The sequence below is a fragment of the Streptomyces sp. NPDC002676 genome (genome assembly GCF_053592455.1).
Window position 1 is genome coordinate 1 of record NZ_JBSFVT010000005.1, and the last position, 227,028, is coordinate 227,028.

A 227,028-nucleotide genomic window follows, 5' to 3' on the forward strand; every position below is an offset into this window, starting at 1 on the left:
CCGCAGCAGATCGGCCTCCTCGTAGTAGCGGTGCCCGTTGCTCCCGATCCATGCGGGCGGCAGCAGGCCGATCTCGTCGTAGTGCCGCAGCGTCCGCGATGTCACCTTGGACATCCGCGCCACCTCCGCGATCGACCAGGCCATGCCGGTGCCTCCCTCGCCGGGCCGGTCTCTCCGGCCACACACATGACCGTAGAAGTTGCCGCAACGGAAAGCGCAAGCCCGAAACCCTCTTGGACAGGCACCAGGGCCTGACCCGTCGGACAGGCCCTAGTAATCAAGCCAGTTGAGACGATCTCTTAAAGCCCTCCGCAGCCCAACCCGGGGGTTTGACGCGGTGGTGATCGGGGAGCCACAGCGCACCTTCTACGGCAACCAGTTCGGCAACACGTTCCCCGTTTTCGTGCACTTCCGCATCCCGCTGTGGGTGCCGGAGGTCGGCGGCCCGATCGACCCGGACAACGAGGCGCACGATCTGGTCATGTCCGTCTTCGGCGGCATGAGCAAGGGAGAACGCAACCGCATCAAGATCCGGGTACGGACCGCGATGGGCTCCCAGGCCCAGCTCCAGGGCCGCTATCTGGGCGGGCGACCGCCCTACGGCTACCGGATCACCGACGCCGGCCCCCACCCCAATCCTTCCAAGGCCGCCGTCGGAGGGCGCATCCACAAACTCGAGCCCGACCCCGCTGCCGCGCCCGTCGTGCAGCGGATCTTCACCCTGTACGTCGACGGTATGAGCTACGCGGCCATCGCCGCCCAGCTCACCCGCGAGCTCATCCCGTGCCCCTCCGCCCACGACGCCGCCCGCAATCCGCACCGCAAGAAGACCGCATGGCAGGCCGGTGCGGTGAGAGCGATCCTCATCAACCCCCGCTATACCGGCTACGAGGTCTGGAACAAGCAACGCAAGGAAGAACGCCTCATCGACGTCGACGACGTCACCCTCGGCCACCGCACCAGCATGACCCACAATCCCGCCACGGAGTGGATCCGCTCCAACGAACCCGCCCACGAAGCGATCATCAGCCCCGATCTCTTCGAGGCCGCCGACACCGTCCGCAGACAGCGAGCCCGTACCCAGACCCGGCAGGAACGCACCGGAAAGCAAAGCGCACGCCCCTACGTCTTGCGCGGACGGGTCCGGTGCAGCCTGTGCGGGCGCAAGATGCAGCCCGCCACCATCCGCAACAGCGTCTACTACCGCTGCGAATTCAAGGACCAAGAGCAGGCTCTCTACCCCGACCTCACCCACCCGCGCACCGTCTACCTACGGGAAGACGTCGTCTGCCGGCCCCTCGACCAGTGGATCGCCCGGGCCTTCGCCCCCGACCGGCTCACCACCACCATCGAAGCCCTCACCCACGCAAACGCCGCAGCAACCACCCAAGAGACGCAGACACCCGAGCAGGCCCAAGCACGCCAGACGATCAAGGACTGCGAGCGCCGGCTCGCCCGCTACCAGGCAGCCCTCGAAGCCGGAGCCGACCCCACCGTCGTCACCCAGTGGATCAACGACGCACAGCAGGACAAAGAGGCGGCACGGAAGAAGCTGGACGCGCTCCCCACCGTCACTCGCAAGAAGGAATCCCCACCCGACGCGCGACAGATCCGACAGATCACTGAGAGCCTCGGAGGAATTGCACAGCGCATCCATGCAGCCGAAACCGAGAAGAAAGGCCCGCTCTACGAAGCCCTCGGGATCGAAATCACCTATGAACACGCAACGAGGACCGCGACCGTAAGGTCGAGGCCCTCGTCTCCGTATCGTCAATCGTTGTGTCCGAGGGGGGACTTGAACCCCCACGCCCGATAAAGGGCACTAGCACCTCAAGCTAGCGCGTCTGCCATTCCGCCACCCGGACCAGGTGTCTGCCGCCTGACCGGGGCTGTTCCCCGCGGCGACATGGACAACAATACCAAGCTTTCGGAGTGCGTTTCACCTGCGTATCCGCCTGCCGAGGGCAGTGGCCGGCCTGCACGAACAGTGACCGGACGGTCGCATCCTGAAGACAGGATCCTGCATACACATGGGGCTCCCCTCTCTCTACGATCTGCTCACCGATCATCGGAGGGGGAACACCGTATGGACGCCACACCGTCATACCCGGACGGCGAGGAGCCGGGGCGCCGGGTCACCAGTCTCGAGCTCTTCTTCGACCTGGTCTTCGTCTTCACACTCACCCAGCTGACGGTGCTGCTCGCGCACGACCTGTCGTTCGCGACGGCCGCCCGGGGGGCGCTGATCCTGGTCGTGCTGTTCTGGATGTACGGCGCCTACGCCTACCTCACCAATCAGGTGCCACCCGACCGGCCGTCCCGGCGGCTGCTGCTGATGCTCGGCATGGGCGCGTTCCTGGTGTGCGCACTGGCGATCCCGCGGGTCTTCGACGACACCGGTGTGGTGTTCGGCCTCGGCTTCCTCCTGGTGGTCGTCGTGCACACGGCGCTGTACACGCGCAGCCACGGCTGGGACTCCGTCTGGTACGGCGCCTCGAACGGCCTGGCCGCCCTGTCGGTGACCGGTGCGGGCCTGGTCCACGGCCTTGCGGCCGACGGCCTGTGGCTGCTCGCGCTCGCTCTGCAGTTCGTGACGCCGTACGTCGCGGAGCACGGGCCCGGCCGCCGGGACGGGCGCAGCGCGGCGACGATGCGGGTGCAGCTGGGCAGCCTGGACCCGGCGCACTTCGTGGAGCGCCACGGACTGCTGCTGATCATCGCGTTCGGCGAGTCCGTGATCTCCATCGGTGTCGGCATCGGTGATCTGCCGCTCACGCCGGGCCTGTTCGGCGGCGCGTTCCTGGCGCTCGCCCTCGCGGTCGCGCTGTGGTGGACGTACTTCGTTCGCGACGAGGAGGCCGCGGAGGACGCGTTCCGTGCGACACCTGCCCCACAGCGCTGGCGGCTGGCGATGAACGCCTACTACTACGCGTTCCTGCCGATGCTCCTGGGCATCGCCTACCTGGCGACAGGGGTCAAGAAGACGATGGGGCACCTGGACGAACATCCGCACTGGGGACCGGCGTTGGCGCTGGCGGGCGGGGTGGCCCTGTTCCTGGCGGGCGACGCGGCCTTCCGAACGGTCATGGGGCTGCGGCCGGTTCGCCACCGCGCGGCCACGGCCCCGCTCGCCCTCGCGACCGCCCCTGTCGCCGTCCGGCTTCCGGCCTACGCCGAACTCCTGCTTCTGGTGGCCGTGTTGGTGGTCATGCTGGCGCTGGAGTCGCACCATTACTCGACGCAGGCGGGCGCGGAGCAGCCGGCCCCGGCCTGAGGCACCCGGGAGTCAGACCCTGCTGCGCTGACGGTAGGAGTGGCGGGTGCGCTCGGTGTGTTCGCGCATCAGGCGGGAGGCGAGCTGCTCGTCTCCGTCGATGATCGCGTCGATCAGCTCCTGGTGCTCCGTCCACGAGGTGTCGCCGCGCAGGCCGGCCACCGGGGTGTGGCACCAGCGGACCCTGCGGTCGACCTGTGCGGCGAGTCCGGCGAGGACCGCGTTGCCGGACAGTTCCATGATCTTGGCGTGGAAGGCCGCGTTGAGGGCCACGGCCCGGGCGACGTCGTCGGCGGCGTCGCACGCACGCCCCTGCTCCACGATGTCCCGGAGCGCGTCGATGCCGGCCCGGTCGGCGTTGGCGGCGGCCAGGCGGGCGGCCTCCGCCTCCAGCAGCGTACGGACCGCCAGAAGCTGGTCGGCCTCCTCCTCGGTCGGCTCGTGCACGAACGCGCCCTGGGCGGGCCGCAGTTCGACCCAGCCCTCGGTGTTCAGCCGCTGCAGCGCCTCACGCACCGGCTGCCGGGAGACGCCGAGGTGGGCGGCGAGTTCGCTCTCCACGAGATGCTGGCCGGGCTGCAGGGCGTGGGTGGTGATGAGTTCCAGCAGCGCCTCGTAGACACGGTCACGCAGCGGGCCGGGGCGCTCCAGCTTGGGCACGGACCCCTGCGGCAGCCCGGTCGACAACATCGCGGTCCCCCTCCTGGGCGGTCTGCCGTACACCGTGCACGGTATGCAGTACACAGTGGACCGCCCCCCATGGATTGTCTTTCGTCCACAACCTACGGCGCACGGTACTGGCGAGCGCCGCGCTCGGGCGCCTCACACCAGGGGCATCTCAGGGGCATCTCAGGGGCAGCGGACGACCTGTCCGGCGTACGACAGGTTCCCGCCGAAGCCGAACAGCAGCGCCGAGTCGCCGGAGCGCACCGCGCCCCGCTCGATCAGCTTGGACAGGGCGAGCGGGATGCTGGCGGCGGAGGTGTTACCGGATTCGGTGACATCGCGCGCGACCACGGCGTTGACGGCGCCGAGTCTATCGGCGAGGGGCTCGATGATGCGCAGGTTGGCCTGGTGCAGTACGACCGCGGCGAGGTCGGCGGGCTCGATGCCGGCCTTCTCGCAGGCGCGGCGGGCGATGGCCGGCAGCCGGGTGGTGGCCCAGCGGTAGACGCTCTGCCCCTCCTGCGCGAACCGGGGCGGAGTGCCCTCGATCCGCACGGCGTGCCCCATCTCCGGCACCGAACCCCACAGCACCGGCCCGATCCCGGGCTCCTCCCCCGGCGCGCAGGCCTCGACGACAGCGGCCCCGGCCCCGTCGCCGACCAGGACGCAGGTGGTGCGGTCGCTCCAGTCGGTGATCTCGGACATCTTGTCGGCGCCGATGACGAGGGCCCGGGTGGCCGCACCGGCCCGGACGGTGTGGTCGGCGGTGGCGAGGGCGTGCGTGAACCCGGCGCAGACGACGTTGACGTCCATGGCGGCGGGCTGCGGGATGCCGAGCCGGGCCGCGACCCGGGCGGCGGTGTTCGGGGAGCGGTCGATCGCGGTGGAGGTGGCGACCAGCACCAGGTCGATGTCGTCCGCGGTGAGCCCGGCGGCGGCAAGGGCCTTGGCGGCGGCGTGCGCGGCGAGTTCGTCGACGGGTTCGTCGGGGCCCGCGATGTGCCGCGTGCGGATGCCCACCCGGCTGCGGATCCACTCGTCACTGGTGTCCACCATGCCGGCCAGGTCCTCGTTGGTGAGCACCCGGGCGGGCTGGTAGTGACCGATCGCCGTGATGCGCGAGCCGTTCATGGGCGTATTCCCTCGTTGCCGTGGGTAGCGGGACGCCCCAGTCTGTTCGGTGACTCACGGGTACGAGGGCAGGTGAAGCCACAGGAATCGAACGCTGTGATTGTCGGCTTCCCTCAGGTCATGCCGCTGCCGGGTCGGTTTCTCCATCGATGTGCAGGACAATAGGTCGTGAAGGTCACCTCTGCGCAAGACAGTGCGGTGACCTTCGGCACTCTCTGCATCAAGGGCCGTTTCGGCTGCCAGCACGTACAGAACCGGGGCTGATCAGGACATGGGACGAGTCACGGAACGACGCAAGGTCCTCCGCATCCGGGACGGGGCGGTCTCCACCCGGCCGGACACCCTCGTCGCCGAGGAGCCCCTGGAGATCCGGCTCGACGGCAAGCCCCTCGCGATCACCATGCGCACGCCCGGTGACGACTTCGCGCTGGCGGCGGGTTTCCTGGTGAGCGAAGGCGTCCTGGCCGCTGCATCCGATGTGCAGAACATTGTCTACTGTGCCGGGGCGACGGTAGACGGTTCGAACACCTACAACGTGGTCGACGTGAAGACCGCCTCAGGTGTCGTCCTGCCGGACTTCACGTTGGAGCGGAACGTCTACACCTCCTCGTCCTGCGGGCTGTGCGGCAAGGCCAGCCTGGACGCGGTGCGCACGACGGCCCGCTGGCCCATCGCCGACACTCCCCCGGTCCGGGTCACGCCGGAGCTGCTGGCCGGCCTGCCGGACCGGCTGCGGGAGGCCCAGCGGGTGTTCGACCGCACGGGCGGCCTGCACGCGGCGGCCCTGTTCACCGAGGACGGGGAACTGCTGGACATACGGGAGGACGTGGGCCGGCACAACGCGGTCGACAAGCTCGTGGGGCGGGCCCTGCGGAACGGGGAACTGCCGCTGTCGCGGACCATCCTGCTGGTGTCGGGCCGGGCCTCGTTCGAGCTGGTGCAGAAGGCGGTGATGGCGGGCATTCCGGTGCTCGCGGCGGTGTCGGCGCCGTCGTCCCTGGCCGTGGACCTGGCCGCCGAGACGGGTCTGACCCTGGTGGGCTTCCTGCGGGGCAGCTCGATGAACGTGTACGCGGGCGAGGACCGCGTCGCCCTGCGGGCCGAGGCCGCCCAGGGCTGACCGGCGTCCCCACGGCAGGGGTCAGTGGGCCGTGAGGCGTACTTGAGCGGACGTCACGACCGTGCCGAGCCTCGGGAAGTCGAGCCGGGTGGATGCCTCGTGCTCGGCGGCGGTGAAGGCGGTCATGGCGTCCTCGGCGAAGACGAGCTGGTAGCCGAGGTCGGCGGCGGCGCGGGCGGTGGACTCGACACCGAGGTTGGTGGTGATGCCGCCGAACACCAGGGTGGTGACGCCGCGTTCGCGCAGCCGCTCGTGCAGACCCGTGTCCTGGAAGCCGCCGATCGTCCGCTTGACGATCTCCAGGTCGCCCTCCCGCAGCAGGCCGGGCACCAGCCCGCTGCCGGGCGGTTGTTCGGCGACCGCGGGCCGTTCGACGCGGACGAGGACGACGAGCGCGCCGGCGGAGCGGAAGTACACCGCCAACTCCTCTGCCGTCTTGAGCACTTCGGTGCCTTTGCGGGGTTCCAGGGGCAGCGCGACGATGCGTTCCATCAGGTCGACGAGGACGAGGGCGGTGCGCTGCGGATCGAGCACGGGAGCTGCGGTCATGACGGAACGTTAGCCGTGGTCAGCTGTCCGTGCCGGAAATCCGGATCAACAGGCCCATGAACTGCTCGCGTTCGGCTGCGGACAGCGGGGCGAGGAGTTCGTCGTTGGCCGCGCGGGCCGCCTGCTCGCAGCGGGTGAGCAGGCGCGCGCCCTCGTCGGTGAGGGTGACGGCGTTCTTGCGGCGGTCCCTCGGGTCCGGGGAGCGGACGGCGAGGCCGTTGGACTGCAGGTCGTTGAGGACGCCGACCACGTCCTTCGGGTCCAGGCCCACGCTGCGGCCGAGGTCGGCCTGGGCGACGGGACCGAGGTCACGGACGGCGGAGAGCACCACGTGGTGCCACAACTTCATGCCCTCGGCGGCGAGGGCGTCGGCGACCAGGCCGCGACCGCGCGCGGCGGCCCGGCCGAGTAGCCAGCTGGGCAGGGAGCGGATCGCGGACAGGGGTGCTTCGGCCATGCCGGCAGCCTACCGAAGAATCGTTGGACTTCCCCACGAACCGCCATTACCGTTGGGACCACCCACGAATTCATGGGGATTCCCAACGATCGATGGGCCGGGTCCGCCCGGCCACTGGAGGTTGCGATGCGCCGTGTCCGGTACGACTCCACGGGCGGCCCGCTGTTCCTGGAAGAGGCCCCCGTCCCCGAGCCCGGTCCCGGCGAACTGCTGGTGCGCTGCGAGGCGGTCGGTGTGACACTGCCGGTGGTCCGCAAGGTCACCGAGGCCGCCGAACCGATCCCGCTGGGCGGCGAGATCGCCGGCCGCGTGGTGGCGGTGGGCGAGGGCGTGACCCGCTTCGGCCCCGGCGACCCGGTCACCGGGCTGTGCTTCGGTCACGGGTACGCCGACTTCGCCGTGCTGCACGAGGTCATGGCCTCGCCCGTACCGGAGGGGGCCGGTGCCGTCGACGCGGTCGCGCTGGTGCGCAGCGGCCTGGTGGCCTTCGGTGCACTGGAGGCGGCGCGGCCCGCGCCGGGCGAGGCGGTCCTGGTGACGGCGGCGGCGAGCGGGGTCGGGCACCTGGCGGTGCAGCTGGCGCGGGCGCGGGGCGCGGGCCGGGTGATCGGTGCGGTCTCCGGCCCGGCCAAGGCGGACTTCGTCCGCTCCCTGGGTGCGGACGACTGCATACAGTACGCGGACGACAGTTGGGGAGAGCCCGTCGACTGTGTACTGGATGCGGTCGGCGGTGACCTGCTCACCCCCGCCCTCGCCGCACTCGCCCCGCACGGCCGTCTGGTCGCCTACAGCTCGGGCGGCGGCACGATCCGGGCGTACGACCTGTTGGTCGGCGCCAAGTCGGTGATCGGCTTCCAGATGGCGTTGATCGCCCGCGGCCGGCCGGAGCTGTACGAGCAGTGGCGGCAGGAGCTGTGGCGGTTGCACGGCGAGGGGATCCTCAGGCCCGCCGTGCACGGGGAGTTCGCGCTGGAGGACGCGGCGAAGGCGCACGCGGTGATCGAGGCGCGGGCCAACCTCGGCAAGGTGGTCCTTCGCCCGTAAGTGCCCGCACGCTTCTTGTCGGGTTCAGGTACCCCAACTACCGTCGATGGGGCGCACGTTGGACGTGGGATGTCCGGATGTCCAGATACCCGGCCGACGAAGGGCAGGTCGCACCATGCCGTCAGGTCTTCGCGCCCGTCTCAGATCTCTCCTGGCCCCCGCGGTCGCCGCCGCGGCACTGCTGCTGGTGCCGCTCGCCGCACCGCACCCGGCCGAGGCCCAACCCGCCGCCGCAGCACCGCCGTTCGAGCAGCAGATCCTGTTCAAGTCCGCCCAGGATCCCGGCTACGCCTGCTTCCGCATCCCGGCGATCGTGCGGACGAACGACGGGACGCTGCTGGCGTTCGCCGAGGGCCGGGTCCTCAACTGCGGGGACGCGGCCGACATCGACATCGTCGTCAAGCGCTCCACCGACGGTGGCCGCACCTGGGGTCCGCTGCGGGTGGTCAACGAGGGCGCGGGCGACACCCACGGCAATCCGGCACCGCTCGTGGACCGCGGCACCGGCCGGATCTGGCTCGCGCAGACGTACAACACGGGCCGTAAGGACAGCGCCAGTTGCTCTGCGCCCTGTGACCGCACCCCGCACCTGCAGTACAGCGACGACGACGGTCTGACCTGGTCCGAGCCGCGCGATCTCAGCCCCGAGATCCTGCCCGCCGAGTGGAACTCCTGGTACGCGACCGGCCCCGTACACGGTATCCAGCTCACCCACGGCCAGTACGCCGGCCGGCTGGTCTTCGGCGTCAACGCCGAGACATGGGACGGCCGGATCACCGCCAACCACGCGGCGCTCGTCATCAGCGACGACAACGGCGGCCACTGGCGGATCGGAGCCACCGACACCTGGCCGATCGCCGCCGACGGCACCTTCCGGCAGAAGCCCTCCGAGCTGACCCTCGTCGAGCGCAACGACGGTGCGGTCCTGGTCAGCGGCCGGGAGCAGGACGGCACCGACCTCGGCCACCGCACCGAGACGCTCAGCCGTGACGGCGGCTCCAGCTTCAGCGCGCCCTTCCGTGCGCTGCCCGATCTGTACACGCCGCAGGTGCAGGGCTCGATGCTGCGGCTGGACGACCGCATCCTGCTGGCCTGCCCCGGCGACCCGGACCGGCGCCGCACGATGATGATCCGTTCCTCCTACGACGGCGGACGCACCTGGGACAGTGTGGACCGCGGCACGGTCGTCACCCGGGACTGGTCCGGCTACTCCGACCTGGTCCGCGCCGACGAGGACACCGTGGGCCTGCTGTACGAGGGCGGCGCGGTGGACGCCCGCGACGAGATCCGGTTCGTCCGCTTCACCGAGGACTGGCTCGCCCCGCGCCGCGGCCCGGACCCGGTCACCGCCGACCTCGCCCCGCACGGTCACCCCGCCGCGGTGCTCGGCGGCGCGGAGGAGACGGACGGCGTCCTCGGCGGCGCGCTGGAGTTCGACGGCACCGACGACGCCGTGCGCCTGCCGTACCGCGACGAACTCCCGCTGGGCTCGGAGGACTTCACGGCCGGCCTGTGGTTCCGGTACACGGCCGCGAGCGGGGAGCAGCCGCTGCTGTGGATGGGCGGCATCGGCACCAGCCAGCCGCAGGTGTGGGTGCGCGGCGAGCCGGCGAACAACCGGGTCCAGGCTCTCATCACCGTGCGCAACGGTGCCGCCCCGCCGCGGACCGTATCCGTTCGATCGGATATCGCATACAACGACGGCCGCTGGCACCACCTGGCGCTCCGCCGCGGCGGCGGCCGTTTCGCGCTGTTCGTCGACGGTATGCAGTGGTCCGTAGCCGATATACCGGGGTCGGTCAGCCGTAACTCCCCCTTCGGCGTGCACATCGGTCAGCGCATGGACAGCCGGGCCTACTTCACCGGCGCGATCGACGACGTACATCTCTGGGACCGGGCGCTCGGCGACGAGGAGCTGTCCGACCCGAAGGCGCTGCGCTCACCGCACGACACTGTGTTCTGGCTGCCCCTGGACGAGGTGGGTGACTGACGCGTCCGTGGCCTCCTCCGGGTCGCGGGCGCGCCGTTTGGCGATGACCGCGCACACCATGAGCTGCATCTGGTGGAAGAGCATCAGCGGCAGCACGGCGAGGGAGGCGTGGGCGCCGAACAGGACGCTCGCCATGGGCAGCCCGGAGGCGAGGGACTTTTTCGACCCGGCGAACTGGATGGAGATCCGGTCCGCCCGGCCGAAGCCGAGGGCCTTGCCTCCGTACCAGGTCAGCGCGAGCATCACGGCCAGCAGGACGGCCTCGACGGCGAGCAGCGCGGCGAGGCGCGCGGGGCTGACCTGGTGCCACATGCCCTGGGTCATGCCCTCGCTGAACGCGGTGTAGACGACCAGCAGGATCGAGCCGCGGTCGACCAGGGCGAGGACCTTCTTGTGCCGCTTGACGAAGGGGCCGATCCAGCGGCGCGCCAGCTGCCCGGCGACGAACGGCACGAGCAGCTGGAGCACGATCTTCACCAGGGAGTCGGCGGAGAACCCGCCGCCGCTGCCGCCGAGGAGGGCCGCGGCGAGCAGCGGGGTGAGGACGATGCCGGCCAGGGAGGAGAAGGAGCCCGCGCAGATCGCGGCGGGCACGTTGCCGCGGGCGATCGAGGTGAAGGCGATGGACGACTGGATCGTCGACGGCACCAGGGTCAGAAACAGCAGGCCCTGGTACAGGGGATGGGTCAGCAGCGCCGGTACGAGAGCGCGCGCGCCCAGCCCCAGCACGGGAAAGACGACGAACGTGCAGGCGAGGACGGTGGCGTGAAGCCGCCAGTGCCGGAGTCCGTCCAGTGCCTCGCGGGTGGACAGGCGGGCGCCGTAGAGGAAGAAGAGGAACGCGATCGCGGCCGTCGAGGCGCCCGAGGCCACGTCGGCGCCGGTGCCCCGGGCCGGGAGCAATGCGGCGAGGCCCACCGTGCCGAGCAGCAGCACGATGTACGGGTCGATCGGCATCCAGCTCGGCCAGCTCAGGCGTTTCACGGTGCTCCGGTGTGCTGTGCGTGTCTGTCGGGGTCTTTCCTGTTCGGTGCCTGCAAGGGCCCTGTCCATCGTCCTCCTTCGCTCGCCGATCGGAAATCCCGTACACCACTCTCACTGTCATCACGATGCACGATGAGCGCGTATGCTGCATTTCGTGTACGACCCGGCCCAGTTGCGCACGTTCCTCGCGGTGGCCCAGACGCTCAGCTTCACGCAGGCCGCCCGGCGGCTCGGGCTGCGCCAGTCGACGGTCAGCCAGCATGTGCGCCGACTGGAGGATGCGGTCGGCCGTCAGCTGTTCTCTCGGGACACGCACTCGGTGGAGCTCACCGAGGACGGCGAGGCCATGCTCGGTTTCGCGCGCCGGATCCTGGAGGTGCACGAGCAGGCGACGGTGTTCTTCACCGGCACCCGGGTGCGGGGCCGGCTGCGCTTCGGCGCCTCGGAGGACTTCGTCCTCACCCGGCTGCCGGAGATCCTGGAGGGCTTCCGCCACGACCATCCCGAGGTCGACCTGGAGCTGACGGTGGAGCTGTCCGGCACGCTGCACGAGCAACTGGCCGCCGGAAAGCTCGACCTGGTGCTGGCCAAGCGGCGCCCGGAGGATCCCCGGGGCGAGCTGGTGTGGCGCGACGACCTGGTGTGGATCGGCGCGGAGCGGCTGCGTCTGGAGGCCGAACGGCCCGTCCCGCTGATCGTGTACCCCCCGCCCGGCATCACCCGGGCCCGCGCGCTGGAGACGCTGGACGAGCAGGGCCGGCCGTGGCGGATCGTCTGCACGAGCGGCAGCCTCAACGGGCTGATCGCGGCGGCGCGTGCCGGGCTCGGCGTCATGGCCCACTCCCGGCGGCTGATCCCGCCCGGCCTGTTCCGGCTGCCGGACCGGGCGGGCCTGCCCGAGCTGGGCAAGGTCGACTTCGTTGTCGTGCACGGCCGGCGCCGGGCCTCGGCGGAGGCCGCCGCGAACGCCCTGGCCGCGGCGATCCTCGCGGGCGGCGAGCGGCTGCGGCGGCAGGCCGGCTGACGGCAGCCCGGCTGCTGCCGTCCCCTCAGCCGCGCATCCCCATCCGCGCATCCCCCATCCGCCCATCCGCTCAGCGCCCCGCGCGGTACGTCAGCTGCTTGACCTGGCGCAGGAACGGTGTGGCCTCCACGTGCTGGACGCCCTCCAGGGTGCCGAGCGGGCCGCTCAGGTAGGCGTACAGCTCCGCGGTGTCACGGACGACGGCGGTGACGACGATGTGGGAGGGGCCCGCCGTGGCGGAGGCGAAGGCGACCTGTTCGTGGCCGGCAAGGGTCTCGCCGACTGTATGCAGGGCGCCGGGCGCGGTGGTGATCCACAGGATGGCTGCAGTGCCGTAGCCGAGGATCTCCGTGTGGTACTCGACGTCGGTGTAGACGGCGCCGGAGGCGATCAGGGTGGACAGGCGGCGTTTGACGGCGGATTCGGAGCGGCCGGTGAGGCGTTCGAGCTCGGGGTAGGTGGCGCGGCCGTCGCGTTCCAGGGCGGCGAGCAGCGGCGCGTCCTCGGGTTCCAGCCGTACCGGGGCGTCCGGGGTCTCGGCCGGCGCCGGGCGCAGGGCGGTGATCTGCTCGTCGGTCAGGGCCCGGAACTTGCGCAGCCAGCCGTCCGGGCCGCCGTGGAAGCGGTGCAGCAGTTGCAGGGCGCGTATTTCCACGACGCTCGGGGTGCGGGGCAGTTTGCCGAGGAGGAGGTCGTCGTGTTCGGAGGGGCTGCGCGGCCGGGTCATGCAGGCGATCTCGGTGCCGCCGGAGACGAGCCCGATCCAGTACGTGTCGGGTCGCTTGGCGAGCGCGTCGGCGATGACCGTGGCGCTGTCGGGCGCGCAGCGCAGGCGGAGCATCCACTGGTCCTGGCCGAGGGGTTCGGCGTCCCGCAGGGCGACGACCCGGAGGCCGCCCTGCGCGGACAGCCGGCGGTAGCGGCGGGCGATGGTCTGGTCGGAGACGCCGAGCACCGCGGCGATGCGGCGGAATGAGGCGCGGCCGTCGATCTCCAGTGCGGACAGCAGCTGGAGGTCCAGTTGGTCGAAGGTGTCGGATTTCAGCTCCAGCACGGGCTCTCCTGTCGGATTCCACCGGCCCTGGGCGTTCTTGGGCCCCGATCGGTCGTGACACGGCCATCGTACGGAGCAACGCGAACGATACGGATCGGTACAAATCGATACGGATCGATACGCACCGATACGGACCGATGCCGACGGACGCGGATCGACGCGGGGCGAGGTGCAGCCGTCGTGGATGCGCGGCCGTCGTGACAGGGAGAGGAATCATGCGGACCTGGGGGACGCTCACGGCCGTGTGCCTGGGCACGTTCATGTTGCTGCTGGACGTGACGATCGTGGTGGTGGCGCTGCCGGACATGGCGCGGGCGCTGCACGCGTCGCTGGGTGAGCTGCAGTGGGTGGTGGACGCGTACGCGCTCGCGCTGGCCGCACTGGTGATGGGGGTGGGGGCCGCGGCCGACGTGCTGGGGCGGCGCCGGGTCAACGTGGCGGGCGTGGTGGTGTTCGCGGGCGCGAGCCTGCTGTGTGGGCTGGCGTCGGGGCCGGGGCTGCTGGTGGCGGCGCGGGCGGTGCAGGGGGTGGGCGCGGCGGCGATGTTCGCCACCACGCTGCCGCTGCTGGGCTCGGCCTACCAGGGGCGGCAGCGGTCGGCGGCGTTCGGCGTGTGGGGCGCGGTCAGCAGCGCGGCAGCGGCGGTCGGGCCGGTGGTCGGCGGGCTGCTCGCCGAGGGGCCGGGCTGGCGGTGGATCTTCTTCGTGAACCTGCCGGTGAGCGTCGTCGCGGTGTGGCTGACGCTGCGGACGGTGCCCGAGTCGCGCGGGACGGGGGTGTGCCCGGCGGGCGCGCGGTCGAGTATGTGGGCGCGGGTCGACTGGCCGGGTACGGCGGCCTTCGCGGCGTTCGCGGGCGGTACGACGTACGCGGTGGTGCGCGCCGGCGACGAGGGGTGGACGGACCCGGTGACGCTCGCGGCGTTCGGTCTGGCCGCGCTGGCGCTGGCGGTGTTCGCGCTGGTGGAGCGGAGGGCGGCGCATCCGCTGCTGGATCTGTCGCTGCTGCGCAGGCCCGCGTTCGCCGGGGTGCTGCTGGGGTCGTTCGCGTTCAACGGGGTGGCGTTCGGCTCGGTGGCGTATCTGTCGATCTGGATGCAGACGCTGCTCGGGATGACGCCGGTGCGCGGCGGGCTGACGCTGCTGCCGATGACGGCCGTGTCCATGGTGGTCGCGGTGCTGGTGGGGCGGCTGCTGCACGGGGTACCGGCCTGGCTGACGATCGGCGGCGGGCTGCTGCTGATCGGCGCGGGCACGCTGGGCCAGGCGGTGCTGGACGCGGGTTCCCACTGGACGGCGCTGCTGCCCGGGTTCGTGCTGGTCGGCCTCGGCACCGGGCTCGTCGCGCCGACGGCGGCCGGGGCGGCGCTGGCCGCGGTGCCGGCGGAGCGGGCCGGGATGGCGGGCGGCGCGGTGAACACGGTCCGGCAGCTCGGGTACGCGCTCGGGGTGGCCGTCTTCGGCACCGTCCTCACCTCCCGGATGACCGGCTCGCTCCCCCACGAGGCCGCCCACGTCCTGGCCGGCGGCGGCGCGGCGGCCCTGCGCGGCAGCATCGGCGACCACGCCCTGCGCGTCGCGTTCGCCTCGGGTCTGAACGGCGCGCTCGTGGTCGCCGGGCTCGCGGGCCTCGCGGCGGGCACCGCGGTGCTGCTGCTGTTGCGCGCGGGCCGGCCGGCGGCGCAGACGGCGGCGCCGGTGACCGGCGCGGTGCGCGAGGAGGCGGGGGCGCGGCGCGGGTGAGCGGCGGTGCGGCGAGGGCGGCCCGGGCGCCGGCGGGCCGCCCTCGCGACGCATCCCACATGGCATCTCGTGGCGTACCTCGCGACGTATCTCACGTGGCACCACGTGGCGTACCTCACACAGCACCTCGCGGCGTAGCTCACGTCGCACCTCTTGGCCTGCGGTGAAGGCCCGACATGCCCCGCAACAGCTGCCCCGCAACAGCGCCGAAGGCGGTAATCGGTGCGTACAGATTCGGTGGAGATTACGGCGCCGGAACTTACTGACCCGTCAGTATTGTGTCCGGCCCTTCCCCATGTGCGGGCATTTTCCGGGCACCGGACGGGAGGAACGTGAGGTTTGCTGGGTTTCCGCACCCCTCCCGCACAGTGACCAGGTGGGGTAGCTTTCACCGCGCTGTGGGGAGCGTCACGTACGTGATCAAGGAGCGAGGACCGGGGAGCGGGGTTTGCGCGAGTTCACCAACCCTCCGATGGCGTCGGCGCCGCCGGTGGGCGGTCTGGCCGACATCGTCTTCGACCATGCCCTGACGGACCCCCAGCACGTCGCCCTCGGCCGCAAGGACGAGTCCGGGCAGTGGCGGGACGTGACCTCGGCGGAGTTCCGCGACGAGGTCCTCGCGCTCGCCAAGGGGCTCCTCGCGAGCGGTATCCGCTTCGGCGACCGCGTCGCGATCATGTCCCGCACCCGGTACGAGTGGACGCTCTTCGACTTCGCACTGTGGACGATCGGTGCCCAGGTGGTGCCCATCTATCCGACGTCCTCGGCCGAGCAGTGCTTCTGGATGCTGTACGACGCCGAGGTCTCGGCGGCGGTCGTGGAGCACGAGGACCACGCGATGACCATCGCCACGGTCATCGGCCGGCTGCCCCAGCTGCACCGGCTGTGGCAGCTGGACGCGGGCTGTGTGCAGGAGCTGTACGACGCCGGGGCGCACCTGGACGACGAGGTGGTGGACCGGCACCGGCAGGCGGTCACCCCGGAATCGGTCGCCACGATCATCTACACCTCGGGGACGACGGGCCGCCCCAAGGGCTGTGTGATCTCGCACGGCAACTTCATGTTCGAGGCGGACACGGTGATCCGCCGCTGGGAGCCGGTGTTCCACTCCAAGAAGGGCGACGAGGCCTCCACCCTGCTGTTCCTGCCGCTCGCGCACGTCTTCGGGCGGATGGTGCAGGTCGCCGCGATCCGCGGCCGGGTCCGCTTCGGGCACCAGCCGCAGCTGCACGCCGCCGCGCTGCTGCCCGACCTCGCCGCGTTCCGGCCGACGTTCATCCTCGCGGTGCCGTACATCTTCGAGAAGGTGTTCAACGCGGCCCGGCGCAAGGCGGAGAAGGACGGCAAGTCGGGGCCGTTCGAGAAGGCCGTCGGCATCGCGGTGAAGTACGCGGAGGCGGTGGAGGCCAAGGCCTGGGGCACCGGGCCCGGCCCGTCGGCGGGGCTGCGCGTGCAGCATCAGCTGTTCGACAAGCTCGTGTATGCAAAAGTCCGCGAGGCGATGGGTGGCCGTATACGGAATGCGATGTCCGGTGGTTCGGCGATGGACCGCCGGCTCGGACTGTTCTTCGCGGGCGCGGGCGTGCAGATCTACGAGGGTTACGGCCTGACCGAGTCGACGGCCGCGGCGACCGCGAACCCGCCCGAGCGCACCCGCTACGGCACGGTCGGCCAGGCCATTCCGGGTGTGACCGTGCACATCGCGGACGACGGGGAGATCTGGCTGCACGGCGGCAACGTCTTCCAGGGCTACCTCAACAACCAGAAGGCCACCGACGAGACCCTGCACGAGGGCTGGCTCGCCACGGGCGACCTCGGCACCCTGGACGAGGACGGCTATCTGACCATCACCGGCCGCAAGAAGGAGATCCTCGTGACCTCCGGCGGCAAGAGCGTCTCCCCGGGCGTCCTGGAGGAGCGGGTCCGCGACCATCCGCTGGTCAACCAGTGCATCGTCGTCGGCAACGACCGCCCCTACATCGCCGCCCTGGTCACCCTCGACCAGGATGCCGTCGAACACTGGCTGCAGATGCGCGGCAAACCGGAGCTGACCCTGCGTCAGCTGGTGCGCGACCCCGACCTGGAGACGGAGGTCCGGCGGGCGGTGGTCGCCGCCAACACCCTTGTCTCCCAGGCCGAGTCGATCCGCACCTTCCGGATACTGGCCCAGCCGTTCACGGAGGAACACGGCCTGCTCACCCCGTCGCTGAAGCTGAAGCGGAAGGCGATCGAGAAGGCGTACGAGGCGGAGGTGGAGGCCCTCTACCGGGCCTGACGGGCCGCGGGCCCACCGGTCGGACTCCCACGGAGTCCCGCGGACTCCCGCGGGCCCCGGGACTGCCCCGGACCGAGCGCCCAGGAATGCGCGTCGGCGCGTGATCGTTGACCATGGTGCTATCACCTGTCGGCAACCGAAGGATCACGAGGCCCGTGAGCAGCAAGGTCCCCCCGATCATCCTGAACAACGGCGTCGAGATGCCCCAGCTGGGCTACGGCGTCTTCCAGGTGCCGGACGACGAGGCCGAGCAGGCCGTCGCGACGGCCCTGGAGGCCGGGTACCGCAGCGTCGACACAGCGGCGATCTACGGCAACGAAGCGGGCACCGGCAAGGCGATCGCCGCCTCCGGCCTGCCCCGCGAGGACGTCTTCGTCACCACCAAGCTCTGGAACAGCGACCAGGGGTACGACTCCACGCTGCGCGCCTTCGACACTTCGCTGCAGAAGCTGGGGCTCCAGTACATCGACCTGTACCTGATCCACTGGCCGCTGCCGTCCCGGGGCACTTACGTCGACTCGTACAAGGCGCTCGAGAAGCTCTACAGCGACGGCCGTGTCCGCGCGATCGGCGTGTCCAACTTCCTTCCGGAGCACCTGGAGCGGCTGATCGCCGAGACGTCGGTCATCCCGGCGGTCAACCAGATCGAGTTGCACCCGCATCTGCAGCAGCACGCGCTCCGCGAGTTCCACGCCGCCCAGGGCATCCGCACCGAGGCCTGGTCGCCGCTCGGCCAGGGCAAGGGGCTGCTGGAGGTGCCGGCGATCGTGGCCATCGCGCAGAAGCACAACCGCACCCCGGCCCAGATCGTGCTGCGCTGGCACATCCAGCTGGGCAACGTCGTGATCCCGAAGTCCGTGACGCCGTCCCGGATCAGGGAGAACATCGACGTGTTCGACTTCAGTCTGGACACCGAGGACCTCGCGGCGATCAGCGCGCTGAACGAGGACCGCCGGCTGGGTCCCGACCCGGCCGCGTTCGACGTGGGATGAAGGCCACGCGGCAGTCCGTTCCCGCGGCGGGACGGACCGCCGGACGTGGCCCCCTGGGGTCAGTCGGCCCGCACGTCCGCGTGCACGACCTCGAACTCCTCCAGGCCGACGACGGTGACGTGCCCCTTGGCCGCGCCCTCGCGCCGGAGCGCGGCCTGCCCGGCGCGGGAGGCCACGAGGGAGGGCCGGTCGGTGAAGATCACGCCCACGAGGCCGCGCCCGCGCTGCCGGTCGATGAGCAGGGCCGTCCTGGACAGTCCGGGCAGCGTCTCCAGCCGGGGCACCACCGTGGCATTGAAGGTGTCGGCGAACTGGTCCGCGTCCACAGGGTCGAACTCCACGCGGGTGATGCTCAGTCCGCCGCCGATGGCGGCGGGCCGCGCCAGCGCGTGGAAGACCACGGCCTCGTAGTTCTCGACCGCCACGGTCCCGGCGAAGGGTTCCAGCAGCGCGGGTCTGCGCTCGCGCATCACCTCGTCGCTGTTGTGCCGGGCCTCCTGCGATTCCCACCAGCTCATGGCGAACAGTTTGCCGAGGTCACGATCGACGAAGACGCCCGCGCCCCGGTAGCCGGGCCGTTCTTCGAGCAGGTCGCGCCCCTCGGTGTTCAGAGCCCGGACGGCCGTGTCGAGCCGGGCCGGATCGCCGGTCGAGTACACCGCGCGTACGAACATGACGCCTCGCCTCCCGGGACAGCCGCCGTGGAGAGCCGCGGACGTGCCCGGCAACAGCGGCCGACATGCCCGGACTGTTCGCTGTCTCCAGTCTTGCCTCAGTCACAAACCACCGCAATGCGCACGGGGTTCAACCGTTCGCAACCCAGGACTTGACGGCACACGGCGACGGGTCCACGGTGTACGGCAACCGGTAAGGAAACTTTCCTAACAGAAGGGTCCCCCACAGTGCGTCTTCGAACACTGACCCTCGCCGCGGCCTCCGGTGCCGCGCTGCTCGCCGCCGGCATCCTTCCCGCGAACGCCTCCGACGGCTCCACTCCGGCCTCCGCCCAGGAGGGCTCGGTCAGCGCGGCCGACCTGCTCGCCAAGGTGCAGTCCTGCTCGCAGATATCGAACGGCAAGTACAGGACCGACGACGAGACGTCGGCCACGATCCCCGTGTGCGGCAAGAACGGCGCGGTGTTCTGGAAGGCCGACATGGACATCGACTGCGACGGCCGGCGCACCACCGACTGCAACGAGAGCCGTGACCCCTGGTTCCAGAACGACACCGCCTTCCACCAGTCCGACGGCAAGCCGCTGTCGGCGCAGTCCCTCCCGTACGTCGTCGTGCCCAGCGCCGGCAGCATCTGGAACTACGCGGGCGCCGGCATCAAGGGCGGCGGTGTCGTCGCCGTCATCTACAACAACAAGGTCGAGTACGCCGTCGTCGGCGACACCGGCCCCACGAAGATCATCGGCGAGGCGTCGTACGCCACCGCCAAGGCCCTCGGCATCGACCCCGACCCGGCGACCGGCGGCGTCGACTCGGGCGTGACGTACCTCCTGTTCAAGAACTCCAAGGCCTCCCCCATCGAGAGCCACAGCGCGGCCGTGACGCTCGGGGACCAGCTCGCCAGGCAGTTCCTGGCTAACAACTGAGGCGGGACGTACGTCAGTTGGGCTGACCCGGCGGGCGCACGGCCATGGTGCTGACGTCGGCCCCGGCCGGCTCGCGCAGTCGTTCATGTTCGGCCCCCTGTGTGCCGGTGAACGCCGGGAAGTCCTTCACTTGAAGCGCTCTCGAAGTCAAGCGCCGTTGCAGGTACGGCGGTAGGGCACCGCGGTCAGGTAGCGGTGCCACTCCGCCTCGGTCAGTCCCCTCCGGGCCCGCACGCACAAGGTCGCCGCGGCCCGGGCCGGTGCCAACGGGCTGGTACGGTCGGCCAGATGAGCGGTCGTGACATGCACGTCTTCGCTGTCCGGTGAGAAGCCGAGGGCCAAGGCCGGCCCGTCCCCGACCGGCAGTCTCGCCGCCGGCAGGCGGGGGGACGCGGTCTCCCACACCTCGACGGACCCGTCCGGCGCCCCGGCCGCGAGCAGCGAGCCGTCGGCGGAGAAGGCCAGGGCCGTCCGCCGCGTGGTCGAGCCGACCGCCCGCAGCACGGCCGTCCGCCTCCAGGTGCGCGCGTCCCAGAGCGTGACCCGGCCCCGGAAGTCGGTGACGGCGGCATGTCTCCCGTCGGGGCTGAACGCGCCGGACACCAGGATGTCCTCCCCCGCCACGCCCCGGGCCTGCTTGCTGCGCCTGCCCGTGGCGGCGTCGACGAGCGTGCCCTCCGCTGTCAGCGCGAGACGACCGGACGGATCGACGGCCAGGCGCCCTGCGGACGGTGCGACGGCGGGCCGTACGGGCCGGCCCTGCCGGTCGAACGCGGCCCGGGTCGCCGCCTTCGTACGCCACGCCCCGCCCACGAGCCCGTTCAGCGCGAGGGTGCCCACGGCACTCGTGCGCGTCTGCTCCTGGTACCGCAGCACGCCGTCGGCGAGGTCCAGACGAAGACCCGTGACCGACGGCGTGGCGAGGGGGAAGGTGAGCAGCGGTTCGCGCGGGCCGTCGTCGGCAGGGGCCGGCAGGTCCGTGCGCCACAGGGCGAGGGAGGAGTACGCGCTCCAGGTCAGTGCGTAGTCCCCGGCGAACTCCACGGTGGTGCCGCCCGGGAGAGGAAGCCGGGGGCGTTCACGGCCGGTGTGGAAATCCCAGGTCACCACGGCATCGGAAGCCACGGTCGCCACGGCCCGGCTGTCGGAGGTGAAGGTCAACTCGTCGCCCCGGCACAGCAGTCGTTCGGTCGCCGCGGGCACCGGGGCGGCCACCGGCCGCCGTCGGCCGGCATCGAGGACACGCAGCCGACCGCCGTAGCCGGTGCACCAGGCGAGGTGGCGCTCGTCCGGGCTGAGCACCGGCAGCGGGCCGTCGCGGTCCCCGCGGTCGTAGCGGAACAGCGGGCGCTGCCTGCGTACGTCCCACAGTTCCAGCGTCGCGCGCTCACCCCGCGTCTGCCGCCGTACCAGGAACGTGCGGCCGCTCGGCCCGAGCGCGCCGTCGGTGTCGGTCCAGTTGCCGGTGCTGAGCCGGTGGGTGGTGCCGTCCGTCAGGTCGCCGATCAGGAGGTCCGCACCGTTCGGGCCCCGGTAGGCGACCAGGCGGCCGTCGGCGCTGATCCCGTTCACGCCCGCGGACAGCCCGGCGCGCCGTACGGAACGGATGCGCCGGTGGGTGCGCACGTCCCACTGCACCGCCCGGTCGTGTGCCAACGTCGTCAGGATCCGGCCGTCGGAGCTGAGCCAGAAAGGCGCGTTCAGCATTCGGCCTCCCTCCTCGGGCACGGCGAACACGTCCCGCTCGCTCTGCGCCGCGGCGCTGCGCAGCGCCTGGCGGGTCTCGGGCAGGTCGGCGGTGTGCCAGGCGGCGAGGGCGAGGCGCAGGGCGGTGCGGGGTTCGGTGGCGCGCAGGGTGCCGGCGAGGGCCGCGACCCGGCGGGCCTCGGCCTCGTCGCGCTGCCGGGCGCTGATCCCGCTCTGCCGCCAGGCGACCGCGCCGGCGACCAGGGCGAGGCAGAGCAGCACGGCGAGCGCTGCGATCAGGCCGCGCAGCCGGCGCGCGGCCCGGGCCGCGCTGCGCCGACCGTGTTCGTACGACGCGACGCTCGCCGCTATGAAGTCCTGTTCGAGGTGGTTCAAGTCCGGTGATCCGGCGGGGCCGTGGAACAACTCACGGGCTTCGGCGAGCCGCACGCCGCGGTACAGCGCGCCCGGGTCGCGCTTCAGCTCGTCCCAGGCGTAGGCGGCTTCGGTGAGGCGGCGGTGGGCGCGCAGGCGTTCGCGGTCGGCGTCGATCCAGCCACGCAGCCGGGGCCAGGCCTCGAGGAGGGCCTCGTGGGCGAGGTCGACGGTGTTGCCGTCGACGGTCAACAGGCGGGCGCGGACCAGGCGTTCGAGGACACATGCGGTGGTGTCGTCCGTGTCGAGCTCGGTGCGGAGGGCCGGGCGGCGGGTGTCCTGCGCGCCGTCGCCGGGCGTGACCAGGCGCAGCAACAGGGCGCGGAGGGCTGCGGCTTCGGTCGTGGTGCAGCGGGAGTAGACGTCCTCGGCGGTGTGGGCGACGGCGCCGTGGACCCCGCCGACGGCTTCGTAGGCGGTGAGGGTGAGGGTTTTGGCGGTGCGGCGGCGCCAGACCTCGCGCAGGGCGTGGGCCATCAGCGGCAGTCCGCCCGGCTCGCCGGCGACGTCCGCGACGATCCGGGCGCTCAGTGCGCGTTCGACGACGAGCCGGTGTGCGGCGGCGGGCCGTACGACCGCCTCGCGCAGTTGCTGCTCGGTCATCGGTCCGAGCAGGAGCGTGGAGCCGCGCAATGCGTGGGCCAGTTCGGGGTGGTCGGCGCAGCGGCCGTAGAAGTCGGCGCGCACGGCCAGGACGACGCGGAGCCGGGACGCGGGGTCGAGTGCCGTGAGCAACCGGGCGAGAAACAGCGCGCGTTCGGCCGGGTCCGTGCAGAGTGCGAAGACCTCCTCGAACTGGTCGACGATGAGGATCGTGTCGCCGGGACCGTCGTGCGGGGTGAACAGAGCCTGGTGGGTACGGGCCGGGTGGGGGCCGGGAGTGAGGACGCGGATCGCGGCCGGCGGCTCCACGAGGCCGGTCCTCCTGCTCAGTTCGGGAATCAGTCCGGCGCGCAGCAGGGACGACTTGCCGCTGCCGGAGGCTCCGACGACCGCGCAGACGCGGTTGCGGCTGGTGTGGGCGGCGAGTTCGGCGACAAGGTCGTCGCGGCCGTGGAAGTGCTCCCGGTCCGCGGTGTCGAACCGGGCGAGCCCCGGATAGGGGCTGTCGGTCTCGTCGTCGGGGACGGGGGTGGCGACGGCTTCGGCGGCGGCCGTGTGCCAGCGGCGTTCCCATTCCTCGGTGTCGCCGCCGCAAGCAGTCACGTAGGCGCGGAGCACGGGCAGGGTGGGCAGCCGTTCGCCGGCTGCCGCGGCGGACAGGGTGGGGCCGGAGTAGCCGGCCCGTGCCGCCATGGCGCGGTAGGTCGGGGTGCCCGCCTCGTCGCGCAGCGTGCGCAGCGCGTGCGCGAACCGCTGCACCGCTCCCGCCCCCGGATCGAGCGGCTTCTCCCGGCGCCCCATGCAACGCCTCCCCCATCGACTGTGAACGCCCTCCACGCTAACAACGCCCGTACGGCGATTGATCGGTGAGCCCGGCAGGGGTTGCCTGTCCACGGTCCGACGCCGGGACTCGTCGGTGACCCTCGGCCTCGTCCCTGTCGTGTTCTCGCTCGCCCTGTGGGGAGCGGGGCGGCACTCGGTCGCGGGACGAGACGGTGACGTACGACATGGCGCGGCACACGCTGCCTCGGCTGGATGGCCCCCTGGAGCACGTGCGCCTGCCTCTCCGGCCTCGCTAGAGCGGCCGTACCGCTGTGTGCACCGTGTACGCGCCCAGCACGAACACGTCCGGCCTGCGGTGCACGCTCGCCGGGTCGGCCGGGTCGAGCAGGCGGTCGAGGGTCGCGCGGTCCTCGGTGTCCAGCTCGTCCTGGAAGGCCTCGCGCAGACGGCCGAGGCAGGCGGCGACGTAGGCGCGGGCGCGGTCCGTCGCGGGGGCCGACAGGTCCAGGAGGAAGGTGCGGGTGCGGGTGTGCTTGAGGCCGGCGGAGGTCAGCAGTGCCGCCCAGTCCTCGGTGACCGGGACGGAGTCGGGCAGGCCGGCCCGCATCCGGGCGAACCAGTCCTCCTCCAGCGCGTCGAGCCGGGCCTGGAGTCCGGGGCGGCCGATGCCGATGTCCCTCGGCAGGCAGCGGGTGGGCAGGCCGCCTTCGAGGAGGGCGAGGGTGCCGCCGGGGGCCAGGTGGGCGGCGAAGGCGGTGAGCGCGGCCTGCTGGTCGCCGAGGTGGTGCAGGCTGCGGCTGGCCCACAGCAAGTCGGCCGGGTAGTCCAACTCGCCGAGGACAGCTGGGAGTTCACCGGCGAGTGTGTCGAAGCGGTCGGCCACGCCGTGCTGGGCGGCGCGGGCGCGGGCGCGCTCCAGCAGGGGCGCAGTGCTGTCCACGGCGACGACCCTGGCGCCGGGGAAGGTCTCGGCGAACAGGCAGGCGACGACGCCGGGGCCGCTGCCCGCGTCCACGATCAGCCCGGGCTCGGTCACCTCCTGCGCGAGCCAGGCCATGGCCCGCTCGTAGACGGGGGTGAACAGTTCGGCCTGCGTCTCCAGCAGGGGGCCCAGTTCGTTCCAGTCGACGTCCGCGTCTGCGTGCGCATGGCCGTGCCCGAGCTGGTGCTGGTGTTCGTTCGCGTGGCCCGGCGTGTGCGGGTGGTGGTCGTGCTCCATGGTGCTCAGCCTCTCTTCCGGATGCGGTCAGGGTGCGACGGCACACCGGGTGCGGGCCAGCTCTGTTGCCGGTACGGCAAAAACGGGCCGGCGGAGGTGAGGGAACGGCAAGCTCGGCGGGGAACAGCGAGTGCGGCTGTGCGCCGGACTTGGCTGCGTCATACGTCAGCGTTGGTCCAGACCGTCCCCGGCGGCTGAAGGGGCGCAGGCGGGCATCGCGCCGGCCGTGGGCTCGTAAGCGGAGCTTCTCGCATGGTCCCCGCTGACGCTCCGCGTGCACGACCCCGTCACCGGGCGGGCGGCTTCCGGAACGAGCGCATGGTGAACCGGGGGTCCGGGCGGGGGCGGTCCTGGTCCGGGAGGCGGGCCAGGAGCGCGGCGAACTCCTCGGTGCGCGGATCACCGGGCGGCAGGAGGGTGAACCAGCCCCGGCGCAGGTCGGCGATGGCGGAGCGGGGGCTGCGGCCCTGTCCGACGCCGGGGAAGACGGCCTGTCCCGCGGGGGTCAGTCCGTGCTCGGCGGCGTACCCGGTGACGGTGTCGCCGGCGTCCTGGGCGGCGCGGCGCGGGCGCGGGGCGAGGACGGCGTCGATGTCGCTGCCGACGTCGTGCGCGTCGGCCTTGTCGACGGTGGTGACGTACACCCCGCCGGGCCGCAGCACGCGGGCGCACTCGGCGATGACGGCGCGGACGTCGGCGCCGTCCTCCAGCAGGTGCAGCAGCCAGACGCTGGTGACCACGTCGAAGGTGGCGTCGGCGAACGGCAGCCGGCGGCTGTCGGCTCTGAGGATCGCGCCGGGCAGGCGGGCCGCGGCCATCCGGGTCATGGCGGGGGCGAGGTCCGCGCCCGCGACTCGCAGCTCCGGCCTTGCCGCTCTGAGCCGCCGGGTGACGATCCCGGTGCCGCAGGCGACGTCGAGGAGTCGGCCCGGCCCGTCGCCAGCCCGGTCGGGCAGCAGGCCGAGGACGGCCTCGGCCGCCGCCTGGGCACGGGGCTCGCCGCCACGGGAGGCGTCGTACGCCTCGGCTTCTTCGTCGTAGTCCAGCACGCCCGTCAGTGTGCCCCGTGACCTGGGGCGATGTCCTCCACCCTGCGGGCGAGCGCGAAGTCCTTCTCGGTGAGGACGCCCCCTGCGCAGTGTGTGTTCACGCTGAAGGAGACGGTGTTGTAGCCGAGGGTGAGGTCGGAGTGGTGGTCCAGCTCGTCCTGGATGGCGGCGATGTGTGCGACCAGGGCCGCGGCAGCGACGTGCGAGCCGAGCCGGTAGCCGCGGGTGAGCCGGTCGCCCTCCACCGACCAGCCGGGCAGCTCGGCCAGCCGGTCCTCGATCTCCTTCTGCGACAGTGGTTCGACGGCCATGGCCTGTCTCCCTTCGTGGCGGTCGGGTCCCTGCTCAGCCTGTCACGGCGGGAGGGCCGACGGCCTGCCGCGGTCGGCTCTCGGTGTCGCCGGTCTGCTGTATACCGCATACCGCGTACCGTGCACGAGCTGTCGCATGCTGTATGCGCCATGCCCTGTGCGCCGGGCGCCCAACCGCCCGCCCCTCGGCCGTGGTCGTCGTTCTCGTCGTCCGGCCGTGCTGTTGGACTACGGTCGACCGTATGAGCATTGTCGCGACCGGCCCTTCCCCCTCCGCAACCGCAACTGCCCCTACGGACAAGGGCGTCGGCCCGCTGCTGCGCGCCTGGCGGGAGCGGCGTCGGCTCTCCCAGCTGGAGTTGGCGCTGCGCGCGGACTCCTCGGCCCGGCACATCAGTTTCATCGAGACGGGCCGCTCCCGGCCGAGCGAGGACATGGTGCTGCGGCTGGCCGAGCATCTGGACGTGCCCGTGCGGGAGCGCAACGCCCTGCTCCTGGCTGCCGGTTACGCTCCGCACTACCCGGAGACGCCACTGGACGATCCGGCGCTGGATGCGCTGCGCGACGGCATGGAGCGCCTCATCCGCGGCTACGAGCCCTATCCGGCGCTGGTGGTCGACGCCGGGTACACGGTGGTCGCCGCCAACCGGGGCATCGCGATGCTCCTCGAAGGCGTGCCGGAGAAGCTGATGACGCCGGCGCCGAACGCGATGCGGCTGACACTGCATCCCGAGGGTCTGGCGCCGCGCATCCGCAATCTGCGCGAGTGGCGCGGGCATCTGCTGGCCCAGATGGAGCGGGAGATCGCCCTGTACCGCTCGGACGCGTTGCGCGCCCTGTACGAGGAGGTCGCCGGCTATCCGGTGCCCGAGGACGCGCCGGGCGACGAACCGGCGGAGCCCGTGCCGTACTTCGCGCTGCCGCTGCAGATCGAGCACGACGGCCGGGTGCTGTCGTTCGTGTCGTCGATCTCCACATTCAACACCCCCATGGACGTCACGGTCGCCGAACTGGCCATCGAGACGTTCCTGCCCGCGGATCCGGCGACCACCAAATACCTGCACACACTGGTCGGTTGATCTCTTCCTCCCCACGAGTCGACGTCGGCCGCGTGTGCGAAACGGCGTCACATGACAGACTGCCCGCGTACGTCGGCGCGTAGGGGAGGGCGTGGCGTTGAGTGAGCGGCGACCCGCGCCCACGGTGGGCCAGGTGGTGCTCGGCAAGCGTTTGCAGGAGCTGCGGGAGGCGGCCGGCCTGAGCCGTGAGGAGGCCGCGGGCATCCTGCGGGTGGCGTCGGCGACCGTACGGCGGATGGAGATGGCCGAGGTCGCGCTGAAGATCCCGTATGTGCAGGTGCTGCTGGACGCGTACGGGGTGCCCGTCGAGGAGGCGGCGGCGTTCGTGCGGCTGGCCGAGGAGGCGAACGAGCCGGGGTGGTGGCAGCGGTTCCACGATGTGCTGCCGGACTGGTTCAGCCTGTATGTGAGCCTGGAGGGCGCCGCCCGGATCGTACGCTCGTACGAGCCGCACTTCATACCCGGTCTGTTGCAGACGGAGGACTACGCGCGGGCGGTGCTGGAGGCCGGGACGATCGGGCACACGGGTGCGGACACGATCGAGCGGCATGTGTCGCTGCGGATGGAGCGGCAGCGGCTGCTGGAGCGGGACGATCCTCCGCACCTGTGGGTGATCATGGACGAGACGGTGCTGCGGCGTCCGGTGAGCGTGCGTCCCGAGGTGATGCGCGAGCAGCTGGACCGGCTGCTGGAGTACGCGGACCGGGACCGGGTCACTTTGCAGCTGGCCGAGTTCGCGACGGGCCCGCATCCGGGGACGTACGCGCCGTTCACACTGTTCCGCTTCGTCGAGCCCGAGCTGCCGGACATGGTGTTCACCGAGTATCTGACCGGAGCGCTGTATCTGGACTCCCGCCGGGAGGTCGCCACGCATCTGGAGGTGCTGGACCGTATGACGGCGCAGGCCGCCTCCGCGCAGCGCACGAGGAAGCTCCTGCGGGAGCACCGCGCGAACCTGTGACCTCCTTCCCTGCTGCGCGTCCGCTGCACTGAGCCCTGACCCGTACGGGCGGCCTGAACGGGTGCGCTCTCGTACTCGCCCCTAGGTTCGAAATCACGGGGTGAGCCGAGGGAGCGCACGTGACCGACACGCAGACACCACCCACGGAGCCGGGCGCCGTGCTGCTGAGTGCCGGGCGCTTCTTCCGGCCGGGCACCCCGGCGTCCGACCTGCACAGCGTGACGCTGACGGGCGGGTGGGCGGCGGACGCGTTCTACCGGGCCCGAGTACGTGCCGCGCGGCTGTCCGCGCGGTGCCGCGTTCTCCTGGTACACCTACTCCCCCACCCGGGTCCGCTACCCGTACGTCCGGCGTGTGCTGCTGGAGCTGTACCGGGAGGCGAAAAACCGATGCCGTCCGGTGACCGGCTGGGCGACGCCGGCCGCCGCTTCCGGCTGGGTGCGGCCCCCGCGGCAGATGATCGGCACGGCGTACTGGTTCCTCGACTCCGGCCAGTGGCGTTACGACCGTTTCGACGCCGATGTGCTGGCCTCGCCGCTGGGCGAGGGCCGGTTCGCGGGGATGACGGGGGCGGACTGCCTGGCTCTGTCGGCCCGTTCGGGGTGGATGCCGTCGTATCCGACGTTCGACCGCAATCCGCTCGAGCTGGGCGAGGCGTTCGGCGACCCGGTGGCGAGGGCGGTGGCCGAACTGCGGGCGGGGACCTTGAAGTTCGCGTGCGAGGATCCGCACGCGCCGGAGAACTGGCCGCGGGTGCTGACGCTGTGGCGGGCCGATCTGCTGGGGTCGTCGGCGAAGGGCGCCGAGTACTTCACGCGGCATCTGCTGGGTACGCAGTCCTCGCTGCGGGCGGCGCAGGCGGAGCCGGGCGAGCGTCCGCGCGATGTGCGGTGGCGCGAGGAGGCGCCGGAGGGGAAGCTCGACCTGCTGCTGTCGCTGGACTTCCGGCAGACGTCGTCGACGCTGCGGTGGTGGACGCGCTGGCCGAGACCGGGCACGACGGGGAGGACGCGCACAACCTGTTCGGCGCGATCGACATCCTGCGCATCCCGCTGGAGTACCTGGCCGAGTTGTTCACGGCCGGCGACACCGGGCCCGTGCGGGCCTCGCTGGAGAAGCTGGCCGCGATGCGCTCCCATATGCGGGCGATCAATCTCGGCGAGGTGCCGGACGCGGCGATCGCCTGCGCCGTCGGCATGCAGCCGGTGGAGATCGAGGAGATGTACCGGCTGCTGGCCATCGCCAAGTACGAGGACCGGTACGTCATCCCGACCGCCGCCGTCGGTGACGCCCGCCGCCTGGAGGAGTCGGCCCTGCCCCGGGGGTGCAGTCTCGGCTACGAGGGCGGGCCGGGCATGGGCGGCGACGGCCCCTTCGGCCGGGACTCGGGCCGCAGGCACCTGCCTGTGGTGTCCGTGGAGAACTTCCCTGTGCTGCGCAAGCGGCAGACCTCCGACGCCCCCGACGACGTGAGGGAGCCCTGATGCCCTCGGACGCTGTGCTGTACCAGGCGGCGGCGCTCTGCCTCACCTACCCGGACGAGGACTTCTTCGCCCGGCTGCCGCTGCTGCGCGAAGCCGCCCCGCAGCTGCGGGTGTTCGCCGACCACGCGGCTGTCACCCCGCCGCAGGAGCTGGCCGCGCACTATGTGCAGGTCTTCGACTTCAAGAACCGCCACAGCCTGTATCTGAGCTGGTGGCACGACGGCGACACCCGGCGGCGCGGCATGTCCCTGGTCCGTTTCGAGGACGTCTACCGTGCGCACGGGCTGGAGTTCAGCGGGGAGGAACTGCCCGATTTCCTGCCGGCGGTGCTGGAGTTCACCGCCCGGACAGGCGACACGGATCTGCTGACCGAATACCGCGACGGCCTGGAACAGCTGCGTTCCCGGCTGACCGAGTACGGCACACCGTATGCCGGCGTCCTGGACGCGGTGTGCGCCGCACTGCCGACCGTACACACCGGAGGGACCGGAGTGCGCCCATGACCACAGTCCTGTGGGGCGCCCTGCCCTACGTCGCCTTCGCACTGCTGGTCGCCGGCCTCGTGTGGCGCTACCGCTACGACACGTACGGCTGGACCACCCGCTCGTCCCAGGTGTACGAGTCGCGGCTGCTGAACATCGCCTCAACGGTGTTCCACTACGCCATCCTGTTCGTGCTCGCCGGCCATCTGGTGGGCCTGTTCCGACGGTCGACGACAAGGCGATGTACGTGCTGCTGTTCGGGGCGATCGCCCTCGGCATGGCTGCGAGGAGCTGATCGCGTTCGTGCCGTGCAGCCGGCTGGTGCACATGTTCAGCGCACCGGTGCAGTATCTGTTCCGGCCGTATGTCGTATACCGCACACGGGATCCCCGGCAGCTGGGTCCGCGTCCGCAGCGGCGGGGCTGGGAGCGGCTGGGCGGTTGAGCGTCAGGCCGCCCCGCCCTTCTCGTCCCTCTCCTCGTCGACGATCTCGGCGTCGACCACCCCTTCGTCCTCGGGCGTGCCCTGCCGGCCGGACGGGCCGGACGGGCCGCCGGAGGCGGCGGACGCCGATGCCGACTCGTACATGGCCTGCCCCATCTTCTGGCTGACGGAGGCGAGTTTCTCGACCCCGGTGCGCAGGGCCGGCGTCTCGGCGTTGCGCTCCAGCAGGTCCTTCAGTTCCCTGACCGCCTCCTCCACCTCGCCGCGGGTGCCCTCGGGTACCCGGTCCCCGTTGTCGCGGATGAACTTCTCGGTCTGGTAGACGAGTTGTTCGGCCTGGTTGCGGGTCTCGGCGGCCTCGCGGCGGTTGCGGTCCTCTTCGGCGTACTGTTCGGCCTCCCGCATCATGCGGTCGATGTCCTCCTTGGGGAGGGCGGAGCCGCCGGTGACGGTCATCTTCTGTTCCCGGCCGGTGGCGAGGTCCTTGGCGGAGACGTGCATGATCCCGTTGGCGTCGATGTCGAAGGCGACCTCGATCTGCGGGACGCCGCGCGGGGCGGGCGGCAGGCCGGTGAGGTCGAAGACGCCGAGCTTCTTGTTGTAGGCGGCGATCTCGCGTTCGCCCTGGTAGACCTGGATGCCGACGGAGGGCTGGTTGTCGGTGGCGGTGGTGAAGATCTCGGAGCGGCGGGTCGGGATCGTGGTGTTGCGTTCGATCAGCTTGGTCATGATGCCGCCCTTGGTCTCGATGCCGAGGGACAGCGGGGTGACGTCGAGGAGCAGGACGTCCTTGACGTCGCCGCGCAGGACGCCCGCCTGGAGGGTCGCGCCGACGGCGACGACCTCGTCGGGGTTGACGCCCTTGTGCGGGTCCTTGTGGGTGAGTTCGCGTACCAGGTCGGTGACGGCGGGCATCCGGGTGGAGCCGCCGACCAGGATGACGTGGTCGATCGCGGACAGCTGGATGCCGGCGTCCTCGACGGCCTGGTGGAAGGGCTTCTTGCAGCGGTCCAGCAAGTCGGCGGTCAGCTCCTGGAACTGGGCGCGGGTCAGTTTCTCGTCCAGGTGGAGGGGGCCTTCGGCGGAGGCGGTGATGTAGGGCAGGTTGATGCCGGTCTCGGACGACGAGGACAGTTCGATCTTGGCTCGCTCGGCGGCCTCCCGCAGGCGCTGGACCGCCATCTTGTCGGCCGCGAGATCGATGCCGTACTGGCCCTTGAACCGCTTGACCAGGTGTTCGACGATCCGCTGGTCCCAGTCGTCGCCGCCGAGGTGGGTGTCGCCGTTGGTGGCCTTGACCTCGATGACGCCTTCGCCGATCTCCAGCAGGGACACGTCGAAGGTGCCGCCGCCCAGGTCGAACACGAGGACGGTCTGTTCCTCGCCGCGGTCGAGGCCGTAGGCGAGGGCGGCGGCGGTGGGCTCGTTGATGATCCTGAGCACCTTCAGGCCGGCGATCTCCCCGGCTTCCTTGGTGGCCTGCCGCTGGGCGTCGTCGAAGTAGGCGGGGACGGTGATCACCGCGTCCGTGACGTCCTCGCCGAGGTAGGCCTCCGCGTCCCGCTTCAGTTTCTGCAGCACCCGGGCCGACAGCTCCTGGGCGCGCAGCCGGGTGCCGTCGATGCTGCCCTGCTCGGGGAAGCGCCAGCCGCCGTCGCCCATGTGGCGTTTCACGGAGCGTGCGGTGCGCTCTACGTTCGTGACCGCCTGCCGCTTGGCGACCTCGCCGACCAGTACCTCGCCGTTCTTCGCGAACGCCACCACCGAGGGCGTGGTCCGGGCGCCCTCCGCGTTGGTGACGACGGTGGGTTCGCCGCCCTCCAGGACGGCCACCACCGAGTTCGTCGTCCCGAGATCGATACCGACCGCACGTGCCATCGTCCGTCCCCTTCCGCCAGGGCGCCCGCCGCCCTTCCAGCACAAGACGTGCGTGCGGCGTTGTCAATGCGCCGGGTACCCCGGTCCCGGGCGGCCGACCCGCGGGTGCGGCGATGCCGCGCTCCCTGGGCGGGAACGCGGCATCGGCAGACGTACGGGGTTCAGGCGAGCTCGGCGGTGAGGGTGATCGTCGTACCGGTCAGGGCCTGGCTGACCGGGCAGTTCTTCTTGGCGTCCTCGGCGGCCGAGGCGAAGCCGTCGGCGTCCAGGCCGGGGACCTCGCCGCGGACGGTGAGGTGGATGCCGGTGATGCCCTCGCCGGGCTGGAAGGTGACGTCGGCCTTGGTCTCCAGGCGGGTGGGCGGGGTGCCGGCGCCGGCCAGGCCGTGCGAGAGGGCCATGGAGAAGCAGCTGGAGTGGGCTGCGGCGATCAGCTCCTCGGGGCTGGTCTTGCCGTTGGCCTGCTCGGCGCGCGAGGGCCACGACACCGGCTGCGAGCCGATGCCGGAGGTGTCGAAGGTGACGACGCCGCTGCCGTCCAGCAGGTTGCCTTCCCAGACGGTGTGTGCGGTGCGCGTGGTTGCCACGGCTGTTCCTTTCACGTGGGTCCGAGTTTCCGGGGCCGGGGTCCGGTCCGGGGTCCGGGGCCATCCGATCACATTCGGGCGCGGCGCACCCGGAAGACCGGTCCACGAGCGGTGAACGGGAGGTGGCGCGGGCCGGGGCGGTTCAGGCGGCCCGTTCTTCTTCCGTGTCCTGCGCCTCGTCCGGATACTTTGCGGCGGTGGTGAGCGGTACCTGGGGTCCGTTCAGCTCGCGCAGCCAGCGGCGCAGTACGCGGTGCACGTGTTCGGCGCCGGCGGGTTCCTCGTCCGCCTCGGCCGGCGGGGTCAGGGTGAGCGGGGAGAGCAGGAACGGGTGGGACTGGGCGCCGCCGAGGCCGCCGTGGGAGCCGATCTGTTCCTCGAAGGCGAGGACTTCGCCGTGGGCGGGGTCGTGGACGGAGTTCACCATGATGTCGGCGGCGTGCGGGAAGCTGTGGGTGCGGCGTACGGCGTCGGCGGCGCCGGGCCCGAAGCGGGCCAGCGGGCCGGGCTCGTCGTGCAGGGCGGCCAGGGGGATCTCGGTGCCGTGGGGGCCGAGGACGACGCCGTCGTGTTCCGCGCTGCGTACCAGCAGGAAGCCGATGCCGGGGTGGTTGGCGAGGGTGCTGAGCAGGGCGGGGTGGCGGGCGTCGATCTCCTCCTTGGTCATGCGGTGCGGCACGTCCGGGAAGGAGACGAGGCCGAGGTTGCCGGAGGCCAGTACGAGGGGTTCGGTACGGCGGGAGGGGCGATGGTGTTCGCCGCGCTCCTCGACCGGGCGGTGCAGTGCCGCGCGTACGGCGGCGCGGGCCTCGGTGCCGCTTCGGGTGCTCCGCCAGTGCCGAACGCCTGGGGGGACCCCCATGGCCCGGCGGGGCACGGGGAGTCCGCAGCCGGCCCGGACGAGGTCGGCGAGGGTGAGGCCGTAGCGGGCGCGGAAGGTTTCGCCGGGGCTCTGGCCGTGGTCGGAGAGGACGACGAGGCGGTAGGGGCGGGGGGCGTGTTCGGCGACCTTCTCGATGAGCGCGAGGCAGCGGTCGAGGCGTTGCAGGACCTTCTCGGCGTCGCGGCTGTGCGGGCCGGAGTGGTGGGCGACCTCGTCGTAGGCGACGAGGTCGGCGTAGACGGCGGTGCGGCCGGCGAGCATGTCGCCCATGACGGCGGCGACGACGACGTCGCGTTCGACGACGGTGGCGAAGGCGCGGACGAAGGGGTAGAGGCCGCCGCGTGAGACCCGCGGGCGCTGTCTGCGGATGCGGGCGTGGGTGGACTGGCCGAGCTCGCGGGCGACCTCGGCGATGAAGGAGAGGGCGGTGCGGACGGCGTTGGCGGGGTCGGAGAAGTAGGCGAAGTAGCCGGCGCGGGAACGGTTCTCCCGGCCGCGGCGGCGGGTGGCGATGGACAGGACGAGGGCCTGTTCGCCGGCGCCGCCGCTGAACAGGTTGCCGCGGCTGGCGCCGTCGACGGTGAGCAGTCCGCTGTCGCCTGTATGCAATATGGCGCGGCGTTGCAGTTCGGCGGCGCTCGTCGGTCGATTGCACACCATCACCTCGCCCCGGTCCTTCTCGTACCAGCGGAAGGCGGGGACGTCGAAGGTGCTGCCGTGCAGGATGCCGAGCTGGCTGGCGCCGGTCTGGCTGGACCAGTCGGTGCGCCAGCGGGTGAGCCGGTGGGTGGGCCGGCGGTTGGGCTGTATACCGTCGCCGGTCGACAGCCAGCGGGCGACGGTCGGCATCAGGCCCTTGCGGACCGCGGCGGTGAGGACGTCGTGGCCGACGCCGTCGAGTTGGAGGAAGACCAGGGCGGGTGTGTCCGGGCAGGGCGGATCGGTTCTGCGGCGGCGGGCGGCGAGCCGGTGCAGGCGGCGGCGGTAGGCCTCGTCGTCGCGTACGGCGAGGGCGGCGCCGGCGGCCGAGGCCACGGCGGACATGACGGCGGCCACGATGACGGCGGTGTCGGGCGCGGCGTCGCCCCGGCCGGAGGGATTGAGGCGCAGGGCGAGCAGCAGCAGGGAGCCGTTGAGGAAGAACACCAGCAGGCCGAGCACGAAGGCGGGGACGAGCAGCAGCAGCCGTACGAGGAGGGGCCAGACGAGGGCCGAGAGCACACCGAAGGCGCCGGCGCCGCAGGCGGCGGTGACGGCGATGCGGGTGGCGCTGTCGCCGTCGGCGGACTGGAGCCGGAAGTCGGGCAGGACACCGGCGAGCACCAGCATGGTGAGCGTGGAGACCGCCCACACCGTGACGCTCCGTCCGATCTGACTGGCCACCCGCCGCCACCGTACGCCCCGCACGCCCGCCCACCTCACGTCCCGGCCCGCTCGGCGCCCGGGCCTCGCTCCACCTTGTCACACGGGGTGTGCCCGCGCGGGGTGTTGCAGCTGCGGGCAGGCGGCGGCTGCGAGTCAGCGGCCGTCGTATCCGGCGGTCGGCATCGACAGGCGGCGGTGTACGCGGGCCTTCATCTGGGCGTCGTACGCCGGTTCGGCGCGGCCCACCGTCTCCACGCGTACTCCGCGGCGTGCGCACTCGGCGGTGAACTCCTCCACCGAGGACAGGGCGCGTTCCAGCACGCGCCGGCTGGGGGCGACGAACACGTCGACTCCGGGCCGGGTGCCGTCCCACAGGGCGCTGTGGTCGAACCGCAGGCCGCCGAGGAGGAGTTCGCGGGCGATGACGTAGCCGCGTTCGGCGGCCCAGCGGGCGCACATGGCGTACTGGGTGCGGGAGTCGACCAGGAAGGGGTCGGCTTCCAGTTCCTGGAGGGGTGTCAGGCTCGCGATGGCGGTGACCCGCACCGGTCCCAGCCCGCCGCAGGCACCCCGCAGTTGTCCCATGGCACCCCCCTCACCTCCGGGTTTCGCCGCCGACCCTACTCCTGCCCGTAGGCTTCGGGGAGTCGCGTGAAGGAGGCGAAGAGAGTGCCGGTGGAGATCACCTGGTGGGGTCACGCCACCTGCACGGTGGAGGATGCGGACACACGGGTGCTGACCGATCCTCTGTTCGCCCGCCGGCTTGCGCATCTGCGCCGCCGCCGGGGCGCCGTGCCGCCCGCCGAGGCGCACCGCGCGGACGTGGTGCTCGTCTCCCATCTGCACGCCGACCACCTGCATCTGCCGTCGCTGGCCGCGCTCGCGCCGGGCGCGCACCTGCTCGTGCCCCGGGGTGCGCCCCGGGCGGTGCCGGGTCTGCGCCGGCTGCGGGGGCTGCTGATCACCGAGGTGGTGCCGGGGGACGAGGTGCGGGTCGGGGGCGTGCTGGTGCGGGCGGTGTCCGCGCGGCACGACGGGCGGCGGCTGCCGGTGGGCCCGCATCGCTCCCCCGCGCTCGGCTACGTCGTCGAGGGCGGGGCACGGACCTACTTCGCCGGGGACACGGGCCCGTTCGACACCATGGCCGAGGAGGTCGGGCCGGTGGACGTGGCGCTGCTGCCGGTGGGCGGCTGGGGGCCGTATCTCGGTGCGGGGCACCTGGACGCGGGGCGGGCGGCGCGGGCGCTCGCCCTGCTGGCGCCGCGCGTGGCGGTGCCGGTGCACTACGGGACGTACTGGCCGATCGGCATGGACGCGGTGCGCCCGCACGAATTCCATGCGCCGGGCGACGAGTTCGTGCGCCTGGCGGCCGTCGCGGCGCCCCAGGTGGAGGTGCACCGGCTCGGGCACGGGGAGCGGGTGCGGCTGGGGGTCGTACGGTGATACGGCTGTCCTCGGCAGCGACGCTGGCCGCGGCGTCCACGTCGACGGTGCCGCCGGAGTCGACGCAGCAGGCGCTCGGGTATCCGTCGCTGTTCCTGCTGGTGCTGATCGGTGCGCTGGTGCCGGTGGTGCCGACGGGGGCGCTGGTGAGTTCGGCGGCGGTGGTGGCGTTCCATCAGACGGCGCCGCTCGCACTGGCGCTGGTGTTCGTGACGGCGTCCCTGGCGGCGTTCCTCGGGGACGCGGCGCTGTACTGGCTGGGGCGGCGCGGGATGCGGTCGCGCGGCGGCTCGCGGTGGCTGGAGGCGATACGTGCCCGGGCGCCGCAGGACCGGCTGGAGCGGGCGCAGGGGAAGCTGGCCGAGCACGGGGTGGCGGTGCTGGTGCTGTCGCGGCTGTTGCCGGCGGGCCGCATCCCGGTGATGCTCGCCTGCCTGCTGGCCGACTGGCCGCTCAACCGGTTCAGCCGGGGGAACCTGCCGGCGTGTCTGGCGTGGGCGGTGACGTACCAGTTGATCGGGATCCTCGGCGGTTCGCTGTTCCCGAAGCCGTGGGAGGGTGTGGTGGCGGCGGTCGCGCTGACGGTGGTGATCGGTGTGGCGCCGGGCGTGATGCGCCGCGTGCGCGGGGAAGCGGGCTAGCGTCGCACCGCTCCCCCCTTTCACGCGGCCTCACTCCAGCACTCTCGATCCGCCTACCGGCAGGTCCCACAGGTCCTCCCGTTCCAGGCCCGCCTTCTCCCAGGCGGCTCGTGCGCGGGTGAGGGGTTCGAGGACGGGTTCCGCCGAGAGGACGAAGGTGCCCCAGTGCATCGGTGCCATGCGGCGGGCGCCGAGGTCGAGGGTGGCCTGGACCGCCTCCTCGGGGTCGCAGTGGACGTCGCCGAGCCACCAGCGCGGGTCGTAGGCGCCTATGGGCATCAGGGCGAGGTCGATGCCGGGGTAGCGGCGGCCGATGCGGTCGAACCAGTGGCCGTAGCCGGTGTCGCCGGCGAAGTAGAGGCGCAGGCCGTCGGATGCGGTGAGGACCCAGCCGCCCCACAGGCTGTGGCAGGTGTCGGTGAGGGTGCGCTTGGACCAGTGGTGGGCGGGCACGAAGTCGAAGCGGACGCCGGCGAGTTCGGCGCCCTCCCACCAGTCCAGCTCGGTGACGCGGGTGAACCGGCGGCGCCGGAACCAGCGGGCGAGTCCGGCGGGCGCGAACACCGGTGTGTCGCGCGGGAGTCGGCGCACGGTGGGGGCGTCCAGGTGGTCGTAGTGGTTGTGGCTGATGACGACCGCGTCGACGGGCGGCAGGGTGTCCCAGGGGATGCCGACGGGGGTGAGGCGGGCGGGGGTGCCGAGGATGCGGCGGGACCAGACAGGGTCGGTGAGGACGGTCAGCCCGCCGATCTGCACCACCCAACTGGCGTGTCCCGCCCAGGAGACGGCGAGGGTGCGGGCGCCGGCGCGGGGCAACGGGGCCGGTGCGCAGGGCAGTCGGGAGTTGCCGGTGAGGCCGTCGACGCCGGGGCGTAGGGCGCCTTCGCGGGCGAAGCGGGCGAGGGCCTTCAGACCGGGGAGCGGGGCGGTGAGCCGGTCGTGGAACGTGCGTGGCCACACGCGGTGTTCGCCCAGCGGGCGGGGCTCGGCCAGCGGCGGGAACGGGGGCGTGAGAGGGCTGGGCGTGGTGGGCGTACCGGACTGCTGCGTCTGCTGCCTCATCGAGGGGGCTCCCGTCGCTGAGCGTCGTCGCGGAGATCGTCGAAGACCGACCCCAAAGAGGTCAACGCGCGTTGCAGGTGTGGCAGTTCCAACGGTGTGGGTGACGTGAGGCATTCCGCGCGTTCCGCGTCCGTGCCGCCGAGCAGGGGCCCCGTGGCGAGCCGTACGCGCAGCGCCTGGAGGTCGTCGCCGAAGCGGTGGCCGCCGGGCGCGGGCATGCCGAGCCGGGCGCTGAGGTAGTCCTCCAGGTCCTGTGCGTCGCCGACGCCGTGTTCGCCGAGTGCCTCGCGCAGCGGGCCGAGGTCGGCGTACAGGTGGCGGCCGGCCTGCGGCGGCCGGGCGAGCGCGCCGGCGGCGACGACCACGCCGTGCGCGGCGGCGGCCACGTGCGCGTGCAGGCGTACGGCGGCCTCGCGGCGGTCGGTGACGGGCGGGGGTTCGTCGAGCGCGTATCCGGCGGTCACGGCGAGCGGTCCGGCGATCCGCGCGCCGAGCGCGGTGAGCACGTCGAGCACGCGCGCGTGGAGCTGCCGGCCCAGCTCGCCGGCGGGGAAGCGCGCGATGGCCGCGGGCCAGCCGGGGGGCAGCAGGCCGCCGGCCAGGTCACTGACGACCGTGACCCGGTCGGGCAGCATCTCGGCGGGGCTGAGCAGCACGGTCTGGTGGGGGTCGTGCACGGTGTCGCGCCAGGTCTCGTCGCTGACCAGGTGCAGGCCCTCGGCCGCGGCGGCCTCGACGGTCTCGTGCAGCAGTTCGGGCGGGGCGACGGTGGCGGTGGGATCGTCGGCGACGGACAGCACGAGCAGACGCGGGTCGCCGCCCTCCGCGCGGACCCGCCGGGCGGTCTCCAGGAGGGCGTACGGGTCGGGGACGCCGCCGCTCTCGGCAGGCGTGGGCACGTGGAAGACGGGCCGGCCGAGCAGCCGCGCGTACGGCGCCCACCAGGCGGCGCAGGGGCGGGGCACGAGGACGTCACCGCCGTCCCCGGCGATCGCGGCGGTCAGGGCGAGCAGCAGGGCGGGCGCGCCGGGGCCGGCGACGACCCGGTCGGGGACGCAGGGCAGTCCGCGCCGCGTCCAATATCCGCAGGCCGCCTCCAGCAGCGCGGGGGCGCCGCCCACGGGCTGTGCGTCGGCGCGGGTCGCGGCGGCGGCGAGGTGGGCGGCGAGTTCGGGCAGCACGGGCAGGCCGTCGTCGGGCAGGGGCGGCCCGTAGCGGACGGGGCCGTGGCCCTCGGGGTCCGTCCGCCGCATGTCCGCCTCCGCGCAGTCGGTGGTGCCGTGTGCTGTTCCCGTTCGGGGCGTGTCCGGTGTGTTGTATGCAGTCGGCTGTTGGTCGTCGCATGTCGACTGTCGGCTGTCGGCTGTCGGTGCCCAGCGTCAGCAGCCTGCGGAACGTCTGCTGCCGTACACCCGGTGGACGGCGCCCGCGCAGGCGGCGGCGATGAGTGCGCCGCCGGCCACCAGGGCCGGTACCGAGTCGTTGAAGGAGCCTCCTCCCCCGGCCTCCACTCCATGTTCCACGCCGGGCGGGGGCTGGCGTCCGTCGCCGCCGGTGCCGCCATTGCCACCGTTGCCGCCATCGCCACCGCACTGCTGTGGTGCGGCGCACGGAGTGCCGTCTTCGGTGCGGGGGGCGGTCTTGGTGCCGTTGGACGGATTCTCGGGTGTGCCCGGGGCGTCCGGGCAGGCGCCGTCGGCCGAGCCGCCGCTGCCGGGGATCCGGCTCAGCCGCACGGTGTTCCCGGTGCCGCCCGTGAGGCCCTGCGAGGTGGCGTCGAGGGGGTCCGGTATGGCCCCGGTGACGTCCCCGCATGACGCGGACCCGGACCCGGACGCGATGACGGGGGCGGGGGCGGGGGCGGGGGCGGGGGCGGCCTGCGCGGCGGGGCCGGCCAGGGTGAGCGCGGCACCGGCGACGACGGCGGCGGACAGGGCGCGGGCGGTGCTGCGCATGGGGCGGGCTCCTCGGCAAAGCGGCGGCGGTGGGGCGGCGGGCGAGGGGGCGTGCCCTCGCTGCCATCACAGCCCGTCGGGCGCCGGAGCGCGCGCGGCCGGGCCCCATTCGCGGGACGCGAACGGCCTAACGGGTGACCCCGCCCCGGGCCCGCCCACCGGATCCCACCCGGCTCACCAGGTCTTGCCGGCCCGCTCCCGGGTCGTGCGGTTGATGCGGTTGTAGAAGTTGATCAGGGCGATGTTCAGGATGAACGCGGACAGTTGGTCTTGCTCCTTCATCGGTTACCCGAGCCCGGCCGGGCCCGTCATCCCCCATGACGGAGCGGATCCGAGGAAGGTGACCCCATGTTCGACAGCAGCTCGACGGACCCTGTGGCCGAGGCGTTCGAGGCCCAGCGCGACCGCCTGCGTGCGGTCGCCCACCGCATGCTCGGATCGCACGCGGATGCCGAGGACGTGGTGCAGGAGGCCTGGCTGCGGCTGTCCCGCCAGGACACGGCGGGCATCCACAACCTGGCCGGCTGGCTGACCACGGTGGTCGGCCGGATCAGCCTCGACGTGCTGCGTTCGCGCCAGGCCCGCCCCGAGGCGTCCTACGGCGACCGGCTGCCCGAGTTCGTCGTGACGCTCGACGACGCGTCCGCGCCCGCGCCGGAGGAGGACGTGGCGCTCGCCGACTCGGTCGGGCTCGCGCTTCTCGTCGTCCTCGAGTCGCTGGGGCCGAGTGAGCGGCTGGCGTTCGTGCTGCACGACCTGTTCGCGGTGCCGTTCGCCGAGATCGGCCAGATCCTCGGCAAGTCCACCGCCGCCACCAAGATGCTCGCGAGCCGGGCCCGCAGGAAGGTGCAGGCGACCGAGCGGCCGGCCGCCGCCGGGCCGGAGCAGCGGGAGGTGGTCCGGGCGTTCCTGGCGGCGGCTCGGGGCGGCGACTTCGAGGGGTTGCTGCGGGTGCTGGATCCGGGGGTACGGCTGACCGTGGACACCCCGGGCGGTGTGGTCGTCACTCTCGGCGCCACCGAGGTCGCCGCGGGCGCGCGACTGTCCGCCGCCGCAGCCGCGCGGGGGCGTTCGGTGCTCGTCAACGGGCTTGCCGGGCTGGTGTCTTGGCGTGCGGACGGCACGCTGCTCTCGGTCATGGCGTTCACCGTCGTCGACGGGCGGATCACCGGCATCGCCATCGAGACCGACCCGGCCAGGCTCGCCTCGATGGACCTGCCGGAGCCGGAGTAAGGGCCGCCTCAGCTGCCGGACAGGTCCGGAGTCGCCGACTCGCCGCAGCTGCGTTCGCGGGCGCCCTCACGGGTGCGGCCCGCGCTGACCGTGCGGCGCGGGTTGCGGCGCAGGTACTCGCCCTCCAGCTGCGCCATGCGCTCGTTGTGGGTCCGCAGGGCGTCGTTCGAGCCGTACAGGAGGGTGTCGTGACGCGTGCGGTGGATGGTCTCCAGCTCCTTCATGAGCTGCTGGTCGTCCAGCTTGCTGGGGTCGACTCCGGTCATGGTGGTGCCCCGCTCGTCGTGTCGGTCGTCCGGTCCGGGTGCCCGCCCGGCGTACACAGCTCCCGAGCGGTTCCCGGGAGGGAGCCGTGCAGCTCGCGTTCCTGCATCCACTCCACTGTACGAACATCCGGGGCCCCGGGCCTGCGCAGCCACCCCTCGCCCGAAACCCGGGGCCACGGCGGGTCCACGCCCGTGACCCGCGGTGGGTCTACCGTGCCCGCTCGACCCTGCGTTCGTCCCAGACCGGTTCGGAGGTCTCGCGGACGCGGCCGTCGCTGCCGAAGACCAGGAAGCGGTCGAAGGAGCGGGCGAACCAGCGGTCGTGGGTGACCGCGAGGACCGTGCCCTCGAAGGCTTCCAGGCCTTCCTGGAGAGCCTCGGCGGACTCCAGGTCGAGGTTGTCGGTGGGCTCGTCCAGCAGCAGGGCGGTGGCACCGGCCAGTTCCAGCAGCAGGATCTGGAAGCGGGCCTGCTGGCCGCCGGAGAGCCGGTCGAAGGACTGTTCCGCCTGTGCGGTCAGTTCGTAGCGGCGCAGCCGGGACATGGCCGCACCCCGGTCCTGGGAGTGCTCCTTCCACAGGATGTCGAGGAGGGTGCGCCCCTGGAGTTCGGGGTGGGCGTGGGTCTGCGCGAAGTGGCCGGGCACGACCCGGGCGCCGAGCTTCCACTCGCCGGTGTGCGCCACGTCCTCCCCTGCGAGCAGCCTCAGAAAGTGTGACTTGCCGGAGCCGTTGGAGCCGAGGACGGCGACCCGTTCGCCGTAGAAGACCTCCAGGTCGAAGGGCTGCATCAGGCCGGTCAGCTCAAGTCCCTTGCAGGTGACGGCCCTTACGCCTGTACGGCCGCCCTTCAGGCGCATGGTGATGTCCTGTTCGCGCGGCGGCTCGGGCGGCGGCCCGGCCTCCTCGAACTTGCGCAGACGCGTCTGGGCGGCGGCGTAGCGGGAGGCCAACTCGTGGCTGACTGCGGCTGCCTGACGGAGGTTCAGGACGAGCTTCTTCAGCTGGGCGTGCTTCTCGTCCCAGCGGCGGCGCAACTCCTCGAAGCGGGCGAAGCGTTCGCGGCGGGCCTCGTGGTAGGTGGCGAAGCCGCCGCCGTGCACCCAGGCGTCGGCGCCGGCCGGTCCCGGTTCGACGGAGACGATCTTCTCGGCTGAGCGGGAGAGGAGTTCGCGGTCGTGGGAGACGAACAGGACCGTCTTGCGGGTCTCCCTGAGCTGCTCCTCCAGCCATCGCTTGCCGGGCACGTCGAGGTAGTTGTCGGGCTCGTCCAGCAGCAGGACCTCGTCGGTGCCGCGCAGCAGGGCCTCCAGGACGAGGCGCTTCTGCTCGCCGCCGGAGAGGGTGCGCACCTGCCGCCACTGGGCACGCTCGTAGGGCACGCCGAGCGCGGCCGTCGTGCACATGTCCCAGAGGGTCTCGGCCTCGTAGCCGCGTACTTCGGCCCAGTCGGCGAGGGCCTGCGCGTAGCGGAGCTGGGCGGCCTCGTCGTCGACGGTCATGATGGCGTGCTCGGCGGCGTCGACGGCCCGGGCGGCCTCGCGGATGCCGGGCGGGGCGACGGAGACGAGCAGGTCGCGCACGGTCGTCTCGTCGCGTACGGAGCCGACGAACTGGCGCATCACTCCGAGGCCGCCGCTGACGGTGACGGTGCCGCCGTGCGGTTTCAGCTCGCCGGAGATCAGCCGGAGCAGGGTCGTCTTGCCGGCGCCGTTGGGGCCGACCAGGGCGACGGCGGCGCCTTCGCCGACCCTGAAGGACACGTCGCCGAGCAGGGCCCTCCCGTCGGGCAGGTGGTACTCCAGGTGCGCGGCTTCGAGGTGTCCCATGAGGAGGCATTCTGCGGTCCGGGCGAGGGCCGCGGCAAACCGATATGCGCTGCGCCACACGCGGGTCCGCCTGGCGGCGCCCCGGGGCCGCTATTCCACGGTGCCGGCGTCCAGTGGCTCGCCCGCCGGGCCGCCCTCCCCGGCGGGCTCCACGGTGGCGCCGGCCCAGGACAGGGCCTTCCAGCCGTCGGACGGGGAGCCGTCCAGGATCACGACGCCGGTGTTCGCGAGGGAGCGGGCGGCGGCGAAGGCCACGTCCACGTTGCCGGCGCGGGCGGCGGTCCACACGCGGATGGCGGCGCCGTGGCTGACCATGGCGACGGTCCGGGCGCCGCTCGCCGCGGCCTCGGCGACCACGGCGTCGTACCGGGCCAGGGCCTCCTCGCCGCTCTCCCCGCCGGGGATGCGCAGCGCGGTGTCGCCGGCGGCCCAGGCGAACACCGTGCGCAGGTAGGTCCGGCCGAGCGGGGAGTCGCCGGGCAGCATTTCCAGGTCGCCGGCGGACAGCTCGCGGATGCCGGCGCGGACGATCATGTCCAGGCCGCGGGCGGCTGCGAGCGGGGCGGCGGTGAGCCGGGTGCGCAGCAGGGTGGAGACGTAGAGGGCCTCGATGTCCTCGCCGGCGAGGGCCTCGGGCAGCGCGGCGGCCTGTGCCTGGCCGAGCGGGGTGAGTCCGGGGCCGGGTACGGCGGTGTCCAGCAGCTGGTCCACGTTGGAGGGGGTCTGAGCGTGGCGGACGAGGAGCAGACGCATCCGGAGGTCTCCTTGAGCGGCGGGCACTTCAGCGTAACCGGACGCCGTGGCCGCGATGTCGACCTGACGTTGCATCAGTCCATATGCCAAAACCCGGGTCTCATCATTCGGCATTCATGCGTACCGTGATCCGTACGCCGGGACGGGCTCGCAGGACCCCGTGGCCGGTATGACGAGAAGAACGACAAGGGGGCACAGCCATGCCGGAAGCGCGGGAGACCGCCGTCTACACGCACGGGCACCACGAGTCGGTGCTGCGTTCGCACACCTGGCGGACCGCCGCCAACTCCGCGGCCTATCTGCTCGGTTCGCTCAAGCCCCACATGAAGATCCTGGACATCGGCTGCGGTCCGGGCACCATCACGGCGGACCTGGCGGAACTGGTCCCGGACGGCCATGTCACCGGTGTCGACCGGGCGCGGGGCATCCTGGAGCAGGCCCGGTCCACCGCCGCCGCCCGCAATCTGGCCAACGTCGACTTCGCGGTCGCCGACGTCCACGCCCTGGACTACCCGGACGACACGTTCTGCGTGGTCCACGCCCACCAGGTGCTCCAGCACGTGGGGGACCCGGTGCGGGCGCTGCGTGAGATGCACAGGGTGACGAAGCCGGGCGGGTACATCGCCGTACGTGACGCGGACTACGCGGCGATGACCTGGTATCCGGCGCTGCCGGGCCTGGACGACTGGCTGGACCTGTACGAGCGGGTCGCCCGCGCGAACGGCGGTGAGCCGGATGCCGGGCGCCGGCTGAAGTCCTGGGCGCTGGCGGCGGGGCTCACGGACATCACCGCCACCTCCGGCACCTGGACGTTCGCCGCGCCCGAGGAGCGGGCCTGGTGGAGCGGGATGTGGGCGGACCGCACCCTGGCCTCGGCCTACGCCGGGCAGGCCACGCAGGGTGGCCATGCGACCACCGGGGAGCTGGAGGCCGTGGCCGAGGCCTGGCGGGAGTGGGGCCGGCGGGAGGACGGCTGGTTCACGGTCCTGAACGGGGAGATTCTGTGCCGTAAGAAGGCCTGATCAAGAAGGCCTGATCAAGCGCTTTCGCCCGTGAACGAGTACGGCGCCCGGGGGCCGGCCAGTTCCACCCGCATTCCGGTGCGCTCGCCCTTCGTACGGTCGACCAGTTCCACGAATTCCTCGGAGTCCGTGCGCGACACGAGGTAGGAGGCGTTCAGCACGTTCCGGCCCGGCGCTCCGGGAAGTGCGGGGCTGTGCGGGGCGTACAAGCGGAAGTCGTCGGCGTGCCGGGCAAGGCTCCCGTGCACGTCGCGCGCGACCCGCTCGGCGTCGTCCTCCCGGGATACAGGGGGTCCCGCGGATTCCCGGGGCTCCAGGTAGATCTGTACGCCCCACTCCACCCGGCCGTGCAGCCGCTCCAGGATGCGCAGGAAGTCGCTCTCGCGCGCCTCCAGCATGGTGCGTACGGCGCTGTCGTCGCGCAGGACGGTGGCGAGCCGGAGCGGCAGCGGGGTGGTGACCGTGGCGAGCGCGTCGATCACGCGCTCGTGGGCGCGGGCGGTCCGCGTCCGCCAGTCCAGGTCCGCCAGATGGGCGCGCAGCCGCGCCTCGGAGAAGTCCTCCTCCGGGACGATGCTGATCACCGCGACCAGGTCGCGGTGTCTGAGCAGGGCGGGCGGGGCGCCGCCCACTCCGCACAGCTGGCACTGGAGTGCCGCTTCGAACGGGTGGCACACGGCGTACACGTAGCGCAGTCCGGTCCGTGGGGTCATCGGGCCTCCCTCCGGGCCGGGCTCCCACCCGTCGACGCCCTGCCAGGTTCTTCCCTCCCTACAGGGTGCTGCCACGGGCGGCGTACGTCAGGTCGAGCCGCCTGCCGCCGCGTCCGCGGCCGGGTCCTGGGCCAGCTGCCGGGCGGCGGCGGCGATCGCGATGACGTCGATGCCGGCCGCGTGCAGCTGTTCGTCGGGGGCGGCCGAGCCGGGCATGGTGCGGACCGCGAGCCGGGCCAGGCGGGGCATGGGCCCGCCGTCCGCGAGCGCCTCCGCGACGGCGTCGGCGAGGCCGCCCTCCGGGTGGTGGTCCTCGACGGTGAGCAGGCAGCCGGTCTCGGCGGCGGCGCGGCGCAGGGTGTCCGCGTCGACGGGCTTGACCGAGTACAGGTCGATCACCCGTACCGCGATGCCGTCCTCGGCGAGCCGGTCGGCGGCGGCCAGCGCTTCGGGCACGGTCACTCCGGCGGCGACGACGGTCAGCCGGTCCTCGGTGCTGGAGCGCAGCGTCTTGCTGCCGCCCACCTCGAACTCCTCCTCGGGGCCGTAGAGGACGGGGGTCTTGCCGCGCGAGGTGCGCAGATAGCGGATGCCGTCGCAGCCGGCCATGGCGGCGACCAGCCTGGCGGTCTGGTTGGCGTCGCACGGGTAGAGGACGGTCGAGCCGTGGACGGCGCGGAACATGGCGAGGTCCTCCAGGCCCATCTGCGAGGGCCCGTCCTGGCCGATGGCGACGCCCGCGTGGGAGCCGACCAGGTTGATGCCGGAACCGCTGATGGAGGCCATGCGGACGAAATCGTGGGCGCGGGTGAGGAACGCGGCGAACGTGGCGGCGTACGGCAGCCAGCCGCGGGTGGCCATGCCGACGGCGGTGGCGACGAGCTGCTGTTCGGCGATGTAGCACTCGAAGAAGCGCTCGGGGTGTTCCTTGGCGAAGATCTCGGTGCGGGTGGAGTCGCCGACCTCGCCGTCCAGGACGACGACGTCGCCGCGTGCGGTGCCGAGCGCGGCGAGGGCCTTGCCGAAGGCGTCCCGGGTGGCGGCCTCCTCGCCGCGTTCGTAGCGCGGGAGTTGGAGGACGTCGATGGTGGTGTCGTGCAGCACGGCGGCGGCAGGCGGTTCGCTGACGCAGACGCGCAGGTTACGGGGCCCGCCGAGTTCGGCGATGGCCTCCTCGGGTTCGGGCAGCGGCTTGCCGTGCAGGCCCTCGCGGTCCTGGACGGCGGCGACGCCCTTGCCCTTGAGGGTGCGGGCGAGGATCACGGCGGGCCGCCCGGTGACGGACCGCGCCTGGCCGAGGGCCTGGTCGACGGCGTCGACGTCGTGCCCGTCGACCTCGATGGTGTGCCAGCCGAACGCCTGGAAGCGGCGGGCGTAGGCGTCCAGGTCGTGGCCGTGCCGGGTGGGGCCGCGCTGGCCGAGCCGGTTGACGTCGACGATCGCGGTCAGGTTGTCCAGGTGCTCGTAGGCGGCGTGTTCGGCGGCCTCCCACACCGAGCCCTCGGCCAGTTCGCTGTCCCCGCACAGCACCCACACCCGGGCGTGGCTGCGGTCAAGGCGTTGTCCGGCCAGGGCGATGCCGACGGCGACGGGCAGGCCCTGGCCGAGCGAGCCGGTGGCCGTCTCCACCCAGGGCAGCCGGCGGGGTGTGGGGTGGCCTTCGAGGCGGCTGCCCAGCTTGCGGAAGGTGAGCAGTTCGCCGTCCTCGATGGCGCCGGCCGCCTTGTAGGCGGCGTACAGCAGCGGTGTGGCGTGGCCCTTGGAGAGGACGAAGCGGTCGTTGGCGGGGTGTTCGGGGCGTTCGAAGTCGTAGCGCAGGTGGTGGGCGAGCAGGACAGCCATCAGGTCGGCGGCGGACATCGAGGACGTCGGGTGACCGGAGCCGGCCGCGGCGGCGGCGCGCACGCTGTCCACGCGCAACTGCTGGCCGAGTTCGATGAGTTCGGCGGTGTTCATGGGTCTCCTTCGGCGGCGGGACGTGGATCTTGTTGTGCGGCTCCTCCGAGGTCTTCCGCGTAACCGGGTGCGGAGCACCCAAACGCCCGCCGGGTCACCCGGATGCCGCTGCCCCAGGGCAGGGCGCGGCCCCGCGGCGGGGCACAGCGCACCGAGGCCGCCGGGCGGTGCGCCGGACGGGGGCGACGGGGGCATGCGCCGGACCGGGTGCCCCAACTAGGCTCGTACGTATGGAGATTCTGGGCGCCTCGCTGCGCATCTGCGTCGAAGACCTCGAAGCCGCGATCCCGTTCTACGAGCGTCTGGCGGGCGGCAGAGCGCTCCGCTTCGAGCGTGGTGGTGTCCAGGTCGCCGCGGTGGGCTCCTTCCTGTTGATGAGCGGCCCGGAGGCGGAGCTGGAGATCCTGCGGAAGGTGGCCGCGACGATCGCGGTGAAGGACGTGGACGAGGCCCGCCGGGTGCTCACGGAGCTCGGCGCACGGATCATCGCGGGGCCGGTGGCGACGCCGGTGGGCCGGAATCTGATCGCCGTGCATCCGGACGGGTCGGTGTTCGAGTACGTCGACCACCAGGGCTGACGGGGGGCTGACCGGCGCGCAGGCCACCGCTCAGGGCGCCACGGCCCGCGCTCAGGGCGTGTCGGGTCGCATCCGGAAGTCGTGGTGGGCGGGCAGGGGCTCGTCGGTGAGGCGGGCCCAGAGCCGGCCGATCACGTCCGCGCCCTCCCTCAGGTCCGCGAGCTCGAAGCCCGCGTCGAAGACGGCCCGGGCGTCGGCGGTCCGGCCCTCCGCGAGCAGCAGTTCGGCCTCCAGCAGCCGGAACCGGCCGCGGCTGCGGACGGCGGGCAGGAGCCGTTCCCATACGGCCCGCGCGGTGGCCGTCCGCCGCGCCGCGAGGAGGGCTTCGAGGGTTTCGCGGCCGAGCGCGGCCAGGGCGGCCCTCCAGGTCTCGCCGTCGTCGCGCCGCTCGCGGCACAGGTCGTCGAAGGCCTCGGCGTACCGCTCCGCGGCCCGCTCGTGGTGGCCGCACTCCTGGTCGGCGACGGCGAGGCAGCGCAGCAACGGCCAGAGGGACGGCGCCAGTTGGAGGGCGCGCTCCCAGCTGCGGACGGCCTGGGCGCGGTCGCCGGCGTGCCACTGGGCGATGCCGAGGTGGTATTCGGTGTGGGGGGTGGCGGGTGCGGTCTCCAGCATGTCCCGCCAGTGCGGGGCGACCAGGGTCGCGCCCGGGGGCCGTACCCGGCGGGGCTCCGGCAGGGAGCCGGTGCGCAGCAGCTCCAGCCAGGGGGTTTGGGCCTCGCCGAGGGTGGTCTCGGGGAACGGGGTGCCGGGCAACTTCCAGCCTGTGCGCAGCACTTCGAGCGCGCCCCAGCCGGAGCCGGTGGCCAGGATCTCGCCGGGTTCGGTGTCGGCGTGCGGCTGCCACGCCCGGTACGCCGCCTCGACGCGGGCGCGGGGCAGTAGGGACTCCAGGCGTTCCTCCGCCGCCCGGACGAGCTCGGGCCAGGGCCGCCGGCCGTCGTCGCTGGGTGTGTCGAGGGGAGTGTCGAGGGGCGTCTCGAGGGGGCCGTACGCCTCCAGCCAGGAGACCTCGCTCTCCGCGTCGAGGCGGACGTGTTCCAGCTGGGTGCGGGCGAGTCCTGCCTGGATCTCGCAGTAGCCGCCGGTGCCGGGCTCGGTCAGCCACTCCTGCCAGCGCCGTCCGCCGGGTCCGCTGCCCCACACGAACAGTTTCCGGCCGTGCAGTACGTCGGTGGAGGTCTGTACGAGCCCGTGCCCGTCGGCGTCGACGGCGGCGATCCAGGGGCGGTGGCCGTCGGGCAGTTCGTAGAAGTAGTCGGCGGCGTAAGGGCTGTTGAGGGGGTAGGTGCGGTCGATGCCGTCGTGGATGGGGACGGGGACGCGGCGCAGGCGGCGTCGGTAGCCGATGGGGGTACCTCCCACGCCCTTGAGGCAGTGGGGGAGCCAGGCCTCGTCGGCGGGGGCGAGGATCTGCCGGTCCTCGGGTACGGCTGTGTTGGACCACCAGTAGGCGGGCATCGGGCGCTCGTGCGGATTGCGGACGCCGACGTAGAGGAAGTCGGAGCCGTCCGGGAGCCACAGGTCGACCTGGAAGGGCAGGTCGCGCAGCCGTTCCCACTCCCACAGGCGCAGCATGGCGCCGCCGTCGGGGGCGGGGACGCGGGCGGCGTGCAGGGGGGCGCAGGACAGGGTGGTGTGGCCGGTGGCGCCGATGTTCCATTCGATGCCGCCGGAGTACCAGGCGCCGTTGAGGGCGAAGTTGGCGGGCTGGAACACCGGGTTGCGGTAGAGGAGTTCGCATCCGGTGGGCAGGTGGACGAGGGAGGCGACACGGCCGCCGAGGCCGGGCAGGACGGTGGCGCGCAGCCGGTCGTTCTCGATCACCAGGGCGTCGAGGGGGCGTGGGGTGCGGGTTCTTCCGTATCCGTCACGGAGGGGCACCGGCAGCAGGCTGCGCAGCGGCTCGTAGTCGAGTTGGCGGGCCATGGACCGGGGCATCGCGTCGCGGTCGCGGTCGTCGATACGGTGAACCTCGTCGAGCAGCCGGAGCGGGGGCAGCGGGTTGTCCGGTCCCAACTCGGCGGCGGGCAGCGTCAGTACCTCGCGTCGGATCCTCGTCACGGTGACCATGGAACCCGCCGGGGCGCGGGTCGGCCAGGGGAGCTGTCGGTCAGGATTACGCAAAAGCCGCGGAAGCCGGACCCCCGGCCGGGTGCGTCCATGCCCGCAACCCGGCGGTTTTCAGGCGCGCATCTCGGCGGTGAGCGCCCAGCGTTCGTGGTCCCGCCACGCCCCGCCGATGTAGATCATGGCGGGCGAGAAGCCTTCCCGGCGGAAGCCGGCGCCGCGGGCGAGGGCGAGGGACGCGGTGTTGCCGGGCTGGGCGTTGATCTCCAGCCGGTGCAGTCCGAGGGGTCCGAACGCGTACCCGATGACCAGGTCGAGGGCCTCGCGCATCAGGCCCCGGCCGGCCGCGTGGGCGAAGGCGCCGTAGCCGAGGGCGCCGCACTGGAAGCCGCCCCGGACGATGTTGTTGATGTTGATGAAGCCGGCGATGGCCCCACTGTCCTTCTCGCACACCAGGAATCCGGCCCTGGCAGGATTGTCGATCAGCCCGTCGGCGTAGGTGGCGTAGGCCTCCTCGGTCTCCGGCGGGAACAGCCAGGGGTGGTGCAGGCCCTGGCTCTCGCGGGCCCTGGCGGTGAACTCGGCACCGTCCTCGCGGGTGAAGGGGCGGATGCCCACGCGGGGGCCCTCGGCGAGGTAGCCGGATGCGGCGTGCGTCATCCGATCATCGTACGCGCCACCGGCGGGTCACCGGCCGCGCCGCTTCACGGCGTACGCCCCGCACACGGCGCCGATGAGGCCGGTGGCGAGCAGGGCCGTCCACAGCGGCATGGTGATCTCGGGGCCGATCAGCCGGATGCGGGTGGGGCCGGTGTTCTGGAACACGAGGACCAGGGCGAGGAGGGCGAGGGCCGGCACGGGTATGCGGGCCCGGCTCGACGGCCCGGCCGTGCTGTCGTCGGCTGCGATGCCCTCCTTGGTCTTGGGGCTCATGCGATCAGGGTGAGGCAGAGGGCGCCGTTCCGCACCGCGGCGGCGCCCTCCGGGTGACCGGCTTGGTGCCCTGATTCCCGAAGTACGCGCCGTCGCTCGCGGCGACGACGAAACCGGGGCAATACGGATGCCGGCCGGTAGGTATCGGCCGGGGCCATGCTGTGACAGGTGTCAGTCCACGATCAATGGGCTGCGTGCGGTTTCTTGACGAAGATCCAGCAGGGCGCGTCGGCCGCCGCCTGGACCTCAGCGCAGCGCGGGCTCGTCGAGTATCAACGTGCCCGCATCCGCGTCGAGTTCGGCCATGACACCGAAGGGAATGGTCAGCGCGCCCTCGCAGTGCCCGAACCCGAACTCCTCGACGACCGGGACGCCGAGCGTGCCGAGACGGTCGACGAGCATGGGCCGCACCTGCTCGTACGGGTCGCACTCCGCCCAGGAGCCGAGCAGCACCCCGTGCACCCCCTCGAGCCAGCCGGAGCGCAGGAGTTGGGTGAGGTAGCGGTCCAGCCGGTACGTCACCTCGCCCACGTCCTCCAGGCACAGCAGCCCGCCGCGCGCCGAGGGCCGGGCACCGGGGACGCCGCGTTCGGCGGCGAGCAGGCACAGGTCGCCGCCGACAGTGACACCGCGTGCCCGTCCCGGGACGAGGGCGCTGCCGCCGGAGGCGATGGTGCGGACGGTCTCCGGGGCGAAGAGCGTGGCCTTCAGGTGCCCCTGTGCCCGCTCGTTCTTGATGAAGTCGATGCCCGCTGCCATCGGCCCGTACAGGGTGGCGAGTCCCAGGCGGGTGGCGAAGGCCTCGTGCAGCACGGTGAGGTCGCTGAAGCCGACGAACACCTTCGGGCCGGCCGCGCGCATCGCCTCCCAGTCGAGCAGGTCGATCATCCGCTGGACGCCGTAGCCTCCGCGTGCACACAGGACCGCGTCCACCGCCGGGTCGCACCAGGCCTGCTGGAAGTCGGCGGCGCGGTCGGCGTCCGTGCCCGCGAGGTAGGGGAGGTCCCCGCGCCGGTCCAGCACATGGGGTGCGACCACCGGGTCGAGGTCCCAGCCGCGCAGCACGTCGAGCCCCGCCTGCAGCCGTTCCTCGGGCACCGGCCCGCTGGTGGCCACCACGGCCACGCGCGCCCCGGGGGCCAGCCGGGTCGGCCTCACCAGTTCTCTCATCTGCGCAACTCCACCTCAGGAACACCGGACACATCGAGATCGAACACCTGAGCGTACAGGGAGAGTTCGGCCTCCAGTGCGCGCACCAGGGTCGAGGCACGCCGGAATCCGTGCCCTTCCCCCTCGAAGGTGAGGTAGGCGTGCGGCACGCCCCGGCCCTGGATCCGCGCGAGGAACCGTTCGCACTGGGCGGGCGGGCAGATGACGTCGTCCAGGCCCTGGAGCAGAAGGAAGGGCACGGTGAGCCGGTCGGCATGCTCGGCGGGCGAGCGCTCGGCGTACCGGGCGGGCTGCCCCACTGCCTCAAGGGCGTGGGAGGTACGGCCATCGGCGCGGGGCCCGATCAGCGACTCCAGGTAGTGCGACTCGAAGTCGTGGGTCTCCCCCGGCCCCCAGGTCGCGAGGTCGAGGACGGGGTAGCTGATGGTGCCGCAGGCGTAGACGTCTGTGGTGGTCAGGGAGGCCGCGGTGGTCCAGCCTCCCGCGCTGCCGCCGCGGATGGCGAGCCGTGCGCGGTCGGCGGTGCCCTCGTCGGCGAGGGCACGGGCGACGGCGGCGCAGTCCTCGACGTCGACCACGCCCCACTGCTCGCACAGCCGCTCGCGGTAGGCGCGCCCGTAGCCGGTGGAGCCGCCGTAGTTGACCTCGGCGACACCGATGCCGCGCGAGGTGAAGTACGCGATGGCGAGGTCCAGTACGAGCGCTGCCCGGCCGGTGGGGCCGCCGTGCGCCCAGACGACGTACGGCGGCAGTTCGCCGTCGGGGGCGGCGCGGTCGGGGTTGTGCGGCGGGTAGACGTGGGCGTGCACCTCGCGGCCGGCCGGGCCCGTGAAGATGCGGATCTGCGGTTCGGGGTAGCAGGCCGGGCCGACCGGATCCCGGTGGCGGGCGCCGATGGTGCGGGCCCGGCCGCTCGCGGTGTCGAGTTCCACGACTTCGTAGGCGGTGCGCGGGCTGGCGGCGACGGCGACGACCCGGCCGGAGCCGCCGACCGCGCCGGTCCCGTTCTCGCTCGGGGCGCGGTGGGCGGCGAGCGTGGGTGCGAACTCGGTCCAGGGGCCGGCGGCGTCGACCAGCTCGCCGGATTCTGTATCCAGTATTCCGAGTGCGGTCGACCCGCGACCGTGTACGACCGCGATCAGACCGTTGTCCAGCGGCGCGAACCACGACAGCCCGAGTTTCCACAGCGGCCCGCCGAACTCCTCCTCGCGGGGGCACAGGGGGGTGCCGTCGCGGTACAGGTTCCACCAGCCGCTGCGGTCGCTGGTATACAGGATCCTGCCGTCCGCCGACCAGTCGACCTGCGCGATGGCCTCATCCGGTCCACCGGCGACTGTATGCGGTATGCCGAGCGCCCCGTCGTCCCCGACCTCCGCGACCAGCAGTTCCGTGCCGTCCCACGGCATCCGCGGATGGTCCCAGGCCAGCCAGGCGGCGCGCCGGCCGTCGGGCGAGAGGCGGGCGCCGGTGAGGAACCGGTGCCGGTCGTCGGTGAGTTCCCGCACGGCGCTGCGGTCGTCGGCGGCCGAGCCGTCGAGCGGTACGGCCGCCAGGACCCGCCGCACGTCGCCGGGGCCCTCGCCGGTGAACTCCTCCAGCACGCACCACACCTCGCCGCGCGCCAGGTCGATCCGCGGCTCCGCCCAGCGCAGTCCGCCGCCCAGCGCCGACACGGAGGTCAGGGGCCGCGGCTCGCCGCCCGGCTCGTAGCGGTACAGCCGCTGGTCGGCGTAGTGCGTGAACACCACCAGGGGTCCGGTGTCCCGCATCACCCCGGTCCAGGGCCGGCCGCCGTACTCGATCACCCGGTTGCGCACGTTCCACGGCGCGGGCAGGACCGGCTCCTCGCTGCCGTCCACGCGCCGCCGTACCAGCGCGCGCCGGCCGCCCTCGGCGGGGCGGGGCTCGGTCCACCAGACCTCGTCGCCGACGAAGGCCGGCCATTCGGGCTGCCCGTCGTGCGCGGCGGCGAGCGCCGCGTCGATGGGCGAGGGCCACGAACCGTATGCCGACGTCCGCACCTCTCCCCCTTTCCTAGACGGTCCGCAGGAAGCGGTCGAGGACGCGGACGCCGAAGTGCAGCGCCTCGACGGGTACGCGCTCGTCCACGCCGTGGAACAGCGCCTGGTAGTCGAGGTCCTCGGGCAGTTTCAGCGGGGCGAAGCCGTAGCCGGTGATGCCGAGCCGGGAGAAGTGCTTGGCGTCCGTGCCGCCCGACATGCAGTACGGCACGACGTGCCCCTCGGGCGCGAACTCCTCGACGGCGGCCCGCATCGCGGCGTAGACGGGCGAGTCCAGGGGGGCCTGGAGGGCGACCTCGCGGTGGGCGAACTCCCAGTCCACGTCCGGTCCGGTGAGCCGGTCCAGGGTGGTGGTGAACTCCTCCTGGCCGCCCGGCAGATAGCGCCCGTCCACGAAGGCGACCGCCTCGCCCGGGATGACGTTGACCTTGTAACCGGCGTTCAGCATGGTCGGGTTGGCGCTGTTGCGGACGGTCGACTCGACCAGCCGGGCGGCCGGGCCGAGGTTCTTCAGCAGCCGGCCCACGTCGGTGAAGTCGGCGTCGACGCGGTACAGGGCGGCGAGTTCGGTGAGCGCGGCCTCCACGGTCGGGGTGAGCCGGTACGGCCACTCGTACTCGCCGATGCGGGTGATCGCGGCGGCCAGCCGGGTCACCGCGTTCTCCCGGTTGACCTTGGAGCCGTGCCCGGCCCGGCCGCGCGCGGTGAGCTTGAGCCAGGCGGTGCCCCGCTCCCCGGCGGCGATGGGGTAGAGCTCCCGGCCAAAGCCGTCGTGGAAGGTGAAGGCGCCGGACTCGCCGATGGCCTCGGTGCAGCCCTCGAACAGTTCGGGATGCCGGCCGGCGAGGAATCCGGCGCCGTCCTCGGCGCTCGCCTCCTCGTCGGCGGTGAACGCGATGACCAGGTCGCGGCGGGGCCTGAGCTCCTGGCGGGCCCAGGACCGGACGACGGCGAGGATCATCGCGTCCATGTTCTTCATGTCGACGGCGCCCCGCCCCCACACCACACCGCCCTGGACCTCGCCCGAGAAGGGGTGCACGCTCCAGTCGGCGGCCTCGGCGGGCACCACGTCGAGGTGGCCGTGGACCAGCAGCGCATCGGCGGACGGGTCGCTGCCGCCGATCCGGGCGACGACGTTCGTGCGGCCCGGCGTCCGCTCCAGCAGCAGCGGTTCCAGCCCGGCCTCGGCGAGCCGCTCGGCGGCGTACTCGGCGGCGGGCCGCTCCCGGCAGTCCCCGCCGCCCCGGTTGGTGGTGTCGATCCGGATCAGGCCGGAGGTGAACTCCACGACCTCCTCCAGGGCCTGACGGTCAGCCATACTGCTCCTCCACCGCGGCCGAGACGATCGTGGTGACCGCCTTGAACGTCCGGATTCCCTCGTACATGGTGGCACTGGTGTACGCCACCTTGCGCTCCCCGATCCGCGCGAGGCCGGGCACGACGGTCGCGGCCTGCGCCAGGTGCTCGGCATCGAACTCGACGGCGATCGTGAACGGTCCGGCCTGCGCGGGTTCGTGACGGACCGCCAGCTGTGCCGCCTCCTTGGCCGCGGCTCGGATGTCGACGGCGGTGCGGGCCGGGGTGCGGCAGACGGCCGCGTAGCGCGACACATGGTCCTTGACGGCGACCTTCAGCGCCTCGGGCGCGTAGCCGAGTGCGTCCTCGCAGGCCACGTCGTCGCCGGTGACGAGGACGACCGGGACGCCGTACTCGGCGACGACGTGCGCGTTCAGCAGCCCCTCGCTCGCGCGGACGTCGTTCAGCCACACCCCGGTGATCTGGTTGGCGAGATAGGTGTGGGCGAGGACGCCCTCCATGCCGGCGCCCGCGTGGAAGCCGACGAACGCGATGCCGTCCACGTCGCCGTGCTGGACGCCCTCCACCATGGACAGCTCCTTGTGCCGTCCGGTGAGCATCTCCACGCGTTCGTCGAGCCGCTCCAGGAGCAGGTTCCGCATGTTCCAGTGGGCCTCGTTGACGAGGACCTGGTCGGCGCCGCCGTCGAAGAAGCCCCGGGCGGCGGCGTTCACGTCGGAGGTGAACATCGACCGGCACCGCTCCCACTGGGGCGTCCCCGGCAGCACGTCGGCCGGCCAGGTGACCCCCGTGGCACCCTCCATGTCCGCACTGATGAGGATCTTCATGCTCCGTCACGTTACGCGCCATCGGGGAGCTGGGCTACGACCGGAACATGCCGTCGGCCCGCCGGGTGTCACTCGCGCGCGAGGACGAACCAGCGGGCCGGAAGGTCGATGCGGGTGCCGTCGGCCATGTACTCGGTCTGCGGGAGTGTCGTGTCGCCGGTGGCGAGGATCTTCAGTCCGGCCTCGGCGAGCAGTTGCGGGATCTCCTCGTCCGGGGCGTCGGCGGGCCTGAGGCCGTGGTGGAGGACGCGGCGCAGCTTGGGCGGGGGCCCGCCCGGGCCGGACGCGGCGCGCTGGAGCACCTCGCGGGAGCCGGAGGTGAGTTCGACGACGAACGCCCGCCCCTCGGTGCCGATCACCTCGGCGACGGCGGCGGCGACCAGGGGGCGTGCGGCGGGTTCGCTCTGGTGGATGACGGCACGCATGTACACGTTGCTGTCGCCGAGGCGCTCGCGCAGCGCCCGTACGGCTTCCGTGTCGGTCAGGTCGAGCTGGCGGAACTCGACGGTGGTGCCGTCCGGGGTGGCCCGGCGGGCGTGCTCGACGGCCGCGTGCGTGAGGTCGACGCCGACGGCGCGGGCGAACCGGGTGGCCAGGTAGCGGGTCTGGGTGCCGTTGCCGCAGCCGAGGTCGACGATGGTGCGCGTGGTGTCCGCGTACGGCAGCAGCAGCTCGCTGTGCGGCACGGCGGTCAGTGAGGGGTCGGAGTCCCAGATCGCCTCTCCGGGGGCGTCGGAGGTCTCGCTCCAGTAACTCTCCCACGCATTACGGTAGTTGTCCGAGACGTTCATGCGATCTCCCCGCGTCGGTTCCGTGATCGGGATATCGCGGCGGTCGGTGGATCGGCAAGGGCTGCGGGGTAGGAGGGCACGGTCATCTGACGGCCTGTTCGAACCAGACCGTCTTACGGTGTCCGCTCGCACTGGCGCCCCATTCGCGGGCCAGTCGGCTGACCACGCGCAGGCCGCGCCCCGACTCGTCGTAGGGGCCGGCGCCGAGCATGGCGGGCAGGGCGGGTTCGGCGTCGGTGACCTCGAACAGCAGGGCGTCGGTGCGGACCACGCGCAGGCCGACCGGTTCGCCGCCCGCGTGCCGGACGGCGTTGGTGACGACCTCGCTGACCAGCAGCTCGGCGGTCTCCACGGTCTGCGGCAGGCTCCACTGGAGCAGCCGGTCGCGGACCAGGCGGCGGGCGTGTGCGACCTCGCGCGGGTCGGCCTCCAGCCGCCATTCGGCGACGTGGTCGTCGGGGATGCCGCCCAGCCGGGCCATGAGCAGGGCGACGTCGTCCTTACGGCCGCCGCGCGTGTTGAGGGCGCGGATGATGGTGTCGCAGGCGTCGTCCATGGAGGCGGCGGGGTGTGCGGCGGACTCGCAGAGCGCGGCGAGGCCCTCGCCGATGTCGCAGCCGCGCACCTCGACCAGGCCGTCGGTGCACAGCACGAGCCGGTCGCCGGGCGCGACGCGGACACGGGTGACCTCGAAGGGGACGCCGCCGACGCCGATGGGGGCGCCGGTGGGCAGGTCGAGGAGTTCGCTGCGGCCGTCCTCGGCGCGGACGAGGACGGGCGGGATGTGTCCGGCGTTGGCGAGGAGGAGTTCGCCGCGGATCGGGTCGTAGACCGCGTACAGGCAGGTGGCGAGGTAGTTCTCGCCGAGCCGGCGGGCCAGGTCGTCCAGGTTGCGCAGCAGTTGGGCGGGCGGGGTCTCCATGGCGGCCATGGTCTGGACGGCGGTGCGCAACTGGCCCATCATCGCTGCCGAGTTGAGGCCGTGGCCCATGACGTCGCCGACGACGAGGGCGGTGCGGGAGCCGGGCAGTTTGATGGTGTCGAACCAGTCGCCGCCGATCCTGCCGAGTCGGGTGCCGGGCAGATAGCGGGTGGCGATGTCGCAGCCGGCCATGCGCGGGCTGACCTGCGGCAGCATGCTGTCCTGGAGGGTGTCGGCGACGTTCTCCTGGTAGGTGTACATGCGGGCGTTGTCGAGGACGAGCCCCGCGCGGGCGGCGAGTTCGGCGCCGGTGGTGCGGTCCATGTCGTCGAAGGGCGCGCGGTCCGGGCGGCGCAGCAGCACCATGAAGCCGAGGACGACGTTGCGGGCCTTGAGCGGGACGATCAGCAGGGAGCGGCCGTTGATGAGCGGCCTGAGGTCGCGCTTCTCGAACTCGCCGGAGATGCGGTCGCCCAGTTCGTCGCTGATCCTCGGGATGAGGACGGGTTCGCCGGTGACCATGCACTGGTAGAACGGGGTGTGTTCGGGGAAGGCGAAGGCCTCGCCGACGGGCACGGTGTCGTCCCAGCGGCCGGGTTCGTCGTTGTGCTCGACCCAGACGCGGTGCATGACGGTGCGGGCGTCCGGCGGGCCGTCCGGGAAGCCCTCGCCGGCGAGGACGGCGGCGCGCAGGTGGGTGCCGGCGAAGTCCGCGAAGCGGGGGACGGCGGCGCTGGTGACCTCGCGGATGGTCTCGCCGAGGTCGAGCGAGGTGCCGATGCCGGAGCTGACCTCGTTGAGGAACTCCAGTCGTTCGCGGACGGCCGCGTACTCCAGGTCCTGTTCGGCACCGGCAGGGATCACCACGGCGGCGGCCCGGTCGCGGGGTACGACGGCTTCGGTACGGCCGCGTCCGGCGCGGCGGGGCACGCCCCAGTACGGGGTGACGGGCACCCGGTCGCGCTGGCTGAACTCCAGGACGGGGTAACCGAGTTCGAGGACCTGGGAGACGATGCGGCCACTGAGTCCCGGGCCCATGTTGGGGAGGATCTCGGGCAGCCGCCGTTCGAGTTCGTCGGCGGCGGGCAGTTCGGTGTGGCGGGCGAAGCCGGGCGAGATGCGTTCGGCGGCCTCGTCGTCGTAGCCTCGCTCATCGCGCAGCCGGGCGGCGTCGGCGGCGAGCACCAGGAGCCGGGCGGGTCCGGGGCCGACGAGCGGGTACGCCCACCAGAGCACGTCGAGGCGGGCGGCCTCGCCCGCGGGGCCCGGGTCCGTGTCCGGGTGCGGCTGCTCGTCCGGGTGCGGGAAGAGGCGGGCGCGGCCCGCCGTCGGGTAGGCGGTGTGGCCGCCGAGCGAGTCCTCCAGGTCGGGCCCGAGCCCGTCGTAGGCAGCGTGGGCGTGCTGCGCAGTGTCGTCGGGGAGCGCACCGGAGACGGGCAGGAGGTCCACGGCGGGCCGCCCGACGGCGTCCTGGCGGCTCACGCCGAACAGCCGCCCGGCGCCGCTGCTCCAGTGGGAGACCTGGCCGTCGCGGTCGACGACGACCACGGCCAGCGGAATGCGGCCGGCCTCGGCCTCGCCGGCGCCGCGGCCGGGAAGGGTGTCCCGCTCGCTGCCACCGTCCATGGCCAGGCCCTCTCTCCCCACAGCTGTTCGCAAACGATCTGTGCCGCCCGCCACTACGGTACGGCGGCGGACGGTGGCGATGTGGGGCAATCCTGAATTTGTGTCACGTGATCGCACCGGCGCGCGGCCCGGTACCGGACGGGTGCCCCCGGGCGGGACGGTCAGTCCTCGTGCCCGAGTTGGAGGTCCCGTTCGGTGCGTCCGCCGCCCGCGACCTGGAGGACGGTGGCGACCGGCGGGTAGCCGGCGGCGATGACGGTGTACTCGCCGGAGGAGAGGTCCACGAACCGGAACGTTCCGTCGGCTCCGGTGGTGAGGGTGTTTACGACGTTCCCGGCGGCGTCGAGCAGGGTCACGCGCGCGTCCTCCACGGGGCGTCCCCCGCCGGCGCGGACGGTTCCCTTGAGCACGGCGCCGCCCGCGAGTTCGACGTCCTGGCGGGTCTCACGGGAGGCCTGGACGCTGACGGGGAGGGCGGCGGGCCGGAAGGCGGGAGCGCTGGCGGCGAGGGTGTACTCGCCGGCGACCAGTTCGGAGATGACGTAGCCGCCCTCACGGCCGCTGCGGGTGGCGGCGACGACCTCGCCGTGGACGTTGGTGAGGGTGACGGTGGCGTCCCGTACGGGCGTGCCGTCGGCGGTGAGCACGGTGCCGGCGAGGCGTCCGGCGCCGCCGAGGACGACGTCGAGTTCGACGGGCCGTTCGCCGACGGTGACGGAGACGGCCTGCGGCTGGTGGCCGCCGGCGGCGGCGATCAGGACGTACGAGCCGGAGCCGGGGGCGGTGAGCGCGTACCGTCCGTCGTCGCCGCTCGCGCCCCGGCCGATCTGCTGTCCGGCGACGTCGATGAGGGTGAGCGCCGCGCGGGGCACCACGGTTCCGTCGGGGTGCTGCACCGTGCCGCAGACGGGGATTTCGCCGGCGTACGGCGAACGGGCCTGCGGGACGGAGGCGTTCACCGGCTGCTGCTTGGTCTCCGGGTCGGTGGCGGGGGCGTTGTGGGACACCAGCGGTTTCTCCTTGAGGAAGAAGGCGATGAGCAGGCCGAGGACGAGCACCGGGACGAAGTAGAGGAAGATCCGGGGCATCGCGTCGGCGTAGGCGCGGATGTAGGCGTCGCGCAGCGCCGGGGGCAGGGCGTGGACGAGCTGCGGGGTGAGGGAGTCCGCGTCGGGCAGCCCGCTGCCCGCGCGCGCGGGCAGTTGCCGGTGCAGGGCGTCGGTGAGGCGGCCCGAGAAGAGGGTGCCGAAGACGGCGGCGCCGACGCTGCCGCCGATCTGGCGGAAGTAGTTGTTGGCGCTGGTGGCGGTGCCGAGGTCGGCGGGGCGGACGGAGTTCTGCACGGCGAGGACCAGGACGGGCATCACCATGCCGATGCCGGCGCCGAGGACGGCCATCCAGATGCTGTACTGGAGGCGGGACGTGTCGGCTTCGAGCCGGGACAGCAGCCACATGCCGACGGTGGCGACGGCGCAGCCGAGCACCGGGAAGATCTTGTAGCGGCCGGTGTGGCTGATGAGCTGTCCGCACAGGACCGAGGCGCCGACGATGCCGGCCATCATGGGCAGCATCAGCAGTCCGGAGCCGGTGGCGCTGGCCCCGTCGACCATCTGCAGGAAGGTCGGCAGATAGCTGGCGGCGCCGAACAGGGCGACGCCGATCACCAGGCCGACCAGGCCGGTGATGTTGAAGACGGAGTCCCTGAACAGCCTGAGCGGGATGAGGGGTTCGGCGGCGAAGCGTTCGACGACGAGGAAGAGGACGGTGGCGGCGAGGGCGCCCGCGCCGAGCCCGAGGATCTGCTCGGAGCCCCAGGCGTAGTCGGTGCCGCCCCAGCTGGTCAGCAGTACCAGGCAGGTGGACGCGGCGGCCAGCAGCAGCGCGCCGAGCACGTCGAGGCGGGCGCGGGCCCGCTTCTTGGGCAGTTTGAGGACGACGGTGACGACGGCCAGGGTGACCAGGCCCAGGGGCACGTTGACGTAGAAGCACGCGCGCCAGGAGAGGTGGTCGGTGAAGTAGCCGCCGAGCAAAGGGCCCGCGACGGAGGCGAGGCCGAAGGCGGCGCCGATCAGGCCCATGTACCGGCCGCGCTCCCGGGGCGGCACGATGTCGGCGATGATGGCCTGCACACCGATCATGAGGCCGCCCGCGCCGACGCCCTGGAGGGCGCGGAAGGCGATCATCTGGTCCATGCTCTGGGCCCGGCCGGCGAGCGCGGAGCCGATGACGAAGACCAGGATCGCGAACTGGAAGACGCCCTTGCGGCCGACGAGGTCGCCGAGTTTGCCGTAGACGGGCAGGCCGATGGTGGAGGTGAGCAGGTAGGCGGTGATCGCCCAGGACATTTTGTCCAGGCCGTGCAACTCGCCGACGATCTTCGGCAGCGCGGTGGCGACGATCATCTGGTCCAGTGCCGCGAGGAGCAGCGCGAGCATGAGCCCGAAGAAGACCAGCCGCACCCGGCGCGGGCCGAGTCCGGCGGCCGGGGCGGGGGTTGGCGGCGGTGGTACGGCGGTCTCCTGCGCCGTCGCCGGTGTCACGACCGGCGTGTCCTCCACCAGAGTCGTCCCGCCCACGTACCGCTCCCCTCGTCGCGCCTGTTGCACAATTCCCGCGTAAGACGACAACTGCGAACAAGTACGGCGAGTTACGGCATGGCCGGGGGCGGGCGGGAGATCCACTCGAACCGGTGAAGGGGACCAACGCCCCCTCACCGGGCGGCCCTTGGGCCTACTTCTCGACCTCGGCGGCGAGCTTGGCGAGAACGGCGTCGTAGATCCGGGCGAGGCCCTTGGGCGCGAAGGTCCTCTCGAAGAAGCCGCCGATGCCGCCGGCACCCTTCCAGGTGGTGGTGACGGTGACCCGGGACCTGCCCTCGCCGGCCGGGGTGACGCGCCAGGTGGTGACCATGGAGGAGTTGCGGTCCTTCTCGACCAGCTCGCCGTCGGTGGGCTCGGTGACCTCCAGGAGGCAGTCGCGCACCCGCTTGCTGGTGGCCTGGAGCTTCCAGTGGACGAGGGTGCCCTCGCCGTCGCCGCCCTCGCGCACCTCGTACTCGCTGAACTGCTCGGGCAGCACCTTGCCGCGCGTGCCGGTGTAGTCGGCGAGGGCGTCGAACACCTTCTCCGCGTCCGCCGCGACGACCCGCTCTGTACTGGCCTCGACCTGCGCCATTAGTTCCTCCAGGACCTGATTGCTCGGGGTTGTACAAAGCCAACCACCCCGGCACCCGGCCACCCAAATCGGGGTCGTACAAAGGTCGCACGAAGGTCGTACCGGGTTCGCACGCGGGTCGTACGCCGGTCGCACGATCACGGGAACAGACGTTCCAGCCTGTGCGGCAGTGCTACCGAGGAGGTCGGGCATCCCCTCGACCCCATTGTGTCAAGCAATCGGGTCAAGTATTGACGTATCGGGTTCTTCAGGGCCCCGATCCCGGGACGATGCGGCCAGAACCGCGGCCCTCGCGGTTCGCTCCACCCTCCGTCCCGGGAGAACGCATGAGAACACGCGCAGCCCTGCTGTGCGCTGCCGCCGCGGTGCTGGCGGGCTCGGTCACGGCCGTCCCGGCGGGGGCGACGGCCACCGCCACGGCACCGAAGCTCGGCTGGAAGAAGTGCGGCACCATCGACTACCCGACCCTCCAGTGCGCGTCCCTCTCGGTGCCGCTGAACCACGCGCACCCGGACGGCCGTCGGATCACCCTCGCCGTGTCGCGCGTCCCGCACACCGCGCAGAACTCCCTGGGTCCGCTGCTGGTCAACCCCGGCGGCCCCGGCGGCAGCGGGCTCACGCTCGCCGGCTTCGTCGCCTCGACCCTGCCCAAGAAGGTGGCAACCCGCTACGACGTCATCGGCTTCGATCCGCGCGGGGTCGGCAGGAGCTCCCCCGCCCTCAACTGCTCCACGGGCCATTTCAAGCCCGTCCGCCCCGACACCGTGCCCGTCACGCCCGCCCTGGAGCAGGCCAACCTGAAGCGCGCCCAGTCCTTCGCCGTCGCCTGCGGCAAGAAGTACGCGGACGTCCTGCCGTTCATGGACACCGTCAGCGCGGTCCGGGACATGGACGCCGTCCGCCAGGCCCTCGGCGCCCCGCGCATCAGCTACTTCGGCTACTCCTACGGCACCTACCTCGGCGCGGTCTACGCGAAGCTGTACCCCGAGCGCGTGCACCGCCTGGTGCTGGACTCGGTCGTGGACCCGACCGGCGTCTGGTACGGCGACAACGTCGGCCAGGACTACGCCTTCAACGACCGCCACCGTGCGCTCATGGCGTGGATCGCCAAGTACGACACGAAGTTCCGGCTCGGCAAGGATCCCGAGAAGATCGAGGCCAAGTGGTACGCGATGCGGGCGGCCCTGGCGAAGCGGCCGGCCGGCGGCAAGGTCGGCGCCTCCGAGCTGGAGGACACCTTCATCCCGGGCGGCTACTTCAACGGCTACTGGCCCTACCTCGCCGACGCGTTCGCGGCCTACGTCAACGACAAGGACCCCAAGCCGCTGGTGGAGGCGTACGAGAACTTCGCCGCCGTGGACGGCTCCGGCGACAACGGCTACAGCGTGTACGCGGCGGTGCAGTGCCGGGACACCGCCTGGCACCGGGACTGGAACCGGTGGCGCACGGACACCTGGCGGGTGTACGCGAAGGCGCCCTTCATGGCCTGGAACAACGCCTGGTACAACGCGCCGTGCGCGTTCTGGCCGACCGGCTCGCTGAAGCCCGTGAACATCGCCAACGGCAAGCTGCCGCCGGCCCTGCTGTTCCAGGCGACCGACGACGCGGCCACCCCGTTCCTGGGCGGGGTGACGACCCATCGGCTGCTGGCCGGCTCCAGCCTGGTGGTCGAGGACGGCGGCGGCAACCACGGCATCACGCTGAGCGGCAACGCCTGCCTCGACGGGTACCTGTCGGCCTACCTGTCCGACGGGACGCTCCCGCACGGCAACGGCGAGGCCGACGCGGTCTGCCCGAAGTCGCCCGACCCGAGGCCGATCGCGAAGAAGGCGGCGTCGACGACGTCGCGCGGCTCGACCCTGCACGGCCTGCTCGGCTTCCGCCGCTGAGGCATTGTCAGTGCCATGGTCCACCATGGATCCATGACCGAACCGACACGGATCCCCGCCCCCGACGGCGTCGCCCCCGCGGCCCAGTACAGCCATGTGGTCACCGCGACCGGCCGTTTCGTCGCCGTCTCCGGCCAGCTCGCCCTGGACGAGCACGGCAAGCTGGTCGGGGAGGGCGATCCGGCGGCCCAGGCCCACCAGGTCTTCGAGAACCTGCGGCGCTGCCTGGCCGCGGCGGGCGCCGGCTTCACCGACGTCGTCAAACTGACCTACTTCGTCACGGACATGGCGTGCATGCCGGCGATCCGCGCGGCCCGCGCCGCGCACATACCCGACGACCGCCTCCCGGCCGCCTCCGCCGTGCAGGTGGCCGGGCTGGTGGCACCGGAGTTCCTCATGGAGGTCGAGGCGATCGCCGTGGTGGCCGCATGACCTCCCCGGCGGTCCGGGTCCGGGCCATGACCCTGGCCGACTGCGACCGGGTCTCCGAGATCCGTATCCGTGGCTGGCAGAGCGCCTACCGGGGGATGGTGCCGCAGTCGTACCTGGACACGCTCAGTGTCGAGCAGGACGCCGAGCGACGGCGGGCACGCTTCCAGGAGAACGACGGCAGCGTGGTGAACCTGGTGGCCGAGCGGGGCGGCGAGGTCCTCGGCTGGGCGGCGTACGGGCCGTACCGGGACGGTGAAGTGCTCACCGGCGACGCGGAGTTGTACGCGATCTACGTGGACCCGGCGCACCTCGGCGGCGGGATCGGGCGGGCGCTGCTCACCGAGTCGGTCGCGGGGTGCTCGGCGTATCCGCGCATGCTGCTGTGGGTCCTGAAGGAGAACGCGCCCGCGCGACGCTTCTACGAGCACGCCGGATTCCGCCCGGACGGCGCCGAGGAGGCCTTCGAGACGGACGGGGTGCCCGTGCCCGAGGTGCGGTACGCCAGGGCGCTGCGCGGCTGACCCGGCCGGGGTCAGCCGCGCTTCTGCTCCGGGATCCGGGCCAGCGCGTGCACCGCGGCCTCGGCGAGTGCCGGGTGGGCGAGGGCCTCGTTGAGCACGCGCCGGGCGCGTTCGTCGCCGAGCGCGCCGAGGCCGTCCACACAGGCGAGGGCCACCCGGCGGTACGGGTCGTGCGGGTGCAGCCGCCGTTCCAGGGTGGTGATCAGCGCGGGCACGGACTCCGGGGCACGCAGTGCGACCAGGAGCCGTACCGGGTGCAGGGCGTAGGCCACGCGCAGTTCGTTGGTGGCGAGGGCGGCGGCGGCTCGGGCCGTGCGCGGATCGCCGAGGCGGGCCAGGGCGTGGGCGGCGGCGGCGCAGCGGGGCGGGTCGCGGTGGTTGAGCAGCAGCACCAGCGCCTCGAAGGCGCGCCGGTCGCCGGCGACGCCGAGCCGGAACGCGGCCAACTCCCTGGCCCACAGTGGCTGTCCGGGCGCGGTGAGCAGGTCCGCGAGGGTGTCGTGGTCCTCGGTCGCCAGCAGGCGGTCGAACGCCGCCGTGCCGCGCGACTCCTGCCGTAAGCGCTCCGTGAGCGATCGCAACTCTTCGTCCACGCTCCCAGCGTAGGCGGGGGGCGCCGCTTGAGGGAGCTACGTCACAGACTCGAGTGGAACTCAGGTCTGGCGCGCTCGTTACTGGCGGGTTAAGCTCATTCGAGCGAGTAACCCTCTCGCACTTCCGCTGACGACGGTTTGGTGACGCAGCCGTCGTGAGCCTCAGTCGGTTCGGTACATCGGTACCGCAGTACGACCCGGCTCCGGGACAGGGCCGGTCGGTTCGAGCCGCTCCCGGGCGTGTGCACGCCCGCGGTGCCGGCACCGGGCGTGTGCGCTTGCAGCCCGGCAACACCCGCATTTCTTCACGCCCGTGGTGCTCTTTCGGCGCACCCGGCGCGCTCCTAGTCGTCACCCTCATTCCCTGGAGTCCCGCGATGGCCACTCCCCTGTCCGACACCACCCTGTCCCCGCTCAAGACCGTTGCCGTCGTCGGCCTCGGCACCATGGGCACCGGCATCACCGAGGTCCTCGCGAAGGCCGGCCGCGATGTGATCGGCATCGACATCAGCGAGGCCCAGGCCGCGAAGTCGCTCGCCGCGCTGGAGGCCTCCACCGCCCGCGCCGTCGAGCGCGGCCGGCTGACCGAGCAGGAGCGCGCCGACGCCCTGGCCCGGGTGCGCACCTCCACCGACCTGCAGGCGGCGGCCGACGCCGACCTCGTCATCGAGGTGGCCCCGGAGTCGTACGAGATCAAGCAGCAGATCTTCCGCGAACTGGACGGCATCGTCCGCCGCGACACGATCCTCGCGACCGGCACGAACGCCCTTTCCGTGACCCGCCTGGCCGCCGACGCGGCCCACCCGGAGCGGGTGCTCGGCCTGCACTTCTTCAACCCTGCGCCGGCCATGAAGCTGGTCGAGGTCGTCTCCTGCGTGCTGACCGCGCCGCAGGCCGTCGCCGCGGTCACGGGTCTGGCGATCGAGCTGGGCAAGGAGCCGGTCGCGGTCGGCGACCGCCCCGGGTTCGTCGCGGACGGGCTGCTGTTCGGCTACCTCAACCAGGCCGCCGCGATGTACGAGGCCCGGTACGCCTCCCGCGAGGACATCGACGCGGCGATGCGGCTCGGCTGCGGCCTGCCGATGGGCCCCCTCGCGCTGCTGGACCTGATCGGCATCGACACCGCGCGCAGGGTCCTGGAGGCCATGTACTCCGAGTCCGGTGACCGGCTGCACGCCCCCGCGCCGATCCTGGGGCAGCTCAGCGAGGCCGGGCTGACCGGCCGCAAGGCGGGCCGTGGTTTCTACACGTACGAGGCGCCGGGCAGTGCCACGGTCGTGCCGGACGCCCTGACCCCGGCCGCCGGCGGCACCGAGACCGCCGGCCGTGCCGTCCGCTGCGTCGGCGTCGCCGGCTCGGGCACCATGGCCTCCGGCATCGCCGAGGTGTTCGCCAAGGCCGGGTACGAGGTCGTCCTCGCCGCCCGCAGCCAGGAGAAGGCCGAGGCCGCCAAGGCCCGTATCGGCAAGTCGCTCTCGCGCTCTGTCGACAAGGGCCGGATGACCGCCGAGGCCGCCGCCCAGACCCTGGACCTGATCACCCCGGCGGGCTCCTACGACGCGTTCGCCGACGTCGACCTCGCGGTCGAGGCGGTCGCCGAGGACCTGACGGTCAAGCAGCAGCTGTTCGCGGCGCTGGACAAGGTGTGCAAGCCGGGCGCGGTCCTGGCCACAACGACCTCCTCGCTGCCCGTGGTCGCCTGTGCCCGTGCCACCTCGCGTCCGCAGGACGTGATCGGCATGCACTTCTTCAACCCGGCCCCGGCCATGAAGCTGGTCGAGGTGGTCCGCACCGTCCTGACGGCGGACGACGTGCACGCGACGGTCCGTGAGGTCTGCCAGAAGATCCGCAAGCACGCGGTGGACTGCGGCGACCGGGCCGGTTTCATCGTGAACGCGCTGCTGTTCCCGTACCTCAACAACGCGATCAAGATGGTCCAGGAGCACTACGCCACGCTGGACGACATCGACGCGGCGATGCGGCTCGGCGGCGGCTACCCGATGGGCCCGTTCGAGCTGCTGGACGTGGTCGGCCTGGATGTCTCGCTGGCCATCGAGCAGGTGCTGCACCGCGAGTTCCGCGACCCGGGCCTGGCGCCGGCCCCGCTGCTGGAGCACCTGGTGGCCGCGGGCTGCCTCGGCCGCAAGACCGGCCGCGGCTTCCGCGAGTATGCCCGCCGCTGACGGCGTCGGCGACTGGTTCCGGTCGGAGGCGGACTGGGGCGGGCTGCTCGAACCCGGCGCGTTTCCCCCGCCCGCGCGGCCGGGCACTCCCCCGCCCCGTGAGGGCGGGGGAAACCCCGGACCTGCGCATCGAGCTGCGCACATGCAGTACGTTCGGGTCATGTCCCAGCCCGCCAAGTCCGCACGTACACCAGCCACGCCCGACGCGCCGGAAAGTGCCGCAGGCAGCCGCGCCGCCGCCCAGCGGCTGAAAATGCGCCGAGAGCTGGCGGCGGCAGCCATGGAGCTGTTCGCGAACAAGGGGTACGAGGCGACGACCGTCGACGAGATCGCAGCCGCCGCCGGGGTCGCCCGCCGCACCTTCTTCCGCCACTTCCGCTCCAAGGAAGAGGCGATCTTCCCGGACCACGACGACACCCTGATCCGTGCCGAGGCGGTCCTGAACGCCGCCCCGGCGCACGAGCACCCGCTCGACACCGTGTGCCGCGGCATCAAGGAAGTCATGAAGATGTACGCGGCCCGGCCGGAGATCTCGGTCGCCCGCTACAAGCTCACGCGCGAGGTACCCACCCTGCGCGAGGCCGAGATCGCCTCGGTCGCCCGCTACGAGCGCCTCTTCACCCGCTATCTGCTCGGCCACTTCGACGAGCACGCACACGCCGACGACGCCAACGACGACCCGCTGCTGGCCGAGGTCGCCGCCTCCGCGGTGGTCACCGCGCACAACCACGTCCTCAGGCGCTGGCTGCGCGCGGGCGGCCAGGGCGATGTCGAGGCCCAGCTCGACCACGCCTTCGCCATCGTCCGCAAGACCTTCGGCACCGGGATCGGGGCCGGCCGCGGCCCGGCCGCGGGACCCGCCGCCACGTCCCCGGCGACGGTCTCCGCGCAGGGCGAGGTCCTGGTGACGGTCGCCCGCACCGATGCCCCCCTGGACGAGGTCATGCGCACCATCGAGGAGGCTCTGAAGGACCGCTGAGCGGCTCGCGGACCTCGCGAGCGCTGTGACGACGGCCACCCGACCGGGTGGCCGTTTTGGCATGTCAGAGGCCCTTTTCAGGCACATTTAAGAGGCCGTTCGATCGATCATCGCTCATCTGTCAAGTAAAGATTTCATCTGAGCCCAATTGCTGGCACTCAGTGCCTTGCGGCCTGACACGCGGTGTCATACCTTGATGTTGTCCGGGCGGCCGGCGCGCAGAGACCGATCGCGCGTCGGCTGTCCCAGCAAGCCAATGGCCTGCCCGTCCGGACGCCTGCGTCACAGGCAACCTCCCGCGCCACAAAGCGCTGCCGAAGCTCCACCCGCCGAACCGACGGCACCCCTTTCACAAAACCCTCAGCAGCAGCATTTCCAGCAGCACCGACGAATCCCCAGCGCCCCTCCCTCAGGGCGCTCACCGCCGGAGGCAACACCGTGACCGTGAAGGACATCCTGGACGCGATCCAGTCGAAGGACGCCACGTCCGCCGACTTCGCCGCTTTGCCGCTCCCCGAGTCGTACCGCGCGATCACCGTGCACAAGGACGAGACGGAGATGTTCGCGGGCCTCGAGACCCGCGACAAGGACCCTCGCAAGTCGATCCACCTGGACGAGGTTCCGGTGCCCGAGCTGGGCCCGGGCGAGGCCCTGGTGGCCGTCATGGCCTCCTCGGTCAACTACAACTCCGTGTGGACCTCGATCTTCGAGCCGCTGTCGACCTTCGGCTTCCTGGAGCGCTACGGCAGGCTCTCGGAGCTGACCAAGCGCCACGACCTGCCGTACCACATCATCGGCTCCGACCTCGCGGGCGTCGTCCTGCGCACCGGTCCCGGCGTCAACGCCTGGAACCCCGGTGACGAGGTCGTCGCGCACTGCCTGTCCGTCGAGCTGGAGTCCTCGGACGGCCACAACGACACGATGCTCGACCCCGAGCAGCGCATCTGGGGCTTCGAGACCAACTTCGGCGGCCTCGCCGAGATCGCGCTCGTCAAGTCCAACCAGCTGATGCCCAAGCCCAAGCACCTGAGCTGGGAGGAGGCCGCGGCCCCGGGCCTGGTCAACTCCACCGCCTACCGCCAGCTGGTCTCCCGCAACGGCGCCGGCATGAAGCAGGGCGACAACGTCCTGATCTGGGGCGCGAGCGGCGGACTCGGCAGTTACGCCACGCAGTTCGCGCTCGCGGGCGGCGCCAACCCGATCTGTGTCGTCTCCAGCGACCAGAAGGCGGACATCTGCCGGTCCATGGGCGCCGAGGCGATCATCGACCGCAACGCCGAGGGCTACAAGTTCTGGAAGGACGAGCACACCCAGGACCCGAAGGAGTGGAAGCGCTTCGGCAAGCGCATCCGTGAGCTCACCGGCGGCGAGGACGTCGACATCGTCTTCGAGCACCCGGGCCGCGAGACCTTCGGCGCCTCGGTCTACGTCACCCGCAAGGGCGGCACCATCGTCACCTGCGCCTCGACGTCGGGCTACAACCACGAGTACGACAACCGCTACCTGTGGATGTCCCTGAAGCGGATCATCGGCTCGCACTTCGCCAACTACCGCGAGGCCTGGGAGGCCAACCGGCTCATCGCGAAGGGCAAGATCCACCCGACCCTGTCGAAGGTCTACTCCCTGGAGGAGACCGGCCAGGCCGCCTACGACGTGCACCGCAACCTCCACCAGGGCAAGGTCGGCGTGCTGTGCCTGGCGCCCGAGGAGGGCCTGGGCGTGCGCGACGAGGAGATGCGCGCCAAGCACATCGACGCCATCAACCGTTTCCGCAACATCTGAGGACACCCGAGGTCATAGATGACTGAGCGTCAGAAGGACCGGCCGTGGCTCATGCGCACGTACGCCGGTCACTCCACGGCCGAGGCGTCCAACGAGCTGTACCGGCGCAATCTCGCCAAGGGCCAGACCGGCCTGTCGGTCGCGTTCGACCTGCCGACGCAGACCGGCTACGACTCCGACCACATCCTCGCCCGTGGCGAGGTCGGCCGGGTCGGCGTGCCGGTGGCGCACCTCGGTGACATGCGCCGGCTGTTCCAGGACATCCCCCTGGAGCAGATGAACACCTCGATGACGATCAACGCCACCGCCATGTGGCTGCTGGCGCTCTACCAGGTCGTCGCCGAGGAGCAGGGCGCGGACATCACCAAGCTCCAGGGCACGACCCAGAACGACATCGTCAAGGAGTACCTGTCCCGCGGGACGCACGTCTTCCCGCCGGGGCCCTCGCTCCGCCTGACGACGGACATGATCGCGTACACGGTCTCCCACATGCCGAAGTGGAACCCGATCAACATCTGCAGCTACCACCTGCAGGAGGCCGGGGCCACGCCGGTGCAGGAGATCGCGTACGCGATGTCCACCGCGATCGCCGTCCTCGACGCCGTGCGCGACAGCGGCCAGGTGCCCCAGGAGCGCATGGGCGACGTGGTGGCCCGTATCTCCTTCTTCGTTAACGCGGGCGTCCGCTTCATCGAGGAGATGTGCAAGATGCGGGCGTTCGGCCGCATCTGGGACAAGGTCACCCGTGAGCGGTACGGCATCGAGGACCCGAAGCAGCGCCGTTTCCGCTACGGCGTCCAGGTCAACTCGCTCGGCCTGACCGAGGCGCAGCCGGAGAACAACGTCCAGCGGATCGTGCTGGAGATGCTGGCGGTGACCCTCTCCAAGGACGCCCGCGCGCGTGCCGTCCAGCTGCCCGCCTGGAACGAGGCCCTCGGCCTGCCCCGGCCCTGGGACCAGCAGTGGTCGCTGCGCATCCAGCAGGTCCTCGCGCACGAGAGCGACCTGCTGGAGTACGAGGACATCTTCGACGGCTCGCACGTCATCGAGAAGAAGGTGTCGGCGCTCGTCGAGGAGTCCCTCGCGGAGATCGACCGGATCCAGGAGATGGGCGGCGCGATGGCCGCCGTCGAGTCCGGCTACCTCAAGGCGCAGCTCGTCTCCTCGCACGCCGAGCGGCGGGCGAGGATCGAGTCCGGCCAGGAGAAGATCATCGGCGTCAACATCTTCGAGACGACCGAGCCGAACCCGCTCACGGCCGACCTGGACACCGCGATCCAGACGGTCGACCCCGCTGTCGAGGCCCGCGTCATCGGCGCGTTGCAGAACTGGCGCGACACCCGCTACCAGCCGCCCTTCAACCACCCGCGCCCCTGCAAGGCGCTGGAGCGGCTGAAGGAGGCCGCCAAGGGCACCGGCAACCTCATGGAGGCCACGCTGGAGTGCGCCCGCGCCGGGGTCACCACCGGCGAGTGGGCAGGCGCCCTGCGCGAGGTGTTCGGCGAGTACCGGGCGCCCACCGGGGTCTCCTCCGCGCCGGTGGCCGTCCCCGCCGAAGCGGGCTCGCCGCTGGCCGAGGTCCGCGCCAAGGTGGACGCCACCGCCCGCGACCTGGGCGCCGGCAAGCTGCGCTTCCTGGTCGGCAAGCCGGGCCTGGACGGGCACTCCAACGGCGCCGAGCAGATCGCCGTCCGCGCGCGTGACGCCGGCTTCGAGGTGGTCTACCAGGGCATCCGGCTCACCCCGGAGCAGATCGTGGACGCGGCCCTGGCCGAGGACGTCCACGCGGTGGGCCTGTCGATCCTGTCCGGCTCGCACGCCCAGCTCGTTCCGGACGTGCTGGAACGCCTCCGTGTGGCCGGTGCCACAGATATACCGGTGATCGCCGGTGGCATCATCCCGAATGGTGACGCCGAAGAGCTGCGAGCCGCCGGAGTGGCCGCGGTCTTCACACCGAAGGACTTCGACATCACCGGAATCATCGGCCGCATCGTCGACGAGATCCGGAAAGCGAACAAGCTCGACCCCCTGGAGGTCCCCGCATGACGACCGTCAACCGCCTTCGCCCGCGGCGCTCCTGCCTGGCTGTACCGGGCTCGAACCCGCGCTTCCTCGAGAAGGCGCAGGGCCTGCCGGCGGACCAGGTCTTCCTCGACCTGGAGGACGCGTGCGCCCCGCTCGCCAAGCCCGAGGCGCGGCACACCATCGTCAAGTTCCTCAACGAGGGCGACTGGACGGGCAAGACGCGCGTCGTGCGCGTCAACGACTGGACGACCGAGTGGACGTACCGCGATGTCGTCACGGTCGTCGAGGGCGCCGGCCAGAACCTCGACTGCATCATGCTGCCGAAGGTGCAGACCGCCGAGCAGATCGTCGCCCTGGACCTGCTGCTGACGCAGATCGAGAAGACCATGGGCTTCGAGGTCGGCAAGATCGGCATCGAGGCGCAGATCGAGAACGCGCAGGGCCTCAACAACGTCAACGCGATCGCGCAGGCCTCCCCGCGCGTCGAGACGATCATCTTCGGCCCGGCCGACTTCATGGCCTCCATCAACATGAAGTCGCTGGTCGTGGGCGAGCAGCCGCCCGGCTACCCGGCGGACGCCTACCACTACATCCTGATGAAGATCCTGATGGCCGCCCGCGCCAACAACCTCCAGGCGATCGACGGCCCCTACCTGCAGATCCGCAACCAGGAGGGCTACCGCGCGGTCGCGCAGCGCGCCGCGGCCCTCGGCTTCGACGGCAAGTGGGTGCTCCACCCGGACCAGGTCGCCGCCGCGAACGAGATCTTCTCGCCCTCGCAGGAGGACTTCGACCACGCCGAGCTGATCCTGGACGCGTACGACTACTACACGTCCGAGGCGGGCGGCAAGAAGGGCTCCGCGATGCTCGGCGACGAGATGATCGACGAGGCCAGCCGCAAGATGGCCCTGGTCATCTCCGGCAAGGGCCGCGCCGCCGGCATGCAGCGCACCAGCAAGTTCGAGATCCCCGCCAACTAAGGAGCCCTGAGCGCGATGCAGTTCGGACGCACCTACGAGGAGTTCGAGGTCGGGGCGACGTACAAGCACTGGCCGGGCAAGACGGTCACCGAGTACGACGACCACCTGTTCTGTCTCCTCACCATGAACCACCACCCGCTCCACATGGACACCAACTATGCGGAGAAGACGACGGACTTCGGGAAGAACGTCGTCGTCGGGAACTACATCTACTCGCTGCTCCTCGGCATGTCCGTGCCGGACATCTCCGGCAAGGCGATCGCCAACCTGGAGATCGAGTCGCTCAAGCACGTGGCGCCGACCTTCCACGGCGACACGATCTACGGCGAGACGACCGTGCTCGACAAGTGGCCGTCGAAGTCGAAGAACGACCGCGGCATCGTCTACGTCGAGACCAAGGGCTACAAGCAGGACGGCACCCTGGTGTGCGTCTTCCGCCGCAAGGTCATGGTGCCCACCGAGACGTACATCAAGGAGCGCGGCGGCGAGCAGCCCGGCCGCCCGGAGCTGAAGCAGCAGGAGAAGTAATGGCCCGTCTCGCCCAGACCGCCGGTCTGACCGACGTCCAGCAGGAGATCCTCTCCACCGTCCGGGACTTTGTCGACAAGGAGATCATTCCTGTCGCGACGGAGCTGGAACACCGTGACGAGTACCCGCAGCAGATCGTGGACGGCCTGAAGGAACTCGGCCTGTTCGGTCTGATGATCCCCGAGGAGTACGGGGGCCTGGGCGAGTCGCTGCTCACCTACGCGCTGTGCGTGGAGGAGATCGCCCGCGGCTGGATGTCGGTGTCCGGCATCATCAACACCCACTTCATCGTCGCGTACATGCTCAAGCAGCACGGGACGCAGGAGCAGAAGGACCACTTCCTTCCGAGGATGGCGGCCGGTGACATCCGGGGCGCCTTCTCGATGTCGGAGCCGGCGCTGGGCTCCGATGTGTCGGCGATCACGTCGAAGGCGGTCAAGGACGGCGACGAGTACGTCCTGACCGGTCAGAAGATGTGGCTGACGAACGGTGGTACGTCGTCCCTGGTGGCCGTGCTGGTCCGAAGTGACGAAGGACACCCCGAGGGCACGGCCCCGCACAAGTCGATGACGACCTTCCTGGTCGAGAAGGAGCCCGGCTTCGGCGAGGTCCGCCCCGGCCTCACCATCCCGGGCAAGATCGACAAGATGGGCTACAAGGGCGTCGACACCACCGAGCTGATCATGGATGGCCTGCGCATTCCGGCCGACCGGGTGCTCGGCGGCGTCACCGGCCGGGGTTTTTACCAAATGATGGACGGCGTCGAGGTCGGCCGCGTCAACGTGGCCGCGCGTGGCTGCGGAGTCGCTCAGCGTGCCTTCGAACTGGGCGTACAGTATGCCCAGCAGCGGCACACCTTCGGCAAGCCGATCGCCCAGCACCAGGCCATTCAGTTCAAGCTGGCGGAAATGGCCACCAAGGTCGAGGCCGCGCATGCCATGATGGTCAACGCAGCACGCAAAAAGGACTCCGGGGAACGAAACGACCTTGAGGCTGGGATGGCGAAGTACCTCGCCTCCGAGTACTGCAAGGAGGTCGTGGAGGATGCCTTCCGGATCCACGGCGGCTACGGCTTCTCCAAGGAGTACGAGATCGAGCGCCTCTACCGCGAGGCTCCGATGCTGCTCATCGGTGAAGGTACCGCCGAGATCCAGAAAATGATCATCGGGCGCAGGCTGCTCGAAGAGTATCGGCTCCAGGGCTGATTGTCCGGAAACGGGGTGTTTTCTTCGAGAAGAAGATCACACCCCGTAGGCACTCTTCAGCCGCCGACTCGGCTTCCTGGCTTGCCCAGTTGTGGCCCGCGACCGGTACGATCCCGGGAAAGCCGCCGTCCCCCATCGAAGCGCGGCATCGTCCGCTACGAAGGTCATCCATGCCCCACAGCCAAACCTCTGCACCTCGCGACAGCCTGGCCGGCGTACGCCTCGCGCGCGGAGCATCGCCGTGGCTTCTCCCGACCGTCGCCACCGCAGCCCTCAGCCTGGCCCGGGCCCGCCGCTCCGGCGCCGCCAAGGCCGTCGCCGTGCCCGCCACCGCGCTCGCCGCGGGCATGCTGTGGTTCTTCCGCGACCCCGAGCGCGAGATCGCCCAGGGCCGGGTCATCTCGCCCGCCGACGGTGTGGTGCAGAGCATCATGCCGTGGAAGGACGGCCGCACCCGCGTCGCGATCTTCATGAGCCCGCTCAATGTCCACGTCAACCGCGCGCCCCTCGCGGGCACGGTGACGTCGGTCGAGCACATCCCCGGCGGCTTTGTTCCGGCTTTCAACAAGGAGAGCGAGAACAACGAGCGCGTAGTCTGGCATTTCGATACCGAACTCGGCGACATCGAGATGATCCAGATCGCCGGCGCGGTGGCCCGTCGCATCGTGCCGTACGTGCCCCAGGGCACCAAGGTCGAGCAGGGTGACCGCATCGGTCTGATCCGCTTCGGCTCGCGCGTCGACATCTACCTGCCCGAGGGCGTGGAGGTCGCGGTCGAGGTCGGGCAGAAGACCGTGGCTGGGGTGACTCGCATTGACCGTGACTGATCCGGAGACACAGGCGGGCTGGGTGCCCGAGGCCGACGAGGTCGACGAAGAGGAGGAGATGCCGCTCTCTCTCCGTCTCTCGATAGCGGACACCCTCACGCTCGGCAACGCCACGTGCGGCTTCATGGCGGTGTACTTCACCACCACCGGCATCCTGATCCCGCACCTCACGGGCGACCAGGAGACGGGCATGGCCCGGCACAGCGCGGCCACCGCGGTCATCCTGATGCTCTGCGCGGCCGTGTTCGACCTGTTCGACGGCCTGGTGGCCCGCAAGCTGCGCTCGTCGCCGATGGGCGCGGAGCTGGACAACCTCTCGGACCTGATCAGCTTCGGCCTGGCGCCGGCGTACTTCGTTCTCGTCTACGGCATGGTCGCGGACGACGCTCACCAGAGAATGGCGGCGCTCGGGGCAATCGTGGTGCTCCTGGCCGTCGTCCTGCGCCTGGCGCGTTTCTCCTGCGTGACGCCGACGAACGGCATGTTCCAGGGCATGCCCTCGCCGTTCGGCGCGCTGACGGTCGTCTCCATCGTGCTGCTGGAGCTGCCCTTCGTGGCGACGCTGCTGGCGATCGTGGGCACGGCCTGGCTGATGGTGAGCCGGGTCGAGTACCCGAAGCCGAGGGGGCGCCTCGCCGGGGCGATGCTCGCCTGGATCGTCCTGTCCATGGGCCTGCTGGCCGCCTGGGCCCTGGACGCCCCGAGCGGTCAGCTGCTCCTCCAGACCGGCTGTGCGCTGCAGCTGGTCATGGGCGCGGTGATCCCGCTGTTCGCCACGGCTCGCCGGGTGAACAACTTCCGCGACAACCGCCGGGAGGCGCGGGCGGCCCAGCTGCCCTAGCCTCAGCACCGGCACCGACGGGTGTGGCCCGAGTCTTCACGGCTCGGGCCACACCCGTTTCGCGTTCAAGCGTACCGATCGACTCCCTCTTGACGGGTCAACTACCTCTGTTTCATACCGATTTGCAGCACTTGGGGAGGGGGAGGACGGTGGAACCATGTCCTCATATTCCAGCGCGGACTACCGCGTTCGCCATAAGTCCACTATTCCGGCGAACTCCGGCGAATGGGTGGACCTCTTCGTGCGGGAGTACAACGGCACCCACGGGAACCAGGACCCCAAGCCGGTGCTGATGCTCCACGGCCGGAGCTCACCGGCGGTCGCGGGATACGACCTCGTGATCCCGCCCGGCACCGGCCCCGACAGCCCCGACGCCCCCCAGGGCCCCGACATCCGGTACAGCTGGGCACAGGAGCTGGCGCGGGACGGCTTCGACGTCTTCCTCATGGACCTGCAGGGCAGCGGACTGTCACCGCGGCCGACGATGGACGACCCCTGCAACGCCAACCCCGCCCAGCAGGCCACGGTCCTGGTCCCCTTCCCGCTGGCGAAGCCGTGCCCTGGGCCGCCTCCGTACGCGCACCAGCTGGGCAACTCCGACAGCGAGTGGGCGGAGCTGGACACCGTGGTCAAGTTCATCCAGTCGCTGCCCGGCAGGAACAAGCCGATCGACTTCATCGGCTGGTCCGCGGGGGCCTTCGTCATGGGGCCCTACGTCCTCCAGCACCCCGGCAACGTCGGGTCACTGCTCCTGCTGGCCCCGATCTTCCCGCCGAACGGCCGCTGGTCCAAGAACGCCTCGAAGCCGTTCGGGCGCCCGCCCGACGCCCAGACGATGCCCGTGTCCACGCCTGCGGTCACGTTCGGCTTCCCGATGAACGTCGGCAGCAAGACCGGGTTCAAGACCGCGTGGGACGCCGAGCAGGGCAGCCCGGAGCAGCGCGAGGACGGGATGGTGGACCGGGTGTGGGCGGCTTTCATGGCCAACGACCCCGAGGGCGCCAAATGGGGACCCCCGTTGCCGGACGGCACGCACGAGGGCGTGCTGCGCTACCGGAACACCTACTGGTGGGGCTGGAACACCCAGACCGTGCCGATCAAGGACGCGAGCGGCACGCCCGTACTCGGCGAGGCGGTGCCCGTGCTCATCATCTACGGGGACCAGGACACGCAGGCGAACACCCCGGCCACGCTGCCCCCGGTTCTGCACTTCTCCGTACCGGACCTCTACGAGGCCGTCCCGGGAGTCCAGAAGCTCATGTTCCGCTACGCGGGCGCCGGGCACAGCATGGTCTGGGAACGCATGTCCAAGCCCCTGCACGACATGTCGAAGCAGTGGCTCAAGAACCGCAAGGTGGAGGGCCTCACGTCCGGCAGCTACTTCAGGGACATCGACGGCGACCTGACGCCCCTGGACTAGCCGGACCCGGCCGGTGGGGGCGGGGGCGCCCGGTCCGCCGAGCGCCCCCGCCCTCCCCCTCAGCCCAGGTGGTCCTCGGCGACCCTGGCGGCGACCCGCTCCAGGATCGGTCCGGCGTCCGCGATGCACTTCGCCACGTCCGGTTCGACCTCCGTCAGCGGGTACGCCCGCAGGATCCCGGCCCGCTCCAGTGCCGCGGGCTCCAGCGCCAGCCGCCCGCACACGGCGACGACCTCCTTGCCCGCGGCCCGGGCGGCGGCGGCGACCCCCGCCGGGGCCTTGCCGTGCAGGGTCTGCTCGTCCAGGGAGCCCTCGCCGGTGATCACCAGGTCGGCCCGGTCCAGCGCCGGTGCGAAGCCCAGGACGTCCAGCATGACCTCGATGCCCGGGCGGAAACGGGCGCCCAGCAGGAGGGCGCCGTAGCCGATGCCGCCCGCCGCGCCCGCGCCCGGTGCCGCCGCGTACTCGGCGGCACGCGGCCCCACGGCCGCCTCCAGGACCTCGGCGAAGTGCGCGAGGGCCGCGTCCAGGGTGTCCACGTCGTCCGGGGAGGCCCCCTTCTGCGGGCCGTAGATCGCGGGCGCGCCCTTGGGGCCGGTCAGCGGGTTGTCGACGTCGCTGGCGAGGATCAGCTCGACGGAGGACAGGCGGGGGTCCAGGCCCGAAAGGTCGGCGCTCGCCAGAGCGGCGAGACCGCCGCCGCCCGGCGGCACCGGCTCGCCCTTGTCGTCCAGGAAGCGCGCGCCCAGCGCGGCCAGCATCCCGGCGCCGCCGTCGGTCGTGGCGCTGCCGCCCACCCCGAACACGATCGTCCGCGCGCCCGCGTCCAGCGCGGCCCGCAGCAGCTGACCGGAGCCGTACGTCGAGGCCGTGAGCGGCGCGAAGACACCGGCCGGCAGCCGCTGCAGGCCGCTCGCCTCCGCCATCTCCACGACCGCCGTGTCGCCGCGCAGCGCGAACGCGGCCGTGACCTCCTGCCCGAGCGGCCCGGCGACCCGGAGCTCCCGGCGTTCGAACCCGGCCGCGACGGCCGCGTCGACCGTGCCGTCGCCACCGTCGGCGACCGGCAGGGCCTCGACCTCGACGCCCGGCACGACCCGGCGCAGCCCGGCCGTCACCCGCTCGGCGACCTGTACGGCCGTCAGCGAGCCCTTGAACTTGTCCGCGGCGATGAGCACCCGACGGGTCTCGTTCACTGCAGCGTCCGCCACCTTGCTTTCCCCTTGCTCTCCGGGCCCCGCGCACGTCAGGGCCAGTCGCGCCGCTGCGACCATAACCGGAGGACGCCCCCGCCGTCATGCACCGACCGCAGGCTGGTCAGCCCCTGCGCGCCGGCCGGGAAAACGGGTAGACCCCAGCCATGAGCACCCAGCACGCCGAGCCGGTTCTCGCCGGGCGGCATCTCACCGGGCCGGAGCTCGCCGACCGCGTCCACGGCGGATGGCTCGGCCGGATCGCGGGCAACATGCTCGGCAAGCCGGTCGAGCAGGGGGAGGTGTGGACCCGCGAGCGCATCGACCGCTATCTGCGGCAGGCCGCCGCCCTGCCGCTCACCGACTACCTGCCGGAGCCCGGCGACCCGGCCGACCGGGCCGTGCTGCGCCCCGAGTGGCGCGAGTGTGTGCGCGGCAGTATCCACGGCAGCTGCCGGGACGACGACGTCGACTACGCGATCCTCGGCCTGGACCTGCTGGAGACCCATGGCTTCGGCTTCAGCACCGAGCAGGTCGGCGACCTGTGGCTGCTGCGGCTGCCGTACCTGCAGACCTTCACCGCGGAGCGGGCGGCGTACCGCAATCTCGTGAACGGGCTGAAGCCGCCGCTGACGGCGACGTACGACAACCCGTACCAGGAGTGGATCGGCGCCCTGATCCGCGCCGACGTGCACGGCTGGACCCGCCCCGGCGACCCGCTGGGCGCGGCCGGGCAGGCCCGCCGGGACGCGGTGCTGTCGCACACCGGCAACGGCGTCTACGGCGCGATGTGGGCCGCCGCGCTGATCTCGGCGGCGTTCACCGCCCCGACCGTGCGCGACGCGCTGGAGAGCGCGCTCGGGGTGATCCCGGCAAGCAGCCGCCTGGCGCGGACCGTGCGCCGGGTGATGACGCTGCACCAGACCCGCCTGCCCTGGGAGGAGACCCTGGCCACGGTGTCCGCGGAGACCGCCGGGCTCGGCTGGATCCACACCGTGCCGAACGCGGCCGTCCTCACCGCGGGGCTGCTTTACGGCGACGACGACTTCACCCGCACCCTCGCCCTGACCGTGCGCGGCGGCCTGGACACCGACTCCAACGGGGCGACGGCGGGCTCGGTGGCCGGGGTGCGCACCGGCGCGGCGGCCGTCCCGGCCCAGTGGCAGGACCCGCTGGAGGACACGGTCCGCAGCGCGGTGTTCGGTTTCGACGGGGTACGTATCAGTGCGCTGGCCGAACGCACGGTGCGCCTCGCGACGGACGCGCCGTAGCGCCGCGCCGTCTGGTTACCCTTCCTCAATGACCACGACCCAGGACTTCGCCTCGTACATCGCCGGCCTCCCCCGCGTCCTCGCCGGTGCCGCCGCCCTCTTCCGCGACGCCGAGGGGCGCGTGCTGCTCGTCGAGCCCAACTACCGTGAGGGCTGGGCGCTTCCGGGCGGCACGATCGAGTCGGACGACGGCGAGACGCCCCGCCAGGGGGCGCGCCGCGAGACGCTGGAGGAGATCGGCCTCGACCGGGAACCGGGCCGGCTGCTGGCCGTGGACTGGGTGCTCGGCCAGGGCCGGCCGCCGCTGGTGGCGTACGTGTACGACGGCGGTGTCCTCGCGGACGCCGACCTCAAGGCCATCCGCCTGCAGGAGGAGGAGCTGCTGTCCTGGCGCCTGGTCCCCCGCGAGGAGATCACCGACCACCTCCCCGGCGCCCTCGGCAGCCGTGTCCTCGCCGCGCTGGACGTCCTGGCGGAGGGCTCGGGCACGGCGGAGCTGGAGAACGGCCACCGGGTGGCCTGAGCGGCCGGCCAGGTCGGTGTTCAGACAGTGGCGCCGATCAGCAGGGCGAGGTCGACGAGGCGGTTGGAGTAGCCCCACTCGTTGTCGTACCAGCCGACGACCTTGACCTGGCCGTCGGTGACGCGGGTGAGCTGGGCGTCGAAGACGCAGGAGGCGGGGTCGCCGACGATGTCGGTGCTGACGAGCGGGGCCTCGGTGTAGGACAGCAGGCCCTTGTAGGCGCCGGCGGCGGCCTCGGCGTACGCCTCCTTCACCTCCTCGACGCTGGTGCGCCGGCTCGGGGTGACGGTGAGGTCGGTGACGGAGCCGGTGGGCACGGGCACGCGCAGCGCGAACGCGTCCAGCCTGCCCGCCAGTTCGGGCAGCACCAGGCCGATGGCCTTGGCGGCGCCGCTGGAGGTCGGCACGATGTTGAGGCCCGCGGCGCGCGCCCGGCGCAGGTCCTTGTGGGGCGCGTCCTGGAGGTTCTGGTCCTGGGTGTAGGCGTGGACGGTGGTCATCATGCCCGCCTCGATGCCCACGCTCTCGTGCAGCACCTTGGCCAGCACGGCAAGGCAGTTGGTGGTGCAGGAGGCGTTGGAGACGATGGCGTGGCGCTCGGGGTCGTAGGCGTCCTCGTTCACGCCGAGCACGACCGTGATGTCCTCGCCGCTGGCCGGGGCCGCGATGACGACCTTCTTCGCACCGCCGTCGAGGTGCGCGCGGGCGCGGGCGGCGTCGGTGAAGACGCCGGTGGACTCGATCACGATGTCCACGCCGAGGTCGCCCCAGGGCAGCGCGCCCGGGTCGCGCTCGGCGAGCACCCTGACCGTACGGCTGCCCACCCGGATGGCGTCCGGCTCCGCGGCGACCTCCTGCGGGAACCGGCCGAGGACCGAGTCGTGGGCGAGCAGATGGGCCATCGTGGGCACGTCGCCGAGGTCGTTGACGGCGACGATCTCCAGCTCCGAGTCGCGGGCGGCGACCGCGCGGAAGACGTTGCGGCCGATGCGTCCGAATCCGTTGATGCCGATGCGCACAGTCATGGTTGTGTCCCTTTCGGAGGTGGGACGACGCGCCGTTGCGCCGAGACACGGGTGCCGTGTTGCATCACGAGCTTATATAAGCGTGCGATACATTTCCAGGGTGAACGAACCTCAGAGGACCGGCCGGGACACCGACCTGGATGTCGACGAACTCACCACGGCCATCGAGAACTTCAACCGCTTCTACATCCGGCTGCCCACCGTGCAGCAGCTGGCGTTCACGACGCTGTCGGTGCTGGACACGCTGGCCCTCCGCGGTCCGCTGCGGACGACGGAACTGGCCAGGACGGAGCAGATCAGCCAGCCCGGGATCACCCAGCTGGTCACCCGCCTGGAGCGCGACGGGCTCGTGGAACGCCGGCGCGACCCGACGGACGGGCGCGCCGTCCTGGTCCACATCACGGAGGAGGGCAGGCGGATCGGCCGGTCCCGGCACGACGACCGGACACGCCAACTCCGCCCGCTGCTCGACGGGTTGACTCGCGAGGAACGCGAGGCGCTGGCAGCGGCCGTCCCTGTCCTGTCCCGCCTCGCGGAACTCGGCCTGAGGACGCGCCCCTGACGCCGCCGGCCCCCGGTGCCGCTCAGCCTTCCGGATCCCGCGGCTTGGCGTCCACCTCCCGGAGGGCCTCCTCCCGGGCGGCGATTCGCGCCTCCGTGCGGTGCCCGCGCTCGATGTAGTCGCGCACGACGAGTTCGACCGCGTCCTGCGGATTGTTCACCCCCGCGAGCACCATGACCTCAACGACGAGCTGGGCATCGAGCGAGACACTCACCTTGGCCATACGGGCAAGCTAGCACCGCCGGGGCCGGCATCGCTCGACCCTGACGCTCTGTCAGTTCCCTTTAGACCAAGTCCTTCTTGTAGAAGATGCTGGAGCGGCGGTCGCCCTCGTCGCCGGTGGCGAAGCCGAGGAAGAGGCGGGACTCGCCCGAGTCGGTGCGGTAGATGGCGAGGCCCTCGGGTTCCCGCCAGTGCAGCGTGGAGCCGGCCTTGGTGAAGACCGGGCCCTGGGCGATCCTGCCGGTGTTCACGTTGATGCTGGTCAGGTAGGTGTTTCCGGGGACCGGGTTGGAGGCCGAGTAGTGGTCGCCCGTCTGGAAGTACATGTACGAACCGTAGAGCGTGTAGCCCTGGGCCGTGCCGGGGATCGACGGCGGGGTGAACTTGGCGACCGGCCTGCTGAAGTCGCCGCGGTCGGTGTCGGAGAGGTTGTAGACGGCGATGTGCTTGGCGCCGTCCTTGTGGTACCGGACGATCATGCGCTTGTACACCGGGTCGATGGAGCAGGTGTACTCCGAGGCGCCGGAGATCGGCTGCCACCGGCCGAAGGTCCGGGACGACGCGTCGAGGGTGGTGCCCGCGCGGTACTTGATCACGGCGAGCTTGGTGCCGTAGCCGTTCCCGTTGGCCTCGCACTCGATCCACAGGTAGCTGTCACTGCCGCTCGAGCGGACACCGAAGGCGACGCCGTGGCCGAACCCGTTGAGGTGCATGTACGAGACGTAGTTGCCGTGCAGGTCGAGGTGGCTGATGCACAGGTCACCGGCCGACTCCGGGCTGCCGCTCCGCTTGGCGGCGACGAACAGGCGCTTGTTGACGGAGTCGAAGGCGAAGCTCTGCTGGACGCGGTTGCTGTGCAACTGCTTGCTGCGGAAGAGGTCGTAGGAGGGCTTGGACAGGTCGAAACGCTTGGTCGCGGCCACCGACGCGGACGCGCTCTGGGCGCCCAATCCGAGACCGAGCGCGGCGAGACCCGCGCCCGCGCCGGTGCGCAGGAGTCCTCGACGGGTGGGGGACGTACGCGAGTTGAGCTCCATGTGACCTCCTGGGAAAGGGTAAGGGAATTCCCAAGACCCTATGCGCGCAGCTCGGGCCGAGGTGTCAGCAGGCCTGGTGGCAGCTGGTTTGTGGCACGTTTGCGACAGACGGACGCACCCGAATTCCGCTCGCCTCCCGCGGACCGGCGTCCTACCCTCGGGCCATGAACAAGCCCCTCGTCGCCATCCTCAGTGGCGCCGGTGTCTCCACCGATTCCGGGATCCCGGACTACCGCGGGCCGAGCGGACTGTGGCGGCGGGATCCGGACGCCGAGAAGCTCGTGACGTACGAGTACTACATGAGCGATCCGGAGATCCGGCGGCGCTCGTGGCAGTTGCGGCAGAAGAACCGCGCGCTCAAGGCCGAGCCGAACGCCGCGCACCGGGCCGTGGCCGAGCTGGAGCGGTCCGGTGTGCCCGTGCGGGTGATCACGCAGAACGTGGACGGGCTGCACCAGCTCGCCGGGATGCCCGCCCGCAAGGTGCTCGAACTGCACGGCACCGCCCGCAGTGTCGTGTGCACGAAGTGTCATGCGCGCGGTCCCATGGAGGACGCGCTCGCCCGGGTCGAGGCCGGCGAGGACGATCCGCCGTGCCTGAAGTGCGGCGGCATCCTCAAGTCGGCGACGGTGATGTTCGGCGAGCGCCTCGACCCGGTCGTCCTCGGCGAGGCCGTCGCCATCACCAAGGCCTGCCAGGTGTTCATCGCCGTCGGGACCAGCCTCCAGGTGCAGCCCGCCGCGGGACTCGCCGGGCTCGCCGCCGATCACGGTGCCCGGTTGATCATCGTCAACGCCGAGCCGACACCGTACGACGACCGCGCCGACGAGATCATCCGTGAACCCATCGGCGTCGCCCTGCCCGAGCTGCTGCTCCGGCTGAGCAGCGGGAGCGAGTAGGCCGGGGCAGGCGGGAATGTGACGACAGGGCCTAGAACAGCGCGGCTCCCCGCTCGAAGTCGAGCAGGCGGCGTTTGCGGTCCAGGCCGCCGCCGTAGCCGGTGAGGTCGCCGGACGCGCCGATGACGCGGTGGCAGGGCACGATGATGCCGATCGGGTTCTTGCCGTTGGCGAGGCCGACCGCGCGGGACGCGCCTGGGTTGCCGAGGGCGTCGGCGAGTTCACCGTATGAGCGGGTCTCGCCGTACGGGATGCGGGTCAGCTGGTCCCAGACGCTGCGCTGGAACGGGGTGCCGTGCAGGCGGAGTTCGAGGGAGAAGTCCTTCAACTCACCTGCGAAGTAGGCCGTCAGTTGTTCCTCGGCCTCGGCGAAGAGGGTGTCGTCGCGCGGGCCGAAGGTCTCCTCCTGGGGACGGTGACGCTGGCCGGCCATGTAGAGGCCGCACAGGATGCCGTCGTCGGCGACGAGGGTGAGCGGGCCGTAGGGGCTCTCGATGACGGTGTGCTGCTTCATCTCCAACGTCCTTACACCGGAAGAAAGTTGATCGGGTGGCTGTCCGTCGCCCACAGGTACTGGACGGCGTAGGCCCGCCAGGGCCGCCAGGTCGCCGCGCGGGTGGTGAGCGCCGCCGGGGTGGACGGCAGGCCCAGCTCCTGTGCGGCGCGCCGGATGCCCAGGTCGGTGGGGAGGAAGGCGTCGGGGTCGCCGAGGGCGCGCATCGCGATGACGTCGACCGTCCAGGGGCCGAAGCCGGGCAGGGCGAGCAGGCGGGCGCGGGCCTCGGGCCAGTCGGACTCGACTCCCAAGTGAAGGGTGCCGTCGGCCAGTTGACCGACCAGGGTGGTGAAGGTGGTACGCCGGGTGCGGGGCATGGCGAGGGTCTCGGGGTCGACGGCGGCCAGCGCCTCGGGGGACGGGAAGAGGTGCGTGAGGCCACCCTCGGGGTCGTCCAGCGGTGTGCCGTGCGCGGTGACCAGGCGGGCCGCATGGGTGCGGGCGGCAGCGGTGGAGACCTGCTGCCCGAGCACCGCGCGGACGGCGAACTCGGCCTCGTCGACCGTGCGCGGCACCCGGCGGCCCGGGGCCTTGTCGACCAGGGGCGCGAGGAACGGATCCGTACGCAGCTGGTCGTCGACGGCGACCGGGTCCGCGTCCAGGTCGAGCAGGCGGCGGCAGCGGCTGATGGCCACGGTGAGGTCGCGCAGGTCGCTCAGGGTCAGGCGGCAGGCGATGTGGTCGGGGCGAGGGGCGAGCGCGGCGATGCCGTGCCCGTACGGCAGCCGCAGCGTGCGGCGGTAGGCGCCGTCCCGCCACTCCTCCACGCCGGGTACGGCAGTGGCGGCGAGGTGGCCGAAGAGGTTGTCGGGGTTGAGCGGGGCGCGGAACGGGAGCCGTAGGGAGAGGGTGCCCGGGGTGGTCGTCACCGCGGTGTTCTTCGGCACCCTGGCGCGCAGTTCACCCGGGGCGAGGGCGAAGACCTCACGCACGGTGTCGTTGAAGGTGCGGATGGAGGAGAAACCGGCCGCGAAGGCGATCTCCGACATGGGCAGCGGGGTCGTCTCGATGAGCAGTCGCGCGGTCTGGGCGCGCTGGGCGCGGGCCAGTGCGAGGGGTCCGGCCCCCAGCTCGGCGAGGAGCTGCCGCTCCACCTGCCGGGTGCTGTAGCCGAGCCGGGCGGCGAGTCCGGGCACGCCCTCGCGGTCCACGACTCCGTCGGCGATCAGCCGCATGGCCCGGGCCACCAGGTCGGCGCGCCGGTTCCACTCCGGGGAGCCCGGGCTGGCGTCCGGCCGGCAGCGCTTGCAGGCCCGGAAACCGGCCTGCTGGCAGGCGGCGGCGCTCGGGTGGAACGTCATGTTCTCGGGCTTGGGCGGGACCACCGGGCAGCTGGGCCGGCAGTAGATGCGGGTGGTCAGGACGGCCGTGAAGAACCACCCGTCGAACCGTGCGTCCTTGGACTGCACGGCGCGTACGCAGTGCTCCCGGTCGAGGTGCATCCCTGTCTGCATGCGTCCAGGATCGAGCACCGCGGCACCCGTGCGCTGGCGGGAATCCGACACGTACGTGGCCGTGGCCAGGGCTGCGGCGGTTTTGGTTCAGGAGCAGGCGTAGCTGAAGGTCGCCGTCGCCTCCAGCGGGCGTGGCCGGTGCGCGATCCGCAGGCGCGCGGTGCCGCGGAAGCGGCCGGGGCCGCGGACCGTCCAGCGCAGATGCAGGCGGAGCGTACGCTCGCCGCCGCGAGCGGTGCTGACCAGTTCCCCCGAGTCGTGCCCGTCACTGCGGAGCCAGTGGTAGGTGACGGGGCCGCCCGTGCCGTCGGTGGTGACGACACCGACGAGATCGGCCGTCTGATCGCAGCGCAGCTCCTCGACGGGGGCGTGGACCCGTACGGCGAGGACGGCCGGGGCGGGCGTGGGGCGCAGGAACAGCCAGAGCAGGACGGCCACGATCGCTGCGAGAGCCACGAGGCCGGCCCAGGCACGGCGTCTGCGCCGGGGGCGGCGCGCGGGGGCCGGGGGCACGGCGGACGCCGGGCCGGACGGGACGTGCGCGGCGTCGAGGGGCACGCCGGGTCCGAACCGGAGAACGATCTCACCGCCGTCCTCTGCGACGGGGTCCGCCGCAGCACCGCCACGGTTGCGCCGACCCAGCGTGGTGGCCTGCTCGTCCGGGCCGGTGTCGTGCCTGGCGGGCGCCGAGGGACGGCGGGCACGACCGAGGACCGTGGCCTGCTCGTCGGGCAGAGCCGGGCCAACGGGACGATCAGTGACAGGGGGCGGGGCGGCCGGGACGGCGGCGGGAGCGCCCGCCGCCGCGTCGCTGGGCGGCGCGGTCGAGTCGGCGGCGCCGTCGGCCGGCGATCGCGTCTGATGCGCAAGCGTGGCGAGCGGAGCGAAGTCCGGGCTCGTCCTGGTTGCCGCCGTGCGCAGTGCTGTGCGGCGCAGGAAGTCCGACGGGAGGCAGGCACGGCCGGACACCAAGGCGGTGCGGGCCGCCGCGAGGCCCTCGGTTTCGGCGGTGGTGGCGCAGCGGGTGAAGAGGTCGGCCGCTGGGGTGCCCGCGGTGGCCCAGGCGGCGCCGAGGGCCCGGGCCAGCGCGGCCCAGGCCCGGGTGTCGGCGGCCTCGGTGTCGGCCGTGGAGAGGTCCGCGGCCGGTGTGTCGCCCAGCGCTGTGGTCAGTGCCGCCTCGGCCAGCAGGGCGACGCCGTCCGGTGCGAGGACCACGGTGCGGGGGCCGAGCGAGCCGTGGGCGAGGCCTGCCGCGTGCAGGGCGAGCAGGGTCTGCGCGGTCTCGTTGAGGACGCTCGCCGCGCTGCCCGCGTCCTGTCGGGGGCCGTCGGCCGCGAGCACGTCCGCGAGGACGGGCGCCGGCGGCCGGGCCGTGATCAGCCAGACCTCGCCCGCCTCGGCGACGAGGTCGACCGTGCCGAGCAGTCCGGGCAGCCGGAGCTTCGCGGTGGCGAGCACCGCCGCGGCCAGGCGCTCGCGCGTGCCCTCGGGCGTGAGCAGGGCGCGGTCGACGCGCAGCGCGCCGCGCACCGGTTCGCCGGGCTGTGCCGGGAGCAGGGCGTGCCAGGTGCCGTGGCGCGCGTCCCGGGTCCAGGCGGACAGGGGCAGGCCGGCCACCGTGGTGGCTGTCGTCATCTCGATCCGATCTCGTCGTGGCTGAGGGGCGGCGGGGCGGTGCTCAGCACGGCGGTGCGTCCAGGGACGCGGTCTGGGGGCCGTTCACGGACGGCGGGTCGCTGGTGAGGGTGACGTCCCAGGTGCCCCGGCACGGGTGGTTGGAGAAGTCGGCCTCGAAGGTCACGGTGTACCGCGTACTGCCGGACAGCGGCTGCGTCTGCGAGCCGTAGGGCTCGGCGGGTGTGTCGACGTAGTAGTTCGCCGTGACGGTCAGCGGCCCGGTGCCCGTGGTCTCGACCGTCACCGCCGCGACGACCGTGCCCGGCCGCTGCCCGCGCTGCCAGGAGCCGACGGTGATCGTGACCGTACCGGCGGTGGCCTCGCTGGGCGAGGCGCTGCTCGGCGTCACCGTCGGCGCGGTCGTGCCCGTGGACGGTGTGGGCGGCAGGGACGACGGCGAGGGCGACGCCGAGGACGGGGACGACAACGGGCTGTCCGAGGGTGTGCCGGAGGGCGACGCGTCGGCCGTCGGCGAGGCGGACGCCGGCGAAGACGAGGGTGAAGTGCCGGGCAGCGTCGGCGAGTCGAGGGGAGACGGGGTCGTCACCGCCACGGTCGTCGCCGCCTCGTGCGGGCGGTCCTTCGCGTACGTCGCTGCCCCGCCCGCGACGATCACGAGCGCGGCCGTCGCCCCGGTCGCCGCCTTCCAGCCGCCGCGCCCCAGGCGGCCCAGCAGGGTCAGGGCGCGGGCCGAGCCGTCGAGGGTCGCGGTCGTGGTCAGCGGGAACAACAGGGCCAGCAGCGCGGCCAGTTCGGCCAGCCGCCGTCGGCCCCGCTCCTCCCAGCCCGCGCCGTAGCCCTCGGTGGCGCACCGTTCGAGGTCGGCGAGGAAGGCCTCGACGCCGGGCCTCTCGGCCGGGTCTTTCGCCAGACCGGCGCGCAGCAGTGCGCGCACCGGCTCGGGTACGTCGTCCAGCGGGACGGGGGCGCGCAGGTGCTGGAGGCTCAGTGCGGTGATGTCGGCGGCGGCGAACGGCCGCCGTCCGGTGAGGCATTCGAAGAACACCACCGATGCCGCGTACACGTCGGCGGCCGGTCCGGCGGCCTGGCCCTGCCACTGCTCGGGCGCCATATAGGCGGGCGTGCCCGCGGCCTCGGTCTCCCGGCCGCTGCGCACGGCGATGCCGAAGTCGGCGAGCGCGCTGCTGCCGTCGGCGCGGACCAGCACGTTCTCCGGCTTGTAGTCGCGGTGCACGACTCCGGCGGTGTGTGCCGCGCCGAGCCCCAGCAGGGAGCCCTTGAGCAGGACGAGCGCCGCCTCGGGTCCGGTCGTGCCGTGCCGGTGCAGCAGCCGGCGGAGACTGACCCCGTCGACCGCCTCCATGACGATCGCAGCACCGGCGCGCGCCTCGACGTACTCGTAGAGCCGGACCACGCAAGGGTGCCGCAGCTCGCCGAGCAGCCGGCCCTCGGCGCGGAAGCGGGCGAGGAACTCCCGGTCGCCGTACAGGCGCCTGCTGAGGTACTTGATCGCGACGGGGGCGCCGGTCGCGGTGTGCCGGGCCAGTACGACCCGGCCGCCCGCTCCCTCGCCGAGGGTGCGCAGCGGCTCGTAGCCGGGCACGGCCCAGCCGGTCCCGTCCGGTGGCTGTGTCATGCCGTTCCCTCCACCGGAGCGCCGGAGGCCGTGCCGGGGAGCGCTGCGCCGCGCGCCTGGCGGCGGCGCCGGATCAGGCGGGTCAGCGCGCGTACGGGCGCGGACCACACCGGGAAGGTCACGAGCGCGACCACGGCGGTCTCGATCACGGTGGTCCACGGTGCGGCCAGCCTGCCGTCCAGCAGGTCACCGATCCGGGAGCGCCAGGCCAGCACGGCCAGGGCGAGGAAGCCGTAGGTGCCGGCGACGACGGCCAGGCCGTACGCGGCCATGCCCGCCTGGCGCGGGCCCGGCCGGTTGCCCGCGCGCAGGTCCCGCCACAGGCCGGTACGGAAGTACGCGCTCGCCTCCTCGCGCAGCCGCGGCACGCGCAGTGCGTCGGTCAGTGCCTGGTAACCGTCCAGCGGCATCAGGGGGTTGAAGTTGTAGAGGGTGTTCAGGTAGAGGCCGAAGGCCAGGTGGTAGAGGACGGCGGAGGCCGGTCCTGCGGGCAGCAGGGCCGCGCCCGTCGCGCACCAGCCGGCCAGGGCCGCCGTGGACAGCGGCCCGGAGAGGGCCACCACGACGCGTGACCAGCGGGAGCCGAACCACATGTCGCTGGTGTCCACGAACGCGAACGGCATGCCCATCATCAGCAGGAAGCCGCCGCGCCGCACCGTGCGGCCGTACGACTTCACGGCGAGCGCGTGGGTCAGTTCGTGGACGAGCAGCGCCGTCACGTACCCGGCGATGAGCAGCACGGGGCCCCACGCGCCCGCTCCGCCGAAGTCCAGCAGGCGGTGGTGTCCCTGCGCGGCGAGGAACGCGACGAGGCCGCCCACGACGGACAGCCAGGCCAGCGCCATCCCGGTGCGGGTGAACAGCCGCCAGCCGAAGGCCTGGTAGAGGCGGGTCACCAGCCGGTCGAGGCCGGGTACGGACACCTCCAGTTTCAGCAGGGCGCGGTAGGCGGCGCGCGCCGCGCGACGCAGGCCCTTCGGCTGCTCCGCCTCCGGGCGGCCCGGCAGGCCGCGCAGCAGCCCGGCGTCCGCGAAGGCGGCCAGCGAGGACTCGATGCGGGGCAGGGCGAGTTCGCCGTAGCGCTCGGCGTACGCGAACAGCAGGTCCCGTACGGTGTTCTCGCCGTCGACCGCGTGCCACAGGAAGACCTGGCGTTCGTCCAGCTCCAGGTAGCGCCCGGTGCGGGTGCTGCTGAGCACCCAGCGGGGCTCGCCGCCGCCGCTGGGCACCTGCTTCAGCGCCCAGCCGGAGCGGCGGCGGGGCCGTGCGGTGAGCGGGCCGGTCGCCTCCGGGGCCTCCTCCTGTGCGGGGGTGGGGAGTTGGGTCAGCTGGGTGCCGACGACCATCGTGCGCGAGCCGATCCGCGCGTCGCGCGGCTGCTCGAAGACCAGGCGTACGTCGCCCACGGACAGTTCGGTGCCGTCGGCGAGGCCTGCCGCTCCGCCGTGCAGCTCGACGCCCGCGACCGCCGTGCCGTTGAAGGAGTCCAGGTCCTCGATCCGGAAGCCCTCGGGGCTACGGACGATACGGGCGTGGCGGCGCGAGACGCTGCCGTCGGCGAGGACCACGTCGTTGTCCGCGCCGCGGCCCAGTGTGGTGACCGGGCCGGTCAGCGGGACCAGCAGGGCGGGGTCGTCGAGGCCGCGCAGCTGGGGCGCGGCGTACGCCGTGGGGGCCGCGCCGCGGCGCAGGGTGCCGCAGCGCAGGCAGTACGGGAAGTCGCGCCGCGTGTGGACGCGGCAGACATGGCAGAGCATGGGGTGGTTCAGCCTCCGCCGGAACCGCTGAGGAAGGTTCCGCCGTTGAAGCCGCCGTCCGCCTCGGGCGCGGAGGGCGTCATGCGGGTGGCCGCGCCGCCGACGCCGGGCAGGTCGATGCCGCCGCGCACGGGCGTCTCGGCACCGCCGAGGGAGCCTTCGCGGCCACCGCCGCCGCTGCCGAAGCGTCGGCCGTTCTCCGAACCGCCTACGCCGTCGTCGCCGCCACCTTCACCGCCACCGCCACCGCCGCTGGGCCGCCGGCCGTTCTCCATCGGATCCGCGCCACCGTCACCGCCGCCTTCACCGCCACCGCCACCGCCGGGCTCACCACCACCGCTCGGACGACGGCCGTTCTCCATCGGATCCGCGCCGCCCTCACCGCCGCCACCGCCGGGCTCACCACCACCGCTCGGACGCCGGCCGTTCTCCATCGGATCCGCGCCACCGTCACCGCCGCCCTCACCGCCACCGCCACCGCCACCGCCGGGCTCACCACCACCGCTGGGCCGCCGGCCGTTCTCCATCGGATCCGCGCCGCCCTCACCGCCGCCTTCACCGCCACCGCCACCGCCGGGCTCACCACCGCCACTGGGACGATTGCCGTTCTCGCCGGCGCCCTCACCGCCGCCGCCCTCGCCACCGCCACCGCTGTCGCCGCCGCCGTCGCCCTCGCCGCGGTCGTAGATGCCATCGTGCCCGAAGTGACCGGCGTCGCCACCGCCTTCGCCACCGGCCCCGCCGAAGCCACCGTGGCCGCCGAAGTCGCCATGGCCTCCGAAGTCACCGGATCCGGCACCGCCGTCACCGAAACCGCCGAAACCGCCGTCAGCCCCGCCGAAACCACCCTCACCGAAACCAACGTCGGCGCCACCGAAACCGCCGTCACCGAAACCGCCGTGGCCGAAGCCGCCGTCGCTCCCGTCGCCGAACCCGCCGAAGTCTCCCTCGGTGCCCCCGAAACCGCCGAAGTCACCGAACTCACCGGTGGATCCGCCGAACTCGGCCGCGCCGCCGCCCACTTCGCCCGGGGAGTGCTCGAACAGCTCGCCGCCCAGCAGGCTGTGGGCGCCGGTCGAGGACGCGTCGACGCCGCCGAAGCCCTCCTGAACGCCGGTGTCCACGGGCACGTCGGAGTGCGCAGGCGCCGCCTCGGTGTGCGCCGGAACGTCGTGGTGGGCCAGCGCGTGTGCCGCACTGCCGAAGAACAAGGAGGACTTGGACAGTCGCGGGTCGAGTGCGGCCGGTCCCCCACCGGCCGCGGACTCGACGCGCAGGGAGCGAAGTGCGTCGACCTGGGCGGGCGTCAGGCCGAGTCTTCGGGCCACCTCGGCGCTGTCGCCGTCGAGTTCGGCTCTGAAGGCGGGGTCGGCGGCCAGCCGGATCATGGCAGCACGGTAGGCGTCGTCGGTCATGGCTGAGGTCTCCGTCGGTCTGCGGGCGGTGATGCCGATCGCGGCGGAGTCGAGGATCCCCCTGGTCGGCGGCAACTGCCATTTCCGGCCATCCCCGCCGATACCTGCTGGAGACGTTATAGAGGTCGTGCCATGAGCAGCGCAAGAGCTACGAGCTGGACATCCGGGGCGGTTTCGACCAGGTCGGCGGCGCGACGGCGTATGCCGGCCGATCGAATACGGCCATCGCAGACGGCGGCGGCACTCGGGCCCCGGCAGTCGCCTCAGCCCGGCACGTCTCCCTGCCGGAACCCGGCGATCCACTCCGACGTGGCCCGCAGCCCGCCGAACGTGTAGAAGTGCACCTTCACCGCGCCGTGGCGGGCGGGGTCGTACTGCCGGGCCAGGGCGTGCAGGAAGCGGTCCGGGCCGGCCGTACCCATGAGGTTGGTCAGCGAGAAACCGTACTTGCGGGCCACGGAGGCGCCGGCGCCGACGCCGAAGCGGGTGGCGTAGCCGAGCAGCCGGCGTACGCCCGCCGGGCCGGGAACGCCGATGCGGACGGGCAGGTGGACGCCCCGCGCGCGGGCCGCCTCCAGCCAGGCCAGGACCGGGTCGACGTCGAAGCCGAACTGGGTGATGACGTCGCCGGAGAGCTGTCCGGCGCCGAGGGCCGCCGTCTTGTCGGTGAGCGCCGACCACAGCGCGCGGTCGGCTATCGCGGGGTGGCCCTCCGGGTAGCCGCTGATGCCGATGTGGCGGACGCCGTGGTGCTGGAGCAGCCCGGTGCGGATGAGTGCGAGGGCGTCCTCGTAGGGGCCCTCGGGGCGGGCCGGGTCGCCGCCGACCACGAACACGTTCTCTGCGGTGCCGTCCGCCTCCAGCCCGGCCAGGAACTCCTCCAGGTGGGCCCGGGAGGCCAGCCGCCGGGCGGAGATGTGCGGCACGGGGACGAAACCGAGCCGCTTGACCGCGCGGGCGGCGGCCAGCCGCATGTCGAGGTCCTCGCCCGCGAGGAAGGTGATGTTGATCCGGGTGCCCTGCGGGATGCCACCGGCCGCCTCCTCCAGCGCGGGCACGTCCTTGCCGGTCATCTCCAGGGAGAAGTCGTCCAGCAGTGCGGTGCCCACCGCGGGCGCGGCAGTGAGAGCGGGGGTCATCGTGCTCCTTGTGCGAGGGCGTGCGCGCTGGTGGCGCGCGGTTCGTGCGCTGGTGGGGCACCGTGCCGGGGGTGTGCGGCGGCGGGCCCGATCCCGGCCGATGATGCCACGCGGGCCGGGTCCGGCCCGGGCCAGGGGCGGGCAGTGTGTGCGCCCCCCTGGGCGGCGGCTGGAACAGGGAGCCGAATATGGACCTGTCGTTCGCGCCGTCTTTGGCCCTGGCAGGCGGACCACAGCCCCGGCAGGGTGGGAGACCCCGATCCGACCGGAGGTCTGTTTCACCATGCGATTCCGGCACGCGGACGCCGTCTGGTCCGCCTTCCCCGAACTCGCCGCCGGCGCTCTTCATGCCACCGGGGTCGGCGCCCCCGCCGACACCGGGCCGCGCGCCGCCGAGTACACCGCCCGCGCCCTGGCCCGGCTGGCCGGTGCCACGGAGGGCGAGTTCCCCGAGGTGCTGGCCTGGCGGCGGGCGTTCTCCCGGATGGGGCTCCGGCCGACGCAGTACCGGTGCGCGGCGGAGTCGCTGCTGCGGCGGCTGCGGAAGGAGGGCTCGCTGCCCCGCATTCATCCGCTCGTGGACCTGTGCAACGCGGTCTCGGCGGCGTACGCGGTCCCGGTGGCGGTCCTCGACGCCGACCGCATCACCGGCCCCCTGCTGGAGGTGCGGCACGCCCGCGGTGACGAGACGTACACGGCCTTCGGCGGCGGCGTCGAGCAGCCCGCGCCCGGCGAGGTGACCTTCGTGGACTCCGCCGGGCGGGCGCACGCCCGGCGCTGGACGCACCGGCAGAGCGGCCACTCGGCGGTCGGCGAGGACACCACCCGGATCCTCGTGGTGACGGAGGCCCTGCACGACGGCGGCGCGGACGTGGTGCCCGAGCTGCTGAAGACCCTCGCCGAGGAGCTGACGGCCCACTGGCCCGCCGACACGCGGTCGGCCGTCCTCACGCCGTCCACTGCGTACTTCGGCTTCGGCCGCTGACGGCACATGACAGCATGAGCGGGGTGAACGCGAGTGAACTCCCGTCCCGTGGCCCGGACTTCCCTTCTCGCGGCTCCGACTTCCTTCAGCTGGCGGTCGGTGAGGTGCCGGCCGGCGGGAAGGCCGAGTGGCTGGCCGGCCGGTTGCGCGCGGCGATAGCCGACGGTCGGTTGGGGGTGGGCGGGAGGCTGCCGCCCACCCGTGTCCTCGCCGCCGAGCTGCGCGTCTCGCGCGGGGTGGTCACCGAGGCGTACCGGCGGCTGGCCGAGGACGGTCAGGTGGCGGGGCGGCGGAGGGGCGGCACGGTCGTCGTGGCGGCGCCGTTCACGGCGTCGCCGGCCGCGCCCTGGGAGCCGGCGGCGGGCCCGAACCCGGCCACCACGGCCGGCGCACTCTTCAGCCCGGAACCCGGCCCGGAGATCTTCGACGCGCTGCGTGCCGCCCCCGCCGCCGTCGACTTCACTCCCGGCCGCCCCGATCTCGCCGTCTTCCCGCGGGCGGCCTGGCTGCGGGCGGAGCGGGGTGTCCTCGCCGAGCCGGCCGCCGAGAGCCTCGGCTACGGCGACCCGCGCGGCGCTCCCCGGCTGCGCCGGGCCGTCGCGGGCTGGCTGGCGCACAGCCGGGGTGTGCGGGTGGATCCGGACGAGGTGCTGATCGTCGCGGGTACGGCGCAGGCGCTGACCTTGCTGCACCCGGTGCTGCGGGCCGACGGTGTCGACGCGGTCGCCGTGGAGGATCCCGGCTCGCTCGGCGCCCGCCAGCACTTGCGCAACGGGGGGCTGGCCACCCCGCCGGTGCCGGTCGACGAGGACGGGGTGCGGGCGGACGCGCTGCGGGCGAGCGGCGCCCGCGCGGTGCTGCTCACTCCCGCGCACCAGTTCCCGACGGGCGTGGTGACGAGCGGCGGACGCCGGCGCGAACTGCTGGGCTGGGCGCGGGACGGCGGGCTGATCCTGGAGGACGACTACGACGCGGAGCACCGCTACGACCGCCCGCCGGTCCCGGCGCTGCGCGGGATGCTGGCCGACCGGGTGTGCTACATGGGCAGCGTGTCGAAGCTGCTCGCGCCCGCGCTGCGCATCGGCTGGCTGGTGCCGCCGCCCCGCTACCGGGCGGCGCTGGTCGAGGCGAAACGCTTCAACGACCTGGGCAACGCGGTGCTGCCGCAGCTGGTGCTGGCCCGGCTGATGGAGTCCGGTGAACTGGAGCGGCATCTGCGGCTGCTGCGCGGGCGCCATCGCAGACGGCGCGACGCGATGATCGCCGCCATCGCCGCGCACCTGCCGGGCGGGACCGTGCACGGCGCGGCGGCCGGTCTGCATCTGACGGTCACGTACGCCTCGGACGTCCCCGACACCGCGCTCGCCGCGGCGGCGCTCGCACGCGGTGTGAAGGTCCAACCCCTGTCGTGGCACCGCCGGTTGCCCGGCCCTCCCGGCCTCGTTCTCGGCTACGCGGCCACGGCGCCGGGGGTCATCGCCGAAGGGGTGGAGCTGCTCGGCGCGGCCCTGCGTGAACTGGCCTGACACTCCGGTCGTGCCGTTTGTCCGCTTATGGCAGGCTCGAACCATGACCACCCCGGCAAACACGACCGGTGCGGACGACGCCACGGTGTACTACGGAGACCTGGACAGCCCTCATGAGCTCCAGGTCTTCCTCGAACTGCGGGACCGGGCGAGCCGGCGGATGGCGGAGAATCTGCTGGGCACGTTCCGGCAGGCCGCCGACGAGGGCAGGTTCGTCGTCAAGTTCCATTTTGCGGCGCTGATCGACGACACGGTCGGCGGCAGCGGTTCGCAGCGCGGCCTGAGCGCGCTCGGCGCGGCGGGCGACGCGGGGCAGCGGCAGTTCATCGAGTACCTGGCGGTGCTCTTCGCCGAGCAGCCGTCCGCGCCCGGGTACGACCGCTTCGCCGACACGGCGGTGCTGCTGGATCTGGCGGGCCGGGTCGAGGGGCTGCGCTCTCCCGACTTCGACCGCAAGGTCTCGGGCGAGACGTATCTGACCTGGGCGGGAGAAGCGGTCGGCAGTTTCGACTCGTTCGGTGTCGTGGGAACCCCGGTCGTCTGGTACGACAAGGAGGTCGTCCCCGTCGTACAGATCGACGGCGGCCCGGCGATCACGCCCCAGGACTTCCTGGCCCAGCTCCCGCACTGAGCCCGCCCGCGTCAACCGCCGTGGTGCAGGCGGTCCAGCAGGGCGTAGGCGCGCCGTTCGGCGGCGGCGAGTTCGGCGGGGTCGATGCCGGCGGGCCACAGCTCACCGGCCGCCGCGTCGTCGGCGTCGCGCAGTTCCACCACCGCCAGCGCCAGCCGCACCTGGACGAGGGCGGGCGGCGGCCCGGCGGCAGGGTCCAGGGCGCGTTCGGCCCGGTCGGCGGCGGCCACGCAGGCGGCGAGGGCGCGGTCGACCCGTACGGCGGCCCGGTCGTGGACGACGAGCAGCGCGCACAGCAGGCCCGTGACGATGCCGACGACGCTGCCCAGCACCCGGTCGAGGACCAGTTCGCCGGCGGGTGCGGGCGCCGCCAGGTCGCTCAGCAGCAACGCCAGCGGGGTCAGGAAGACGACGCCGAGGCCGTAGTTGCGGGCCACCACGTATTCCAGCAGGAACTCCAGGGCCACGATCACCAGCGCGAGCGTCATGGGAGGCGGCTGCGTGGCCAGCACACCGAACGCGATGAGCAGCCCGAGGACCGTACCGAGCGTGCGCTGCACGGCCCGCTGGGCAGTGGTGCGCACGTTGACCGAGTGCAGGACGGCGGCGGCCGAGATCGCCGCCCAGTACCCGTGCTCCAGATGCAGCAGGAGGGCCAGCCCGCCCGCCACCCCCGTACCCAGGGTCATCCGCAGCGCGGGGACAGCCACGACGGCATGATGATGGGGCCCGCCCGGCCGCCCGAGGAGCAACTCCGTGGCCCTCAGCGCGACGAGGTCGCCCCTGGCCCCACCCGAACCCTCCGGCGGTCCGGTCCCGCCCGCACTCCCCGCCCCTCTCTCCGTCCCCCCGTCCGGTGTCCCCCGCGGCGGCGCCGCCGGGATGAACGCCAGCTCGCGGAGCACCGCGGGAGTTCGGCGGCGGCGTTCGGTGAGGAGGGTGGCCTGGCGGCGGAGGTGTGCGGCCGTCGTGGCCCGTTCGTCCGGGGGTCGTCGTGCGGAGCCGACCAGGAGGGTCCAGGACAGGTCGGTCAGGCGCAGGAAGACGGTGTCGCGGTCGGACTCGGCGCGCCTGCCCCGGGCCGGTGGCGGATGTCCGAGGCATCGGTACGCGTGCAGTACGGCGACGGTCGCCCCGTGCCGGGTCCGGTGCGGGGCGGCTCCCGCCGCCGACGTCTCCAGCAGGTCGGCGAGTCGGCGCAGGGCCGTGGCCACCGCCAGGCGCTGCGGCCGGTCGGGGTGGACGAAGCGGCCCAGGATCCCGAGCAGCCAGGCGCAGGCGGCGCCCGCCGCCGCGAGCGCCACGCCGGGGAGCACGTCGGCCCAGGTGGACGAGCCGTTGGCCGCCACCGCGAACGAGGACAGCAGCAGGACGACGCCGAGCCCGCCAAGCCGCGCGGTGTCGCAGACGTACTTCGCCGCGCCCGCCACCAGGGCCGTCGCCACGACCACCACGGCGGCGCCGGCCGTGCTCTGCCCCGGCCGGGCCGCCACCGCGAGCGCCGCGCCGCCGCCCACGCACGCGGTCATGGCCACGCCCGCCGCCGCGAGGACGCGGGCGCGGCGGGCGTAGGGCAGATTGCGGCCGAAGGTGGTGGTGAGGGATCCGAGCATGGCGTAGACCGCGAGGTCCGGCTGCCCGGCCGCCACCAGCGGTACGGCGACCAGCCCCATGGCCAGGGCCGCCCGCAGGGCGAACAGGACCGCTCCGTCCACGTCGTGCAGAGTCAGCGCGCCGCGCGGGGAGAGCGCCCGCCCCGCCCCGGCGACCGGATTCCGCCGCCCGTGCCGGGGCACGGAAGGGAAGGGTCGGCGCGGGTTCGGCATGTCTGGTGTATACCTCGCCCCTCTCCCGGACGCGCGGCGACGCGGGGCCCCGGGCCGCCCCGGAGGGCGTACTCCGACGGGCCGCCCGGCGCCGGCGGCACTACCGTGGTGGCGCATGAGCACCTGGTCGCTGCTGGAGGCGACGCCCCGCCTGGTGGGTTCGGTGGTTCTCGGCGCGGCGGTCGGCGCGGCCGTCGGCCTGACGGTCCAGGCCCCGCTGGGGGTGCTGGCCGGGATCGCGGCGACGGAGCTGGCCTTCGTCGTGTCGGGCTGGGTGGTGCTGTGGCCCATGGATGCGAAGGCCACTCAGGACAACGCAGGCCGGGAGGACTTCCGGCCCGGCGCCGAGGAACTCGCGGTCGTGAGCGCCGCCCTGTGCGGGCTGGTGACCATCGTGGTGCTGCTTCTGCTCGGCCGCTCCCGCACCGGCAACGCCGGCGCCGCGACCGCGCTGCTCGGGGTGTTCATGGCCTGGGCGGCCGTCCACCTGGTCTACGCAGCCCGTTACGCCTACGTGTACTACACCGACGGCGACGGGATCGACTTCAACTCCCAGGAGCCGCCCACGTACCGGGACTTCTTCTACTTCAGCTACAACCTCGGCATGACGTACCAGGTGTCCGACACGGACGTGTCGAGTACGACGATCCGCGCGATCGTGCTGCGGCACACCCTGCTGTCGTACGTCTTCGGGACCAGCATTCTCGCCACCGCCATCAACCTCGTCGTGAACCTCGTCAGCCGCTGACCCCGGTCTTTGCTCCGCTTGCGGAGCCGTCGGCATCGCGCTTGGGTTGAGAGGGGCTCATCACCGCACCAGGAGCGCACCATGTCGATGTCGTCGTTCGGTTTTGGCCCGTCGGATCCCTTCAGTGAACTGCTGAATCGATTCTTCGGCATGTCGCCCGCGTCCTCCCCGCCGGCGGTGCAGCGGGTGCCGATCGGACGGCTGCTCACCGAGTCCTCGCAGGAGCTGCTCAACCTGGCGGCCAGACGGGCGGTGGAGGACGGGACGTCCGATCTCGACACCGAGCACCTGCTGTGGGCGGCGACGAAGGTGGACCCCGCGCGTGCGCTCCTCGCCCAGGCGGGCGTCGACCCCGACACGCTCGCGGCCGAGATCGCCAAGATCCTTCCCCATGAGTCCGGCGAGCCGTCCGCGGAACCGGGGCTCACCCCGGCGGCCAAACGCACCCTCGCCACGGCGTACGCCCGTTCGCAGGCGACGGGGACGTCGTACATCGGCCCCGAACACATCCTCGGCGCCCTGCTGGACGACCCCGACTCCGGAGCCACCCGGTTCCTGCGCGCCGAGGGCGAGGACGTGCGGAAGCTGGCGGGGCTGACCGAGCAGGCGGCCCGCACGGAGGGGCAGCCGGCCAAGGAGAAGAAGCCCGCGACGACCCTGGACGAGTACGGCCGCGACCTCACCGACGAGGCCAGGGCCGGCAGGCTCGACCCGGTGGTCGGGCGGGCCGAGGAGATCGAGCAGACCATCGAGATCCTCTCGCGGCGTTCCAAGAACAACCCGGTGCTCATCGGCGAGCCGGGGGTCGGCAAGACCGCGATCGTGGAGGGGCTGGCGCAGCGCATCGTGGCCGACGAGGTCCCCGAGGCCCTGAAGGGCAAGCGGGTGGTCGCCCTCGACATGTCCGGGCTGGTGGCGGGGGCGCAGTACCGGGGGCAGTTCGAGGAACGGCTGAAGAAGGTCATCGAGGACGTACAGGCCGCGGGCGGCAACATCATCCTCTTCATCGACGAAGTGCACACGGTCGTCGGCGCCGGCGCCACCGGCGAGGGCTCGATGGACGCGGGGAACATCCTCAAACCCGCCCTGGCCCGCGGCGAGTTGCACGTGGTGGGCGCGACGACCATCGACGAGTACCGCAAGTACGTCGAGAAGGACGCCGCGCTCGAGCGGCGCTTCCAGCCGGTGATCGTTCCCGAGCCGACGGTCGAGGAGACGGTGCAGATCCTGGAGGGACTGCGCGACGCGTACGAGGCACACCACCAGGTCCGTTACACGGACGAGGCGTTGGCCGCCGCCGCGGAGCTGTCCGACCGCTATATCACCGACCGGTTCCTGCCCGACAAGGCGATCGACGTGATGGACCAGGCGGGCGCCCGGGTGCGGCTGCGCACCGCCGGCCGGTCCACCGAGGTCATCAGCCACGAGGACCGTATCGCCAAGCTGCGGCGGGAACAGGACCAGGCCGTCGCCGCCGAGGACTTCGAGAAGGCTGCGCAGCTCAAGCAGCAGATCGCCGAGGTGGAGGGCGAACGCGCGGGCATCGAGGAGCGGCGCGCGGGGGTCGTGTCCGTCACCGCCCACGACATTGCCGACGTCGTCTCGCGGCGCACGGGGATCCCGGTCTCCCAGCTCACCGCCAGCGAGAAGGAGAAGCTGCTGAAGCTGGAGGAGCAGATGCACGCCCGGATCGTCGGCCAGGAGGAGGCGGTCACCGCCGTCTCGCAGGCCGTGCGGCGCAGCCGGGCGGGCATGGGCGACCCGAACCGTCCCGTGGGCTCCTTCCTCTTCCTCGGTCCCACCGGCGTCGGCAAGACCGAACTCGCCAAGACCCTCGCCGAGTTGCTGTTCGGCGAAGAGGACCGCATGATCCGCTTCGACATGAGCGAGTTCCAGGAGAAGCACACGGTCGCCCGGCTCGTCGGTGCCCCTCCCGGATACGTCGGCTATGAGGAGGCGGGCCAGCTCACCGAGAAGGTGCGCCGGCAGCCGTACAGCGTGGTCCTGTTCGACGAGGTGGAGAAGGCGCACCCCGACGTCTTCAACACGCTGCTCCAGATCCTGGACGACGGCCGCCTCACGGACGCCCAGGGCCGCACCGTCGACTTCCGGCACTGCGTCATCATCATGACGTCCAACATCGGCGCCCATCGCATCCTCGACCACAAGGGCGATGTGTCCGAGCTCAAGGACGTGTTGATGGACGACCTGCGCACGCTGTTCCGGCCGGAGTTCCTCAACCGCATCGACGACATCATCATCTTCCACGGCCTCACCGAGTCCGACCTGGCGGAGATCGTGGACCATCTGCTGGACCAGAGCAAGCGCCGGGTGCACGCTCAGGGCATGCGGCTGGAGGTCACGGAGGCCGCCAAGAAGCTGCTCATCGCCCACGGCCACCAGCCGGAGTTCGGCGCTCGCCCGCTGCGCCGCACGATCCAGGCCGAACTCGACAACCGCATCGCCTCGTTGCTGCTCAGCGGTGAGGCGGAGCCCGGGGACACGATCGTCGCCGACATCGTGAAGGACTCGCTGCACTGCACGGTCCGCAAGCCGGACGCCGACGAGGGCTGAACGGGCCGGAGGCTCAGGGCGTACCGCCCAGGGACACCACCACCACGGTCGCCGGTCCGTGGGGCGCGACGTACCGCACCGAGTCGCCGGCCCGGCGGCCGAGGAGGGCGCGCCCGAGCGGGCTGTCGGCGGTGACGAGGGTCTGGTCCAGTACGGCGGCCGTCCCGCCGATCTGGACGGTGTCCTCGGTGCCGTCCGCGAAGCGCAGGGTGACCGTGGTGCCGAGCCCGACCACGTCGCTGGAGGGCGGGCCCGCGTCGGCCGCCTGCCGCAGCCGGGTGCGGATCTCCTCGATACGGTCGTCGAGGCGGTTCAGCTCGGCGGCGCGCTGCAGTTCGTCGGCGCTGTCGGCGAGCGTGCCGACGGTGTCGTCGCTGTCCCGCAGGGTTGCCGCGACCGTCTCGCGTTCGACGTGCAGGTCGGCCAGTTCCTTTTCGAGTGCCCGACGAGCAGCCTCGCTGATCGGCTCGGGTTGGCTGGTCATGCGTACTCCTGAAACGATCGCAGGAACTACCGTCACAGGAATTGTCGTATATAACCGACCCGTACGCCCTCGTGGACGGGCCGCGGGCCATCATGCGGATGAACCCGGGTGCGCCTGGCCGGACGACACCAAGGGCCTGCACCTGGACATGCGTGGGGGAGGTGTCACGTGGGTGGTTCGGCAACGCGGCTGGGGGTCCCCCCACGCCCTGGGCGTAGCCGCTCGGGCGGGAGTTTGACGACAGGCTCTCAGCCGGCCTGTCGGGCGAAGGTCTCGTACGCGGCGCTGTCGAAGAGGACGAAGCGCACCTCTTCGACCGCCGTCGGCGTGTTGCGTACCGTCTCCAGCGCGATCCGGGCCGCGTCCTCCATCGGCCACCGGTAGACGCCGGTGGAGATCGCCGGGAACGCGACCGTACGGGCGCCCAGTTCGTCGGCGACGCGCAGGGATTCGCGGTAGCAGGAGGCGAGCAGGCCGGAGCGGTCCTCGGAGGCGGAGTAGACCGGGCCCACCGTGTGGATCACCCAGCGGGCGTCCAGTTCGCCGGCCGTGGTGGCGACCGCCTGGCCGGTGGGCAGTCCCTTGCCGTACCGCGAGGCGCGCAGCCGCCGGCAGTCCTCCAGGATCGCGGGGCCGCCGCGCCGGTGGATGGCGCCGTCCACGCCGCCGCCGCCCAGCAGCGAGGAGTTGGCCGCGTTGACGATCGCGTCGGCGCTCTCCTGGGTGATGTCGCCCTGGACGAGCGTGATGGTGGTGCTCATGCCTGCCTCAGTCTCCTCCAGACCGCCTTGGCCGCGTTGTGCCCCGACATGCCGTGCACGCCGGGTCCCGGCGGGGTGGCCGAGGAGCAGATGAAGACGGCGGGGTGCGGGGTGTTGTAGGGGAACAGGGACAGTCTGGGGCGCAGCAGGAGCTGGAGTCCGGACGCCGCGCCGCAGGCGATGTCGCCGCCCACGTAGTTGGCGTTGCGGGCGGCCAACTCCGGTGGTCCGGCGACGGCGCGGGCCAGGACGCGGTCGCGGAAACCGGGCGCGAAGCGCTCCAGCTGGCGCTCCATCGCGTCCGTGAGGTCGCCCTGCCAGCCGCCCGGCACATGGCCGTACGCCCAGAAGACGTGCTTGCCCTCGGGGGCGCGGGTGGGATCGGCGACGCTGGGCTGCACGGTGATCAGGAACGGCCGGTCGGGGGCGCGGCCCTCGCGGGAGGCGGCACGCAGCGCGGCGTCGATCTCGGCCCGGCCGGCACCGATGTGCACGGTGCCGGCGACGCGGGCCTCGGGGGCGGTCCAGGGAACCGGCCCGTCCAGCGCGTAGTCGATCTTGAAGACGCTGGGCCCGTAGCGGTAGTTCGCGTAGTGGCTGCCGAAGCCCGCGATGCGGGCGAGCGCGGTGGGTGAGGTGTCGAAGACGTACGCCCGCGCGGGCGGCAGGTCGTCGAGCCGCTTGATCTCGTAGTCGGTGTGCACGGCGCCGCCGAGGTCCTTGAGGTAGGCGGCGAGGGCGTCGGAGATCGACTGGGAGCCGCCGCGGGCCACGGGCCAGCCGCGGGCGTGCGCGGCCAGGGCGAAGACCAGCCCGACCGCGCCGGTGGCGAGGCCGTCCAGCGGGGCGATCACATGGGCGACGAGGCCGGCGAAGAGGGTCTTGAAGCGCTCGTCGCGGAAGCGGTGCATCAGCCAGCTGGACGGCGGCAGCCCGGCCAGGCCGAAGCGGGCCAGGGTGACCGGGTCGCGCGGCAGCGCGGTGAGCGGCAGGGACATGAAGTCCCGGGCGAGGGTGTCCCACTTGGGGAGGAACGGCTCGACCAGCCTGCGGTACGTGCCCGCGTCCCGCGGGCCGAAGGAGGCGGCCGTCTGGGCGACGGACCGGGCCAGCACGGCCGCGGTTCCGTCGAGGAAGGGGTGCGCCATCGGCAGCTCGGCGTGCAGCCATTCCAGGCCGTAGCGCTCCAGGGGCAGCGCGCGGAACGCGGGTGAGTTGATGCCGAGGGGGTGGGCGGCCGAGCACGGGTCGTGCCGGAAGCCGGGGAGGGTCAGCTCCTCGGTGCGGGCGCCGCCGCCGACCGTGGACTGCGCCTCGAACAGGGCGACGGAGCAGCCGCGACGGGCCAGCTCCACGGCAGCGGTCAGTCCGTTCGGTCCCGCACCCACCACAACCGCATCGAGCATCGACGGCACCTTCGGACCCCCTCGTCAGCCGATGGCCACTCGGGTTCAGGATATGCCGGGGCACTGACAATCCCCGGGACCGGGGGCCGACCGGGGGGCGCGAGGAGCGGGCCGGGGCTCAGGCCCCGGTGCGCAGCAGCTCGGCCACCCGGCGGGCAGTGGCGGCGTCGCGGGCGGCGGTGAACGGCAGTGCGTTGCCGCCCGTCACCCGGAACGGCTCACCCGTGCCGGTGAGGTGGACGCCGCCCGCCTCCTCGACGAGCAGCAGCCCGGCCGCGTGGTCCCAGGCGGCCTCCCAGGAGAACGCCACGGCGTCCAACTCGCCCCGGGCGATGGCGAGATACTCCAGGCCGGCCGAGCCGCACGGACGCGGGGCGATCCCGTCGGTCCACAGGGCCTGCAGCGCGCGCTTCTCCTCGGCGGTGGTGAAGTCCGGGTGCGAGGTGGCTATGACGAGGTCCTTGCCGGGCGCGGGCGGCCCGGCGAACAGCCGCTCGCCGTCGAGGAAGGCGCCCTGGCCGCGCACGGCCGTGGCGAGCTGGTCACGCGCCGGGACGTAGGTCCAGGAAGCGAGCAGGACACCCCGCCGGGCCAACGCGACGAGGGTGCAGAAACCCTCCTCGCCGTGCACGAACTGCCGGGTGCCGTCGACCGGGTCGATGATCCACACCGGGGCGTCGCCCTGGAGCGCCTCGTACGTCTGCGGGTTCGCGTGCACGGCCTCCTCGCCGACCACCACCGAGCCGGGCAGCAGGGTGCCGAGGACCTCGGTGAGCCGCCGCTCGGCGAGGCGGTCGGCGTCCGTCACCAGGTCGTGCGGTCCGCTCTTCTGGTCGACCTCGTGCGCGGCCAGGCGGCGGAAGCGGGGCAGGATCTCGGCCGCGGCGGCCTCGCGGACCGCCTCCTCCACGTCGGCCGAGTGACGTGCGAGAAACTCGTCGATGGTTTCCGTCATTGCTTCGATCATGCCCCCCATAAGACCACGCGCCTCTGACAATCCCCTCCTGTGGGGTGTACACCAGGTGGAATCGGGATGAAGAACGGGGGCCGGGCGCGGCGCAGGGCTACGAGGTCAGCGGCCCACCGCGTATCCCTGCATCCCGCGCGGGTTCGCCGCGGCCGACAGCAGGCCCGTCTCCGGGTCCCGGGCCACCGCGCACAGGCGCCCCTCCGACCAGGCCGGAGCGACGGTGACGTCATGGCCGCGCCGCCGCAGCTCCCCGACCACCGCCGCCGGCATCCGGGACTCCACGGTCACGCTGCCGGGACGGTGCCCGCGCGGATGGAAGGAGCTGGGAAATGCGTCGTTGTGCCAGTTCGGGGCGTCGATGGCGCCCTGGAGGTCGAGGCCGCCGCGGACGGGGGCGCGCAGCGCGGCGGCGAGGAAGAAGTGCAGCTGCCACTGGTCCTGCTGATCGCCGCCGGGCGTGCCGAACGCCATGACCGGTACGCCGTCGCGCACCGCGAGGGACGGGGTGAGGGTGGTGCGGGGGCGGCGGCCGGGCGTGAGGGAGTTCGGCAGGCCCTCCTCCAGCCAGGCCATCTGCAGCCGGGTGCCGAGCGGGAAGCCCAGTTCGGGCACGACCGGGTTGGACTGGAGCCAGCCGCCGCTGGGAGTGGCGGCGATCATGTTGCCCCAGCGGTCGGCCACGTCGAGGTGGCAGGTGTCGCCGCGGGTGCTGCCGTCGGCGGCCACGTACACCTCGTCGGACGCCCCCCTGACGGTTGGCTCCCCCACCCCCATGGAGTTGAGGCCGGGCTCGTACGGCATGCCCGTGCGCGCGTGGGCCTGCGCGGGCAGCCGTGGGGCGCGTCCGACGGGGCTGCCGGGGCGCAGGTCGTAGGAGGCTCTGGCGCCGACGAGCGCCCGCCGCCCGGCGTTGTAGCCGCCCGACAGCAGCTCGGCCAGGGGCACCTCGGCGGCGTCGCCGTACCAGGCCTCGCGGTCCGCCATGGCGAGCTTGCAGCCCTCGATCAGCAGGTGGACGTAGTCGGCGCAGCCGTATGCGGGCAGCTCGGGCGGGAGCAGGGCGAGCTGCTGGAGGAAGGCTGGGCCCTGGCTCCAGGGGCCGGCCTTGCACACGGTCCAGCCGTTCCAGTCGTACGTCACCGGTGTCTCGTAGGCCGCCGACCAGAGCGCGAGGTCGGCCTCGGTGAGCGTGCCGGTGTGCCGTTCGCCGCTGGTGTCCAGGGTGGGCCGCCGGGACTGCCGGACCAGGGCCTCGGCGATGAACCCGGAGCGCCACACCGCACGCGCGGCGTCGATCCGGGCCTCGCGGCCGCCCGCGCGGGCGGTCTCGGCGAGCAGCCGCTTCCAGGTGGCGGCGAGGGCGGGATTGCGCAGCAGCGCACCGGGCCGTGGCGCCTTCCCGCCGGGCAGGTACACCTCGGCGGACGAGGTCCATTCGGTCTCGAACAGCTCGCGCACGCTCTCCACGGTCGCGCCGACGTTCTCCACGGGCGCGTGCCCGTGTTCGGCGTATCCGATGGCGTACTTGAGGACGTCGTCCAGGGTCTTCGTCCCGTGGTCGCGCAGGAGCAGCAGCCAGGCGTCGAAGGCACCGGGCACGGCGGCGGCGAGGGGTCCCGTACCGGGTACGAGATCCAGACCGAGTCCCCTGTAGTGCGCGATCGTGGCGCCCGCCGGGGCCACGCCCTGTCCGCACAGCACGAGCACCTCACCGCCCGCCGGGGCGAGCAGGATCGGGACCTCGCCGGCCGGGCCGTTGAGGTGCGGCTCCACCACATGCAGCACGAACGCACCGGCCACGGCGGCGTCGAAGGCGTTGCCGCCGTCCTCCAGGACGGCCATCGCCGACTGGGAGGCCAGCCAGTGCGTGGAGGAGACCATGCCGAAGGTGCCCTGGAGCGTGGGCCGGGTGGTGAACAAGGTGCCCTCCTTTGCTCGACGGCCTCCCGACGGCCTGATCGGTCGCGGGAGTTCCGCCTGATCAGCTGCGACACTTTGCGATCGTACGGACGCGGCCCGCGCCCGGGAACACCGCGCGGCGGGATCTGCGCGTGCCGCGGCGCGGTCGAGCAAAGGGTCCACGGCGGGTTCAGCAAAGGGTCAAGAGATGGCCAGTCCCCGGCCAAGCAAGCGTATGAGTTCCGCATGTGCCCAGGTCAGCACACCGACATAGCCGGATTTGCGTTCCCGTCCGATGGCTACCGTGGTCGCGCCCATTCGGCCACGCAAGACCACGGGGAAGAGGTGACGGCGATGGGCGCGCCGATACGTTCACGCCTGCTCGATCTCGTCGAGCCGGAGCCGCCCAAAGGGCCCGCCACGGCCGCTGCGACCGGACAGGCCCCGCAGCCACGCCGCTCGCACCTGCTGGACCTGGTCGACGCGGCACCGCCCCCACGGCCCGAGGGCGACGACCGTCCCGCCCCCAAGCCGGGCGTGCCCGCGTACGACACGCCGGTCTTCGTCCCTGCGCATCCGAGGTCCGTCGCGGCGTCGGACGCGCAGGGGCACCCGGTGCGCGTGCCCTTCGTCGTCTACGAACTGTTCGAGCACCCGGCGGACGGCACCGTGGCCCTCGCCTTCACCACGCCACGGAAGCTGGCGCAGGCGCTCGGCGAGGCACAGCCCTGGGTGGCCACCCCGATCGGACCGCTGGCCGAGAACGTGCGCGAGCGGGGCATGACCGTCGTCCTGGACCCGCGGGTCGCGCCCGGAGGGCACAACTGGCAGCCGGCCGACCTGGCCGCCTACGCGCAGGAGGTGCGCCGGTGACGGCCGACTTCAAGGTGATCTACGACGACCTCGCCACCATGGCGAAGACGTTCCACGACCAGGCCACCGACTGGCGCAAGCTGCACGGTGACGTGGCGCCGGCCGTGGTCAGCGGCGGCGACCCCGGGCTGGACCACGCGATCAAGCAGGTCTCCGAGCTGCTCATCGGCCTGCACATCGGCCTCGCGGACAAGCTGGACGACCACGGGGACAAGGTCGCGTACGCGCGGGACTCCTTCCACCGCCACGACGTCGACATCCACGGCGTGTTCGAGGACCTGAAGCTGGAGGAGAGCTGATGGGCGACAGCTGGGTCGGGGGCGACATCGGCGGACTGCGCACGATGGCCGAGACGTACAAGAACGCCAAGGACAAGCTGGACGGCGTCGTCAAACCGCTCACCCGGGTCGTGGACCAGCTGGCGACCGACGCGAGTTGGAAGGGCGAGGCGGCCGACACCTTCCGCGGCGCCTGGACCAAGGATTCGATCACGGCAGGCGCCTTCGCCGTCCTCGTGCACTCCGCGGGCACCATCCTCGGCGACCTCGCCGACGCCCTGAGCACCTGCGAGACCGCCCTGCAGAACGCAGAGCACGTCGCCGCCCGAGGCGGTGTGGTGACGGGTGGCAAGGGCGTCCCCGCGCCGACCGTCACCTCCGACGCCCAGCACGCCCACGCCCTGAGCGACTACGAGACGGCCCGCAACGAGATCCTGCACACCGCGCAGCACGCGCGCCTCGCGGCGGCGGACAAGCTGCGGGGGCTGTACCAGCAGGTGACGTCGAAGGACGACTCGGTGCCGGACGGAGACAAGATCACGCTGGCCGACGCGCTGCGCGGTCTGTACGCCTACGACGCCGAGGACGCCCGCGCCGGCGGGATCGAGGCCCGGGGGCACCTCGACACGGCCAAGGACGAGGCGCGGCTCGCCAAGAAGGAGCTGCGCGCGGAGCGCAGGGCGTACCAGAAGGCGGGCAAGGCGCTGCCGAAGGACCTGCCCGCCAAGACCGCCTACCGTGACGCGATGTCCAAGGTCGAGTCCCTGGAGGGCGACATCGCCCGCGCCGACCACGGCAGCACCAGACTGCCCTACGACCGCCAGCTGAACGTCAAACTGGCCGACGCCGCGGACGCCCTGCGCCTGGGCCGGAGCCTGGAGCGGCTGCCGCAGTTCCTCAGGGAGATCCCCGTCCTGGACATCGCCGCCGCCAGCGCCTACGGGCTGCTGGAGGCGAAGGGCGATCACGACGAGGGCTGGTCCTGGCAGCACGCCGTCGTCGTCGACGGCGGCGCCGCCCTGGGCGGCCTGGCCATCGGCGCGGCCGTCACGGCCGCCGCGCCCGTGGAAGGCGCCGTCGCGGTGGCCGCGGTCGGCGTGGGGTCGGCGATACTCGCGAGCGACGTCCTCGACCACGCCTTCCACGAGCACTGGAGCGAGGACATCCACGACCACGGTGTGGTCGGCGGTCTGCTGCACGGAACGGGCAACGTCCTCTCGGAAACCGGGGACGACGTGGTACGACTCAAGGACGACGTCTGGCATGGCATCAAAAGCATCTTCTGAGGCATTCGCGGCCGGCGCCCCCGCCCAGGTCCCGAAGCTGCCCGGCCTCGGCAGGACCTGGTACGCGCGGGGTGCGGCGTACTGGCTGCGCCGAGTCGTCACGAGCGGTCTGTGGCTGCTGCTCCTGGCGTTCATCAGCTACCTGGTGGTCCGGCTCTACGCGTCGTTCCGTGTCGAACTGTCGCCCACCCTGCGCCTGGTGTGGGACTGCGTTCAGGCTGCCGCGTCCTGCGCGGCCGTGGTGTGGGGATGGGTCGTGGCGCGCCGACGGCACGCGAAGGCGCTGCTGGACCCGCCCACTCCCGATGAAGCCCGTGCGGCGCGCCGCGCGCGGACTCGCCGCAACCTCGGGCTGGTCGCGGCCGGGCGCATCGTATGGCTGATCGTGATGCCCGTCATGCCGTCGGTGTTCGCCTACGCCATCGGCGAGTTCGTCGCTGCCTTGACCGTGCGCGAGTCCGCCGCCGAGGCCGGCGCCCGCCGCTGGCTCGAGGAACGCCGGTCCGGAACGTGACGTCCACCGGGACACCCGCCGGGATTCCGTCCCTGCCGGGCCTCGGCACCACCTGGTACCGGCGCGGCCCGCGCTACTGGCTGCGCCGCACGGTGAACGCCGTCTTCCTGCTCACCGTACTGGCCTTCTGCTGCTTCATCGCGCTCTCCCTCTACGCGGGGTTCCGCGACGAGCTTCCCTCCGGCGCGCGGACGGTGTGGGACGCGGTGCAGGTGGCCGCGTCCTGCGCGGCCCTGGTGTGGGGCTGGGCGAAAGGGCGGCGGGACATCCGTGCGGGCCTCCTGGATCCGCCCGCCCCCGGAGAGTTCCGGACCCGCAAGCGCAGGGAGACCAGCCGCGCGGCGGGCCTGGCGTCCGCGGGCCGCATCCTCCTGCTCCTCGCGGCCCCCGTACTGCCGGCCTTCTCCGCCTGGGGCGTCGGCTGGTTCCTCGCCTCACTCACCGTCCGCGAATACCCCAGCGAAGCCGGCGCCCGCCGCTGGCTCCAGGAGCACACCGCCGGAACATGATGCCGACCCGCTGGAACAGCGCCCGCCCGGAACATAACCGGGCACAACGGGCGTCAATCGGCGGCCTGTGTCACCGCGCAGGCACGCAGCGAGTTTTCCCTTCCGCCCCACTGGCAGTCGTGTGAGACTGTCGTTTCCGTCCACCTTGCGGACCCTTCCGTACCCCCTCCCCTACGAGAAGTGAGCCGTGCGTTCCCTTCCTCTGCCGCTCGCCCTCACCGCGCGTCTGACGCCGGTCGCCGTGCTCGCCTGCGCCGGCTGGGCGCTGTCGTCGAGCCCGGCCGCACCGCACGCCGCCGGGCAGCGGCCGGCCCCGCAGACGTCCACCGGGTCGGCCCCCGCCCCGTCGTCGACCGCGAAGTCCAAGACGTACTCCACCGCGCCCGCCCCCTGCGCGAGCGTGCCCGTGGGCACGGTCACCGGCCTCGTGCCCGGGGCGAAGACGGCGGGCAAGGAGATCCCGTCGACGGATCCCTCGCTGCGCCGCACCTGCTCCTGGAACGCACTCAAGGGCTACGACTACCGGTGGCTCGACGTCTCCTTCGAGCTGGCCTCGTCCGACCAGGAGGCGACGACGGAGTACCAGCAGCGGGTCGCCGAGAAGAGCGGCGGCGGGACCGTACCCGGGCTCGGCGACAGCGCGTACTCCGTCGTGAACCTGACCACGGAGGACAAGCAGCAGACCCGCGAGGGCGTCGTCATGGTGCGCGTCGGCAACGCCCTGGTGATCGTCACCTACAACGGCAGCGACTTCGAGACGAAGAAGGCGCCGGACACGAAGGAGATCAACACCGGGGCCATCAAGGCGGCCCGGAGCGCGGTGGCGGCGCTGCGGGGCGGCCAGTCCGGCTGACCGCCCCGCAGTTTCCGTAGGCGCCTACGACGGCTGCGCGCCCCCGGTCCGCCGGCCGGTCGCCAGCGTCAGCCCCAGGTACAGCACCACAGCGGTGCCGAGGCCCACGGCCCAGCCGTAGTCGGCGAGGGGCTTGAGGGCCGGGATCGGGCGGCCGTCGATCAGCGGGTGGAAGTCCGCGCCGCCGATCGCGAGGACGCCGCCCGCCAGGAAGGACACGACGGCCCGCCAGTTCCAGCCGGCCGTGTACCAGTAGCGGCCTCCCGTGCGGTACAGGTCGGCGAGGTCGAGGCGGGTGCGGCGCAGGATCCAGTAGTCGGCGACGAGGATGCCCGCGACCGTGCCGAGCAGTCCGCCGACCAGGCCGAGCCAGGTGAAGATGTAGCCCTGCGGGTCGGAGTACAGCTTCCACGGGAAGATCAGTACGGCGAGGACGGACGTGATGAGGGCCCCGGTGCGGAAACTCACCTTCCTGGGCGCCACGTTGGAGAAGTCGAAGGCCGGGGAGACCAGGTTGGCCGCGATGTTCACGGACAGGGTGGCCACGAGGACGGTGACCAGGGCGTAGAGCAGCCCGGCCACGTTGTCCGTCTTCGCCGCCAGCTGGACCGGGTCCCAGACCGGCTTGCCGTACACCGCCTGGGAGCCGGAGGTCACCAGCACGGAGAGGAAGGCGAAGAGGGTCATGGTCGTGGGCAGGCCGAGGGCCTGGCCCCAGGTCTGGGCCTTCTGGCTCTTTCCGTAACGCGTGAAGTCGGGGATGTTCAGGCTCAGGGTGGACCAGAAGCCGATCATTCCCATCAGTGAGGGCCAGAACAGCTTCCAGAAGCTGCCGCCCCAACCGAGCCTGGAGGGCTGGTCGAAGAGCGGGCCGACACCGCCGGCCTTGCTGCTCATCCACCACAGCATCACGAAGGCGCCGACGAGCACGAACGGCGCGGCCCAGTTCTCGAAGCGGCGGATGGTCTCCATGCCCCGGTAGATGATCGCGACCTGGATCGCCCAGAAGACCGCGAACGACAGCCACATGGTCCAGGCGTGGCCGCCGATGTGCGAGGCGTTCGCCCAGCTGTCCCCGATCAGCTTGCCCGCGAGGAAGTAGATCGCCTCGCCGCCGATCCAGGTCTGGATGCCGAACCAGCCGCACGCCACCAACGCCCGTACGACAGCGGGCAGGTTGGCGCCGCGTACGCCGAAGGAAGCGCGGGCGAAGACCGGGAAGGGGATGCCGTACTTCGGGCCCGCGTGCCCGGTGAGCAGCATCGGGACGAGCACGATCAGATTGGCGAGGGCGATGGTGAACACGGCCTGCTTCCAGTCCATGCCCACCGCGATCAGCCCGGACGCCAGTGTCCAGGAGGCCGTGTTGTGGGCCATGCCGACCCACAGCGCGGAGAAGTTGTACGTCGTCCAAGTGCGCCCCGCCACGGGGACGGGAAGCAGGTCCGCGTTGGCGTAGGGGCCGCTGGGCTGCGGCGCACCGGGGGCGATCTCCACCCGGCCGTCGGCCAGGGTGACTTGAGCGGTCGGCGGTATCGCCGTGGGAGCGGTGTCGGTCATGGGCAGGCCAATCAACGAGGGGAGGGACGGGAAAGGCCGTGCGGGCACCAGCCCCTCCCCGGGACGGCGGGAAGGGGTGACCAGGAGGTGGGGGGGTGCGGAGGGGCAGAGGGACGGGGGTGTCAGGCGTTGACGGCGGGGATCACCGTCGCGCCGTAGGCGTCGATGGTCGCCTCCTGCGCGTCGTGCATGTCGTACACCGCGAACTGGTCGACGCCCAGCTCGCGCAGCGCGTGCAGTTTCCCGATGTGCTTCTCGGCCGGGCCGATGACGCAGAAACGGTCGACGATCTCGTCGGGGACGAACGCGGTGTCGGGGTTGTCGGCGCGTCCGTGGTGGGAGTAGTCGTAGCCCTCGCGGGCCTTGATGTAGTCGGTGAGTGCGTCGGGGACCTGGCCGGAGTGCTCGCCGTACTTGGCGACCAGGTCGGCCACGTGGTTGCCGACCATGCCGCCGAACCACCGGCACTGGTCACGCGCGTGGGCGAGCGCCTCGGGCGAGTCGTCCGCGGTGACGTAGGCGGGGGCGGCGACGCAGACGGTGATCTCGGACGGGTCGCGGCCCGCGGCCACGGCCGCGTCCTTGACGGCCTTCACCATGTACTCCGTCAGGTACAGGTCGGACAGCTGGAGGATGAACCCGTCGGCCTCCTCACCGGCCATCTTCAACGCCTTGGGACCGTACGCCGCCATCCACACGGGGAGTTCGGCGCCCGGCTTGATCCACGGGAACCTGACGACCGTCCCCCCGAGGTCGGCCTCGTCCCCGCTGCCGAGGGCCCGGATGACCTTCATGGCCTCGCTGATACGCGCGAGGGTGTTGGGCTTGCGGCCGGCGACGCGCATCGCGGAGTCGCCGCGGCCGATGCCGCAGACGGTGCGGTTGCCGAACATGTCGTTGAGGGTGGCGAAGGTGGAGGCGGTGACCTCCCAGGTGCGGGTGCCCGGGTTGGTGACCATCGGGCCGATCTTCAACTTCGTGGTCTGGGCAAGGATCTGACTGTAGATCACGAAGGGTTCCTGCCACAGCACGGCGGAGTCGAAGGTCCAGCCGTAGGTGAAGCCGTTGCGCTCGGCCCGCTTCATCAGGCTGATGACGCGGGAGGCCGGCGGGTCGGTCTGCAGGACGAGTCCGAAGTCCATGGGCACCACTCCTAGTTGAGGTACTGACAGGTGGAGCGGGGGGTGAAGACGCCGTGGCCGGCGCGTCCGGTGTACTCCCGCTCGGTGATGACGGGTTCGCCGCGCGAGAGCACGGTCTCGACCCGGCCGGTCGTCCGCCTGCCCTCGTACGCCGAGTAGTCGACGTTCATGTGGTGCGTCTCGGCGGACATGACCTGCTCGGCGTGCGGATCGTAGATGACGACGTCGGCGTCCGCGCCGGGCGCGATGGTGCCCTTCGCCGGGTAGAGGCCGAACATCCTGGCCGGGGCGGCGCAGGCGATCTCGATCCAGCGGCGGCGGGAGATGTGCCCGTCGACCACGGCCTGGTGGAGCAGGTCCATGCGGTTCTCCACGCCGGGCAGCCCGTTGGGGATCTTGGAGAAGTCGCCGCGGCCCAGCTCCTTCTGACCGGTGAAGCAGAACGGGCAGTGGTCGGTGGAGACGACCTGGAGGTCGTTGGTCCTGAGCCCCTGCCAGAGCTTGGCCTGGTGCTCTTTGGGCCTGAGCGGCGTGCTGCACACGTACTTGGCGCCCTCGAAGTCCGGTTCGGCGAGGTTGTCGGTGGACAGGAACAGGTACTGCGGGCAGGTCTCGCCGAAGACGTTCAGCCCTTCGTCGCGCGCCCGCGCCAGCTCCGCCACCGCCTCCATGGCGGAGACGTGCACGACGTACAGGGGCGCCCCGGCGACCTGGGCGAGCCGGATGGCGCGGTGGGTGGCCTCGGCCTCCAGCAGGGCCTTGCGGACCTCGCCGTGGTAGCGGGGGTCGGTCTCGCCGCGGGCGAGGGCCTGTTCGACGAGCACGTCGATCGCGATGCCGTTCTCGGCGTGCATCATGATCAGGCCGCCGTTGTCGGCGGAGCGCTGCATGGCCCGCAGGATCTGGCCGTCGTCGGAGTAGAACACCCCCGGGTAGGCCATGAACTGCTTGAACGAGGTCACGCCCTCCTCGATCAGCAGGTCCATCTCCTTGAGCGTCTCGTCGTTCACATCGGAGACGATCATGTGGAAGGCGTAGTCGATCGCGCAGTTGCCCTCGGCCTTGGCGTGCCAGGTGTCCAGGCCCTCGCGCAGGGTGTGGCCGACGCTCTGCACCGCGAAGTCGACGATGGTCGTCGTGCCGCCCCAGGCGGCGGCGCGGGTGCCGGTCTCGAAGGTGTCGGAGGCGAAGGTGCCGCCGAACGGCAGCTCCATGTGGGTGTGGGCGTCGACGCCGCCCGGGATGACGTACTTCCCGGTGGCGTCGATGATCCGGTCGGCGGTGAACGCCTCGGCGGCGGGGGTGCCGGAGGCGGCGAGGGCGGCGATGCGGCCGTCCTCGATCAGGACGTCGGCGTGGATCTCGTCGGACGCGGTGATGACGAGGCCCCCGCGGATGACGGTACGGCTGCTCATGCTGCTCCCTCGGTCGGCGGTGCGGTCAGGGTGCGGTCAGCGGCGTGTACGCCCCCGGCGCCCGGTCGCGGTAGAACTGCCAGCGGTCGCGGACCTCGCGGAGCTTGGCCAGGTCGAGGTCGCGGACGACGAGTTCGGTCTCCTTGTCGCTCGCGACCTCGCCGACGAACTGGGCCTCCGGATCCACGAAGTAGGTGGTGCCGTAGAAGTCGTTGTCGCCGAGGTCCTCCACGCCGACCCGGTTGATCGCGCCGACGAAGTACTCGTTGGCGACGGCCGCCGCCGGCTGCTCCAGCTGCCACAGGTAGCGGGACAGGCCGCGCGAGGTCGCCGACGGGTTGAAGACGAGCTCGGCACCGGCGAGGCCCAACGCCCGCCAGCCCTCCGGGAAGTGGCGGTCGTAGCAGATGTACACACCGATCCGGCCGACGGCCGTGTCGAAGACGGGCCAGCCGCTGTTGCCGGGGCGGAAGTAGAACTTCTCCCAGAATCCCTGGACTTGGGGAATGTGGGTCTTGCGGTACTTGCCGAGGTAGGTGCCGTCCGCGTCGATCACCGCGGCGGTGTTGTACAGGACGCCCGGCTGCTCCTCCTCGTACATGGGCAGGACCAGGACGATGCCCAGTTCCCGCGCGAGCGCCTGGAAGCGCTGGACGGTCGGGCCGTCCGGGATCCGCTCGGCGTACTCGTAGAAGGCCTTGTCCTGCACCTGGCAGAAGTAGGGGCCGTAGAACAGCTCCTGGAAGCAGAGGACTTGGGCGCCCTGCGCGGCGGCGTCGCGGGCCGCCTGCTCGTGCACCCGGATCATCGACTCCTTGTCGCCGGTCCAGGCGGTCTGGAAGAGGGCGGCACGGATCACTCGGCTCATCGGGACCTCCGGTCGCTCGGTGTACGGCGAGCCTAGAAAGCCCGGATGGCCGGTTTGAGTTGCAGCGTGTCACGTCTGCGGGTGGTCGGCGTGCCACCGTGTCACGCGCGTACGGTCCCAAGTTTCACCGCCGTTTTCCCAGGTCGTTGCATGTTTCACCCCTGTTGCGCGTCGTGCGCGAGGAGCGCGATGTGCACGGAGGCCGCCTGTTCGAAGTCGTCCAGGTCGACGCCGAGGCGGGCCTGTATGGCCTCCAGGCGGCGGTAGAGCGCGGGCCGGGAGACGTGGTGGAGCTGCGCGGTGCGGGACTTGTTGCGGCCGGTCGCCAGGTAGGTGCGCAGCACGTTCAGCAGCTCCGGCTCGGCGCCGCGCAACAGTCCGGCCAGCTCCCGTTCGGCGAAGGACTGCACCTGCGGGTCGTCGCGCAACAGCCGGATCAGCCCGCGCAGATGGACATCCTTCAGGCGGACGACGGCCGGCAGGTCGAGGGCCGCGGCGGAACCGGCGACGGCGTCGGCGACATGCCGGGCCTCGCGCAGCCCGGCGGGCACCTCGTCCCAGGCGGTGCGCGGATCGGCGGCGGCGACCACGGCGGCAAGCCGCCCGGTCTCAGTGCGCAGCCGGGCCGCGAAGTGCGCGGTCAGCGCCTCGGCGTGCTGGTCGCGGGCGAGGCTGAGCAGCACGGCCGTGGCCCCGTCGGCCAGCTCGGCGACGAGCCCGGACAGACCCAACAGCCGTAGCACCCGGTCGAGTTGACCGAGATCCCCGTCGGGTACGACGAGCGGCACGAAGGTCCGCCGGTTGACCGGCAGCCCGGCCGCGCGCGCCCGTGGCAGCAGCTGCCGGGCCGGTACGGCACCGGAGACGAGGTCGGTCAGCAGGCTCTGCGCGGACTGTTCCTCCCAGGTCCGCGCGGAGCCGCCGCCGAGCATGCGGTGCAGGACCAACGCCTCGGCGGCCCGGTCGGCGAGCAGCCGCCCGGCGGCCGGATCACCGCGGTACCCGCACAGCAGGATCCGGCCCCAGCGCTCGCCGCGCCCGCCCAGCTCGGCGCGGATCCAGCCGTCGCCCGCGCTGCCGCCGGCCTGCCGGGCGATCCGCTCCCAGTCCCGCAGCACGTCGTCCACCGCCGACCGCTCCCCCGCCGTGGCGAGGACGCGGTGCGCGAGGTTGGTGACGACGACCGGGCAGCCGCTGTGCACGGCGACTTCGCCGAGGAGCCGTTGGAGGGGGGCGCCGGCCGTGATGAGGCCGGTGAGCGCGGTACGGACCGATTCCGAAAGGCTGACGGCGGCGAACTTCTGCCGCACCAGACGGGACTGGACCTCCTCCGTCAACTCGGCGAAGGGAAAGGGGCGGTGGAGAACCACCATGGGCAGACCGCAGCGGTCCGCCGCGCGGCGCATCGCGTCCGGGGGCGAGGGGAAGGCACGGCCGAGGCCGAGGACGACCGCGGCGGCCTCGGCCCGGTACAACGACTGGATGTACTCGGCCTGTTTGCTCTCGTCACCGGCGAGCAGCACGCCGGTGGTGAGCACCATCTCGCCGCCGCTGAGCATCACCCCGACATCGGCGGCCTCGGCGACGTGCACCCAGCGCACCGGCCGGTCGAGCTGACCGGCACCGGCCACCACCTCGGGCTCCCCGGCGAGCACCCGCTCCAGGGTGAGGACCTGGCGGACCGAGAGGGCGGAATGCGGGGACTCCGAGATGATGGTCATGGCCGTATCCCTTGCTCGGGCGGTGCTAGTACGTGCTCCTCAGCGCCTGTTCGAGGATCGCCGCGCCCTCCTCGGCCTCCGCGACGGTCAGCGTGAGCGGCGGGGCGATGCGCAGGGCGCTGGTGTTGTGGCCGCCGCCCTTGCCGATGAGCAGTCCGCCCGCGCGGGCCGCCTCCAGCACGGCGGCGGCTCCCTGTGGATCGGCCTCGTCCGTGCCGGGCTTGACCAGCTCGATGCCGATCATCAGGCCGCGCCCGCGCACCTCGCGGACGCCGGGCAGCTGGGCCGCGACTGCGCGCAGCCGCTCGATGAGCAGCCCGCCGACCCGGCGCGCATTGCCCTGGAGGTCGTGCTCGACGAGGTAGGCGAGGTTGGCGAGGCCGGCGGCCATGGTGATCTGGGTGCCGCCGAAGGTCGAGATGCTGTTGGCGTCCAGGCAGTTCATGATCTCGCCGCGGGCGATCACACCGCCGACGGACATGCCGTTGCCGATGCCCTTGGCGAAGGTGACGAGGTCCGGCGGGCCGCTCTGGGCATGGGCCTGCCAGCCCCAGAAGTGGTCGCCGGTGCGGCCCCAGCCGGTCTGCACCTCGTCGGCGATCCACAGGATCCCGTGTGCGTTCAGCACGTCACGGAATGCCGCATACAGCCCGTCGGGCGGGGACGTGAAGCCGCCGACGCCCTGGATGGGCTCGGCGATCAGCGCGGCGGGCGGCCGGGCCTGCCCGAGGACGTCCTTCAGGTCCGCGACACAGGCGTCGATGAAGGCACGGTCGTCCAGCTCGGCGAACGGGCCCCGGCTGCGGACGCCTCCGTGGACGTACAGCGTCTGCAGCGGGGACAGGGAGGTCGGGGACCAGCCGCGGTTGCCTGTGATGCCGACCGTGCTGAACGAGCGGCCGTGGTAGCTGTTGCGCATGGCCAGGACGGTGTTGCTGCCGCGGTAGGCGGTGGCGAGCAGCAGGGCGGTGTCGTTGGCCTCGGTGCCGGAGGTGGTGAAGAACACCCGGGCGTCCGGGATGCCGCTCAACTTGGCGATGCGCTCGGCAAGTTCGACCATCGGCCGGTTGAGGTAGAGGGTCGAGGAGTGCAGGATGCGGCCGGCCTGCTCACTGACCGCCTTGGTCACCTCGGGCAGCGCGTGCGCGGTCATCGTGGTGAGGATGCCGCCGAAGAAGTCCAGGTACTTGTTGCCGGCCGAGTCCCAGACGTGGCGGCCCTCGCCATGGGTGATCTCCAGCGGCTCGTCGTAGTAGAGGGCGAGCCAGTCGGGCATGACCTGACGGTGGCGGCTGTAGAGGTCGTTCACGGCTGCACCAGTCCTTCGTAGGCGTCGGGGCGGCGGTCGCGGTAGAACGCCCACTGCTGCCGGACTTCCTCGATGACGCCGAAGTCCAGGTCGCGGACGAGGAGTTCCTCCGACTTGTCATTGGCCCTCTCGCCGACCATCCGGCCGCGCGGGTCGACGAAGTAACTCGTGCCGTAGAAGTCGTTGTCGCCGTACTCCTCCTGGCCGACCCGGTTGATGGCGGCGACGAAGTACTCGTTGGCCACGGCCGCCGCGGGCTGCTCCAGCTGCCAGAGGTGGGCGGACAGGCCGCGGTGGGTGGCGGACGGGTTGTAGACCAACTGGGCGCCGTTGAGGCCCAGTTGCCGCCAGCCTTCCGGGAAGTGGCGGTCGTAGCAGATGTAGACGCCGACCTTGCCCACGGCGGTGTCGAAGACGGGCCAGCCGAGGTTGCCGGGGCGGAAGTAGTACTTCTCCCAGAAGCCCTTGACCTGCGGGATGTGGTGCTTCCTGTACTTGCCGAGGTAGCTGCCGTCGGCGTCGATCACGGCGGCGGTGTTGTAGTAGAAGCCGGACTGCTCGACCTCGAAGACCGGTGCGACGATCACCATGCCGGTCTCGCGGGCGAGGTCCCGCATCCGGCGGACGGTCGGCCCGTCGGGCACCGGCTCGGCCCAGCGGTAGTGCTCCGGCTCCTGGACCTGGCAGAAGTAGGGCGCGTTGAAGACCTCCTGAAAGCCGATGATCTTCGCACCCCGGCGGGCCGCCTCGCGGGCGTGCTCCTCGTGTTTCGCCACCATGGACTCGGTGTCGCCGGTCCAGGTGGCCTGGACCAGTGCGGCACGTACGACGTTGGCCATGAGCTGCTCCTTCGACGCGAGGTCCGAGCGTCTACGCGCGTGTACGCCGACGGTAGAGGGCAAATTCCCCGCTGGGAAGGACGCCCGCCCACTCGATCGAGTGAACCGCTTTCGAGCCACCGCGAGAACCGGGCGTGCGCGGTTTTCTCCTCGCCGCCCTACGCAACCGGCCCGCTCGATGCCGAGCGGGCCGGGCAGACGGCGTGCGGGCGGGGCAGACGGCGTGCGGGCCGGGCAGACGGCGTGCGGGCCGGGCAGACGGCGTGCGGGCCGGGCAGACGGCGTGCGGGCCGGGCAGACGGCGTGCGGGCCGGTCAGGCGGCGAACCCCGCGACGCGTAAAGCGTGCACCAGATCCCAGTAGCGCTCCTGCGAGACACCCTGAGCGGCCTTCAGCAGCAACGGCACCAGCCGGTGGGGGTCGGCGGCGACGCTGCGGGCGGCCTCCTCGGGGGTGCGGGCGCGCACGTAGGCGTCCAGCAGGGCCCCTACCTCGCGGTCCCGGCCCGCCGTGTCCAGCCCGAGCACGGCGGCGCCTACCTCCGCGGCCGGCCGCGCGACGCCCTGCCGCAGGATCTGCTGCCCGTCACCGGCCCGGCCGGCCGCCTCCAGTGCGTCGGCGGCGGCGACGAGCCGCTCGGCGGGCAGCGAGGCGGCCTCCCACAGCAGCGTGGCCCAGTCGGCGCCGAGCCCGGCGCGCCGCAGGGCGTCCGCGAGCAGCGGGAAGCGGGCGGCGGGCCACTGCGTGGCCTCGACCAGCAGGACATGCGCTTCCCCGGTACGTTCCTCCGCCCTGAGCCGCACCAGCCGCTCGACGACCTCGGCCACGGCCGCCTGCCCTTCGCCGTCGGCCTCCTCCACGCGGGGCTCGGCCCGCTCGGCCGATCCCCCCGCCCAGGCGAACCGGGCCCCTCGGGGGGCACGCCGGCGGGCGGAGGCCTCGGGCGCGGCCGGATCCGGTGTCTGGGGTAGGGCGCCGGGCGCGCCGCCGTCCTCGGCCGCTCCGGCGAACCGGGCGCTGCCGCGGCGCCGCTTGCGGACTTTGCCGGACGCCTCGGACGCGATGGACGCGGCGGGCGCGGGGGCCTGGGCGGGCACAGTGGGCTGGGTGCGCTGTGCGGGCTGAGCATGCTGAGCGAGCTGTGCCGACTGAGTCCGCTGAGCCCTCTGAGCCATCTGTGCCGTCTGAGCCGTCGAGTCCTCGGCGGTTCGGAGCGTCCGGGCGAGGGTGCCGGCGGCGGACGAGTCTCCCCCTGCCGGCGCGTCTGCCCCGCCCCGGTCGGTCTTCTCCAACCTGGCCATGCGTGACCGGAGTTCGGCGCAGCGGGCGGTCGCCCGTTCGTGGTCGTCGCGGGCCCAGGCGAGGTCGAGGTGGAGGGACTGGGCCTCCTCGCGGGTGGCCGCGGCGACAATGAGGCGGCCGAGTTCCGCCTGGCGCTCGGCGGCGTACCGCTGCTCGCGGAGCATGACGTCGAGGCGGTCGCCGAGGGAGTCACGGGCGCCGGGCCGGGCGTCGTACGCGCTGAGCGCCGCGGCGTGCAGGGTGCGCGCCCTCTCCTTCTCGGCCGTCGCCGCAGCGGGGCCGTGTTCCGCGGCGAGGTCCTGCAGCAGGGCCTCCACGACGTCCCACGGCGGCACCTCCCGCCCGTCACGGCAGGCCCGCATGCCCTCCGGATCGCGTTGCCAGAAGACCCCGGACCAGCCGCCGCCCGGGTCCAGGCGCGCCAGGAGGCCGTTCAGGTAGCTCGCGAACTCCCGCATCTGCCCGGGGAGTTGATCCACAGCCATCGTCCGACTCCCGCCCGCCTGCCAGCACTCGAGTGGTAGGCAACACGAGCTGTGTTACGACTGCGCTACGCAGAGTTTTCCAGGAGAGTGCCGTCAGCTCATCACTTGCCCTCGGCCGCTGCGCGCACCGACGGGCGGGGCAGGGTCAGACGGCCAGCAGGGCGCAGCGGGCGACCAGGTCGTCCATGGACAGCCCGAGCACGCCGGCCAGCGCGGCCACCGTGAAGAAGGCCGGAGTCGGGGCCCGTCCTGTCTCGATCTTGCGCAGGGTCTCGGCGGAGAGGCCCGCCTCGGCCGCGATCTCGGTCATGCTGCGTGCGCCGCGCGCCTCGCGCAGCAACTGCCCGAGCCGCTCGCCGCGTTCACGCTCTTCGGGGGTGAGGGGGGTGCGCACCATGCCGCCCATTCTAATACCGCCCCACCCTGCCCCCCAATTAAAATACCGGTATAGTAATTGGCATGGTGGAACTGAAGACGGACACTTCTGTCGACGCGATGCACGCGGCGGGCCAGGTCGTCGGGCGGGCCCTGACGGCCGTACGGCAGGCCGCGGACGTCGGCGTCAGCCTGCTGGAGCTGGACGAGGTGGCACGGGAGGTGCTGCGCGAGGCCGGGGCCTCCTCACCCTTCCTCGGCTACCGCCCCTCGTTCGCCCCGACCCCGTTCCCGGCGGTGATCTGCGCCTCGGTCAACGACGCGATCGTGCACGGCGTCCCGGACCCCTACCGCCTGCGCGACGGCGACCTGGTCTCCATCGACTGCGGCGCCGAGCTGGACGGCTGGGTGGGTGACTCGGCGATCAGCTTCGTGGTGGGCCGCCCGCGCACCGCCGACCTCCGCCTGATCGACACCGCCGAGCGGGCGCTGCGGGCCGGCATCGAGGCGGCCGTCGTCGGCAACCGCATCGGCGACATCGCGCACGCCGTCGGCCGGGTGTGCCGTACAGCCGGCTACGGCATCCCGCAGGGCTTCGGCGGGCACGGGGTGGGCCGCCGTATGCACGAGGACCCGGAGGTCCCCAACGAGGGCCGCCCCGGCCGCGGCCTCCCCCTGCGCCACGGCATGGTCCTCGCGATCGAGCCGATGCTGATCGCGAGCGGCAAGGACGAGTACTACGAGGCGGCCGACGGCTGGACGCTCCGCACGAGCGACACCTCCCGGGCAGCCCACGTAGAGCACACGGTGGCGATTACAGAGGACGGTCCCAGGATTCTCACGGCAAGGACAGCTCCCTAGGCCCTGTCGTCAAATTCCCGCCTGCCCCGCGACGCCTGGCACGCACTCCCCCACTGCCTCAAGGGCGTGGGGGGACCCCCAGCCGCGTTGCCGGAGCGCCCACGTGACTCCTCCCCCACGCTCGAACACGCTCGCGCGGGGGCACCCCCATCGCACCGCCGCGCGGCCCGCCCTCCGGGCGGACGACGGGAATTTGACGACAGGACCCAGGGCCGACCGGGCAGCAAGCCGCACCCCCGTAGGCGAACATGCCCCCACCCCCACTTCATGACATCGTGGCATGAAGCGGGGGTAGGGGCTCACCGGTGATCCGGCGGAGCCACACGCGGAGCCAGTCGTCTGCTGCGAAGGATGCGAAACCATGACCAGCGGCTACCCAGGCCCGGAGGGCGACCCCTTCGGAGAGTTCTTCGCCCGCTTCTTCGGCGGAACCGGCGGAGCCCCCGGCGGAGCTGCCCGGCCCCGCCACATCGACATCGGCCGACTCCTCAGCCAGCCCGCCCGGGAGCTGGTCAGAGGGGCCGCGCTGTACGCCGTCGAGCACGGCAGCCGGGACCTGGACACCCAGCACCTGCTGCGCGCGGCCCTGTCGACCGAGCCCACCCGGAGCCTGCTGAGCCGGTCCGGCGCGGACCCGGACTCGCTCGCGACGGAGATCGACCACCGGGCGGGTCCGGTGCAGCACGCCCCGGGCGAGGGGCCGCCGCCGACCTCGCTGTCGCTGACCCCGGCCGTCAAGCGGGCCCTGCTGGACGCGCACGACCTGGCGCGGTCGACCGGGGCCGGGTACATCGGCCCGGAGCACGTGCTGAGCGCGCTGGCCGCGAACCCGGACTCGGCCGCCGGGCACATCCTGCACGCGGCCCGGTTCTCGGCCGGTACCCTGCCGGCCGAGGCCCCGGAGACCGCCCAGGCCCGCCCGGAGCGGCAGCGGGCCACCGGCACGCCCACCCTGGACAAGTACGGCCGCGACCTGACCGAACAGGCCCGGCAGGGCCGTATCGACCCGGTGATCGGCCGCGAAACGGAGATCGAGCAGACCATCGAGGTGCTGTCCCGGCGCGGGAAGAACAACCCGGTGCTGATCGGTGACGCCGGTGTCGGCAAGACGGCCATCGTCGAGGGGCTCGCGCAGCGCATCGCCGACGGGGACGTACCGGACGTGCTGGCCGGGCGGCGCGTGTTCGCGCTGGACCTGACCGGGGTCGTCGCGGGCACCCGCTACCGGGGCGATTTCGAGGAGCGCCTGAACAACATCGTGGAGGAGATCCGCTCCCACTCCGACAAGCTGATCGTCTTCATCGACGAGCTGCACACCGTCGTCGGCGCCGGTGGCGGCGGCGAGGGCGGCGCGATGGACGCGGGGAACATCCTCAAGCCCCCGCTCGCGCGCGGCGAGCTGCACATCGTCGGCGCGACCACGTTGGAGGAGTTCCGGCGGATCGAGAAGGACGCGGCGCTGGCCCGCCGGTTCCAGCCGGTCATGGTGCCCGAGCCGACCGTCGAGGACACGATCGAGATCCTGCGCGGCCTGCGCGACCGGTACGAGGCCCACCACCAGGTCCGCTACACCGACGAGGCGCTGATGGCGGCCGTGGAGCTGTCCGACCGCTATCTCGCCGACCGCCGGCTGCCGGACAAGGCGATCGACCTGATCGACCAGGCGGGCGCCCGGGTACGGCTCGGTGCCCGCACCAAGGGCACGGACGTACGCGCGATGGAGCGCGAGCTCGAACAGCTCGTCCGGGACAAGGACCAGGCGGTCTCCGACGAGCAGTACGAGCAGGCCATGCAGTTGCGCGACCGGATCGGCGTGCTGAAGCAGCGGATCACCGAGGCGAGCGGCGAGGACCAGGCCGACGAGGGCCAGGACCTGGAGGTGACGACGGAGGCCATCGCCGAGGTGGTGTCCCGGCAGACCGGCATCCCGGTCAGCCGCCTCACCCAGGAGGAGAAGGAGCGGCTGCTCGGCCTGGAGGATCACCTGCACAAGCGGGTGGTCGGCCAGGAGGAGGCCGTCGCCGTGGTGGCCGAGGCCGTGCTGCGCTCCCGGGCGGGGCTCGCGAGCCCGGACCGGCCGATCGGCAGCTTCCTCTTCCTCGGCCCGACCGGCGTCGGCAAGACCGAGCTGGCCCGCGCGCTCGCCGAGGCGCTGTTCGGCAGCGAGGACCGCATGGTCCGCCTCGACATGAGCGAGTACCAGGAGCGGCACACCGTCTCCCGCCTGGTCGGCGCCCCGCCCGGGTACGTCGGCTACGAGGAGGCGGGCCAGCTCACCGAGGTGGTGCGCCGGTTCCCCTACTCGCTGCTGTTGCTGGACGAGGTGGAGAAGGCCCATCCGGACGTCTTCAACATCCTGCTCCAGGTGCTGGACGACGGACGCCTCACCGACTCGCAGGGCCGGACGGTGGACTTCGCCAACACGGTCATCGTGATGACCAGCAACCTCGGTTCCGAGGCGATCACGCGGCGCGGTGCCGGGGTCGGCTTCGGGGCGGGCAGCGCGGAGGCCGACGAGGAGGCACGGCGCGAGCGGATCCTGCGCCCGCTGCGCGAGCACTTCCGGCCGGAGTTCCTCAACCGCATCGACGAGATCGTCGTCTTCCGCCAGCTGACGGGCGAGCAACTGCGGCAGATCACCGATCTGTTGCTGGAGCGCACCCGCCGGCTGCTGGAGGGGCAGAACGTGAGCGTCGAGTTCACGGACGCGGCCGTCGACTGGATCGCCGAGCGCGGCTACCAGCCGGAGTACGGCGCCCGCCCGCTGCGCCGCACCATCCAGCGGGAGGTGGACAACCAGCTCTCCCGGCTGCTGCTGAACGGCACGATCAGGGAGGGCGGCCGGGTCACGGTGGACGCGGTGGAGGGGCGGTTGGACTTCCGGGCGCAGGGCGGCACGCCGGCAGCCCAGCCGACGGACGGCACCGACGTCACAGACGGCCCCGAAGAGGGGCCGCCTGCTGCGGAGTTGTGAGTGTTACGGCGCCGGGTCCACCACCATCGCCGAGCCGCCGCCGCGCCGTACCTTCTCGGCGGCGGCCAGCCACCGGCCGTCCGGCAGTCGTTGGACGCCGGTGGCCGCGCCGATCTCGGGGTTGAGCTTGAAGCTGTGCCCGATGGCCGCCAGCTGGTCCTTCAAGTCGCTGTTGTAGAGGGCGGGTTCGAGTTCGGTCTGGGCCGCGTTGCGCTGGCTTGCCCGCGGTGCGGCGATGGCGTCGACGAGCGGCAGGTGCCGGTCGAGGAACTCGGTGAGGGTCTGCAGCACGGTGGTGATGATGGTCGCGCCGCCGGGCGAGCCGAGCGCCACGACCGGCCTGCCGTCCCGGTCCAGGACGATCGTCGGCGAGATGGACGAGCGCGGACGCTTGCCCGGGCCGGGCAGGTTCGGGTCGTGCACGGCGGGGTTCGCCGGGGCGAAGGAGAAGTCGGTCAGCTCGTTGTTGAGCAGGAAGCCCCGGCCGGGGACGGTGATGCCGCTGCCGCCGGTCTGCTCGATGGTGAGCGTGTAGGAGACGACGTTGCCCCACTTGTCGGCGACGGTCAGGTGCGTGGTGTTCTCACCCTCGTACGTCGTCGGCGCCGCGGTTCCGCCCTCGCCGCAGGCCGCCGGGTGGCGTGGGTCGCCCGGGGCGAGCGGGCTGGTGAGGACCGCGTCGTCCTTGATCAGGCATGCGCGCGAGTCGGCGTAACCCTGCGACAGCAGCTGCTTCGTCGGTACGTCCTCGAAGGCGGGGTCGCCGAGCCAGCGGCCCCGGTCGGCGAAGGCGATTCGGCTCGCCTCGATGAAGTGGTGCAGGTACTGCACCTCGCTCGCCTTCGAAAGGTCCGTGTTCTCCAGGATGTTGAGCGCTTCGCCGACCGTGGTGCCGCCGGAGGAGGAGGGGGCGATGGAGTACACGCTCAGGCCGCGGTACGTCGTGCGGGTGGGGATCTGCAGCTTGGCCCGGTAGGCGGCGAGGTCGTCCTCGGACAGCTTGCCGGGGCGGGCGTTCCAGCCCGAGTCCGGGTCCACAGGCGGCTTGTCGACCGTGTCGACGATGTCCTCGCCGAGGTCGCCGTCGTAGAGCGCGTCGGTGCCCTCGCGGCCCAGTTCCTGGTATGTGCGGGCCAGATCGGGGTTCTTGAAGGTGGAGCCGACGGCGGGGAGCTGCCCGCCCGGCAGGAACAGCTCGGCGGTGTCGGGGAAATAGCGGAAGCGGGTCTCGTTGGCCGCGGTCTGCGCGCGGAAGGTGTCGTCCACGGTGAATCCGTCGCGGGCGATCCGCTCGGCGGGCCTGAGGACCGTGGCGAGGCTCCTGCTGCCCCACTCGTCCAGTGCCGTCTGCCAGGTGGCGGGCGTGCCCGGGGTGCCGACGCTCAGGCCGCTGCTGACGGCGTCGGCGAAGGCGAGCGGCTTGCCGTTCTCCTGGAACAGGTGGGAGTCGGCGGTCAGCGGGGCTCTCTCGCGGCCGTCGATGGTGTGCACCGTACGGGACTTGGCGTCGTAATAGACGAAGTAGCCGCCTCCGCCGATGCCGGAGGAGTAGGGCTCGGTGACGCCGAGCGCGGCGGCCGTGGCGACGGCCGCGTCGACCGCGTTGCCGCCCTTCCTGAGCACGTCGATGCCGGCCGCGGAGGCGTCCGCGTCGACGCTTGCGACCGCTCCGCCGTAACCGACGGCGACCGGAACCTTGGTGATCTGCTCACCGGTCGCGGCGGGCGGCGCCGCGGCTCCCACCGACACCACCGCGGCCGAGACCGCCACCACCGCGAGTCTTCGTGCTGCCCGACGACGCATCCGCACCTCCGGTCGAGAACCTTCACAATTCTTTCCCTGTGCATGCCCTCGCCGCCACCGCTCATACCCGCGTCGAAGACCCTTGTGCGGCGGCCCGCTAGCATGCGCGGTCATGAACGACGACGTGCGCAACATCGTCCTGGGCGTGATAGCCGCCGGTGTCAGTGCCGTGCTGGGCTGGGGCGCCCGTACGTATCTGTGGCGGCGCAGGCTCCGTCGGCAGCAGGCGTTCTTCGGGCTGCCGGACCACTCCGAGTCGCTTCTGGTGGTGAGTCGCAACGCGGGCGGTCCGGAGCTGGCGGTCCATCGGCACGACGTGTTCGCGCTGCTGGAGCTGTCCGCGCTGATCAAGGACTGCCACGCACACGCGCAGGTCGTCGCGCACGACGCGGCGCAGCAGGGCTTCGGCGAGCGCACGGAGTTCTGTCTGGGCGGGCCGGTCTCGAACCGGCGGATGGCCGCGCACCTGTCGTCCCTGCTGCCGGGGGTGCGCGTGAACGTCGACGCCGAATCCGGCCCGGAGATGGGGGCGTTCGGCATCGGTGGCGAGGAGTACCGCATGGAGGGCGGCCGGATCGAGTACGTGCTGCTCGCCCGGCTCACCGTCGGCGGGGGCCGCGACGCCCGGCCGGTGTTCCTCTTCTGCGGGCAGCGCGCCATCACCAACCAGGCCGCCACCCGCTACCTCGCGCGCAACCACGAGCGGCTGAGCCGGAAGTACGGCGGCGGTTCGTTCGTACTGCTGCTGAAGGTGGTCAACTCCCAGGCGTACGGGCCGGATGTGGTGGAGCTGGTCGCCGACGTGACGCGGGCGGCGCGGACGCCGCTGCCGGAGCCTGAGACCGCGCAGTCGTAGAAACCTTTACCAGCGCGTAACTTACCGACGGGTTACCTTCGGTAGCATCCGCGGTTACCGTCGGGTCACTTTGCACTGACACGAGTGAGGAGTGACCCATGGGACCCGGCCGCACCCGTCGCACCATGCGCACCGCAGCCGTCGGAGCCGTCTCGGCGGCGCTGATCGCCGGCACCGTCGTCGGCCTGGCGCCCACCGCGCAGGCCGCGCCGAGCGTCCGCTTCGTGGACATCGCCGGTGACGGCGGCACCGCACTGAAGGCGAACGTCGTCACACCCGCGGGCGCCGACGGCTCGCACGCGTACCCGCTCATCGTGCTGCCCACGAGCTGGGGCCTGCCCCAGGTGGAGTATCTCGCCCAGGCGCAGCAACTCGCCGACTCCGGCTATGTGGTGCTCACCTACAACGTGCGCGGCTTCTGGCAGTCCGGCGGCGAGATAGAAGTGGCGGGTCCGCCGGACGTCGCGGACGCCTCCAAGGTCATCGACTGGGCCCTCGCGAACACCCCTGCCGATCCACGGCACATCGGCATGGCGGGCGTCTCCTACGGCGCCGGGATCAGCCTGCTCGCCGCCGCCCACGACAAGCGGATCAAGGCGGTCGCCGCGCTCAGCGGCTGGGCGGACCTGGTCGGCTCGATCTACTCCGGCCGCACGCAGCACGTCCAGGCGATGGCCGTGCTGGACGGAGCGGCCACGCTCACCGGCCGCGAGAGCCCCGAACTCCGGCAGGTCTTCGACGACCTGTACTCCTCCAACCTGTCGAAGGAACAGGAGATGATCGACTGGGGGCGCAAGCGCTCGGCCGCCGCCTACGTCGACCAGCTCAACCGGAACGGCGCCGCAGTCATGCTCGCCAACGCCTGGGGCGACACCGTCTTCCCGGCGAACCAGTACGCCGACTTCTACGAGAAGCTGACGGTGCCCAAGCGGCTGGAGCTGCGCCCCGGCGACCACGCCACCGCCGAACTGACCGGCCTGTTCGGGCTGCCCAACGACGTGTGGACGGACACCGAGCGCTGGTTCGACCACTATCTCAAGGGCGCGGACAACGGCGTCGACCACGAGCAGCCCGTGCGGCTCAAGTCCCGCAGCGGCGGCGGCTACGAGGGCTACCCGGACTGGAAGTCGGTCGGGGCCACCCGGCGGAAGTTCGACCTCGCAGGCTCGACGACCATCCACGCGAACGTCGATTCGGGCGCGGACGGCGGGGTCGTGTTCCTCTCCAGCATCCTGGACCAGGTGGCGCAGCTGCCGCCGATCGCCTCGCTGCCGCTGCTGCCGCGCCGTTGGGCCGCCGTGTGGCAGTCGGAGCGGTACGCGGACGGGCAACAGGTGCGCGGGACCGCGCGGTTGCACACGACACTCACCCCGACCGCGGAGAGCGGGACCCTCGTCGCCTACCTGTACGACGTGGGCCCGCTCGGTTTCGGCAAGCTGGTGACCCACGCCCCCTGTACCTGGCACGGGCGGACGCCGGGCGAGCCGTTCGGCGTGGATCTGGACCTGTTCTCGACGGCGTACGACGTGCCCGCCGGGCACCGGCTCGCGCTGGTGGTCGACACCGTCGACCCGCTCTACATCGAGCACAACCCGTCCGGCGCGCAGCTGACCTTCTCCTCGCCGGCGGACGACCCGTCATACGTGTCGGTCCCGCTGCGCGAGCAGTGATCTCCGGCTGCCGCCGGACGAGCCTGGCCCGTGTGAACTGCCACCCCCCGGCGGCAGCGTCCCCTCGCTGAAGGAGGGATGAACGGCCCATCGTAGTCGAGGTTCGATGTGATGAGATTCCCGGTACGCAGCTCTACCCCCGCTCTCAGCCGTGTCCTGGCTGCCGCAAACTATCCAGAGGCCAGGGGAGTTGACGAGCGACACGCACTTTTCGGACATAAGCCGTATTTAAGGGGCTGGGGTGCGCGGGGTCAGGTCTCGGAGACCTCCGCGTACCACTGGGACAGCTCGGGGACGCCGCTCGCCGCCCACTCCCGCCCGGCCGCGACGACCTCGACCTCGCGGCCGGTGGCGAGCCGTACGACGGGCTCGGCGTCGGGGCGGAGCTCCCAGGCGGCGCCGGGTACGGTGCGCACCACGACGGTGCCCAGGTACAGCCCGGCGTCGTTGCCCAGCCAGGGCAGGATCTCCGGGTCGTCGCGCCAGCGCGGCAGCAACTGGTCCAGGGCCTCCAGGGAGCCCGGCGTGTCGTCGAGCCGGACGCCTGCCAGGCCGGCCTGGGAGCGGAGCAGTTCGCATTCGGACAGGAGGGCGGCGACCCCCTCGGGGTCGGCGGGGATCACCGCCTCGCCGTCCTTCTTGTGCCGATGGCCCGGGAACGACAGGTTCATGGACCCAGCCTGACATCACACGTCGAGGTCGACCACCACCGGCGCGTGATCGGACGCGCCCTTGCCCTTGCGCTCCTCGCGGTCGACATAGGCGTCCTTCACGGCCTTGGCGAAGGGCTTGTTGCCGTACACCAGGTCGATGCGCATGCCGCGGTTCTTGGGGAAGCAGAGCTGGCGGTAGTCCCAGTACGTGTACGGGTGGTCGTACTTCAGGGGGCGCGGGACGACGTCGTTCAGGCCGGTCTCGCGCAGGGCGGCGAGGGCGGCGCGCTCGGCGGGGGTGACGTGGGTGAGGCCCTCGAAGACGGCCACGTCGTAGACGTCGTCATCGGTCGGCGCCACGTTGTAGTCGCCCAGCACCGCGAACGGGCGGCTGCCGCCCGCGTCGCCGGCGACTGCGGCCTTCAGCGCCTCGAACCACTGGAGCTTGTAGGCGTAGTGCGGGTGGTCCACCTCGCGGCCGTTGGGCACGTACACCGACCAGACGCGGACCGGGCCGCAGGTCGCCGAGAGGGCGCGCGGCTCGGTCGCGCCGTCGTAGCCGGGGTCGCCGGGCAGGCCCTTGACGACGTCCTCCAGGCCGACGCGGGAGAGCACCGCCACGCCGTTCCACCGGCCGGTGGCGTGGACCGCCGCCTCGTAGCCCAGCTCGCGCAGCTGTTCGAACGGGAACTGCTCCTCGGCGAGCTTGGCCTCCTGGAGGCAGAGCACGTCGGTGCCGCTGCTCTCCAGCCAGGCCAGCAGCCGCGGGAGGCGGGCGGTGATCGAGTTCACGTTCCAGGTAGCGATGCGCATGCCTCACAAACTACCTGGCGGGTGTGACAACCGGCCCGCCCCCGGCTCACTGGTCAGCTCACAGCTCGGCGGAGCCGCCCGGGGCCAGCCGCAGGTGCTCGGCTCCGGCCAGGGCGCCGATCTGGCGGTCGTAGATCGGGCGGGCGAGGTCGGTGAGCAGGGCGTCGTGCACGTCGTAGGCGCGCACCGGCTTCAGCTCGCGCATGTAGTCGATGACCTCGGCGATCTTGTTCCAGGGGGCCATCACCGGGAGCATCAGGGTCTCCACCGGCTGGTCGGGGACCGTGAGGGCGTCGCCGGGGTGGAAGACCTTGCCGCCGTCGATCAGGTAGCCGACGTTCGTGATGCGCGGGATGTCCGGGTGGATGACCGCATGCAGCTCGCCGTGGACCTGCACGTCGAAGCCCGCGGCGGTGAAGGTGTCGCCGTGACCGACGGTGTGCACGCGGCCCGGGAAGGCCGCCGAGAGCTGCTCGGCGACCGAGCGCAGGGTCCAGATCTCGGCGGCCGGGTTGGCCTCCAGAGCGGCCCGCAGCCGGCTCTCGTCGAAGTGGTCCGGGTGCTCGTGCGTGACCAGGACGGCGTCCGCGCCGACCGCGGCGTCCTGCTCGCTGAACCCGCCGGGGTCGATGACGAGCGTCCGCCCGCCCTTTTCGAGGCGGACGCAGGCGTGGGACTTCTTGGTGAGCTTCATGGCTCCCCATCCTGCCGCGTGATCCTCACCCGCGCCCTCGCCCCGGCTCGCTCCGGGCTCACTCGGCGGGGGTGGTCTCCTCACGGATGACCTGCTGGGCCACCTTGAACGCGCTGTTGGCCGCCGGCATGCCGCAGTAGACGGCCGCCTGGATCAGCACTTCCTTGATCTCGTTCGGGGTCAGGCCGTTGCGCAGGGCCGCCCGGGTGTGGAAGCCCAGCTCCTCCAGGTGGCCGCCCGCGATCAGCGCGGTGAGGGTGATGCAGCTGCGGGTGCGCCGGTCGAGGCCGGGCCGGTCCCAGATCTCGCCCCAGGCGTACCGGGTGAGGAAGTCCTGGAAGTCCTCGGAGAATTCGTCGGTCTGCGCCAGCGTGTGGTCCACGTGGGCGTCGCCCAGCACCTCGCGGCGGATCTTGAGTCCGGCCTCGTAGCGGTCCGGCAGCCCCAGGGACCGCTCCGGTACGACGGCGGGGGCGAGCTCGGCGACGGGCACGACCTGCGCCGGCACGGGCACGGCCGGAAGGGCTGTCTGGCCGGTGTCGTAGGGCTGCTGCCAGGCGGTGCTGAAGTGGTGGGTGAGGAGGTCGGTGACCGCGGCGGGCTGTTCCACCGGCACCAGGTGGGAGGCGCCGGGTACCACCGCGAGCCGCGCGTCCCTTATGCCCGCGACCAGGGTGCGGGCCTCGGCCGGCCCGGTGACCTGGTCCTCGGAGCCGACCAGCACGAGTGTCGGCGCGGCGACCCGGCCCAGCTCGGAGCGGGTGTCGAAACCGGCGAGGGCCTCGCAGGCGGCGATGTAGCAGCCCGGGTCGGTGGTGCGCACCATCTGCACGGCCCAGTCGGTGATCGCGGGCTGCGCGGCGGCGAACCCGCCGGTGAACCAGCGCTCGGGCGAGGTCCGGGCGATCGGGTCGAGCCCGTTGGTCCGGACGACCACCCCGCGCTGGCGGAACTCGTCGGCGGTGCCGAACCGGGGCGAGGCCGCGACCAGCGCGAGCGAGGCGAGCCGCTCCGGGTGGCGCAGCGCCAGCTCGACACCGACGGCGCCGCCCAGCGCGCAGCCCGCGTAGCCGAACCGCTGCACGCCGAGCGCGTCCAGCGTGGCCAGCAGCCGGGACGCCAGCTCGGCGACCGAGTCGGCCGGACGGGCGGGGGCGCCGCCGTGACCGGGCAGGTCGAACCGGAAGATCCGCCACTGCTTGGCCAGCTCCGGCACCTGACGGTCCCACATGTGCCATGTGGTACCCAGTGAGGGACCCAAGATCAGGACCGGAGCGTCTTCTGGCCCGTCAAAGCGGTATTGCAGGGTGTTCGGGGGTGTCTCACTCACGCCCCAGACCCTCTCACGTCTCACGACTGCCCCTATAACGAGGGTTAGGACTGCACAGGTCTGACCAGGTGGAAGACCTCCCGGGCCGCGTAGCGCTTGAGGGTTCGGACTATCTCGCGCCGCGTCTTGCCCTCCTTGCTGCGACGTTCGTAGTACTCCTGGGTACGTGGGTCGACGCGCAGGCGAGTCTGCACGATCCGGTGCAGGGCCGCGTTCGCTTGCCGGTCGCCGCCGCGGTTGAGGCGACGGTACTGCCGGCTGCCCGAAGAACGCTCGACCGGGCTGACCCCGCACAGCGCCGCGAAGGACGCCTCACTGCCCAGGCGTTCCGGGTTGTCCCCCACCGTGATCAGCAAAGTGACGGCTGTGTCCGGACCGATGCCCACCACCTCGAGCAGCTGCGGAGCGTGGCGCTCCACCAGCCGGGTCAGGCGGCCTTCCAGTTCCCGGACATCTTCGCTGAGCTGCCCGATGCGCCGGGCCAGAAGTCCCAGGGTCGCGTGGGTGGCGTGGAGCACCGATCCCTCGCCGGCCTCATGGTTCAGGCTGTCGTCGACGAGCCCTGCGCACGTGCGGAAAAGCTCTGCATTGCCCAGCCCGGCCAGTTGCTCTCTCAGCTGGGGATCGGCACGGATGAGGACGGCTTTGAGCTGGTTGATCGCCTGGGTGCGGGCCTTGACCGCCGAGTCCTTGGCCAGCTTGTACATCCGGGCGATCTCCACCGGCCCGTCGCCCGTCTTGGCCTGGGCGCGCGCCCGCCCGCTCAGCACCGCCCGGGCCGCGTTCTCGGCATCGAGTGGGTCGGACTTGCCTCGCCGTCGTCGGTCGGCCCGGTCGAACCGGTTCACATCGAAGACGTCCACGCCCTGGGCCAGCAGGTAGCGGGACAGGGCCGCCCCGAAGGAACCGGTCCCTTCCACTCCGGCCCGCCGCACCGTACCCGACGCCCTGGCCCACCCCAGCAGGTTGCGGTAGCCGGCCGCGCTGGCCGGGAACTCCTGGGTGCCGATCACTTCCCCCACCAGGGAGAGCACGGCGGCCACATGGGCATCCCGGTGCGTGTCCACTCCCAGGACCACCTCCCTCGCCGGCCGACGCCGACGAGGACGCGAAGCGGTGGACGTGCCGGTCATACTCGTTCCCTTTCAGGCCCAACGGCTTGTCCCGTAGCCGGCAGCGGGCCGTGCGGACGGTCAGAATCGTGATGACGCCTTTCCGGCAAGCCCCTATCGAGACACGTCCATCAGCCCGAGACCAGCAGTGCGCAGTCCCCTGGCCGGCGGTCGACACAGTGTGATCAGGACACCTCGGTCAGAGATCTCAGGAGTCAAACCCCGCCGTAGGACAGGCGCCCACCTACGGTTCTCGGCCCAACCGGCTTCCAGCCACGTCAGCCCGCTCGTTCGAGCGAATTGACTCGAAGCACCGGTCGCCTACCACCGGAACTGGCACCATACCGCCGTCTCGCGTCACTTCGAGTCGAAGGCGGACCATTGGAACGGCGGGTCAATGAGCGGCAGCTGTCGGTGTTGCAGTGGGTGGGAGCCGGGTGCCCTGCAGGCGTATGGAACACAAGCTCCTACAAGACCACCTGCCAGGCACTCCACAACCGTGGCCTGGTGACGGTCTCCCGGAAGGCCGGGCAGTGGAGCGTCGCCCTGACAAGCGCCGGTCGGCACTACCTGGCGCACGGCACGTACCCTCCCCGCGGATCACGCCCGCGGAAGACCCAGGCCGCCGGTCCACGACCTAAGTCCACCAGAGCGCAGGAAACTCCGGCCACCGAGCGGAAGCCAAGCCCTCCCTCACATCCTCATGTGACGCTCACGGAGCAGCTGTTACAGGAGCTCGCGGAGGCCGGCGGCAAGATCGTCAAGAGCGGCAGCGGTCCCGACTTGGAGAAGTGGCCGTCCCGCGTCGCCGCCGCACGCAGGTCCGGAAGGGTTCCGGAGACGAAGGAGCTGTACGGAAACTGGTGCCGCGACGGGTACGAGATCAAGCTCGTCGACATCCCCGCCTGGCGCCTTGCCGTCCTCGACCCCGTCCCCGTGCCCTCGCGGCTCACTCGGCCACACACCGTGGTGCGGGCCATGCAGAACGAACGCCAGCCGCTGGGCCTGACCAAGCCCGTCCAAGGACGCGCTCTCCGGCTCATCCAGGCACTGATCACCGCCGCCGAGGCCGACGGACACACCTGCTCGGCCGGGCAGACCGGCTTCGCACCCCCACCTCATCGCCGCCGCAGGGCAAATCCCCACTTCACCATCACCGCACAGGGCCAGACAGTGGGGTTTGTCGTCCTCCAGGAGCAGGACCGGGCCGAGCACGTCGCCACCGAGAAGGAACTCGCCGACGCCAAGAAGCACTCCTGGGTCAGAATCCCCCGCTTCGACTACACCCCATCCGAACGCCTCCGCATCGTCCTCAGCGGCGGCCAGCCACACCGGGCGAGCGAATGGGCCGACGCTCCCGGCCGCGCCCTCGAACAGCAGCTCGCCGAGATCGCGCAGGAGGTCACGCTGCGCGGCCAAGCCGCCGAACGCAGACGTCAGGACGAGGCCGAAGCGGCACGTCAGAAGCGCATCCGCTGGGAAGCCGCCATGGAACAAGCCTGCATCCGGTACGCGGAGGCATACCGCGTCCGGCACCTCGAAGCCCAGGAAGCGGCATGGCGACACGCCACCCGACTGACCCAATACGTGAGCACCGTACGCACGCGAGTCGAGGACATGCCTCCGGGCCAGGCCAGAACCGAAGCCGAGGAATGGATCAGCTGGGCAGCGGCCACCGTTGAACGCCTTGACCCATTGAACACACCGCCCCGGCTGCCCGACATTCCCAAGCCACAAGCCGACGACCTGAAACCCTTCCTCGGGCACTGGAGCCCTTACGGTCCCACCTACTGAACGCCCGCACCGCACATTGTGCGCCCACAACCGCAGTTCAGGGGCTCTTCGCGACCGGTTCAATCGCGGCACACCGACCTGGTGGGTCATCGGAAAGATGTCCACCTGAGCGATCTTCGGAAAACCCGAGGTCAGATCCCATTTCCTGGCCCATCGCCATGCATGTGGGTGCCCAGGGAGTCAAACGGGGCGTCACGGCCGACAGTCCGCCCTTTCAACCCGGTCGCTCCAGCCTTCGCCAACACCGTGCTCGACGCGACCGGCGTCCTCCTCGGCCAACTCCCGCTCAATCGCGACCGGGTGTGGCTGGTCGTGCGAGACGCGGGCCTGACGGATCGGCAGGTGGGCGACTCGTGGTGGAACGCTGCCTGTCAGCCGACCTGCTGCACCTTGATCGCGTCGCTCACCCGAACCGTCCCGGCTGCAAGGACGTTCAGGTAGACACCGAGCACGATGCCGGGATCCGCCGGGAGTTCGTGGACGGTCGAAGTACGCGTCAACTGGCCCGAAGACCGACCGCCAGCGTCAGTTCAAGGACCCGGTGTGGCGATGCGAGATCCGGAAACAGCTCCCGCAGCTGCGACATCCGGTACCGGACTGTCTGGGGATGGACGTACAACGCTGCCGCCACCTCGTCCCGCCTGCCCTGGTGCAGCAGCCACGCCCGCAGCGTCTCCTCCAGCCGCCGTGCGGTCGCGACAGGCAAGGTGTGCAACGGTGCGAGGGCTCGGGCACGCAGGTCTGCGAACGCGTCCACGTCGGCGCTCAGCACCAGCTCGGGCAGGTGGTCCTCGGTGTCGCGGATATCAGAGGAGAGGGAGCGCGCGCGTGCGGCTCGTGCGTACGAGGATGACGCACGAGTCCATGGCCGGGCCGGGCCGACCACGGCGGTGCGGTCGGTCAGCTGCCGCAAGAGATGTGATCGGTCGGAATCGGGGACGAGCAGCACACCGGTGGCGTCCGGCAGATCGTCGAGGACGAGGGTGCTCGGGTCGAGTGTGCGGTAGGCGGGCCGAGCCTGGGCGGCGGGCAGCAGGACCGCCGTCAGCGTAACCGGAGGCTGCCATCCGGCCCGTTGAGCAGAGGCCAGCAGCACGTCCGGGCTCGCGCCGGCGAGGAGGTCGCGGGCCAGGTGTTCCAGGTGGCGCTCGTGGGCCCTGCCCCGGGCGGCCAGTTCGTCGGCGTGGCCCGCGGCGCTCGCGGCGGAGAGCTCGTCGATGTAGGCGAAGGTCAGCTCGGCGAACTTGGCGACCTCGGCGGCGGGCAGACCTGTGGACACGGCGCCCGCTGCCAGGCATCGCCAGGCCACGCGGGCGCCGACGCGGTAGGCGCTGAGCAGGGCGTCCATCGAACGGCCGTCGCGCACCTCGCCGCGGCCCAGCTCGTAGGCCGCGTCACCGCCGTCGCCGCCTGTGGCGTTCCCGCTCGCGAGGTCCAGGTAGTGCCCCAGGGCGGTGCGGACGGCTCGGCGGATGGTGGCGCCCATGTGGCCCGTCAGTGCGTTGGCGTAGGGAGGAACCTCGTCGATGATCGCCTGGACGACCTCGTCGGCGGTGGTCTTCAGCGCGGCCCGAAGTGCGGTGATCGTCGTCTCATCCAGGGCCAGTTCGCTGGCCCTCTGGGTTACACGACTCACGTTTTTATTTCCTGCGAACAATTCCACCCACCAGATTCACGTCCTACGGTCAGGACTTTACGCCCTGAGACGCAGCAAGCTGGAGTCATGACGAGTGCAGCCCTTCGCAGCAGGGCGTGGAAACTGCTGGAGATGGTCACGACGCCGCTGCTGCCGTCGGACTACCTCGACCTGGTCAGCCCACTGCGTGCGGGCGCCGACCTGCGGGGGCGCATCGAGGCCGTGCACCCCGAGACGGATGACGCCGCGACTGTCGTGATCAGGCCGGGACGGGGCTGGCGCGGCCACACAGCCGGTCAGTACGTGCGGATCGGGGTCGACGTCGACGGCGTACGCCTGTGGCGTGCCTACTCCATCACCTCGCCGACGAACCGCCAGGACGGCCGCGTCACGATCACCGTGAAGGCGATCCCGGACGGCAAGGTCAGCAACCACCTGGTCCGCAGGGCGAAACCGGGCACGCTGATCCAGCTCGACCAGGCGACCGGTGACTTCGTGCTGCCGCAGGCCAAGCCCGCCAAGGTGCTCTACCTGACGGCCGGCAGCGGCATCACGCCCGTGATGGGCATGCTGCGCGACACCGAGTTCGACGACGTCGTCATGGTCCACTGCGCGCCACAGCCGCAGGACGTGATCTTCCGCAACGAACTGCACGACCTGGTCGCGGCCAAGAAGCTTCGGCTCACCGAGGTGCACACCGACACGGACGGCATGCTCGACATCGCCCGTCTCGACGAACTCGTGCCCGACTGGGCCGAGCGCGAGACCTGGGCGTGCGGACCCGCGGGCCTGCTCGACGCCGCCGAAGAGCACTGGAGCGGGCACGGCGTCCAAGAGCGCCTGCACACCGAACGCTTCCGCCCCGGCATCGTCGTCGCCGGCGACGGCGACGGCGACGGCGGCGGCGGCGAGGTCACGTTCAGCGCCACCGGCAAGACCGTCGACGCGGACGGCGCTACGCCGTTGCTGGACATCGGCGAGGAGGCCGGCGTGCTCATGCCGTCCGGGTGCCGTATGGGCATCTGCTTCGGCTGCGTCACGCCGCTCAAGGCGGGCGCCGTCCGCGACCTGCGCACCGGCGAGATCACCGAGGCCGAGCCGGGCGTCCTCATCCAGACCTGTGTGTCCGCCGCGGCGGGCCCTTGCGACATCGAACGGTAGGAGCACTTTGACCGCCATTGACCCCACCGCCCACCTGACGGCGGAGCAGATCGAGGAGCTAGGCCGCGAGCTGGACGCGATCCGCGACGAGGTGATCGCCGGCCGCGGGGAGAAAGACGCCGCCTACATCCGTAGGGTCATCTCGGCGCAGCGCAAGCTCGAGTTGGTCAGCAGGAGTGTGCTGCTGTTCTCGATCTTCCCGCCGGCATGGCTGCTCGGCACCGCCGGTCTGTCCGTGGCGAAGATCATGGACAACATGGAGATCGGCCACAACGTCCTGCACGGCCAGTGGGACTGGATGCGGGACCCGAAGATCCACTCCACCACTTGGGAGTGGGATCACGTCTCGCCGTCCGAGCAGTGGAAGCACTCGCACAACGAGCTGCATCACACGTACACCAACGTGATCGGCAAGGACAACGACCTCGGCTACGGCATCATGCGCGTCGACGAGGACCAGAAGTGGCACCCGTTCCACCTCGGTCAGCCGCTGTGGAACTTCATCAACGCCTGCTTCTTCGAGTACGGCATCGCAGCGTACGACCTGGAGCTCGGCAAGAACCTGGACAAGCGGCGCCGCAGGAACCCGGAGTTCCGCGCGCGGGCCAAGGACGTGGGCCGCAAGATCCGCAAGCAGGTGCTCAAGGACTACGTGATCCACCCGCTGCTGTCGGGCCCGTCGTTCCTCCCCACGCTCGCCGCCACGTTCACCGCGAACCTGGTCCGCAACCTCTGGTCCCACTCGGTGATCATGTGCGGGCACTTCCCTGAGGGCGTGCAGGTCTTCGAGCGCCGGTCGATCAAGGGAGAGACGCGCGGCCAGTGGTACCTGCGCCAGATGATGGGCTCGGCGAACATCAGCGGCAGCAGGGCCATGCACTTCATGACCGGCAACCTGTCGCATCAGATCGAGCACCACCTGTTCCCGGACCTGCCGAGCAACCGGTACGCCGAGGTCGCGGTGAAGGTGCGCGCGCTGTTCGAGAAGTACGAGCTGGAGTACGTCACCGGACCGCTGCCCAAACAGGTGTTCTCCGCGTGGCGCAAGGTCTTCCGGCTCTCGCTGCCGAACAAGAAGCCCGAGGTCAAGACGCCGGACCGTGAGCAGGAGCTCGTCGCCGCCTGATTGTTACAAGCGCCTGGCTCACGAACCCGAGGTCAGGCGCCCTTGTCCGCAGGCTCCAGAATCGCCACGCACTCCACGTGATGCGTCATCGAAAACACGTCAGGAGGCACGGAGAGAGGAAAAAGTAAAGGTCAGAGCGCTCTGGCGGTGTTCGGGGCGGCCAGCGAGGTGCTGGAGCGTCACAACGCGGCGGGCTTCTCCGGGGGGCAAACCCGACAGGCCACCTGCACGAATGGCTGGTCTCAAACGCTTACGTTCGCGCGTGACACCCGGACCCAGGCCGTGCCTCGGACCGGCCCGACATGACGAGCAGCCACTATTCGGAATCAGGGTGCATCTGCACCCACCGGCCGTTGATGAACTTCATCTCCACACCGTAGAACGGCTGGGGCGGGGGGACCGGCCGCTTGCCGCGGTGTGGCGCTGTCGGCTGCTTGGGGCGGTCGGCGGACTGCACCTTCGCGGCCCCCGGCTTCATTTTCGCGTCGCGCTTCCGCAACGCTTCGATCTTTTTGAGGAGTTCGGCGCGGCTGATGTCTTTCGGCGCCCGGGTGAGACCGGGCGGAGCCGCCGAACGGGTCGGCGAGCGGTCCGTGGCCGACTGGCAGGCGCGGTGCACCGGCTGTCCGTCCGCGGCGAAGACGAGCTTCTTCCTGGCCACCGGCAGGCGGCATACCGCACAGCGCTTGAGCGCGGGCTTGGGCCTGAACGTGTCGGACACGATCCCCCCGGATGGTGATGCCTTGGTGGGACAGCAGGATAGGCGCGCTGATGACAGCTCGGGGGAGTTCGAGCGAAATGTGAACGCTCCTTCTTCCATTTCCACTGTGTCCCGACGACCGCAGGGCTCAACCGAGTCAGCCGTTCTCACTCCTTCCGGGCCCCTGTTGAAGTGGCCGCCCCGAGGAAGGCCAGCGGCCGGTTTGGCCGCCAACGGGGGCACAGGTGCGAGATGCGCGAGGCTCGGATCAAGACCGGCGGGCGGGGGGATCGCCGGAACGCTCAGCCCTCGATGTGATAGCGGCTCTGAGACACGACGGCTTGGCGGATCTTGGTGGTGAAGTCGACTGTACGGGCGATCCGGTCCACGCCGCCGGCCTTGTTACGGCGCAGGACGCTCTTGAAGTTCTGGTCCAGAGTTCCTGTCATGCGGAACATCAAGTCGTCGCTGAGATGGTCGAGATCGATATTGAGAAGGTCCCGCGGCGACGGCTGCCGTAGCCGTGTGAGGGTGTAGGCGGACATGGCCGCCAGCGGGTAGAGCCAGTTCTCGAGCGAATCCCCCAGCAACGGGCGGTCTTCGGCGTACCGAGTGAGAAACGTGCGCAGCCTGGTGTGCACATCGAGACACAGACGGTAGATGTCCAGATCGTGCCGCGGCGAGAAGATCAGGGCGTAGTGCTGGTCGTCGAGCAGCAGCGCGTCGGAGTGCCGCAGCGCGGTGTGCGGTTCGCGCAGCACGAAGGCGGTGAACTCGCGGGCGAGTGTTGGCAGGCTTGCGCGACCATGAACAGCCCGCAGACGAGAAGCCCGTGCGCTCCTTGGCGGGGGCAGGCATCACCTCAGACACCTCCAAGGGCGTTCGACTTTGCAGAGGCGAAGGCTATGACCTGTTGGTCGCCAAGGGCCCCGGGGCGCGTCTACCGCAGGTGTGTGTCATCACTACGCCCTCGCGTCAAGTGCTCGCTGGAGGAGAACCCGGGGGTGCGGTGCCACCGCCGGAGCTACAGCGGAAGTGCCCTCCGGCCGCGTCTGCAGGGGCTCGCCGTCGAACGCCTCTCTCACAGGCGCTGTCACAGACGCCCCTATAACGGGGGATCGGTGGATACCGCCCTGACCAGGTTGAAGACCTCGCGGGCGACATATCGCTTGAGGCATCGGATGATCTCACGACGGGTCTTGCCCTCCTGAGTGCGGCGTTCGTAGTACGCCAGGGTGCGCGGGTCGTGGCGCAGGCGGGTGAACACGATGCGGTGCAGGGCCGCGTTCGCCTGGCGGTCACCGCCGTAGTTGAGCCGACGCGTGCTCCGCCGGCCCGACGAATACTCGACGGGGCTGACTCCGCAAAGGGCAGCAAAGGATGCCTCGGTGTTCAGCCGCTCGGGGTTGTCTCCCATGGTGATCCAGAGGGTGGCTCTGGACCGCCGCCGACCGGTGCTCTGCGCAGCCTGTGGGAGCCATCTGTCGGGTTATCCATGCCTGCCCGGTGAACCATCTGTGTCTGCCGGGTGACCGGCAGATCCCGCGAAAGTCATCCGCCGGGAGTTCGACAGTGCCGGCACGTGCTGGGTGAGTGCGCTGCCAGCCCCCTCGACGCCTTCGGCACCGGGATGGACGACGCCACCGCCGTCCTGGCCGTTCCCGCACCCCGCCCCGACGGCGAAGCACAGCTGTGAGCGAGATGCCCGCCGACACGAGGCGCACTCCTTCTGGGCATCACCGTGCTCGTGACCGTCTGGCACCGCATCGAGGCCGTCGGCTGTTCCTTCCGCCTCACCAACTATTGACGGCGCCCTTGCCGTCCTCCGCTACTGAGCGCGGGCACCGCACCGGCGCGAGGCGGCCAGGTGCTGGGATCGCAGCACTGATCGGGTCGACCGAAAACCAGCCAGGGAACCAGCCATGCCCATGGCCCTGCTGTCTGTCCATGGTGGGCATGGTCTGATCCGTCGATGCACCTGCCGGCAGGACTGCAGGCTGCGCCGTGTAAACGGATTGACTCCTCGTGTCAGATCCGCGATTCCGTGAGCACGGTGGCTGAGGCGGCGTACGGCGTCGGTGCAGCCCAGTGCGTTGACGCCTATTGCGACCGCGGTTCCCTGTTCGCCGAGAGCCAGGTCCTAACCGGCACACACGCAGTGAAGGCCCGGTGGATACCGGGCCTTCACATTTGAGTAGCGGGGACAGGATTTGAACCTGCGACCTCTGGGTTATGAGCCCAGCGAGCTACCGAGCTGCTCCACCCCGCGTCGGTACGGTGAACTGTACGGCACCGATCGGAATCGGCCCAATCGACTTTCGCCTGCGCTCGAAGCGGGCCCGATTGCTCATGATCGACCGACGTGGCCACTGCTCACCCGGTCTGGATCCGGATTCTGAGTTCGGGTGCCGTTGGAGGACGGGCACACCTGGAGAGGTCTCCATGAGCTGGTCGGCGCTGCTGGTCCAGGCCGGACAGGTGTAACGTCCATGCGCCCTTCCCCCGTTGTCAAAGGCGAGCAGGCTCACCGTGCCGGTCGAGGCGGCCGGTGGATGGAGCACCGGCAGGTCATCAATGGGATCTTCGTCCGCATGCGGACCGGCATCCCTTGGGGACCCTCCGACTGTATGCCGCGTGCTTCCGCCGTGCCGCCGCTCGCAAGGACCTGCTGGCGCACGTATTGCAGTGGTTTCACGCTCGCACAGCAGTACGCCCTGCACCAGGCTGCTGCAGGGAGCGAGCGGTGGCAGCCGGGACGGTCGTGATGGTGAACGCCGGCGAGGCCGCGGTAGCCGACATCATTCCTAGGGTTTGTCGCGGGTGGCGGCCAGGCCGGGGACGTCAGCGAGGGCAACGCGGGCGGTGATGCGTTTGCCGACCGGCCCGCGCCGGGCTTCCACGCCCTGTGCGACGGCCATTACGATCTCCAGGCCGTGATGTCCGACGCGGCCGGCGTCCGAGGCCCGCGCCACCGGCAGCACCGGGTTGGAGTCCCACACGACGACCTCCACCACTTCGCCCGTGATCTGCAGTTCCATCAGTACGGGTCCGGGCGCGCACGTGCGGGCGTTGGTGACCAGTTCGCCGACCACCAGCTGGGTGAGGTCCACGGCACGCTGCGAGACCGGTATGCCTTGCCCGCTCCGGGCGTGGACGAGAAAACCTGCGGCCAGGTGGCGAGCCTGGGCGATGCAGGTGCCGTCCCCCTCCAGGGCCATGGCGGTTTGCAGAACACGGGCGTCAGGCGCGGTGTCGTCCTCCCCTACTGGGCCTGATCCCCTCACAGCGGCCATTGTTTGGCGGGCAAGGCGTGAACCTCGGCTGCGGGGGAACGTGCCGGGCGTCGGCGCTCTACCCGTCTTCGCGCTGCGGACCATGCCAGTCCAGGATGAGGACGGTGGCGTCGTCCCTGAGGTTTCCCCGACAGGCATCCAGCACCGCGGTGGTCAGGCTGCGCACGGCCTCCCTGGGGTGTGAGGCGCGGGTGTCCCACATGAGGGATGCCAGGTCGACGGCTCCTGCACCCCGTTCCTGCATGCCGTCAGTGAGCAGGACCAGACGGTCGCCGGGGAGAAGCTGGAGTTGCTGGACACGGTAGGAGGGGGGCTGCCACGCCGAAGGGAAGTTGGCCGCGAGCTGGACCTCTTCGACCTCGGTGGCGCCTTTGCGCAGGCGCAGCGGCCGGGGATGCCCGGCGTTGACCAGTTCGCAGGTACCCGTCGCGAGGCTGATGCACAGCAATTGGCCGGTGGCCAGGCCGCGGCTGTGAGTCAGCAGGGCCTCATGGGCGCGTTGAGCCTGCTGGAGCGCGGCACAACCGCTGCGGGGCGCCGCGCAGAGCGCCGACCAGGAGCGTGGCGAGCAGCGCGGAGTGTGTGTCGTGGCCCATGGCGTCGGTGATGGACAGGTGCAGTGTGTCGCGACCGAGCGTGTAGTCGTATGTGTCCCCGCCGATGTCGTCGGCCGGGACCAGGCCGGCGGCGAGGGTGAACTGGGGGGCCTCGCAACAGGAGGCCGCGGGAAGCAGCTGGTGCTGGATCTCGGCGGCGAGGCTGGTCCGGGTGGTGCGCCGGCCCACGTGATACAGGTCGGTGAAGCGGCGGTCGGTGACGATGATGTAGGCCAGTGCGTGCGCCGCGTCCTCGATCTGGGCGAGCACGGTGTCGTCGGCGTTCTGCAGCGTCGCCTCCAGCAGACCGATGCAGTCGCCGCCGTTGGTCACCGGCGAGATCATCCGCCGCCCGCCCAGGCCGTCCGGTTCCACGTGCTGGCGCTGGCTGCGCAGGACGGAGTCGTAGACGCTGCCCTCCAGGTCGATCCGCTCGGCAGCTCCCCCGTCATCATCGGCCTGTGTGATCAGGCGCAGCAGCCGAAGGCCCACGAGGTCGACGAACAGGAAGGACACGCGCTCCGCCCCGAAACGTTTGCGCAAGTCGTTCGCAACTACCTCGACGGACTCCCCCGGCGGTGCCGCCTCCGCGGCGGCCAGAAGCTGCCCCAGTTCCAGATCCCCGCCACCCATGGCAACCGCCTGTCCGTTGCCGCTCCTTCTTCCCCGGGTTCGCCCGTCTTCACCCAGTACATCAATCGCGCCCGCTCGCGGTTTTCTCTTCCGTCAGGGGTTGACGCGTTGAGCCCGCCTGGGCTGTGGACCGGCGGTGGGGACTCCCGGCCGCCTCGTCCGCCGGCGGGACATCGGTTGCCTCGGGTTCAGGTGTTCTGATCAGGCTGATCTCGTCGCCTGAGGCTAACCGCCTTCGGCGCGCAGTTGCTCGTTGATGCGCTGGGCCTCTGCGAGCTGGTCTTCGAGGATGACGATGCGGCAGGCGGCCTCTATGGCGGTGCCCTGGTCGACGAGTTCGCGGGCGCGGGCGGCGATGCGCAGCTGGTAACGGGAGTAGCGGCGATGTCCGCCCTCGGAGCGCAGCGGGGCGATCAGGCGGTGTTCGCCGAGGGCTCGGAGAAAGGCGGGTGTGGTGCCGAGCATCTCGGCGGCCCGGCCCATGGTGTAGGCGGGGTAGTCGTCATCGTCGAGAGGGGCGACGGGACGGGAACCGGCAGGCGGCATAGACCTCTTCTTTCGGGGACGCGTCGGGGGGCCCGGGTGCCAGTACCGGCACCCGGGCCCCGAGCTTTCAACACCATCTACCGGCGCACTGCGCCGGCCTTCTTGTTCCGCAGGGACCGCCTGGGAGGGCGGGGCTGCGGGGATCGCGAATGCGTGACCGGGGACCACCTTCCAATCCGGGGCCTTGCGGTACCCGGGCGGACTGCTTCCTCGCCCGGGCGATCCTGATGGCGTTCTGCTCCTTACCTCTCGATTACGCGGATACCGCGGGTGCTGCTCACAGCCCCGCTGGGGCCGTGTCCTTCTGGTCTACCTGCACAGCAGTTCATGTCTGCTGTGCCCACTTCGACTTCTGGGTACGCAGTAACGCTAACCATGCGACGTCGGAATGTCTACTCCCGCCATGACAGTTTTTCTCTGCGGAGTACACGTGAGCTTCTACCGCAGGCACTCCAGGGAGCGGGCCACTCGAATGGCGGTCCCGTTCTTACGGCACAGCAGTCCTCGGTGAGACCGGCCCAGTGCTCGCCCACGCAGACATCAAAGAGACAGGTGCCTTGTGCGGCTCGGCGGGCGGTGATGAGGGCCTTGAGATGCCGTTGGAGTCCATGGCTGCAGTCTCCGAGCGGTCGTGGGCTACCCAGCTGGTGATCAGCGAACTGGTCACCAATGCTCGCAAGCACGCGCCCGGCCCCGTCCTTGTGCACTTGTGCCTGGTCGGCGCCTCGACGACGTCACCGCCTGTCGCCCGGCCGTTCCGGACGCCTCGCCGCGCCGACCTCGGGGCCGTGGCGCCTGATGCGGCTGATGCCCGCCACGGCTGTGGCGGGCATCAGCGGAGCGCGGACAGCCGGCTGTCAGCGGCAGTGAGCAGGCCCTCGCGCAGGCGGGCGAGGCAGCGGGACAGGAGTCGGGAGACGTGCATCTGGGAGACGCCGAGGCGTTCGCCGATCTGGGCCTGGGTGAGTTCCTCCACGAACCGCATGTGGATGATCTGCCGGTCCCGCTCATCCAGGTCTGCACGCAGTGTGGGCCCGATCGGCGTACCGGTCGGACCGGCACAGGGGTTCCGAGCATCGCGCATGCGTGATGCAGCCAGCCGAGTGCGCCCAGAGGCGGGGCCTCGGGGAGGGTGCGGCAGGTGTGAAGCGAGGGGGTCGGCGGGAGGGACCGCCGGTGCCGTGCGAACCGGCACGGCGCGTCATTTCGAAGGAATGCGAAACTCGAATTCGGGACGGTCCCACGGCACGGCGGGCGGGTTCGCGAGCGCGGTCCCGGTCCGCACTGCACCGACGCGGTGGTAGAAGTCCTCGGCGGGACGATGCGACACGACCTTGACACGGTCGAGCCCGGCGGCACGGGCCTCGGACTGCATGTGCGCGACGAGCAGCCGTCCGATACCACGTCCTTGCGCTTCGTCGGCGACGAACAGCAGGTCGAGCTCCGGTGGAGCAAGGACGAGCGAGTAGAACCCGATGACCCGGCCTCCATGCTCGTCGGCGCCGACGGCCACGAAGGCGCGGTGGGCTTCGATGTAATCAGGACCGACCCGGTAGCCCGCGACTGCGGCTGCGTACTTACCCTCGTAGGCGCCTGAGCCACGCACGAGCCGCGTGAGCCGTTTGGCATCCCGCGCGACTGCCCTCCGTATCGTGATCGGCTGACTTATCGGGGAAGTGCGTGACCTCATCGGGAGAGTACTTCGCACCGGAGAGTGCCTTCCTGCGGCGGGTCGGCTGCTCGGGCAGGCGCTCCTGCCCCGCTCCCGGGAACCACTCGCCCAGGCCCCGGTCGACCACGTCACTGCCACCGTCGCCCGCCAGCAGCCACTGGGCTCCCGAAACGCTGCGGAGGAGTTGGAGAACGGGGTGGTCGACGGCTGCTTCCCCTGGGCCTGCCGCAGCGAAAGCCAGCCTGTGAAGGACGACTTCAGGCTGGCCTCGTGAGGCGGATCGTCCTCGACCTGTTCGCCGTCCCCGGCGGCTGGAGCCACGCCCTCACTGAGCCCGGGACATCGGCCTGGAGCGCACGGGATCTCCATGCGCCCTTCCCCGCGCTCCGCGCACCCCCGAGGGGACAGACAGTGTTGCAATCGCCTTCACAGGCGTTGGACTTTGCGAGAGCGAAGGAAATGACCTGGTTGGTTGCGAAGAGTTCCCGGGTCGCATGCTGCGCATCGGCCGTAAGACGGGTGTCGCCGCCGCGTCCTTGCTTAGCGTGCTCGAGAGAGGAGAGTCCGCGTGCAACGGCGCCCCCGGACACGGCAACCCACCCACTCGGAAGCCTCGCCGGGCCGCGCCTGCGGGGCTTCTCGTCGAACGCCGCTCTCACGCACCTATCACCGACTGCGTCGACTCCCCCGGACCATAAGCCCTGGCCTGGCATTAAGCGCTCATCTTGGACTGGCCTGGACGCCCACGGACAGTGTTTACAACCTGTGCCATGTGGTACCGAGGGAGGGTCCCAAGATCAAGACAGGGGCGGCTTCTGGCCCGTCAAAGCGGTATTGCAGCGTTTCGACCTTGGCTTCGATCACGGGTTCACACCTTCATCTGTCACGATCTGTCACACGCCCCCTGCGAGACCCTCCATGCCTCCGCTGCTGGAAGCGGGTGATCCGGCACCCCGTTGTCGGCGAGGTACTTGAGGCAAGACGCCCGAGCATCGTACAGACGGACCCTGCGAAGGCCGTTCGCGTCCATGATCTTGTAGGCCCGCACGGCGCCAAGTGGTCCGCGTATTGGCGATGCTGAGCGTGCCGGCGTTCAGGTCGATGTCCGACCACCTCAGGCCGCAGACCTCCGCCGGACGGAGCCCCATCAGGGACAGAAGCAGTTCTGGGGCCGGATCACATACTGGACAGGGAAGCGGGCCGGTTCGTTGCTGGGGTCGGTGTGGACGGGGACGGTTTCCAGGTGTTCGAGGAGGGTGGGGCCGCCGTACCAGTCCATCCGGGCGGAGGGTTCGACGACGTTGTCGCCGGCCAGTGCGGAGATGGGGATGACCGTGATGTCGGTGACGCCCAACGAGGCGGCGTAGGCGGTGAATTCGTCGGCGATGCGGGCGAAGAGGTCTTCGGCTTAGTCGACCAGGTCCATCTTGTTGACCGCCAGGACCACGTGCGGGACGCGCAGCAGGGCAGCGACGGCGGCGTGCCGGCGGGTCTGCTCGACGACGCCGTTGCGGGCGTCCACCAGCGCGACGGCCAGTTCGGCGGTGGAGGCGCCGGTGACCATGTTGCGGGTGTACTGCACGTGGCCAGGGGTGTCGGCGAGGATGAAGCGGCGTCGGGTGGTGGCGAAGTAGCGGTAGGCGACGTCGATGGTGATGCCCTGCTCGCGTTCGGCGCGCAGGCCGTCGTGAGCAGGGCCAGGTCGGGGGCCTCCTGGCCGCGCCGGCGGGAGGCGTGTTCGACGGCTTCCAGTTGGTCGGCCAGGACGGACTTGGAGTCGTGCAGCAGGCGGCCGACCAGGGTGGATTTGCCGTCGTCGACGGAGCCCGCGGTGGCGAAGCGCAGCAGCGAGGTGGCGGTCAGTTCGTGGGAGGTGATGGTGGTCATGTTGGAAGTACCCCTCGCGCTTGCGGTCTTCCATGGCGGCTTCGGAGAGTTTGTCGTCGGCTCGCGTGGCCCCGCGCCCGGTGAGGCGGGAGGCGGCGATCTCGGCGATCACCAGCTCGATGGTGGTGGCGTCGGAGTCGACGGCGCCGGTGCAGGACATGTCGCCGACCGTGCGGTAGCGGATCCGTCGCCGTTCGACCGTCTCGCCTTCCTTGGGGCCGCCCCAGTCGCCGGCGGTGAGCCACATGCCGTCGCGCTGGAACACGTCGCGCTCGTGGGCGTAGTAGATCTGCGGCAGTTCGATGCGTTCCTGCTGGATGTACTGCCACACGTCGAGTTCGGTCCAGTTGGACAGCGGGAAGACGCGCACGTGTTCGCCGGGGGCGTGGCGGCCGTTGTACAGGGCCCACAGTTCGGGGCGCTGGCGGCGCGGGTCCCAGGCGCCGAACTCGTCGCGCAGCGAGAAGACGCGCTCCTTGGCGCGGGCCTTCTCCTCCTCGCGGCGGCCGCCGCCGAAGACGGCGTCGAACTTGTTGCTGTCGATGGCGTCCAGCAGGGGCGCGGTGGCCTTCGCCCCCGCGGCGATCCCCTTCGCACTGCTCCACGTGGACACCGGCCACCACTTCCCCGAGGTCATCGCCTACCGCGATCGCGTGGCAACCCAGCACAACCTGCGCCTGCACGTCGCCTCCGTCCAGCAGTTCATGGACGAAGGACTCGGCCGACCTGGTGGCCGCTCCGCACGAGCTGGTCGAGGCCTACTGCGCGGCGACCGGCATCCCCTTCCTGCCCGAAACCCTGAGCTGGCAGCCCGGCGCCCGCAAGGAGTGGGCCCCGAGCGAGCGCTGGCACGCGGACGCGGGCGCCAGCAGCGGCTTCCAGCGGAAGACCAACGAGTACCGGCTCGACGTCGACCAGCACCCGGTGCTCAGCGGCTACCTGGCTCACCACCTGCCGTTCTACGAGCGCCTGCGGGAGCACCGCCTGCAGCCGTGACGGCCCCGCCGGCCCCGGGGCGCGTTCCCTGATCACGACGTCGGAGTCGTCCTGGACAGCCCCGTTCACCGTGCTGAGTTCGCGTCAGTTCAGCAGGCTGATCACCGCGTTGTGACGTGAGGGTGCGGACCCGGTGCGCAAGGGCCGGCCGTGTCGAAGTCCGCAGCCGACCGCACGTCGACAGCCCCCTCGTTCTCCCGGACCGCGTCAGCCGGTTCAAGAGCCGCGGTCGTTCCCCGAGGAGGTCCGTGACCGACTCGGTCACGTGGACCCGGTGCTCGTACGAGCGGGCGACGACGTCCTGCGGTCCCCGTCCGGCGCCGGGTCGGCCGGTGCCGGCAGCCCGCTGGGACCGGCTCCTGGGACCGGACGTCCGAGGGCCGGCTCGGTGCTCTCGCCGAGGAAGCCGCCCGACTGGTGCTGCCACAGCTTGGCGTAGGCACCGTTCGCCGCGAGCAGTTCCTCGTGGGTGCCCTGCTCGACGACGCTTCCGCGGTCGAGGACGACGAGACGGTCCATGCCGGCGACGGTGCTCAGGCGGTGGGCGACCACTAGGGCCGTACGTCCGTCCATCAGCCGCCACAGGGCGTCCTGAACGAGGAGCTCGCTCTCCGAGTCCAGCGCGCTGGTCGCCTCGTCGAGCAGCAGGATCGGGGCGTCGCGCAGGATGGCCCTGGCGAGGGCGACACGCTGGCGCTGGCCGCCCGAGAGTTTCACTCCACGCTCCCCCACCAGAGTGCCGAAGCCGTCGGGGAGTTGGTCGGCGAACTCCGTGACGTGCGCCGCCGCGGCCGCGGCGTGGATCTCCTCGTCGGTGGCGCCGGGCCGGGCGAAGGCGATGTTGTCCCGCAGGCTGCGGTGGAACATGGCGGGTTCCTGCGGGACGTAGGCGATCAGTGAGCGCAGCTCGGTCTGGCGCAGCCGGCTGATGTCCTGCCCACCGATCAGGATGCGTCCGTCGTCGATGTCCGACATCCGCAGCAGGAGCCGGGTGAGTGTGGTCTTGCCGCCGCCGGACCTGCCGACCAGACCGATACGTGCGCCTGCAGGAACGTCCAGGTCGAGTCCCTGGAAAATCGGCTTCGCGCCCGTGTGAGCGAAGGTCACCACCTCGAAGCGGATGCCGGCGTCCCGCGGTGCGAGCGGTTCGGGTTCCGTCGGGTCGAGCACGGTGGGCGGATCCAACAGCAGCTCGGTGAACTGCGCGGCCTCGGTCATCGAGCTTTCCAGGCGCCGGTAGATCTGGTTGAACTCGAACATGATCTGGGTGGCGTTGGAGAAGTAGGTGAAAGCGACGACGACCTCCTCCACTCCCTGGCCCGAGCCACCGAAGGCGATGGCGACCAACAGACCCAGCACGTTGGTCAACACGGACATGGGGGCGATCAGGGTGTCGACGCGCAGATTGCCGTAGTCCCACGACCTCAGCGTCAGGCGCCGGGAATCCGCGACACGGCTGCGGTGTTCGTCGGCCTCCCGCCCCTCGGCCGCGAACGCCCGGATGGTCTCCATGTTCACGAGGCTGTCGGCAACGTGGCCGGAGACCCGGGCGATCGCCGCCTCACGGTCATTGACGAGCCTCTGCCGGCGACGGATCAGGGGTGTCGCGGCCACCACGGTCAGCACGATCATCACAAGAAGGCCGACGACGAGCATCGGTTCGTAGCTCCACAGCACCACGGCCCCGAACAACAGGGGGACGAGACTGCCCACGATCCGGTACGTCACCGTGTCGACGAAGTCCTCGAAGCGCTTGCCGAAGCTCAGCACCCGTTTGGTCAGGGAGCCGGCGAAGTTGTCGTGGAAGAATGCCGCGTCCTTGGCGAGGAGTTCGTCCATGCCGCTCACGTACAGGTGTTCCATGCCGAGGGCGTCCACGCGGTTCAGGCAGTGCTGCCCGACCCGCCACACGGCCTCGGCAAGCAGCAGCGTCACGCCGAAGCCCAGCACGTACGGCAGCGCCGAGCTGAGGGTGAGACCGTCGTCGTCGGCGGCCTGTCCTGCCAGTTTGGCGATCAGCAGGGGGGCGATGTAGCGGGTGCCGATGTTGCCCGCGGCCGGCAGCAGCAGCGCGGGCAGGGCCAGCCGTCGTAGTCGCAGCAGTTCCCGGCCGTAGCAACGCAGTGCCAGAACGACCGCGCTCCTGCCCGGCATCGGCCCTCGCGTATCTCTTGTCCCCATCACACTCCCGAGGTTCGGAAGTCGGAATTGTCCCGTCGGGGGAGGCTCTCAGTCCAGGCATTTACCGCGGACCGGCGATAACCGGACACCGCTGCCCCCGGACCCCTCGGTACTCGAGGCCGGCATCCGCGTGAACGCCCGGGTCCCGCCGGCCGCAGCGAGCAGCGGAGCACTGTCAGTGGTGGGTGGCAGCATCGGACACATGACGGACACCACGGCATTCGACTGGCGGTCCTTCCTGCTCAGGTGGAGCGGGGAGTGGGCAGATTCCCTGCCGGACGGCGATACGCAGGGCGAGGACGACGAGGCCGCGCGGCGGGCACGGTGGCTGGGGTTCCCGCCCGCCTCCGAGGAGCGGATCGCCGCCATGGAGGAGCGGCTTGACCGACGGATGCCCCCGTCGTACCGGGAGTTCCTGAAGGTCAGCGACGGGTGGCGGCACGCGGGCGGGTTCGTGTGGCTGCTGGCGGGGACCGAGGACGCGCGCTGGCACAACGACGAGTCGGGACTCGCGGACATGTTCGAGGAGTTCCTGGACGAGGACGCCGGGCCCGAGGAGCGGCGGGAGGCGGACATCTGGCGGCGCGGGCTGCAGCTCGACGTGGAGTCCGACATCACCCACGTCCTCATGGACCCCGAGGACGTGGACGAGGACGGCGAGTGGGCCGTGTACACGTGGTCGAGCTGGCGGGCCGCGCCACCCGAGCGGCACGCGAACTTCCTTGAGTTCATGCGGGAGATGTTCCGGGAGTTCCACAGCCTACGGGCGCACCGGCGCGACGGGGAGCCGGTCTTCGTCAACGACACGACGCGAGAGCTGGACGCCCAGGTGGAGGAGGCCCGGCTGGAGGCGCTGCGCGGCGGCTGGGAACGGGCCCGGAAGGCGCTGGACGAGGCCAAGGAGTACGGCAGACCGCGGGCCGCCGGGCTGGGCGACCAGATACGCCGCCTGCTCGGACAGACCTACATGGTGTACTTCGGCGGCCTGGTGACGGACCCACAGTACGCGCCCGAGCTGTTGCCGCCGCTGGTCGCCGAGCACGCGGCGCACTCGTACCGGGACGACTCCACGCTGACGTTCCATCTGCGGGGCGCCGACGACGAGCTGGTGTCACTGGCCTACGCGACGCTGGATCAGGTGAGGAACGGCACGTACCGGTACACAGCGGCCGGACCGTACGGCGAAGCGGTCGAGCGGGCGCGGGAGCTGGCGCGGTGGGGAGACACCGACCGGGCGTGGCGGACACTGGCAAACGCTCTGCCCCTGTGGGAGCCGCTGGGACCGGATCACCTGGCGCCGCTGGGCTGGGTGGCCGACCCCCTGCTCGGGCCGCTGCTGACCCCGGAGCGGGGCCGCGAGCTGCTCTCCACGCCAAGAGGCGGGCAGGCGGGTGAGGCACCGAGGCCGACGGCCGGGCTCGACCCGGGCGACCTGGCGTGGCTCGCGGAGCCGGAACCGGGCAACAACCGCACGTCCTACCGGTTCATCCTGGTGGAGGGGGTGGAGCCGGAGGAGCTGCCCGGACGTCTCGCGGACGGGGACGGCACCGTGCTGAACGAACCCATGACCTTCCGGGAGGCGCGCCACAGGTCGCGGCACAACCAGAGGGAGTTCTCGTCCTACGACGACAGGGCTCTCGTGGCGGTCGGCCGGGCCGGCACCGGCTGGAGCTTCGCCTTCGACGGCGATCCCGCCCCGTTCCACCAGCAGCGGTTCGTCTCCCCGGCCGCTGCCGCCAGCGCGGGCACCCGCACGGTGGTGGTGTGGAGCGGCCTGAGGCCAGGGCACGGGGAGCCGTTCTTCCACCTTTCGGTGGCGCGAGACGGTGCCGAGCAGTACGCATTCACGTACGCGGACGGAGAGGTCCGGCAAAGCGGGGAGATACCGTCGGCGCTGGACCCGAGCCGGTTCTTCGGTGACCTGGAGGACGGCGCCGAGGCGGAACGGTCGCTGCTGGAAGCGATGGCCGGGGAGTTCGGTGCCCATCTGCCGCGTCACGCAATCGTGAACGGGCGGCTGCACACTTTCACCACCCGATCCTGGACACGTCCGCCGAGGGACGGCGAGGCGTACACAGTGATCCGGATGGAATGGGGAGAGGCGCGCCCGGCGGACGGCCGACGGACGGGAAAGGACGGACCGGGGAGCAGGTAGAGACCGGCCGGGCCGCGCAGATCCTCAATGCGGTGAGAGTCGAGAGCACGAAGCCCTGGGATGTCGGAGGACGGACTCCCGGGGATTCGTCGAAGCCCCGTGCGCAACGCCACCTTCCGCTGCTCGTCGCGGGTTGAGCGGACGCTGCCCTGTGCTGGACTGCGGCGCGAGGGCGCGAAGCCGGTCCGCAAGCATGCCTGTTTCGGAGTGCGGCACCGCGGGCACCCGTGGTGCACCCCTCCCGAAGGGAAACACGTCATGCCCGGCACCGACCAGGTCCGCATCCGGGACCAGGCTCTGCCCTTCACCGACCAGGCGTCGCTGAACCGGCTGATGGAACGCATCGGCGACGCTCGCTATGTGCTGCTGGGCGAGGCGTCCCACGGCACCGCCGACTACTACCAGGTCCGCGACGTGCTGACGCGCCGGCTGATCAAGGAGAAGGGCTTCTCCTTCGTCGCCGTGGAGGGCGATTGGCCGGACTTCCAGGCCGTGCACTGCTCCGTGGTCGCCGCGCCGGGCGCACCCGAGGACCCCGGAGAGGTGCTGGCGGGCTTCCTGCGCTGGCCGACCTGGATGTGGGGCAACACCGACGTGGCCGCCTTCACCCGCTGGCTGCGCCGGCACAACGAGCAGCTGCCGCCCGAGCGGCGCGTGGGCTTCTTCGGGCTGGACGTCTACAGCCTGTGGGAGTCACTGCACGCGGTGCTCGCCCATCTGCGCGAGCACGATTCCGACCGGGTGGAGCACGCCCTTGAGGCGTACCGCTGTTTCGAGGCGTACGCCAAGGACCCTCAGTCCTATGTGCCGGCCCTCCGTTACCTGCCCGAGAGCTGTGAGCCGCAGGTGGTGTCCCTGCTGACGGAGCTGCGGGAGCGCTCGGCGCGGACCGCGGTGTCCGACGGCTCACTCGCCGGGTTCACCGCCCGGCAGAACGCCGAGGTCCTGGCCGGCGCCGAGCGCTACTACCGGGCCGTGCTCGACAGCGGGCCCGAGTCCTGGAACATCCGCGACCACCACATGGCCGACACCCTGGACCGGCTGATGGACCACCACGGACCGGACGCGAAGGCGGTGGTATGGGCGCACAACACCCACGTCGGGGACGCCCGCGCCACGGACATGGCCGACACCGGCATGGTCAGCATCGGCCAGCTGGTGCGCGAACGGCACATGGGCAAGGGTGTGGTGCTGGTCGGTTTCGGTTCGCACTCCGGCACTGTCATCGCCGCGGAGGAGTGGGGTGACGTGCCCCGGATCATGGAGGTTCCGCCTGCACACGCCGGAAGCCTGGAGGACCTGCTGCACCGGGCGCTGTCCGGCGAGCGGGCCCTGTTCGTCTTTCCGCACGTGCAGTTCCAGCGGCCTCCGACCGCCGGCCTGGCCGAGTGGTTCCACCAGGAGCGCGGTCATCGCGCGATCGGCGTGGTCTACCGGCCGCAGTACGAACGCGCGGGCAACTACGTCCCCACCGTTCTGGCCGAGCGCTACGACGCCTTCTGCTATCTCGATCGCACCCACGCCCTCACCCCCCTGCACCCCTTGTCCGCAAAGAGCCCGGAGGAGCAGACCTGGCCCGTGGGCGTGTGATGCCGACTACGCGATACGACACGCCGGTGCCGATTCCACACTCCGCCCGGGGGAGCCCAGGCATCGCGCATCCCTGACGAACGAGGCTCCCGTGCGCCTGGGTCACTCACCCGCCGTCCAAACTGTCGGCCCACCGCCGCGCCACTCGATCAGGTCTGGGTCCTCGACCGTCGTATCAGTCTCCGGCAGGCCCTTTCGACGCAGAAACTCCACGACATCAAGCAGGTGGTACGCGGTGCCGACGAACTCACCACGGATCGTCACCCGCCGACCACCGTCAGGGCCCGGCGGCTGCACAGTCACAGGTGCGCCTTCCATGCCCACCGGGTCCCCCGTTGCTGAGCCACTCATGCCGGCCCGCAGGCGTCGAACGCCGTCGGAGTCAGTGGGTGTGGGCGCCGCTCACGGCCCGGTGTGCTGTGCTCCGCCGTGCGCGGCAGACGTCCCCGGCACAGAAGGCAGGACATGATGGACGTACATCAATGTTCCAGGAGGAGGAGTACGGAATGGCCGAATCCGACCCTGGCGTTACCGACGGTGTGGTGGGCGGCAAGTCGCGGTTCGACGACATCTACGGCTGTCCGGACCCCCGCGCCTACTTCCGGCGGCTGGCCCCGCTGGAGTACGAGATCCCGCATCATGCCCAGCCGGTCTTCCGGCAGGTATCGACCCACCGGGCCGCGCTCGACGACGGCCACCCCGGCAGGCCGGCGGTGCTGGACGTGTGCTGCTCGTACGGGATCAATGCCGCGCTGCTCAACCACGACGTCACGCTGGCGGAGATGTACGAGCGGTACTCCTCCCCCGACCGCCAGGCCATGTCGACGGCTGAACTCGCGGCGCAGGACAAGGAGTTCTATGCCGAGCGACGCCGACCGGACGCGGTACCCGTCTTCGGCCTGGACGTCGCGGCACCCGCCGTGCACTACGCGCTCGAGGTGGGGCTCCTGGACGCCGCCTTCACCGACGACCTGGAACAGGGCCCGCCCAGCCCCGGTCTGAGGCGCGCGCTGGCCGAGGTCGGCCTCGTCACGCTGACAGGCGGCGGCAGCTATGTCACCGCCCGCACGTTCACGGCACTGCTGGCCGGCGCCCGAAGGCAGGTGTGGGTCAGCGCGTTCGTCCTGCGGACCGTGTCGTACCACCCGATCGTCCGGGCCCTGGCCGCGCACGGTCTGAGCACCACCGTCGATGTCTCCCGCACCTATCCGCAGCGCCTCTTCACCGACGAGCGGGAACAGCGGTATGCGATCGAGGCGGTACGGGCGCTGGGCGGCGACCCCGCAGGGCGCGAGAAGGACGGTCGTTTCCACAGCCTGCACTACGAGTCCCGGCCCGATGGGCGGTGACAGCCACGCGACCGATCAGGGGCTGGAGTCGGCCGTCGCACGGCGGAGCCCCGCCCAGAACGGGCCCGCCGTGCGGCGTCGCGGCACACACCGAGCGAGGTCAGGACTCGGTGATCTCGATGTGCCGCGGCTTGACAGCCTTCGCCTTGGGCACGGTGACGGTCAGCACACCCTCGTGCAGGGTCGCGCTGACCTCCTCCGCCCTGACGTCGGCGGGCAGCAGGGTCTGGTACTCGAAACGGCCGGTGCGGCGGGTGCTGCTACGCAGGACACCCTCACGCTCCCGCTCCTTGTACTCCCCGGTGATGTGCAGCTCCCGCTCGCTCATCTCGATGTCGATGTCGTCCCGCCTGATCCCGGGCAGTTCCGCCTCGAGCACATACGCGTCGTCCGTCTCGCGCATGTCCGCCGCAGGAGACCAGGCCAGTGCGGCGCCAGGAGCGACGGCGGCACCTTGCAGCAGCCGGTTCATGCGCTCGAACAGATCCTCGAACTCGGCGGCGATCGGTTCACCCCAGCCGAAGCCGGCGAAGGGCCTGTCCAGCAGGCTGCCGGACCGGCGCCGTACGGGCAGCGTCATCGCGGTTCACCTCCGGTGAATGGGCCATACGGGTTACCCTCCATGGTGCGCGTCTGCGCAGAACCGGGCGACTCAACCCCGTTCACACCGGCGTGGTGACCTCATCCACCGGACGCTGACGACCTGCGCGGCGGCACGTACGGAGTCGAGCGGTCGTTCGCCGCGGAACTCCCCGGACCACAAGGCTCTGACCTGCGGTTGAGCCCCTGACGCCGGTCACGCGTCGTCCGGCGTGCCGAGACCCGTCAGCGCGCCCACCGGGTCGAGGTCCGGGGTGCCCCGGGGCCACCAGTCGTCGTGGCCCGGTTCCGACTCGTAGGCGTACCACAGGCCGTCGCGGCCCAGGCGGAGCTGGACGTGGCCGCGCGGGTGGGTCAGACGGTTGCGCCAGGGGCGGAACGCCGGGAGGTCGGCGGCCAGCAGCAGCGGACGGGCGCGGTCGAACCGGCCGGCCGGCGGGTCCCAGGGCTCCTCCAGGACGGCCAGCCCTTCCAGGCCGCCCTGCCGCCAGGCGGCGACCGCGCGCGCCAGGTCGGCCGGGGTGCGGTCGACGGCGGTGGCGAGCGTGGAGTACAGCGTGCGGGTGGCCGCGGTCAGCCCGGAGCCGGGGCGGGCGGCGGCCAGGCGCACCGCGTCCTGCCACAGGGTCAGGTCGCCGACCGGGTCGCGTCCGGTGGTGAGCAGCGCCTGGGCGCGGGCGGCGGCGTCCGTCGCCAGCTGGTCCAGCGCGAAGGGGTCCGGGCCGCCGGGCGCCGCCGGGTACACCGGGGGCTGCTCGGGGTGCGGCGGGGCCGGCAACGGCGGTGGCAGCGGCGGGCGCCGGCGCGGGCTGAGGGCGTCGGTGGCCCGGACGCCGGGCAGCGACTGCGGTTGCCGCTCCTGCGCGGCCAGCGCCGCCCGGGCGGCGCTGCGGCGGGACAGCGCGTCGAGCAGGCCCCTCTCGCCCCGGCCGCGCAGCAGGAGCAGCACGAAGGGGTCGGCGTCGAGGAGCCGGGCCGTCTGGTAGCAGAGGGCGGCGGCGTGCTTGCACGGGTGACCGGAGTCGGGGCAGCTGCAGCGCGGGGTGAGGTCGCCGGGGCCGGGCAGCAGCGGGACCCCGCAGTCGGCGAGGGACTGGGGCAACTCCTTGTCGAGCAGCGCGGCGATGTGCCCCGGCCGGTCGGCCGCGGCGTCCAGGAACCGCTCCCAGTCGGCGTCCTCCAGCGTCCGCACCCGCATCTGCACGCGGTACGGACGCGGCCGGCTCCCCCGCACGTACGCCAGGACCAGCCCGGGCGTCACGGTGATCGCGTCCACGTGCCCCTGGTCCGCGTACCCGCGCCCGCGGGCCAGCCGCTTGCCGTCCAGGGCACCCTGCTCCAACGCACCCACCCAGGCGTTGCCCCACCAGGTCCCGGCGAACGAGGAGCCGTCGCCGGTACCCTCCCGGGCCGGGAACGCCGGGAAGGTACGGCGGAGTTCGGTGTCGCGGTGGGGGGTGGCCATGGTGAGCGGGAGGTGGGGGGCTGCGGCGGTGGGCGGGCTGGGGGTCCCCGTGTCCACGAAGTCCAGCATGTCCGGGGTGTTCGGGATATCCGGGGTGCTCGGCTCCGCTGTGGTTGCGGCCTCCTCCTCGGTGTCCGCCCACGTCGGCATCCGGAAGGCGTTCGCGAGGTAGTGCCGCATGTCCTGGGCAGCCCTGGCGCGGGCCACACCGGTTTTCTCACCGGATGCCTCGGAGGCGGCTGCCGTAGGGGGTGTGGAGGAGCCGGTACGCCTAGGTGCCGGCCTGCCGCTCCGGGAGCCGGGCTCCGCCGCCTGCGTGCGCAGCGCCTCGCGGCGGGCCGCACGCAGTGCCTCGCGGGCGGCGTCTCCCGGGCGTCCGGCCGCCGGAGCGGTCCGGCGGGTGCTGCTGGCGGACCGCGTGACCTCCTCAGGGCTTTCCGCCTGCGCGGGGGCGGCCGTGTCGGCGGTCGCCTGTGCCTCGTCCTCGAAGTGGCGCGCGCAGACGGCGGCCCTGAGGGCCGCGCGCGCCACGTCACCGGGCCGCTGCTCGGCGTCCCCGACACGCATGCGGCGTTCCTCTTCCCTGTCCTTCGAGGCCGTGTCCTCCTCGGCAACCGCCTCCTCGGCCACGCCCGTCGGGGCGTCCTCCGCCCGCTCCCGTGCCGTGCGCAGGGCCCGTCGGGCGGCGTCGCCGGGGCGGTGGTCCTCGGTCGTCATGAGGTCCTCCGCAGGGAGACCAGGTCGGCCAGTTCACGGTCCGTCAGCTCGGTGAGGGCCGCCTCGCCGGAGCCCAGGACGGCGTCGGCCAGGGCTCGCTTGGCGGTCAGCATCTCGGCGATGCGGTCCTCGACCGTGCCCTCGGTGACCAGGCGGTGGACCTGGACGGGCTGGGTCTGGCCGATGCGGTAGGCGCGGTCGGTGGCCTGCTCCTCGACGGCCGGGTTCCACCAGCGGTCGAAGTGGACGACGTGGCCCGCGCGGGTGAGGTTCAGGCCGGTGCCGGCCGCCTTGAGGGAGAGGACGAGGACCGGGGTCCGCCCCTCCTGGAAGCGGTCGACCATGCGCTCCCGCTCGGCCACCGGGGTGCCGCCGTGCAGGAGGTCCACGGGGACCGCGCGGGCGGACAGATGGGCGGTGATGAGCCGGGCCATGCCGACGTACTGGGTGAAGACGAGCGCCGAGCCGTCCTCGGCGAGCACGGTGTCCAACAGCTCGTCCAGGAGGGCGAGTTTGCCGGAACGGGCGGCCGGCCGGCCGTGGTGTGCCGTCTCCTCCTTCAGGTACAGCGCGGGATGGTCGCAGATCTGTTTGAGGGCGCCCAGCAGCTTCAGGACCAGGCCGCGCCGGGCGATGCCGTCCGCCGTCTCGATGGCGAGCATCGACTCGCGCACCACCGCCTCGTACAGCGCGGCCTGTTCCCGGGTGAGCGGCACGGGGTGGTCGGTCTCGGTCTTGGGCGGCAGTTCGGGGACGATGCCGGGGTCGGACTTCTTGCGGCGCAGGAGGAACGGGCGGACGAGGCGGGCCAGGCGCTCCACGGCCGCCCCGTTCTCCTCGGCCCCGCCGTTCTCCACCGCGCGCGCGTGCCGGGCGCGGAAGGACTTCAGGGGGCCGAGGAGTCCGGGCGTGGTCCAGTCGAGCAGGGCCCAGAGTTCGGAGAGGTTGTTCTCCACCGGGGTACCGGTCAGCGCCACGCGCGCGGGAGCCGGGATCGTGCGCAGCGCCTTGGCCGTGGCGGAGTAGGGGTTCTTGACGTGCTGGGCCTCGTCGGCGACGACCATGCCCCAGGGCTGTTCGGCCAGGCGCGCCGCGGTGGAGCGCATGGTGCCGTACGTGGTGAGGACGAAGCCTCCGTCCAGGCCCTCCAGGGTGCGGCCCTGGCCGTGGAAGCGGCGGACGGGGACACCGGGCGCGAACCGGGTGATCTCCCGCTGCCAGTTGCCCAGCAGGGACGCCGGGCAGACGACCAGGGTGGGCTCGGTCCGGGCCCGCTTCAGGTGGAGGGCGATGAGCGTGATCGTCTTGCCGAGGCCCATGTCGTCGGCGAGGCAGCCGCCGAGGCCGAGGGAGGTCATGAGGTCGAGCCAGGCCAGACCCCGCAGCTGGTAGTCGCGCAGGGTGGCGGCGAGGCCCGCGGGCGGCTCGGCGGGGTGCAGGCCCGCCGTGAGGCGGTCGCGCAGGGTGGCCAGCGCGCCCACCGGGACGGCCTGCACACTCTCGCCGTCGACCTCGGCGCTGCCGGTGAGCGCGACGGAGAGCGCGTCGACCGGGTCGAGCAGGCCCAGTTCGCGCTTGCGGGCCTTGCGGACCAGGGCCGGGTCGACGAGCACCCAGCGGTCGCGCAGCCGCACGACGGGCCGGTGGGCCTCGGCGAGGGCGTCCATCTCGGCCTCGCTGAGCGGCTCGCCGCCGAGCGCCAGCTGCCAGCGGAACTGGAGCAGTTCCTCGCTCTCGAAGAATCCGGTGCCGTCGGTCGCCGAGCCGGGCGCGGGCCGGACCACCGCGGCGGCGGTCAGGTCCCGGGCGAGGTCCCGGGGCCAGTGCACGGCGACCCCGGCGGCGGCGAGCCGGCTCGCGGCCACGCCGAGCAGCTCGCCCAGCTCCTCCTCGGACAGCGGGAGGACGTCGGGCGCGTCCAGTTCGGCGAGCCGGTCCAGGGGCGGCCACACGCGGGCCGCGCGCCGTACGGCGAGGGCGGCGTCCACGCGCGCGCGGGGCCCGAAGGCGGCGTCGGCCTCCCCCGCCCACAGGGCCGCCGCGTCGGCCACCAGGGTCGGGTCGGCGAGGCTGTGCACCTGGACGATCGCCGCGCCGGCGGCGCGGGCGCCCTCGGCGGCACCGGCGTCGAAGACGTCGTAGGCGGACAGGTCGAGGCGGAGCGAGATGCGCACGCCGGCGTCCATGCCGGCGGCGACCTCCGCCGCCCACTCGTGGGCGTGCGGCAGGGCCTGGGGTGCGCGGGCGGCGAACGGCCTGCCGGAGGTGTGCGGGGCGGCCGGTGTGCGGGGCAGGGTGTCGGCGACGGCGTCCAGGAAGGAGCGGATGAGGGCCTCCGGCTCGGGCAGCCGGAGCGGGCCGGGGTCCGGGAGGGGGACGGCGTGGCCCTCCGGGGGCAGCGCGGCGGCCACCGCGCGCAGATGGGCGAGGTCGTCGGGTTCGAGGGGGCCGGCCCGCCAGGCGTCGTGTCCGCTCGGGGTCAGACCGGGCAGCAGGCGGCCCCGGGCGACGAGCCGCAGCGCGTGCAGGGCGGCGGCGCCCCAGCAGGCCGTGGCCGGGTGGGCGGCCGGGTCGCGGCGGGCCCGGACCAGCAGCGGCAGGGCCTCGGCGAGCGGCAGGGTGAGTGCGGGCACCTGCCTGCGGCGGACGGCGGCGCCGTGGGGTCGTACGACCGTCAGCTCGTCGGTGCCGTCCCGGTGGACGGGCAGCGGGGCGCCGTCGGGGTCCCAGAAGGCGATCCGGCCCTCGCGCGGGAGGGGCGCGGGCAGGTAGACGGCGGCGAGGCGCACCGGGACCGCGTCTCCGGTCCCCGGCCCGCTCCCCGTCTGCGTCTGCTCTGCCTCTGTCCGCGCCTGCGGGGTCCCTCCCCCGCGCTCGGCCACCGCAGCCGTGCCGCTCATACGTTCTGCCACCTCCCGCCCATGTGTCGGATCAGACGTCTTCGACTCTACGGGCGGGGTCTGACAATCGGTCCCCGGCAGCTCTACGGGCGGGGTCTGACAATCGGTCCCGGCAGCGGGTGCGGCCGGTCGTTACGGCACCGTGCGGGAGACGACGTACACCATCGGATAGCTCGGGTCGGACAGGTTCACGACGACGTCCTGGGTGGGCGCCGGGTTCTTCTGCGCGTGGGTGAGCCCGTACCAGGGACCCGTGCCCGTGAAGCGCCAGCCGCTGACCTTCTGGTCGCGGGCGCTGATCGCGATGTCGTCCTTCTTGAGCTCGTCCCGCCGTGCGCCCATCGCCCCCAGGAAGCTGTCCAGGCCGGCGTCGTTGGTGCGGAACTCCAGGTAGAGACGGCTGGTCTTCCAGTTGTTGGTCTCGTAGTAGGCGACGTGGTCGGCGGGATGCGGGATGGCCACCTGGTAGAGGCGGCGCTGCACCTTCGACGGCAGGCCCGCGGTGAGGCCGGTCGCCGAGTACTTCGCCTCCTTGTCCTTGCCGCTGTTGCGGCTCTGGTTGGCGGAGATCACCAGGTAGCCCGCGGGGATGCCGATGAGCAGCACGATGATGAGCAGGGTCAGGGCCCTGCGCCTGGCCTTGTGGCGCGGGTTCTCGTCCGGCCGGCGCGGCTCGTCCGGGGGCGCGGCCTGGCGGGGCAGCGACGCGGTCATGCGCTGTCCCGGTCGCGACGGGCCTGGGTGTACCGCTCGTAGCGCTCGTACCGCTCCACCCGGCGCCGCTTGGCCCGGCGGAACCGGCGGGCGACCAGCCGGGCCAGGTCCGCGGCGCCCACCATGCCGGCCTCGGGGCCGAGCTGGGCGCGGGTGATGCGGGCCTCGGGGCGGTAGCCGCGACCGGTGAGGTGACGCTTGAAGGCGTCCCGGGCGGGGCCGATGAGCAGGTCGTCGGCGGCCGAGACCCCGCCGCCGATGACGAAGCAGGACGGGTCGAGAGCGGCGGCCAGGTTGGCGATGCCGACGCCGAGCCACTGGCCGATGTCCTGGAGCAGCTCCACGCACATCGCGTCGCCCTCGCGGGCCAGCTCGGTGATCATCGGGCCGGTGATGTCGTCGACGTTGCCCTTGACGTGCTCGATGATTCCGTACGCCACGGGCGAGTCCGCCGCCGCCAGCTCCTTGGCCTCGCGGACGAGCGCGTTGCCGGAGCTGTACTGCTCCCAGCAGCCGCGGTTGCCGCAGGGGCAGCGGTGGCCTCCGGGGACGACCTGCATGTGGCCGAACTCACCGGCGACACCGTACTTGCCGCGCTTGACCTGGCCGTCCTCCAGGATGGCGCCGCCGATGCCGGTGCCGAGCGTGATCATGACCAGGTGGTCCTCGCCACGGCCGGCGCCGAAGCGCCACTCCGCCCAGGCGGCGGTGTTGGCGTCGTTGTCCACGAGGACCGGCACGGAGAGCCGGCCGCTGAGGCGGTCGCGCAGCGGTTCGTTGCGCCAGGAGAGGTGCGGGGCGAACAGCACGCGGTTGCGGTCGGCGTCGACCCAGCCGGCGGCGCCGATGCCGACCGCGTGCACGTCGTGCCGGTCGGACAGGTCCAGCACCAGTTCGACGATCGTGTCCTCGACGACCTTGGGGCTCTTGGACTTGTCCGGGGTCTCCGCGCGCAGCTTCTCCAGGATGTTGCCGTCGGCGTCCACGACGCCCGCCATGACCTTGGTGCCGCCGATGTCGATGCCAACAGTGGGGACACGGGGGGCAGTCAGATGTGACCGGCGTTCCCTGGTACCCACCGTGCGCAGCACGGGGGCTCGGCGGGAGCCGATGGGGGCGGTCAGGTCGCGGTAGGTGCTCATCGCTTGTCGATTCTGCCGCACGCTCACGCTGTGTGCTGCGCGGGTCGGGGGAGGAGGGTGCGCGAGCGCTGCCGTCTGCGGGTGCATTGTGGTTGATCGCGCCCCCACGGCGGAGCCGCAAATCGACGCAGCTCCGCGCCCGTTCAGGTTCGCTGCAGTTCGTGGACCAGAGCGTCCAGGTCGGCTCCGCCTGCCATCTGCTTCGTCAGCTCGTCCAGTGTGATCTCGTCCCGTGTGTGATTGCCCACCATGGTGCCGCGGCGGAGCAGGACGAACCTGTCCCCCACCAGGTACGCGTGATGCGGGTTGTGGGTGATCAAGACGACGCCCAGGCCCTCGTCGCGTGCTGCCGCCACATATTTGAGGACCACACCGGACTGCTTCACACCCAGTGCCGCCGTCGGCTCGTCCAGGACCAGGACCTTCGCGCCGAAGTAGACGGCCCTCGCGATCGCCACGCACTGGCGTTCGCCGCCGGAGAGGGTGCCGATGGGCTGGTCGACGTCGCGGAGGTCGATGCCCATGCGGAGCAGTTCCTCGCGGGTCGTGCGGCGCATGAAGTCGGTGTCCAGGCGCTTGAAGGGGCCCGCTCCCTTACGGGGCTCGGAGCCGAGGAAGAAGTTGCGCCAGACCGGCATCAGGGGGACGACGGCAAGGTCCTGGTAGACCGTGGCGATGCCCCGGTCCAGGGCCTCGCGCGGCGAGGCGAGGCGGGTCTCCTCGCCCTCGATGCGCAGGGTGCCGCCGTCGTGCCGGTGCAGGCCCGCGATGGTCTTGATCAGCGTCGACTTGCCCGCGCCGTTGTCGCCGAGGACACAGGTGATCTCCCCGGCGTGGACCTCCAGGGAAACGCCCTCCAGGGCGCGGACGTTGCCGTAGTGCTTGCTGACGTCGGTCAGCTCGACCAGCGGCGTGCGCTCGGTGGTCTCGGTCATGTCGTCGCCTCCGCGCGCTTCTTCACCCAGGTGTTGAGCAGGGTCGCGAGGAGCAGCATCGCTCCCAGGAAGAACTTGAACCAGTCGGGGTTCCACTCGGCGAAGACGATGCCCTTGCTGACCATGCCGAACAGGAGCGCACCGACCGCCGAGCCGACGGCGCTGCCGTAGCCGCCGGTGATCAGGCAGCCGCCGATGACGGCCGCGATGATGTAGATCAGCTCGTTGCCGACGCCCTCGCCGGACTGGACGGTGTCGAAGGAGAAGAGCAGGTGCTGGCCGGAGATCCAGGCGCCGAACGCGACGCCCATGTAGAGGCCGATCTTGGTCTTCGCGACGGGGACGCCGACCGCGCGGGCCGCGTCCTGGTTGCCGCCGACCGCGAAGATCCAGTTGCCGGCGCGCGTGCGCAGCAGGATCCAGGAGGCGAGGGCGACCAGGCCCAGCCACCACAGGATGGTGACCTTGAAGTCGACGCCGCCGACCGTGAGGGTCGAGGCGAAGACGGCGCGGGCGCTCGGGAAGCCCTCCATGTCGCCGATCGTCTTGGTGGAGACGGTGCCGTCGATCAGCTTGGTGAAGCCGAGGTTCATGCCGGCCAGCATCAGGTAGGTGCCCAGCGTGACGATGAAGCTGGGCAGCTTGGTGCGGGTGAGCATGAAGCCGTTGAAGGCGCCGATGGCGAGGGTGACCAGGAGCGAGACGCCCGCGCCCACCCAGGTGTTCGCGGTCATCTGGTAGCTGAACATCGAGGAGATCAGCGCGGAGGAGGTCACGAGGACGCCCGCGGAGAGGTCGAACTCGCCGCCGATCATCAGCAGGGCCACGGGTACGGCCATGATGCCGATGGTCGAGGAGGCGTACAGGACCGTGCTGAGGCTGGAGGCGTTCAGGAAGCCGTCGGCGGCGACGGCGAAGAAGGCGAAGACGGCGAGCGCGCCGACGACCGAGCCCAGCTCGGGGCGGGCGAGCAGCTTCCGCAGCGGTGAGGTCCGCAGAAGCCTTTCGTCAGCGGCCTTTTCCGGGGTCGCGCTCATCGGGTGCCCCGCTCGGTGTACTCCGCGAGCGCGCCCGCCTGGTCCTTGGTGACGATCTGCGGGCCGGTGAGGACCGGCTTGCCGCCGCCGAGGACGTCGCCGTTGTACTTGTACAGCCACAGCAGGTCGACGGCCTGGTAGCCCTGGAGGTACGGCTGCTGGTCGACGGCGAAGCCGAGGGTGCCGTCCTTCAGCTCGGCGGCGACCTTGGCGTTGAGGTCGAAGGTGTCGATCTCGGCCTTGCTGCCCGCGTCGTTCTTCGCCTTCACGGCCGTGTCGGCGTAGGGGGCGCCGAGGGTGACGACGGCGTCGACGGACTTGTCCGCCTGGAGCTTGGCCTCGATCGCGGACTGCACGTCGGGCATGTTGGTGCCGTTGACGTAGAGCTTGTGGACCTGTCCGTGGAAGGTCTTGGCCACACCGTCGCAGCGCTGCTCGTGGCCGACGTTGCCCTGCTCGTGCAGGACGCACAGGGCCGACTTCTTGCCGCGCTTGTTCAGCTCCTCGCCGACGGCCTCGCCGGCGACGGTCTCGTCCTGGCCGATGTGGGTGAGCGCGCCGAAGGCCTTGGACTCCTCCGAGCCGGAGTTGACCGTGATGACGGGGATGCCGGCCTTCTCGGCGCGGGCCACGGCGGCCTTCATGGCGTCCGGCTTGGCGAGCGTGACGATGATTCCGTCGACCTTCTTGTCGACGGCCGCGTCCACCAGCTGCGCCTGCTGCTGGGCCTCGTCGTCGTGCGAGTACAGGAAGTCGATGTTGTCCTTGACGGCGGCCTGCTTGGCGCCGCTCTGCACGATGTCCCAGAAGGTGTCGCCGTCTCCCGAGTGGGTGATCATCGCGAAGGTCCAGCGGGGGGTGTTCACCGCGGCCCTTCCCTGGGCGGCGGCGGCCTTGCGGGCGTCCTCCGCCCGCTTGCCGCCCGTGCTGCTGCACCCGGCCAATGACAAGGACGTCACGGAGAGTGCCCCCGCCAGCGCTATGCCTACCCAGGTCCGAAACCGTGCCACGAGGCCGTGCCCTTCTTGCTGTGTCCGTACGTACGCAAGGGGCCGGTGATCACCTCATCGGCCCCGAACTCTCCAGTATCAAACACAGGGAACACTCATGACACACCCCAGGGCTGACATGCCGGTCATATTGTCCGGACATTGCGACGAAGCCGGGCGGCAGCCCGGGACGACCCAGGGCTGCCCAGGACCACTCAGGATCAGGACCACTCAGGACCGTACGAGCAACTGGAAGTCGAAGGAGTAGCGGGTCGGGCGGTAGACGTGGTCGCCGAACTCGACCGCGCGGCCGGTGTCGTCGAAGGTGGTGCGCCGCATGGTGAGCAGCGGGGCGCCCTCCGTCTCGCCGAGCCGCTCGGCCTCGGCGGCGGTGGCCCCGCGGGCCCCGATGGACTGGCGCGCGCTGTGCAGGGTGATCCCGGCGGAGCGCATCAGCCGGTACAGGCCGGTGGCCTCCAGCTGGCCGGTGTCCAGGTCGAGCAGGCCGGGCGGCAGGAAGTTGATCAGGTACGCCATCGGTTCGGCGTGCGCGAGGCGCAGCCGCTCGATGCGGTGGACGTCGCCGCCCTCGGCGACCCCGAGCGCTGCGGCGACCTCGGCGGAGGCCGGGACGACGGCGTTGACCAGGACCTTGGTCGCGGGGCGCTGTCCGGCCGCCTCCAGGTCGTCGTAGAGGCTGCTCAGCTCCAGCGGGCGCTTGACCTGGCTGTGCACGACCTGGGTGCCGACGCCGCGGCGGCGGACCAGGAGGCCCTTGTCCACGAGCGACTGGATCGCCTGGCGGACCGTGGGGCGGGACAGGCCGAGCCGCGCGGCCAGCTCGATCTCGTTGCCCAGCAGACTGCCGGGGGTGAGGCTGCCGTGCTCGATGGCGGCCTCCAGCTGCTGGGAGAGCTGGAAGTACAGCGGCACCGGCGAACTGCGGTCCACGCGCAGATCGAGCGCCACGGTCGGGTCAACGTCTGGTTTGGGCACGGGCTTGAGCGTAGCCGTGTGATTGGTTGACGGGAAGTCGTGAAGTCCGATTGTCCGGACATATGAATTGACAGGGTGGCCGGTCCACCCCCACTTTGTTCCCATGCGCATCGGGGTCATCGGTACGGGCCGCATCGGCACCATTCATGCGAACACGCTGAGCCGTCATCGCGAGGTCGGCTCGCTGATCCTGACGGACGCCGATCCGGCGCGGGCCCAGGCGCTCGCGCACCGGCTCGGCGAGACGGCCGCGCCGGGGGTGGACGAGATCTTCACCTGGGGCGTGGACGCGGTGGTGATCACCACCGCGACGCCCGCGCACGCCGAACTCATCGGCCGGGCCGCCCGTTCGGGCCTGCCGGTCTTCTGTGAGAAGCCGATCGCCCTCGATCTGCCGGGCACGCTGCAGGCGCTGGCCGAGGTGGACGCGGCCGGCACGGTCCTCCAGATGGGCTTCCAGCGGCGCTTCGACGCGGGCTACGCCGGCGCCCGGGAGGCGGTGCGCGCGGGCCGGCTCGGGAGGCTGCACACCGTACGGGCCATGACCTGCGACCAGTCCCCGCCGCCGGCCGAGTGGCTGCCGCTGTCGGGCGGGCTGTTCCGGGACACGCTCATCCACGACTTCGACGTGCTGCGCTGGGTGACGGGACGTGAGGTCGTGGAGGTGTACGCCACCGGGTCGGACGCCGGACCCGCGATGTTCCGCGAGGCCGGCGACGTGGACACCGGCGCGGCCCTGCTCACCCTGGACGACGGCACGCTGGCCACGGCGACGGCGACCCGGCTCAACGGCGCCGGGTACGACGTGCGCATGGAGCTGGCCGGGGAGCGGGACACGGTCGTCGTGGGCCTCGACGACCGGACGCCGCTCGCCTCCACCGAGCCCACCGGGCCGCCGCCCGCGGACAAGCCGTGGACGGGCTTCCTGGAGCGGTTCGGACCCGCCTACGAGGCCGAACTGGCCGCCTTCGTGGCGGTGCTGCACGGCGAGCGGCCCAACCCCTGCGACGGCCGCGAGGCCCTCCAGGCGCTGCGGGTCGCCGAGGCCTGCGAGGTGTCCCGGCGCGAGCGCAGAGCGGTGCGGCTGGCGGAGATCCCGGACCAGCCACGACCGCTGTACGCCTGAACCGCGCGGCTCACCAGCGCACCGGAAGGCTGCGCACCCCCCTCATGAGCAGGCCCGGCAGCCACTCGCCCGAAGAGCCGTCGAGGGCGAGGCCGGGGGCGCGCTCCAGGAGGGTGCCGACGGCGATACGGCCCTCCAGGCGGGCCAGGGGTGCGCCGATACAGAAGTGGATGCCGTGGCCGAATGCGAGGTGGCCGCGGGTGTCGCGGCGGATGTCGAAGCGGTGCGGGTCGGCGTAGCGGTCCGCGTCGCGCTGGGCGGCGGTGAGCCCGACCGCCACGTGGTCGCCCCGCTCGATCACGGTGCCGGCGATCTCCAGGGGCTCGGTGGCGTACCGGAACGTGGCGGTCTCCACCGGGCCCTCGTAGCGCAGCATCTCCTCGACGGCGCCGTCCAAAAGGCCCATGTCGGCGCGCAGCGCGGCGAGTTGCTCGGGGTGCGTGAGCAGGGCGAGGACGCCGTTGCCGATGAGGTTGACGGTGGTCTCGTGGCCGGCGATGAGCAACAGGTAGGCCATGCCGCGCAGTTCCTCGGCGGAGAGCCGGTCGCCGTCCTCGGCGGTGGTGCGGATCAGATCGCTGAGCAGGTCGTCGCTCGGGCCGGAGCACCGCTTGTCCTCGATCAGCTCGGTGAGGTACTCGGCGAGGCGGGCGACCGCGGCGTACTCCGAGTCCGCGCTGCTCGGTGCGACCACCTCGGTGGACACCTTCCGGAACTCCGCGCGGTCCATGTCCGGGACGCCGAGGAGTTCGCAGATGACGGTGATGGGCAGCGGGTAGGCCAGCGACTCGATGAGGTCCGCACGGCCGTGCGGCAGCATCTCGTCCAGCAGGTCGTCGGTGATGCGCTGGATCCGCGGGCGCAACTGCTCCACCCGGCGCATGGTGAACGCGCGGGTGACGAGGGAGCGCAGGCGAGTGTGCTGCGGCGGGTCGGTGGCCAGCAGGTACTTGCCGATCATCTGCTCGTCCAGGAAGGTCACGCCGATCCTGGCGCCGTCCTTGGCCAGCCGGGGGTCGGCGAGGGCCGCGCGCGCCTCCTCGTACCCCACGACCAGCCAGGTCTCGTAGCCGTCGTCGCTGTCCGGCAGCCGGACCCGGTGCACGGGGCCCTGCTCGCGCAGGCGCGCGTACACCGCATGCGGGTCCTCGCGGAAGGCGTCCCCGAACTCGCCCAGATCGACCACGCGTTGCCTGTCCATCGTTCCCCTTCCGGACTCCCCCCGAGGCGCCCACCGGGCATCCCCCGGTACCGGGTCAACGCGCGGGCAACCCGCTTAGTGCCCCTCCTGCGCCTCCTGTCCGTCCTCGTCGAGAAGTCCCGCGTCGTAGGCCAACAGGGCGATCTGCACGCGGTTGTTGAGGCCGAGCTTGGCGAGGACGCGGGAGACGTGGGCTTTGACGGTCGCCACGCTCATGTACAGCTCGGCGGCGATCTGGGCGTTGGCCAGGCCCCGGCCGACGGCGACGGCGACCTCGCGCTCGCGGTCGCCCAGCACCGAAAGCCGGTCGCGCGCGCGTGACTGCCGGGAGTCGGCGGCGGTGCCGGCCGCGTGCCGCATCAACTGGCGGGTGACGGCGGGTGACAGCACCGGTTCTCCGGCCGCGACCCGGCGCACCGCGTCGACGATCTCGGCGGGCGGGGTGTCCTTGAGCACGAACCCGGCGGCACCCGCACGCAGGGCGTGCAGCACCTGTTCGTCGGCGTGGAAGGTGGTGAGCACCACGACCTGCGGGGCGTCCTTGCGGCCGCGCAGCCGCTGCGTGGCCGTCAGCCCGTCAACCGACGGCATGCGGATGTCCATCAGGATCACGTCCGGGCGGGTGCGGTCGACGACCGCCTCGACCTCGCTGCCGTCCGCGGCCTCCCCGACGATCTCGATGCCGTCGGCCCCGCCCAGCATGAGGGACAGGCCGGCCCGCACCAGCGGGTCGTCGTCGACGAGAAGCAGTCTGATCGCAGTCATGGACCTTACGAAATCACGGTTCAGGAGGGGCTCGCCGAAAGAGGGCACGCCCGGCCGTACAGGTGGTCTTGCGGACACGGACACATCGAGCGCAGCCCGTGAGACATATGAGGACGATGCGAAGGAAGCCGAGCGCCACCTGTCGGACGCGGTCGGAGACATGTTGTGTCCAGCCGGCGACAGCCCCTCACTCCCCGCTCCACGGCAGCCACCCCCGCACCTCGAACCCTCCGTCCGCCGTCACCCCGTGCTCCAGGCGTCCGCCGGCCAGCGTGGCGCGTTCGGTCAGGCCGATCAGGCCCTGCCCGGAGCCGGGGACCGGCGGGACCTCGGAGGCGGGCGCGGGGTTGCGGACCGTGATCGTCAGGCCGGTTCCGGGGGCGCCGGTGACGCGGACGGTGACTTCGGTGCCGGGGGCGTGCTTGCGGGCGTTGGTCAGGGCCTCCTGGGTGATGCGGTAGGCGGTGCGGCCGATGGAGGCGGGTACGGCGGCGGGGTCGGCGACACGGTGGTCGAGGGTGACCTTCATGCCGGCCTCGCGGCTCTCGGCGACGAGCGCGTCCAGCGCGGCCAGCGTCGGCTGCGGGCGTCCCCCGGCCGCGTCGTCGTGCTCGCCCGCCCGCAGCACGCCGATGATCTCGCGCAGGTCCTGCAGGGCTTCGTGTGCGCTCTCCCGGATGACCCCGGCGGCCCGCGCGATCTCCTCGCCGGGGGCGTCCGGCCGGAACTCCAGGGCTCCGGCGTGCACGCTGAGCAGGGTGAGCCGGTGGGCGAGCACGTCGTGCATCTCGCGGGCGATGGCCTCGCGGGCGAGCCGCTGCGCCTGATCGGCCCGCAGCTGCGCCTCCGTCTCGGCGCGCCGCGCCCGGTCGCGCAGGCTCACCGTGAGCTGCCGCTTGGAGCGGACGAACATGCCCCAGCCGAGGACCGAGACGGTCAGCAGCTCGGCGAAGGCGACGGCGCCGGCGTACTGCAGCCCGGACTCGGGACGCCACCAGTAGTAGAGCGGGAGCAGCGCGAGGTTGGTTCCGCCGATCCAGCCGACGTACCGGAAGGGCCGGTGAACGGCGAGGGTGAACAGGGCGACGAGGGTGGCCGGGCCCGAGGTGTCGGACAGGAAGCCCACCGGGATCATCACGGCGGCGAGGCCGACCGGCCAGCGGCGGCGCAGCCAGACGGCCTGGACGGACAGGACGCCCAGGATCAGGTCGAGGCCGAGGAGGGGCACCGGGATGTCCGGCTTGTCCAGCAGGCTCCGCGCGGCCAGCAGGTACAGCACCCAGACCAGCAGGTAGCAGCACACGTCCACGGCCCAGTCCCGCGCGGTGCGCCGGGGGTGCCGGCCGGCGGGTCCGGCGTCGGGGTCGGGCTCGTGCAGGACGGCGGAGGGGAACATCCAGCGGTGCACCCCGCCCCCGAGCGCGGCGGCCCGCTGGCTTCTGGCTGGTTTCACGGTCGACCTTCTCTCACGGTCGACAAATCTAGGCAGCCCGGCCGCCCGTGGCCGCCCCGCGCGCGTGATCATCGACCGAAGTCGCGCAGGCATCTACTTTCGGCGGACCCGTGGCCCTTCCTTCGACGTACCGGCGGCTTCTCGGACGCCGGGGTTAACCTCCGGAAAACTCAAGGTACTTGACGGGAAAATCATCAGGTTTGTCATTGACATGCCACTATCTACGCGCGTCATCATGACGGCATGAGAACCCCCCACGCCACGCGTATCGGCGCCGCAGCCGCGCTCCTGTCCGCTCTCCTCGTCGGCGGCACCGTCTCCGCCACCACCGCGGACGCCGCCACCTCGGTCGGCAGCATCTGCTCCACCGACCTGCCCTCGCAGGCCTACGACACCCTGGACCTGATCGACCAGGGCGGCCCCTTCCCCTACTCGCAGGACGGCACGGTCTTCTCGAACCGTGAGCTCGTCCTGCCCTCCGAGTCCTATGGCTACTACCACGAGTACACAGTGATCACCCCGGGCTCCCCGACGCGCGGCGCCCGCCGGATCGTCACCGGTCAGGAGTACCAGGAGGACTACTACACGTCCGACCACTACGCCACGTTCGACCTCATCGACTTCACCTGCTGAGGTCTGACCGACGTCAGTGCCGCCCTTGCGGTGGCGAGGCGGCGGCCCTGGTAGCGGGCCGCCGCCTCTGCGCTCCGCTCTGACGGGCCGTTGCCCTCGTGGTGGAGCGGGGCGGCCCGCGGCCACGAGCGAGGCCGCACCCGCCGCGGACGGCGCGCCCCTGGAGCAGCTCGACGACGGCCCTGTCGACCGAGCCTGCCCGCGCCTGTTCCGCGCGCACCGCGCTCGACGCCGACCGCCGCCTGGCAAGGCACCGGGCGGCGGTCGGTGATTCCCGTGTCGGCCGGTCGTCAGCCCGCGGCCCTGCGGCCCCACGCCGTCCCGGCCAGCACCAGCGCGCCGCCCACGAGGCCGAGGGCGCCGAGCCGTTCGCCGCCGAGCGCGATCCCGGCCGCGGCGGCCCACAGCGGTTCCGTGCCGAGCAGCAGGCTGACCCGGGACGCAGACGTGCGGCGCACGGCCCACATCTGCACGAAGAACGCGAACAGCGTGCACAGCACGGACAGGAACAGCAGCCCCGCCCACTCCCGGACGCCGAACCCGGCCGCGACCGTCCACGGCGCCGGGCCGCCCGACCCCGCCGCGAGCACGGCGAACACGGCGACGGCGGTGCCGAGTTGGACCGTGGTCAGGGGCAGCGCCCCGGCGCCCTGTACGGCTCTGATCCGGGACATCGCGAGGACGTGCAGGGTGCGGGCGAGGGCGGCGAGCAGCATTAGGAGGTCGCCGGGCGAGGGCCGGGTGAAGCCGCCGCCCTGGGTGAGCAGGACGACGCCGAGCACCGACAGGGCCGCCGCGCCGAGGAAGGAGGGCGCGGGCCGGGTGCGGGTGACGGCGGCCTCGGCGAGCGGGGTGAAGATCATGGTGAGGCTGATGATGAGCCCCGCGTTGGTCGCCGACGTGTGCACGACGCCGTACGTCTCCAGCAGGAAGATCCCGCTCAGGATCAGTCCCAGCAGGGCCGCGCCGCGCCACTGGGCACCGGTCAGCGCCCGCAGGGCGGACCGCCCGGCCGTGGCGAGGACGGGGACGACCAGCGCGAACCTGAGCACCAGGACGGCGAGCACCGTGCGGGCGGTGGTGATGTCCTTCGCGGCGAGATAGCTGGCGCCCCAGAACACGGCGACGAGCAGGACCGGCAGGTCGGTGTGCCAGGCGCGGCGGGGCGTTGCGTCCCGCCGCCGGATTACCGTCGTCCGCCCGGCGGGCGGGGCCGGCGGCGTCCGGTGCGTGCGATCGCAAGGCGCCGGAGCGCTCTCGGTGGGGGTGCCCCCTGTGAGGGAGTGCGTGCCGGACGCCGCCGGGCGGACGGGAATCCGGCGGCGGGGCGCGGGTGCGCCGGGTACGGCGATCGACGACATGGGTACGGCTCTCCCGGTCTCCGGAGGGGGTGCGGAGACAACGGCGGCTCGCACGCGGGGCGATCACCGTACCGGCGGCGACGATCTTCGGCCAGGGTTTCCCGCCCGACCGGGGCCTATGGCCTCATTCGGGGAGTTCGTACGACCCGTACTCGGGGCTGCCCGCGAGGTCGTACGTCTGGACGGAGACGCCGGAGCCGGTGACGCGTCCGCCGGTGTGCCGGAACCTGGTGGGCACGGCGCCCTCCGCGAACAGGCGGCGGCCCGTGCCGAGGACGACCGGGAAGGTCAGCAGGTGCAGGGTGTCGATCAGCTGGAGGTCGAGCAGCGAGCGGACCAGGGCGCCGCTGCCGTGGATCTGGAGTTCGCCGTCCGTGCGCTCCTTGAGGGCCGCGACCTCCTTGGCGAGTTCGCCGCTGATCACGGTTGTTCCGGCCCACTGCGGGGCGGTCAGCGTGGAGGAGACGACGTACTTGGGGAGTGCGTTGAGCTTGGCCGCGACCGGGTCGGCCGGGTCGGTCATCTTCGGCCAGTAGGAGGCGAAGATGTCGTAGGTACGGCGGCCGAGCAGGAAGCCGCCCACGCGGCCGAAGACCTCGGTGACGAACCGGCCGAAGTCCTCGTCGCCGTACGGGTAGCTCCAGCCGCCGTGGGTGAAGCCGCCGCTGGGGTCCTCCTGGGGGCCGCCGGGCGCTTGGTAGACGCCGTCGAGGGTGACGAACATGGTGGAGACGAGCTTGCCCATGACGGGTGCCTTCTTCCGGGTGCGGGGTCTGCTGTCATCACCTCAGACCCCGCCGTCACCCTCAACTCATCGGTTCAGCCGGCGTGCGTCGAGAACAGTCCGCCGGTCGGGCCCTGCTTGTCGCCGCCCTGGGCCTTCTTCAGGGCGTTGGCGAGGCTCTCGATGGTGAGCGACTGCAGGATCACCCGGCCGTTGCCCTCCAGGGTGGCCAGGGACAGGCCCTCGCCGCCGAAGACGGCGTTCATGATCCCCTGGCGGTTCAGGCCGCCGACGCGCTGGACGCCGTACTGGATGCCCTCCTCGAAGGCGACGACGCAGCCGGTGTCCACCTCGATGCGCCCGCCGAAGTCCGCCGGGTTGAGGTCGATGAAGTTGCCCGCCCCGGCGATGATCACCGTGCCGTGCCCGGTGAACTTCTCCAGGATGAAGCCCTCGCCGCCGCTCATGCCCGTACGCCCGCCCTGGAAGGCGATGCCGAACTCGACGGTGGACTCGGCGGCCACGAAGGCGTCCTTCTCGGCGAACCACGCGCGTCTGCCGTCCAGTTCCAGGGCGCGCATCTCGCCCGGGAGCACGCCCGCGAAGCCGACCGTGCCCTCGCCGCCCTGGGCGGTGAAGTACTGGAACGCCAGCGACTCGCCGGCCAGCATGCGCTGGCCGACCTGCATGGCGGTGCCCATGGCCTGGCGCAGCATGCCTCCCATGCCGCCGCCACCGCCCCCGCCGCTCTGCTGCTGACCACCGTTGCCGGACGGGCCGGACAGCCGCGTCTCCATGGTCACGTTCGTCGTCTTGAACAGGAACTTCCCCGCCTCGCAGTACACGGTCTGGCCGGGGTGCAGGTTGACGACCGCCATCTGCATGGCGGTGCCGACGATCTCTTGCTGAAGGGTCACGCGACGACAACGCGCGAGGGCGAGCGAAGAGTTCCGGCGCGCCGACATCCGTGTCCGTACGCCGCCAGCGAACGGTCCTTCCGGCCGCTGGGATGGAGCCATGACGACGACATACGCAACGCCCGACGGAACGCACGGACCTCTTGACGGCAAGGTGGCCCTGGTCACCGGAGGCAGCCGGGGCATCGGCGCGGCGACGGCGCTGCGCCTCGCGCGGGCGGGCGCGGACGTGGCCGTGACCTATGTGAACGGCAAGGACGGGGCCGAGGAGGTCGTCCGGGCCGTACAGGCGCTGGGGCGCCGGGCGGTGGCCCTGCGCGCGGACTCCGCCGATGCCCAGGAGGCGGCGGGCGCGGTGGAGCGCGCCGTGGAGGCGCTGGGCGGACTGGACGTGCTGGTGAACAACGCGGGCGTGGGCGTCTTCGCACCGCTGGACGGCCTCGCTCTCGCGGACGTCGACCGGGTGCTGGCGGTCAACGTCCGCGGGGTGTTCCTGGCCTCCCAGGCGGCGGCCGTCCGCATGACCTCCGGGGCCCGGATCATCACCATCGGCACGTGCATGACGCAGCACGTTCCCGGGCCGGGCGGGATCCTGTACACGATGAGCAAGGCGGCCCTCGTGGGGCTGACCAAGGCGCTGGCCAGGGAACTGGGCGAGCGCGGCATCACGGCGAACATCGTCCATCCGGGCCCGACCGACACCGACATGAACCCGGCGGACGGACCGCAGGCCCCGGCCCAGGCGGCGATGACGGCCCTGGGCCGCTACGGCACGGCCGACGAGGTGGCCGCGACGGTGACCTACCTCGCCGGACCGGACGCCGCCTACGTCAGCGGCGCGGAGTTCGTGGTGGACGGAGGTTACGCGGCCTGAAGGAACACGTGGGGCGCGCCGGTGCTGTCCCGGCCGGTGCGCCCCGCGCGCGTGTGAGGGCGCGTCAGCCGCCCAGCTCCTGGTGGCGGGCCGACAGGGCGGCGCCGCCCTGCTCCGTCAGGGAGCCGAACAGGCGCAGGCGGGAGATGCCGCCGTCGGGGAAGATGTCCACCCGCGCGTGCGTGCCGACGGCCGGCTGCGGCAGCACGAAGCGGTGGTCGGTGTCGGGCTGAAGGCGGGTGCGCGGCAGGATCTCCACCCAGTCGCCGTCCTCGCCGTCCTTCACCGAGACCGAGGCCCAGCCCGCGCTGTTGCCCTTCAGGTACGCCGTGTCGATCTCGATCGCGCGGATCTCGCACTGGGCGGCCAGCCGGTAGCGGATCCAGTCGTTGCCCTGGTCGCGGCGGCGGCGCGTCTCCCAGCCGTCGTCCATCTTGCGGGAGCGGCCCGGCTGGATGGTGTTGGTGGCCGGGGAGTAGAAGAGGTTGGAGGCGTCCTCGACCTGGCCGCCGTTCTCCAGCGCCACCACGTCGAAGGTGCCGAGTACGTCCAGCCACTTCGGGTCCGGTACGACCTCGCCGTACACGCGCAGGCGGGCGATGCCGCCGTCGGGGTGCTGGTTGACGCGCAGGTGCGTGAAGCGCTCTTCGACCGAGACGGCGAAACCGTTCGCCGCGTGGCCGCCGACGGCGGTGCGCGGGACGAGGGTCGTCCACTTCACGTCGTCGCCGAGCAGTTCCTCCGGGGAGGGGGAGCCGGGCACCGACGTGGCCTCGACCGACACCGCCTGCGGGTAGTTGCCGCGGAAGTGGGCGGTGTCGACGACGATCCCGCGGATCACACCGGGCGCGCCGAGCCGTACCAGCGCCCAGTCGTGGTCCTCGGCCGTCGGCCAGGGGTGCTCGGCGCAGACACCGCGCCGGCGGCGGGTCTCCCAGCCGTCCATGATCTTGCCCTTGTGCCCGAAGTGCTCGGGGTCGAACTCGGCCCGCTCGGGCACCAGGAGGTTCTCGCGCTGGGCGAAGAACTCGTCGTTGGCGGCGATGACACCGGCGCCGAGCTGCCGGTCGGCGAGGTTGGCGTACTGGGTGAAGGGGAAGTCGGCGGTGCGGTAGTCCGCGTACGGGTCGCCGCCTCCGTAGGGGTTCGCGTCGCCGGTGAAGGTGGGTGTCGCCGTCACGGTGATCAGGGGTTCCTTTCGTGGTCGGCCGCTCGGGTGCGGGGGTCGTCAGGGGCGGGTGAGCAGGGTGCCCTTCGGCTCCGTGAACTCGCCGTCGGCGACGATGCGTTCGCCGCGCAGCCAGGTGGACTTCACGACGCCGTACAGGGTCCGGCCGGCGTACGCGGTGACCCGGTTGCGGTGCTGGAGTGCGGCCGGGTCGACGGTGAAGGTCTCGTCGGGGGCGAGGACGGCGAAGTCGGCGTCGCGGCCGGCCTCGATGGCGCCCTTCTGCCCGAGGCCCACCAGGGCGGCCGTCTGCGTCGACATCCAGCGGACGACGTCCTCCAGGCCGTGGCCGCGCCTGCGGGCCTCGGTCCACACGGCGGACAGGCTGAGCTGGAGGCCGGAGATGCCGCCCCAGGCGGTGGCGAAGTCGTCGGTCTTCAGGTCGGCCGTGGAGGGCGAGTGGTCGGTGACGACACAGTCGATGGTGCCGTCGGCAAGGGCCTCCCAGAGCAGGTCCTGGTTGGCGGCCTCGCGGATGGGCGGGCAGCACTTGAACTCGCTGGCACCGTCCGGGACTTCCTCGGCCGTGAGGGTGAGGTAGTGCGGGCAGGTCTCCACGGTGACGCGGACGCCCTCGGCGCGGGCGGCGCGGATCAGCGGCAGCGCGTCGCTGGAGGACAGGTGCAGGACGTGCACGCGCGCGTTCAGGCGCCGGGCCTGTGCGATCAGGGCCTCGACGGCCGTGTCCTCGGCGTCGCGCGGGCGGGAGGCGAGGAAGTCGGCGTACCGGGGGCCGCCGTGCTGCGGGGCGGCGGCCAGGTGGTGCGGGTCCTCGGCGTGCACGATGAGCAGCCCGTCGAAGCCGCTGATCTCCGCCAGGGACCGGGCGAGCCGGTCCTGGTCGAGGTGCGGGAACTCGTCCACGCCGGACGGCGACAGGAACGCCTTGAAGCCGAAGACACCGGCGTCGTGCAGCGGGCGCAGGTCCTTGACGTTGTCGGGCAGGGCGCCGCCCCAGAAGCCGACGTCGATGTGCGCCTTGTCGGCGGCGACACTCTGCTTCACCGTGAGGTTCTCGACCGTGGTGGTCGGCGGCAGGGAGTTGAGCGGCATGTCGATCAGGGTGGTGATGCCGCCGGCCGCCGCCGCGCGCGTGGCGGTCCAGAAGCCCTCCCACTCGGTGCGGCCGGGGTCGTTGACGTGCACGTGGGTGTCGACCAGGCCGGGCAGCAGGACGTGGTCGCCGAAGTCCTCCAGCCGGGCCGTGGCGGGGACCTCGGCGTCGTACGGCAGTACGGCCGTGATCTTCCCCGCGGAGACGGTGACCGTGGCGGCCCGCGTCCCTTCCGGAGTGATGACGCGCGTCGAGCGCAGCACCAGTTCAGCGTCGGACACCCGGACCCCTCTCTCTGCCGCCGTTTTACGCCCAGGAAAACGGGATTTACACCCACGTAACGGAATTCAACGTTCTGTTGAAGGAGTCTTCACTCCCACTCCGGTGCCGTCAAGAGGCCGCCGTCGAGCAGCGCGCCCCGAGTGCCCACTCTGGACGTTTCCACAAGACGGAATTAGAATTCCAGTAGGCAGAACGTAGCTACGCACAAGCAGGGAGTCAACCGACTCCCGGGTAGGCTGCTGCTCTTCCTGTCCGTCCCGAAAGGAACGCGCCGTGCCGACGTCCAGCGCCAGCACCAACGACTCCGCCAAGTCCTCCACCGGCGGCGTCCAGTCCCTGGAGCGCGCCTTCGATCTGCTGGAGCGGATGGCGGACGCGGGCGGCGAGGTCGGCCTGAGCGAGTTGTCCGCGACCAGCGGGCTGCCGCTGCCCACCATCCACCGCCTGATGCGCACGCTGGTCGCCTGCGGCTACGTACGACAGCAGCCGAACCGGCGGTACGCGCTCGGGCCGCGGCTGATCCGCCTCGGCGAGTCCGCCTCCCGGCTGCTCGGCACCTGGGCCCGCCCGTACCTCGCCCAGCTGGTGGAGGTGACCGGCGAGACGGCGAACATGGCGCTGCTGGACGGCGACGAGATCGTGTACGTGGCACAGGTGCCGTCCAAGCACTCGATGCGGATGTTCACGGAGGTCGGGCGCCGGGTGCTGCCGCACTCCACGGGTGTCGGCAAGGCGCTGCTGGCGCACGTGCCCGACGAGGAGGTACGGGCCCTGCTCTCCCGCACGGGCATGCCCGCGGCGACGGAGAAGACCATCACCACGCCGGAGGGGTTCCTGGCGGCACTGGAGGACGTGCGCAGGCTCGGGTACGCCGTCGACGACAACGAGCAGGAGATCGGGGTGCGGTGCCTCGCGGTGTCCGTCCCGGACTCGCCCACGGCCGCGGCCATCTCCATCTCCGGGCCCGCGGGACGGGTCACCGAGGCGGCCACGGACAAGATCGTGCCGGTGCTGCAGCAGGTCGCCGCGGAGCTGTCCCAGGCGCTGGCCAGTTCCGGGGCGTAAGCGTGTTGCCTTTGGGGCGTAAGCCTGTTCTTGCGTTCTCGTTCCTACGTCCTCGGTGACTCGCCGAACAGATCCACCGCCGCCCTCACCTCCCCCAGCCCCCGCCCGAGCGCGCTGACGGAGCCGATCGCGCCCGCGATCAGCAGCAGGGAGCCGCGCAGGCGGGGGATCTCCGGCGTGCCGCCGGCAGCCATGGCCGCCAGGGCGGCGAGTTCGGACTCGGCGATGGCCCGGTCCGGGAATTCCGCGGGCAGCACGGCGAGTTCACGGCGTAACCGGGACACGGCGGTCCGCAGTTCCGCCACTCTCGGGTCCTCGCCACTGCCGGTCACCGGACTCTGCTCCAAGCTCCGCAACACAGCCCTCCCCCAGGCACCTCCTCGTGCGCGGGTCAGTAAACGCCACGCCGTGCGGGAGCGCCACAGCGCGCGCCGAAATTCAGCCCGAGGCAACCGGCCCGCTCGGCCCGCGTCAGGTATGCAGGACGCATGACGGACGAACTGCACGAGGAGGTCGCCGGGCTGCTGCTCGCCGCCGGTGGCGGCAGACGGCTCGGAGGGCGGCCCAAGGCCCTGCTGGAGCACCGGGGGCGACTGCTGGTCGAGCATGCGGTGGGAGTGCTGAGGGCGGCCGGATGCCGGCGGATCCACGTCGTCCTCGGCGCACGGGCCGACGAGGTGCGCAGGCGCGCCGAGCTGTCCGGCTGCGTGCTCGTGGACAACCCCGACTGGGCCGAGGGCATGGGCACCTCCCTGCGCGCCGGGCTCGGCTCGCTCGCGGGGACGGGGGCGCGCGCGGCCCTGGTGAGCCTGGTCGACCAGCCGGGCATCGGGGCCGAGGCGGTGGCGCGGGTGCTCGGCGCGTACAAGGACGAGGGCTCGCTGGTCTCGGCCGCCTACGACGGCGTGCGCGGGCATCCGGTCCTCTTCGGCGCGGCCCACTGGCCGGGTATCGCGGCGACCGCGACCGGCGACCGCGGGGCGCGCGCCTATCTGCAGGAGCACGCGGCGTCGATCCGGCTCGTGGAGTGCGCGGACGTGGCCGAGCCGTACGACATCGACACCGAGGCCGACCTGAGCCACCTTGAGTCCTGAACCACCTTGAGTGAAGGGGGTGGCACCGAGCGCCACCTTGCCTCGACCCAGAGAATCTCGACATCAACAAACCATTGAAGTTCCACAATGAGGAAACTACTATCCACTTTCAGAAGCGCCTGCCCTCCCCCACTCTCGGCTTCGCTCGAGCGGGGGGACCCCCATCGTCGGCGCTGTTCGCCCCGTTCGTGCCAGTTGGCACTTAGTGCCACCGCTGAAGGAAGTGACAGCTCATGTCCGCACCAGCGCCGTCCCCGCTGGCCATCGTCGACGCCGAGCCCCTGCCCCGGCAGGAGGAGGTCCTCACCGACGCGGCGCTCGCCTTCGTGGCCGAGCTGCACCGGCGGTTCACACCGCGCCGCAACGACCTCCTCGCCCGCCGCGCCGAGCGCCGCGCCGAGATCGCCCGCACCTCCACGCTCGACTTCCTCCCGGAGACGGCCGCCGTCCGCGCGGACGACTCCTGGAAGGTCGCCCCGGCCCCGGCCGCGCTGAACGACCGGCGCGTCGAGATCACCGGCCCCACCGACCGCAAGATGACGATCAACGCGCTCAACTCGGGCGCGAAGGTCTGGCTCGCCGACTTCGAGGACGCCTCAGCGCCCACCTGGGAGAACGTGGTCCTCGGCCAGGTCAACCTGATCGACGCCTACACCCGGAACATCGACTTCACCGACCCCAGGTCCGGCAAGTCGTACGCCCTCAAGGCGAACGAGGACCTCGCCACCGTCGTCATGCGCCCGCGCGGCTGGCACCTGGACGAGCGGCACCTCGTCGACGCCGACGGCCATGCCGTTCCGGGCGCCTTCGTCGACTTCGGCCTGTACTTCTTCCACAACGCCCAGCGCCTGCTGGACCTCGGCAAGGGCCCGTACTTCTACCTGCCGAAGACCGAGTCGCACCTCGAAGCGCGGCTGTGGAACGACGTGTTCGTCTTCGCACAGGACTACGTCGGCATCCCGCAGGGCACCATCCGTGCCACCGTCCTCATCGAGACGATCACCGCCGCGTACGAGATGGAGGAGATCCTCTACGAACTCCGCGACCACGCCTCGGGGTTGAACGCGGGACGCTGGGACTACCTGTTCTCCATCGTGAAGAACTTCCGTGACGGCGGCCCGAAGTTCGTCCTGCCGGACCGCAACGCCGTGACGATGACCGCCCCGTTCATGCGGGCCTACACCGAACTCCTCGTGCGCACCTGCCACAAGCGCGGCGCGCACGCGATCGGCGGCATGGCGGCGTTCATCCCCTCCCGCAAGGACGCCGAGGTCAACAAGGTCGCCTTCGAGAAGGTCCGCGCCGACAAGGACCGCGAGGCGAACGACGGTTTCGACGGCTCCTGGGTCGCCCACCCCGACCTGGTGCCGATCGCCATGGAGTCCTTCGACCGGGTCCTCGGCGACAGGCCGAACCAGAAGGACCGGCTGCGCGAGGACGTCCACGTGGCGGCGGCCGACCTCATCGCGATCGACTCCCTCGCCGCGAAGCCGACGTACACCGGACTTGTCAACGCCGTCCAGGTCGGCATCCGTTACATCGAGGCCTGGCTGCGCGGGCTCGGCGCGGTCGCCATCTTCAACCTGATGGAGGACGCGGCGACCGCCGAGATCTCCCGCTCGCAGATCTGGCAGTGGATCAACGCGGGCGTCGAGTTCGAGAACGGCGAAAAGGCCACCCCGGAGCTGGCCCGCAAGGTCGCCGCCGAGGAACTGGACGCCATCCGCAAGGAGATCGGCGAGGAGGCCTTCGCGGCCGGGCACTGGCAGGAGGCACACGACCTGCTGCTCCAGGTGTCCCTGGACGAAGACTACGCCGACTTCCTCACCCTGCCGGCGTACCGGCAGCTCAAGGGCTGACGCTCACGCAATCGCGGCCCCGGGGACTCCCCCGGGGCCGTTACGCGCTCAGCCCAGGTGCGCGGACCAGTCCTGTTCCGCCGCGGGCTTGCCGTGCAGGTCGGGGACGCGCTTGAGCCAGTCCGGGCGGCCCGCCTGCGTCTTCGCCGCGCGGGCGGCCTCCTCGGCCGCGAGCTGCTGCCGGCTCGGGAAGTCGGTGGGCAGCCACTCGGCGGAGAGCCGTACACGCGCGAGGAGGTAGTCGACGTAGGCCGCGCGGACGTCGTCGGGGGTTGCGAACCCGGCGTCCTCGGCGAGCCAGGGGTCCGGGACCTCGGCGACGATCCCGCGCAGCAGTTCCTCGGTCACCCGGGGGGCCAGTTCGGCGTCGGCGGCGCGGACGTCGGGGCCGTAGTGGCCGAGGGCGTGGTGCCGGAAGTCGTACTTCTTGCCCGGGGTCCTGGTGTCCCAGCGGTGGTGGAAGACCAGGGCGGCGCCGTGGTCGATGAGCCACAGGCGCGGCGGGACGGTGCCGAGCGTCGGCCAGACCATCAGGTTGGAACTGTGCACCGTACGGTCCACGTTGACGGTCAGCGCGTCCAGCCAGACGATCCGGCCGGCCTCCAGCGGGTCCACGGGGAAGGTCTTCGCCAGCTCCGGGGTGAAGTCCCGCGCGCCCGGCAGATAGTCCATGCCGAGGTTGACGCCCGCGCTGGCGCCGTGCAGGTCGCGCACCTCCTGGTGCGGCTCCTCGGCGGCGATCGCCGGGTCGAAGTGGACGAGGACCAGTTCCGGGAAGCGCAGGCCGAGCGCACGCGCCAGCTCGCCGACGATCACCTCGGCGACCAGCGCCTTGTGGCCCTGCGCGGAGCCGGTGAACTTCACGACGTACGTGCCCAGGTCGTCGGCCTCGACGACGCCGGGGACGGAGCCGCCCGAGCGCAGGGGTTCGACGTAGCGGGTTGCGGTGACTTCAGTCAGCATTTGTGAGCATAGTAACCGGGGGTGACGGACCGGGCGGGGTGGTCAGTAGTGGCTGTTCATGGCGGCCCGCACCTCGCTGAGCGTGGCATCAGCCACGGCCCTGGCCCGCTCGTTCCCTTCGCGCAGCACCTCGCGGACGTGGGCGCGGTCCTGCGCGTACTCGGCCCGGCGGGCCCTGATCGGGGCCAGGTACTCGTTGACCGCCTCGGTCGCGGTCGTCTTCAGCGCGGCGGCTCCCGCGGAGCCGATGTCGGCGGCCACCTCCTCGGGGGTCCGGTTCTGGCACAGGGCCGCCAGCAGCAGGAGCGAGGACACCTCGGGGCGCGTGGCCGGGTCATAGGTGATGTGGCGCTCGGAGTCGGTCCTGGCCCCCTTGAGCAGGCGGGCGGTCTCGTCGGCGTCGGCGGCCAGGGTGATGGCGTTACGGCGGCTCTTGCTCATCTTGGTGCCGTCCGTGCCGAGCAGCAGGGGTGCGCTCGACAGCAGGGCGTCGGGCTCGGGGAACACGGCGGTCCCGTTGCCGTAGCGGTCGTTGAAGCGGCGGGCGACGGTGCGGGTGAGTTCGAGGTGCGGGAGCTGGTCCTGGCCGACCGGGACCAGGTTGCCCTTGCAGAAGAGGATGTCGGCGGCCTGGTGGACGGGGTAGGTGAACATCAGGCCGCTCACGGCGGACTGGCGCGAGTGGGCGATCTCGTCCTTGACCGTGGGGTTGCGGTTCAGCTCGGCGACGGAGACGAGGCTGAGGAAGGGCAGCATCAGCTGGTTGAGGGCGGGGACGGCGCTGTGCGTGAAGATCGTGCTGCGGGCCGGGTCCACGCCGACGGCGAGGTAGTCCAGCACCAGCTCCTCGACGTGGCCGGTCAGGTCGTCCGCCACATCGCGGTCGGTCAGGACCTGGTAGTCCGCGATGATCACGAACATCTCCACGCCGAGGTCCTGAAGACGGACCCGGTTGTGCAGCGTGCCGAAGTAGTGGCCGAGGTGCAGGCGGCCGGTGGGGCGGTCGCCGGTCAGCACGCGGAACTGTGCCGGGTCCTTGACGATCAGCTCTTCCAACTGGGCGGTGGTGTTCACGACGTCTCCTGGTGGGTCGGGTCGGTCTCGCCGTGCGGAGGACACGAGCCCTGGTCCAGGGAACGCAAAAAGGGCCGTCCATCCGAACGGCCCGGGCGCGCATGAGGTCATGCGGGAGAGGTGGCCGCTCCTAAGCGGAGCGCCACCAGCTCAGACATGACGAAAGATGCATGGGCGAAGCATAGCGTCCACCGGCACGCCGTCGGCCTGGATTCCACTGTCCGGTGGCGGCGCCCGGCTGCCAGGATGGTCCCGCAGGGGAGGACGAACACCGGGGGGCGCGGAATGCGTGGTGGCAGGGTCGCGGTCGTGGGCGGGAGCATCGCCGGATGCGCGGCGGCGCTCGCGCTGGCGCGGGGCGGGGCCGAGGGGATCACGGTGTACGAGCGTGCGTCGCACCGCCTGGCCGACCGCGGGGTCGGGCTCGCCGTGCACGACGCCCGCTACGCGGAACTGGAGGCGGCCGGCCGGCTCGACGCCTCGATGCCGTGGGTGGGACTCGTCCGCCGCCGCTGGTACGTCCGGGACGGCAGGGCGGCGCACGGCCCGCTCGGCCCGCTCGGCCCGCTCGGCCCGCTCGGGCGCGAGATCGGCGTGATGCCCTTCCCGTTCCGCACCTACAACTGGGGCCCGCTCTGGGACGCGCTGCGCGGCCGGGTGCCCGAGGCGGCGGACTTCCGGACCGGCTCGGCGGTGGAGGCGGTCGAGGTGACAGCCCGGGGCGCCGAGGTGCACGCGGACGGGCGCAGCGAGCAGTACGACGTGGTGATCGGCGCGGACGGCTACCGCTCTACGGTGCGCGCGGCCGTGTACGCCGACGTCCGCCCCCGGTACGCCGGATACCTGGCCTGGCGCGGCGCCTATCCGTCGGAGCGGCTGCGCGACCCGGAGCTGTGGGCCGAGGACGAGTGCGTGTACGTCGTCTTCGAGGGCGGCCATCTCATCGTGTACCGCATCCCGGACCCGGCCACCGGCGGCCACCGGGTCAACTGGGTGCTGTACACGGCCCCGCCGTCGGGTCTCGACCAGGGCCTGGAGACACCCACGAGCCTGCCCCCGGGCACGGCGGGCGACGGACTGCGCGCCCATCTGGCGTACGTCGCGGCCGAGTTGCTGCCGCCCTACTGGGGCGACCTGGTGCGGGCGACGACGCACGAGGAGCTGTTCCTCCAGCCGATGTACGACTTCTCGGCGCCGCGTTACACGGTGGGCCGTGCGCTCCTCATGGGCGACGCGGCCACGGTCGCCCGCCCGCACACCGGCGCCGGCGCCGTCAAGGCGCTCCAGGACGCCACGGTCCTGGAGTCGGCCATGACGTCGGCGGCCACCTGGTCCGACGCCCTGGCCGCGTACGACACCGACCGCACGCCCTCCGGCCGGGTCCTGGTCGACCTGGGGCGGCGGCTCGGCCGGGCCCTGGTCCAGGAGACCCCCAACTGGCGGACGCTCGACCAGACGGGCCTGGAGACCTGGTGGAAGCAGGCGGACGGGACGGGGGCGTTCGGCGGGCGGGAGCTGCGGCGCGGGGATCGCGGGGATTAGGTCCTGTCGTCAAATTCCCGTCGTCCGCCCGGAGGGCGGGCCGCGCGGCGTCTGGTGCGCCCGATCGCAAGGCGCCGGAGCGGCCTCGATGGGGGTCCCCCCGCGCGAGCGTGTTCGAGCGTGGGGGAGGAGTCACGTGGGCGCTCCGGCAACGCGGCGAGCGGGCGTGCCAGGCGTCGCGGGGCAGGCGGGAATTTGCCGACAGGGCCTAGGTCCCGCTTCCTGCCAGCGGGTTCGGCAGGGGCAGATAGCGGGCGTCCGCGCCGTCCGCGCCGGTCCAGCGCAGCAGCAGGTTGGTCTTGCCGGGCAGGGTCGGCGAGGCGAGCAGCGCGGGGACCTCGGGCAGGTCGTGCCGGGCGAGTTCGCGGCGGGCGGCGGGCCAGGGGTCGAGGCCGGGGTGGTGTTCGGCGAGGGCGGCGGCGATCTCGGTGAGGTGGTTGACGACCAGGCAGTACACCAGTCGCTCCCAGCCCGCCGCGCGGGACACGTCCGGCAGCAGCTTGGCGCCCTCGGCGTCCCGGAAGAGCGCCTGCACGGGCGTGCCGGCCGCGTCCACGGCGACGAGTGTGTTCTGCAGGTGCGCCTCCAGGACGACGCCGTGCTCGGCGAAGGCCGTGAGGGTGGGCGGCACGACCTGGCGCAGGTACGCCTCCCACCAGGCCTCCGGGTCCGCCGCGGCGGCCAGCGGGCTGCCGTCGAAGCCCTCGGCGAGCCCGGCGGCGAGCAGCGGGGTGGCGCCGGGCAGCAAGTGGTCGCGCAGGCCGTCACGGACGAGGACGGCCAGCTCCTCGAAGGCGAAGGCCGCGGTGCGGTAGCCGTGGTCGCTCAGCCAGGCCGCGGGCCGGCCCATCGCGGCGAAGGCCTGCGTGGCCGCCGTATCGGTGCGGCGCAGTTTCAGCAGGTCGTGGCGCCACAGTCGGCGTATGTCGTTGGTGATGCGGACATCCAGGCTGAACTTCAGGAACAGGTCGCGCCCGGGCTCGTACACGGTGCGGACGGCCGCCGTCGGCCAGGCGGCGAAAGGCGTGGTGCCGAGCCGGACCAGCCGGCCGTCGGCGAAGGCGGGGGCGAGCTCACGGGCGACGAGGCCGAGCTGCCAGGGGTGGGCGGGCAGCAGCCGGTAGCCGGGCGGAGCGGTGCCGAGGGCGTCGAGGGCGCTCGTGTCGCCCTCCTCGGCCACCTGGTCCTCGCGGACGCCGAGCAGCACCAGCGGGAAGCGGGCGTGGGCCTCGGGGGCGTACGGCAGCCAGGACGCGGCCGGGCCGCCGCCGCGCGCCTTCGGGGCCGGGTGACAGGGGTGGCCGGTGATCAGCGACTGCTCGGAGCGCAGGTACGGGTCCTCGGGCGGGGTCGCCGTCGAGCGCGCGCAGAGCAGGGCCGCCACCGCCTCCCGGCTGTCGACCATCTCCGCCGGCAGGTCGCCGCCGGACAGCCCGGTGTGCCGGCGCAGCTCCTCGGTGACGAGTTTCACCAGCTCGGGGTGGCCGAGCCGGTGCCAGGCCCCGGCCGTGCGCACCTCGGGGTCGGCGGGCCGCCGGCCGTCCCGTACGCGCAGCAGCCGCCCGCCGCCCGGGAGCCGGTAGACGCGCCGGTCCCCCGAGTCCGGCAACGGCTCGGCGAGCTCCCGCAGCAGACAGTTGAGCAGGGGGGCAGCCGCGTACGCGTCGGCACGCAGGCCGACGGTGTCGGCAGGGGGCTTGAGGTCCACGCGTTCCATTCGTTCTTTCGTCCGGGACCGGCCGCGGCCGTCCCCTGCTCGCTGGGCCGGGGAGCCGGTCGTGACCAGCATCTCTGTCGTACGTGACAATCCTGCCTTGAGCTGTGCGTACCCAAGGAGCCGACCGTGTCCCGTCCCCCCACCGCCGAGACGAGGATCGCCGAGGAGCTGGCCGTCGTCCGGCCCGCCCTGCTGTCCCGGTACGCGGCGGAGCTGCCCGGCGCCCGGGCGGCCGTGCTGAGCCGCCTGTGGCGGGCGCTCGCGCACGAGCCGCTGCCGTGGATCACGGGCAGGGTGCGGGGGGCGTACGGCCTGGCCCTGCGGCTGGCCGACGGCCGCACGCTGCACGGTCCGCACGCGGACCCGTACGCGACGAGCGCCTACGTGAGCGCCGTGCGTCTCGGCCAGGAGCACTACGACGATCCGGCGCGGCTGATGACCGGCCTCGCGGTGCCGCACGCGGCGGACTTCGCTGCCGAACTGGCCCAAAGCGTGGCCTCGTTGGCGCTGTCGCGGGCCGGCGCGGATCACCCGAAGGAGTGGCCCGGGCAGGACTGGGAGTGGGAGCAGCGGGTGGTGGACGGCCACCCCTTCCACCCCAACTGCCGTTCCCGGCCCGGCTTCTCGGTGGCCGACCAGCTGGCGTACGGCCCCGAACACGGCCCGGCGGTGGAGCTGAGGACCGTAGCGGTGTCGGCCGCCGAGTGCCTCCTGGCCGGGGAGTGGCCCGAGGAACTGCGGGACGGGGAACGCCTGTTGCTGCCGGTGCACCCGTGGCAGGCGGCGCATGTGCTGAAGCGGTCGTCCGGCCCCTGGCGCACCGCGCACCCGCTCATGTCCCTGCGCACCCTGGCCCTGCCCGACGGTCCGCACGTCAAGACGGCTCTGAGTGCGCGGCTGACCTCCTCGGTGCGGGACATCTCCTCGTACTCGATCGAGACGGCGGCGACCCTGTCGTCCTTCGCGACAGACCTGGCCACCCGCACCGACGGCCTGCTGCACATCACCCGCACCCTGGGCGCGGCCACCGCCCACTCCCCCGATCTGGCGGCCGTACTGCGCGAGTCCCCCGAGGCGTACGCGGGTCCGGGCGAGCGGGTGGTGCCGGTGGCCGCGCTGGCTACGACGCGGCTGCCCGACTCCCCCGCCTGGCTGGCCGCCTTCACCCGCCTCGCCCTCACGGTCGGTCTAGGGCTGCTGGACCTCGGGGTGGCCCTGGAGGCCCACGGCCAGAACCTCCTGGTGATCCTCTCGGCCGACCACACCCCCGTCCGCCTCGTCTACCGCGACCTCGCCGACCTCCGCATCAGCCCGGCCCGCCTCACCCGCCACGGCATCGCCCCACCCGCCCTGACCGGCCGCCTGATCACGGACGACGAAACGACCCTGCGCCGCAAGCTGTTCGGCTCCCTGGTGGCGGGGGCGCTGGCCGGTACGGCGGGTTCTGGCGCGGCCCTGGGGGCGGCGCTGGCGGCGGCCGTAGCGGAGTTGCCGGACACGGCGGACCTGCGGGCGCTGCGCGAAGGACCCATCCCCGCAAAGGCGTTGACGCTGATGCGTCTGTCGCCGGGGCTCCGGGGAGACATCTGGACCGGCCTGCCCAACCCGTTCACCCCACTGAACTGATTTCGCGTCATATCCTTGCAGGAAACAAGCGTTGGCCTCCCAATCCTCGAGAGCAGCAGATGACTGACGCCGACAGCAGTGACGGACTGATGACGCCGATCCGCCCCGAACAGCTGGAGCCGGGGGCGGTGATCGCGCAGTCGCTGGACAACCAGTGGGTTCCGGCACAGCTCACGAAGGACATGATCGAACGGGGCCGCTCCCTGGAGCAGGTCGCCGAGCAGCGCGTCCAGGAGGTGCGGGCCGAGTACTTCCGCAGTCTCATCAACGCGAGCCAGGTCGTGATCAATCGCGCCTTCTTCTACAACAACGACGCGATCAACTGCGATCTCGTGGAGGCCGGGAAGGCGCGCACGGCGCACCAGAGGCTCCTGGCCTCGGGGGCGATCGTCCCCTTCCTGCTCAACGAGCGGCATCCTGCCGAAGAGCCGCCCGCCTATCTCCACCAGCGGCATGCAGGTTTCACGGCGTGGCAGGAGACGCTGGCGGGCCTGCCGGCCGCCGACCGGGTGCGCTGCGTGCGCATGTCCTGGGACGGCGCGCCGGGCGACCAGGAGAACCGTGAGCGCACCCGGATGCGGTTGTTCCAGCCGTTCGCCGAGAAGGTCCAGGGGCTCACGGCCAAGGACATCGACATCCTGGCCGCCCAGGTCGGAGTGGCCCAGGAGGACGCCGACCGGTTCGGGCGGCGGCTGGGCGAGGTGGTCGGTTTCAGCAACGACCTGAGCGTGCGCAGACAGCCGGTCGTGCGCAACAGCCTGTACGAGGAGTTCGTGTCCGAGCCGGGGACGAACGTCGCCGAGGGCCGTTACGACCGCGACAAGCCCTTCGCCGCGGAGATAAAGCAGCTTCTGGATCTGATCTACAACGTCAACCTGGCCGACGCGCTCGGGCGTTACCCGCTCACCCCGGTCGGCAGCCTGCGGCGCGTGGTGCTCCAGGAGGCCCGCGAGGCCAGGGCCACCACGGGCTTCGTCGAGGACCCGGAGCAGTTGCTGACCTTCCTGCGGCGGCAGGCCTTCGCGACCGTGCAGGACCATCTGACACCGTCGGCGGTGAACGCCCTGACGCTCGAGGACATCTGGCGGCTGCGGCAGAGCCACGCCTGGAACGCGTACATCCGGGCGTTCGGCGAACTGACCGCCGCCCCGGAGGCGTTCGGCGAATCGGTCGGGCGGGTCTTCGACCGCTATGTGCAGCTCAACTCCGAGATCCTCGCGCTGGCCCGGGAGCGCAGGCACGCCCGGCCGAACGTGTGGCGTCCGGTCGTGGAGGTCGTCGTCACGGTGGGCGCGGCCGTCTTCACGGCCGTCAGCGGCAACGGCCTGTGGGAGGTGGCGGGCTCGGTCCTGCCGCTCACCGTGAGCGGCTCGCTGACCGGTTCGGTGCAGCTGGTGCTGCGCAACCTGACCGCCGGGCAGCGGGAACAGCGGTTCGCCCGCGAGATAGCCACCGTGCGGCTGGCCGGTGAACGAGAATGGTCGCAGTTCCACGACCTGGTGCGCCGCCTGCCCAACTACCGGGACACGACCGGCCCCGCCCCGACGGGCACGGCCGCGGCGACCACCCAGGACAACGAAGTCCTGCCTGAATACTGAAGCCCGGACCGCTGAAGCCCCGGACACTGGAGCACGGAGTACGCCCTTGCCCTTCCTGCCGAGCGCCCCATGAACCGGTACGACGCCCTGCGCCGGGACGTTCCCGAGTGGTTCCGCGACGACGGTCCGGGGGAGATCGAGATCCTGACGGATCCGGCCCTGGTCCGCGCCGCCAGACGCCGGGTGACCGCCGCGCAACCGCCGGGCCGCCGTGGCCCGTTCGGCGCCCTGTGGGCACGGTTGCGGGCGGCGGTACGGCCCGTTCCGGCCGGTGTGGTGTCGGCCAACCGCTACCTGTGGTACCTGCGTGATCCGGTGCGCTTCCCCGACGGCCGGCTGGGCTTGTACGACCGCGTCCTGCCGCCCCCGGACTCCTCTCCCGGGGTGGTGGTCCTGCCGCTGCTCGGCCCCGAGGGGAAGGTCGTACTGATCGAGCACTACCGGCACGCCACCCGCAGCCGGCACTGGGAGGCGGTGCGCGGCTTCGGTGATCCGGGGGCCACGGCGAAGGAGAACGTGGCGCGGGAACTGAAGGAGGAGATCAGCGCGAGCCCGGCCGAGGTGATCGCCCTCGGTGAAGTCCACCCCGACACCGGCCTGCTGGGCCACAAGGTCCAGCTCTACGCCGCCCGCGTGGACGGCGTCGGCGAGCTGGAGGCGGGCGAGGCGATCACGCGGGCGGTCACCGTGGCGCCCACCGAGGCGGAGAAGATGGTGGCCGACGGGCGCATCACCGACGGCTTCACGATCGCCGTGCTGTACCGGGCCCGGCTGGCAGGCCTGTTCTGACGGTACGGCGCCTGGCACGGTGGCGGTGCCTGTCGTTCCGGTTGCGGTCGCCTGCCGTTTTGGCACCCGGCGCATGTGGTCAATAGGATCCGCCGATGATCAGAAGACAACGGCTGGCGGCGGGCGTGTGTGCGCTGCTCGCCGCCCTGACGGCCGGGATCGCGGTCCCCGCCCCGGCCCTGGCCGACGAGACGGGGCAGCCCGCTCCCAAGGTCGAACTCGTGCTGGACGTCAGCGGCTCCATGCGTACGCGGGACATCGACGGCGGCTCCCGGATGGCCGCGGCGAAGCAGGCGTTCAACGAGGTGCTCGACGCGACCCCCGAGGAGGTTCAGCTCGGCATCCGGACCCTGGGCGCCAACTACCGTGGCAACGACCGCCGGACGGGCTGCAAGGACACCGCACAGCTCTACCCGGTCGGCCCGCTGAACCGGACCGACGCGAAGACGGCGGTCGCCACGCTGGCGCCGACCGGCTGGACGCCGATCGGGCCGGCGCTGGAGAAGGCCGCGCAGGACCTCGACGTCAGCGGCAGAGACGGCGGCACCCGCCGTATCGTCCTGATCAGCGACGGCGAGGACACCTGCCAGCCGCTGGACCCCTGCGAGGTGGCCCGTGAGATAGCCGCCAAGGGCATCGGGCTGACCATCGACACGCTCGGCCTGGTGCCGGACGCCAAGACCCGCGCCCAGCTCAGCTGCATCGCCGACGCGACCGGCGGCACCTACACCGACGTGCGGCACAAGGAAGAACTGAGCGACCGGGTCGGCCAGTTGGTGGACCGGGCCGCCGATCCGGTGGTGACGCCGGTGGCCACCGAGGGCACGGGCCAGTGCGCCGACGCGCCCGCGCTGAAGTCCGGGCTGTACACCGACCGCGAGGACTTCGGGCAGCAGCGCTGGTACAAGGTGGACGTCAACCCCGGCCAGGAGCTGCGCGCCTCGGTCAGCGTGGCGGACGACCGGGCCGTGAACCCGAACTACGGCGTGCTGCTGCGCGCGGTGACCATGCACGGCCGCGAGGTCGTGCGCGGCGAGGCCGCGGGCACCGGCCGCACCGACGTCATCTCCACGGGCCTGCGCTACCCGCGCCCCGACAACGACGACGACAACGCCACCGCCGAGACGGTGTGCCTCCAGGTCACCAACTCCTTCACGCCGGCCGCCGGTGTGAAGACGTCCCCGGGTCTGCCGCTGGAGCTGACCGTCGACGTGGTGGACGGCCCGGACAAGGCGAGCGACGTGGCCGCCTTCGGTCTCGGACGCGGCTGGTGGCTGCTCGGCGCGCTGGTGCTGGCCGGCTTCCTGGCCGGTCTGCTGTGGGGCTGGGTGTCGCGCTGGCGGGTTGCCGTCTGGAGGACGAACTGATGCGTATCACACGTGTGTTGGGCGCCACGCTGCTGGCGCTCGGACTGGCCGCCGGACCGGCCGCCGCCGACTCCTCGCCCTCCCCCAGCGCCTCGTCCGACGACCAGGCGCCCACCCAGGCGGGCACCTCGTTCCGTACGGCGACGGAGATCGAGCAGGGCCGGCAGGCCTCCGCGTCCGCCTCGACCGGTGACTACCTGTACTGGTCGTTCCCGGCGGACTCCGGCCAGCGGCCCACCGTCAAGGCGATGGTGAAGCTCCCCACGACGCACGGGGCCGAGACCTGGCAGATCGACGTGTACGACGGGCTGCGGCGCCGCCAGTCCTGCCAGTACGGCGCGGCGACGCGCACCGCCGCGCAGGGAGCGACCTCGGTCGAGCTGGCCTGTGTGCTGCGCACGGTGCGCGCCTGGTCGGAGCCGTGGGCCAACGACCCGCTGCCGGGCACGTACTACCTCCGGCTGACGGTGGCGAACCTCGGACCCACCGACCTCGGCCAGCCGGTGAGCGCGCACGTCCGCGTCGACTCCAAGGACATCGGGGGCGCCGCTGCGGTGGACGGCTCGCTGGCCAAGCCGCTCGTTCCCGGAATCGCCGTCAAGTCCGAGGAGAACAAGGACGGTTCCAAGGCGGCCGTGCTGTCCAGCTTCGGCTCGGACGACGGCTGGTCCTCCGGTTGGTGGACCGACCGCTGGGTGTGGACCGCGGTCGGCGGCATGCTCGCCGCGCTCGCCGGCATCGGCGGCTACGCGCTGACGCGGGGCTCGGGGCGGCCGTCCCAGGTGCCGCCCGGCGTCTGAGGCGACGTGAGCGAAGGCCCGCCTTTCGGCGGGCCTTCCGTTTTTCCCGACCGCCCGCCACTACTCGGTCGACCGAAAAGGCGGAGTCCGGACTGCGGCCCGTTTTCACGACTCCCGCAGGCCTTTGGCCAGCGCGCCGTCCCCGGTCACCGTCACCCGCCCGGCCCGGACGGCGTCGGTCAGTCCCAACTCGCCCCGCGCCACGGCCTCGCACGTCGCCGCGTCCATCACCAGCCGTGCGTCCGCCTCGCCGGGCGCGGGCCCGTCGCCGTACACCGGCCCCTCCTGGGCGCCGACCCGCAGATGGAACTCGCCCTCCTCCAGCTGGACTTCGACCAGCCCTTCGCCCTCCAGGGCTCGCAACAACGGCAGGGCGAACCAGTGGGCGCGCACCGCGTCGGTCGGCCGCCGCTCCGCCAGCTCCGCCGCGCCCCACGTTCCCAGCGCTTGCAGCACGGGCAGCAACTCACGCCCTCGTTCGGTGAGTTCGTAGACGTACGCGGCGCCCGGCGGAGGCAGACGGCGCCTCGTGGTGAGCCCGTCGCGCTCCATGTCCTTCAGCCGGGAGGCGAGTACGTCCGTGCTGACGCCGGGCAGGTCCGCGTGCAGGTCCGTGTAGCGGCGGGGGCCGGCCAGCAGCTCCCGGACGATCAGCAGGGTCCAGCGGTCGCCGACGAGGTCGAGGGCGCGGGCTGCGGAGCAGTACTGGTCGTAGCTTCGGCGTGGTGACATGCGACGCAGTCTAGACGGGTTGTTGGACTTTCCAAGCTCCTACTTGGTAAAACCAAGCAACACGAGTTCCCGGAGGGACGCATGGAGTTCCGGCAGTCGAACAAGCTCAGCGAGGTCTGTTACGAGATCCGCGGCCCGGTGATCGAACACGCCAACGCGCTGGAGGAGGCAGGCCACAGCGTGCTGCGCCTGAACACCGGCAATCCCGCGCTGTTCGGCTTCGAGGCACCGGAGGAGATCCTCCAGGACATGATCCGGATGCTGCCGCAGGCTCACGGCTACACGGACTCGCGCGGCGTGCTGTCCGCCCGCCGGGCGGTCGCCCAGCGCTACCAGAACCTCGGCCTGGACGTCGGCGTGGACGACGTGTTCCTCGGCAACGGCGTCTCGGAGCTGGTCTCCATGGCCGTACAGGCGCTGGTCGAGGACGGTGACGAAATCCTCATCCCCGCACCGGACTTCCCTCTCTGGACGGCGGTCACGACCCTGGCGGGCGGCAAGGCGGTCCACTACCTCTGCGACGAACAGGCCGACTGGACCCCGGACCTGGCCGACATGGCGGCGAAGATCACCGACCGCACCAAGGCCGTGGTCATCATCAACCCCAACAACCCCACGGGCGCGGTGTATCCGAAGGAGGTCGTCGAGGGCATCCTCGACCTGGCCCGCCGGCACGGCCTGATGGTGTTCGCCGACGAGATCTACGACCAGATCCTGTACGACGACGCCGTGCACCACTCGGCCGCGTCCCTCGCCCCCGACCTGGTGGTGCTCACCTTCTGCGGCCTGTCGAAGACGTACCGGGTCGCGGGCTTCCGCTCCGGCTGGCTGGTGGTGACCGGCCCCCGGCAGCACGCCAGGAACTACCTGGAGGGCCTGACCATGCTGGCCTCCATGCGGCTGTGCGCCAACGCGCCCGCGCAGTACGCCATCCAGGCCGCGCTCGGCGGACGCCAGTCCATCCGCGAACTCGCCGCTCCCGGCGGGCGGTTGTACGAGCAGCGGAACGTTGCCTGGGAGAAGCTGAACGAGATCCCGGGTGTGTCGTGCGTGAAGCCCAAGGGCGCGCTGTACGCGTTCCCGCGCCTGGACCCCAAGGTCCACAAGATCCACGACGACGAGAGGTTCGTCCTCGACCTGCTGCTCCGCGAGAAGATCCAGGTGGTCCAGGGCACCGGGTTCAACTGGCCCGCCCCCGACCACTTCCGCATCCTCACCCTTCCCCACGCCGACGACCTGGAGGCGGCGATCGGCCGGATCGGGCGGTTCCTCAGCGGGTACCGGCAGTAATCACGTAGTCGGTCGCCGGCCGGCCGTTGCCCCAGGCCGGCCGGCGGGTCAGGGCGAGCGTGCGAACTTGCCGATCACCCCTTAGGCGATGGAGAACACAATCCGGGGCGCCCGGCTGTCACAGCTCGCAGGGGTGAATTGCCCCGATCGCAGGGGTGAATTGTCTTATAGGGACGAGAGCGGAGGACGACAAGCAAAGAGAACCAACGACAAGGAGTGCACGATGGAAGCTCGGCTGAACGTCTCCGCCAGCCCGGTCGCGGCCAGGTTCGCGAAGCACCTCGTCGCGGCGGACAGGGTGCTCGCGGACTCGACGCTGCCGAAGGCGACCCGGGAACTGGTGAAGCTCCGCGCCAGTCAGATCAACGGCTGCGGTTTCTGCACCGACATGCACACCAAGGACGCCGCCCTCGCCGGGGAGACCTCGGTGCGCCTCAACCTGGTGGCCGCCTGGCGGGAGGCCACGGTGTTCACCGAGGCCGAGCGCGCCGCCCTGGAGCTGACGGAGCAGGGCACCCGCGTGGCCGACGCGGCCGGCGGGGTCACGGACGAGGCCTGGGCGAACGCCGCCAAGCACTTCGACGAGGAGCAGCTCACCGCCCTGGTGTGCCTCATCTCCCTCATCAACGCTTTCAACCGCGGGAACATCATCATCAGGCAGCCCGCCGGCGACTACCAGCCCGGGCAGCACGGATGACAGCACTTCGGCACTGACACCGGCGGTGGCTGCCCGTCCGGACCAGTTCGCCCTGCGCGCCGAGGCCGCCCCGTGACACCGTGCTGACAGACGAGCGGAAGGGCCGGCACGTGGGTGACCTCTTTCTCGTCCGGCACGGCGAGACCGAGTGGTCGCGGTCCGGACGGCACACCGGCTGGACCGACGTGCCCCTCACCGAGCACGGCCGGGAGGAAGCCCGCCGGCTGGTGCCGCTGATCCGCTCGCACCGGATCGGCGCCGCCTTCGTCAGCCCCCTGCAACGAGCCCGGGAGACCGCCCGGCTCATCGGCGTCGACGACGCCCGGGTCGATGCCGACCTGCGCGAATGGGACTACGGCGGGTACGAGGGCGTGACCACCGTGGAGATCCAGCGGAGCCGGCCCGGCTGGTTCCTGTTCACCGACGGGGTCGCGCCGGGTCCGCCCGAGCATCCCGGGGAGACCCCGCAGCAGGTCGGGGAGCGCGCCGACCGGATGCTGGCCAAGGCGGACGCCGCCCTCGCCGACACCGAGGGGATCGTCGTCCTGATCGCCCACGGGCACTTCCTGCGCGTCCTCACCGCCCGCGCCCTGGGCCTGCCCCCGCAGCACGGCGCCCTGTTCCAGCTCGCGACCGGGGCGCTGAGCCGCATCGGAACGGAGCACGGGCGGCCGGTCCTGGCGGGATGGAACATCCGGCCGGACTGACCGGCCCGCTTGCCGGCAGGCGCACCCGGCCCGTTGTCAGACCCCGGTCGTACGCTGCATCCGAGCCGCCCGTCCGGCGGTTTCAGGGCATCCGACGACACGGGGAGGGAGCACGCCGTGACCCGACCGCCGACCGTCGCACAGCGGCGCGTGATCGACGCCGCCGATCCGGTCACCGGGCGGCTGCGCGGGACCGAGGCGCAGCTCGCGGCCCTGGTGAAGCGGGGGCTGGCGTTCCGGCACCCCCGGCCGCCGCACGACCACTTCCTCACCCCGGCGGGGCACCGGATACGCGAGTCGCCGCCCGAGGCCGGGGCGGCGGACAGGAGCGGGGCGCCGGAGCGGGTCACCCCCGCGACGGGGGTGTTCGCGGCGCGCGTCGGCGGGGAGGAGGAGGCCCCGGCCTCGGGTCCGGCGCGGCTGCGCGAGGTGCACAGCGCCTGGCAGGGGCTGCTGGAGCTGCGCCGGATGACCCGTCCCGACGGCGCTACGGACCGGCCCTGCGGCTGGGAGCGCGCGCATCTGGTGCAGGCCGCCGCCCTCGCTCTGGAGGCGGCCGGGCACCGCCCCGAGGGTCCGGAGGGCCCCGGCTACCGGGTGCGGGCGACCGCGCAGCCGGAGGCGGTGGCCGTGTACGCGCCGGACGCGGCGAGCCTCACCGCCTGCGCGGCCACGCTGGAGCGGGCGGGCTGGCAGGCCGGCGAGTACACCGAGCCGCGCACCCGGAAGCGCTATCTGCTGGCCTCGCCGCGCCGCGTCTGAACGGCATGCCAAGATCGGTGTTTCGAAGAGTCGAACGTGAGTGAACGTGAGCAAGCGCGAGAAGGGGGAAGCAGTGGCCGAACCGTATTCCGTCCGTGTGACCGTGCGTGGCTACGAGACCGACACACAGGGCCACCTCAACCAGGCGGTGTACCTCAACTACGCCGAGCACGCCCGCTGGTCGCTGCTCCGGGAAGCGGGCATCAGCCAGACCCGGCTCACCGGCCAGGGCGTGGGGCCGGTGGCGCTGGAGACGACGATCAGCTTCCGGCGCGAGCTGCTCGCCGGTGAAGAGATCGACGTGACCTGCGAGTTCGAGTGGAGCGGCGGCAAGACCTTCCGCATCCGCCAGCAGGTCGTCAAGACCGACGGCACGCTGGCGGCCGAGATCACCGCGGTCGGCGGCCTGCTGGACCTCAAGGCGAGAAAGCTGGTCGCCGACCCCGCGGCGGTCTTCAAGGAACTGACCACGGATCCCGGCCTGTTCGGCCTGTAAGCCGCCCACTCGCTCGGTAAGCCGCCCGTGGCCTACGCGTCGAGCAGCTCCGGACTGTGCTCGGCGTCGTAGGCCGCCCGCGCCTCGGCGATGTACACCCGGTTCCGCTCGGCCCAGTCGGTCATCCGCTGCAGCGTCTCGTGCAACTCCTGGGCGGCCGGGGTGAGTTCGTACTCCACCTTTGGCGGCACCGTCGGATACACGGTGCGTGTGACCAGGCCGTCGCGCTCCAGGTTGCGCAGAGTGAGCGTGAGCATGCGGCGGCTGATGCCCTCGATGCCGCGCTCCAACTCGGTGAACCGGATGGGTCCGTGAGCGGCGGCGACAAGGATCTGCACGCTCCATTTCCCGGCCACCCTGTCAAGAACTTCCCGGACCGGGCACGCGTGCGCGTTCACCGCCTGGACGGTAACACCGGTGTTCCTCCGGGACATCGGACTGCCTCCTTACGCCGGCCTCCATGGTCACTCACGATGATCCCCGTTACAAGTCGTGCACCAAGATGCGCAGGGAGAACGGGGAGCCATGTCGGCCACCATCGAGCACAGCCAGTCACCGGCGGCGGTGACACCTTCACGGACCTACTCCCGCTGGGCGTCTCTCGCCGTACTCTGCGCGGGAACCCTGATGACGATCCTGGACGCCAACATCGTCACCGTGGCGATGCCCGCCGTCCAGAGCGACCTCGGCTTCAGCGGGCCGGGGCTCGCCTGGGTCGTCAACGCCTATCTGATCGCCTTCGGCGGGCTGCTCCTGCTGGTGGGCCGGCTCGGTGACCTGGTCGGCCGCAAGCGGATGTTCACGTCCGGGCTCGCCGTGTTCACGGCCGCGTCGGTGCTGTGCGGGACGGCGACCGAGCAGGGCACCCTGATCGCGGCGCGAGCCCTGCAGGGCGTGGGCGGGGCGATGGCCTCGGCCGTGGTCCTCGGCATGCTGATCGCGCTCTTCCCCGAACCCCGGGAACAGGCCCGTGCCATCGCGGTGTTCAGCGCGGTCGGCGCGGGGGGCGGCGCGCTCGGCACCTTCCTCGGCGGTGCGCTGACCCAGGCCCTGAACTGGCACTGGATCTTCCTGATCAACCTGCCGATCGGCGTGGCCGCGTGGTGGGCGGCGGTGCGCGTGCTCGCCCCCGAGCGGGGCGCCGGGCTCGGCAGGGGCGCCGATTACCCGGGGGCCGCGCTGGTCACGGGCGCGCTGATGCTCACGGTGTACGTCATCGTCGGCTCCGGCGACCGCTCGCTGACCTCGACCCTGCTCCTGGCGGCCCTCGCGCTCACCCTGTTCGCTGCGTTCACCCTGCGCCAGGCGCGGGCCGCACGCCCCCTGCTGCGGCTTCGCCTGTTCCGCTCCCGGCTGCTCACCGGCGCGAACGCCGTGCAGATGCTGATGATCGCGACGATGTACGGCTTCCAGTTCATCAGCGCGCTGTATCTGCAACGCGTGCTGGGCTACGACGAGTTGGCGACCGGTCTCGCGTTCCTGCCCGCCCCGGTCGTGATCGGTCTGCTGATGCTGGGGCTGTCGGCGCGCACCATCGGCCGGTTCGGCCCGTACCGGGTGCTGCCGGCCGGGCTGGCGCTGATCACCGCCGGCATGGCCCTGCTGAGCCGCGCTCCGGCCGACGGCTCCTACGCGGCCGACGTCCTGCCGCCGATGCTGCTGCTCGCCGCCGGGTTCGCCGCGGCCATGCCCGCGCTGACCGGGCTCGCCATGTCGGGAGCGCGGGAGGAGGACGCGGGCCTGGCCTCCGGAGTGTTCAACACCACGCAGGTGGTGGGCGGTTCGCTGGGTCTGGCGGTGCTGTCGACACTGGCGGCGTCGCGCACCGACGGACTGCTCGGCCGGGGTGCGCAGTTGGTCCCGGCCACCGCGGAGGGCTACCAGCTGGCCTTCCGGGTGGCGACGGGGTTCGCGGTGGGAGCGCTGGTGCTGGCGGCGGCGGTCCTGCGGCCCGGACAAGAGGACTAACGCGGGCCGAACGCCTCCTTGTGGTCCAGCGCCCACTCCCGGTACGTCCGCGCGGGCCGGCCCAGCAGCTCCGGTACGTCCCGGGTGACGACCGCGTTGCCGCCCTTGCGGACGAAGGCGGTGGCGGTCAGGATGCCCTCGGCCTGCGCGTCGTCGAAACCCCACGCGGAGACGAGGAATTCGCGTGTCTCGGCCGGCGACAGATCGCGCGTGGTGATCGGGCGGCCGAGGACGGAGGCGAGTACGGCGGCCTGTTCGGGGACACTGATCGCCTCCGGCCCGGTCAGGGTGTACGTCCGTCCCGCGTGCCCGCCCTCCACGAGGACGCGTGCCGCGATCTCGGACACGTCCCGGGGGTCGATCACCCCGGACGGCCCGTCACCGGTCTGATTCGGCACCGGCTCGCCCGCCTCGACGGCCTGCGCCCAGCTCAGCGTGTTGGAGGCGAAGGACGAGGGCCGCAGGATCGTCCACTCGGTGCCGCTGTCCCGCAGGGCCTGCTCGCCGGGCACATGCCAGGCGCCGGACGGGCCGACGTCGGGGTCGCCCGTCGCGATCGCGGAGAGCTTCACCAGCCGCCTGACGCCCGCCGCACGCGCCGCCGCCACCAGCGCCTGGTCGCGTCCCGAGTCCGGACCGGGCGCGCCCAGCAGGAACGCGGCCGTCACCCCGGTCATCGCGGCCTCCAGGGAGGCCGGTTCGAGGTAGTCGCCGCGGACCACCTCCACTCCTGAGGGCACCCGGGCCTTGGCCGGGTTGCGGGTCAGGGCGCGCGCCTTCTCGCCGCGCGCCGCGAGCTGTCGTACGAGTTCACTGCCGATGGTGCCCGTGGCACCGGTCACGAGGATCATGCACTCCACGGTGCGCCGGGCGGCGAGCTGCGCTCTTGGAAATTCCGGCACGGTTCGCCCGTCTTCCCGTCCTGCGGCTCGCCTACGGTGGAGGGGTGACGAACTCCCGTGCCGAACAGGCCCTTTCGCTGCCCGAGGTCCTGCGCCCCTGGATCACCGGGGTCGAGGCCGTGTCCGTGGCCGGGCCGCCCGAGGCGGCGTTCACCCATCTCCCGGACCCGGCCACGAAGGTCGTCGTACGCGTGGGGGTGACCGGGCAGCGCGACGTCCTCGCCGTCGGTCCACGGGTACGGGCCTCCTACCACGACGGCAAGGTCCTCGCCTCCTGCGTGGAGCTACGCCTCGCCCCGGGCACGGCCCGCCCCCTTCTGGGCGTCCCGGCGGCCGAGCTGGTGGGCAGGGTCGTACCGCTCGGCGAGCTGCCGGGCCGCACCGCACGCCAACTGGACCACGAACTACGGTGGTTGACCGCCGAGGAGGCGGTGACCCACCTCGCGGACACCCTGCCCGAACGGCTGACCGCGTCGGCGGACCGCACCCGCACCGCGCTGGTACGGGCCGGGGTCGACGCGATGTCGGTCCAGGCCGACCGGATACCGGGGCAGGTCAGCGAAGTCGCCCGTGAACTCGCCGTCAGCGAGCGTCACTTGCGCAACCTCTTCGCGGAGGGCGTCGGCCTGTCCCCCAAGCACTACTCCCGCATCAACCGCGTACGCGCGGTCCTCACGCACGCCCCGACTGCGCCCTGGGCCGAACTCGCCGCCGCCACCGGCTACTACGACCAGGCGCACATGACGTCCGACTTCCGTGCCCTGATGGGCGTCCCGCCACGCTCGTACTTCACGGGCCGGCTGCCCGCGGCCACCCCCTGCCAGGCCGGGCTCGGCCCCCGGCCCTGACTCAGGACGTGGCCGCCTCCGCCCGGGTCGGCACCGCTACCTGGTTGAAGCCGTAGTACAGGGCGAGCAGCCCGTGTGCGGCGAGGGTGAGGGGTGCGGAGACGAAGGCGAGACCCACCGTCACCGGGTAGGCCAGGGAACCGAGGGCGAAGCGCGCCCGGGTCCGGCGGGCCGCCGTGGCGTCGACGCGGGCGTCGAAGAGGTGGCCGGTGCGGGTGAGATGCCACCACAGGGACTGGAAGGCCAGCGCCATCGCGACCATCACCAGGCTGTACACGGCCGCCGCCGCGTGGGAGGCCGTGTCCTCACGCAGGTATTCCGCGAGCATGGCCGTCGGCCAGGGAATGGCGGCCACCACCATCAGCAGCGCCAGGTTCAGGAACATCAGCGTGCGGTCGACCCGGGCGACGTAACTGAACACCTGATGGTGGTTGACCCACATGATGCCGATCACCAGGAAGCTGACCACATAGGCGGCGTACGACGGCCACTGCCCGCCCAACGCGTGCCACAGGCCGCCGTGTTCGCCCACCTTGGGCACCTTGATCTCCAGGATGAGCAGGGTGATGGCGATGGCGAACACGCCGTCGCTGAAGGCCTCGACACGGCCGGACTCGTTCATGCGGCCAAGACTGCCGCATCCAGGCGTGCGGGGTACGCCGACTTCCGTACCCCGCATGCCTGTTCAGTACCGCGGCTTCAGTGGGCGGTTGCCAGTTCCTCCCCCGACTCCATCGGGTGCGTGACGTCCTCGGCCTCGCTGCCCCTGCCGAGGTGGTTGAAGACCAGGTTGAGCAGGAGTGCGGTGACGCAGCCGGTGGAGATGCCCGAGTCGAGGACGATCTTCGCCGTCTCGGGGAAGGTGTGGTAGAAGTCCGGCGCGGTGATCGGGATGATGCCCATCGCGAGGGAGACGGCCACGATCAGGACGTTGTTGTCCTTCTCCAGGCCGGCCCGGACCAGGGTCTGGATGCCGCTCGCGGCGACCGAGCCGAACAGGACCACGCCGGCGCCGCCGAGGACCGGCCGCGGGACGACCGCGATGAGCGAGGCAGCCGCCGGGCACAGACCCATCAGGGCCAGGAAGCCGCCGCCGACCGCCACGACGAAGCGGCTGCGGATCCGGGTCATGGCGACCAGGCCGATGTTCTGCGCGAAGGCGCTGCACATGAAGCCGTTGAAGACGGGGCTGAGGGCGGAGCCCAGGGTGTCGGCGCGCAGGCCCGCCGCGATGGTCTTCTCGTCCGCCGGGCGCTCCACGATCTCGCCCAACGCCAGCATGTCGGCGGTGGATTCGGTCATCGAGACCACCATCACCACGCACATCGAAAGGATCGCGGCTATGTGGAACTGCGGGGCGCCGAAGTGGAACGGCGTCGGGAAGCCGACCAGTTTCGCGTCCGCCACCGGGCCGAAGTCCGTGACGCCGAACGGGATCGCGATCAGCGTGCCCGCGATCAGGCCGAGCAGCACGGCGATCTGCTTGACGAAGCCGCGGGTGAAGCGGCGCAGCAGCAGGACGATGAGGAGGGTGAGGCCGGCGAGGCCGAGGTTGGTCGTCGAACCGTAGTCGTGCGCCGCCGGGTCGGGGCCCTGGGCCCAGTTGAAGGCGACCGGGAGCAGGGAGACGCCGATGAGCGTGATGACCGTACCGGTGACGACCGGCGGGAAGAAGCGGACGGCCTTGCTGAAGAAGGGGGCCGCGAGGAAGCCGAGGAGACCCGCGACGATCACCGCCCCGAAGATCATCGGCAGGGCGTCGGACTTGTCCTTGGCGGAGGCGACGATCGCCGTCATCGGGGCGACGCCGGCGAAGGTGACGCCGTTGACGAAGGGCAGCCGGGCGCCGATCTTCCAGATGCCGAGGGTCTGGAGGAAGGTGGCGAGCCCTGCGGTGAACAGGCAGGCGCCGGTCAGGAACGTGAGGTCGCCGGCGGACAGGCCGATGGCCGCGCCGACGATCAGGGGCGGGGCGACGACTCCCGCGTACATGGCGGCCACATGCTGCAGGCCGCTGGTCGCCATCTTGAGGGCGGGAAGTCTTTCGTCGACTGGGTGGGTCTCGTCAACGGGGTGAGCGGACACGGCGGCTCCTCCGGTCGGGTTAGCACGGCTGCGCGAAAAGCGGCCGTGGGTTTCAGGGAGGTGGTGCGCGGCGGTCGTGCGGGACCGGAGGCCCTGGGGGCCTGGGGACGGTGACCGTTCCGGGGCGCGCGCGTCCACGCGCGCGCCCCGGAGACGGCCGCCATGGACCCCGCTCGGGTCCACGGCTGCCGGCCGGGAGCCGTCCCTCCCGGCCGGAGTCGAGAGACGGCTCAGCCCTTGGCGGCGATCTGTGCCAGGCGCTGGGCCTCGGCCCGCGTGGAGCGGGCGATGGCGTCCTCGTCGACGGTGAGCAGGCGGCCGTCCTCGACGATCTGCCGGCCGCCCACGAAGGAGGCGGTGACCGGGGCCGCCGCACCGAAGACCAGGGCGGTCACCGGGTCGGCGATGGAGGCGTGGGCGAGGCTGTCCAGCTTCCACAGCACCAGGTCGGCGAGCTTGCCGGCCTCCAGCGAGCCGGTCTCGGCGGCGCGGCCGAGGACCTGGGCGCCGCCGTAGGTGCCGAGCCTGAGGGCCTGGCGGGCGCCCAGCGCGGCCTCCTTGTGGGCGCCGAGCCGGTTGATGAGCAGGGCGTTGCGCAGCTCGGTGTGGAGTTCGCCGGACTCGTTGGAGGCGGTGCCGTCGACGCCGAGGCCGACCGGGACGCCGGCGGCGAGCATGTCCGGGACCCGCGCGATACCCGCCGCCAGGCGGGCGTTGGACGACGGGCAGTGGGCGACACCGGTCTTCGTACGGCCGAAGGCGGCGATGTCGGAGTCGTTCATGTGGACGCAGTGCGCCATCCACACGTCCTCGCCGAGCCAGCCGGTGGACTCGAAGTAGTCGGTCGGGCCCATGCCGAACAGCTCGTGGCAGAACTTCTCCTCCTCGACCGTCTCGGAGCCGTGGGTGTGCAGCCGTACGCCGAGGCGGCGGGCCAACTCGGCACCCTCACGCAGGAGTTCGGTGGAGACGGAGAACGGTGAGCAGGGGGCGACGGCGACCTGGGTCATCGCGTCGAAGGAGGCGTCGTGGTGCTCCTTGACCGTCGCCTCGGTCGCGGCGAGCGCACCGTCCAGGGTCTCGACGGCGAAGTCCGGCGGCAGTCCGCCGTCCTTCTCGCTGCGGTCCATGGAGCCGCGGGCCAGGGTGAAGCGGACACCCGTCTCGCGGGCGGCGCGGATGATCGCGCCGGACAGGTCACCGGAGCCCTGCGGGTAGACGTAGTGGTGGTCCATGGCGGTGGTGACGCCGCCGCGGGCCATCATCGCGAGCGAGCCCTGGGCCGCCGCGTACACCATCGGCTCGTCGATACGCGCCCACGTGGGGTAGAGCGCGACGAGCCAGTTGAAGAGGTTGTGGTCCGTGGCCAGGCCCCGGGTGATCCACTGGTAGAAGTGGTGGTGGGTGTTGACCAGGCCGGGGGTCACGAGGTGCCCGGTGGCGTCGATGCGCCGTACGACGTTCTCCAGGCCCTCGGGGGCCTTGCCCGCGCCGACCGCCTCGATGCGGTTGCCGGCGATGACGACGTACCCGGAGGCGAACTCGGTGTCGTCGGCGTCGACGGTTGCGATCGAACAGTTCTCGATGACGATGCGCTGAGCTGCTGCCATGATTCGTCCTTTTCGCTCAGTGGACTGAAGTGGGAGGGCACGGCAGGACCCTAGAAGTTTTGAGTGCCGTGACCGGGGAGGCGGAAGGGCGCGTCTCCCCGGTCACGGGTGCCGAGGTTCAGGTAGGTCAGAGGTTGGTGAGGTCCACCGGGATCTTCGGCTCGCAGCCGTCCCGGAGGATGGTCGCCTCGATCAGGCCGTAGGGCCGGTCGGCGGCGAAGTACACCTCGTTGTCGTTCTTCAGCCCGAAGGGCTCCAGGTCGACCAGGAAGTGGTGCTTGTTCGGCAGCGAGAAGCGGACCTCGTCGATCTCGCTGCGGTTGTTGATGATGCGCGCGCCCATCTGGTACAGCGTCTGCTGCAGCGAGAGGGAGTACGTCTCGGCGAAGGCCTGGAGCATGTGCTTCTTGACCTGCTCGTAGGACTTCTCCCAGTTGGGCATCTTCTGCTCGTCGTCGGTCCAGTTGAACCGCCAGCGGCCGGAGACCTGGGTGGCCAGGATGCGGTCGTACGCCTCCTGGAGGGTCGTGTACTTGTCCTTGACGTAGCCCCAGAACTCGGAGTTCGTCGAGTTCATCACGACCAGGTCCTTCAGGCCGGAGATGACCTCCCACTCATCGCCGTCGAAGGTGATCTGGGTGAGGCGGGTCTCCTGGCCCTTGCGCACGAAGGAGTGCTTGACCTCGTCCGCTCCGATGAACTTGGAGTTGGCGTCGGAGGTCTCGATCCGCTCCCAGGCGTACTCCTCGATGCGGATCCGGGCCCGGTGGATCGGCTCCTGCGAGGTGACGAAGTGGCGGGCGAGGTGGATGCCGAACTGCTCGGCGGACTCGATGCCGTACTCCTTGGCGAACGCGTACACCGTGTTCTTGGTGGTGTCGGTCGGCAGGCAGTTGGCGTTGGAGCCGGAGTAGTGGACCTCCGACATGTCACCGCTCAGGGCGACGGAGACGTTGAGGTCCTTGATGTGGTGGGTGGCGCCGTCCCGCGTGATCTTTACGACTCGGTTCTCGGCCTTGCCGTACTGGTTCTGTCCCAGGATCGTGGGCATGTTTCTGCTAGCTCCCTCGGTAAACGGAGTAGCCGAACGGGTTGAGCAGCAGCGGTACGTGGTAGTGCTCGCCCGGCACGACGGCGAACGTGATCGCCACCTCCGGGAAGAACACGGACGGCGCACCGCTGTCCCGATTCGCGGGGGCGTCCTGCTGCGCATCGGCTTGCTTCTTCTCGAAGTACGGTTCGACGGCGAAGTCGAGCCGCACGTGGGTGGTCCCCGCCGGCAGCGCCGGCAGGTCCTTGCACCGGCCGTCGGCGTCGGTCGCGGAGCCGCCGAGCGCCTGCCAGCTCGCGTCACGGCCGCTGCGGGCCGCGAGCTGGACGGCGACGCCCTCGGCGGGGCGGCCGACGGAGGTGTCCAGGATGTGCGTGGACACGGAGGCGGTGGTGCTGGTGCTCATGGTGTCAGGCGTCCTCTTCGACGAGTCGGGCCAGTCGGATGCGGTTGATCTTGCCCAGCTCGGTGCGGACGATCTCCCGCTCCTGCTCCGGCGCGTTGCCGATCCGCTCCTTGACCGCGTCCCGCATCTGTTCGCCGGTCCGGCCGGTGGCGCAGATGAGGAAGACGTGGCCGAACTTCTCCTGGTAGGCCAGGTTCAGTTCGAGCATCTGCGCCTTGAGCTCCTCGGAGGCGCCGGCCATGCCGCGCTGCTCGCGGGCGGAGGTCGGGTCGCCGGGCTTGGGGCGCCCGATCGGGGGGTGTCCGGCCATCGCCTCTTCGAGGCCGGCCGTGGTCAGCTCGGCCATGGCGGCGTCACTGGCGGCGTAGAGGGCCTCGACGGTGGCGTAGGGGCGGGCGGCGGACAGTCGCCGGGCCCACTCGGTGGAGGCGCACGCCTCGTGGAGGGCGGCCAGCGCCGCGTGCTCCTCCAGGTCGTTGAACCGGGCCAGGCCCGGGGGCGTGGAAGTCGTAGTCACGGGAGCCTCCGTGGCCGGCAACGGCCTTCGTGCTGAACGGGCTGCCGATAGCTAACGCCCCCGGAAACCTCACGTCAACACTTTGTTGAAAAATCCGCGTAACAAGTAAGGACCCCGTTGTGCTCAGGCGCCCTTCTCCCGGTTGAGGTAGTTGTAGACGGTGAAGCGGCTGACGCCCAGCGCGCTCGCCACGGTCTCCACCCCGTGCCGCACGGCGAAGGCGCCGCGCGCCTCCAGTATCCGTACGACCTCCTGCTTGGCCTTGCGGTCCAGATCGGCCAGCGGCCTGCCCTGCCGGCGCTCCATGGCGGCCAGGATGTGGTCGAGGGAGTCGGCGAGCTGGGGCAGGCGTACGGCGACGACGTCGGCGCCCTCCCAGGCGAGGACGACGTCCTCGGGGCCGGCCTCGTCCGGCGGGAGCAATTCCCCGCCCATGGCGTCGACCAGCGGCTTCACGGCCGCGATGAAGGGCTCGTCCCCGGTCACCGGTCCCCCTCCCCGATCACGTTGACCTGGAGCGAGACCCGGGTCGCACCGGCCTCCAGGGCCCTGCGCAGCAGCGCGTCCACGGCCGTGAGCACGCTGTCGGCGCCCCCTTCGGCCGTGTTGCCGAACGGGCCGACGTCGACGGCGTCCAGCTCGGCCGCCTCGATGACCTGCCGCGCCACCAGGGCGTGCGCGGGCGCCTCGTCGAGGTCGAAGGGCTCGGTCGTGAACTCCACTCTCAATCGCACGCGCACAACCTAACGCGCGGCACGGATTTTCGGGCAGCCCCGCCGGGGCCGGGGCCGTCCCGGCAGCCGGACCCCCTTGACAAGCGGCGACACGCGGCGGCAATCTTCCATTAAGCAGAAACGAACTTCCGCAATATGGAATCTCAACCACGGAAGGGAGCGCGGCCCGAATGGGATTTGCAGACCAGCGCTTCAACGTCAACCTGTCGATCCTCTTCACGGAACTCCCGCTCCTGGAGCGCCCCGCGGCTGCCGCCGCGGCGGGCTTCAAGGCGGTCGAGCTGTGGTGGCCCTGGGTCGACGCCCCCACCCCCGAGCAGTCCGAACTCGACGCCCTGAAGAAGGCGATCGAGGACGCGGGCGTCCAGCTCACGGGGCTGAACTTCTACGCCGGACAGCTGCCGGGCCCGGACCGCGGCGCCCTGTCGATCCCCGGTGAGGAGTCGGAGAGGTTCCGCGCCAACATCGACGTGGCCGCGGACTTCGCCGCCTCCCTCGGCTGCAAGGCGCTCAACGCGCTCTACGGCAACCGCGTCGACGGCGTGGACCCCGCCGAGCAGGACGCGCTCGCCCTGGAGAACCTCGTCCTCGCGGCCCGCGCGGCCGACCGGGTCGGCGCGATCATCCTGATCGAGGCCCTGAACCGGCCCGAGTCGCCGAAATGCCCGATCGTGAGCGCGCCCGAGGCGATCGAGATCGTGGACAAGGTCAACGCGGCGACGGGCCTCGGGAACGCGAAGTTCCTCATGGACCTCTACCACCTGTCCATGAACGACGAGGACCTGCCGTCGGTCATCGAGCAGTACGCGCCGAAGACCGGCCACGTGCAGATCGCCGACAACCCGGGCCGCGGCGCCCCCGGAACGGGTTCGCTCCCGCTGGAGGAGCTGCTCGACCAGCTGAAGAAGGCCGGTTACGACGGCTGGGTGGGCCTGGAGTACAAGCCGGGCGACCGCCCGAGCGCCGAGGCCTTCGACTGGCTCCCGCGCGAAGCGCGCTGAACTCCCCCACTTTGCAGAGCAGTTAGAGAGGCATCCACATCATGAGCAACACCCTCCCCAAGGTCGCGTGGATCGGCCTCGGCATCATGGGCTCCCCCATGTCCGAGAACCTGATCAAGGCGGGTTACCAGGTCACCGGCTTCACCCTGGAGCAGGACAAGCTGGACCGGCTGGCCGCCGCGGGCGGCACCGCGGCCCCCTCGATCACCGAGGCCGTGCGCGACGCCGACGTGGTGATCACCATGGTGCCCGCGTCGCCTCAGGTCGAGGCCATCTCCTACGGCCCCGACGGCATCCTGGAGAACGCCAGGCCGGGCGCCCTGCTGATCGACATGTCCTCGATCACCCCGCAGACCTCCGTCGACCTGGCGAAGGCCGCCAAGGAGAAGGGCATCCGCGTCCTCGACGCCCCCGTCTCCGGCGGTGAGGCCGGCGCCATCGAGGCCGTGCTCTCGATCATGGTCGGCGGCGAGCGGGCCGACTTCGACATCGCCAAGCCCATCTTCGAGGCGCTCGGCAAGACCATCGTGCTGTGCGGCCCGCACGGCTCCGGCCAGACCGTGAAGGCGGCCAACCAGCTGATCGTCGCCGTGAACATCCAGGCGTGCGCCGAGGCCGTGGTCTTCCTGGAGAAGTCCGGCGTGGACCTGACCGCTGCGCTGGACGTTCTCAACGGCGGCCTGGCGGGCTCGACCGTGCTCACGCGGAAGAAGGACAACTTCCTGGGCCGCGACTTCAAGCCCGGTTTCCGCATCGACCTGCACCACAAGGACATGGGCATCGTCACCGACGCCGCCCGCAACGTCGGTGCCGCCCTGCCGGTCGGCGCCGTGGTCGCCCAGCTGGTCGCCTCGCTGCGCGCCCAGGGTGACGGCGGCCTGGACCACTCGGCCCTGCTGCGTGCCGTGGAGCGCCTCTCCGGCGCCCAGGTCTGACCGCCTCCCTTCAGTCTTCCGGGCCGCGGTGCCGCCGACACCTGTCCTGTCGCGCCCAGGCGTCACCGCGGCCCGGAATCAGCTTCAACAAACTGTTGACGTTCAGATCGCCCCACTTCTAGGCTCCACAAAGCGGAAACAGGTTTCCGCTGCCACCCGCACGGAAGGTCCACGATGTCGAAGCGCGTGCTCACGACAGAGTCCGGCGCCCCGGTCGCCGACAACCAGAACTCAGCCTCCGCCGGCGTCGGCGGCCCGCTCCTCCTCCAGGACCAGCACCTCCTGGAGAAGCTCGCGCGCTTCAACCGCGAGCGCATCCCGGAGCGCGTGGTGCACGCCCGTGGCTCGGGCGCCTACGGCCACTTCGAGGTGACCGACGACGTCACCGGCTTCACCCACGCCGACTTCCTGAGCGAGATCGGCAAGCGCACGGAGGTGTTCGTGCGCTTCTCCACGGTCGCCGACTCCCTCGGCGGCGCGGACGCGGTGCGCGACCCGCGCGGTTTCGCCGTCAAGTTCTACACCGCAGAGGGCAATTACGACCTCGTCGGGAACAACACCCCGGTGTTCTTCATCAAGGACCCGATCAAGTTTCCGGACTTCATCCACTCGCAGAAGCGCGACCCGTTCACCGGCAAGCAGGAGCCGGACAACGTCTGGGACTTCTGGGCGCACGCCCCCGAGGCCACGCATCAGGTGACCTGGCTGATGGGCGACCGCGGCATCCCGGCGTCGTACCGCCACATGAACGGCTACGGCTCGCACACCTACCAGTGGACGAACGCCGAGGGCGAGGCCTTCTTCGTCAAGTACCACTTCAAGACGAACCAGGGCATCCGCTCCCTGAGCAGCGAGCAGGCCGCGGAGCTCGCGGGCAAGGACCCCAACTCCCACCAGACGGACCTGCTCCAGGCGATCGAGCGGGGCGTGAACCCGTCCTGGACCCTGCACGTCCAGATCATGCCGGCGGCCGAGGCGGCGGAGTACCGCTTCAACCCGTTCGACCTGACGAAGGTGTGGCCGCACAAGGACTACCCGCTGCAGCGGGTGGGCCGCCTGGTACTGGACCGCAACCCGGACAACGTCTTCGCCGAGGTCGAGCAGGCCGCGTTCTCCCCGAACAACTTCGTCCCGGGCATCGGGCCCTCCCCCGACAAGATGCTCCAGGGGCGCCTGTTCGCCTACGCGGACGCCCACCGCTACCGCCTGGGCGTCAACCACACGCTGCTGGCCGTCAACGCCCCGAAGGCGACGACCGCGCAGAACTACGGCCGCGACGGCTTCATGGCGGCCAACGCGCAGGGCCGCGGTGCCAAGAACTACGAGCCGAACTCGTACGACGGCCCGGTGGAGACCGGCCGCCCGCTGTCGGCCCCGCTGGCCGTCTTCGGCCACACGGGCAACCACGAGGCGCCCCTGCACACCAAGGACGACGACTTCTTCCAGGCGGGCGAGCTGTACCGCCTGATGTCGCAGGAGGAGAAGTCCCGCCTCGTCGCGAACATCGCCGGCAGCCTCTCGCAGGTCTCCCGCGACGACGTGATCGAGAAGAACCTGGCCCACTTCCACGCCGCCGACCCGGACTACGGCAAGCGCGTGGAGGAGGCGGTCCGCGCCCTGCGCGAGGACTGAGGCCGCAGACGACCCGTGGCAGCCGGGCGGCCCGGATGAGGGGTGGCCGGCCGGAACAGCTCGCGGGTGGGGCGAGGACCGCGGCGGCTTGTGAGCCAGTGCGGTGGTGAAGGTCCGGGGCCTCCTTCTCGACCTGAGGGAAGGAGCGCCCGGGTCCGTCGCAACCGCCGCGGTCCCAGCCGGAACGAGACTCCGCCCGGCGGCGCGAATGTCCTGTCGCGCCCAGCCTCGCGCCGTCGGGCGGTCACCACAGTCACCACGCAGTGCGCAGCGCTCCCCTGTCCAGGGGGGCGCTTTTGCGTTGCCCGGGGTGTCAGGGCTCGGGGTGCGTATCCGTCCCGTCCGCAGCACGCTGAAGACATGGGCAATCCGACGCAGTATCCGCACATCGTGGTCCATGCCCCGGCCCTGGACGGCTCCCGGCGCGTCACCGAGGGAGACGTGGTCCTGGGGATCGCCTCCCACCTGGACGACGTCGTGGAGATCCTGCGGCTGGCCGACCTGGACCGGATCGAGGTCGAGGAGAGCGACCTCATCGAGTGGCAGGGCGGCGGGCCGGACGACTGGCCGGGCCTGTCGGAACACGAGGTGTAGTCACATACAAGAGGTGCAGGAGAGCCGCACGTACAGCAGCGGTCGTACGGCGGCTACGCAAGCCTCAAATCAAGCTCTGAACACACGCGATGGAGGCGCGGGCGGGCCCCGCGGCCGGGCACAGTAGCGGCACGCGGGACCCGCCGGCACGGGGGCGGCGGGCCCCGCGCAGCACAGCTCTGCCCGTGGTGCCGGGCATGCGAGAGGGGCGGTCCATCCCGTCGGACGGACCGCCCCTCGTGGCTGTCGTACGTGTCGGACCCGCGTCGTGGGCGTCAGACCTTCAGCGTCCTGATCGCCGTCGGAGCGTGGCCGGGCTCCGTGGCGAGCTCCTCGAACTCGACCACGTCGCTGATGTCGTTGGTGCCGGACATCGAGATGTTGGTGACCCGCTCCAGGATCGCCTCGACGACGACCGGGACCTGGAACTCGGCCGCGAGCTTCTTGGCCTCCTCCAGGGCGGCACCGAGCTCGTTCGGGTCGGTGACGCGGATCGCCTTGCAGCCCAGGCCCTCCGCGACCTTCACGTGGTCGACGCCGTAGACGCCCAGCTCGGGCGAGTTGATGTTCTCGAACTCCAGCTTGACCTGGAAGTCGATGTCGAACGCCCGCTGCGCCTGGCGGATCAGGCCCAGGTAGGAGTTGTTCACCAGGACGTGGACGTAGGGGATCTTGTGCTGGGCACCGACGGCCAGTTCCTCGATCATGAACTGGAAGTCGTAGTCGCCGGAGAGGGCGACGACGGACGCCTCCGGGTCGGCCTTGGCCACACCCAGCGCGGCCGGGACGGTCCAGCCGAGGGGGCCCGCCTGGCCGCAGTTGATCCAGTGCCGCGGCTTGAAGACGTGCAGCATCTGCGCGCCGGCGATCTGGGAGAGGCCGATGGTGGAGACGTACCGGGTCTGAGGGCCGAAGGCCTTGTTCATCTCCTCGTACACGCGCTGCGGCTTGATCGGGATGTTGTCGAAGTGCGTACGGCGCTGGAGGGAGGCCTTCTTCTCCTGCGCCGAGGCCGCCCAGGCGCCGCGGTCGGGCAGCCTGCCGGCCGCCTTCAGCTCCTTCGCCACCTCGACGAACAGCTCCAGCGCCGCCTTCGCGTCGGAGGCGATGCCGTAGTCCGGGGCGAAGATCTTGCCGATCTGGGTCGGCTCGACGTCGACGTGGACGAACTTCCGGCCGGCGGTGTAGACGTCCAGCTTGCCGGTGTGGCGGTTGGCCCAGCGGTTGCCGATGCCGAGGACGAAGTCGGACTCCAGGAAGGTCGCGTTGCCGTAGCGGTGCGAGGTCTGCAGGCCGACCATGCCGGCGTTCAGCTCGTGGTCGTCCGGGATGACGCCCCAGCCCATCAGGGTCGGGACGACCGGGGTGCCGGTCAGCTCGGCGAACTCGACGAGGAGGCCGGCGGCGTCGGCGTTGATGACACCGCCGCCCGCGACGATCAAAGGGCGCTCGGACTCGTTGAGGAGGCCGATCGCCTTCTCGATCTGGGCGCGGCTCGCGACGGGCTTGTAGACCGGCAGCGGCTCGTACGTCTCCGGGTCGAACTCGATCTCGGTGAGCTGCACGTCGATCGGCAGGTCGACGAGGACCGGGCCGGGGCGGCCGGAGCGCATCAGGTGGAAGGCCTGCTGGAAGACGCCGGGGACCTGGGCGGCCTCCAGGACGGTGACCGCCATCTTGGTGACCGGCTTGGCGATCGAGGCGATGTCGACGGCCTGGAAGTCCTCCTTGTGGATCACGGCGGTCGGGGCCTGGCCCGTGATGCACAGGATCGGAATGGAGTCACCGATGGCCGAGTACAGGCCGGTGATCATGTCGGTGCCGGCGGGGCCGGAGGTGCCGATGCAGACACCGATGTTGCCGGCGTGGGTACGGGTGTAGCCCTCGGCCATGTGGGAGGCGCCCTCGACATGGCGGGCGAGGGTGTGCGTGATGCCGCCGGAGGCCTTGAGGGCCGCGTAGAACGGGTTGATGGCCGCGCCCGGCACACCGAAGGCGTCGGTGACGCCCTCGCGCTTGAGGATCTCAACTGCCGCGCGGGCAGCGGTCATACGAGCCATTGAGTACTCCTGCTTCGGCTGTCGGATGCGTACTCCCGTCGCGCCCCGCGGTGAGCACAGTCTCCAGTGTTCGACGTCTACAATTTCCGCAATGCGGAACTTAACTTCTGCTATCTGAAATCAATCTAGGGGGACGGGCGAACGGCGTCAAGAGTGGGCAAGTTCCGGACAGACGGGGCACGGCAGGAGGACGATGGGATGCCGCCGTCCGGTGCGGCGGCCCGACGCCACAGTTGTGACGCGACGCCTTGGAGTGGCCATGCCCGAGAGCGTGCCGGTGCGCTGTCCGGCCTGCAGGCGCGAGCACGTCTACCTCGCGCCTGCATATCCGTGCACCTGTGGCACCCCCGCCGGCCCACGGCTGGATCCGGCCACCGGCCCGGCCGTGCGGGCACACCCGTCCTGGGAGGACGAGTGGGTCACCGCGCCCTGCGCCTCCTGCGGGCGCGTCAACCAGTGGCCCCACCCCGAGCTGGGCTGCCCCTGTGGCACGGTGCTGCGCCTCGCGGTCATCACCCAGAGCTCACCGAAGACGAAGCCGCAGCCGAAGCCCGGCCGGTCGGCGGCACCGGACGCTGCGGGGGACGTCCCCGGCAACCCTCCCGGCTTCCAGCCGCACCGCGTCCGCACCGCGCGGGACGCCGTCACCGCCGCCGTGCTCTACCTCGGGTGGCTCGGCTACCGCGACGTCCGGCGGGCCGACCAGCGGCCTCCCAGCGGCATCGGGCTCGCCGCGCGCGGACTGCTCGCGCAGGTCGATCCGACCGTGCGCCCGGCCGCGCCGCGGGACGTGGAGTGCCTGTGGCTGACGGCGATGACGGAGTCCGCGGACTGCGTGTACTTCTCCCTCGGGGGTTACACGGACGAGGCCCGCGTGCGCGCCTCCGCGCTGGGCATCGCGCTGTTCGTCCTCGCCCCCACAGGCACCCCGCACCCGGTGAACGAGGCCGCCCGCACCCTGCACGCGACGGGCGCGGGCACGAGCCGGCCGGGAACCCGGACCCGCGACGGGCGGACGAGCACCTGACGGCTCCCCGGCCCCGGGCCGGCATGAACAGGTTCCGGTGCCGAGCGCGACCCCCGTCCGTGCTCGGCACCGGAAGACTCACACCCCGTACCGCTCCCGCAGCTCGATCTTGCGCACCTTTCCGGACACGGTCATCGGGAAGGCGTCGAGGATCTGCAGGCGGCTGGGGATCTTGTAGTGCGCGAGCCTGCCACGGCAGTAGCCGCGCAGCTCGTCCAGGGTCAGCGGGTCGGCCGGATCCTGCGGGATGACGCAGGCCAGGACCTCCTCGCCGTACGTCTCGTGCGGCACCCCGACCACCTGGACGTCCCTGATCTTCGGGTGGGCGTAGAGGAACTCCTCGATCTCGCGCGGGTAGACGTTCTCCCCGCCCCGGATGATCATGTCCTTGATCCGGCCGACGATCCCGACGTACCCGTCCTCCTGCATCACCGCGAGGTCCCCGCTGTGCATCCAGCGCCCCGCGTCGACGGCCTCGGCGGTCTTCTCGGGCTCGTTCCAGTAGCCGAGCATCACGCTGTAGCCGCGGGTGCACAACTCCCCGGCCATGCCCCGCGGTTGGGTCACCCCCGTGGCCGGATCCACGATCTTGACCTCGAGGTGGGGCAGCACACGGCCGACGGTTCCGGTGCGGTGCTCCAGGTCGTCGTCCATGCGGGTCTGCAGCGAGACCGGAGAGGTCTCGGTCATGCCGTAACAGATGGACACCTGCTCCATGTGCATCTCGGCCACCACCCGCTTCATCACCTCCACCGGGCACGGCGAGCCCGCCATGATGCCGGTGCGCAGCGTGGAGAGGTCGTACGTCGCGAACTCGGGGAGGTTCAGCTCCGCGATGAACATGGTCGGGACGCCGTACAGGGAGGTGCACCGCTCCTGCTGGACCGCCTCCAGCGTGGCCTTCGGGTCGAAGGACGGCGCCGGGATGACCATGCAGGCGCCGTGCGAGGTCGCCGCCAGGTTGCCCATCACCATGCCGAAGCAGTGGTAGAAGGGCACCGGGATGCAGACCCGGTCCTGCTCGGTATAGGCAATCAACTCCCCGACGAAGTAACCGTTGTTGAGGATGTTGTGGTGGGAGAGCGTGGCGCCCTTCGGGAAGCCGGTCGTGCCCGAGGTGTACTGGATGTTGATGGGGTCGTCGCAGGACAGCTGCTCGTAGACGGCGTCGCCGGTCCCGCGCGCCAGCAGCGCCTCCCAGCTCGGGTCGCCGATGTACACGACCTCGCGCAACTCGTGGCAGTTGCCGCGCACTTCGTCGACCATGGCCCGGTAGTCGCTCGTCTTGTGACTCAGCGAGGCGAACAGGAGGGAGATTCCGGCCTGGCCCAGGACGTACTCGACCTCGTGGGTGCGGTAGGCCGGGTTGATGTTGACCATGATCGCGCCGATGCGGGCGGTGGCGTACTGCACCAGAACCCACTCCGGGCAGTTGATCGCCCAGATGCCCACCCGGTCGCCCTTGGTGACGCCACTGGCGACCAGGGCCTGCGCCAACTCCTCGACGTCCGCGGCGAACCGGGCGTACGTCCAGCGCCGCCCGGAGGGGACGTCGACCAGGGCCTCACGGTCGGGCCAGGCGGCCACGGCCCGGTCGAGGTTGGCGCCGATCGTGTCACCGAGCAGCGCGGTGGCGCCCGTCCCGTGCGTGTACGACAGCTCCGAGGTCACCGGCTCGGAAGTCACCCGTTCCTGCGTCACCGGAAGTCCTCCTCGCGGTACTCGTCCGCGGAGCCCGCGGCGGTCGCCTCGCGCAGTTCGATCCGGCGGATCTTGCCGGAGACGGTCTTGGGCAGCGCGCCGAACTCCAGCCTGCGCAGGCGCTTGTAGGGCGCGAGCACGTCGCGGGAGTGCTCGAAGATGACCTTCGCGGTGTCGGGGCCGGGCTCCCAGCCCTCGGCGAGGACGACGTACGCCTTGGGCACGGCCAGCCGCAGCTCGTCCGGTGCGGGGACGACGGCCGCCTCGGCCACGGCCTCGTGCTCCAGCAGCGCGCTCTCCAGCTCGAACGGACTGATCTTGTAGTCCGAGGCCTTGAAGACGTCGTCGGCGCGGCCGACGTAGGTCAGGTATCCGTCCTCGTCGCGGGAGGCGATGTCCCCGGTCCGGTAGTAGCCGCCGGCCATGGCCTGAGCCGTGCGGTCGGGGTCGCCGTGGTAGCCGGTCATCAGGCCGACCGGGCGCTCGGACAGGTCGAGGGCGATCTCGCCCTCGGTGGCGCCGGGGGCTCCGGATACCGGGTCCAGCAGCTCCACCCGGAAGCCGGGGCTGGGCCGGCCCATCGAGCCGGTCTTCAGCTGCTGGCCGGGGCTGTTGGAGACCTGCACGGCGGTCTCGGTCTGCCCGAAGCCGTCCCGGATGGTGACGCCCCAGGCCCGCCGGACCTGCTCGATGACCTCGGGGTTGAGCGGTTCTCCGGCGGCGACGGCCTCGCGGGGCGGGGTGGCGAGCTGGCCGAGGTCGGCCTGGATGAGCATGCGCCACACGGTCGGCGGGGCGCAGAAGGTGGTCACCCCGGCCCGGTCCATCTCGGCCATCAGGCGGGCCGCGTCGAACCGTGTGTAGTTGAAGATGAAGACGGTCGCCTCCGCGTTCCACGGGGCGAACAGGTTGGACCAGGCGTGCTTGGCCCAGCCGGGCGAGGAGATGTTCAGGTGCACGTCGCCGGACTTGAGGCCGATCCAGTACATGGTGGACAGGTGGCCCACCGGGTACGAGGTGTGGGTGTGCTCGACCAGCTTGGGCCGGGCGGTCGTCCCGGAGGTGAAGTACAGCATCAGCGGGTCGTCGGCGAGGGTCGGGCCGTCGGGGGCGAACTCGGCGGGCGCCGCGTACGCGTCCTCGTACGCCTCCCAGCCCTGCTCCGGCGTTCCGCCGACCGCGATGCGGGTGTAGGCGCCGGGCACGTCGGCGAACTTGGCCGCGTCCTCGGCCCGGACGATCACGTGCTTGACCCGGCCCCGCTCGACGCGGTCCGTGAGGTCGGCGGGGCCTAGCAGCGGGGTGGCCGGAATGACGACGGCGCGCAGCTTCATCGCGGCCAGCGCGGTCTCCCACAGCTCGGCCTGGTTGCCGAGCATGACGAGGATGCGGTCCTCGGCGGCGACTCCCCGCGCGCGCAGGTGGTTCGCGACCCGGTTCGAGCGCTCGGCCAGCTCCGCGAAGGTCAGCCGGGTCTCGGTGCCGTCCTCCTCGACGATGTGCAGGGCGGTCCGGTCGTTGCCGGCGGCGATCGAATCGAACCAGTCCAGCGCCCAGTTGAACCGCTCGGGGCGCGGCCAGGAGAAGCCGTCGTAGGCGGTCGCGTAGTCCTCGCGGTGTTCCAGCAGGAAGTCCCGGGCGCTGCGGAACTGTTCCGTGGCCGTCGTCATCGGTCGTCCTCCTCCTTCTTCGGGCCGTCCGCCGGCGGGGCGCGCCCGACCGCGCCCTTTCGGCTCACTGCCCTGATCCCGACCATTGCCGGGCGGCTCTCTGGCATCGTCTAATCCGTGATACAGGTCTCACTACCCCCGAACGGGGGTGGACCGCGCCGAAGGAGCGATGAGTTGGCAGCAGAGACCGTGGCGGCGTCAGAGATACGCGGTGCGCTCGCCCGGCTGCGACGCGCCACCGGACTGCCCGTCGCGTTCGGGGGGCTGGTCGAGTACGGCCGGGAGCGGATCCGGATCAGCGAACTGAGCGGCAACCACACCACCTCCCTCAGCTCGCTCGCCGTGTCCTCCGGCAACGGGCTCGGCGGCAAGGCGGTGGCGCTCGCGCGGCCGTGCGCGGTGACGGACTACTCCAGTGCCCGGCACATCAGCCACGAGTACGACGTGCCGGTGGCCGCGGAGGGCATCCGCTCGGTGGTCGCGGTGCCCGTGGTGGTGCGGCGCCGGGTGCGCGGAGTGCTCTACGGCGCGCTGCGCACCGCCCAGCCGCTCGGCGACCGGACACTGGGCGCCGCGGTGGCGGCGGCGCGGGACGTGGAACAGGCGCTGGTGCTGCGGGACGAGGCACGGGAGTTGCTGGCGGCGGCCCGTCCGGAGCCCGCCGACGCGGCCCGGGGCGGGGGCGCGGCCTGGGAGCAGGTGCGTGAGGCGCACGCGGCGCTGCGCTCGCTCGCGCCCCGGATCACCGACCCGCAGCTGCGGGCCGAACTGCTCGCCGCGTGCGGGCTGCTGGCCGAAACGGCCCCGGCCCGGGCCGGTACGACTCTGGCCCCGCGGGAGCTGGACGTGCTGTCCTGGGTGGCGGCGGGCGTGACCAACGCGGGGGTGGCCGAGCGGCTGGGGCTGCGCCCGGAGACGGTCAAGGGGTATCTGCGTTCGGCGATGCGGAAGCTGGGCGCGCACACACGAGGGGAGGCTGTGACCGCGGCCCGCAGGGCGGGGCTGCTGCCGTGAGGTCCTGGCGCCTTGGTCGGGGCCTGCCGTCGCGGCGGTGCCACGGCAGTAAGGAAACCTTTCCATTCATGCAGCGACGCTTTGAATTTCCCTATGCTTGTCCGTTTGTTATTTCCCTCACCACGGCTTCCGTCCGAATTCCAGGGATCGTTGCCTAGAATTTGGCCCGAACACGACACAGGAGGGGAGCGGTGACCGTGCGACGGGACTTCCAGGAGCCTGCCCGATGCCGCACCGACCTGGTCATCGGCCGCGAGGAGCTGTTCGCCACCGCCCGGGAACAGCTCGCCTCCGGGGGCAGTGTGCTCCTCCACGGCCCCGCCGGAATAGGGAAATCGACCGTCCTGCGGGCATTGGCCGAGGAATACGGCGCCACCGCGCGCACCGTGTTGCGCTGCTCGGCCACGGAGTCCGAATCCCACCTCCCCTTCCTCGCCCTCGCCGACCTCCTCGGGCTCGTCCTCGACGACGTCTCGCCCCGGCTGCCCGCCGCCCAGCGCACCGCCCTGGAGTCGGCCCTCACCGGCCGCGGCGAGTCCAGCCTCCAGCGCGACGGCCTCGCGCTGCGCCTCGCGGTGCTCTCCGCACTGCGCGCGCTCGCCGCGCGCGGCCCGGTCCTGGTCGTCGCCGACGATCTGCAGTGGCTCGATCCGGCCAGCGCCGAACTCCTCGGCTTCGCCGCCCGCCGCCTGGAGGGCACCGCGGTGCAACTGCTGTGCGCGGTACGGACGGACGGCCAGGACAGCCGGGAGTACGACCGGCAGCTGCGCGCCTGCCCGC

General features: G+C 71.7%; 195 protein-coding genes, 2 tRNA genes and 11 pseudogenes (1 of these 208 only partly in view). 88 read left to right on the forward strand and 120 right to left on the reverse strand.

Going from position 1 to position 227,028, the window contains the following annotated elements:
- Positions 1-144 (reverse strand): MerR family DNA-binding transcriptional regulator (locus tag ACWD3E_RS15990; RefSeq protein ID WP_451388574.1); only part of this gene is annotated, 144 nt, incomplete at its 3' end.
- 193 nt (positions 145-337) lie between these two features.
- Between ACWD3E_RS15990 and ACWD3E_RS15995 the strand changes: the two genes are divergently transcribed.
- Positions 338-1,816, forward strand: a complete 1,479-nt coding sequence (locus ACWD3E_RS15995) for a recombinase family protein (RefSeq protein WP_451388160.1) — start codon at positions 338-340, stop codon at positions 1,814-1,816.
- Here ACWD3E_RS15995 and ACWD3E_RS16000 read toward each other — a convergent pair.
- Positions 1,781-1,865 (reverse strand) — tRNA-Leu (locus tag ACWD3E_RS16000). The two genes, ACWD3E_RS15995 and ACWD3E_RS16000, sit on opposite strands and share 36 nt — an antisense overlap.
- Positions 1,866-2,086: 221 nt before the next feature.
- On the opposite strand from ACWD3E_RS16000, the gene ACWD3E_RS16005 reads away from it, so the two are divergent.
- Positions 2,087-3,274: a low temperature requirement protein A gene (locus tag ACWD3E_RS16005; RefSeq protein ID WP_451388161.1), complete on the forward strand. Its 1,188-nt coding sequence runs from the start codon at positions 2,087-2,089 to the stop codon at positions 3,272-3,274.
- A gap of 12 nt (positions 3,275-3,286) precedes the next feature.
- Here ACWD3E_RS16005 and ACWD3E_RS16010 read toward each other — a convergent pair whose 3' ends face one another.
- Together ACWD3E_RS16010 and ACWD3E_RS16015 are read right to left on the reverse strand one after the other, a co-directional pair.
- On the reverse strand, positions 3,287-3,964 hold the full coding sequence (locus ACWD3E_RS16010; protein WP_451388162.1) for a GntR family transcriptional regulator: 678 nt from the start codon (positions 3,962-3,964) through the stop codon (positions 3,287-3,289).
- A 159-nt stretch (positions 3,965-4,123) separates the two neighbouring features.
- Positions 4,124-5,071, reverse strand: coding sequence for a beta-ketoacyl-ACP synthase III (locus ACWD3E_RS16015; RefSeq protein ID WP_451388163.1), 948 nt, complete (start codon positions 5,069-5,071; stop codon positions 4,124-4,126).
- A 127-nt stretch (positions 5,072-5,198) separates the two neighbouring features.
- On the opposite strand from ACWD3E_RS16015, the pseudogene ACWD3E_RS16020 reads away from it, so the two are divergent.
- Together ACWD3E_RS16020 and fdhD are read left to right on the forward strand one after the other, a co-directional pair.
- Positions 5,199-5,335, forward strand: a pseudogene (locus ACWD3E_RS16020) (2Fe-2S iron-sulfur cluster-binding protein); the annotation flags it as partial.
- Between the two features lie 7 nt (positions 5,336-5,342).
- On the forward strand, positions 5,343-6,191 hold the full coding sequence (gene fdhD, locus ACWD3E_RS16025; protein ID WP_451388164.1) for a formate dehydrogenase accessory sulfurtransferase FdhD: 849 nt from the start codon (positions 5,343-5,345) through the stop codon (positions 6,189-6,191).
- A gap of 21 nt (positions 6,192-6,212) precedes the next feature.
- Here fdhD and ACWD3E_RS16030 read toward each other — a convergent pair whose 3' ends face one another.
- Together ACWD3E_RS16030 and ACWD3E_RS16035 are read right to left on the reverse strand one after the other, a co-directional pair.
- A complete protein-coding gene (locus tag ACWD3E_RS16030) occupies positions 6,213-6,740 on the reverse strand; it encodes an isochorismatase family protein (RefSeq protein WP_451388165.1) in 528 nt (175 codons plus the stop codon).
- A gap of 19 nt (positions 6,741-6,759) precedes the next feature.
- Positions 6,760-7,197 carry a MarR family winged helix-turn-helix transcriptional regulator gene (locus tag ACWD3E_RS16035; protein ID WP_451388166.1) on the reverse strand — a complete coding sequence of 146 codons (438 nt, stop codon included), beginning with the start codon at positions 7,195-7,197 and terminating at the stop codon, positions 6,760-6,762.
- Between the two features lie 126 nt (positions 7,198-7,323).
- Here ACWD3E_RS16035 and ACWD3E_RS16040 point away from each other — a divergent pair, with 126 nt between their 5' ends.
- Together ACWD3E_RS16040 and ACWD3E_RS16045 are read left to right on the forward strand one after the other, a co-directional pair.
- The gene (locus tag ACWD3E_RS16040) at positions 7,324-8,241 is read left to right on the forward strand and encodes a quinone oxidoreductase family protein (protein WP_451388167.1); all 918 of its coding nucleotides are present in this window, start codon (positions 7,324-7,326) and stop codon (positions 8,239-8,241) included.
- A 115-nt stretch (positions 8,242-8,356) separates the two neighbouring features.
- Entirely contained in the window at positions 8,357-10,231 is a 1,875-nt protein-coding gene (locus tag ACWD3E_RS16045; protein ID WP_451388168.1) for an exo-alpha-sialidase, read from the forward strand.
- On the opposite strand, the gene ACWD3E_RS16050 is transcribed toward ACWD3E_RS16045, so the two are convergent.
- Entirely contained in the window at positions 10,181-11,215 is a 1,035-nt protein-coding gene (locus ACWD3E_RS16050) for a bile acid:sodium symporter family protein (protein WP_451388169.1), read from the reverse strand. The two genes, ACWD3E_RS16045 and ACWD3E_RS16050, sit on opposite strands and share 51 nt — an antisense overlap.
- A 154-nt stretch (positions 11,216-11,369) precedes the next feature.
- On the opposite strand from ACWD3E_RS16050, the gene ACWD3E_RS16055 reads away from it, so the two are divergent.
- Positions 11,370-12,239 (forward strand): LysR substrate-binding domain-containing protein, encoded by an 870-nt coding sequence (locus ACWD3E_RS16055; RefSeq protein WP_451388575.1) that lies wholly within the window; start codon positions 11,370-11,372, stop codon positions 12,237-12,239.
- Positions 12,240-12,309: 70 nt separating this feature from the next.
- Here the strand turns inward: ACWD3E_RS16055 and ACWD3E_RS16060 are convergent, their stop codons facing one another.
- Entirely contained in the window at positions 12,310-13,290 is a 981-nt protein-coding gene (locus ACWD3E_RS16060; protein WP_451388576.1) for an Lrp/AsnC family transcriptional regulator, read from the reverse strand.
- Between the two features lie 218 nt (positions 13,291-13,508).
- On the opposite strand from ACWD3E_RS16060, the gene ACWD3E_RS16065 reads away from it, so the two are divergent.
- From ACWD3E_RS16065 to ACWD3E_RS16075, 3 genes are all read left to right on the forward strand, one after another.
- Positions 13,509-15,035: an MFS transporter gene (locus tag ACWD3E_RS16065; protein WP_451388170.1), complete on the forward strand. Its 1,527-nt coding sequence runs from the start codon at positions 13,509-13,511 to the stop codon at positions 15,033-15,035.
- Positions 15,036-15,483: 448 nt separating this feature from the next.
- Positions 15,484-17,310: an AMP-dependent synthetase/ligase gene (locus ACWD3E_RS16070; RefSeq protein WP_451388171.1), complete on the forward strand. Its 1,827-nt coding sequence runs from the start codon at positions 15,484-15,486 to the stop codon at positions 17,308-17,310.
- A gap of 155 nt (positions 17,311-17,465) precedes the next feature.
- Entirely contained in the window at positions 17,466-18,302 is an 837-nt protein-coding gene (locus tag ACWD3E_RS16075) for an aldo/keto reductase (RefSeq protein ID WP_451388172.1), read from the forward strand.
- Positions 18,303-18,361: 59 nt separating this feature from the next.
- Here ACWD3E_RS16075 and ACWD3E_RS16080 read toward each other — a convergent pair whose 3' ends face one another.
- The gene (locus tag ACWD3E_RS16080) at positions 18,362-18,976 is read right to left on the reverse strand and encodes a hypothetical protein (protein ID WP_451388173.1); all 615 of its coding nucleotides are present in this window, start codon (positions 18,974-18,976) and stop codon (positions 18,362-18,364) included.
- Between the two features lie 228 nt (positions 18,977-19,204).
- On the opposite strand from ACWD3E_RS16080, the gene ACWD3E_RS16085 reads away from it, so the two are divergent.
- Entirely contained in the window at positions 19,205-19,900 is a 696-nt protein-coding gene (locus ACWD3E_RS16085) for a glycoside hydrolase family 75 protein (RefSeq protein ID WP_451388174.1), read from the forward strand.
- 147 nt (positions 19,901-20,047) lie between these two features.
- On the opposite strand, the gene ACWD3E_RS16090 is transcribed toward ACWD3E_RS16085, so the two are convergent.
- The 4 genes from ACWD3E_RS16090 to ACWD3E_RS16105 form a co-directional block, all read right to left on the reverse strand.
- Positions 20,048-23,425 (reverse strand): nSTAND1 domain-containing NTPase, encoded by a 3,378-nt coding sequence (locus ACWD3E_RS16090; protein WP_451388175.1) that lies wholly within the window; start codon positions 23,423-23,425, stop codon positions 20,048-20,050.
- 274 nt (positions 23,426-23,699) lie between these two features.
- Positions 23,700-24,626, reverse strand: a complete 927-nt coding sequence (locus ACWD3E_RS16095; RefSeq protein WP_451388176.1) for a class I SAM-dependent methyltransferase — start codon at positions 24,624-24,626, stop codon at positions 23,700-23,702.
- A 287-nt stretch (positions 24,627-24,913) separates the two neighbouring features.
- On the reverse strand, positions 24,914-25,675 hold the full coding sequence (locus ACWD3E_RS16100) for a class I SAM-dependent methyltransferase (protein WP_451388177.1): 762 nt from the start codon (positions 25,673-25,675) through the stop codon (positions 24,914-24,916).
- A gap of 5 nt (positions 25,676-25,680) precedes the next feature.
- Positions 25,681-25,986 (reverse strand): 4a-hydroxytetrahydrobiopterin dehydratase, encoded by a 306-nt coding sequence (locus ACWD3E_RS16105; RefSeq protein WP_451388178.1) that lies wholly within the window; start codon positions 25,984-25,986, stop codon positions 25,681-25,683.
- A 242-nt stretch (positions 25,987-26,228) separates the two neighbouring features.
- Here ACWD3E_RS16105 and ACWD3E_RS16110 point away from each other — a divergent pair, with 242 nt between their 5' ends.
- The 6 genes and pseudogenes from ACWD3E_RS16110 to ACWD3E_RS16135 all read left to right on the forward strand — a co-directional run bounded on the left by ACWD3E_RS16110 (position 26,229) and on the right by ACWD3E_RS16135 (position 30,436).
- Positions 26,229-27,065: a helix-turn-helix domain-containing protein gene (locus tag ACWD3E_RS16110; RefSeq protein ID WP_451388179.1), complete on the forward strand. Its 837-nt coding sequence runs from the start codon at positions 26,229-26,231 to the stop codon at positions 27,063-27,065.
- A gap of 97 nt (positions 27,066-27,162) precedes the next feature.
- Positions 27,163-28,026, forward strand: a complete 864-nt coding sequence (locus ACWD3E_RS16115) for a helix-turn-helix domain-containing protein (protein ID WP_451388180.1) — start codon at positions 27,163-27,165, stop codon at positions 28,024-28,026.
- 381 nt (positions 28,027-28,407) lie between these two features.
- Positions 28,408-28,992 (forward strand): annotated as a pseudogene (locus tag ACWD3E_RS16120) (nitrate reductase subunit alpha); the annotation flags it as partial.
- Between the two features lie 2 nt (positions 28,993-28,994).
- Positions 28,995-29,510, forward strand: a pseudogene (gene narY, locus ACWD3E_RS16125) (nitrate reductase subunit beta); the annotation flags it as partial.
- Positions 29,510-30,013: a nitrate reductase molybdenum cofactor assembly chaperone gene (gene narJ / locus ACWD3E_RS16130; protein WP_451388181.1), complete on the forward strand. Its 504-nt coding sequence runs from the start codon at positions 29,510-29,512 to the stop codon at positions 30,011-30,013. The pseudogene narY and the gene narJ, both read left to right, overlap by 1 nt.
- Positions 30,010-30,436: pseudogene (locus tag ACWD3E_RS16135) on the forward strand (respiratory nitrate reductase subunit gamma). The gene narJ and the pseudogene ACWD3E_RS16135 overlap by 4 nt, the downstream one beginning before the upstream one ends.
- A 3-nt stretch (positions 30,437-30,439) precedes the next feature.
- Here ACWD3E_RS16135 and dnaK read toward each other — a convergent pair.
- From dnaK to ACWD3E_RS16155, 4 genes are all read right to left on the reverse strand, one after another.
- On the reverse strand, positions 30,440-32,314 hold the full coding sequence (dnaK, locus tag ACWD3E_RS16140) for a molecular chaperone DnaK (RefSeq protein ID WP_451388182.1): 1,875 nt from the start codon (positions 32,312-32,314) through the stop codon (positions 30,440-30,442).
- Between the two features lie 161 nt (positions 32,315-32,475).
- On the reverse strand, positions 32,476-32,901 hold the full coding sequence (locus tag ACWD3E_RS16145) for an OsmC family protein (RefSeq protein ID WP_451388183.1): 426 nt from the start codon (positions 32,899-32,901) through the stop codon (positions 32,476-32,478).
- A gap of 142 nt (positions 32,902-33,043) precedes the next feature.
- Positions 33,044-35,191 (reverse strand): phage holin family protein, encoded by a 2,148-nt coding sequence (locus tag ACWD3E_RS16150; RefSeq protein WP_451388184.1) that lies wholly within the window; start codon positions 35,189-35,191, stop codon positions 33,044-33,046.
- A gap of 111 nt (positions 35,192-35,302) precedes the next feature.
- Positions 35,303-35,734, reverse strand: a complete 432-nt coding sequence (locus ACWD3E_RS16155; RefSeq protein ID WP_451388185.1) for a hypothetical protein — start codon at positions 35,732-35,734, stop codon at positions 35,303-35,305.
- A gap of 84 nt (positions 35,735-35,818) precedes the next feature.
- Between ACWD3E_RS16155 and ACWD3E_RS16160 the strand changes: the two genes are divergently transcribed.
- Positions 35,819-36,592, forward strand: a complete 774-nt coding sequence (locus ACWD3E_RS16160) for an MBL fold metallo-hydrolase (RefSeq protein WP_451388186.1) — start codon at positions 35,819-35,821, stop codon at positions 36,590-36,592.
- Positions 36,589-37,233, forward strand: a complete 645-nt coding sequence (locus ACWD3E_RS16165) for a DedA family protein (RefSeq protein ID WP_451388187.1) — start codon at positions 36,589-36,591, stop codon at positions 37,231-37,233. Before ACWD3E_RS16160 ends, ACWD3E_RS16165 begins: the two co-directional genes overlap by 4 nt.
- Positions 37,234-37,263: 30 nt before the next feature.
- On the opposite strand, the gene ACWD3E_RS16170 is transcribed toward ACWD3E_RS16165, so the two are convergent.
- The 3 genes from ACWD3E_RS16170 to ACWD3E_RS16180 all read right to left on the reverse strand — a co-directional run bounded on the left by ACWD3E_RS16170 (position 37,264) and on the right by ACWD3E_RS16180 (position 40,250).
- Positions 37,264-38,295 (reverse strand): MBL fold metallo-hydrolase, encoded by a 1,032-nt coding sequence (locus tag ACWD3E_RS16170; RefSeq protein ID WP_451388188.1) that lies wholly within the window; start codon positions 38,293-38,295, stop codon positions 37,264-37,266.
- The gene (locus ACWD3E_RS16175; protein WP_451388189.1) at positions 38,292-39,548 is read right to left on the reverse strand and encodes an aminotransferase class I/II-fold pyridoxal phosphate-dependent enzyme; all 1,257 of its coding nucleotides are present in this window, start codon (positions 39,546-39,548) and stop codon (positions 38,292-38,294) included. The genes ACWD3E_RS16170 and ACWD3E_RS16175 overlap by 4 nt, the downstream gene beginning before the upstream one ends.
- 126 nt (positions 39,549-39,674) lie before the next feature.
- Positions 39,675-40,250: a hypothetical protein gene (locus ACWD3E_RS16180; RefSeq protein WP_451388190.1), complete on the reverse strand. Its 576-nt coding sequence runs from the start codon at positions 40,248-40,250 to the stop codon at positions 39,675-39,677.
- Between the two features lie 348 nt (positions 40,251-40,598).
- Here ACWD3E_RS16180 and ACWD3E_RS16185 point away from each other — a divergent pair, with 348 nt between their 5' ends.
- Positions 40,599-41,483 (forward strand): sigma-70 family RNA polymerase sigma factor, encoded by an 885-nt coding sequence (locus tag ACWD3E_RS16185; RefSeq protein ID WP_451388191.1) that lies wholly within the window; start codon positions 40,599-40,601, stop codon positions 41,481-41,483.
- An 8-nt stretch (positions 41,484-41,491) separates the two neighbouring features.
- Here the strand turns inward: ACWD3E_RS16185 and ACWD3E_RS16190 are convergent, their stop codons facing one another.
- The 3 genes from ACWD3E_RS16190 to ACWD3E_RS16200 all read right to left on the reverse strand — a co-directional run bounded on the left by ACWD3E_RS16190 (position 41,492) and on the right by ACWD3E_RS16200 (position 44,330).
- Positions 41,492-41,749 (reverse strand): DUF6158 family protein, encoded by a 258-nt coding sequence (locus tag ACWD3E_RS16190; RefSeq protein ID WP_451354644.1) that lies wholly within the window; start codon positions 41,747-41,749, stop codon positions 41,492-41,494.
- Positions 41,750-41,957: 208 nt separating this feature from the next.
- Entirely contained in the window at positions 41,958-43,577 is a 1,620-nt protein-coding gene (locus ACWD3E_RS16195) for an ABC-F family ATP-binding cassette domain-containing protein (protein ID WP_451388192.1), read from the reverse strand.
- Between the two features lie 90 nt (positions 43,578-43,667).
- The gene (locus tag ACWD3E_RS16200) at positions 43,668-44,330 is read right to left on the reverse strand and encodes a histidine phosphatase family protein (RefSeq protein WP_451388193.1); all 663 of its coding nucleotides are present in this window, start codon (positions 44,328-44,330) and stop codon (positions 43,668-43,670) included.
- 200 nt (positions 44,331-44,530) lie between these two features.
- On the opposite strand from ACWD3E_RS16200, the gene ACWD3E_RS16205 reads away from it, so the two are divergent.
- A complete protein-coding gene (locus ACWD3E_RS16205) occupies positions 44,531-45,352 on the forward strand; it encodes a class I SAM-dependent methyltransferase (protein WP_451388194.1) in 822 nt (273 codons plus the stop codon).
- 14 nt (positions 45,353-45,366) lie between these two features.
- Here ACWD3E_RS16205 and ACWD3E_RS16210 read toward each other — a convergent pair whose 3' ends face one another.
- Positions 45,367-46,065 (reverse strand): GvpL/GvpF family gas vesicle protein, encoded by a 699-nt coding sequence (locus ACWD3E_RS16210; protein ID WP_451388195.1) that lies wholly within the window; start codon positions 46,063-46,065, stop codon positions 45,367-45,369.
- Positions 46,066-46,152: 87 nt separating this feature from the next.
- Positions 46,153-48,216 (reverse strand): transketolase, encoded by a 2,064-nt coding sequence (locus tag ACWD3E_RS16215; RefSeq protein WP_451388196.1) that lies wholly within the window; start codon positions 48,214-48,216, stop codon positions 46,153-46,155.
- Between the two features lie 35 nt (positions 48,217-48,251).
- On the opposite strand from ACWD3E_RS16215, the gene ACWD3E_RS16220 reads away from it, so the two are divergent.
- Positions 48,252-48,599, forward strand: coding sequence for a VOC family protein (locus ACWD3E_RS16220; protein ID WP_451388197.1), 348 nt, complete (start codon positions 48,252-48,254; stop codon positions 48,597-48,599).
- A gap of 51 nt (positions 48,600-48,650) precedes the next feature.
- On the opposite strand, the gene ACWD3E_RS16225 is transcribed toward ACWD3E_RS16220, so the two are convergent.
- The 11 genes from ACWD3E_RS16225 to ACWD3E_RS16275 form a co-directional block, all read right to left on the reverse strand.
- Positions 48,651-50,672 carry a DUF5107 domain-containing protein gene (locus ACWD3E_RS16225; protein ID WP_451388198.1) on the reverse strand — a complete coding sequence of 674 codons (2,022 nt, stop codon included), beginning with the start codon at positions 50,670-50,672 and terminating at the stop codon, positions 48,651-48,653.
- 111 nt (positions 50,673-50,783) lie between these two features.
- Entirely contained in the window at positions 50,784-51,329 is a 546-nt protein-coding gene (locus ACWD3E_RS16230; protein WP_451388199.1) for a GNAT family N-acetyltransferase, read from the reverse strand.
- A gap of 27 nt (positions 51,330-51,356) precedes the next feature.
- Positions 51,357-51,602 carry a LapA family protein gene (locus ACWD3E_RS16235; protein WP_451388200.1) on the reverse strand — a complete coding sequence of 82 codons (246 nt, stop codon included), beginning with the start codon at positions 51,600-51,602 and terminating at the stop codon, positions 51,357-51,359.
- Between the two features lie 246 nt (positions 51,603-51,848).
- Positions 51,849-52,772: a S66 peptidase family protein gene (locus tag ACWD3E_RS16240; RefSeq protein WP_451388201.1), complete on the reverse strand. Its 924-nt coding sequence runs from the start codon at positions 52,770-52,772 to the stop codon at positions 51,849-51,851.
- On the reverse strand, positions 52,769-54,793 hold the full coding sequence (locus tag ACWD3E_RS16245) for a prolyl oligopeptidase family serine peptidase (RefSeq protein WP_451388202.1): 2,025 nt from the start codon (positions 54,791-54,793) through the stop codon (positions 52,769-52,771). The genes ACWD3E_RS16240 and ACWD3E_RS16245 overlap by 4 nt, the downstream gene beginning before the upstream one ends.
- Before the next feature lie 13 nt (positions 54,794-54,806).
- On the reverse strand, positions 54,807-56,111 hold the full coding sequence (locus ACWD3E_RS16250; protein WP_451388203.1) for a M20/M25/M40 family metallo-hydrolase: 1,305 nt from the start codon (positions 56,109-56,111) through the stop codon (positions 54,807-54,809).
- Positions 56,104-56,937 (reverse strand): M55 family metallopeptidase, encoded by an 834-nt coding sequence (locus ACWD3E_RS16255; RefSeq protein ID WP_451388204.1) that lies wholly within the window; start codon positions 56,935-56,937, stop codon positions 56,104-56,106. Before ACWD3E_RS16255 ends, ACWD3E_RS16250 begins: the two co-directional genes overlap by 8 nt.
- Positions 56,938-57,005: 68 nt before the next feature.
- A complete protein-coding gene (locus tag ACWD3E_RS16260; protein WP_451388205.1) occupies positions 57,006-57,728 on the reverse strand; it encodes a class I SAM-dependent methyltransferase in 723 nt (240 codons plus the stop codon).
- A gap of 82 nt (positions 57,729-57,810) precedes the next feature.
- A complete protein-coding gene (locus tag ACWD3E_RS16265; protein WP_451388206.1) occupies positions 57,811-60,276 on the reverse strand; it encodes a SpoIIE family protein phosphatase in 2,466 nt (821 codons plus the stop codon).
- A gap of 161 nt (positions 60,277-60,437) precedes the next feature.
- Positions 60,438-62,852, reverse strand: a complete 2,415-nt coding sequence (locus tag ACWD3E_RS16270; RefSeq protein ID WP_451388207.1) for an MFS transporter — start codon at positions 62,850-62,852, stop codon at positions 60,438-60,440.
- Positions 62,853-63,006: 154 nt separating this feature from the next.
- Positions 63,007-63,450, reverse strand: a complete 444-nt coding sequence (locus tag ACWD3E_RS16275; protein WP_451388208.1) for an SRPBCC family protein — start codon at positions 63,448-63,450, stop codon at positions 63,007-63,009.
- Between the two features lie 326 nt (positions 63,451-63,776).
- On the opposite strand from ACWD3E_RS16275, the gene ACWD3E_RS16280 reads away from it, so the two are divergent.
- The 3 genes from ACWD3E_RS16280 to ACWD3E_RS16290 are packed head-to-tail and all read left to right on the forward strand — an operon-like array spanning position 63,777 to position 66,292.
- Complete coding sequence (locus ACWD3E_RS16280) at positions 63,777-65,339, forward strand: alpha/beta hydrolase (protein WP_451388209.1); 1,563 nt, start codon at positions 63,777-63,779, stop codon at positions 65,337-65,339.
- 33 nt (positions 65,340-65,372) lie between these two features.
- A complete protein-coding gene (locus tag ACWD3E_RS16285) occupies positions 65,373-65,771 on the forward strand; it encodes a RidA family protein (protein ID WP_451388210.1) in 399 nt (132 codons plus the stop codon).
- Positions 65,768-66,292: an N-acetyltransferase family protein gene (locus tag ACWD3E_RS16290; RefSeq protein ID WP_451388211.1), complete on the forward strand. Its 525-nt coding sequence runs from the start codon at positions 65,768-65,770 to the stop codon at positions 66,290-66,292. The genes ACWD3E_RS16285 and ACWD3E_RS16290 overlap by 4 nt, the downstream gene beginning before the upstream one ends.
- Positions 66,293-66,303: 11 nt before the next feature.
- On the opposite strand, the gene ACWD3E_RS16295 is transcribed toward ACWD3E_RS16290, so the two are convergent.
- Positions 66,304-66,885 (reverse strand): adenylosuccinate lyase, encoded by a 582-nt coding sequence (locus ACWD3E_RS16295; protein WP_451388212.1) that lies wholly within the window; start codon positions 66,883-66,885, stop codon positions 66,304-66,306.
- A 377-nt stretch (positions 66,886-67,262) separates the two neighbouring features.
- On the opposite strand from ACWD3E_RS16295, the gene ACWD3E_RS16300 reads away from it, so the two are divergent.
- From ACWD3E_RS16300 to ACWD3E_RS16345, 10 genes are all read left to right on the forward strand, one after another.
- The gene (locus ACWD3E_RS16300) at positions 67,263-69,068 is read left to right on the forward strand and encodes a 3-hydroxyacyl-CoA dehydrogenase family protein (RefSeq protein ID WP_451388213.1); all 1,806 of its coding nucleotides are present in this window, start codon (positions 67,263-67,265) and stop codon (positions 69,066-69,068) included.
- 160 nt (positions 69,069-69,228) lie between these two features.
- The gene (locus ACWD3E_RS16305; protein ID WP_451388214.1) at positions 69,229-70,047 is read left to right on the forward strand and encodes a TetR family transcriptional regulator; all 819 of its coding nucleotides are present in this window, start codon (positions 69,229-69,231) and stop codon (positions 70,045-70,047) included.
- Between the two features lie 444 nt (positions 70,048-70,491).
- Positions 70,492-71,829: a crotonyl-CoA carboxylase/reductase gene (gene ccrA / locus ACWD3E_RS16310; RefSeq protein ID WP_451388577.1), complete on the forward strand. Its 1,338-nt coding sequence runs from the start codon at positions 70,492-70,494 to the stop codon at positions 71,827-71,829.
- Between the two features lie 18 nt (positions 71,830-71,847).
- On the forward strand, positions 71,848-73,875 hold the full coding sequence (locus ACWD3E_RS16315) for a protein meaA (protein WP_451388215.1): 2,028 nt from the start codon (positions 71,848-71,850) through the stop codon (positions 73,873-73,875).
- Positions 73,872-74,834 (forward strand): HpcH/HpaI aldolase/citrate lyase family protein, encoded by a 963-nt coding sequence (locus ACWD3E_RS16320; protein WP_451388216.1) that lies wholly within the window; start codon positions 73,872-73,874, stop codon positions 74,832-74,834. The genes ACWD3E_RS16315 and ACWD3E_RS16320 overlap by 4 nt, the downstream gene beginning before the upstream one ends.
- Positions 74,835-74,849: 15 nt before the next feature.
- Positions 74,850-75,362, forward strand: coding sequence for a MaoC family dehydratase (locus tag ACWD3E_RS16325; RefSeq protein ID WP_019757884.1), 513 nt, complete (start codon positions 74,850-74,852; stop codon positions 75,360-75,362).
- Positions 75,362-76,567, forward strand: coding sequence for an acyl-CoA dehydrogenase family protein (locus ACWD3E_RS16330; RefSeq protein ID WP_451388217.1), 1,206 nt, complete (start codon positions 75,362-75,364; stop codon positions 76,565-76,567). The genes ACWD3E_RS16325 and ACWD3E_RS16330 overlap by 1 nt, the downstream gene beginning before the upstream one ends.
- Positions 76,568-76,737: 170 nt before the next feature.
- Positions 76,738-77,394 carry a phosphatidylserine decarboxylase gene (locus tag ACWD3E_RS16335; RefSeq protein WP_451354617.1) on the forward strand — a complete coding sequence of 219 codons (657 nt, stop codon included), beginning with the start codon at positions 76,738-76,740 and terminating at the stop codon, positions 77,392-77,394.
- 22 nt (positions 77,395-77,416) lie between these two features.
- Positions 77,417-78,235 (forward strand): CDP-diacylglycerol--serine O-phosphatidyltransferase, encoded by an 819-nt coding sequence (pssA, locus tag ACWD3E_RS16340; protein WP_451388578.1) that lies wholly within the window; start codon positions 77,417-77,419, stop codon positions 78,233-78,235.
- 157 nt (positions 78,236-78,392) lie between these two features.
- Entirely contained in the window at positions 78,393-79,655 is a 1,263-nt protein-coding gene (locus ACWD3E_RS16345) for an alpha/beta fold hydrolase (protein ID WP_451388218.1), read from the forward strand.
- A gap of 59 nt (positions 79,656-79,714) precedes the next feature.
- On the opposite strand, the gene ACWD3E_RS16350 is transcribed toward ACWD3E_RS16345, so the two are convergent.
- Positions 79,715-80,851 (reverse strand): glycerate kinase, encoded by a 1,137-nt coding sequence (locus ACWD3E_RS16350; RefSeq protein WP_451388219.1) that lies wholly within the window; start codon positions 80,849-80,851, stop codon positions 79,715-79,717.
- A gap of 164 nt (positions 80,852-81,015) precedes the next feature.
- On the opposite strand from ACWD3E_RS16350, the gene ACWD3E_RS16355 reads away from it, so the two are divergent.
- Positions 81,016-82,119 (forward strand): ADP-ribosylglycohydrolase family protein, encoded by a 1,104-nt coding sequence (locus tag ACWD3E_RS16355; RefSeq protein WP_451388220.1) that lies wholly within the window; start codon positions 81,016-81,018, stop codon positions 82,117-82,119.
- A 28-nt stretch (positions 82,120-82,147) separates the two neighbouring features.
- Positions 82,148-82,642 carry an NUDIX domain-containing protein gene (locus ACWD3E_RS16360; protein ID WP_451388221.1) on the forward strand — a complete coding sequence of 165 codons (495 nt, stop codon included), beginning with the start codon at positions 82,148-82,150 and terminating at the stop codon, positions 82,640-82,642.
- Between the two features lie 20 nt (positions 82,643-82,662).
- On the opposite strand, the gene gap is transcribed toward ACWD3E_RS16360, so the two are convergent.
- Positions 82,663-83,667 carry a type I glyceraldehyde-3-phosphate dehydrogenase gene (gene gap / locus ACWD3E_RS16365; RefSeq protein ID WP_451388222.1) on the reverse strand — a complete coding sequence of 335 codons (1,005 nt, stop codon included), beginning with the start codon at positions 83,665-83,667 and terminating at the stop codon, positions 82,663-82,665.
- Positions 83,668-83,767: 100 nt separating this feature from the next.
- Here gap and ACWD3E_RS16370 point away from each other — a divergent pair, with 100 nt between their 5' ends.
- The gene (locus tag ACWD3E_RS16370) at positions 83,768-84,229 is read left to right on the forward strand and encodes a MarR family winged helix-turn-helix transcriptional regulator (protein WP_451388223.1); all 462 of its coding nucleotides are present in this window, start codon (positions 83,768-83,770) and stop codon (positions 84,227-84,229) included.
- A 22-nt stretch (positions 84,230-84,251) separates the two neighbouring features.
- Here ACWD3E_RS16370 and ACWD3E_RS16375 read toward each other — a convergent pair whose 3' ends face one another.
- Together ACWD3E_RS16375 and ACWD3E_RS16380 are read right to left on the reverse strand one after the other, a co-directional pair.
- Entirely contained in the window at positions 84,252-84,452 is a 201-nt protein-coding gene (locus ACWD3E_RS16375) for a DUF2191 domain-containing protein (RefSeq protein WP_451354610.1), read from the reverse strand.
- A 61-nt stretch (positions 84,453-84,513) separates the two neighbouring features.
- On the reverse strand, positions 84,514-85,488 hold the full coding sequence (locus ACWD3E_RS16380; RefSeq protein ID WP_451388224.1) for a phage baseplate protein: 975 nt from the start codon (positions 85,486-85,488) through the stop codon (positions 84,514-84,516).
- Positions 85,489-85,652: 164 nt separating this feature from the next.
- Here ACWD3E_RS16380 and ACWD3E_RS16385 point away from each other — a divergent pair, with 164 nt between their 5' ends.
- The gene (locus ACWD3E_RS16385) at positions 85,653-86,387 is read left to right on the forward strand and encodes an SIR2 family NAD-dependent protein deacylase (RefSeq protein ID WP_451388225.1); all 735 of its coding nucleotides are present in this window, start codon (positions 85,653-85,655) and stop codon (positions 86,385-86,387) included.
- Between the two features lie 31 nt (positions 86,388-86,418).
- Here the strand turns inward: ACWD3E_RS16385 and ACWD3E_RS16390 are convergent, their stop codons facing one another.
- From ACWD3E_RS16390 to ACWD3E_RS16420, 7 genes are all read right to left on the reverse strand, one after another.
- Positions 86,419-86,901 (reverse strand): methylated-DNA--[protein]-cysteine S-methyltransferase, encoded by a 483-nt coding sequence (locus tag ACWD3E_RS16390; protein ID WP_451388226.1) that lies wholly within the window; start codon positions 86,899-86,901, stop codon positions 86,419-86,421.
- 11 nt (positions 86,902-86,912) lie between these two features.
- Entirely contained in the window at positions 86,913-88,397 is a 1,485-nt protein-coding gene (locus ACWD3E_RS16395; protein ID WP_451388227.1) for an AlkA N-terminal domain-containing protein, read from the reverse strand.
- An 87-nt stretch (positions 88,398-88,484) separates the two neighbouring features.
- Entirely contained in the window at positions 88,485-90,032 is a 1,548-nt protein-coding gene (locus ACWD3E_RS16400) for a hypothetical protein (RefSeq protein WP_451388228.1), read from the reverse strand.
- A gap of 43 nt (positions 90,033-90,075) precedes the next feature.
- Positions 90,076-91,671 carry a protein kinase domain-containing protein gene (locus tag ACWD3E_RS16405; RefSeq protein ID WP_451388229.1) on the reverse strand — a complete coding sequence of 532 codons (1,596 nt, stop codon included), beginning with the start codon at positions 91,669-91,671 and terminating at the stop codon, positions 90,076-90,078.
- On the reverse strand, positions 91,668-93,428 hold the full coding sequence (locus ACWD3E_RS16410; RefSeq protein WP_451388230.1) for an FHA domain-containing protein: 1,761 nt from the start codon (positions 93,426-93,428) through the stop codon (positions 91,668-91,670). The genes ACWD3E_RS16405 and ACWD3E_RS16410 overlap by 4 nt, the downstream gene beginning before the upstream one ends.
- Positions 93,429-93,436: 8 nt before the next feature.
- Positions 93,437-94,918, reverse strand: a complete 1,482-nt coding sequence (locus ACWD3E_RS16415; protein WP_451388231.1) for a hypothetical protein — start codon at positions 94,916-94,918, stop codon at positions 93,437-93,439.
- 188 nt (positions 94,919-95,106) lie between these two features.
- Positions 95,107-95,982, reverse strand: coding sequence for a methylenetetrahydrofolate reductase (locus ACWD3E_RS16420; protein WP_451388232.1), 876 nt, complete (start codon positions 95,980-95,982; stop codon positions 95,107-95,109).
- Positions 95,983-96,265: 283 nt separating this feature from the next.
- Here ACWD3E_RS16420 and ACWD3E_RS16425 point away from each other — a divergent pair, with 283 nt between their 5' ends.
- The 3 genes from ACWD3E_RS16425 to ACWD3E_RS16435 are packed head-to-tail and all read left to right on the forward strand — an operon-like array spanning position 96,266 to position 99,124.
- Positions 96,266-96,967 carry a B3/B4 domain-containing protein gene (locus tag ACWD3E_RS16425; RefSeq protein ID WP_451388233.1) on the forward strand — a complete coding sequence of 234 codons (702 nt, stop codon included), beginning with the start codon at positions 96,266-96,268 and terminating at the stop codon, positions 96,965-96,967.
- A 14-nt stretch (positions 96,968-96,981) separates the two neighbouring features.
- Positions 96,982-98,493: a MocR-like pyridoxine biosynthesis transcription factor PdxR gene (gene pdxR / locus ACWD3E_RS16430; protein WP_451388234.1), complete on the forward strand. Its 1,512-nt coding sequence runs from the start codon at positions 96,982-96,984 to the stop codon at positions 98,491-98,493.
- Between the two features lie 43 nt (positions 98,494-98,536).
- Positions 98,537-99,124 (forward strand): thioredoxin domain-containing protein, encoded by a 588-nt coding sequence (locus tag ACWD3E_RS16435; protein WP_451388235.1) that lies wholly within the window; start codon positions 98,537-98,539, stop codon positions 99,122-99,124.
- An 11-nt stretch (positions 99,125-99,135) separates the two neighbouring features.
- Here ACWD3E_RS16435 and ACWD3E_RS16440 read toward each other — a convergent pair whose 3' ends face one another.
- Positions 99,136-100,950: an FUSC family protein gene (locus ACWD3E_RS16440; protein ID WP_451388236.1), complete on the reverse strand. Its 1,815-nt coding sequence runs from the start codon at positions 100,948-100,950 to the stop codon at positions 99,136-99,138.
- 115 nt (positions 100,951-101,065) lie between these two features.
- On the opposite strand from ACWD3E_RS16440, the gene ACWD3E_RS16445 reads away from it, so the two are divergent.
- Both ACWD3E_RS16445 and ACWD3E_RS16450 read left to right on the forward strand, forming a co-directional pair.
- Positions 101,066-101,698, forward strand: a complete 633-nt coding sequence (locus tag ACWD3E_RS16445; RefSeq protein ID WP_451388237.1) for a DUF1345 domain-containing protein — start codon at positions 101,066-101,068, stop codon at positions 101,696-101,698.
- A gap of 81 nt (positions 101,699-101,779) precedes the next feature.
- Positions 101,780-104,272: an ATP-dependent Clp protease ATP-binding subunit gene (locus ACWD3E_RS16450; protein ID WP_451388238.1), complete on the forward strand. Its 2,493-nt coding sequence runs from the start codon at positions 101,780-101,782 to the stop codon at positions 104,270-104,272.
- 13 nt (positions 104,273-104,285) lie between these two features.
- Here the strand turns inward: ACWD3E_RS16450 and ACWD3E_RS16455 are convergent, their stop codons facing one another.
- The 5 genes from ACWD3E_RS16455 to ACWD3E_RS16475 form a co-directional block, all read right to left on the reverse strand.
- Positions 104,286-104,756 (reverse strand): GreA/GreB family elongation factor, encoded by a 471-nt coding sequence (locus ACWD3E_RS16455; RefSeq protein WP_451388239.1) that lies wholly within the window; start codon positions 104,754-104,756, stop codon positions 104,286-104,288.
- A gap of 248 nt (positions 104,757-105,004) precedes the next feature.
- Positions 105,005-105,517 carry an O-acetyl-ADP-ribose deacetylase gene (locus ACWD3E_RS16460; RefSeq protein WP_451388240.1) on the reverse strand — a complete coding sequence of 171 codons (513 nt, stop codon included), beginning with the start codon at positions 105,515-105,517 and terminating at the stop codon, positions 105,005-105,007.
- Positions 105,514-106,923 carry a phytoene desaturase family protein gene (locus ACWD3E_RS16465; RefSeq protein ID WP_451388241.1) on the reverse strand — a complete coding sequence of 470 codons (1,410 nt, stop codon included), beginning with the start codon at positions 106,921-106,923 and terminating at the stop codon, positions 105,514-105,516. The genes ACWD3E_RS16460 and ACWD3E_RS16465 overlap by 4 nt, the downstream gene beginning before the upstream one ends.
- Positions 106,924-107,041: 118 nt before the next feature.
- The gene (locus ACWD3E_RS16470; RefSeq protein ID WP_451388242.1) at positions 107,042-107,890 is read right to left on the reverse strand and encodes an inositol monophosphatase family protein; all 849 of its coding nucleotides are present in this window, start codon (positions 107,888-107,890) and stop codon (positions 107,042-107,044) included.
- 105 nt (positions 107,891-107,995) lie between these two features.
- Entirely contained in the window at positions 107,996-109,813 is a 1,818-nt protein-coding gene (locus ACWD3E_RS16475) for a gamma-glutamyltransferase family protein (protein WP_451388243.1), read from the reverse strand.
- A 333-nt stretch (positions 109,814-110,146) separates the two neighbouring features.
- Between ACWD3E_RS16475 and ACWD3E_RS16480 the strand changes: the two genes are divergently transcribed.
- The 6 genes from ACWD3E_RS16480 to ACWD3E_RS16505 all read left to right on the forward strand — a co-directional run bounded on the left by ACWD3E_RS16480 (position 110,147) and on the right by ACWD3E_RS16505 (position 114,105).
- A complete protein-coding gene (locus ACWD3E_RS16480; RefSeq protein WP_451388244.1) occupies positions 110,147-110,665 on the forward strand; it encodes an SAV_915 family protein in 519 nt (172 codons plus the stop codon).
- Entirely contained in the window at positions 110,662-110,964 is a 303-nt protein-coding gene (locus tag ACWD3E_RS16485) for a DUF6317 family protein (protein ID WP_451354587.1), read from the forward strand. Before ACWD3E_RS16480 ends, ACWD3E_RS16485 begins: the two co-directional genes overlap by 4 nt.
- Positions 110,964-112,229, forward strand: coding sequence for a WXG100 family type VII secretion target (locus tag ACWD3E_RS16490; RefSeq protein WP_451388245.1), 1,266 nt, complete (start codon positions 110,964-110,966; stop codon positions 112,227-112,229). Before ACWD3E_RS16485 ends, ACWD3E_RS16490 begins: the two co-directional genes overlap by 1 nt.
- Positions 112,207-112,743 carry a hypothetical protein gene (locus ACWD3E_RS16495; RefSeq protein ID WP_451388246.1) on the forward strand — a complete coding sequence of 179 codons (537 nt, stop codon included), beginning with the start codon at positions 112,207-112,209 and terminating at the stop codon, positions 112,741-112,743. Before ACWD3E_RS16490 ends, ACWD3E_RS16495 begins: the two co-directional genes overlap by 23 nt.
- Positions 112,740-113,252 (forward strand): hypothetical protein, encoded by a 513-nt coding sequence (locus ACWD3E_RS16500; protein ID WP_451388247.1) that lies wholly within the window; start codon positions 112,740-112,742, stop codon positions 113,250-113,252. Before ACWD3E_RS16495 ends, ACWD3E_RS16500 begins: the two co-directional genes overlap by 4 nt.
- A gap of 187 nt (positions 113,253-113,439) precedes the next feature.
- A complete protein-coding gene (locus ACWD3E_RS16505; protein ID WP_451388248.1) occupies positions 113,440-114,105 on the forward strand; it encodes a hypothetical protein in 666 nt (221 codons plus the stop codon).
- A 24-nt stretch (positions 114,106-114,129) separates the two neighbouring features.
- Here the strand turns inward: ACWD3E_RS16505 and ACWD3E_RS16510 are convergent, their stop codons facing one another.
- The 9 genes from ACWD3E_RS16510 to ACWD3E_RS16550 form a co-directional block, all read right to left on the reverse strand.
- Positions 114,130-115,665 carry an NCS1 family nucleobase:cation symporter-1 gene (locus ACWD3E_RS16510; RefSeq protein WP_451388249.1) on the reverse strand — a complete coding sequence of 512 codons (1,536 nt, stop codon included), beginning with the start codon at positions 115,663-115,665 and terminating at the stop codon, positions 114,130-114,132.
- A 122-nt stretch (positions 115,666-115,787) separates the two neighbouring features.
- The gene (locus ACWD3E_RS16515) at positions 115,788-116,807 is read right to left on the reverse strand and encodes a TIGR03842 family LLM class F420-dependent oxidoreductase (protein ID WP_451388250.1); all 1,020 of its coding nucleotides are present in this window, start codon (positions 116,805-116,807) and stop codon (positions 115,788-115,790) included.
- Between the two features lie 11 nt (positions 116,808-116,818).
- The gene (hydA, locus tag ACWD3E_RS16520; protein WP_451388251.1) at positions 116,819-118,222 is read right to left on the reverse strand and encodes a dihydropyrimidinase; all 1,404 of its coding nucleotides are present in this window, start codon (positions 118,220-118,222) and stop codon (positions 116,819-116,821) included.
- A gap of 25 nt (positions 118,223-118,247) precedes the next feature.
- Positions 118,248-119,090: a nitrilase-related carbon-nitrogen hydrolase gene (locus ACWD3E_RS16525; protein ID WP_451354577.1), complete on the reverse strand. Its 843-nt coding sequence runs from the start codon at positions 119,088-119,090 to the stop codon at positions 118,248-118,250.
- A 155-nt stretch (positions 119,091-119,245) separates the two neighbouring features.
- On the reverse strand, positions 119,246-120,811 hold the full coding sequence (locus ACWD3E_RS16530) for a PucR family transcriptional regulator (RefSeq protein ID WP_451388252.1): 1,566 nt from the start codon (positions 120,809-120,811) through the stop codon (positions 119,246-119,248).
- A gap of 25 nt (positions 120,812-120,836) precedes the next feature.
- Positions 120,837-122,120, reverse strand: a complete 1,284-nt coding sequence (locus ACWD3E_RS16535; protein ID WP_451388253.1) for an aspartate aminotransferase family protein — start codon at positions 122,118-122,120, stop codon at positions 120,837-120,839.
- Positions 122,117-122,959 (reverse strand): nitrilase-related carbon-nitrogen hydrolase, encoded by an 843-nt coding sequence (locus ACWD3E_RS16540; RefSeq protein WP_451388254.1) that lies wholly within the window; start codon positions 122,957-122,959, stop codon positions 122,117-122,119. Before ACWD3E_RS16540 ends, ACWD3E_RS16535 begins: the two co-directional genes overlap by 4 nt.
- Before the next feature lie 314 nt (positions 122,960-123,273).
- Positions 123,274-124,746, reverse strand: coding sequence for a hypothetical protein (locus ACWD3E_RS16545; RefSeq protein ID WP_451388255.1), 1,473 nt, complete (start codon positions 124,744-124,746; stop codon positions 123,274-123,276).
- Positions 124,747-124,891: 145 nt separating this feature from the next.
- A complete protein-coding gene (locus ACWD3E_RS16550) occupies positions 124,892-125,143 on the reverse strand; it encodes a helix-turn-helix domain-containing protein (RefSeq protein WP_451388256.1) in 252 nt (83 codons plus the stop codon).
- A gap of 62 nt (positions 125,144-125,205) precedes the next feature.
- Here ACWD3E_RS16550 and map point away from each other — a divergent pair, with 62 nt between their 5' ends.
- Positions 125,206-125,982 (forward strand): type I methionyl aminopeptidase, encoded by a 777-nt coding sequence (gene map, locus ACWD3E_RS16555; RefSeq protein ID WP_451388257.1) that lies wholly within the window; start codon positions 125,206-125,208, stop codon positions 125,980-125,982.
- A 361-nt stretch (positions 125,983-126,343) separates the two neighbouring features.
- Positions 126,344-128,956, forward strand: a complete 2,613-nt coding sequence (locus ACWD3E_RS16560; RefSeq protein WP_451388258.1) for an ATP-dependent Clp protease ATP-binding subunit — start codon at positions 126,344-126,346, stop codon at positions 128,954-128,956.
- A 3-nt stretch (positions 128,957-128,959) separates the two neighbouring features.
- Here ACWD3E_RS16560 and ggt read toward each other — a convergent pair whose 3' ends face one another.
- Entirely contained in the window at positions 128,960-130,759 is a 1,800-nt protein-coding gene (ggt, locus tag ACWD3E_RS16565) for a gamma-glutamyltransferase (protein WP_451388259.1), read from the reverse strand.
- Between the two features lie 112 nt (positions 130,760-130,871).
- Between ggt and ACWD3E_RS16570 the strand changes: the two genes are divergently transcribed.
- Both ACWD3E_RS16570 and ACWD3E_RS16575 read left to right on the forward strand, forming a co-directional pair.
- Complete coding sequence (locus tag ACWD3E_RS16570; RefSeq protein ID WP_451388260.1) at positions 130,872-131,615, forward strand: hypothetical protein; 744 nt, start codon at positions 130,872-130,874, stop codon at positions 131,613-131,615.
- A gap of 98 nt (positions 131,616-131,713) precedes the next feature.
- The gene (locus ACWD3E_RS16575; RefSeq protein WP_451388261.1) at positions 131,714-133,285 is read left to right on the forward strand and encodes an alpha/beta fold hydrolase; all 1,572 of its coding nucleotides are present in this window, start codon (positions 131,714-131,716) and stop codon (positions 133,283-133,285) included.
- Between the two features lie 251 nt (positions 133,286-133,536).
- Here the strand turns inward: ACWD3E_RS16575 and ACWD3E_RS16580 are convergent, their stop codons facing one another.
- Genes ACWD3E_RS16580 through ACWD3E_RS16600 form a run of 5 tightly spaced genes read right to left on the reverse strand, consistent with a single transcriptional unit; the run spans position 133,537 to position 137,908 of the window.
- Complete coding sequence (locus ACWD3E_RS16580; protein WP_451388262.1) at positions 133,537-133,956, reverse strand: DUF6278 family protein; 420 nt, start codon at positions 133,954-133,956, stop codon at positions 133,537-133,539.
- A 15-nt stretch (positions 133,957-133,971) separates the two neighbouring features.
- Positions 133,972-134,751 carry an exodeoxyribonuclease III gene (locus ACWD3E_RS16585; RefSeq protein WP_451388263.1) on the reverse strand — a complete coding sequence of 260 codons (780 nt, stop codon included), beginning with the start codon at positions 134,749-134,751 and terminating at the stop codon, positions 133,972-133,974.
- A gap of 58 nt (positions 134,752-134,809) precedes the next feature.
- Positions 134,810-135,445, reverse strand: a complete 636-nt coding sequence (locus ACWD3E_RS16590; RefSeq protein WP_451388264.1) for an MBL fold metallo-hydrolase — start codon at positions 135,443-135,445, stop codon at positions 134,810-134,812.
- Between the two features lie 58 nt (positions 135,446-135,503).
- Positions 135,504-136,775: a bifunctional 3-oxoadipate enol-lactonase/4-carboxymuconolactone decarboxylase PcaDC gene (gene pcaDC / locus ACWD3E_RS16595; RefSeq protein WP_451388265.1), complete on the reverse strand. Its 1,272-nt coding sequence runs from the start codon at positions 136,773-136,775 to the stop codon at positions 135,504-135,506.
- Between the two features lie 44 nt (positions 136,776-136,819).
- Complete coding sequence (locus tag ACWD3E_RS16600; RefSeq protein ID WP_451388266.1) at positions 136,820-137,908, reverse strand: IS110 family transposase; 1,089 nt, start codon at positions 137,906-137,908, stop codon at positions 136,820-136,822.
- A gap of 684 nt (positions 137,909-138,592) precedes the next feature.
- On the opposite strand from ACWD3E_RS16600, the gene ACWD3E_RS16605 reads away from it, so the two are divergent.
- On the forward strand, positions 138,593-139,681 hold the full coding sequence (locus tag ACWD3E_RS16605) for a hypothetical protein (RefSeq protein WP_451388267.1): 1,089 nt from the start codon (positions 138,593-138,595) through the stop codon (positions 139,679-139,681).
- Positions 139,682-140,052: 371 nt separating this feature from the next.
- Here ACWD3E_RS16605 and ACWD3E_RS16610 read toward each other — a convergent pair whose 3' ends face one another.
- On the reverse strand, positions 140,053-140,181 hold the full coding sequence (locus tag ACWD3E_RS16610; protein ID WP_451388268.1) for a hypothetical protein: 129 nt from the start codon (positions 140,179-140,181) through the stop codon (positions 140,053-140,055).
- Positions 140,178-141,317, reverse strand: coding sequence for a PucR family transcriptional regulator (locus ACWD3E_RS16615; RefSeq protein ID WP_451388269.1), 1,140 nt, complete (start codon positions 141,315-141,317; stop codon positions 140,178-140,180). Before ACWD3E_RS16615 ends, ACWD3E_RS16610 begins: the two co-directional genes overlap by 4 nt.
- Positions 141,318-141,404: 87 nt before the next feature.
- Here ACWD3E_RS16615 and ACWD3E_RS16620 point away from each other — a divergent pair, with 87 nt between their 5' ends.
- Both ACWD3E_RS16620 and ACWD3E_RS16625 read left to right on the forward strand, forming a co-directional pair.
- Entirely contained in the window at positions 141,405-142,478 is a 1,074-nt protein-coding gene (locus ACWD3E_RS16620; RefSeq protein WP_451388270.1) for a ferredoxin reductase, read from the forward strand.
- A 7-nt stretch (positions 142,479-142,485) separates the two neighbouring features.
- Positions 142,486-143,604 (forward strand): fatty acid desaturase family protein, encoded by a 1,119-nt coding sequence (locus tag ACWD3E_RS16625; RefSeq protein WP_451388271.1) that lies wholly within the window; start codon positions 142,486-142,488, stop codon positions 143,602-143,604.
- A 316-nt stretch (positions 143,605-143,920) separates the two neighbouring features.
- Here ACWD3E_RS16625 and ACWD3E_RS16630 read toward each other — a convergent pair whose 3' ends face one another.
- The 12 genes and pseudogenes from ACWD3E_RS16630 to cysD all read right to left on the reverse strand — a co-directional run.
- Positions 143,921-144,424, reverse strand: a complete 504-nt coding sequence (locus ACWD3E_RS16630) for a hypothetical protein (RefSeq protein ID WP_451388272.1) — start codon at positions 144,422-144,424, stop codon at positions 143,921-143,923.
- 182 nt (positions 144,425-144,606) lie between these two features.
- Positions 144,607-145,065, reverse strand: coding sequence for a hypothetical protein (locus ACWD3E_RS16635; protein ID WP_451388273.1), 459 nt, complete (start codon positions 145,063-145,065; stop codon positions 144,607-144,609).
- A 344-nt stretch (positions 145,066-145,409) separates the two neighbouring features.
- Positions 145,410-145,769 (reverse strand): annotated as a pseudogene (locus ACWD3E_RS16640) (transposase); the annotation flags it as partial.
- A gap of 730 nt (positions 145,770-146,499) precedes the next feature.
- Positions 146,500-146,573: transfer RNA gene (locus ACWD3E_RS16645), tRNA-Met, on the reverse strand.
- Positions 146,574-147,108: 535 nt separating this feature from the next.
- Positions 147,109-147,522 carry an ATP-binding protein gene (locus ACWD3E_RS16650; protein ID WP_451388274.1) on the reverse strand — a complete coding sequence of 138 codons (414 nt, stop codon included), beginning with the start codon at positions 147,520-147,522 and terminating at the stop codon, positions 147,109-147,111.
- Positions 147,523-147,655: 133 nt separating this feature from the next.
- A pseudogene (locus ACWD3E_RS16655) lies at positions 147,656-148,826 on the reverse strand (PP2C family protein-serine/threonine phosphatase).
- Between the two features lie 225 nt (positions 148,827-149,051).
- Complete coding sequence (locus ACWD3E_RS16660) at positions 149,052-149,372, reverse strand: MerR family transcriptional regulator (RefSeq protein ID WP_145880717.1); 321 nt, start codon at positions 149,370-149,372, stop codon at positions 149,052-149,054.
- An 832-nt stretch (positions 149,373-150,204) separates the two neighbouring features.
- Positions 150,205-150,399: pseudogene (locus tag ACWD3E_RS16665) on the reverse strand (sigma-70 family RNA polymerase sigma factor); the annotation flags it as partial.
- 174 nt (positions 150,400-150,573) lie between these two features.
- Positions 150,574-151,062: a GNAT family N-acetyltransferase gene (locus tag ACWD3E_RS16670; RefSeq protein ID WP_451388275.1), complete on the reverse strand. Its 489-nt coding sequence runs from the start codon at positions 151,060-151,062 to the stop codon at positions 150,574-150,576.
- A 910-nt stretch (positions 151,063-151,972) separates the two neighbouring features.
- Positions 151,973-152,207, reverse strand: a pseudogene (locus tag ACWD3E_RS16675) (site-specific integrase); the annotation flags it as partial.
- A pseudogene (locus ACWD3E_RS16680) lies at positions 152,195-152,931 on the reverse strand (sulfate adenylyltransferase subunit 1); the annotation flags it as partial. The pseudogenes ACWD3E_RS16680 and ACWD3E_RS16675, both read right to left, overlap by 13 nt.
- A gap of 4 nt (positions 152,932-152,935) precedes the next feature.
- Positions 152,936-153,496, reverse strand: a pseudogene (gene cysD / locus ACWD3E_RS16685) (sulfate adenylyltransferase subunit CysD); the annotation flags it as partial.
- Position 153,497: 1 nt separating this feature from the next.
- Between cysD and ACWD3E_RS16690 the strand changes: the two are divergent.
- Positions 153,498-153,665, forward strand: a pseudogene (locus ACWD3E_RS16690) (phosphoadenosine phosphosulfate reductase domain-containing protein); the annotation flags it as partial.
- Positions 153,661-153,927 carry a hypothetical protein gene (locus tag ACWD3E_RS16695; protein WP_451388600.1) on the forward strand — a complete coding sequence of 89 codons (267 nt, stop codon included), beginning with the start codon at positions 153,661-153,663 and terminating at the stop codon, positions 153,925-153,927. The pseudogene ACWD3E_RS16690 and the gene ACWD3E_RS16695, both read left to right, overlap by 5 nt.
- A 261-nt stretch (positions 153,928-154,188) precedes the next feature.
- Here ACWD3E_RS16695 and ACWD3E_RS16700 read toward each other — a convergent pair whose 3' ends face one another.
- A complete protein-coding gene (locus ACWD3E_RS16700) occupies positions 154,189-156,108 on the reverse strand; it encodes an ABC transporter ATP-binding protein (RefSeq protein ID WP_451388276.1) in 1,920 nt (639 codons plus the stop codon).
- A gap of 202 nt (positions 156,109-156,310) precedes the next feature.
- On the opposite strand from ACWD3E_RS16700, the gene ACWD3E_RS16705 reads away from it, so the two are divergent.
- Both ACWD3E_RS16705 and ACWD3E_RS16710 read left to right on the forward strand, forming a co-directional pair.
- Positions 156,311-158,263 carry an SMI1/KNR4 family protein gene (locus tag ACWD3E_RS16705; protein WP_451388277.1) on the forward strand — a complete coding sequence of 651 codons (1,953 nt, stop codon included), beginning with the start codon at positions 156,311-156,313 and terminating at the stop codon, positions 158,261-158,263.
- A 258-nt stretch (positions 158,264-158,521) separates the two neighbouring features.
- Positions 158,522-159,853, forward strand: coding sequence for an erythromycin esterase family protein (locus tag ACWD3E_RS16710; protein ID WP_451388278.1), 1,332 nt, complete (start codon positions 158,522-158,524; stop codon positions 159,851-159,853).
- 102 nt (positions 159,854-159,955) lie between these two features.
- On the opposite strand, the gene ACWD3E_RS16715 is transcribed toward ACWD3E_RS16710, so the two are convergent.
- The gene (locus tag ACWD3E_RS16715; RefSeq protein ID WP_451388279.1) at positions 159,956-160,117 is read right to left on the reverse strand and encodes a hypothetical protein; all 162 of its coding nucleotides are present in this window, start codon (positions 160,115-160,117) and stop codon (positions 159,956-159,958) included.
- A gap of 242 nt (positions 160,118-160,359) precedes the next feature.
- On the opposite strand from ACWD3E_RS16715, the gene ACWD3E_RS16720 reads away from it, so the two are divergent.
- Positions 160,360-161,202 carry a hypothetical protein gene (locus ACWD3E_RS16720; protein ID WP_451388280.1) on the forward strand — a complete coding sequence of 281 codons (843 nt, stop codon included), beginning with the start codon at positions 160,360-160,362 and terminating at the stop codon, positions 161,200-161,202.
- A gap of 100 nt (positions 161,203-161,302) precedes the next feature.
- Here the strand turns inward: ACWD3E_RS16720 and ACWD3E_RS16725 are convergent, their stop codons facing one another.
- The 9 genes from ACWD3E_RS16725 to ACWD3E_RS16765 all read right to left on the reverse strand — a co-directional run bounded on the left by ACWD3E_RS16725 (position 161,303) and on the right by ACWD3E_RS16765 (position 172,670).
- On the reverse strand, positions 161,303-161,782 hold the full coding sequence (locus ACWD3E_RS16725; protein ID WP_451388281.1) for an Hsp20/alpha crystallin family protein: 480 nt from the start codon (positions 161,780-161,782) through the stop codon (positions 161,303-161,305).
- A gap of 216 nt (positions 161,783-161,998) precedes the next feature.
- Complete coding sequence (locus tag ACWD3E_RS16730) at positions 161,999-163,984, reverse strand: SWIM zinc finger family protein (protein ID WP_451388282.1); 1,986 nt, start codon at positions 163,982-163,984, stop codon at positions 161,999-162,001.
- Complete coding sequence (locus ACWD3E_RS16735; protein WP_451388283.1) at positions 163,981-166,884, reverse strand: SNF2-related protein; 2,904 nt, start codon at positions 166,882-166,884, stop codon at positions 163,981-163,983. The genes ACWD3E_RS16730 and ACWD3E_RS16735 overlap by 4 nt, the downstream gene beginning before the upstream one ends.
- Positions 166,885-167,016: 132 nt before the next feature.
- Positions 167,017-167,598, reverse strand: coding sequence for a sugar kinase (locus ACWD3E_RS16740; RefSeq protein ID WP_451388284.1), 582 nt, complete (start codon positions 167,596-167,598; stop codon positions 167,017-167,019).
- Positions 167,595-168,740, reverse strand: coding sequence for an ROK family glucokinase (locus tag ACWD3E_RS16745; RefSeq protein ID WP_451348849.1), 1,146 nt, complete (start codon positions 168,738-168,740; stop codon positions 167,595-167,597). Before ACWD3E_RS16745 ends, ACWD3E_RS16740 begins: the two co-directional genes overlap by 4 nt.
- Positions 168,741-168,883: 143 nt before the next feature.
- Entirely contained in the window at positions 168,884-169,675 is a 792-nt protein-coding gene (locus ACWD3E_RS16750) for an ATP-binding cassette domain-containing protein (RefSeq protein WP_451388285.1), read from the reverse strand.
- Entirely contained in the window at positions 169,672-170,712 is a 1,041-nt protein-coding gene (locus ACWD3E_RS16755; protein WP_451388286.1) for an ABC transporter permease, read from the reverse strand. Before ACWD3E_RS16755 ends, ACWD3E_RS16750 begins: the two co-directional genes overlap by 4 nt.
- Positions 170,709-171,722: a sugar ABC transporter substrate-binding protein gene (locus tag ACWD3E_RS16760; protein ID WP_451388287.1), complete on the reverse strand. Its 1,014-nt coding sequence runs from the start codon at positions 171,720-171,722 to the stop codon at positions 170,709-170,711. The genes ACWD3E_RS16755 and ACWD3E_RS16760 overlap by 4 nt, the downstream gene beginning before the upstream one ends.
- A gap of 210 nt (positions 171,723-171,932) precedes the next feature.
- The gene (locus ACWD3E_RS16765; protein ID WP_451388579.1) at positions 171,933-172,670 is read right to left on the reverse strand and encodes a GntR family transcriptional regulator; all 738 of its coding nucleotides are present in this window, start codon (positions 172,668-172,670) and stop codon (positions 171,933-171,935) included.
- A gap of 130 nt (positions 172,671-172,800) precedes the next feature.
- On the opposite strand from ACWD3E_RS16765, the gene ACWD3E_RS16770 reads away from it, so the two are divergent.
- Entirely contained in the window at positions 172,801-173,823 is a 1,023-nt protein-coding gene (locus ACWD3E_RS16770) for a Gfo/Idh/MocA family protein (RefSeq protein ID WP_451388288.1), read from the forward strand.
- Between the two features lie 10 nt (positions 173,824-173,833).
- Here the strand turns inward: ACWD3E_RS16770 and ACWD3E_RS16775 are convergent, their stop codons facing one another.
- The 3 genes from ACWD3E_RS16775 to ACWD3E_RS16785 all read right to left on the reverse strand — a co-directional run bounded on the left by ACWD3E_RS16775 (position 173,834) and on the right by ACWD3E_RS16785 (position 177,185).
- The gene (locus tag ACWD3E_RS16775) at positions 173,834-175,024 is read right to left on the reverse strand and encodes a cytochrome P450 family protein (RefSeq protein WP_451388289.1); all 1,191 of its coding nucleotides are present in this window, start codon (positions 175,022-175,024) and stop codon (positions 173,834-173,836) included.
- A gap of 75 nt (positions 175,025-175,099) precedes the next feature.
- Positions 175,100-175,789: a response regulator gene (locus ACWD3E_RS16780; protein ID WP_451388290.1), complete on the reverse strand. Its 690-nt coding sequence runs from the start codon at positions 175,787-175,789 to the stop codon at positions 175,100-175,102.
- 187 nt (positions 175,790-175,976) lie between these two features.
- Positions 175,977-177,185, reverse strand: coding sequence for a sensor histidine kinase (locus ACWD3E_RS16785; RefSeq protein WP_451388580.1), 1,209 nt, complete (start codon positions 177,183-177,185; stop codon positions 175,977-175,979).
- 300 nt (positions 177,186-177,485) lie between these two features.
- On the opposite strand from ACWD3E_RS16785, the gene ACWD3E_RS16790 reads away from it, so the two are divergent.
- Positions 177,486-177,875, forward strand: coding sequence for a ribonuclease domain-containing protein (locus ACWD3E_RS16790; protein ID WP_451388291.1), 390 nt, complete (start codon positions 177,486-177,488; stop codon positions 177,873-177,875).
- Between the two features lie 290 nt (positions 177,876-178,165).
- On the opposite strand, the gene ACWD3E_RS16795 is transcribed toward ACWD3E_RS16790, so the two are convergent.
- From ACWD3E_RS16795 to ACWD3E_RS16805, 3 genes are all read right to left on the reverse strand, one after another.
- Positions 178,166-179,236 carry a DMT family transporter gene (locus ACWD3E_RS16795; protein WP_451388292.1) on the reverse strand — a complete coding sequence of 357 codons (1,071 nt, stop codon included), beginning with the start codon at positions 179,234-179,236 and terminating at the stop codon, positions 178,166-178,168.
- A gap of 124 nt (positions 179,237-179,360) precedes the next feature.
- Complete coding sequence (locus ACWD3E_RS16800; RefSeq protein WP_451388293.1) at positions 179,361-179,981, reverse strand: dihydrofolate reductase family protein; 621 nt, start codon at positions 179,979-179,981, stop codon at positions 179,361-179,363.
- A 74-nt stretch (positions 179,982-180,055) separates the two neighbouring features.
- On the reverse strand, positions 180,056-180,877 hold the full coding sequence (locus ACWD3E_RS16805) for an AIM24 family protein (protein ID WP_451348864.1): 822 nt from the start codon (positions 180,875-180,877) through the stop codon (positions 180,056-180,058).
- Between the two features lie 100 nt (positions 180,878-180,977).
- Here ACWD3E_RS16805 and ACWD3E_RS16810 point away from each other — a divergent pair, with 100 nt between their 5' ends.
- Entirely contained in the window at positions 180,978-181,751 is a 774-nt protein-coding gene (locus ACWD3E_RS16810; protein ID WP_451388294.1) for an SDR family oxidoreductase, read from the forward strand.
- A gap of 64 nt (positions 181,752-181,815) precedes the next feature.
- On the opposite strand, the gene alc is transcribed toward ACWD3E_RS16810, so the two are convergent.
- On the reverse strand, positions 181,816-182,931 hold the full coding sequence (gene alc / locus ACWD3E_RS16815; protein WP_451388295.1) for an allantoicase: 1,116 nt from the start codon (positions 182,929-182,931) through the stop codon (positions 181,816-181,818).
- Positions 182,932-182,979: 48 nt separating this feature from the next.
- Positions 182,980-184,314: an allantoinase AllB gene (gene allB / locus ACWD3E_RS16820; protein WP_451388296.1), complete on the reverse strand. Its 1,335-nt coding sequence runs from the start codon at positions 184,312-184,314 to the stop codon at positions 182,980-182,982.
- Positions 184,315-184,588: 274 nt separating this feature from the next.
- On the opposite strand from allB, the gene ACWD3E_RS16825 reads away from it, so the two are divergent.
- The gene (locus ACWD3E_RS16825; RefSeq protein ID WP_451388297.1) at positions 184,589-185,380 is read left to right on the forward strand and encodes an IclR family transcriptional regulator; all 792 of its coding nucleotides are present in this window, start codon (positions 184,589-184,591) and stop codon (positions 185,378-185,380) included.
- Positions 185,381-185,424: 44 nt separating this feature from the next.
- Here the strand turns inward: ACWD3E_RS16825 and ACWD3E_RS16830 are convergent, their stop codons facing one another.
- Positions 185,425-185,739, reverse strand: coding sequence for a DUF5955 family protein (locus ACWD3E_RS16830; protein WP_451388298.1), 315 nt, complete (start codon positions 185,737-185,739; stop codon positions 185,425-185,427).
- 129 nt (positions 185,740-185,868) lie between these two features.
- Between ACWD3E_RS16830 and ACWD3E_RS16835 the strand changes: the two genes are divergently transcribed.
- On the forward strand, positions 185,869-186,474 hold the full coding sequence (locus ACWD3E_RS16835; RefSeq protein ID WP_451388299.1) for a nucleotidyltransferase family protein: 606 nt from the start codon (positions 185,869-185,871) through the stop codon (positions 186,472-186,474).
- Positions 186,475-186,707: 233 nt separating this feature from the next.
- Positions 186,708-188,333: a malate synthase A gene (gene aceB, locus ACWD3E_RS16840; RefSeq protein ID WP_451388300.1), complete on the forward strand. Its 1,626-nt coding sequence runs from the start codon at positions 186,708-186,710 to the stop codon at positions 188,331-188,333.
- Positions 188,334-188,381: 48 nt separating this feature from the next.
- Here the strand turns inward: aceB and ACWD3E_RS16845 are convergent, their stop codons facing one another.
- Positions 188,382-189,296, reverse strand: coding sequence for a HipA family kinase (locus ACWD3E_RS16845; protein WP_451388301.1), 915 nt, complete (start codon positions 189,294-189,296; stop codon positions 188,382-188,384).
- A gap of 42 nt (positions 189,297-189,338) precedes the next feature.
- Complete coding sequence (gene trpS, locus ACWD3E_RS16850) at positions 189,339-190,370, reverse strand: tryptophan--tRNA ligase (protein WP_451388302.1); 1,032 nt, start codon at positions 190,368-190,370, stop codon at positions 189,339-189,341.
- A 285-nt stretch (positions 190,371-190,655) separates the two neighbouring features.
- On the opposite strand from trpS, the gene ACWD3E_RS16855 reads away from it, so the two are divergent.
- Positions 190,656-191,912, forward strand: a complete 1,257-nt coding sequence (locus ACWD3E_RS16855; RefSeq protein ID WP_451388303.1) for an FAD-dependent monooxygenase — start codon at positions 190,656-190,658, stop codon at positions 191,910-191,912.
- A 208-nt stretch (positions 191,913-192,120) separates the two neighbouring features.
- Here the strand turns inward: ACWD3E_RS16855 and ACWD3E_RS16860 are convergent, their stop codons facing one another.
- Positions 192,121-193,629 carry an IucA/IucC family protein gene (locus ACWD3E_RS16860; protein WP_451388304.1) on the reverse strand — a complete coding sequence of 503 codons (1,509 nt, stop codon included), beginning with the start codon at positions 193,627-193,629 and terminating at the stop codon, positions 192,121-192,123.
- A 126-nt stretch (positions 193,630-193,755) separates the two neighbouring features.
- Here ACWD3E_RS16860 and ACWD3E_RS16865 point away from each other — a divergent pair, with 126 nt between their 5' ends.
- The 5 genes from ACWD3E_RS16865 to ACWD3E_RS16885 all read left to right on the forward strand — a co-directional run bounded on the left by ACWD3E_RS16865 (position 193,756) and on the right by ACWD3E_RS16885 (position 199,809).
- Complete coding sequence (locus ACWD3E_RS16865) at positions 193,756-195,255, forward strand: IucA/IucC family protein (protein WP_451388305.1); 1,500 nt, start codon at positions 193,756-193,758, stop codon at positions 195,253-195,255.
- A gap of 59 nt (positions 195,256-195,314) precedes the next feature.
- Positions 195,315-196,853: a hypothetical protein gene (locus ACWD3E_RS16870; protein ID WP_451388306.1), complete on the forward strand. Its 1,539-nt coding sequence runs from the start codon at positions 195,315-195,317 to the stop codon at positions 196,851-196,853.
- A gap of 69 nt (positions 196,854-196,922) precedes the next feature.
- Entirely contained in the window at positions 196,923-197,642 is a 720-nt protein-coding gene (locus ACWD3E_RS16875; protein WP_451388307.1) for an NUDIX hydrolase, read from the forward strand.
- A 95-nt stretch (positions 197,643-197,737) separates the two neighbouring features.
- Complete coding sequence (locus ACWD3E_RS16880; RefSeq protein WP_451388308.1) at positions 197,738-199,009, forward strand: VWA domain-containing protein; 1,272 nt, start codon at positions 197,738-197,740, stop codon at positions 199,007-199,009.
- Entirely contained in the window at positions 199,009-199,809 is an 801-nt protein-coding gene (locus ACWD3E_RS16885; protein ID WP_451388309.1) for a hypothetical protein, read from the forward strand. Before ACWD3E_RS16880 ends, ACWD3E_RS16885 begins: the two co-directional genes overlap by 1 nt.
- Before the next feature lie 105 nt (positions 199,810-199,914).
- On the opposite strand, the gene ACWD3E_RS16890 is transcribed toward ACWD3E_RS16885, so the two are convergent.
- Complete coding sequence (locus ACWD3E_RS16890) at positions 199,915-200,541, reverse strand: winged helix-turn-helix transcriptional regulator (RefSeq protein ID WP_451388310.1); 627 nt, start codon at positions 200,539-200,541, stop codon at positions 199,915-199,917.
- Positions 200,542-200,622: 81 nt separating this feature from the next.
- On the opposite strand from ACWD3E_RS16890, the gene ACWD3E_RS16895 reads away from it, so the two are divergent.
- The 5 genes from ACWD3E_RS16895 (at position 200,623) to ACWD3E_RS16915 (ending at position 204,493) form a co-directional block, all read left to right on the forward strand.
- Positions 200,623-201,831 (forward strand): pyridoxal phosphate-dependent aminotransferase, encoded by a 1,209-nt coding sequence (locus ACWD3E_RS16895; protein WP_451388311.1) that lies wholly within the window; start codon positions 200,623-200,625, stop codon positions 201,829-201,831.
- A gap of 223 nt (positions 201,832-202,054) precedes the next feature.
- Positions 202,055-202,528, forward strand: coding sequence for a carboxymuconolactone decarboxylase family protein (locus tag ACWD3E_RS16900; protein WP_451388312.1), 474 nt, complete (start codon positions 202,055-202,057; stop codon positions 202,526-202,528).
- A 110-nt stretch (positions 202,529-202,638) separates the two neighbouring features.
- Complete coding sequence (locus ACWD3E_RS16905; protein ID WP_451388313.1) at positions 202,639-203,235, forward strand: histidine phosphatase family protein; 597 nt, start codon at positions 202,639-202,641, stop codon at positions 203,233-203,235.
- 117 nt (positions 203,236-203,352) lie between these two features.
- The gene (locus ACWD3E_RS16910; RefSeq protein ID WP_451388314.1) at positions 203,353-203,997 is read left to right on the forward strand and encodes a hypothetical protein; all 645 of its coding nucleotides are present in this window, start codon (positions 203,353-203,355) and stop codon (positions 203,995-203,997) included.
- Between the two features lie 73 nt (positions 203,998-204,070).
- Positions 204,071-204,493 (forward strand): acyl-CoA thioesterase, encoded by a 423-nt coding sequence (locus ACWD3E_RS16915; RefSeq protein ID WP_451388315.1) that lies wholly within the window; start codon positions 204,071-204,073, stop codon positions 204,491-204,493.
- Between the two features lie 32 nt (positions 204,494-204,525).
- Here ACWD3E_RS16915 and ACWD3E_RS16920 read toward each other — a convergent pair whose 3' ends face one another.
- A complete protein-coding gene (locus ACWD3E_RS16920; RefSeq protein WP_451388316.1) occupies positions 204,526-204,927 on the reverse strand; it encodes a winged helix-turn-helix transcriptional regulator in 402 nt (133 codons plus the stop codon).
- Positions 204,928-205,018: 91 nt separating this feature from the next.
- On the opposite strand from ACWD3E_RS16920, the gene ACWD3E_RS16925 reads away from it, so the two are divergent.
- Positions 205,019-206,461, forward strand: coding sequence for an MFS transporter (locus ACWD3E_RS16925; RefSeq protein WP_451388317.1), 1,443 nt, complete (start codon positions 205,019-205,021; stop codon positions 206,459-206,461).
- Here ACWD3E_RS16925 and ACWD3E_RS16930 read toward each other — a convergent pair.
- A complete protein-coding gene (locus tag ACWD3E_RS16930; RefSeq protein ID WP_451388318.1) occupies positions 206,458-207,312 on the reverse strand; it encodes an NAD(P)H-binding protein in 855 nt (284 codons plus the stop codon). The two genes, ACWD3E_RS16925 and ACWD3E_RS16930, sit on opposite strands and share 4 nt — an antisense overlap.
- A 95-nt stretch (positions 207,313-207,407) precedes the next feature.
- Here ACWD3E_RS16930 and ACWD3E_RS16935 point away from each other — a divergent pair, with 95 nt between their 5' ends.
- Positions 207,408-208,211 carry a helix-turn-helix domain-containing protein gene (locus ACWD3E_RS16935; RefSeq protein WP_451388319.1) on the forward strand — a complete coding sequence of 268 codons (804 nt, stop codon included), beginning with the start codon at positions 207,408-207,410 and terminating at the stop codon, positions 208,209-208,211.
- A gap of 1 nt (position 208,212) precedes the next feature.
- Here ACWD3E_RS16935 and ACWD3E_RS16940 read toward each other — a convergent pair whose 3' ends face one another.
- The 8 genes from ACWD3E_RS16940 to ACWD3E_RS16975 form a co-directional block, all read right to left on the reverse strand.
- A complete protein-coding gene (locus tag ACWD3E_RS16940) occupies positions 208,213-208,833 on the reverse strand; it encodes a TMEM175 family protein (RefSeq protein ID WP_451388320.1) in 621 nt (206 codons plus the stop codon).
- Positions 208,834-208,910: 77 nt separating this feature from the next.
- Positions 208,911-210,236 carry a nucleobase:cation symporter-2 family protein gene (locus ACWD3E_RS16945; protein WP_451388581.1) on the reverse strand — a complete coding sequence of 442 codons (1,326 nt, stop codon included), beginning with the start codon at positions 210,234-210,236 and terminating at the stop codon, positions 208,911-208,913.
- Between the two features lie 290 nt (positions 210,237-210,526).
- Entirely contained in the window at positions 210,527-211,906 is a 1,380-nt protein-coding gene (locus tag ACWD3E_RS16950) for an 8-oxoguanine deaminase (protein ID WP_451388321.1), read from the reverse strand.
- Between the two features lie 127 nt (positions 211,907-212,033).
- The gene (gene pucL, locus ACWD3E_RS16955) at positions 212,034-212,957 is read right to left on the reverse strand and encodes a factor-independent urate hydroxylase (protein ID WP_451388322.1); all 924 of its coding nucleotides are present in this window, start codon (positions 212,955-212,957) and stop codon (positions 212,034-212,036) included.
- Between the two features lie 7 nt (positions 212,958-212,964).
- Positions 212,965-213,363, reverse strand: coding sequence for a hydroxyisourate hydrolase (gene uraH, locus ACWD3E_RS16960; RefSeq protein ID WP_451388323.1), 399 nt, complete (start codon positions 213,361-213,363; stop codon positions 212,965-212,967).
- A 4-nt stretch (positions 213,364-213,367) separates the two neighbouring features.
- Entirely contained in the window at positions 213,368-213,880 is a 513-nt protein-coding gene (gene uraD / locus ACWD3E_RS16965) for a 2-oxo-4-hydroxy-4-carboxy-5-ureidoimidazoline decarboxylase (RefSeq protein ID WP_451388324.1), read from the reverse strand.
- A 123-nt stretch (positions 213,881-214,003) separates the two neighbouring features.
- A complete protein-coding gene (locus ACWD3E_RS16970; protein WP_451388582.1) occupies positions 214,004-214,315 on the reverse strand; it encodes a helix-turn-helix domain-containing protein in 312 nt (103 codons plus the stop codon).
- 47 nt (positions 214,316-214,362) lie between these two features.
- Positions 214,363-214,614, reverse strand: a complete 252-nt coding sequence (locus ACWD3E_RS16975) for a hypothetical protein (RefSeq protein ID WP_451388325.1) — start codon at positions 214,612-214,614, stop codon at positions 214,363-214,365.
- A gap of 170 nt (positions 214,615-214,784) precedes the next feature.
- Here ACWD3E_RS16975 and ACWD3E_RS16980 point away from each other — a divergent pair, with 170 nt between their 5' ends.
- The 4 genes from ACWD3E_RS16980 to ACWD3E_RS16995 all read left to right on the forward strand — a co-directional run bounded on the left by ACWD3E_RS16980 (position 214,785) and on the right by ACWD3E_RS16995 (position 218,776).
- Positions 214,785-215,615 (forward strand): TIM barrel protein, encoded by an 831-nt coding sequence (locus ACWD3E_RS16980; RefSeq protein WP_451388326.1) that lies wholly within the window; start codon positions 214,785-214,787, stop codon positions 215,613-215,615.
- A gap of 41 nt (positions 215,616-215,656) precedes the next feature.
- On the forward strand, positions 215,657-216,550 hold the full coding sequence (locus tag ACWD3E_RS16985) for a 2-hydroxy-3-oxopropionate reductase (RefSeq protein ID WP_451388327.1): 894 nt from the start codon (positions 215,657-215,659) through the stop codon (positions 216,548-216,550).
- A 174-nt stretch (positions 216,551-216,724) separates the two neighbouring features.
- Complete coding sequence (locus tag ACWD3E_RS16990; RefSeq protein WP_451388328.1) at positions 216,725-218,182, forward strand: catalase; 1,458 nt, start codon at positions 216,725-216,727, stop codon at positions 218,180-218,182.
- 360 nt (positions 218,183-218,542) lie between these two features.
- The gene (locus ACWD3E_RS16995; protein ID WP_451348900.1) at positions 218,543-218,776 is read left to right on the forward strand and encodes a hypothetical protein; all 234 of its coding nucleotides are present in this window, start codon (positions 218,543-218,545) and stop codon (positions 218,774-218,776) included.
- A gap of 275 nt (positions 218,777-219,051) precedes the next feature.
- Here the strand turns inward: ACWD3E_RS16995 and gcl are convergent, their stop codons facing one another.
- Entirely contained in the window at positions 219,052-220,836 is a 1,785-nt protein-coding gene (gene gcl / locus ACWD3E_RS17000) for a glyoxylate carboligase (protein ID WP_451388329.1), read from the reverse strand.
- A gap of 259 nt (positions 220,837-221,095) precedes the next feature.
- Between gcl and ACWD3E_RS17005 the strand changes: the two genes are divergently transcribed.
- Entirely contained in the window at positions 221,096-221,863 is a 768-nt protein-coding gene (locus ACWD3E_RS17005) for a hypothetical protein (protein WP_451388330.1), read from the forward strand.
- Between the two features lie 78 nt (positions 221,864-221,941).
- Here the strand turns inward: ACWD3E_RS17005 and ACWD3E_RS17010 are convergent, their stop codons facing one another.
- Positions 221,942-223,534, reverse strand: coding sequence for an AMP-binding protein (locus ACWD3E_RS17010; RefSeq protein ID WP_451388583.1), 1,593 nt, complete (start codon positions 223,532-223,534; stop codon positions 221,942-221,944).
- Between the two features lie 26 nt (positions 223,535-223,560).
- Positions 223,561-225,234, reverse strand: coding sequence for an AMP-binding protein (locus ACWD3E_RS17015; RefSeq protein WP_451388331.1), 1,674 nt, complete (start codon positions 225,232-225,234; stop codon positions 223,561-223,563).
- 174 nt (positions 225,235-225,408) lie between these two features.
- Between ACWD3E_RS17015 and ACWD3E_RS17020 the strand changes: the two genes are divergently transcribed.
- The gene (locus ACWD3E_RS17020) at positions 225,409-226,248 is read left to right on the forward strand and encodes a response regulator transcription factor (protein ID WP_451388332.1); all 840 of its coding nucleotides are present in this window, start codon (positions 225,409-225,411) and stop codon (positions 226,246-226,248) included.
- A 191-nt stretch (positions 226,249-226,439) separates the two neighbouring features.
- Positions 226,440-227,028, forward strand: partial view of an ATP-binding protein gene (locus tag ACWD3E_RS17025; protein ID WP_451388333.1) — the beginning only. The gene runs 2,231 nt beyond the window's last position; 589 of the gene's 2,820 nt are visible here — the first part of the coding sequence; the start codon lies at positions 226,440-226,442; its stop codon lies off the right edge, out of view.

Bases quoted from the DNA above. Each gene is read 5' to 3' on its own strand.
- ACWD3E_RS16005 (WP_451388161.1), top strand. From the start codon at position 2,087: ATGGACGCCACACCGTCATACCCGGACGGCGAGGAGCCGGGGCGCCGG.
- ACWD3E_RS16010 (WP_451388162.1), bottom strand. From the start codon at position 3,964: ATGTTGTCGACCGGGCTGCCGCAGGGGTCCGTGCCCAAGCTGGAGCGC.
- ACWD3E_RS16015 (WP_451388163.1), bottom strand. From the start codon at position 5,071: ATGAACGGCTCGCGCATCACGGCGATCGGTCACTACCAGCCCGCCCGG.
- fdhD (WP_451388164.1), top strand. From the start codon at position 5,343: ATGGGACGAGTCACGGAACGACGCAAGGTCCTCCGCATCCGGGACGGG.
- ACWD3E_RS16030 (WP_451388165.1), bottom strand. From the start codon at position 6,740: ATGACCGCAGCTCCCGTGCTCGATCCGCAGCGCACCGCCCTCGTCCTC.
- ACWD3E_RS16035 (WP_451388166.1), bottom strand. From the start codon at position 7,197: ATGGCCGAAGCACCCCTGTCCGCGATCCGCTCCCTGCCCAGCTGGCTA.
- ACWD3E_RS16040 (WP_451388167.1), top strand. From the start codon at position 7,324: ATGCGCCGTGTCCGGTACGACTCCACGGGCGGCCCGCTGTTCCTGGAA.
- ACWD3E_RS16045 (WP_451388168.1), top strand. From the start codon at position 8,357: ATGCCGTCAGGTCTTCGCGCCCGTCTCAGATCTCTCCTGGCCCCCGCG.
- ACWD3E_RS16065 (WP_451388170.1), top strand. From the start codon at position 13,509: ATGCGGACCTGGGGGACGCTCACGGCCGTGTGCCTGGGCACGTTCATG.
- ACWD3E_RS16080 (WP_451388173.1), bottom strand. From the start codon at position 18,976: ATGTTCGTACGCGCGGTGTACTCGACCGGCGATCCGGCCCGGCTCGAC.
- ACWD3E_RS16090 (WP_451388175.1), bottom strand. From the start codon at position 23,425: ATGGGGCGCCGGGAGAAGCCGCTCGATCCGGGGGCGGGAGCGGTGCAG.
- ACWD3E_RS16095 (WP_451388176.1), bottom strand. From the start codon at position 24,626: ATGGAGCACGACCACCACCCGCACACGCCGGGCCACGCGAACGAACAC.
- ACWD3E_RS16105 (WP_451388178.1), bottom strand. From the start codon at position 25,986: ATGGCCGTCGAACCACTGTCGCAGAAGGAGATCGAGGACCGGCTGGCC.
- ACWD3E_RS16110 (WP_451388179.1), top strand. From the start codon at position 26,229: ATGAGCATTGTCGCGACCGGCCCTTCCCCCTCCGCAACCGCAACTGCC.
- narJ (WP_451388181.1), top strand. From the start codon at position 29,510: ATGCCCTCGGACGCTGTGCTGTACCAGGCGGCGGCGCTCTGCCTCACC.
- dnaK (WP_451388182.1), bottom strand. From the start codon at position 32,314: ATGGCACGTGCGGTCGGTATCGATCTCGGGACGACGAACTCGGTGGTG.
- ACWD3E_RS16155 (WP_451388185.1), bottom strand. From the start codon at position 35,734: ATGGGACAACTGCGGGGTGCCTGCGGCGGGCTGGGACCGGTGCGGGTC.
- ACWD3E_RS16170 (WP_451388188.1), bottom strand. From the start codon at position 38,295: ATGAGGCAGCAGACGCAGCAGTCCGGTACGCCCACCACGCCCAGCCCT.
- ACWD3E_RS16175 (WP_451388189.1), bottom strand. From the start codon at position 39,548: ATGCGGCGGACGGACCCCGAGGGCCACGGCCCCGTCCGCTACGGGCCG.
- ACWD3E_RS16180 (WP_451388190.1), bottom strand. From the start codon at position 40,250: ATGCGCAGCACCGCCCGCGCCCTGTCCGCCGCCGTCGTCGCCGGTGCC.
- ACWD3E_RS16185 (WP_451388191.1), top strand. From the start codon at position 40,599: ATGTTCGACAGCAGCTCGACGGACCCTGTGGCCGAGGCGTTCGAGGCC.
- ACWD3E_RS16190 (WP_451354644.1), bottom strand. From the start codon at position 41,749: ATGACCGGAGTCGACCCCAGCAAGCTGGACGACCAGCAGCTCATGAAG.
- ACWD3E_RS16195 (WP_451388192.1), bottom strand. From the start codon at position 43,577: ATGGGACACCTCGAAGCCGCGCACCTGGAGTACCACCTGCCCGACGGG.
- ACWD3E_RS16200 (WP_451388193.1), bottom strand. From the start codon at position 44,330: ATGCGTCTGCTCCTCGTCCGCCACGCTCAGACCCCCTCCAACGTGGAC.
- ACWD3E_RS16205 (WP_451388194.1), top strand. From the start codon at position 44,531: ATGCCGGAAGCGCGGGAGACCGCCGTCTACACGCACGGGCACCACGAG.
- ACWD3E_RS16210 (WP_451388195.1), bottom strand. From the start codon at position 46,065: ATGACCCCACGGACCGGACTGCGCTACGTGTACGCCGTGTGCCACCCG.
- ACWD3E_RS16215 (WP_451388196.1), bottom strand. From the start codon at position 48,216: ATGCCCCCGTCGCCCCCGTCCGGCGCACCGCCCGGCGGCCTCGGTGCG.
- ACWD3E_RS16220 (WP_451388197.1), top strand. From the start codon at position 48,252: ATGGAGATTCTGGGCGCCTCGCTGCGCATCTGCGTCGAAGACCTCGAA.
- ACWD3E_RS16225 (WP_451388198.1), bottom strand. From the start codon at position 50,672: ATGGTCACCGTGACGAGGATCCGACGCGAGGTACTGACGCTGCCCGCC.
- ACWD3E_RS16230 (WP_451388199.1), bottom strand. From the start codon at position 51,329: ATGACGCACGCCGCATCCGGCTACCTCGCCGAGGGCCCCCGCGTGGGC.
- ACWD3E_RS16235 (WP_451388200.1), bottom strand. From the start codon at position 51,602: ATGAGCCCCAAGACCAAGGAGGGCATCGCAGCCGACGACAGCACGGCC.
- ACWD3E_RS16240 (WP_451388201.1), bottom strand. From the start codon at position 52,772: ATGAGAGAACTGGTGAGGCCGACCCGGCTGGCCCCCGGGGCGCGCGTG.
- ACWD3E_RS16250 (WP_451388203.1), bottom strand. From the start codon at position 56,111: ATGGCTGACCGTCAGGCCCTGGAGGAGGTCGTGGAGTTCACCTCCGGC.
- ACWD3E_RS16255 (WP_451388204.1), bottom strand. From the start codon at position 56,937: ATGAAGATCCTCATCAGTGCGGACATGGAGGGTGCCACGGGGGTCACC.
- ACWD3E_RS16260 (WP_451388205.1), bottom strand. From the start codon at position 57,728: ATGAACGTCTCGGACAACTACCGTAATGCGTGGGAGAGTTACTGGAGC.
- ACWD3E_RS16265 (WP_451388206.1), bottom strand. From the start codon at position 60,276: ATGGACGGTGGCAGCGAGCGGGACACCCTTCCCGGCCGCGGCGCCGGC.
- ACWD3E_RS16275 (WP_451388208.1), bottom strand. From the start codon at position 63,450: ATGGCGCAGGTCGAGGCCAGTACAGAGCGGGTCGTCGCGGCGGACGCG.
- ACWD3E_RS16280 (WP_451388209.1), top strand. From the start codon at position 63,777: ATGAGAACACGCGCAGCCCTGCTGTGCGCTGCCGCCGCGGTGCTGGCG.
- ACWD3E_RS16285 (WP_451388210.1), top strand. From the start codon at position 65,373: ATGACCGAACCGACACGGATCCCCGCCCCCGACGGCGTCGCCCCCGCG.
- ACWD3E_RS16290 (WP_451388211.1), top strand. From the start codon at position 65,768: ATGACCTCCCCGGCGGTCCGGGTCCGGGCCATGACCCTGGCCGACTGC.
- ACWD3E_RS16300 (WP_451388213.1), top strand. From the start codon at position 67,263: ATGGCCACTCCCCTGTCCGACACCACCCTGTCCCCGCTCAAGACCGTT.
- ACWD3E_RS16305 (WP_451388214.1), top strand. From the start codon at position 69,229: ATGTCCCAGCCCGCCAAGTCCGCACGTACACCAGCCACGCCCGACGCG.
- ACWD3E_RS16315 (WP_451388215.1), top strand. From the start codon at position 71,848: ATGACTGAGCGTCAGAAGGACCGGCCGTGGCTCATGCGCACGTACGCC.
- ACWD3E_RS16320 (WP_451388216.1), top strand. From the start codon at position 73,872: ATGACGACCGTCAACCGCCTTCGCCCGCGGCGCTCCTGCCTGGCTGTA.
- ACWD3E_RS16325 (WP_019757884.1), top strand. From the start codon at position 74,850: ATGCAGTTCGGACGCACCTACGAGGAGTTCGAGGTCGGGGCGACGTAC.
- ACWD3E_RS16330 (WP_451388217.1), top strand. From the start codon at position 75,362: ATGGCCCGTCTCGCCCAGACCGCCGGTCTGACCGACGTCCAGCAGGAG.
- ACWD3E_RS16335 (WP_451354617.1), top strand. From the start codon at position 76,738: ATGCCCCACAGCCAAACCTCTGCACCTCGCGACAGCCTGGCCGGCGTA.
- ACWD3E_RS16345 (WP_451388218.1), top strand. From the start codon at position 78,393: ATGTCCTCATATTCCAGCGCGGACTACCGCGTTCGCCATAAGTCCACT.
- ACWD3E_RS16355 (WP_451388220.1), top strand. From the start codon at position 81,016: ATGAGCACCCAGCACGCCGAGCCGGTTCTCGCCGGGCGGCATCTCACC.
- ACWD3E_RS16360 (WP_451388221.1), top strand. From the start codon at position 82,148: ATGACCACGACCCAGGACTTCGCCTCGTACATCGCCGGCCTCCCCCGC.
- gap (WP_451388222.1), bottom strand. From the start codon at position 83,667: ATGACTGTGCGCATCGGCATCAACGGATTCGGACGCATCGGCCGCAAC.
- ACWD3E_RS16375 (WP_451354610.1), bottom strand. From the start codon at position 84,452: ATGGCCAAGGTGAGTGTCTCGCTCGATGCCCAGCTCGTCGTTGAGGTC.
- ACWD3E_RS16380 (WP_451388224.1), bottom strand. From the start codon at position 85,488: ATGGAGCTCAACTCGCGTACGTCCCCCACCCGTCGAGGACTCCTGCGC.
- ACWD3E_RS16385 (WP_451388225.1), top strand. From the start codon at position 85,653: ATGAACAAGCCCCTCGTCGCCATCCTCAGTGGCGCCGGTGTCTCCACC.
- ACWD3E_RS16390 (WP_451388226.1), bottom strand. From the start codon at position 86,901: ATGAAGCAGCACACCGTCATCGAGAGCCCCTACGGCCCGCTCACCCTC.
- ACWD3E_RS16395 (WP_451388227.1), bottom strand. From the start codon at position 88,397: ATGCAGACAGGGATGCACCTCGACCGGGAGCACTGCGTACGCGCCGTG.
- ACWD3E_RS16400 (WP_451388228.1), bottom strand. From the start codon at position 90,032: ATGACGACAGCCACCACGGTGGCCGGCCTGCCCCTGTCCGCCTGGACC.
- ACWD3E_RS16405 (WP_451388229.1), bottom strand. From the start codon at position 91,671: ATGACACAGCCACCGGACGGGACCGGCTGGGCCGTGCCCGGCTACGAG.
- ACWD3E_RS16410 (WP_451388230.1), bottom strand. From the start codon at position 93,428: ATGCTCTGCCATGTCTGCCGCGTCCACACGCGGCGCGACTTCCCGTAC.
- ACWD3E_RS16420 (WP_451388232.1), bottom strand. From the start codon at position 95,982: ATGACCCCCGCTCTCACTGCCGCGCCCGCGGTGGGCACCGCACTGCTG.
- ACWD3E_RS16425 (WP_451388233.1), top strand. From the start codon at position 96,266: ATGCGATTCCGGCACGCGGACGCCGTCTGGTCCGCCTTCCCCGAACTC.
- pdxR (WP_451388234.1), top strand. From the start codon at position 96,982: ATGAGCGGGGTGAACGCGAGTGAACTCCCGTCCCGTGGCCCGGACTTC.
- ACWD3E_RS16435 (WP_451388235.1), top strand. From the start codon at position 98,537: ATGACCACCCCGGCAAACACGACCGGTGCGGACGACGCCACGGTGTAC.
- ACWD3E_RS16440 (WP_451388236.1), bottom strand. From the start codon at position 100,950: ATGCCGAACCCGCGCCGACCCTTCCCTTCCGTGCCCCGGCACGGGCGG.
- ACWD3E_RS16445 (WP_451388237.1), top strand. From the start codon at position 101,066: ATGAGCACCTGGTCGCTGCTGGAGGCGACGCCCCGCCTGGTGGGTTCG.
- ACWD3E_RS16450 (WP_451388238.1), top strand. From the start codon at position 101,780: ATGTCGATGTCGTCGTTCGGTTTTGGCCCGTCGGATCCCTTCAGTGAA.
- ACWD3E_RS16455 (WP_451388239.1), bottom strand. From the start codon at position 104,756: ATGACCAGCCAACCCGAGCCGATCAGCGAGGCTGCTCGTCGGGCACTC.
- ACWD3E_RS16460 (WP_451388240.1), bottom strand. From the start codon at position 105,517: ATGAGCACCACCATCACGCTCGTCCAGGGCGACATCACCCAGGAGAGC.
- ACWD3E_RS16465 (WP_451388241.1), bottom strand. From the start codon at position 106,923: ATGCTCGATGCGGTTGTGGTGGGTGCGGGACCGAACGGACTGACCGCT.
- ACWD3E_RS16470 (WP_451388242.1), bottom strand. From the start codon at position 107,890: ATGATCGAAGCAATGACGGAAACCATCGACGAGTTTCTCGCACGTCAC.
- ACWD3E_RS16480 (WP_451388244.1), top strand. From the start codon at position 110,147: ATGGGCGCGCCGATACGTTCACGCCTGCTCGATCTCGTCGAGCCGGAG.
- ACWD3E_RS16490 (WP_451388245.1), top strand. From the start codon at position 110,964: ATGGGCGACAGCTGGGTCGGGGGCGACATCGGCGGACTGCGCACGATG.
- ACWD3E_RS16495 (WP_451388246.1), top strand. From the start codon at position 112,207: ATGGCATCAAAAGCATCTTCTGAGGCATTCGCGGCCGGCGCCCCCGCC.
- ACWD3E_RS16510 (WP_451388249.1), bottom strand. From the start codon at position 115,665: ATGACCGACACCGCTCCCACGGCGATACCGCCGACCGCTCAAGTCACC.
- ACWD3E_RS16515 (WP_451388250.1), bottom strand. From the start codon at position 116,807: ATGGACTTCGGACTCGTCCTGCAGACCGACCCGCCGGCCTCCCGCGTC.
- hydA (WP_451388251.1), bottom strand. From the start codon at position 118,222: ATGAGCAGCCGTACCGTCATCCGCGGGGGCCTCGTCATCACCGCGTCC.
- ACWD3E_RS16525 (WP_451354577.1), bottom strand. From the start codon at position 119,090: ATGAGCCGAGTGATCCGTGCCGCCCTCTTCCAGACCGCCTGGACCGGC.
- ACWD3E_RS16530 (WP_451388252.1), bottom strand. From the start codon at position 120,811: ATGACCATCATCTCGGAGTCCCCGCATTCCGCCCTCTCGGTCCGCCAG.
- ACWD3E_RS16540 (WP_451388254.1), bottom strand. From the start codon at position 122,959: ATGGCCAACGTCGTACGTGCCGCACTGGTCCAGGCCACCTGGACCGGC.
- ACWD3E_RS16545 (WP_451388255.1), bottom strand. From the start codon at position 124,746: ATGGCTGTGGATCAACTCCCCGGGCAGATGCGGGAGTTCGCGAGCTAC.
- ACWD3E_RS16550 (WP_451388256.1), bottom strand. From the start codon at position 125,143: ATGGTGCGCACCCCCCTCACCCCCGAAGAGCGTGAACGCGGCGAGCGG.
- map (WP_451388257.1), top strand. From the start codon at position 125,206: ATGGTGGAACTGAAGACGGACACTTCTGTCGACGCGATGCACGCGGCG.
- ACWD3E_RS16560 (WP_451388258.1), top strand. From the start codon at position 126,344: ATGACCAGCGGCTACCCAGGCCCGGAGGGCGACCCCTTCGGAGAGTTC.
- ggt (WP_451388259.1), bottom strand. From the start codon at position 130,759: ATGCGTCGTCGGGCAGCACGAAGACTCGCGGTGGTGGCGGTCTCGGCC.
- ACWD3E_RS16570 (WP_451388260.1), top strand. From the start codon at position 130,872: ATGAACGACGACGTGCGCAACATCGTCCTGGGCGTGATAGCCGCCGGT.
- ACWD3E_RS16575 (WP_451388261.1), top strand. From the start codon at position 131,714: ATGGGACCCGGCCGCACCCGTCGCACCATGCGCACCGCAGCCGTCGGA.
- ACWD3E_RS16580 (WP_451388262.1), bottom strand. From the start codon at position 133,956: ATGAACCTGTCGTTCCCGGGCCATCGGCACAAGAAGGACGGCGAGGCG.
- ACWD3E_RS16585 (WP_451388263.1), bottom strand. From the start codon at position 134,751: ATGCGCATCGCTACCTGGAACGTGAACTCGATCACCGCCCGCCTCCCG.
- ACWD3E_RS16590 (WP_451388264.1), bottom strand. From the start codon at position 135,445: ATGAAGCTCACCAAGAAGTCCCACGCCTGCGTCCGCCTCGAAAAGGGC.
- ACWD3E_RS16600 (WP_451388266.1), bottom strand. From the start codon at position 137,908: ATGACCGGCACGTCCACCGCTTCGCGTCCTCGTCGGCGTCGGCCGGCG.
- ACWD3E_RS16620 (WP_451388270.1), top strand. From the start codon at position 141,405: ATGACGAGTGCAGCCCTTCGCAGCAGGGCGTGGAAACTGCTGGAGATG.
- ACWD3E_RS16630 (WP_451388272.1), bottom strand. From the start codon at position 144,424: ATGGAAGAAGGAGCGTTCACATTTCGCTCGAACTCCCCCGAGCTGTCA.
- ACWD3E_RS16650 (WP_451388274.1), bottom strand. From the start codon at position 147,522: ATGGCCCTGGAGGGGGACGGCACCTGCATCGCCCAGGCTCGCCACCTG.
- ACWD3E_RS16660 (WP_145880717.1), bottom strand. From the start codon at position 149,372: ATGCCGCCTGCCGGTTCCCGTCCCGTCGCCCCTCTCGACGATGACGAC.
- ACWD3E_RS16670 (WP_451388275.1), bottom strand. From the start codon at position 151,062: ATGAGGTCACGCACTTCCCCGATAAGTCAGCCGATCACGATACGGAGG.
- ACWD3E_RS16700 (WP_451388276.1), bottom strand. From the start codon at position 156,108: ATGGGGACAAGAGATACGCGAGGGCCGATGCCGGGCAGGAGCGCGGTC.
- ACWD3E_RS16705 (WP_451388277.1), top strand. From the start codon at position 156,311: ATGACGGACACCACGGCATTCGACTGGCGGTCCTTCCTGCTCAGGTGG.
- ACWD3E_RS16710 (WP_451388278.1), top strand. From the start codon at position 158,522: ATGCCCGGCACCGACCAGGTCCGCATCCGGGACCAGGCTCTGCCCTTC.
- ACWD3E_RS16720 (WP_451388280.1), top strand. From the start codon at position 160,360: ATGGCCGAATCCGACCCTGGCGTTACCGACGGTGTGGTGGGCGGCAAG.
- ACWD3E_RS16725 (WP_451388281.1), bottom strand. From the start codon at position 161,782: ATGACGCTGCCCGTACGGCGCCGGTCCGGCAGCCTGCTGGACAGGCCC.
- ACWD3E_RS16730 (WP_451388282.1), bottom strand. From the start codon at position 163,984: ATGACGACCGAGGACCACCGCCCCGGCGACGCCGCCCGACGGGCCCTG.
- ACWD3E_RS16735 (WP_451388283.1), bottom strand. From the start codon at position 166,884: ATGAGCGGCACGGCTGCGGTGGCCGAGCGCGGGGGAGGGACCCCGCAG.
- ACWD3E_RS16740 (WP_451388284.1), bottom strand. From the start codon at position 167,598: ATGACCGCGTCGCTGCCCCGCCAGGCCGCGCCCCCGGACGAGCCGCGC.
- ACWD3E_RS16745 (WP_451348849.1), bottom strand. From the start codon at position 168,740: ATGAGCACCTACCGCGACCTGACCGCCCCCATCGGCTCCCGCCGAGCC.
- ACWD3E_RS16750 (WP_451388285.1), bottom strand. From the start codon at position 169,675: ATGACCGAGACCACCGAGCGCACGCCGCTGGTCGAGCTGACCGACGTC.
- ACWD3E_RS16755 (WP_451388286.1), bottom strand. From the start codon at position 170,712: ATGAGCGCGACCCCGGAAAAGGCCGCTGACGAAAGGCTTCTGCGGACC.
- ACWD3E_RS16770 (WP_451388288.1), top strand. From the start codon at position 172,801: ATGCGCATCGGGGTCATCGGTACGGGCCGCATCGGCACCATTCATGCG.
- ACWD3E_RS16775 (WP_451388289.1), bottom strand. From the start codon at position 175,024: ATGGACAGGCAACGCGTGGTCGATCTGGGCGAGTTCGGGGACGCCTTC.
- ACWD3E_RS16780 (WP_451388290.1), bottom strand. From the start codon at position 175,789: ATGACTGCGATCAGACTGCTTCTCGTCGACGACGACCCGCTGGTGCGG.
- ACWD3E_RS16785 (WP_451388580.1), bottom strand. From the start codon at position 177,185: ATGTTCCCCTCCGCCGTCCTGCACGAGCCCGACCCCGACGCCGGACCC.
- ACWD3E_RS16790 (WP_451388291.1), top strand. From the start codon at position 177,486: ATGAGAACCCCCCACGCCACGCGTATCGGCGCCGCAGCCGCGCTCCTG.
- ACWD3E_RS16795 (WP_451388292.1), bottom strand. From the start codon at position 179,236: ATGTCGTCGATCGCCGTACCCGGCGCACCCGCGCCCCGCCGCCGGATT.
- ACWD3E_RS16800 (WP_451388293.1), bottom strand. From the start codon at position 179,981: ATGGGCAAGCTCGTCTCCACCATGTTCGTCACCCTCGACGGCGTCTAC.
- ACWD3E_RS16810 (WP_451388294.1), top strand. From the start codon at position 180,978: ATGACGACGACATACGCAACGCCCGACGGAACGCACGGACCTCTTGAC.
- ACWD3E_RS16835 (WP_451388299.1), top strand. From the start codon at position 185,869: ATGACGGACGAACTGCACGAGGAGGTCGCCGGGCTGCTGCTCGCCGCC.
- aceB (WP_451388300.1), top strand. From the start codon at position 186,708: ATGTCCGCACCAGCGCCGTCCCCGCTGGCCATCGTCGACGCCGAGCCC.
- ACWD3E_RS16845 (WP_451388301.1), bottom strand. From the start codon at position 189,296: ATGCTGACTGAAGTCACCGCAACCCGCTACGTCGAACCCCTGCGCTCG.
- ACWD3E_RS16855 (WP_451388303.1), top strand. From the start codon at position 190,656: ATGCGTGGTGGCAGGGTCGCGGTCGTGGGCGGGAGCATCGCCGGATGC.
- ACWD3E_RS16860 (WP_451388304.1), bottom strand. From the start codon at position 193,629: ATGGAACGCGTGGACCTCAAGCCCCCTGCCGACACCGTCGGCCTGCGT.
- ACWD3E_RS16870 (WP_451388306.1), top strand. From the start codon at position 195,315: ATGACTGACGCCGACAGCAGTGACGGACTGATGACGCCGATCCGCCCC.
- ACWD3E_RS16875 (WP_451388307.1), top strand. From the start codon at position 196,923: ATGAACCGGTACGACGCCCTGCGCCGGGACGTTCCCGAGTGGTTCCGC.
- ACWD3E_RS16880 (WP_451388308.1), top strand. From the start codon at position 197,738: ATGATCAGAAGACAACGGCTGGCGGCGGGCGTGTGTGCGCTGCTCGCC.
- ACWD3E_RS16885 (WP_451388309.1), top strand. From the start codon at position 199,009: ATGCGTATCACACGTGTGTTGGGCGCCACGCTGCTGGCGCTCGGACTG.
- ACWD3E_RS16890 (WP_451388310.1), bottom strand. From the start codon at position 200,541: ATGTCACCACGCCGAAGCTACGACCAGTACTGCTCCGCAGCCCGCGCC.
- ACWD3E_RS16895 (WP_451388311.1), top strand. From the start codon at position 200,623: ATGGAGTTCCGGCAGTCGAACAAGCTCAGCGAGGTCTGTTACGAGATC.
- ACWD3E_RS16900 (WP_451388312.1), top strand. From the start codon at position 202,055: ATGGAAGCTCGGCTGAACGTCTCCGCCAGCCCGGTCGCGGCCAGGTTC.
- ACWD3E_RS16920 (WP_451388316.1), bottom strand. From the start codon at position 204,927: ATGTCCCGGAGGAACACCGGTGTTACCGTCCAGGCGGTGAACGCGCAC.
- ACWD3E_RS16925 (WP_451388317.1), top strand. From the start codon at position 205,019: ATGTCGGCCACCATCGAGCACAGCCAGTCACCGGCGGCGGTGACACCT.
- ACWD3E_RS16930 (WP_451388318.1), bottom strand. From the start codon at position 207,312: ATGATCCTCGTGACCGGTGCCACGGGCACCATCGGCAGTGAACTCGTA.
- ACWD3E_RS16940 (WP_451388320.1), bottom strand. From the start codon at position 208,833: ATGAACGAGTCCGGCCGTGTCGAGGCCTTCAGCGACGGCGTGTTCGCC.
- ACWD3E_RS16945 (WP_451388581.1), bottom strand. From the start codon at position 210,236: ATGGCGACCAGCGGCCTGCAGCATGTGGCCGCCATGTACGCGGGAGTC.
- ACWD3E_RS16950 (WP_451388321.1), bottom strand. From the start codon at position 211,906: ATGGCAGCAGCTCAGCGCATCGTCATCGAGAACTGTTCGATCGCAACC.
- pucL (WP_451388322.1), bottom strand. From the start codon at position 212,957: ATGCCCACGATCCTGGGACAGAACCAGTACGGCAAGGCCGAGAACCGA.
- uraH (WP_451388323.1), bottom strand. From the start codon at position 213,363: ATGAGCACCAGCACCACCGCCTCCGTGTCCACGCACATCCTGGACACC.
- ACWD3E_RS16970 (WP_451388582.1), bottom strand. From the start codon at position 214,315: ATGGGCGGGGAATTGCTCCCGCCGGACGAGGCCGGCCCCGAGGACGTC.
- ACWD3E_RS16980 (WP_451388326.1), top strand. From the start codon at position 214,785: ATGGGATTTGCAGACCAGCGCTTCAACGTCAACCTGTCGATCCTCTTC.
- ACWD3E_RS16985 (WP_451388327.1), top strand. From the start codon at position 215,657: ATGAGCAACACCCTCCCCAAGGTCGCGTGGATCGGCCTCGGCATCATG.
- ACWD3E_RS16990 (WP_451388328.1), top strand. From the start codon at position 216,725: ATGTCGAAGCGCGTGCTCACGACAGAGTCCGGCGCCCCGGTCGCCGAC.
- ACWD3E_RS16995 (WP_451348900.1), top strand. From the start codon at position 218,543: ATGGGCAATCCGACGCAGTATCCGCACATCGTGGTCCATGCCCCGGCC.
- gcl (WP_451388329.1), bottom strand. From the start codon at position 220,836: ATGGCTCGTATGACCGCTGCCCGCGCGGCAGTTGAGATCCTCAAGCGC.
- ACWD3E_RS17005 (WP_451388330.1), top strand. From the start codon at position 221,096: ATGCCCGAGAGCGTGCCGGTGCGCTGTCCGGCCTGCAGGCGCGAGCAC.
- ACWD3E_RS17015 (WP_451388331.1), bottom strand. From the start codon at position 225,234: ATGACGACGGCCACGGAACAGTTCCGCAGCGCCCGGGACTTCCTGCTG.